This is a genomic window from Dyella sp. LX-66, assembly GCF_018599165.1.
GTDB lineage: Bacteria > Pseudomonadota > Gammaproteobacteria > Xanthomonadales > Rhodanobacteraceae > Dyella_D > Dyella_D marensis.
In genome coordinates this window covers 417,651-600,844 of record NZ_JAHFVJ010000003.1, presented here as the reverse complement: position 1 = coordinate 600,844, position 183,194 = coordinate 417,651, and the positions used below count along the sequence as shown (strand labels likewise).

The 183,194-nt window shown below is 67.6% G+C and carries 167 protein-coding genes, 1 tRNA gene and 1 other RNA gene (1 of these 169 only partly in view); 95 read left to right on the top strand and 74 right to left on the bottom strand.

All coding sequences use genetic code 11. From position 1 onward, the window contains the following. Nucleotides 1–97: 97 nt before the first annotated feature. The 3 genes from KK141_RS09230 to KK141_RS09220 all read right to left on the bottom strand — a co-directional run bounded on the left by KK141_RS09230 (nt 98) and on the right by KK141_RS09220 (nt 1,828). A complete protein-coding gene (locus tag KK141_RS09230; RefSeq protein WP_214569430.1) occupies nt 98–451 on the bottom strand; it encodes a hypothetical protein in 354 nt (117 codons plus the stop codon). Between the two features lie 133 nt (nt 452–584). Next, nucleotides 585–1,412, bottom strand: coding sequence for a hypothetical protein (locus KK141_RS09225; protein ID WP_214569429.1), 828 nt, complete (start codon nt 1,410–1,412; stop codon nt 585–587). 107 nt (nt 1,413–1,519) lie between these two features. Further along, entirely contained in the window at nt 1,520–1,828 is a 309-nt protein-coding gene (locus KK141_RS09220) for a hypothetical protein (RefSeq protein WP_214569428.1), read from the bottom strand. A gap of 649 nt (nt 1,829–2,477) precedes the next feature. On the opposite strand from KK141_RS09220, the gene KK141_RS09215 reads away from it, so the two are divergent. The 8 genes from KK141_RS09215 (at nt 2,478) to KK141_RS09180 (ending at nt 8,672) form a co-directional block, all read left to right on the top strand. Next, the gene (locus KK141_RS09215; RefSeq protein ID WP_214569427.1) at nt 2,478–2,975 is read left to right on the top strand and encodes a pentapeptide repeat-containing protein; all 498 of its coding nucleotides are present in this window, start codon (nt 2,478–2,480) and stop codon (nt 2,973–2,975) included. 214 nt (nt 2,976–3,189) lie between these two features. Next, entirely contained in the window at nt 3,190–4,698 is a 1,509-nt protein-coding gene (locus KK141_RS09210; RefSeq protein ID WP_214569426.1) for an alpha/beta hydrolase, read from the top strand. A gap of 30 nt (nt 4,699–4,728) precedes the next feature. Further along, nucleotides 4,729–5,097: a hypothetical protein gene (locus KK141_RS09205; RefSeq protein WP_214569425.1), complete on the top strand. Its 369-nt coding sequence runs from the start codon at nt 4,729–4,731 to the stop codon at nt 5,095–5,097. 37 nt (nt 5,098–5,134) lie between these two features. Beyond that, on the top strand, nt 5,135–5,488 hold the full coding sequence (locus tag KK141_RS09200) for a hypothetical protein (protein WP_214569424.1): 354 nt from the start codon (nt 5,135–5,137) through the stop codon (nt 5,486–5,488). Nucleotides 5,489–5,526: 38 nt separating this feature from the next. Continuing rightward, complete coding sequence (locus KK141_RS09195) at nt 5,527–6,147, top strand: cytochrome c oxidase assembly factor Coa1 family protein (protein WP_214569423.1); 621 nt, start codon at nt 5,527–5,529, stop codon at nt 6,145–6,147. A gap of 22 nt (nt 6,148–6,169) precedes the next feature. Continuing rightward, nucleotides 6,170–6,607, top strand: a complete 438-nt coding sequence (locus KK141_RS09190) for a VOC family protein (protein ID WP_214569422.1) — start codon at nt 6,170–6,172, stop codon at nt 6,605–6,607. 107 nt (nt 6,608–6,714) lie between these two features. Beyond that, nucleotides 6,715–8,052: a serine hydrolase domain-containing protein gene (locus tag KK141_RS09185; protein WP_214569467.1), complete on the top strand. Its 1,338-nt coding sequence runs from the start codon at nt 6,715–6,717 to the stop codon at nt 8,050–8,052. After that, a complete protein-coding gene (locus KK141_RS09180; RefSeq protein WP_214569421.1) occupies nt 8,049–8,672 on the top strand; it encodes a hypothetical protein in 624 nt (207 codons plus the stop codon). The genes KK141_RS09185 and KK141_RS09180 overlap by 4 nt, the downstream gene beginning before the upstream one ends. 11 nt (nt 8,673–8,683) lie before the next feature. Here the strand turns inward: KK141_RS09180 and KK141_RS09175 are convergent, their stop codons facing one another. Next, nucleotides 8,684–9,115: a MerR family DNA-binding protein gene (locus tag KK141_RS09175; protein WP_214569420.1), complete on the bottom strand. Its 432-nt coding sequence runs from the start codon at nt 9,113–9,115 to the stop codon at nt 8,684–8,686. A 73-nt stretch (nt 9,116–9,188) separates the two neighbouring features. Here KK141_RS09175 and KK141_RS09170 point away from each other — a divergent pair, with 73 nt between their 5' ends. From KK141_RS09170 to pbpC, 3 genes are all read left to right on the top strand, one after another. Beyond that, complete coding sequence (locus tag KK141_RS09170) at nt 9,189–10,022, top strand: oxidoreductase (RefSeq protein ID WP_214569419.1); 834 nt, start codon at nt 9,189–9,191, stop codon at nt 10,020–10,022. 220 nt (nt 10,023–10,242) lie between these two features. Beyond that, the gene (locus tag KK141_RS09165) at nt 10,243–15,225 is read left to right on the top strand and encodes an alpha-2-macroglobulin (RefSeq protein ID WP_214569418.1); all 4,983 of its coding nucleotides are present in this window, start codon (nt 10,243–10,245) and stop codon (nt 15,223–15,225) included. A gap of 120 nt (nt 15,226–15,345) precedes the next feature. After that, a complete protein-coding gene (gene pbpC / locus KK141_RS09160; RefSeq protein WP_345777541.1) occupies nt 15,346–17,700 on the top strand; it encodes a penicillin-binding protein 1C in 2,355 nt (784 codons plus the stop codon). A gap of 92 nt (nt 17,701–17,792) precedes the next feature. On the opposite strand, the gene KK141_RS09155 is transcribed toward pbpC, so the two are convergent. From KK141_RS09155 to trxA, 3 genes are all read right to left on the bottom strand, one after another. After that, nucleotides 17,793–18,788 (bottom strand): hypothetical protein, encoded by a 996-nt coding sequence (locus KK141_RS09155; protein ID WP_214569416.1) that lies wholly within the window; start codon nt 18,786–18,788, stop codon nt 17,793–17,795. A gap of 247 nt (nt 18,789–19,035) precedes the next feature. Next, nucleotides 19,036–20,799 carry a transcription termination factor Rho gene (gene rho, locus KK141_RS09150; RefSeq protein ID WP_214569415.1) on the bottom strand — a complete coding sequence of 588 codons (1,764 nt, stop codon included), beginning with the start codon at nt 20,797–20,799 and terminating at the stop codon, nt 19,036–19,038. 168 nt (nt 20,800–20,967) lie between these two features. After that, nucleotides 20,968–21,294 carry a thioredoxin TrxA gene (gene trxA / locus KK141_RS09145; protein ID WP_167252709.1) on the bottom strand — a complete coding sequence of 109 codons (327 nt, stop codon included), beginning with the start codon at nt 21,292–21,294 and terminating at the stop codon, nt 20,968–20,970. Between the two features lie 429 nt (nt 21,295–21,723). Here trxA and KK141_RS09140 point away from each other — a divergent pair, with 429 nt between their 5' ends. The 5 genes from KK141_RS09140 (at nt 21,724) to ung (ending at nt 26,905) form a co-directional block, all read left to right on the top strand. Then, complete coding sequence (locus KK141_RS09140) at nt 21,724–23,460, top strand: DEAD/DEAH box helicase (RefSeq protein ID WP_214569414.1); 1,737 nt, start codon at nt 21,724–21,726, stop codon at nt 23,458–23,460. A gap of 115 nt (nt 23,461–23,575) precedes the next feature. After that, nucleotides 23,576–24,253 (top strand): cell division ATP-binding protein FtsE, encoded by a 678-nt coding sequence (gene ftsE / locus KK141_RS09135; protein ID WP_214569413.1) that lies wholly within the window; start codon nt 23,576–23,578, stop codon nt 24,251–24,253. 26 nt (nt 24,254–24,279) lie between these two features. Beyond that, nucleotides 24,280–25,230: a permease-like cell division protein FtsX gene (gene ftsX / locus KK141_RS09130; protein ID WP_345777545.1), complete on the top strand. Its 951-nt coding sequence runs from the start codon at nt 24,280–24,282 to the stop codon at nt 25,228–25,230. A 131-nt stretch (nt 25,231–25,361) separates the two neighbouring features. Continuing rightward, nucleotides 25,362–26,204, top strand: coding sequence for a response regulator (locus KK141_RS09125; RefSeq protein ID WP_214569411.1), 843 nt, complete (start codon nt 25,362–25,364; stop codon nt 26,202–26,204). Continuing rightward, nucleotides 26,201–26,905 carry a uracil-DNA glycosylase gene (gene ung, locus KK141_RS09120; protein ID WP_214569410.1) on the top strand — a complete coding sequence of 235 codons (705 nt, stop codon included), beginning with the start codon at nt 26,201–26,203 and terminating at the stop codon, nt 26,903–26,905. Before KK141_RS09125 ends, ung begins: the two co-directional genes overlap by 4 nt. Nucleotides 26,906–26,950: 45 nt before the next feature. Here the strand turns inward: ung and KK141_RS09115 are convergent, their stop codons facing one another. Beyond that, complete coding sequence (locus KK141_RS09115; protein ID WP_214569409.1) at nt 26,951–27,268, bottom strand: hypothetical protein; 318 nt, start codon at nt 27,266–27,268, stop codon at nt 26,951–26,953. Nucleotides 27,269–27,601: 333 nt separating this feature from the next. On the opposite strand from KK141_RS09115, the gene rpoH reads away from it, so the two are divergent. The 6 genes from rpoH to KK141_RS09085 all read left to right on the top strand — a co-directional run bounded on the left by rpoH (nt 27,602) and on the right by KK141_RS09085 (nt 36,813). Then, entirely contained in the window at nt 27,602–28,459 is an 858-nt protein-coding gene (gene rpoH / locus KK141_RS09110) for an RNA polymerase sigma factor RpoH (protein WP_214569408.1), read from the top strand. Between the two features lie 94 nt (nt 28,460–28,553). After that, a complete protein-coding gene (locus tag KK141_RS09105; protein WP_214569407.1) occupies nt 28,554–29,255 on the top strand; it encodes a response regulator transcription factor in 702 nt (233 codons plus the stop codon). 10 nt (nt 29,256–29,265) lie between these two features. Next, nucleotides 29,266–30,735, top strand: a complete 1,470-nt coding sequence (locus KK141_RS09100) for a HAMP domain-containing sensor histidine kinase (RefSeq protein WP_214569406.1) — start codon at nt 29,266–29,268, stop codon at nt 30,733–30,735. A 247-nt stretch (nt 30,736–30,982) separates the two neighbouring features. Beyond that, nucleotides 30,983–34,186: an efflux RND transporter permease subunit gene (locus KK141_RS09095; RefSeq protein ID WP_214569405.1), complete on the top strand. Its 3,204-nt coding sequence runs from the start codon at nt 30,983–30,985 to the stop codon at nt 34,184–34,186. Then, complete coding sequence (locus KK141_RS09090; protein ID WP_214569404.1) at nt 34,179–35,384, top strand: efflux RND transporter periplasmic adaptor subunit; 1,206 nt, start codon at nt 34,179–34,181, stop codon at nt 35,382–35,384. The genes KK141_RS09095 and KK141_RS09090 overlap by 8 nt, the downstream gene beginning before the upstream one ends. Continuing rightward, nucleotides 35,368–36,813 (top strand): efflux transporter outer membrane subunit, encoded by a 1,446-nt coding sequence (locus KK141_RS09085; RefSeq protein ID WP_214569403.1) that lies wholly within the window; start codon nt 35,368–35,370, stop codon nt 36,811–36,813. The genes KK141_RS09090 and KK141_RS09085 overlap by 17 nt, the downstream gene beginning before the upstream one ends. Nucleotides 36,814–36,925: 112 nt before the next feature. Here the strand turns inward: KK141_RS09085 and tal are convergent, their stop codons facing one another. From tal to KK141_RS09065, 4 genes are all read right to left on the bottom strand, one after another. Further along, nucleotides 36,926–37,879, bottom strand: coding sequence for a transaldolase (tal, locus tag KK141_RS09080; RefSeq protein ID WP_214569402.1), 954 nt, complete (start codon nt 37,877–37,879; stop codon nt 36,926–36,928). Nucleotides 37,880–37,942: 63 nt separating this feature from the next. Continuing rightward, the gene (locus tag KK141_RS09075; protein WP_214569401.1) at nt 37,943–39,229 is read right to left on the bottom strand and encodes an NAD(P)/FAD-dependent oxidoreductase; all 1,287 of its coding nucleotides are present in this window, start codon (nt 39,227–39,229) and stop codon (nt 37,943–37,945) included. Between the two features lie 79 nt (nt 39,230–39,308). Further along, complete coding sequence (locus tag KK141_RS09070) at nt 39,309–41,489, bottom strand: primosomal protein N' (protein ID WP_214569400.1); 2,181 nt, start codon at nt 41,487–41,489, stop codon at nt 39,309–39,311. 457 nt (nt 41,490–41,946) lie between these two features. Beyond that, nucleotides 41,947–43,176, bottom strand: coding sequence for a DUF3667 domain-containing protein (locus tag KK141_RS09065; RefSeq protein ID WP_345777540.1), 1,230 nt, complete (start codon nt 43,174–43,176; stop codon nt 41,947–41,949). A gap of 104 nt (nt 43,177–43,280) precedes the next feature. Between KK141_RS09065 and KK141_RS09060 the strand changes: the two genes are divergently transcribed. The 3 genes from KK141_RS09060 to sppA (KK141_RS09050) all read left to right on the top strand — a co-directional run bounded on the left by KK141_RS09060 (nt 43,281) and on the right by sppA (KK141_RS09050) (nt 48,565). Beyond that, nucleotides 43,281–44,663, top strand: coding sequence for an MATE family efflux transporter (locus KK141_RS09060; protein WP_214569399.1), 1,383 nt, complete (start codon nt 43,281–43,283; stop codon nt 44,661–44,663). 52 nt (nt 44,664–44,715) lie between these two features. Continuing rightward, nucleotides 44,716–46,578 (top strand): signal peptide peptidase SppA, encoded by a 1,863-nt coding sequence (sppA, locus tag KK141_RS09055; protein ID WP_214569398.1) that lies wholly within the window; start codon nt 44,716–44,718, stop codon nt 46,576–46,578. Nucleotides 46,579–46,717: 139 nt separating this feature from the next. After that, nucleotides 46,718–48,565 carry a signal peptide peptidase SppA gene (sppA, locus tag KK141_RS09050; RefSeq protein WP_214569397.1) on the top strand — a complete coding sequence of 616 codons (1,848 nt, stop codon included), beginning with the start codon at nt 46,718–46,720 and terminating at the stop codon, nt 48,563–48,565. A gap of 77 nt (nt 48,566–48,642) precedes the next feature. Here sppA (KK141_RS09050) and KK141_RS09045 read toward each other — a convergent pair whose 3' ends face one another. Then, entirely contained in the window at nt 48,643–49,503 is an 861-nt protein-coding gene (locus KK141_RS09045; RefSeq protein WP_214569396.1) for an ATP-binding cassette domain-containing protein, read from the bottom strand. 4 nt (nt 49,504–49,507) lie between these two features. Further along, nucleotides 49,508–49,723, bottom strand: coding sequence for a hypothetical protein (locus tag KK141_RS09040; protein ID WP_214569395.1), 216 nt, complete (start codon nt 49,721–49,723; stop codon nt 49,508–49,510). Nucleotides 49,724–49,823: 100 nt separating this feature from the next. Here KK141_RS09040 and KK141_RS09035 point away from each other — a divergent pair, with 100 nt between their 5' ends. After that, nucleotides 49,824–50,606, top strand: a complete 783-nt coding sequence (locus KK141_RS09035) for an SDR family oxidoreductase (protein ID WP_214569394.1) — start codon at nt 49,824–49,826, stop codon at nt 50,604–50,606. A gap of 74 nt (nt 50,607–50,680) precedes the next feature. On the opposite strand, the gene KK141_RS09030 is transcribed toward KK141_RS09035, so the two are convergent. After that, complete coding sequence (locus KK141_RS09030; RefSeq protein WP_214569393.1) at nt 50,681–51,322, bottom strand: DUF4124 domain-containing protein; 642 nt, start codon at nt 51,320–51,322, stop codon at nt 50,681–50,683. A 34-nt stretch (nt 51,323–51,356) separates the two neighbouring features. Next, nucleotides 51,357–52,301, bottom strand: coding sequence for a DegV family protein (locus tag KK141_RS09025; protein ID WP_214569392.1), 945 nt, complete (start codon nt 52,299–52,301; stop codon nt 51,357–51,359). Between the two features lie 221 nt (nt 52,302–52,522). Here KK141_RS09025 and KK141_RS09020 point away from each other — a divergent pair, with 221 nt between their 5' ends. The 3 genes from KK141_RS09020 to KK141_RS09010 all read left to right on the top strand — a co-directional run bounded on the left by KK141_RS09020 (nt 52,523) and on the right by KK141_RS09010 (nt 57,222). Beyond that, nucleotides 52,523–53,308, top strand: a complete 786-nt coding sequence (locus tag KK141_RS09020) for an AMP nucleosidase (protein ID WP_214569391.1) — start codon at nt 52,523–52,525, stop codon at nt 53,306–53,308. Nucleotides 53,309–53,312: 4 nt separating this feature from the next. After that, nucleotides 53,313–53,672, top strand: a complete 360-nt coding sequence (locus KK141_RS09015) for a hypothetical protein (RefSeq protein WP_214569390.1) — start codon at nt 53,313–53,315, stop codon at nt 53,670–53,672. A 460-nt stretch (nt 53,673–54,132) separates the two neighbouring features. Beyond that, complete coding sequence (locus tag KK141_RS09010) at nt 54,133–57,222, top strand: TonB-dependent receptor (RefSeq protein ID WP_214569389.1); 3,090 nt, start codon at nt 54,133–54,135, stop codon at nt 57,220–57,222. Between the two features lie 670 nt (nt 57,223–57,892). Here KK141_RS09010 and KK141_RS09005 read toward each other — a convergent pair. The 5 genes from KK141_RS09005 to KK141_RS08985 all read right to left on the bottom strand — a co-directional run bounded on the left by KK141_RS09005 (nt 57,893) and on the right by KK141_RS08985 (nt 65,572). Then, nucleotides 57,893–60,964, bottom strand: a complete 3,072-nt coding sequence (locus KK141_RS09005; RefSeq protein WP_214569388.1) for a TonB-dependent receptor — start codon at nt 60,962–60,964, stop codon at nt 57,893–57,895. Between the two features lie 563 nt (nt 60,965–61,527). Further along, nucleotides 61,528–62,451 carry a Grx4 family monothiol glutaredoxin gene (grxD, locus tag KK141_RS09000; RefSeq protein WP_214569387.1) on the bottom strand — a complete coding sequence of 308 codons (924 nt, stop codon included), beginning with the start codon at nt 62,449–62,451 and terminating at the stop codon, nt 61,528–61,530. 319 nt (nt 62,452–62,770) lie between these two features. Then, nucleotides 62,771–63,628 (bottom strand): UDP-2,3-diacylglucosamine diphosphatase, encoded by an 858-nt coding sequence (locus tag KK141_RS08995; RefSeq protein WP_214569386.1) that lies wholly within the window; start codon nt 63,626–63,628, stop codon nt 62,771–62,773. Nucleotides 63,629–63,729: 101 nt separating this feature from the next. Then, nucleotides 63,730–64,326: an SGNH/GDSL hydrolase family protein gene (locus KK141_RS08990; protein ID WP_214569385.1), complete on the bottom strand. Its 597-nt coding sequence runs from the start codon at nt 64,324–64,326 to the stop codon at nt 63,730–63,732. A gap of 7 nt (nt 64,327–64,333) precedes the next feature. Then, entirely contained in the window at nt 64,334–65,572 is a 1,239-nt protein-coding gene (locus KK141_RS08985) for an aminotransferase class I/II-fold pyridoxal phosphate-dependent enzyme (RefSeq protein ID WP_214569384.1), read from the bottom strand. 139 nt (nt 65,573–65,711) lie between these two features. Between KK141_RS08985 and rsgA the strand changes: the two genes are divergently transcribed. From rsgA to aceE, 4 genes are all read left to right on the top strand, one after another. Further along, nucleotides 65,712–66,764 (top strand): ribosome small subunit-dependent GTPase A, encoded by a 1,053-nt coding sequence (gene rsgA / locus KK141_RS08980; protein WP_214569383.1) that lies wholly within the window; start codon nt 65,712–65,714, stop codon nt 66,762–66,764. Nucleotides 66,765–66,790: 26 nt separating this feature from the next. Next, nucleotides 66,791–68,065 carry a flavohemoglobin expression-modulating QEGLA motif protein gene (locus KK141_RS08975; protein WP_167252680.1) on the top strand — a complete coding sequence of 425 codons (1,275 nt, stop codon included), beginning with the start codon at nt 66,791–66,793 and terminating at the stop codon, nt 68,063–68,065. 186 nt (nt 68,066–68,251) lie between these two features. Further along, on the top strand, nt 68,252–70,537 hold the full coding sequence (locus KK141_RS08970; RefSeq protein ID WP_214569382.1) for an NADP-dependent malic enzyme: 2,286 nt from the start codon (nt 68,252–68,254) through the stop codon (nt 70,535–70,537). Between the two features lie 365 nt (nt 70,538–70,902). Next, on the top strand, nt 70,903–73,596 hold the full coding sequence (gene aceE / locus KK141_RS08965; protein ID WP_214569381.1) for a pyruvate dehydrogenase (acetyl-transferring), homodimeric type: 2,694 nt from the start codon (nt 70,903–70,905) through the stop codon (nt 73,594–73,596). A 106-nt stretch (nt 73,597–73,702) separates the two neighbouring features. On the opposite strand, the gene KK141_RS08960 is transcribed toward aceE, so the two are convergent. From KK141_RS08960 to KK141_RS08950, 3 genes are all read right to left on the bottom strand, one after another. Continuing rightward, a complete protein-coding gene (locus KK141_RS08960; protein WP_167252677.1) occupies nt 73,703–74,032 on the bottom strand; it encodes a hypothetical protein in 330 nt (109 codons plus the stop codon). 92 nt (nt 74,033–74,124) lie between these two features. Continuing rightward, the gene (locus tag KK141_RS08955) at nt 74,125–74,799 is read right to left on the bottom strand and encodes a glutathione S-transferase (RefSeq protein ID WP_214569380.1); all 675 of its coding nucleotides are present in this window, start codon (nt 74,797–74,799) and stop codon (nt 74,125–74,127) included. Between the two features lie 30 nt (nt 74,800–74,829). Continuing rightward, nucleotides 74,830–76,095: an MFS transporter gene (locus KK141_RS08950; RefSeq protein WP_214569379.1), complete on the bottom strand. Its 1,266-nt coding sequence runs from the start codon at nt 76,093–76,095 to the stop codon at nt 74,830–74,832. Nucleotides 76,096–76,228: 133 nt separating this feature from the next. Here KK141_RS08950 and KK141_RS08945 point away from each other — a divergent pair, with 133 nt between their 5' ends. After that, complete coding sequence (locus KK141_RS08945) at nt 76,229–76,534, top strand: DUF3247 family protein (RefSeq protein WP_214569378.1); 306 nt, start codon at nt 76,229–76,231, stop codon at nt 76,532–76,534. Between the two features lie 99 nt (nt 76,535–76,633). Here the strand turns inward: KK141_RS08945 and KK141_RS08940 are convergent, their stop codons facing one another. Then, a complete protein-coding gene (locus tag KK141_RS08940; RefSeq protein WP_214569377.1) occupies nt 76,634–78,454 on the bottom strand; it encodes an FAD-binding protein in 1,821 nt (606 codons plus the stop codon). A gap of 154 nt (nt 78,455–78,608) precedes the next feature. Here KK141_RS08940 and KK141_RS08935 point away from each other — a divergent pair, with 154 nt between their 5' ends. From KK141_RS08935 to KK141_RS08920, 4 genes are all read left to right on the top strand, one after another. After that, nucleotides 78,609–79,496, top strand: a complete 888-nt coding sequence (locus KK141_RS08935; RefSeq protein WP_214569376.1) for a LytTR family DNA-binding domain-containing protein — start codon at nt 78,609–78,611, stop codon at nt 79,494–79,496. Nucleotides 79,497–79,559: 63 nt separating this feature from the next. Continuing rightward, nucleotides 79,560–80,300, top strand: a complete 741-nt coding sequence (locus tag KK141_RS08930; RefSeq protein ID WP_214569375.1) for a hypothetical protein — start codon at nt 79,560–79,562, stop codon at nt 80,298–80,300. Nucleotides 80,301–80,366: 66 nt separating this feature from the next. Beyond that, a complete protein-coding gene (locus KK141_RS08925) occupies nt 80,367–80,825 on the top strand; it encodes a DUF6491 family protein (protein WP_214569374.1) in 459 nt (152 codons plus the stop codon). Continuing rightward, complete coding sequence (locus KK141_RS08920; protein WP_214569373.1) at nt 80,822–81,085, top strand: hypothetical protein; 264 nt, start codon at nt 80,822–80,824, stop codon at nt 81,083–81,085. Before KK141_RS08925 ends, KK141_RS08920 begins: the two co-directional genes overlap by 4 nt. 184 nt (nt 81,086–81,269) lie before the next feature. Here the strand turns inward: KK141_RS08920 and KK141_RS08915 are convergent, their stop codons facing one another. The 3 genes from KK141_RS08915 to KK141_RS23075 form a co-directional block, all read right to left on the bottom strand. After that, the gene (locus tag KK141_RS08915) at nt 81,270–82,091 is read right to left on the bottom strand and encodes a ferritin-like domain-containing protein (RefSeq protein ID WP_214569372.1); all 822 of its coding nucleotides are present in this window, start codon (nt 82,089–82,091) and stop codon (nt 81,270–81,272) included. Nucleotides 82,092–82,273: 182 nt separating this feature from the next. Next, nucleotides 82,274–82,687, bottom strand: coding sequence for a universal stress protein (locus KK141_RS08910; RefSeq protein WP_214569371.1), 414 nt, complete (start codon nt 82,685–82,687; stop codon nt 82,274–82,276). A gap of 33 nt (nt 82,688–82,720) precedes the next feature. Continuing rightward, nucleotides 82,721–83,059 (bottom strand): glycine zipper 2TM domain-containing protein, encoded by a 339-nt coding sequence (locus tag KK141_RS23075; RefSeq protein ID WP_214569370.1) that lies wholly within the window; start codon nt 83,057–83,059, stop codon nt 82,721–82,723. A gap of 199 nt (nt 83,060–83,258) precedes the next feature. On the opposite strand from KK141_RS23075, the gene KK141_RS08900 reads away from it, so the two are divergent. From KK141_RS08900 to KK141_RS08860, 9 genes are all read left to right on the top strand, one after another. Next, nucleotides 83,259–83,711: a hypothetical protein gene (locus KK141_RS08900; protein ID WP_214569369.1), complete on the top strand. Its 453-nt coding sequence runs from the start codon at nt 83,259–83,261 to the stop codon at nt 83,709–83,711. Between the two features lie 188 nt (nt 83,712–83,899). After that, nucleotides 83,900–84,373, top strand: a complete 474-nt coding sequence (locus KK141_RS08895; protein WP_345777544.1) for a peroxiredoxin — start codon at nt 83,900–83,902, stop codon at nt 84,371–84,373. Next, nucleotides 84,373–84,846: a hypothetical protein gene (locus KK141_RS08890; protein ID WP_214569367.1), complete on the top strand. Its 474-nt coding sequence runs from the start codon at nt 84,373–84,375 to the stop codon at nt 84,844–84,846. The genes KK141_RS08895 and KK141_RS08890 overlap by 1 nt, the downstream gene beginning before the upstream one ends. Before the next feature lie 70 nt (nt 84,847–84,916). After that, entirely contained in the window at nt 84,917–85,663 is a 747-nt protein-coding gene (locus KK141_RS08885) for a DUF2884 family protein (protein WP_214569366.1), read from the top strand. A 129-nt stretch (nt 85,664–85,792) separates the two neighbouring features. After that, nucleotides 85,793–86,230, top strand: coding sequence for a DUF2383 domain-containing protein (locus KK141_RS08880; RefSeq protein ID WP_214569365.1), 438 nt, complete (start codon nt 85,793–85,795; stop codon nt 86,228–86,230). A 7-nt stretch (nt 86,231–86,237) separates the two neighbouring features. Further along, complete coding sequence (locus tag KK141_RS08875; RefSeq protein ID WP_214569364.1) at nt 86,238–86,804, top strand: DUF924 family protein; 567 nt, start codon at nt 86,238–86,240, stop codon at nt 86,802–86,804. Nucleotides 86,805–86,838: 34 nt separating this feature from the next. Beyond that, nucleotides 86,839–87,114 carry a DUF2845 domain-containing protein gene (locus KK141_RS08870; protein ID WP_214569363.1) on the top strand — a complete coding sequence of 92 codons (276 nt, stop codon included), beginning with the start codon at nt 86,839–86,841 and terminating at the stop codon, nt 87,112–87,114. 117 nt (nt 87,115–87,231) lie between these two features. Further along, nucleotides 87,232–87,546 (top strand): DUF2845 domain-containing protein, encoded by a 315-nt coding sequence (locus tag KK141_RS08865; protein ID WP_214569362.1) that lies wholly within the window; start codon nt 87,232–87,234, stop codon nt 87,544–87,546. Nucleotides 87,547–87,611: 65 nt separating this feature from the next. Then, nucleotides 87,612–88,838 (top strand): low temperature requirement protein A, encoded by a 1,227-nt coding sequence (locus KK141_RS08860; protein ID WP_214569361.1) that lies wholly within the window; start codon nt 87,612–87,614, stop codon nt 88,836–88,838. Nucleotides 88,839–88,892: 54 nt separating this feature from the next. Here KK141_RS08860 and KK141_RS08855 read toward each other — a convergent pair whose 3' ends face one another. Continuing rightward, nucleotides 88,893–89,909, bottom strand: a complete 1,017-nt coding sequence (locus KK141_RS08855; RefSeq protein ID WP_250901621.1) for a 2-dehydropantoate 2-reductase — start codon at nt 89,907–89,909, stop codon at nt 88,893–88,895. Next, a complete protein-coding gene (locus tag KK141_RS08850) occupies nt 89,906–91,564 on the bottom strand; it encodes an FAD-binding dehydrogenase (protein ID WP_214569360.1) in 1,659 nt (552 codons plus the stop codon). Before KK141_RS08850 ends, KK141_RS08855 begins: the two co-directional genes overlap by 4 nt. Nucleotides 91,565–91,961: 397 nt before the next feature. Here KK141_RS08850 and KK141_RS08845 point away from each other — a divergent pair, with 397 nt between their 5' ends. From KK141_RS08845 to lpdA, 5 genes are all read left to right on the top strand, one after another. Further along, nucleotides 91,962–92,729: a CPBP family intramembrane glutamic endopeptidase gene (locus tag KK141_RS08845; RefSeq protein WP_214569359.1), complete on the top strand. Its 768-nt coding sequence runs from the start codon at nt 91,962–91,964 to the stop codon at nt 92,727–92,729. A 106-nt stretch (nt 92,730–92,835) separates the two neighbouring features. Continuing rightward, a complete protein-coding gene (locus KK141_RS08840) occupies nt 92,836–93,654 on the top strand; it encodes a DUF2884 family protein (RefSeq protein WP_214569358.1) in 819 nt (272 codons plus the stop codon). A 166-nt stretch (nt 93,655–93,820) separates the two neighbouring features. Next, on the top strand, nt 93,821–94,645 hold the full coding sequence (locus KK141_RS08835; RefSeq protein WP_214569357.1) for a mechanosensitive ion channel domain-containing protein: 825 nt from the start codon (nt 93,821–93,823) through the stop codon (nt 94,643–94,645). Nucleotides 94,646–94,888: 243 nt separating this feature from the next. Continuing rightward, the gene (gene aceF, locus KK141_RS08830) at nt 94,889–96,571 is read left to right on the top strand and encodes a dihydrolipoyllysine-residue acetyltransferase (RefSeq protein ID WP_214569356.1); all 1,683 of its coding nucleotides are present in this window, start codon (nt 94,889–94,891) and stop codon (nt 96,569–96,571) included. Between the two features lie 15 nt (nt 96,572–96,586). Then, the gene (lpdA, locus tag KK141_RS08825; protein WP_214569355.1) at nt 96,587–98,371 is read left to right on the top strand and encodes a dihydrolipoyl dehydrogenase; all 1,785 of its coding nucleotides are present in this window, start codon (nt 96,587–96,589) and stop codon (nt 98,369–98,371) included. Nucleotides 98,372–98,437: 66 nt separating this feature from the next. Here lpdA and KK141_RS08820 read toward each other — a convergent pair whose 3' ends face one another. Beyond that, nucleotides 98,438–99,463, bottom strand: a complete 1,026-nt coding sequence (locus tag KK141_RS08820) for a hypothetical protein (protein WP_214569354.1) — start codon at nt 99,461–99,463, stop codon at nt 98,438–98,440. A gap of 466 nt (nt 99,464–99,929) precedes the next feature. Beyond that, on the bottom strand, nt 99,930–100,610 hold the full coding sequence (locus KK141_RS08815; protein WP_214569353.1) for a hypothetical protein: 681 nt from the start codon (nt 100,608–100,610) through the stop codon (nt 99,930–99,932). Between the two features lie 132 nt (nt 100,611–100,742). On the opposite strand from KK141_RS08815, the gene dapB reads away from it, so the two are divergent. After that, nucleotides 100,743–101,546: a 4-hydroxy-tetrahydrodipicolinate reductase gene (dapB, locus tag KK141_RS08810; RefSeq protein WP_214569352.1), complete on the top strand. Its 804-nt coding sequence runs from the start codon at nt 100,743–100,745 to the stop codon at nt 101,544–101,546. A 4-nt stretch (nt 101,547–101,550) separates the two neighbouring features. On the opposite strand, the gene KK141_RS08805 is transcribed toward dapB, so the two are convergent. After that, complete coding sequence (locus tag KK141_RS08805) at nt 101,551–102,234, bottom strand: hypothetical protein (RefSeq protein ID WP_214569351.1); 684 nt, start codon at nt 102,232–102,234, stop codon at nt 101,551–101,553. Between the two features lie 69 nt (nt 102,235–102,303). Then, a complete protein-coding gene (gene dinB / locus KK141_RS08800) occupies nt 102,304–103,398 on the bottom strand; it encodes a DNA polymerase IV (RefSeq protein ID WP_214569350.1) in 1,095 nt (364 codons plus the stop codon). A 204-nt stretch (nt 103,399–103,602) separates the two neighbouring features. Here dinB and KK141_RS08795 point away from each other — a divergent pair, with 204 nt between their 5' ends. The 3 genes from KK141_RS08795 to KK141_RS08785 all read left to right on the top strand — a co-directional run bounded on the left by KK141_RS08795 (nt 103,603) and on the right by KK141_RS08785 (nt 107,968). Beyond that, entirely contained in the window at nt 103,603–104,286 is a 684-nt protein-coding gene (locus KK141_RS08795) for a type 1 glutamine amidotransferase domain-containing protein (protein ID WP_214569349.1), read from the top strand. A gap of 105 nt (nt 104,287–104,391) precedes the next feature. Beyond that, nucleotides 104,392–105,723: an amino acid permease gene (locus KK141_RS08790; protein ID WP_214569348.1), complete on the top strand. Its 1,332-nt coding sequence runs from the start codon at nt 104,392–104,394 to the stop codon at nt 105,721–105,723. A gap of 118 nt (nt 105,724–105,841) precedes the next feature. Then, nucleotides 105,842–107,968 (top strand): beta-agarase, encoded by a 2,127-nt coding sequence (locus tag KK141_RS08785; protein ID WP_345777539.1) that lies wholly within the window; start codon nt 105,842–105,844, stop codon nt 107,966–107,968. A 14-nt stretch (nt 107,969–107,982) separates the two neighbouring features. On the opposite strand, the gene KK141_RS08780 is transcribed toward KK141_RS08785, so the two are convergent. From KK141_RS08780 to KK141_RS08770, 3 genes are read right to left on the bottom strand one after another with little or no spacing between them, the layout of a single operon-like run. Further along, entirely contained in the window at nt 107,983–108,390 is a 408-nt protein-coding gene (locus KK141_RS08780) for a hypothetical protein (RefSeq protein WP_167252641.1), read from the bottom strand. Then, nucleotides 108,387–108,878, bottom strand: coding sequence for an Mpo1-like protein (locus tag KK141_RS08775; protein ID WP_214569347.1), 492 nt, complete (start codon nt 108,876–108,878; stop codon nt 108,387–108,389). The genes KK141_RS08780 and KK141_RS08775 overlap by 4 nt, the downstream gene beginning before the upstream one ends. A gap of 8 nt (nt 108,879–108,886) precedes the next feature. Then, complete coding sequence (locus KK141_RS08770) at nt 108,887–109,783, bottom strand: phosphoribosylaminoimidazolesuccinocarboxamide synthase (RefSeq protein ID WP_214569346.1); 897 nt, start codon at nt 109,781–109,783, stop codon at nt 108,887–108,889. A gap of 117 nt (nt 109,784–109,900) precedes the next feature. On the opposite strand from KK141_RS08770, the gene KK141_RS08765 reads away from it, so the two are divergent. From KK141_RS08765 to KK141_RS08745, 5 genes are all read left to right on the top strand, one after another. Further along, the gene (locus KK141_RS08765; protein WP_167252638.1) at nt 109,901–110,212 is read left to right on the top strand and encodes a c-type cytochrome; all 312 of its coding nucleotides are present in this window, start codon (nt 109,901–109,903) and stop codon (nt 110,210–110,212) included. After that, a complete protein-coding gene (gene djlA / locus KK141_RS08760) occupies nt 110,209–111,012 on the top strand; it encodes a co-chaperone DjlA (RefSeq protein ID WP_214569345.1) in 804 nt (267 codons plus the stop codon). Before KK141_RS08765 ends, djlA begins: the two co-directional genes overlap by 4 nt. A 69-nt stretch (nt 111,013–111,081) precedes the next feature. Beyond that, on the top strand, nt 111,082–111,750 hold the full coding sequence (gene rpe, locus KK141_RS08755; RefSeq protein ID WP_214569344.1) for a ribulose-phosphate 3-epimerase: 669 nt from the start codon (nt 111,082–111,084) through the stop codon (nt 111,748–111,750). A gap of 660 nt (nt 111,751–112,410) precedes the next feature. Next, entirely contained in the window at nt 112,411–113,100 is a 690-nt protein-coding gene (pdsR, locus tag KK141_RS08750) for a proteobacterial dedicated sortase system response regulator (RefSeq protein ID WP_167252635.1), read from the top strand. 16 nt (nt 113,101–113,116) lie between these two features. Continuing rightward, on the top strand, nt 113,117–115,144 hold the full coding sequence (locus KK141_RS08745; protein WP_214569343.1) for an ATP-binding protein: 2,028 nt from the start codon (nt 113,117–113,119) through the stop codon (nt 115,142–115,144). Between the two features lie 111 nt (nt 115,145–115,255). Here the strand turns inward: KK141_RS08745 and KK141_RS08740 are convergent, their stop codons facing one another. Further along, on the bottom strand, nt 115,256–116,278 hold the full coding sequence (locus KK141_RS08740) for a hypothetical protein (RefSeq protein ID WP_214569342.1): 1,023 nt from the start codon (nt 116,276–116,278) through the stop codon (nt 115,256–115,258). Between the two features lie 173 nt (nt 116,279–116,451). Here KK141_RS08740 and trpE point away from each other — a divergent pair, with 173 nt between their 5' ends. From trpE to KK141_RS08725, 3 genes are all read left to right on the top strand, one after another. Beyond that, nucleotides 116,452–117,924, top strand: coding sequence for an anthranilate synthase component I (gene trpE / locus KK141_RS08735; RefSeq protein WP_214569463.1), 1,473 nt, complete (start codon nt 116,452–116,454; stop codon nt 117,922–117,924). An 11-nt stretch (nt 117,925–117,935) separates the two neighbouring features. Then, nucleotides 117,936–118,649: a hypothetical protein gene (locus tag KK141_RS08730; protein WP_214569341.1), complete on the top strand. Its 714-nt coding sequence runs from the start codon at nt 117,936–117,938 to the stop codon at nt 118,647–118,649. Nucleotides 118,650–118,864: 215 nt separating this feature from the next. After that, nucleotides 118,865–119,551 (top strand): hypothetical protein, encoded by a 687-nt coding sequence (locus KK141_RS08725; RefSeq protein WP_214569340.1) that lies wholly within the window; start codon nt 118,865–118,867, stop codon nt 119,549–119,551. A gap of 112 nt (nt 119,552–119,663) precedes the next feature. On the opposite strand, the gene KK141_RS08720 is transcribed toward KK141_RS08725, so the two are convergent. From KK141_RS08720 to KK141_RS08675, 10 genes are all read right to left on the bottom strand, one after another. Then, entirely contained in the window at nt 119,664–120,227 is a 564-nt protein-coding gene (locus KK141_RS08720) for a hypothetical protein (RefSeq protein ID WP_214569339.1), read from the bottom strand. Nucleotides 120,228–120,243: 16 nt separating this feature from the next. Then, nucleotides 120,244–121,773 (bottom strand): DUF2235 domain-containing protein, encoded by a 1,530-nt coding sequence (locus KK141_RS08715; RefSeq protein WP_214569338.1) that lies wholly within the window; start codon nt 121,771–121,773, stop codon nt 120,244–120,246. A gap of 12 nt (nt 121,774–121,785) precedes the next feature. Then, complete coding sequence (locus tag KK141_RS08710) at nt 121,786–122,319, bottom strand: hypothetical protein (protein WP_214569337.1); 534 nt, start codon at nt 122,317–122,319, stop codon at nt 121,786–121,788. Nucleotides 122,320–122,629: 310 nt separating this feature from the next. Next, nucleotides 122,630–123,667, bottom strand: coding sequence for a serine hydrolase domain-containing protein (locus tag KK141_RS08705; protein ID WP_214569336.1), 1,038 nt, complete (start codon nt 123,665–123,667; stop codon nt 122,630–122,632). A gap of 12 nt (nt 123,668–123,679) precedes the next feature. Next, complete coding sequence (locus tag KK141_RS08700) at nt 123,680–124,441, bottom strand: M15 family metallopeptidase (protein ID WP_214569335.1); 762 nt, start codon at nt 124,439–124,441, stop codon at nt 123,680–123,682. Continuing rightward, complete coding sequence (locus KK141_RS08695) at nt 124,380–125,921, bottom strand: serine hydrolase domain-containing protein (protein ID WP_214569334.1); 1,542 nt, start codon at nt 125,919–125,921, stop codon at nt 124,380–124,382. The genes KK141_RS08700 and KK141_RS08695 overlap by 62 nt, the downstream gene beginning before the upstream one ends. Then, nucleotides 125,905–127,113, bottom strand: a complete 1,209-nt coding sequence (locus KK141_RS08690) for a dipeptidase (protein WP_214569333.1) — start codon at nt 127,111–127,113, stop codon at nt 125,905–125,907. Before KK141_RS08690 ends, KK141_RS08695 begins: the two co-directional genes overlap by 17 nt. Then, a complete protein-coding gene (lysA, locus tag KK141_RS08685) occupies nt 127,110–128,393 on the bottom strand; it encodes a diaminopimelate decarboxylase (protein ID WP_214569332.1) in 1,284 nt (427 codons plus the stop codon). The genes KK141_RS08690 and lysA overlap by 4 nt, the downstream gene beginning before the upstream one ends. A gap of 223 nt (nt 128,394–128,616) precedes the next feature. Further along, nucleotides 128,617–131,613 carry a carboxypeptidase regulatory-like domain-containing protein gene (locus tag KK141_RS08680; RefSeq protein WP_214569331.1) on the bottom strand — a complete coding sequence of 999 codons (2,997 nt, stop codon included), beginning with the start codon at nt 131,611–131,613 and terminating at the stop codon, nt 128,617–128,619. A gap of 53 nt (nt 131,614–131,666) precedes the next feature. After that, nucleotides 131,667–133,100 (bottom strand): transglutaminase domain-containing protein, encoded by a 1,434-nt coding sequence (locus tag KK141_RS08675; protein WP_214569330.1) that lies wholly within the window; start codon nt 133,098–133,100, stop codon nt 131,667–131,669. 247 nt (nt 133,101–133,347) lie between these two features. On the opposite strand from KK141_RS08675, the gene KK141_RS08670 reads away from it, so the two are divergent. The 7 genes from KK141_RS08670 (at nt 133,348) to KK141_RS08640 (ending at nt 141,160) form a co-directional block, all read left to right on the top strand. After that, nucleotides 133,348–134,496, top strand: a complete 1,149-nt coding sequence (locus KK141_RS08670) for a DUF819 family protein (protein WP_214569329.1) — start codon at nt 133,348–133,350, stop codon at nt 134,494–134,496. A gap of 71 nt (nt 134,497–134,567) precedes the next feature. Continuing rightward, complete coding sequence (locus KK141_RS08665) at nt 134,568–135,953, top strand: SH3 domain-containing protein (RefSeq protein WP_214569328.1); 1,386 nt, start codon at nt 134,568–134,570, stop codon at nt 135,951–135,953. A gap of 34 nt (nt 135,954–135,987) precedes the next feature. Then, nucleotides 135,988–137,085: a dipeptide epimerase gene (locus KK141_RS08660; protein WP_167252619.1), complete on the top strand. Its 1,098-nt coding sequence runs from the start codon at nt 135,988–135,990 to the stop codon at nt 137,083–137,085. 37 nt (nt 137,086–137,122) lie between these two features. Further along, complete coding sequence (locus KK141_RS08655; RefSeq protein WP_214569462.1) at nt 137,123–137,971, top strand: MurR/RpiR family transcriptional regulator; 849 nt, start codon at nt 137,123–137,125, stop codon at nt 137,969–137,971. Nucleotides 137,972–137,994: 23 nt separating this feature from the next. Next, a complete protein-coding gene (locus KK141_RS08650; protein WP_214569327.1) occupies nt 137,995–138,786 on the top strand; it encodes a hypothetical protein in 792 nt (263 codons plus the stop codon). Next, entirely contained in the window at nt 138,783–140,036 is a 1,254-nt protein-coding gene (locus KK141_RS08645) for a dicarboxylate/amino acid:cation symporter (RefSeq protein ID WP_214569326.1), read from the top strand. Before KK141_RS08650 ends, KK141_RS08645 begins: the two co-directional genes overlap by 4 nt. Next, the gene (locus KK141_RS08640; protein WP_250901619.1) at nt 140,033–141,160 is read left to right on the top strand and encodes an FAD-dependent oxidoreductase; all 1,128 of its coding nucleotides are present in this window, start codon (nt 140,033–140,035) and stop codon (nt 141,158–141,160) included. Before KK141_RS08645 ends, KK141_RS08640 begins: the two co-directional genes overlap by 4 nt. Nucleotides 141,161–141,191: 31 nt before the next feature. On the opposite strand, the gene KK141_RS08635 is transcribed toward KK141_RS08640, so the two are convergent. The 3 genes from KK141_RS08635 to KK141_RS08625 form a co-directional block, all read right to left on the bottom strand. Beyond that, entirely contained in the window at nt 141,192–141,863 is a 672-nt protein-coding gene (locus KK141_RS08635; RefSeq protein WP_214569325.1) for a hypothetical protein, read from the bottom strand. 4 nt (nt 141,864–141,867) lie between these two features. Continuing rightward, nucleotides 141,868–142,998 carry an acyltransferase gene (locus KK141_RS08630; protein WP_214569324.1) on the bottom strand — a complete coding sequence of 377 codons (1,131 nt, stop codon included), beginning with the start codon at nt 142,996–142,998 and terminating at the stop codon, nt 141,868–141,870. 93 nt (nt 142,999–143,091) lie between these two features. Then, a complete protein-coding gene (locus KK141_RS08625) occupies nt 143,092–143,304 on the bottom strand; it encodes a hypothetical protein (protein ID WP_214569323.1) in 213 nt (70 codons plus the stop codon). 319 nt (nt 143,305–143,623) lie between these two features. Here KK141_RS08625 and KK141_RS08620 point away from each other — a divergent pair, with 319 nt between their 5' ends. The 5 genes from KK141_RS08620 (at nt 143,624) to KK141_RS08600 (ending at nt 147,948) form a co-directional block, all read left to right on the top strand. Beyond that, the gene (locus KK141_RS08620; protein ID WP_167252610.1) at nt 143,624–144,220 is read left to right on the top strand and encodes an aminodeoxychorismate/anthranilate synthase component II; all 597 of its coding nucleotides are present in this window, start codon (nt 143,624–143,626) and stop codon (nt 144,218–144,220) included. Next, entirely contained in the window at nt 144,217–145,275 is a 1,059-nt protein-coding gene (trpD, locus tag KK141_RS08615; RefSeq protein ID WP_214569322.1) for an anthranilate phosphoribosyltransferase, read from the top strand. Before KK141_RS08620 ends, trpD begins: the two co-directional genes overlap by 4 nt. 121 nt (nt 145,276–145,396) lie before the next feature. Further along, entirely contained in the window at nt 145,397–146,191 is a 795-nt protein-coding gene (trpC, locus tag KK141_RS08610) for an indole-3-glycerol phosphate synthase TrpC (protein ID WP_214569321.1), read from the top strand. A 4-nt stretch (nt 146,192–146,195) separates the two neighbouring features. Beyond that, nucleotides 146,196–146,900 (top strand): HAD family hydrolase, encoded by a 705-nt coding sequence (locus KK141_RS08605; protein ID WP_214569320.1) that lies wholly within the window; start codon nt 146,196–146,198, stop codon nt 146,898–146,900. A 79-nt stretch (nt 146,901–146,979) separates the two neighbouring features. Then, nucleotides 146,980–147,948 carry a helix-turn-helix domain-containing GNAT family N-acetyltransferase gene (locus KK141_RS08600; protein WP_214569319.1) on the top strand — a complete coding sequence of 323 codons (969 nt, stop codon included), beginning with the start codon at nt 146,980–146,982 and terminating at the stop codon, nt 147,946–147,948. 65 nt (nt 147,949–148,013) lie between these two features. On the opposite strand, the gene crp is transcribed toward KK141_RS08600, so the two are convergent. Further along, nucleotides 148,014–148,709, bottom strand: a complete 696-nt coding sequence (crp, locus tag KK141_RS08595) for a cAMP-activated global transcriptional regulator CRP (RefSeq protein ID WP_026633845.1) — start codon at nt 148,707–148,709, stop codon at nt 148,014–148,016. Nucleotides 148,710–149,002: 293 nt separating this feature from the next. Here crp and speD point away from each other — a divergent pair, with 293 nt between their 5' ends. Then, entirely contained in the window at nt 149,003–149,788 is a 786-nt protein-coding gene (gene speD, locus KK141_RS08590; protein WP_026633844.1) for an adenosylmethionine decarboxylase, read from the top strand. Between the two features lie 58 nt (nt 149,789–149,846). On the opposite strand, the gene coq7 is transcribed toward speD, so the two are convergent. Together coq7 and KK141_RS08580 are read right to left on the bottom strand one after the other, a co-directional pair. After that, the gene (coq7, locus tag KK141_RS08585; protein WP_214569318.1) at nt 149,847–150,488 is read right to left on the bottom strand and encodes a 2-polyprenyl-3-methyl-6-methoxy-1,4-benzoquinone monooxygenase; all 642 of its coding nucleotides are present in this window, start codon (nt 150,486–150,488) and stop codon (nt 149,847–149,849) included. Between the two features lie 14 nt (nt 150,489–150,502). Next, complete coding sequence (locus tag KK141_RS08580; protein ID WP_214569317.1) at nt 150,503–151,705, bottom strand: (Fe-S)-binding protein; 1,203 nt, start codon at nt 151,703–151,705, stop codon at nt 150,503–150,505. Between the two features lie 130 nt (nt 151,706–151,835). On the opposite strand from KK141_RS08580, the gene rplM reads away from it, so the two are divergent. The 5 genes from rplM (at nt 151,836) to KK141_RS08555 (ending at nt 154,236) form a co-directional block, all read left to right on the top strand. Then, nucleotides 151,836–152,264, top strand: a complete 429-nt coding sequence (rplM, locus tag KK141_RS08575; RefSeq protein WP_167252604.1) for a 50S ribosomal protein L13 — start codon at nt 151,836–151,838, stop codon at nt 152,262–152,264. 9 nt (nt 152,265–152,273) lie between these two features. Further along, nucleotides 152,274–152,666 (top strand): 30S ribosomal protein S9, encoded by a 393-nt coding sequence (rpsI, locus tag KK141_RS08570; RefSeq protein WP_167252603.1) that lies wholly within the window; start codon nt 152,274–152,276, stop codon nt 152,664–152,666. Nucleotides 152,667–152,735: 69 nt separating this feature from the next. Beyond that, nucleotides 152,736–152,809 (top strand) — tRNA-Gln (locus KK141_RS08565). Nucleotides 152,810–152,918: 109 nt separating this feature from the next. Then, nucleotides 152,919–153,758, top strand: coding sequence for a hypothetical protein (locus KK141_RS08560; RefSeq protein ID WP_214569316.1), 840 nt, complete (start codon nt 152,919–152,921; stop codon nt 153,756–153,758). A gap of 199 nt (nt 153,759–153,957) precedes the next feature. Further along, complete coding sequence (locus tag KK141_RS08555; RefSeq protein ID WP_214569315.1) at nt 153,958–154,236, top strand: hypothetical protein; 279 nt, start codon at nt 153,958–153,960, stop codon at nt 154,234–154,236. Nucleotides 154,237–154,282: 46 nt separating this feature from the next. On the opposite strand, the gene rpiA is transcribed toward KK141_RS08555, so the two are convergent. From rpiA to KK141_RS08525, 6 genes are all read right to left on the bottom strand, one after another. Further along, nucleotides 154,283–154,918: a ribose-5-phosphate isomerase RpiA gene (gene rpiA, locus KK141_RS08550; RefSeq protein ID WP_214569314.1), complete on the bottom strand. Its 636-nt coding sequence runs from the start codon at nt 154,916–154,918 to the stop codon at nt 154,283–154,285. 23 nt (nt 154,919–154,941) lie between these two features. Then, nucleotides 154,942–155,394 (bottom strand): EVE domain-containing protein, encoded by a 453-nt coding sequence (locus tag KK141_RS08545; RefSeq protein ID WP_214569313.1) that lies wholly within the window; start codon nt 155,392–155,394, stop codon nt 154,942–154,944. Continuing rightward, nucleotides 155,391–156,014, bottom strand: a complete 624-nt coding sequence (locus KK141_RS08540) for a 5-formyltetrahydrofolate cyclo-ligase (RefSeq protein WP_168647996.1) — start codon at nt 156,012–156,014, stop codon at nt 155,391–155,393. Before KK141_RS08540 ends, KK141_RS08545 begins: the two co-directional genes overlap by 4 nt. A 103-nt stretch (nt 156,015–156,117) precedes the next feature. Further along, nucleotides 156,118–156,304: non-coding RNA, 6S RNA (gene ssrS / locus KK141_RS08535), on the bottom strand. Between the two features lie 7 nt (nt 156,305–156,311). Further along, complete coding sequence (locus KK141_RS08530; protein WP_167252597.1) at nt 156,312–156,617, bottom strand: cell division protein ZapA; 306 nt, start codon at nt 156,615–156,617, stop codon at nt 156,312–156,314. An 8-nt stretch (nt 156,618–156,625) separates the two neighbouring features. Continuing rightward, entirely contained in the window at nt 156,626–156,859 is a 234-nt protein-coding gene (locus KK141_RS08525; protein ID WP_167252596.1) for a TIGR02449 family protein, read from the bottom strand. A gap of 102 nt (nt 156,860–156,961) precedes the next feature. Here KK141_RS08525 and KK141_RS08520 point away from each other — a divergent pair, with 102 nt between their 5' ends. Together KK141_RS08520 and KK141_RS08515 are read left to right on the top strand one after the other, a co-directional pair. Beyond that, entirely contained in the window at nt 156,962–157,531 is a 570-nt protein-coding gene (locus KK141_RS08520; RefSeq protein ID WP_214569312.1) for a UPF0149 family protein, read from the top strand. Then, nucleotides 157,486–158,838 carry an aminopeptidase P N-terminal domain-containing protein gene (locus KK141_RS08515; RefSeq protein ID WP_214569311.1) on the top strand — a complete coding sequence of 451 codons (1,353 nt, stop codon included), beginning with the start codon at nt 157,486–157,488 and terminating at the stop codon, nt 158,836–158,838. The genes KK141_RS08520 and KK141_RS08515 overlap by 46 nt, the downstream gene beginning before the upstream one ends. A 101-nt stretch (nt 158,839–158,939) precedes the next feature. On the opposite strand, the gene cydX is transcribed toward KK141_RS08515, so the two are convergent. The 13 genes from cydX to rph all read right to left on the bottom strand — a co-directional run bounded on the left by cydX (nt 158,940) and on the right by rph (nt 172,349). Then, the gene (cydX, locus tag KK141_RS08510) at nt 158,940–159,071 is read right to left on the bottom strand and encodes a cytochrome bd-I oxidase subunit CydX (RefSeq protein ID WP_214569310.1); all 132 of its coding nucleotides are present in this window, start codon (nt 159,069–159,071) and stop codon (nt 158,940–158,942) included. Between the two features lie 15 nt (nt 159,072–159,086). Continuing rightward, complete coding sequence (cydB, locus tag KK141_RS08505) at nt 159,087–160,217, bottom strand: cytochrome d ubiquinol oxidase subunit II (protein ID WP_214569309.1); 1,131 nt, start codon at nt 160,215–160,217, stop codon at nt 159,087–159,089. A gap of 12 nt (nt 160,218–160,229) precedes the next feature. Next, on the bottom strand, nt 160,230–161,807 hold the full coding sequence (locus tag KK141_RS08500) for a cytochrome ubiquinol oxidase subunit I (protein ID WP_214569308.1): 1,578 nt from the start codon (nt 161,805–161,807) through the stop codon (nt 160,230–160,232). Continuing rightward, nucleotides 161,804–162,031, bottom strand: coding sequence for a cytochrome oxidase putative small subunit CydP (gene cydP, locus KK141_RS08495; protein ID WP_214569307.1), 228 nt, complete (start codon nt 162,029–162,031; stop codon nt 161,804–161,806). Before cydP ends, KK141_RS08500 begins: the two co-directional genes overlap by 4 nt. A 132-nt stretch (nt 162,032–162,163) precedes the next feature. Continuing rightward, nucleotides 162,164–162,619, bottom strand: coding sequence for a hypothetical protein (locus KK141_RS08490; protein ID WP_214569306.1), 456 nt, complete (start codon nt 162,617–162,619; stop codon nt 162,164–162,166). Between the two features lie 8 nt (nt 162,620–162,627). Continuing rightward, nucleotides 162,628–163,950, bottom strand: coding sequence for a Xaa-Pro dipeptidase (gene pepQ, locus KK141_RS08485; RefSeq protein ID WP_214569305.1), 1,323 nt, complete (start codon nt 163,948–163,950; stop codon nt 162,628–162,630). Nucleotides 163,951–164,045: 95 nt separating this feature from the next. Continuing rightward, on the bottom strand, nt 164,046–165,749 hold the full coding sequence (dld, locus tag KK141_RS08480; RefSeq protein WP_214569304.1) for a D-lactate dehydrogenase: 1,704 nt from the start codon (nt 165,747–165,749) through the stop codon (nt 164,046–164,048). Beyond that, on the bottom strand, nt 165,749–167,038 hold the full coding sequence (locus KK141_RS08475; protein ID WP_214569303.1) for an MFS transporter: 1,290 nt from the start codon (nt 167,036–167,038) through the stop codon (nt 165,749–165,751). Before KK141_RS08475 ends, dld begins: the two co-directional genes overlap by 1 nt. A gap of 132 nt (nt 167,039–167,170) precedes the next feature. Then, on the bottom strand, nt 167,171–167,548 hold the full coding sequence (locus KK141_RS08470) for a PilZ domain-containing protein (RefSeq protein ID WP_214569302.1): 378 nt from the start codon (nt 167,546–167,548) through the stop codon (nt 167,171–167,173). Next, on the bottom strand, nt 167,545–169,749 hold the full coding sequence (locus tag KK141_RS08465; RefSeq protein ID WP_214569301.1) for a DUF1631 family protein: 2,205 nt from the start codon (nt 169,747–169,749) through the stop codon (nt 167,545–167,547). The genes KK141_RS08470 and KK141_RS08465 overlap by 4 nt, the downstream gene beginning before the upstream one ends. Nucleotides 169,750–169,838: 89 nt before the next feature. Beyond that, nucleotides 169,839–171,005 carry a radical SAM family heme chaperone HemW gene (gene hemW / locus KK141_RS08460; RefSeq protein WP_214569300.1) on the bottom strand — a complete coding sequence of 389 codons (1,167 nt, stop codon included), beginning with the start codon at nt 171,003–171,005 and terminating at the stop codon, nt 169,839–169,841. Nucleotide 171,006: 1 nt separating this feature from the next. Beyond that, on the bottom strand, nt 171,007–171,615 hold the full coding sequence (gene rdgB / locus KK141_RS08455; RefSeq protein ID WP_214569299.1) for an RdgB/HAM1 family non-canonical purine NTP pyrophosphatase: 609 nt from the start codon (nt 171,613–171,615) through the stop codon (nt 171,007–171,009). Between the two features lie 2 nt (nt 171,616–171,617). Continuing rightward, nucleotides 171,618–172,349: a ribonuclease PH gene (rph, locus tag KK141_RS08450; RefSeq protein ID WP_214569298.1), complete on the bottom strand. Its 732-nt coding sequence runs from the start codon at nt 172,347–172,349 to the stop codon at nt 171,618–171,620. A 92-nt stretch (nt 172,350–172,441) separates the two neighbouring features. Here rph and KK141_RS08445 point away from each other — a divergent pair, with 92 nt between their 5' ends. From KK141_RS08445 to KK141_RS08415, 7 genes are all read left to right on the top strand, one after another. Continuing rightward, nucleotides 172,442–173,302 carry a YicC/YloC family endoribonuclease gene (locus KK141_RS08445; protein WP_167252580.1) on the top strand — a complete coding sequence of 287 codons (861 nt, stop codon included), beginning with the start codon at nt 172,442–172,444 and terminating at the stop codon, nt 173,300–173,302. Beyond that, nucleotides 173,299–173,937, top strand: a complete 639-nt coding sequence (gmk, locus tag KK141_RS08440; RefSeq protein WP_214569297.1) for a guanylate kinase — start codon at nt 173,299–173,301, stop codon at nt 173,935–173,937. The genes KK141_RS08445 and gmk overlap by 4 nt, the downstream gene beginning before the upstream one ends. Before the next feature lie 119 nt (nt 173,938–174,056). Next, nucleotides 174,057–174,890 (top strand): ABC transporter ATP-binding protein, encoded by an 834-nt coding sequence (locus KK141_RS08435; RefSeq protein WP_214569296.1) that lies wholly within the window; start codon nt 174,057–174,059, stop codon nt 174,888–174,890. Then, the gene (gene mlaE / locus KK141_RS08430; RefSeq protein WP_214569295.1) at nt 174,887–175,654 is read left to right on the top strand and encodes a lipid asymmetry maintenance ABC transporter permease subunit MlaE; all 768 of its coding nucleotides are present in this window, start codon (nt 174,887–174,889) and stop codon (nt 175,652–175,654) included. Before KK141_RS08435 ends, mlaE begins: the two co-directional genes overlap by 4 nt. A 58-nt stretch (nt 175,655–175,712) precedes the next feature. Next, nucleotides 175,713–176,585 (top strand): outer membrane lipid asymmetry maintenance protein MlaD, encoded by an 873-nt coding sequence (gene mlaD, locus KK141_RS08425; RefSeq protein ID WP_214569294.1) that lies wholly within the window; start codon nt 175,713–175,715, stop codon nt 176,583–176,585. Between the two features lie 32 nt (nt 176,586–176,617). Beyond that, on the top strand, nt 176,618–177,286 hold the full coding sequence (locus tag KK141_RS08420) for an ABC transporter substrate-binding protein (RefSeq protein WP_214569460.1): 669 nt from the start codon (nt 176,618–176,620) through the stop codon (nt 177,284–177,286). Then, nucleotides 177,283–177,579, top strand: coding sequence for an STAS domain-containing protein (locus tag KK141_RS08415; RefSeq protein ID WP_214569293.1), 297 nt, complete (start codon nt 177,283–177,285; stop codon nt 177,577–177,579). Before KK141_RS08420 ends, KK141_RS08415 begins: the two co-directional genes overlap by 4 nt. Before the next feature lie 59 nt (nt 177,580–177,638). Here the strand turns inward: KK141_RS08415 and KK141_RS08410 are convergent, their stop codons facing one another. Beyond that, nucleotides 177,639–178,484: a VacJ family lipoprotein gene (locus tag KK141_RS08410; protein ID WP_214569292.1), complete on the bottom strand. Its 846-nt coding sequence runs from the start codon at nt 178,482–178,484 to the stop codon at nt 177,639–177,641. Between the two features lie 209 nt (nt 178,485–178,693). On the opposite strand from KK141_RS08410, the gene rpoZ reads away from it, so the two are divergent. The 4 genes from rpoZ to recG form a co-directional block, all read left to right on the top strand. After that, nucleotides 178,694–178,984 (top strand): DNA-directed RNA polymerase subunit omega, encoded by a 291-nt coding sequence (gene rpoZ / locus KK141_RS08405; RefSeq protein WP_026633813.1) that lies wholly within the window; start codon nt 178,694–178,696, stop codon nt 178,982–178,984. Nucleotides 178,985–179,120: 136 nt separating this feature from the next. Beyond that, on the top strand, nt 179,121–181,286 hold the full coding sequence (locus KK141_RS08400) for a bifunctional (p)ppGpp synthetase/guanosine-3',5'-bis(diphosphate) 3'-pyrophosphohydrolase (RefSeq protein WP_214569291.1): 2,166 nt from the start codon (nt 179,121–179,123) through the stop codon (nt 181,284–181,286). Between the two features lie 57 nt (nt 181,287–181,343). Next, the gene (locus tag KK141_RS08395; RefSeq protein ID WP_214569290.1) at nt 181,344–181,727 is read left to right on the top strand and encodes a RidA family protein; all 384 of its coding nucleotides are present in this window, start codon (nt 181,344–181,346) and stop codon (nt 181,725–181,727) included. Nucleotides 181,728–181,808: 81 nt separating this feature from the next. Next, nucleotides 181,809–183,194, top strand: partial view of an ATP-dependent DNA helicase RecG gene (gene recG / locus KK141_RS08390; protein WP_214569289.1) — the 5' portion only. Its footprint extends 717 nt past the window's final position; only the first 1,386 of its 2,103 coding nucleotides appear in the window; the start codon lies at nt 181,809–181,811; the stop codon falls past the right edge of the window.

Below are 183,194 nucleotides of genomic sequence, written 5' to 3'. Positions count from 1 at the left end.
ATTACATCGAGGTTTTCTACAACCGACAACGCCGACATGGACATCTGGGTGGCCTTGCGCCAATGATGTTCGAGGCGGCTAACTCAAAATCCAGCAGCTAACCGTCTACGAAAGCGGGGGCGTACCACGGGATCATCAGGGGATGCTCATCAGCGGACACTTTATTGAGAATGATCCAAACCTTCGGCGCCTCTGCTTCACCACTCGGCACACCTAGAATGTTCAGCCCTGAGCCGTCGAAATTTTCCTTTAAAATTGGGTTTGGTGCCCTGTTGCCTCGATTCTCAAACTCCGCCATCTGCAAGGTGGCGTAGTACTCTCTGCTGCCCAACTCCTCATGCTTGAAGTAGCCTGAGAGGGCCATGTAGAGCCCGCTTGCTCCGATCACGATAACCAGAAGAATCGCTGCACCGTAAACCCAGGTGCCGCTCGTCGATACTTCGCTATTCAAGAGGTGTACCTCGATCCGGGCCGATTGAAACCTGAAAGATCAGGCGGCGTGTTGCAGCCAAAAAAGCGGGGTCAGATTCACTTCTCAAATAGCGCCGCGCGTCAGCCCTGTAATCACCCGACAGACCTCAATCTTAGCGCCGAGTCTTAGGCTTCGCCGCGCCACTACCGCCCGCATTACTTGACGACGCAGCAGTAGGAGTCGACTTCTTCGCTGCAGGCATGGGCGAGAATACGGGGGCGCGCGGTAGTTTGGGTTGCGAGGAGCCGCGGGGATTGTCGCGATAGTTGAGGCTGGGCGACATGGGCATATTGAACTTGACCACCGCTCCTTCCACGGCGCGCCTCTGCTCGCGAGTTTTTGGCGTATTGACCAAGTTCTGCCCCTTGGGGCTCATCATGAAACGTTGGTCCGGCGCCTTGCCGATGCTCCGGTTAGGGCCGGCTAGTCCAGGGCCGATATTCTTGATGCTGTGGTTGGCTAGCGTACTCACGCCCTCGCCGATCTTGGCGACATCCAGGTAGGACAACCTCGCTTTTCCGCCGCCTGGGTCGGTGCTATGGCCTCTGAATAGCGTGTCGCGCGCGGTGTCTACCTTAGCGTTATGGACTCTCGATTGCAGCTGCGGATCCCACACGCTGTCGACGAACGTGGTGACCTGATGCCTGAAATCGCTATGCGCCATCGTTGGTGCCAGCGCCTCCTTGCCGAAGGTACGGAACATGCTGCGGATACCGTGATCGGAGAAGCGATGCGCCGCATCGATCTGTTCGCCACTGGCGGAGTTGCGCGAGCCGCGCTTCTTGTACTCGTCAAAGCCTTTTTTAAGCTCCGGTGCGACCAAGCCGGCGGTCAAGGTCATATTCTTCTTGGTAGTCCGGCCAATACGTCCCTTGCGCTTGCCAATGCTGTCGAAGGGATTGCCTTGTCCGCCGCCACCGCCGCCGCCATTGCTGTGCATGCGAAGAACCCCATTCCTTGAGTGGCGCTAGCCTACGCTATAAAAGGGACGAGAGCAGTTAACTTAGGACGACCGCTCTCGTTCCCTAAGTTTGCATAGATGCGGCCTCACTCAGGCTCGGTGACTTGAGGCTCCATCTCTTCCCGCACCTGCTCCCACTGCATCCTCAAATGCGCCTGCACCGCGCACCGCATCCCCATATCGATAAACACCCCAATCCCCTCCAACATCACCGGCAGCCGGTCCGCATCGACCTCGCCGCCTTCTCGCACCAGCTCCGCCAACAATCGGACTGAGCTGCAGGCGTACTGCAACCACTCCGTGGCGTCATTCAACAACGCATCCGGCCCCGCCTCCGGGTCGGTGTAGTAGATGGCGTGGCGCACGATCCAGGGTTCGCCGAAAACAGTGTCCATAAGCAACTCCTTGCTGGATGCCGCAGCCCTCGTCCGAGAACGGCACGCCGCTGAAAGCTCGGCGTGCCGCGACCATGCGGACTCGAGGGCTCACCGGAGGCCCACAGGATGGGCGCCGGGCGGCTTGATGGATGAAATGTGTGGCGGTGTCAGAGGGTTTCGCCGTCGCGCAAGGCGACGCGCCGGGTAAGACGGCTCGGAATCTTTCCTGCGAAAACTCTTAAACCGCGGTGCTTCAACCGTGTCCGCGTGGTCGTCGGACAGCCCGAGTGGGTGGTGAGGATGCCGCCGAGGGGATCGGCGGGCGGCCGTGTGCCGTATGATCTGGGTTAGCCATGATCGACTCTCGTACAGTTGGTGATGGTTAGCGGGTCAGGGGTGTTGACGCACCCTTGGCCCGCGCTCTCACGACATTGCTGCCATGGTTGCCCGCGACGCGTCTTCAGCAACAACGCGGGCAACGCGAAGAAAACTAGCAAAGCAACCTGGGGTTGTCTGTAGTCCGGCACCCGCATCGCAACCGCGATGCCGCAAAAGCTGCATGGATGCGTACTTTGCCAACTGCATTTCGGTCTAATCCGAGTGTCGGGAGCAGAGGGAAATGGGGAGATACCATCGACCTTTAGCTCTAGTGCCTCGGCTCAAGTCGATGGCCATCCTCTCCGCCAGCGTACGCTGCAGGGAGAATTCTCAACGGATCATTCGTCATCCGCTTCGACAGACGGATCGGGCGCATCAGGGACAAGGCCATATGCCAATCGAGAATGAAGTCTTCGAGAACTGCGCGCCAGAAGAGATTCCCTGGGAAGACCAGGCCTTCGTCTTCTGCACCTTTCGCGGGATCCGTGGCGAAGGCTTGCATAACGATGCTTCCTTCATCGACTGCACGTTTGAACAATGCGATTTCTATCTATGCATGTTCAACGTTGCGACCTTGGTCGGCGTTACGTTCAAGCATTGCGCCTTCCACGGAGGTTCGTTCGCTGGCTGTCGATTGGTCGAATGCATATTCGACAACTGCAGTTTTGGGAATGACAACATGGGCGGAGAGTGGAGAGCCGATGGCTCCCGTTGGTACGGATGCAGCCAGCGGGATTGCGAAGGGCTGGATGCTGAGCTGGTCCCGCTACGGCGACTGGCTTGCTAGTGCTGCGCACCAAAGAGGCGAGGCTGGTTAAGGTGGAATAGTGGCATCCGTCCCCTTGGTAACAAAAGAAATGGCGGTAATCACGTGAAGTGATCGCCGCCATTTTATTTATGGGCAATCCGGCCCAGGCGCACCCCACACCTCCTGTGGTAAAGAAGCCAGCGGTAGTCTGCCCAGCCTCCGTCGCCGCACCGCCAAGGAAAGGATCCGGTCCATGACGTTCCGCATCGCGCCTTACGCTTTCGCCGCTGCCTCAGCACTCTTCAGCCTGTCGTCCCCCGCCGCCACCGAATCGCCCCGCCACGCCGGCGAGACGGTGATCGAGACCGGCGTCGCCACGGCCAACGATGGCTCCACCGTGCCCTACGAAATCGGCACGCTCTACGTGCCGGAGAACCGCGCCAAACCCGGCAGCCGTCTGATCGGCGTCGGCTTTGCGCGGGTCAAGGCGGCACACCCCACCAAGGCGCCGCCCATCGTGCTGCTGGTGGGCGGCCCGGGCGTCACCATGCTGGACATCGTGCTCGACCGCGACGCCGCCGCGCAGCGGCGCGTCAAGGTCTGGCAGGGCTATGCGCAGGTGGCGGACCTGATCGTGATCGAGCAGCGCGGCTACACGCTGCGCGGCGACCGCATGGAAATCCCCAGCAAGGCCTTGCCGCTCGACCGGCCCACCGTGGCGGCCGACGATATCGACGTCACCCGCGATCTGGCCCGGCGCGCTCAGGCCGCTTATCCGCAGGCCGATCTCTCTGGTTATTCCATTAACGAGATCGCCGATGACGTGGCCGATCTCAGCCACGCGCTCGGCTACGACAAAATCAGCGCGCTCGGCGCGAGCTTCGGTTCGCAGTGGGCATTCGCCGTGATGAAAGCCCACCCGCGGCTGGTGGCGCGCGCGGTGATTACCTCGGCCGAGCCGCTCGATTATGGCTACGACATGCCTTCGCAGGTCTACGCCGTTTATCAACGCATCGCGTGGGAAGCGGACCAGGACCCCGCGCTGAAACCCTGGCTGCCGGCGGGCGGCCTGGTTGCTGCCATGTGGGAGGTGCGCGAACGCCTGGCCAAGGCGCCGGTCACCGTCACGGTGAAAGACGCCAACGGCGCAACGCAACGTGTGGTGCTCGGCGTGGAGGATTACCAATCCGCACTGCTCGACGCTGCGCAACACGCGGCCACCTTTCCACGCTTCGTACTCAATCTCTATCACCGGCATTACGACGCCTGGGCCAAGGACGCCGTGGCCGGCCGCGCGGGTGAGCCGCGCGCGCTGATCAATCCGCTGATCAACATCGGCCTGGATATGAGCGCCGAGCGCAAGGCACTGCTGCGCACCGATCCCGCGCTGCCGATCATCGGCAGCTGGAATTTCGCCGGTTATCTGGCGACCAAGGGCGAGTGGGCCACGCCGGATGCCGGCGACAGCTTCCGGCGCCCGGTCCGGGACACGACACCCGTACTATTCGTGCAGGGCGATTGGGATCCCTCGACCCCGATGGAAAACACCTTCGCCATGCTCCCCTGGTTCCCCAACAGCCGCATGATGATCCTGCATCGTGCACAGCATGGTGGGACGTTCCAGTGGCTGCGGACGCGGCCGGAGCTGGCGGCGAAGGTGTACGACTTTCTGCGGACGGGGGAATTCGGGGATTTGCCGAGTGAGGCGGCGCTGGATGCAGTGGCGTTTGAGAAGCCGGATGCGGCGGTACCGTTGCGCTAGTCGGGTCTTTCGGCCGATATCGGGGGCTATGTGAAAGCAAGCGGCATCAAGCAGCTGATCGGGCTTGTGATGTTCTGCGCCGTCGGGATCTTCTTGACGTCGCTCTGGTCCCGCTCGACGCCGCTTCCGGCATTCAATGAAGCCCTTGCTGCATATAAAGGGCAGACACCTTTAGTGCTGGGCGGGCGCGATCGATTCGCCGGCGGAGAAAGCTACCACCGTCGAAACTATGTGTTGCTGCTTTCTTTCAAGTTCGTGGTGGTAACGCAGAGGGGCAATGAGCCGCCGGTGGTAAGAGAAGAGACCGGTGGCTTCGTTCTGTTCGTGTTTATTGTAATGGCGGCGCTCCTTTGGGAGTGGTGGAGACGCTCGGGGAAGGCTGAGGAAGAAGGCGGATAACTAAGGACGAGGGCGTACTTCGATATGGAAGCCATCTATGGTTATTAACTTCGCATCACAAGCGGACCTCGTTCGCCAGCTATCCTCGATCATTCCCGAGTTTGCATTCGAATGGGCCGAGTGGCGCGACGGTAAGTCTCCTCTTAGCTCAAGCCCTCATGTCGTATACATGGCTTTGATGCCGCTGCTCGGCAGGGTCGATCTGACGGATAAGCAATGCAAGACGCTCGCGGAGCTGATCAACGGGGCCGTCGCGGCCGGTGGGCTTGCGGAGAACGGTGTCTCTACTTGCCTGCTGGAGCATTTTCGCGGCGTTGCGGTGCATAAAAGAGTCAAGCCGTACCTTGGTAACGATGCCAAGCTCCGACTGTCAGCCAATTTCACGCCGTGAATCGGCATTGCGTATCAACTGAATCTTTGGGGGAGAACATGGAAAACACATCAGGCGGCGGCAGCACAGCAATCGTTCCACCGGAAATCGACAAATGGAACTGGGGCGCTTTCTTCCTCACCTGGATCTGGGGCGCGGCAAACAACACGTTCATCGCGTTCCTCATATTCGTGCCCTTCTTCAATATACCCATGTGGTTTGTACTTGGATTCAAAGGCAGCGCATGGGCGTGGCAGAACAAACGCTGGGAAAGCGTCGATGCCTTCAAGCGCACGCAGCGGAAATGGGCCATGTGGGGCCCTGCCGTCCTGGTTGTTTTCGCGCTGTTGTTCGGCATGATCTTCTGGAGCGTCATCTCCGTTATGAAGGGCTCCGACGCCTACAAGCTCGCCGTTAGCGAAGTGCAGGCCAGTTCGGAGGTGTCGCAGATACTGGGCACGCCGATCACACCTGGTATCCCTACCGGCAGCATCCAGGTTTCGGGGGCTGACGGAAAAGCCAGCCTGGCTTTCGACGTGGACGGCCCCAAGGGCAAGGGCACGGTCTACGTCCTGGCGTCGGAGGCCATGGGCAAGTGGCACCTGAATCAGGCGGTATTCGAGGACGATGCGACGAAAAATCGGATCGACCTGAACGCGCAAAGCGATAGCGAGAAGTAACGGCCGCTCGGAGACAAGGTACATGGCCATCAAACGAATGGACAACGTAGGCATCGTCGTCGAAGACCTCGATGCGACCATCGCCTTCTTTCGCGAGTTAGGCCTGAATCTCGAAGGCCGCGCCACCATCGAAGGTGAGTGGGCCGGTCGCGTCACGGGGCTGGGCGACCAGCATGTCGAGATCGCCATGATGAGCACGCCGGACGGCCATAGCCGTCTCGAACTCTCCCGTTTTCTGGCGCCGGCTGTCGTGGCCGATCACCGCAACGCTCCGGTCAATGCCCTGGGCTACCTGCGCGTAATGTTTGCCGTGGACGACCTTAATGACACGCTCGAACGGTTGCGCAAGCACGGCGCGCAGCTGGTGGGCGAGGTGGTCGACTACGGAAACGTTTATCGGCTGTGCTATATCCGCGGGCCTGAAGGCTTGCTCATCGGGCTGGCCCAGGAACTCGGATAAGGAAAGGGAAGGCCTTGAACACTCGCCGTCTATCCATCGTTGCACTCGTGCTTGTACTGCTGCTGCCGGCCATCGCCTGCGCGGGCAAGGACTCGCTGTCGGACGCCATGACCCGGCAGTTGCAGGTCAACCGGCAGCGTTACGGCATGGCCGGGCAGGCGGTGCTGGTGACGCATAACGGCAAGGAAGTTTTTCGCGGCGTGGATGGCTATGCCAATCTTCAGGCCAAGGAGAAAATCACCGCGCGCACCATCTTTCCGGTTTATTCGTTGAGCAAGCTTTTCGTCAGCACGCTGGTGATGCAGCTGGTCGAGCAGGGTGCGGTGGATCTGGATAAACCGGCCAGTCTTTATCTGCAGGGATTGCCGGAAGGCTGGCGCGGGATCACGGTGCGCCAGTTTCTCAATCACACCTCCGGTGTGCCGGATTATTTTTCCGACAACGAGCAGCCCACGGCTTTTCCGGCCAGCGTGCAGGACGTCTTCGCATCGCTTGGCCCTAAACCGATGCTGTTCGCGCCCGGCACCCGTACGCGCTATACGCAGACCAACTATCTGGTGCTGTCGGCTTTGCTGGAAGCGCATTACGGCCAGCCTTATCCGCAGATTGCGGGTGAACGCATCATCCGGAAACTCGGCTTGAAGCACACCTGGCTGGGCCGGCCCTCGCTGCCCGCCAGTGGCGTCGCCCTGGGTTATCTCGGCAAGAACGGCAAGCTGCAGCGGGAAACCGAGATTGCGTGGCCGACCTACAGCTATGGACATGCGGAGCTTTACCTCACGCTGGACGACCTCGCGAGGTTCCTGCAGGCCGTGAGTTCCGGCGAGCTCGTAAGCAAGGCTTCGCTGCAGCAGTTCTGGCAGCCGCAGAACTTGTCCGACGGTCGCCGCGGCGACTTCTCCACGGGTTGGGAATACGGCGAGAGCGGCGCGTATCGGCATGCCGGACATGACGGTGGCGCACGGGTGCGGGTACGTGTCGTCTACAAGGACAGTCTCGATGGCGACATGTATGTCTTTATCTATCTGAGCAACGGCAGCGCGAAGAATGTCTGGTCGCGCACCTTGGTCGGCAGCGCTATGGCTACGGTCGCGCCGGACAAGTTTCCGGCGGAAGTGCTGTCGGAGAAGCTCATGGCTTATGCGTTGGCGCCGTCGACTGGGCCGGAAGACGGCAAGAAGATCCGGGCCGGCACGCCGCTCCAGGGCGAAGCGTTGGAGCGCATCATCAACAACACCGGCTATGCCGCGTTGGAATTCCTCAGTGCCGACGCCGCCATCCGAGTGCTGGCGTTGAATACCGAGTTCTTTCCCGCATCCGCCAATGCGTGGGACAGCCTGGCGGATGGGTACAAGGCAAAGGGCGAGCAGGCGAAGGCGCAGCAGTTGTACGACAAGGCGCGGCAGCTTCAGGCCGATCAACAGCAAGGACAGGCAAAGCCATGAAAGAAGTGTCGTTCACCGGTGGGTCGCGCATTGGCTGGGTAAATGCGTCGTGGCCATTGGCAACACTGACCGCCCGCGCGCAAGAGCTCAGGCTTTCAACGCTCGGAACCTATACGTTTACCGATCAGGAAGTGGTGTCGTTCGAGCTCTACGGGTCCATCCCCATTCTGTCCAGCGGCATTCGCATTAACCACAACCGGTTGGACTATCCGGAGAAAGTCGTCTTCTGGTGCATGGGAAGCAGGGAGGCGGTGCTGGATGACATCCGCTCCGTGGGTTTCAGGCCGCAAGGCAAGGCGGTGGAGCGGCCTTCCGGCTTCGCTTTCCGCTGGAGCTTCGCCCTGTTGGCCATCGTGGTCTGGAATGTACTGATCCTCGGCGACTACCAGTTTCACCTGGCCAGCCGGCCGGGTCTGCCGGGGCCGCTTACGGTGCTGGCGCTTGTCTTCGTGTTTGCGGTTTCGTCGGCGCTGCCCCATTCCGCCGGGCTGCAGCGAGCGGTATTGCGGCCTGGCCGCTCCATCAACGAACTGACGCCGTACCTGCGGCTGCTGCAGCTGGTCACCGGCCTGATGTCGCTGGCTATGGGGATTTCGCTGTTTGTTACGTGGAGTACTTAGCCACTATCGCTTCAGGCCAGCCTCGTGCGCTTGCCTCCGACTATGCGGCTAACCACTTCAAGTCCGCAGAACGACGGCTCGTCGCCATGTTCGCCCGTTTCTATCCAGGCGATCTTCGCTTGCAGATAACTCTGCAGCTTGCCCAGCTGCGTGGCCTTTTCTTCCACCTGCGCCAACTGCGCCTGCATCACCGCCAGCCGCCGCGCCTGATCGATACCACCCGCCTCGTATTCCTTATTCAAGGTAACGATCTGCTTCAGCGTAAAGCCCAGCTGCTGGCCGACCTTGATCAGCGCAACGCGATCCACGTCGCTCTCGTGGAAATGCTGATAGCGGTTGCTACCCGCCGTCCCCGCGCTCGGCCTGACCAGTCCGAGCTTTACGTAAAGACGCACGGCGTCGCGGGTCAGCTCGGCGCGCCGGCAGAATTCGGCAATCAGCATGGCGGATGCTCTTGACTAGGGTGTATAGACCCTAGTTTAGACTCGGGCCTCGCCCACAACCAAGTAGCAGGCCATGAGCAAAACCGTGCTGATTACCGGCGCCTCGTCGGGCATAGGCGAAGCGACCGCGCGCCGCCTCGCGCTTGAGGGATACAAGGTCTACGCGGCCGCGCGCCGGGTGGACCGCATGAAAAGCTTGTCCGACGCGGGCATTCAAGTGTTGCCGCTGGATCTGACGGACGACGCTTCGATCGTCCAGGCAGTGGAAACCATGACCCAGCGCGAAGGGCGCCTGGATGCGCTGATCAATAACGCCGGCTACGGCTCTTACGGCTCGCTGGAAGACGTGCCGCTGGACGAGGGCCGCCGCCAGTTCGAAGTCAACGTCTTCGGCCTGGCCCGCCTGATCCAGCTCTGCCTGCCCATGATGCGCGCGCAGCGCTCCGGCACCATCGTCAACATCACCTCGATCGGCGGCAAGATGCACGAGCCGCTGGGCAGCTGGTATCACGCCACCAAGTTTGCCGTGGAAGGCTTGAGCGATTGCCTGCGCATGGAACTGGCGCCTTTCGGCATCGATGTGGTGGTAGTGGAACCTGGCGGCATTCGGACCGAATGGGCCGGCATTGCCCAGGAAGGCATGCTGCGCTACTCCGGCCACACCGCCTACGCCGAACAAGCCGCCATGCATGCACGCCTGTTTGCCGCGAGCGACAAGTCGTCGATGGTGTCGCCGCCGGATGTGGTTGCCAAGACGATTGCACGTGCATTGCGCGCTTCGCGTCCGCGTACGCGTTACGCCACGGGGGGAGGTGCGCGGACGATCCTTTTTCTGCGGCGCTGGTTGAGCGATCGGGCGTTCGATGGGTTGATGCGGCGGATCGAGAAATCGCTGGCTGGCGCCTGATACGGAAGCGACGGCGTAGGTTGGGGTGAGCCGCAGGCGAACCCCAACATCGGTACCTTCAAACGCATCGCGATGTTGGGGTTCGCCGTTGGCTCACCCCAACCTACGCCGGTAGTAGCGGTTAAAGCTTTAGATGCAGATTCAATCAAGGCGCTACCCCCAAGCCTCGATTCGGCCACAAATGCATGCCAGACTGTTTTCGTACCTTGGGGGAATATCTATGGATCGGAAACTGTTTGGCGGCCGCGTCTTTGGCGTGGTCGGTTTTGTCCTGTGCGTGGCGGTCTCCCTGGCCGGTTGCGGCCATCACGAAAGCGATAAGCCCGCCTTGCAGGGGCACCCCGCGCCGGCTTCGTCGGCGGGGCAGGCGGAAAAGGCTGTCTTTGCCTTGCTCAGTGCAGGCTCTCGTACCGAGGACACGCGTACGGAACTGGCTTTGGTGTTCAGCGCACCGCTGGCATCCGCACAATCTTTCGACAAGTTGCTTTCGGTCGCCGGCCCGAATGGCGAAGCGATCAGCGGGAGCTGGAGCCTCAAGGACGACGGCAAGACTCTGGTATTTCCGTTCGTGCAGGCCGATCAGCATTACGCGGTGCAGGTGCGCGGCGGGTTATTGGCGGCCGACGGGCGGTCGATCGGCGCGGATCAGAAGCACGATGTCTACTCCGGCAATATGCCGGCTGCCGTGGGTTTTGCTTCCTCGGGCAGCGTATTGCCTGCGCGGGGATCGCGCGGCCTGCCGCTGGTGTCGATGAATGTCCACGACGCGGATATCGAGTTCTTCCGCGTGCGCGATGACGCCATCTCGGATGTGTTCTGCGCCTTCCCCGCCAACAAGCATCGCAACAATTACGACCTCGACCACGAGATCACCACCTGGAATCGCTGCAACGACCAGAAGCGCACCCGCCGCCCCATCACGGACATGGGCGAATCGGTCTACGCCAATCACTACACGCTGGGTGGCGAGCCGAACGCCCGCACCATCACCTATATCCCGGTGCAGAAAGTGGCAGAGCTGGCCCAGCCCGGCGTCTACATGGCGGTTCTCAAGCAGGGCGGCACGTACTCCGGCAGCTATGACACGGCGGTGTTCTTCGTCAGCGACCTGGGCCTGCATCTGCGCGTCTATCGCGACAACGCGCTGCTGCATGTGGCATCGCTGCATGACGGCTCGCCGGTAAGCGGCGTCGCGGTGGAGGTGGACAATGCCGACGGCACCGCCAAGCTGAAAGCCACCACCGACGACAACGGCAACGCGCTGATCGCCTACAAGGTGGATCCCACCGACGTGCTGATCGCCCGCAAGGGCAAGGATGTCTCCGTGCTGCCGTTCAACCGGCCGGCGCTGGATATCTCCAACTTCGACGTGACGGGCCGCAAGCAGGCACCCTTCGAAGTGTTCGCCTGGTCCGGCCGCGACCTGTACCGCCCGGGCGAGACCTTGCGCGCCTCCGCGCTGCTGCGCGACTACGACGGACGGGCGATGAAGCAGCAGGCGCTGTTCGTGCGCCTGAAGCAGCCCGATGGGCGCAGCCTGGTCGATACCAAGCTCGATCCGAAAGACCTCAACTATTTCGAACTGAGCCGCACCATTCCGGAGGACGCGCCCACCGGCTTGTGGCAGCTGGAGTTCCGCCTCGATCCGGCCAGCAAGGAAGCGGTGCAGGCTTTTCCGTTCCATGTGGAAGAGTTTCTTCCGGAGCGCCTGAAGCTCGATCTCTCCAGCCCGCAGGCGCGCCTGGCGCCGTCCGAGCCGCTGAAGCTGGCGGTGTCTTCCAGCTATCTGTATGGCGCGCCGGCCGATGGCAACCGCGTGACGGCCAAGCTGCTGGTCAAGCCCGAAGTGCATCCGCTGCCAGCGTTGGCCGACGTGTTCTTCGGCGACCCGCTGGTGGATCTGCCCAAGGATGCCGCGGACGTGCTCGACGCCAAGCTCGACGCGCAAGGCCATCTGGAACAGGACATCGACCTGCCCGACGAAGTGAAGCCCGTGGCGCCGCTGACGGCGACATTGTCCGGCAGCGTGTACGAGACCGGCGGCCGTGCGGTGACGCGCATGCTCAATCGCGTGTACTGGCCGGCGCCTGCCTTGACGGGCGTCCGTCCGCTGTTCGATCCCAAGCAAGGTGCGCCGAGCGAGGGGCGCGCTGCATTCGAAGTGATGCGTGCCGATATGGACGGCAAGCTGGTGGCGGGCAAGCACTTGAAGGTGCGCCTGCAGCAGGAAAGCCGCGACTTCTATTGGCTGTACGAACACGGCGACGAATGGAAATCCAACGCCAACGTGCAGCTGACGCTCGTGGAAGAGAAGGACATCGACGTCGCCGCCGGCCAGCGCGTGAAAGTGGACTTCCCCGTGCAATGGGGCGGCTACCGGCTGGAGGTCTATGACCCCGAAACCAAGCTCACCTCGGTGTTCCCGTTCTTCGCCGGCTATAGCTGGGAAGACCAGAACACCGGCAAGGAAGCGCGCCCGGACAAGGTGAAGCTTGCGCTGGACAAGGCCCGCTACCGCGCCGGCGACACCATGAAGGTGACGGTGACGCCGCCGCACGATGGTCCTGGCCTGCTGCTGGTGGAATCGGATCATCTGCTCTACAGCCGCACCATCGACGCCACCGCCGGCGCGACGTTCGAGATCCCCGTCACCAAGGAATGGGAACGCCATGATGTCTACGTGGTGGCGACGGTATTCCGCGGTGGCGACGCTTCCGAAAAGACCACGCCGGCGCGGGCCATGGGTGTGGAACACGTGGCGATGGAGCGCAACGACCGGCGCATTCCGCTGAAGCTTACCGCTCCGGCACTGATGCGCCCCGGGCATGCGCTCGACGTGACGGTGCAGGCGGAAGGTCTCTCCGGCAAGAAGGCTTACGTCACTGTCTCGGCCGTCGACCAGGGCGTGCTCAATATCACCAACTATCCGGTGCCGGATGCGTGGGCGTGGATGTTCGCCAAGCGCGCCTTGAGCGTGGAGGCTTACGATCTCTATAGCCGCGTCATCGAGGCGATGGAGGGTGCCGAAGCCAAGCTGCGCTACGGCGGCGATATGAGTGGCAAGGGTTTGCCGCACGGTGCGCGTCTGAACCCGAAGGTGCAGATCGTCGATCTGTTCGCGGCGCCGGTGCAGTTCGATGCGCAGGGCCGGGCGACGGTGCATCTGCCGGTGCCCGACTTCAACGGCAGCCTGCGGCTCGCCGCGCTGGCCTATGCGGACGAGCGCTTCGGCAACGCCGACGGCGCGGTCACCGTGCGCGCGCCGCTGGTGGTGGAGCCGAGCACGCCGCGGGTAATGGCGGCCGGCGACAAGGCGAAGATCAGCATCGACCTGAAGAATCTTTCGGGTAAGGACGGCGTTGCCAAGGTCAGCGTGAAAGCGGATGGCCTTATCAAGGTGAGCGATGCCACCCGCAGCGTGCCGTTGAAGGATGGCGCTGGCACGACGTTGACCATGCCTGTCGCCGCCGATGCCGGTGTTGCCGTGGCCAAGATCGACATCCACGCCGAACTGAACGACTACAAGGTGGATCGCCACTTCGAGTTCGCCGTGCGCAACGCCTGGCCGGAAGTGCTGAGCACCGTGCCGATGGCGATCGAGGAGGGCAAGCCGGTACGCCTGGATGGCAGTGCGATGAGCGGCCTGGTGCCGCCGACGGTGCGCAACCGCCTGACCCTGAGCATGCTGCCGCCGCTGCCCTACAGCGCGGCCCTGCACGATCTGCTGCTCTATCCCTATGGTTGCATCGAGCAGACCACCAGCAAGGGTTATGCGGCGCTCTATCTCGACGAGAAGACCGCGCATGCATTGAACACGGCGGGCCTCGGCGAGGCTGCACGCAAGGCGGCGGTGGAGAGTGCGCTCGCACGCATCGCCTCGTTCCAGGCTGCCAATGGGCACTTCAGCTTCTGGGGCGGCACCAGTCCGATCGAGACCTTTACCACGCCCTATGCGGTCGACTTCATGCTCGACGCCCGCGACGCCGGTTTCGCCGTGCCGCAGGAGGTGCTGCAGAAGGCGCTGCAGCGGCTCAACGACGACCTGCTAGCCGGTGGGCATCCGTACTACTCGTACGAGCATCACGACCACATGCGCATCGCCGACGAGGCTTACTCCGGCTATGTGCTCGCCCGCGTCAACCGGGCGCCGCTGGGCACGCTGCGCGCGGTCTTCGACAACGAGCGGAACAAGCTGGTGGGTCCGCTGCCGCTGGTCCATTTTGCTGTGGCGTTCAAGCTGATGGGCGATAACGAGCGCGCGCAGAAGGCGATCCAGGAAGCGTTTGCCTGGGACAAGGAGCGCCCCTGGTACGTGGGCGATTACGGTTCCGAGCTGCGCGACCTGGGCGTGATGGTGTCGCTGGCCCATGCCTATGGGCTCAACAAAGCCGAGTACGACGCGAAGCTGGTCGACTGGGCGCGCAATGCGACCACCAAGGTGAAGTCCACCGACGAAAAGGTGCCGTACTACCACTGGTCGTGGTCGTACCTGAGCACGCAGGAGCAGGTGGCGATCGCACGCGTGGCGCATACCTTCGACGCCGCGGGCCGCGGCACGCTTGCCGCCACAGTGCGGGTGGGCAGCAAGACGGAAAGCGCGCCGGAAGGCCAGACGATCTGGGTGCGCGATCTCACGCCGGCGGAACTGGAGAGCGGCGTGACCGTGCAAGGCGCCGACAAGGGCACCGTATTCGCCACGCTGGACGTGGCGGGCATTCCGCAGAAGGCGCCGGCCGCCGATGCCAGCCAGATCGACGTGCGCCGCAGCTACTTCACCACCGATGGCCATCCCTGGCCGGGCGGCAAGCTGCGCGAGGGCGACACCTTGATCGTGGAGGTGAGCATGGAAGCGCGGGTGGACATGCCCGATGCCTTGGTTACCGACCTGCAGCCCGGCGGCCTGGAGGTGGAGAACCTCAACCTGGGTGGCGCCAAGCAGTGGGAGGGCGTGGTGGTCGAAGGCATCCGGCTCGACGAGCACGAAGGTGCGGCCGACGTGGTGCACGAAGAGTATCGCGACGACCGCTATGCGGCGGCCCTCAAGCTGCGGCGTGGCAACGTGGCGCGCGTGTTCTATGTGGTCCGCGCCGTGACGCCGGGAACCTACACGGTGCCGCCGCCCCTGGTGGAGGACATGTATCGGCCTGGCATCCGTGGCTACGGTGCGGCGACGCCTGCCCAGCTCACGGTCGAAGAACCCTGAGTGCCGCCGGGCCGCGCGCTCCGCGCGGCCCGGTTGGCAATCCGATCGATGAGCACTTCCGATCCCTCCAGCCAGAAGACGCCGCCTCGCAGGTGGTGGCGTCGTTTATGGCGCGCGCTTGTGGTGGGTGGCCTTGGCGTCCTGTTGGCGGCGGTGCTGCTGGATCGCCTTTTCCCATTGCGCCTGCCGGCGCCGGATACCGGCAGCACCGTGGTGCTGGCGAAGGACGGCACGCCGCTGCGCGCTTTTGCCGACAGCGATGGCGTATGGCGCTATCCCACCTCGGCCGGGCAGGTGTCGCCGCTGTATCTGAAGGCGCTGCTCGCTTATGAGGACCGCGCGTTCTATCGCCATCCCGGCGTGAATCCGCTGGCCTTGGCGCGCGCGGCTTGGGGTGTGCTGCGTCATGGCCGTGCTGTTTCCGGAGGGTCCACCTTGACCATGCAGGTGGCGCGCATCGTGATGCCGATGCCGCATACGGTCACCGGCAAGGTGGTGCAGATCTTCCGCGCCCTGCAGCTGGAAGCGCATCTGAGCAAGGCGCAGATCCTGGATATCTACCTCAACCACGCACCGTTCGGCGGGCCGATCGAAGGCGTGGAGGCGGCTTCATGGGCTTATCTCGGCAAGCCGGCGCGGCAGCTGTCGCATGCCGAAGCAGCCTTGCTCACGGTGCTGCCGCAATCGCCCAGCACGTTCCGTCCGGATCGCCATGCGGAAGCGGCGCGGCGCGCGCGCGACAAAGTGCTCAAGCGGATGCAGGACGAGGGGCTATGGAGTGCGGCCGAGGTGGCGGACGCCAGGCTGGAACCGGTGGCCGCACGCTCGCTGCGCTCGCCCCTGGATGCGGCGCTGCTGGCAGAACGCTTGCACCGCGAGCAACCGGGCGAGCGGCGCATCGTCACCACCATCGACGCCAACCTGCAGCGGGCGGTGGAGGACCGCGTCAGCGAGTACCTGTCGCGCACGCCGCCGCGCACGTCGGCCGCGGTGCTGGTGGTCGACAATGCCACGCTGGAAACGCGCATCTATGTGGGCACCGCCGAGTTCGCCGATCCGCGCCGGCTCGGCCATGTCGACATGGTGCGCGCTTCGCGTTCGCCCGGTTCCACGCTCAAGCCTTTCCTCTACGGCTTGGCGCTGGACGATGGGCTGATCACCTCGCAAAGCCTGCTGGTCGATGCGCCGCAGGATTTCGGCGGCTATCGTCCCGCCAACTTCGATGAGGCTTTCCGCGGGCCGGTGAGCGTGGCGCAGGCATTGCAACAGTCGCTCAACGTGCCGGCTGTCGATGTGCTCGATCGCGTCGGGCCGAATCGCTTCGTGGCGCGCCTGGCCAATGGCGGCATCGATTTGCGCTTCCCATCGGGTGGCTCGCCCAACCTGGCAGTGATTCTCGGTGGCGCCTCCACTCGATTGGAGGAACTGGTCGGTGCGTACTCCGCGTTCGCCAACAGCGGCGTGGCGGGCACGCCGCGCTACACGACCGCGCAGCCGGCACAGCCGCGGCAGCTGTTGTCACCGGGCGCGGCATGGATCATCCGCGACATCCTTTCCAGCAATCCGGCCGACGTCACCGGCGCGCCGCTCGACGGTACCTTGAACGCGCAGAGCGCCATTGCCTGGAAGACCGGCACCAGCTACGGCTACCGCGATGCGTGGGCCATCGGCGTCACCGACGACTGGACCTTCGGCGTATGGATCGGCCGCCCCGACGGCACGCCGTCGCCAGGCCAGTACGGCGCGGTGACGGCACTGCCGCTGATGTTCAACGTCGCCAGCATGTTGCCGAATACACATGCCAACCCGCGCTCGCCACGCCCGGCGTCGGTGAGTGCGGTAGATATCTGCTGGCCGCTTGGTGGCCTCGCCGGCAGCACGTCGCCGGCGCTATGCCGCGACCGCCGCACCGCATGGACGCTGGATGGTGCCGTGCCGCCCACGTTTCCCGAACGCGATGTCTCCGCCTGGATGGGTGGCTTGGTGACCTTGCGCGTCGACGCGCACCAACGCCGCCTCAGCGCCACCTGTCACGGTGCAGGCGAGCACGCCGTGACTCTGGCCCGTTGGCCTGCGCTCGCCACCCCATGGTTGGCATCCGCGGATGCGGCAGCCTCTGCTCTGCCGCCGTTGGCACCGGGCTGCGAACCCGATTCACTGGAAGTGGCCAACCCGATCCGCATCGCCGGTATCAGCGATGGCGCGGTGCTGCGTGCCGCACCCCATAGCGATGCGCCGCTATCCATCACCTTGCGTGCGCTGGGCACGGTGGAGCAGGTGCAATGGCTGGTGGATGGGAGGCTGCAGGGATCGAGCTCCGGCGCTGCCCCGATGCGCGTGGCCCTGCCACAGGCGGGGACGCATCAGATCACCGCTTTGGCGGACCATGGCGCCTTCGCGCACATCTCGCTGTCTGTCCTGCCGCCGCTCGTGTCGCCTGCACTTGGCCCCCGCTCGCGCTTGACGACGCCATAGGTTTCCCGCTGCCGGGCTTGAGGTGTCCGATGTGGCAATAAGAGGAAGGCAAGCGGCCTATCCGCTTCTTCTTCCATCGCGGCGACCTTCATTCAATACGCCATATTGAACGCCGCCCGCGGACTGACGAACGCCCGCGTGTTATGCCCCGCAAAACTCACCTGCGCCCCCACGATCAACCCATACTGGCTGTTGAAGTTGTATTCGATGCCCGGCGTCACGCTGAAGACGGCGCTGTAGTCGTCCGTGCGCTGCATGGACCACGGCTTGCCGTCCTTGTAGCGCACGTTGCCGTCGAGCCATGCGCGCCCCTGGCGGTTGGCACTGACGTCCAGCGCCAGTACCCAACGCGGATCGATGCTGTATTCGGCGCCCAGGCTGAGATTGAGCTGCGCGCCGGGGTGGTAGCGTCCGCGGAAGCCGCGCGGTGTGTTGTACACGCTGATGTCGCGCAGGCGCACGGCGGGTGGGCGCGGGCTCCACGAGAGCTGGCCGCGGATGCGCAGGGGGCGGTCGTTCGGCATCCAGAAGGTGCGTTGTGCGAGCAGCGAGAGGGTGGTGCGGCGTGCGCCGCTGCCCATGCCGTCGAAGGCGTGGTCGCGCAGCGAATCGTAGGGGGCGGTGAGCAGGTTGTGCTGCACGAAGAACGAGATGGCGGCGCGGGTGCCGTCGCGGCTCGGCGCCTGCAGCAGGTATTGCAGGCGCACGGAAGCGTCGGTGGCGCGCATGGCGGTGGTGTGCTTGCCGTTCTCGGAGGTGTGCGTGGCGCCGAGATTCAACTTGCCGGTGAGGCGCGGCGTGATGCCGTAGGCGATCGGCAGCAGCACCTGCCACTGCGAGTACGGATGCGCGAGCTTCCTGGTTTCTCCCGAGCGGTCGTAGCGTTCGTTCGCATACAGGTAGATGAGATTGGGCGTGAAGATGAGCGCGCCCTTGCCGACGGTATTGGGGTTGGACGTGACCAGCGTGCCGGTGTAGTTGATCTCCGGAAGGATGCGGTCTTCCGCGAAGGCGGCCGGCGCGAAGGCCAGCAGGAGCAGAGGCAGATAACGTGCGAATCCCGGTTGCTGCGCTTTCGTGTGCTGCATGAGCGTATGCCTCTCGCGTTAGGGAGAAGCTTGAATACACTCAGCCAGAAACCCGAATAAATGCGGCGAACTCTGAAATTTTTGCGCACATGCGCGGCCGTATTCGCGGCAAGCCGCATGTGGCTTGGGCTAGCCACGATGGCTTAGGGAAGACTCCCAATTTTCAGTTGGCGTGCGGTGCGTCCGCTTGCGCCAAAAAATAAGGCCGGCGTAGAGCCGGCCTTATCGAGCGGAACGCGGTGAGGCGTCAGCGCTTCATCGAGTTGAAGAACTCGTCGTTGGTCTTGGTGTTCTTCATCTTGTCCAGCATGAACTCCATCGCCGCCAGCTCGTCCATCGGATGCAGCAGCTTGCGCAGGATCCAGATCTTGGAAAGCATGTCCGGGTCGATCAGCAGATCTTCGCGGCGGGTGCCCGAGCGGTTGATGTCGATGGCCGGGTAGACGCGCTTCTCGGAGATGCGGCGGTTCAGGTGCACTTCCATGTTGCCGGTGCCCTTGAACTCTTCGTAGATCACCTCGTCCATCTTGCTGCCGGTGTCGGTCAGCGCGGTGGCGATGATGGTCAGCGAGCCGCCTTCCTCCACGTTGCGCGCGGCGCCGAAGAAGCGCTTCGGGCGCTGCAGGGCGTTGGCGTCCACACCGCCGGTGAGCACCTTGCCGGAGCTGGGCACTACGGTGTTGTAGGCGCGGGCCAGGCGGGTGATGGAGTCGAGCAGAATGACGACGTCCTTCTTGTGCTCGACCAGGCGCTTGGCGCGCTCGATCACCATCTCGGCCACCTGCACGTGGCGCACGGCGGGTTCGTCGAAGGTGGAGCTGATGACCTCGGCGCGCACGGTGCGGGCGATTTCGGTCACTTCTTCCGGGCGCTCATCGATCAGCAGCATGATCAGATGCACGTCGGGGTGGTTGTACTGGATGGCCTGCGCGATGTTCTGCAGCATCATCGTCTTACCGGACTTCGGCTGCGACACGATCAGGCCGCGCTGGCCGCGGCCGATCGGCGCCACCAGGTCGAGGATGCGGCCGGTGATGTCTTCGGTGGAGCCGTTGCCGCGCTCGAGATGGAAGGCCTTGCGCGGGAACAGCGGCGTCAGGTTCTCGAACAGCATCTTGTTCTTCGACGCTTCCGGCGGGTCGCCGTTGATGTCGTCGACCTTCAGCAGCGCGAAGTAGCGCTCGCCTTCCTTCGGGTGGCGCACGCGGCCGGTGATGTAGTCGCCGGTGCGCAGGTTGAAGCGGCGGATCTGGCTGGGCGAGACGTAGATGTCGTCGGGGCCGGCCAGGTAGGACTCGTCGGCCGAACGCAGGAAGCCGAAGCCGTCCTGCAGGATTTCCAGCACGCCCTCGGCCCAGATGCCGCCGCCGGAGCGGGCGTGGGCCTTGAGGATGTTGAACACCACGTCCTGCTTGCGGGCGCGGGCGACGCCTTCCTGGATGCCCAGCGATTCGGCGAATTCCAGCAGCTGGATCGCGTTCTTGCGCTTGAGCTCGGTGAGGTTGATCAGGCGGTCGTTGCTGCCGGCATCGGCGTAATCGTCGTCCACCGGCAGGCCGTTGTTGTTGCGGACGTGCTGCTGACCACCACCACCGCCACCCTGGCCACCCTGGCCGCGCTGCTGCTGTTGCGGCTGGTTGTTGTTGCGCTCGTGGCGCCGGCGGCGGCCGCGGTCATTGCGGTCGTTGCGGCGGTCGTTGTTCGGATTCTGGCCGCCCTGCTGGGGCTGGCCGCCCTCGCGGGCCTGCTGCGGCGGCGCGCCCTCGCGGGGTGCGGCATCGCCCTGGAAGCTGGGCGCCTGGTCCACCGGCAGGCTGGCCTGCACCGGTACGGGCGGCAGCGGCGGCGGCGGCTCGAACGCGGGTTTTTCCACGCGGGGCGCGCTTTCGGCGGCTGCTGCTGCGGCGGCTGCGGCGGATTTACGCGGTGCGCGGGTGCGCGGCGTTTCGGACGCAGTCTTGGGCTCGGCGCTCTTGGCGTCGTTCTGGTCTTGGCTTTCGATATCAGACACGGGCAAACCTCACGGGGGGCGCCGTTAATCACAGGAGGGAAGGGTGCGCGCGGGGCGCGAAGGGCGCGGGGGACGGGAGTCCCGACAGGCCCGAGGAATCTAACACCCGCCGCGCGGCGCCGTAAAGCGGGCGGCGGGTGCGAAAGATCCGGTAATCGGATCGAAGGCTCAGATCGACTTGTCGATCAGCTGCTTGAGCTGGCCCTTGCTGACGGCGCCGATCTGGGTGGCTTCGACCTTGCCGTTCTTGAACACCATCAGGGTGGGGATGCCGCGCACGCCATAGTCGCGGGGCGTCTTCTGGTTGTGGTCGATGTTGATCTTGGCGATGCGCAGCTTGCCTTCGTACTCCTGGGCCAGCTCGTTCAGCGCCGGGGCGATGGCCTTGCAGGGGCCGCACCATTCGGCCCAGAAGTCCAGCAGGACGGGGGTATCGGACTCCAGCACTTCCTTCTGGAAGGCGTCGTCGCTCACGTGGGTAATCAGGTCGCTCACCGGGGTCTCCGATTGACAGGCGGGGGATGGTTTGACGACCGCGCGGCCAGCATCGGCTACACTGGGGCGCCCATGAAGCGCGGGTCGGACCGGAAAAAGGAAGTGATGCCGTTGCGGCAGGCCTCCATTCCAGCGTAACTCAGGGCACGATTCAAGCGATTCAAGGGCCGCCTTCGCGGCAGTTCCGGCGATATAGGAAAACGGGCGCAGGGCCTGTTTCCCTATGTCGGCGGAACTGCCGGTTGCCTAGGCCCGCCACCTCGGCGCCAGTCGCGAGGCGCACCGCGGTAGCCCGCGAGCCCTCGCCGCTGACCGGCCAACCTGTCGCGCTGGCCGGCGCCGCACCTTAACCCGTCCTTCAGGCTTTCCGACCGCCGCCGGGACAGGGCGAGCCGCTATCCGGCCGCCTACCTCACCGACTCCATATCCATGTCCGAAACCGTTCTTACCGATACCTTTTTCACCAATTTCGACCTCCATCCGCTGCTGCAGCAGGGCCTCGACGAGGCGGGCTTCACCCGCTGCACGCCGATCCAGGCGCTGACCCTGCCCATGGCGCTCACCGGCCGCGACGTCGCCGGCCAGGCCCAGACCGGCACCGGCAAGACCTGCGCCTTCCTGGTCGCCCTGATGAACCGCCTGCTGACCAGCCCGGCCGTGGCCGAGCGCAAGGACAGCGACCCGCGCGCCCTGATCATCGCCCCCACCCGCGAGCTGGCCATCCAGATCGACAAGGACGCGCGCAACATCGGCCGCCACACCGGGCTGAAAACCGCGCTGATCTACGGCGGCGTCGACTACGACAAGCAGCGCAAGCAGCTGCAGGACGGCTGCGACATCATCATCGCCACGCCCGGCCGCCTGCTCGACTACTACAAGCAGCACGTGTTCGGCCTCAACGGCGTCGAAGTGATGGTGATCGACGAGGCCGACCGCATGTTCGACCTCGGCTTCATCAAGGACGTGCGCTTCATCTTCCGCCGCCTGCCGGCGCGCGAGCAGCGCCAGGTGCTGCTGTTCTCGGCCACCCTCAGCCACCGCGTGCTGGAGCTGGCCTACGAGCACATGCACAACGCCGAGAAGCTGGTGGTGGAGACCGAGAACGTCACCGCCGACCGCGTGCGCCAGGTGGTCTACTTCCCCTCCAAGGAGGAGAAGATGCCGCTGCTGCTGAACCTGCTCGAGCGCACCAACCCGAGCCGCAGCATCATCTTCGTCAACACCAAGATGGCCGCCGAGCGCATCACCGACCGGGTCAAGCGCCAGGGCTACCGCGTCGGCGCGCTGTCCGGCGACGTGCCGCAGCTGAAGCGCCAGAAGCTGCTGCAGCGCTTCCAGGACGGCCAGCTCGACATGCTGGTGTGCACCGACGTGGCCGCGCGCGGCCTGCACATCCCGGCGGTCAGCCACGTCTTCAATTACGACCTGCCGCAGGACGCCGAGGACTACGTGCACCGCATCGGCCGCACCGCGCGCCTGGGCGCCGAGGGCGACGCGGTCAGCTTCGCCTGCGACCTGTACGCCATGTCGCTGCCGGACATCGAAACCTATATCGGCCAGCGCATCCCGGTGGCGGCGATCGATCCCGAAATGCTGGTGATGCCCAAGCCGCGCGAGATCGACGCGCAGTACGCCGCCGACGCCGCGGCCGACAGCGCCGCGTTCGGCGACAAGGTCGAGAACCGCGAGAAGGACGGCGGCGGACGCGGTCCGCGCAGCCGCAGCGGTTCCGGCGAGCGCCGCTCGGGTGAACGCCGTTCCGGCGAAGGCCGCTCCAGCGAGGGCCGTCCGCCGCGCGAGCGCAAGCCGCGCGAAGCCATGCCGGCGGCCGATGACGCCGCGCAGGCGGTGGCCGTTCATGCGGAAACCCCGGCTGGCAGCGATGCCGCCGGTGCGGAAGGTGCGAACAAGCGCCGCCGCCGCCGTGGCGGCCGCGGCCGCCGCCGCGAGGGTGCGCCGGTGGAGAACGCCGCTCCGGCCGCCGCCGCTGGCGAAGGTTCGCGCGGCAATCGCGACGGGCATCGTCCCCAGCGCGAGCGCGGCGCCGATGCCGGCCCGCGTCCGTCGCGCCAGGTGGCAGCCACCGCCGCCGTGCACGCGAAGGAAACCGCGCCGAAGAAGCCCGGTTTCTTCCGCCGCCTCGCGCGCTTGTTCACCGGCCGCTGAACCTGCTCGCCGCTGCGCACGCTTATCGCGTCGCGGCGGCCTGCGCAGTGATCGTTTTGCTGCGCGCATCCCTTATCCTTGCGGGCAGTGCGGCATCAGGGATCGAGGACACGCGGTGATCCGCTTCGACCAAGTCAGCAAACGCTACGAGGGCGGCCATGAGGCGCTCTCGCAGCTGTCTTTTCAGGTGGCGCCGGGCGAGATGGCCTTCGTCACCGGCCATTCGGGCGCCGGCAAGAGCACGCTGCTGAAGCTGCTCGGGCTGATCGAGCGCCCCTCGCACGGCAGCATCTCGCTCGATGGGCAGAACCTGGCCAAGATCGGCCGCGGCGGCATCCCCAAGCTGCGCCGGCGCATCGGCATGGTGTTCCAGGACCATCGCCTGCTGATGGACCGCACCGTCTTCGCCAATGTGGAACTGCCGCTGGTGATCGGCGGCGTCGCCCCGGTCGAGCGTGGCCGGCGCGTGCGCGCGGCGCTGGAGAAAGTCGGCCTGCTCGCTTATGAGCGCCAGCTGCCGGCCACCCTGTCCACCGGCGAGCAGCAGCGCGTGGGCATCGCCCGCGCCATCGTGGCCAAGCCCACCTTGCTGATCGCCGACGAACCCACCGGCAACCTCGATCCGCAGCTGGCGGTGGAAATCATGGGCCTGTTCGCCGAATTCCAGCAGGTCGGCACCACCGTGCTGATCGCCAGCCACGACCTGCCGCTGATCAAGCGCATGCGCAAGCGCGTGGTGGTGCTGGACCACGGCCGCCTGGTGGCGGATATCGCCTCCGAGGAGGTGCTGTGAGCGCGCCGCAGAACCTCGACACGCCGATCGTGGCTGAGCCCAACCGGGTCGAACGCAGCCGCCCGCGCCCCGTCGCCAGCTGGCGCGACCACCACGCCTGGAGCGCCGGCGCCAGCCTGCGCCGGCTGATGGCGCGCCCGGTCGGCACCTTGCTGACGGTGGCGGTGATGGCGCTGGCGCTGGCCCTGCCGCTTACTTTCTATCTGCTGCTGGGCAATGTGCAGCAGCTCGGCGCGGCGCTGGGGCAGAACCAGGCGGTGTCGGTGTTCATGCAGCCGGGCCAGACCGGGCCGGCGGTGGAGCTGATGGCGACCAAGCTGCGCGAGCGCGCGGACGTGGCCTCGGTAACGATCAAGAGCCCGCAGCAGGGCATGGACGAGCTGGCCAAGATGCAAGGCTTCTCCGGCGCGCTGAACACGCTGGACAGCAACCCGCTGCCCTACGCGGTGGAAGTGCTGCCCAAACCCGGCGCCCATGCCGACGACGTGGCCCGCCTGGTCACCGACCTGCGCGCCCTGCAGGGCGTGGACCTGGTGCAGGACAGCGGCACCTGGCGCCAGCGCCTGGACGCGCTGCTGGGGGTGGGCAACCGGGTGGTGCTGATCCTGGCCGGCCTGCTGGCGCTGGCCGTGCTGCTGGTGGTGGGCAATACGGTGCGCGTGGATATCGCCAGCCGCAGCGAGGAGATCGGCGTGCTGATGCTGATCGGCGCCAGCGGCGCCTTCGTGCGCCGGCCTTATCTGTATGCGGGCATCTGGTACGGCCTGTTCAGCGGCGTGCTGGCCGCCGGCATGGCCTTGCTGATCGAAATGGCGCTGGCCGAGCCGGTGACACGGCTCGGTCATGTCTACGAGGGCAAGCTTCAGCTCGGCATGTTGCCGCTGTGGCTGCTGGGCGCCGTGCCGCTGGCCGCGGCGGTGCTGGGCTGGCTGGGCGCGCGCCTGGTCAGTGCCTGGCAGTTGCGCAAGGCCGCTTAGGACAATAACGAAAGTGACGCCGGTCGCAGGCAGCCGCCGCGCCGGCAGGGCAAGATGCCCGGATGGGGGGCGCAAGGGGGCGTCCATCGATGGTTCGGCAAGGAGGCCGCTGAGCGTGGATGGATCGGTCAATGAGTGAAGGTTTCAGCAACCGCATCGTCAGCGCCGCGCCGCGCGTGCTGGTGGTGGACGGTTCGAAAGTGGTGCGGCAGCTGATCAGCCGCGTGCTCAAGGTGGAGCTGCCGGATGCCGAGGTGGTGGGCTGCGCGAGCGGTGCGGAAGCGCACCAGCTGCTCGAGGGCGGCGTGTTCGACTTCATCACGATTGCCTTGCGCCTGCCGGACATGGACGGCCTGGAGCTGGCGCGCTACGTGCGCGAATCGGCGCCGCAGATCTATGTGCCCATCGTGGTGGTGTCCGGCGACGTCGACGACCGCCTGCACCGCCGCACCCTGGGCGAGCACGTCACCGATTACTTCGACAAGTCGCTGGGCTTCCAGGCGCTGGCCGAGTTCATCCGCGGCTACGTGCGCCCGGAAAGCTCGGCCGAGGGCGAGGTGCTCTACGTGGAGGACAGCCGCGTGGTCGCCCTGGCCACCCGCCGCATCCTGGAGAAATACGGCCTGACCGTGCGCCACGTGATCAGCGCCGAGGACGCTCTCGCCTGGCTGGATACCGCCAAGGCGCAAGGCCAGATCGGCGCCGACCTGGTGCTCACCGACGTCAGCCTGAAGGGCGAGCTCACCGGCGGCGACCTGCTCGAGCGCGTCCGCCGCGACTACGCCTACAGCAAGGGCCGCCTGCCGGTGCTGGTGATGACCGGCGACGAGAATCCCGCCAACCAGGCGGCGCTGCTCAAGGCCGGCGCCAACGACCTGGTGGAGAAGCCGATCGAGGAGAAGCTGTTGATCACCAAGGTGCTGTTCCAGCTGCGCGTGGCGCGGCATCTGCGCCAGCGCGACCAGGCCGCATGAACGAGGGCCGGGTCAAGCTGGAGCCGTCCTGGAAGGAGCGCATCGGCGCCTACCTGGAGCGGCCGGAGATGCAGGCGCTGTCGGCTTTCCTGCGCAACGAGAAGCAGCACGGCAAGGTGATCTTCCCGCCCGGGCCGGAGATCTTCGCCGCGTTCGAGCACACGCCGTTCGAGCAGGTGCGGGTAGTGATCCTGGGGCAGGACCCTTATCACGGCCCCGGCCAGGCGCATGGGCTGTGCTTCTCGGTGCGGCCGGGCGTGCCGCCGCCGCCGTCGCTGCAGAACATCTTTAAGGAGATCCAGCGCGATCTCGGCATCGCCCCGCCGGACCACGGCTGCCTCACGCCCTGGGCCGACCGCGGCGTGCTGCTGCTCAATGCGGTGCTGACGGTGGAGCAGAGCCAGGCCGCCTCGCATCAGGGCAAGGGCTGGGAAGGTTTCACTGACGCGGCTATCGACGCCCTCAACCGCGAGCGCGAAGGGCTGGTGTTCCTGCTGTGGGGTTCGTATGCGCAGCGCAAGGGGCAGCTGATCGACAGCAGCCGGCACTGCATCCTGCGTTCGGTGCACCCGTCGCCGCTGTCGGCGCACCGGGGTTTCCTCGGCTGCGGCCACTTTTCCGCGGCCAACCGCTATCTGGAAGAACACGGCCAGGCGCCGATCGACTGGTCGCTGCCCCCGCGCAGCGAACTGGCCGCCTGACGGCGAGGAGGGTGCCGGCGGCACCCTCCGTGAAATCCCCAGCGATCAGGGAGCCCGCGGCGCCAGCGGCGGGGGCAGGGCCGTGGCCGTCGAGGTGGTGGACAGGTCCGGCCGGTACGGCCGCACGTCCAGCAGGGCGCGGCGCTGAGCCGCGGTGGCGGAAGGCTCGCCGCACCAGGCCAGGCAGGTGGAGTACTGCGCCATGCATGCGGCGATGTTCGCCGCATTGTTCGGGTCCTTGTTGACGCAACCCTGGTAGCCCTTCAGACAGACCGTACAGTTCGGCTCGGCGGCGACGGAACCGGCGAACAGGCCCGCCACGCCGGTGGTCGCGGCGATCAACAGCCATTTTGCAACGCGCATCTGGTTTGCTCCTTGGAGAGTGAATGTCTGCATGGAACACCCGGCACCCTGCCGGGCCGCTCGATGGAACGACTAGGGGGCCCCGCCTGTCTGTCGGTGAATACCCCGTCGCACGGTAGGAAAAGCCTTACGTGAAGCTTGCGGCGAGGCTGGATTAACGGGGGCTTGAGGGCCGGGCGGCTACCGTGGCCTGCGTCTGGACAGGAATCCTGCATTCCTGTACGATTCGGTTCAATAAAGCAGCCGGGAATACCCGCTGAGGAACTTCCCGACCGCTTTAGCACTCTCACTGAGGGAGTGCTAAGCTGAATTCGACCCCAGGAGGATCCACACATGTCTCAAGCTTTGGTGACCGCCAACCTGCCGGTACCCAGCGTCGTCGGCAGTCTGGATGCTTATATTTCGGCGGTACACCGCATCCCGGTGCTCAGCCAGGAAGAAGAGCAGGCGCTGTCGCGCCGCTACCAGGAAGAAGAAGACCTTGCGTCTGCCCGCAAGCTGGTGATGTCCCATCTGCGCTTCGTGGTCCACGTGGCCCGCGGCTACAGCGGCTACGGCCTGCAGATCGGCGACCTGATCCAGGAAGGCAATATCGGCCTGATGAAGGCGGTCAAGCGCTTCGACCCGGACCAGGGCGTGCGCCTGGTCAGCTTCGCGGTGCACTGGATCCGTGCCGAAATGCACGAGTTCATCCTGCGCAACTGGCGCATCGTCAAGGTGGCCACCACCAAGGCGCAGCGCAAGCTGTTCTTCAACCTGCGCAAGAGCAAGAAGCGCCTGGGCTGGATGAACGCCGAGGAAGTGCGCGTGGTGGCGAAGGACCTGGGCGTGCCGGAAGCGACCGTGCGCGAAATGGAAGCCCGCCTGTCCGGCCGCGACATCGGCTTCGAGGCCCCGGCCGACGCCGATGACGACGCCAAGCCCGCACCGGCCGCGTTCCTGATCGACGAAGGCGCCGACCCGTACGACAACATCGCCGACGCCGACCAGGCCGACAACCAGCTCGAAACCCTGACCGACGCCCTGCAGAAGCTGGACCAGCGCTCGCGCGACATCATCCAGCGCCGCTGGCTGAACGAGGAAAAGGCCACCCTGCAGGACTTGGCCGACGAGTACGGCGTCTCGGCCGAGCGCATCCGCCAGGTCGAGGCCAATGCGATGAAGAAGATGCGCGGCCTGTTCGCCGCCTGATTCTTCGCTGCAGCGTTACGATTGCCGACGGCCCCACCCGGGGCCGTCGGTTTTTGCGCCACTACGATAGATAGACGTCCGGACGTCCATAGCCATGCCCAGAGTCCTGGTCATCGAAGACGACGAGGTCACCGCCCGCGAGATCGTGGCCGAGCTCAGCGTCCACGGCATGACCGCTGAATGGGTGGCCGACGGCCGCGAAGGCCTGGCCCGCGCCAGCGCCCAGGCCTACGACCTGATCACGCTGGACCGCATGCTGCCCGGCCTGGAAGGCATCGAAGTGGTCGAGGCGCTGCGCCGGCAGCAGATCGAAACGCCGGTGCTGATGATCAGCGCGCTCAGCGAAGTGGACGACCGCATCCGCGGCCTGCGCGCCGGCGGCGACGATTACCTGACCAAGCCCTTCGCCCCCGACGAGATGGCCGCGCGCGCCGAAGTGCTGCTGCGCCGCCGCCAGCCGCAGCCGCACGACACGCGCCTGCGCGTCGGCGAGCTGGAACTGGACCGGGTGCGCCACGTCGCCTTCCGCAACGGCCAGCCGCTCACCCTGCAGCCCACCGAGTACCGCCTGCTGGAATACCTGATGCGCCATTCCGGCCAGGTACTCACCCGCACCATGATCTTCGAGGCGGTGTGGGGCTTCCATTTCGACCCCGGCACCAATGTGATCGACGTGCACATCGGCCGGCTTCGGCGCAAGATCGACGGGTCCGGCCAGGTGCCGCTGATCCGCACCGTGCGCGGCACCGGCTACATGATCACCTCGGCACCCCAGAACGCCGCGGCCCCGCCCTGAGGTTATTGGCATGAATCGCCCCAACGCCTGGCGCTCCGCCACCTCCCGCCTGATCCTGATCTACGGCGCGCTGTTCGCCGTGTGGGGCCTGGTGCTGGTCGGCGTCATCCAGTGGGAGACCACGCGCTATCTCAACACCGTGATCGACCAGATGCTGGAACAGCGCATGCACTATCTGGCGAGCACGGAAACCTCGCGCCTGCCCGCCACGGTGGACGCCGCCATCACCATCGACCCGCACGGCGTGATGTCGGTGGGCCTGTTCGATGCCGCCGGCACGCCGCTGGCCGGCAATATCGCGCGCATGCCGGCGGAGCTGGCCGCCGACAGCAAGGTGCGCCTGCTGGCGCAAGGCCTGCCGCGCCCCGACCGCGACGGCAGCCACGTGCGCGCCCGCGCGCTGGCGACGAAGCTCGCCGACGGCCGCGTGCTGGTGATCGCGAAGGACAACAGCACCGTCGACGGCCTCGGCACGGTGGTGTGGCGCGCGCTGATGTGGGCGGTGTCGCTCACCATCATTCCCGGCCTGCTCGGCGGTTTCCTGCTGCGCCGCGGCCCGGAAAAACGTATCCGCATGCTCCAGCAGGCCACCGATCCGATCCGCCAGGGCGACCTCGCCAAGCGCCTGCCGGTGAGCAGCCGCGGCGACGAAGTCGACGTGCTGGCCGCCATCGTCAACACCATGCTCGACGAGATCGAGCGCCTGATGAACGAAGTGAAGGGCGTGTGCGACAACATCGCCCACGACCTGCGCACGCCGCTCACCCGCCTGCGCGCGCGCCTGTACCGCGCGCAGCAGCAGCTGGCCGAACAGCCCGAGGCCGCGCTGCTGGAAGCGAGCATCGTCGACATCGACCAGGTGCTCGGCCGCTTCCGCGCGCTGCTGCGCGTATCGGAACTGGAAGACGGCCGGCGCAGCGCCTGCTTCGACGAAGTGGATCTGGGCAGCGTGCTGCAGCAGGTGCACGAGTTCTACGCGCCGGTGGCGGAGGACCGCGGCCAGCCCTTCGTGCTCGATATCGAACCCACGGTGTCCGTGCGCGGCGACGCCCATCTGCTGTTCGAGGCGCTGGCCAACCTGGTCGGCAACGCCATCAAGTTCACCCCCGCAGGCGGCGAAGTGCGCCTGCGCGCGCGCATGGACAGCCGCGGCCCGCGCATCAGCATCCTGGACCAGGGCCCCGGCATCCCCGCGAACGAGCGCGATGCCGTCACCCGCCGCTTCTACCGCGGTGACAACAGCCGCGCGATGCCCGGCTCGGGCCTGGGCCTCAGCATCGTCAGCGCGATCGTGCGCCTGCACGGCTTCGCGCTGGATATCGGCGAGCAGAAGGAAGGTCCCGGTTCGCGCATCACGCTGTACGGCTATACGGTGAAGCCGGGCGAAGTGCCGGGCACCTGCCTGTCGCGCACGGTGCAGGCGCCGCTCGACGAAGCAGCCCTTCTCCCCTCCGGGGAGAAGGTGCCGGCAGGCGGATGAGGGGCGGGTGCTTGCGGTAGAGCCGCTACGGAGAGAAGAAAGGCTCGTACGTCTCTTGCGATCCTCAGCCTAACGCTCCGCCCGGCCCCTCACCCCAACCCTCTCCCCGGAGGGGAGAGGGGGCTAGGTCGTCTCGGCGTGGGGGGTAAATCAATAATGAAAATATCTTCATCCGGATAACCGAACGCCCGGCCGGGGCTCCGTGTCAAAATTTCGCGACGCAACATTCGCGCTCGGAATCCCCCGCATGCTTGGCATCGTCCGGATCGCGCTCTCGCGGCCCTACACCTTCGTCGTTCTCGCCCTGCTGATCATGATCATCGGCCCGCTGTCCGCGATGCGGACGCCGACCGATATCTTCCCGGACATCAAGATTCCGGTGATCAGCGTGGTGTGGCAGTACACCGGCCTGCCGCCGGACCAGATGGCGGGGCGCATCGCCTCGCCGTTCGAACGCGTGCTCACCACCACGGTGAACGACGTCGAACACATCGAAGCGCAGTCGATCAACGGCTTCGGCGTGATCAAGATCTTCTTCCAGCCGACGGTGGACATCCGCACCGCCAACGCGCAGGTCACCGCGGTCGCGCAAACCCTGCTGCGCCAGCTGCCGCCGGGCATCACGCCGCCGCTGATCCTCAACTACAACGCCTCTACCGTGCCGATCATCCAGCTGGCGCTGTCGGGCAAGGGGCTGAGCGAGCAGAACCTGGGCGACCTCGGCATCAACGCGGTGCGCCCGGTGCTCACCTCGGTGGCCGGCGCGTCGATCCCGTATCCGTTCGGCGGCAAGACGCGCCAGGTGCAGATCGACATCGATCCCGCCGCGCTGCAGGCGCGCGGCCTGTCCGCGCAGGACGTGGCCAATGCACTGGCCGCACAGAATCTCATCGTGCCGGTAGGCACGCAGAAGATCGGCGAATACGAATACACGCTGCAGCTCAACAACGCGCCGTCGGACATCCGCGCGCTGGGCGACCTGCCGATCAAGACGGTCAACGGCACCACCGTGTACATCCGCGACGTGGCGCAGGCGCGCGACGGCAACCCGCCGCAGAGCAATATCGTGCACGTCGACGGCGGCCGCTCGGTGCTGATGACGGTGATGAAGAACGGCTCGGCGTCGACGCTGGCGATCATCGAAGGCGTCAAGCAGAAGCTGGTCGACGCGAAAGACACGTTCCCGGACACCTTGCAGATCGCGCCCATCGGCGACCAGTCGCTGTTCGTGCGCGCGGCCATCGGCGGCGTGGCGAAGGAAGGCATCATCGCCGCGGCGCTGACCAGTCTGATGATCCTGCTGTTCCTCGGCAGCTGGCGCTCCACCGTGATCATCGCCACCTCGATCCCGCTGGCGATTCTCGGCTCCATCATCGCGCTGTCGGCGGTGGGCGAGACGCTCAACATCATGACCCTGGGCGGCCTGGCGCTGGCGGTGGGCATCCTGGTGGACGACGCCACGGTCACCATCGAGAACATCAACTGGCATCTGGAACACGGCAAGGACGTGGAGACGTCGATCATGGACGGCGCGCGCCAGATCGTGACGCCGGCCTTCGTCTCGCTGCTGTGCATCTGCATCGTGTTCGTGCCGATGTTCTTCCTGGAAGGCGTGGCGCGCTTCCTGTTCGTGCCGATGGCCGAAGCGGTGATGTTCGCCATGATCTGCTCGTTCATCCTGTCGCGCACCCTGGTGCCGACGATGGCGAAGTACCTGCTCAAGCCGCACGCGCCGCACACCGACGAACACGGCAACAGCACCGCGCTGCCGCCTTCGGCCAACCCGCTGGTGCGTTTCCAGCGCGGCTTCGAGGCGCGTTTCGAGCGCGTGCGCGCGGCCTACCGCGACCTGCTGGCGATGGCGCTGGAGCATCGGCGCGTGTTCGTCGGCGGCTTCCTCGCTTTCGTGGTGGCTTCGTTTGCGCTGGTGCCGTTCCTGGGCCGCAACTTCTTCCCCTCGGTGGATGCGGGCCAGATCCTGATGCACGTGCGCGCGCCGATCGGCACGCGCGTGGAGGAGAGCGCCACCATCTTCGCCAACGTGCAGGCGGCGATCCGCCGCATCGTGCCGCCGGAGGAACTGGGCACGGTGGTGGACAACATCGGCCAGCCGATCAGCGGCATCAACACCGCCTACAACAACACCGGCACGATCGGTTCCTGGGACGGCGACATCCAGATCGCGCTCAACGAAGGCCATCGCCCCACCGCCGAATACGTGCGCCGCATGCGCGAGGAACTGCCGCACGAGTTTCCGGGCGTGACCTTCTCGTTCCCGCCGGCGGACATCATCAGCCAGATCCTCAACTTCGGCTCGCCCGCGCCGATCGATCTGCAGGTGCGCGGCACCAACCTGCCGCAGAACTTCGCCTACGCCAACACCCTGCTGCGCGAGATCCGCCGCGTACCGGGCGTAGCCGATGCACGCATCCAGCAGTCGCAGGCCAACCCCACCTTCGCGGTGGACGTGGACCGCACCCGCGCGCAGCTGCTGGGCGTGACCGAGCGCGACGTCACCAACAGCCTGGTGGTGAACCTGGCCGGTTCCAGCCAGGTGGCACCCACCTTCTGGCTGAATCCGCAGAACCAGATCTCCTACCCGATCGTGATGCAGACGCCGCAGTACAAGCTCGACTCGCTGTCGGCGCTGGAGAACATCCCGGTCACCTCCAGCGGCGGCGGCAGCTCGCAGCTGCTCGGCGGCCTGGCCACGATCAAACGCGGCACCAGCAACGCGGTGGTGAGCCAGTACAACATTCAGCCGATGGTGGAGATCTTCGCCACCACGCAGGGGCGCGACCTCGGCGCCGTGGCGGCGGATATCCAGAACATCGTCGCCGCGCACGCCAAGCAGCTGCCGAAGGGTTCGTCGACCGCGCTGCTCGGCCAGGTCAAGACCATGAACAGCGCGTTCTCCGGCCTGATCTTCGGCCTGCTCGGCGCGGCGGTGCTGATCTATCTGCTGATCGTGGTGAACTTCCAGTCCTGGAGCGATCCGTTCGTGATCATCACCGCGTTGCCCGCGGCGCTGGCCGGCATCGTGTGGATGCTGTTCGCCACCGGCACCACCTTGTCGGTGCCGGCGCTCACCGGCGCCATCATGTGCATGGGCGTGGCTACGGCGAACTCGATCCTGGTGGTGAGCTTCTGCCGCGAGCGCCTGGCCGAGCACGGCGACGCGCACCTGGCGGCGATGGAAGCGGGCTTCGTGCGCTTCCGCCCTGTGCTGATGACCGCGCTGGCGATGGTCATCGGCATGGCGCCGATGGCGCTGGGCCTGGGCGAGGGCGGCGAGCAGAACGCCCCGCTAGGCCGCGCCGTAATCGGCGGCCTGGTCTTCGCCACGGTCGCCACGCTGTTCTTCGTTCCTGTCGTCTTCCGCATCATCCACGCGCGGCATGGCCGCGCCGCCGACCCGGCTTCGGTTTCCGGAGAGCCCGTCCATGTCTAACGCCCCTCACACCCCTCGTCCCGTGCCGGTGCACCGCCTGCGCCGCGCCGGCATCATCGGCGCCATCGTGGTCGTCGCCGTGGTCGCCACCGGCGTGGTCACCCGCGCCAACGACGCGCGCAAGCTCAAGGACTGGACCGACCAGCAGGCCGTGCCCACGGTGAGCGTGGTGCCGGTCGAACGCAGCGCCGCCGGCGCCTCGCTCGATCTGCCGGGCCGCCTGGAAGCCTATGCACGTGCGCCGATCTATGCGCGCGTCAGCGGTTACCTGAAATCCTGGAAGGTCGACATCGGCGCGCCGGTGAAGGCCGGCCAGTTGCTGGCGGAAATCGAAACGCCGGACCTGGACCAGCAGCTGCTGCAGGCCAAGGCGGATATGGCCAGCGCCGAAGCGAATGCCGCGCTGGCCGCCACCACCGCCAAGCGCTGGCAGGCCATGCTCGGTTCCGACTCGGTCTCGCGCCAGGAAGTGGACGAGAAGACCGGCGACTTCACCGCCAAGCAGGCCATCGCCAAGGCGGCCAAGGCGAACGTCGACCGCATCGAGGCGCTGAAGGGCTTTACCCGCATCGTCGCGCCGTTCGACGGCATGGTCACCGCGCGCGAGACCGACGTCGGCGCGCTGATCAACGCCGGCAGCGGCAGCGGGCCGGAACTGTTCGTAGTGTCCGACGTGCGCAAGCTGCGCGTCTATGTGCGCGTGCCGCAGAACTACGCGCCGTCGATCAAGCCGGGCGCGATCGCCACCTTGTCGCTGCCGGAGTATCCCGGCCGCACCTTCCAGGCGCGCGTGGAAGCTTCCGCCGGCGCGGTGGCCGCCGAATCCGGCACCACCCTCATCCAGCTCGCGGTCGACAATGCCGACGGCAAGCTGATGCCCGGCAGCTTCGCCAGCGTGCGGCTGGAGCGCCCCGGCGACGCCGCCGCGCTGCGCGTGCCGGCCAGCGCGCTGATCATCGACGACAAGGGCACGCGCATCGCCACGCTGGGCGCGGACAACAAGATCGCCTTCAAGCAGGTGACCATCCTGCGCGACTACGGCAAGACGGTGGAAATCGGCTCGGGCCTGGGCGCGGACGACCGCGTGATCGAAAGCCCGCCGGACGGCCTGGTCGACGGCGACCAGGTGCGCACCGCCGAGAAGGACAACACCGAACTGGCCAAGAACCCGGGGCGCAGCAATGCAAAGAAGGCCTGAGCGCGTTCTCGCCCTCGCGCTGGCCGCGGTGCTGGCCGGCTGCTCGCTGGCGCCGGCGTACAAGGCGCCCGAGGTGCCGGTGGCCGAGCAGTTCCAGGAACACGGCGAGGCCTACGGCAAGAGCTGGGTGGCGGCGCAGCCGTCGGACCAGCTGCCGCGCGACGGCTGGTGGACGCTGTACGGCGACGCCCGCTTGAGCGATCTGCAGCAGCGCCTGTTGAAGAACAATGCCGACCTCGCCGCCGCCTTGGCGCATTACCAGCAGGCGCAAGCCTTCAGCCGGCAGGCACGCGCTGGGTTGTTCCCGCAGGCAGGCCTCAATGCCAATGCGCAGCGCGACCGCCAGTCGGATACGCGCCCGCTGCGCGGCGCCACCTCGCCGGCCAACTACGACAGCTACACGCTCGGTGCCGAAGTCGATTACGAAGTCGACCTGTGGGGCCGCGTGCGCAATACGGTCGAAGCGGGCAAGGACGATGCGCTGGCCGCGGCCGCGGATCTCGCCTCCGCACGCCTGAGCCTGCAGGCGCAGCTGGCCGACAACTATCTGGTGCTGCGCGGACTCGATCAGCAGATCCAGTTGCTGAAGGAAAGCATCGCCGCCTACCAGAAGGCGCTGGAGCTGACGCAGACGCGCCACAGTGGCGGCATCGCTTCGGGCCTGGACGTGGCGCGCGCGCAGACGCAGCTGTCCTCGACCAAGTCGCAGTGGTCGCAGACGCTGGCGCAGCGTGCGCTGGTGGAGCATGCGATCGCGTCGCTGGTCGGCGAGTCCGCTTCCAGCTTCTCGTTGCAGGCCGACACGGCAGCGCTGCCACTGCCGACGGTGCCGGTGAGCGTGCCGTCGACGCTGCTGCAGCGCCGTCCGGATGTGGCCGCGGCCGAGCGCCGCGTTGCCGCGGCGAATGCGCGGATCGGCATCGCGCGTGCGGCGTATTTCCCGTCGCTCGGGTTGAGTGCGCAGGGTGGTTTCCAGAGCGACCGCTACGGTGGCCTGTTCACCGCGCCTAATCAGTTCTGGGCGATCGGCCCGACGGCTTTGCTCACCTTGTTCGACGGCGGCCGCCGCAAGGCCGGCGTCGAGGCGGCGAAGGCCGCCACCGAGGAAGCCGGCGCGCGCTATCGCGGCGTGGTGCTCAACGCGTTCCAGCAGGTGGAAGACAACCTCGCCCAGCTCGATCACTTCGGCACGGCGCGCAACGACCAGCAGGATGCGGCGGACGCCGCGAAGCGTTCGCTGGATATCGCGATGGACCGGTATCGGCAGGGCGCGGTGGGCTATCTCGACGTGGTGCAGGCGCAGACCGCGGCGCTGGATGCGCAGAGAAGCCTGCTGGATCTGGATACGCGGCAGCTGCGGGCGAGTGTGCAGCTGGTGCGGGCGTTGGGGGGTGGGTGGACCACCGGTGACCTGGCGTCCGCAAAATAACCGCCCGGCGTAGGTTGGGGTGCGCCGCAGGCGAACCCCAACAGTGCGGTGCGTATCGATGTGCCGATGTTGGGGTTCGCCTGCGGCTCACCCCAACCTACGCTGTTCTCTTTTACAGCCGCGCCGCCAGCATCGCTTCCAGTTTCCGCTGATCGGCGGCGAATTTGCGGATGCCATCGGCCAGCTTCTCCGTCGCCATCGCATCCTCGTTATGGCCCCAGCGGAACCCCGCCTCATCCAGCGCCGGCACGCGCGCTTCGCGCTTGCCATCGTCCTGCAGTGCACGCGGCAGCGGTTCGCTGGTGGCTTCCAGCTTCTCCAGCAGATCCGGGCTGATGGTCAGGCGGTCGCAGCCGGCGAGCGCCTGGATCTGGCCGATATTGCGGAAGCTCGCGCCCATCACCACGGTGTCGAAGCCGTGCTGCTTGTACCAGCCGTAGATGCGGCGCACCGACTGCACGCCCGGGTCTTCTTCCTGCGCATAGGTCTTGGTCGCGGTATTGGCGACGTACCAGTCCATGATGCGGCCGACGAAGGGCGAGATCAGGTACACGCCGGCCTCGGCGCAGGCCACCGCCTGCTCGAACGAGAACAGCAGGGTGAGGTTGCACTGGATGCCGCGGCGTTCCAGCGTCTCGGCGGCGCGGATGCCTTCCCAGGTGGAGGCGATCTTGATCAGGATGCGCTCGCGCTTCACGCCGGCCGCTTCGTACAGGCCGATCAGGCGCTCGGCCTTGGCGATGGTGGCGTCGGTGTTGAAGGACAGGCGCGCATCCACTTCGGTGGACACGCGGCCCGGCACCAGCTCGGAAATCTTGCGGCCGGCGGCGACGGAAAGGTAATCGCCGGCGTCGACCAGCTGGCGTTCGCGCGAGGCGCTCTGGGCCTTGGCCCACTGCACGGCTTCGTCGATCAGCGGCGCATAGGCCGGCAGCTCGGTCGCCTTCAGCAGCAGGGAGGGATTGGTGGTGGCGTCCACGGGGCGATAGCGGGCGATCGCCTCGATGTCGCCGGTGTCGGCGACCACGGTGGTGTACTGGCGCAGCTGTTCGAGTTGGTTGGACACGAGCGGAATCCGTCTGAGGGAACGAGGTATTGTCGCCGCCCGGCGGCGCCGGGCAAAGCGCGGTCAGCTTTCGTCTGTGTTGCCGGATCGGCGGGTATCGGAGCCGGTGACGATGCGCGCGTGGCGCTGGTAGGTCCAGTACGACCAGGCCCAGTCCAGCAGCACCACCAGGCGGTTGCGGAAGCCGATCAGGAAATACACGTGGGCCACCAGCCACACCCACCAGGCCAGCACGCCCGACAGCTTCACCCGCCCGAACTGCGCCACCGCCGACAGCCGGCCGATGGTGGCCAGCGTGCCGTCGTCGCGGTAGCGGAACGGCGCAGGTGCGGCGCGGCCGCCGAGGCGCGCCAGGATCGCGTCCGCCACATAGCGGCCCATCTGCTTGGCGGCCGGCGCGATGCCGGGCACCGGCTTGCCGTCGGCCTGGGTGACGCTGGCCAGGTCGCCGATCACGAACACCTCGGGGTAACCCGGCACGGCCAGCTCCGGCGTCACCGGCACGCGGCCGGCGCGGTCCAGCGGCACGCCGAGGTGCTGGCCCAGCGGCGAGGCGGCGACGCCGGCGGCCCATAGCACGGTGCGCGAGGCCAGCGTCTCGTTGCCGAGCTGCACGCTGTCGCTGCCGATCGCAGTGACGGCGGTGCCGGTGCGCACCTGCACGCCGAGTTTTTCCAATTGCTTCTGTGCCTTCGCCGACAACTCTGGCGCGAACGCCGGCAGCACGCGCGGCCCCGCTTCCACCAGCAGGATGTTCGCCGTGCGCGGATCGCTGCGGCGGAATTCGCGCGGCAGCGTATGGCGTGCGATCTCCGCCAGCGTGCCGGCCAGCTCCACGCCGGTGGCGCCGCCGCCGACCACCACGAAATTGAGCCAGGCCTGGCGCCGCGCCGGATCGTCCTCGCGCTCGGCATGCTCGAAGGCGAGCAGCACGCGGCGGCGGATGGCAAAGGCGTCGTCCAGCGTCTTCAGGCCCGGTGCGTGGCGGGCCCAGTCGTCGTGGCCGAAGTAGGCGTGCGTGGCGCCGGTGGCGACGATCAGATAGTCGTAATCGAGCGGGCCTTGCGCGAGCAGCACGCGCTTATGGGCCAGGTCGATGCCTTGCGCTTCGTCCAGCAGCACGGTGACGTTCTGCTGCTTGCGCAGGATCTGCCGCAGCGGTGCGGCAATGGACGGTGCGGAAAGACCCGCCGTGGCGACCTGGTAGAGCAGGGGCTGGAACAGGTGGTGGTTGCGCCGGTCGACCAGGGTGACGCGGAGCGAGGCATCGTCGAGCCGGTGCGCGGCGGCCATGCCGCCGAAACCGCCGCCGAGGATGACGATGTGCGGCCGGGGATCGGGCTGTGACATCGGGGGAGCTCGTTGGGAGAGGGCGCCCGCCATTTTACGGGAGCGGCCCTTGCGGCGCGCCGCGCCCGCTAGAGAACGCTCAGTACAGATCCACCGGATCCACATCCAGCGACCAGCGCACCCGCCGCGCCGACGGCAGTGCCGACAGACCACGCGCCCACGGCCGCAGCGCCGCGTGCAGGACCGCGCGGCTGCCCGCCTCGACCAGCAATTGCCCGCGATGGCGCCCCGCGCGCAGCGGCATCGGCGCGGGCATCGGGCCGGCGATGCCCAGTTCCGCCTGCGCGGCCGGTTCCAGCGCGCCGCGTGCTTCGCGCAGGAAGGCATCCACGTGTTCGCGCTGGTGCGCATCGGCGCGCAGCAGCACCTGGTGCATGTACGGCGGCAGCTGCACCGCCTGGCGTTCGGCCAGCAGTTCCTTCGCGGCGGCGGCGTAGCCCTGCGCCAGCAGCTGGCGCAGCAGCGGGTGTTCCGGGTGGTGCGTCTGCAGGATCACGCGGCCGGGCTTGCTGGCGCGGCCGGCGCGGCCGGCCACCTGCACGATCAGCTGGGCGAGGCGTTCGCTGGCGCGGAAATCCACGCTGTGCAGGCCTTCGTCCACGCCGACGATGGCGACCAGGGTGAGGTTGGGCAGGTCGTGGCCCTTGGCCAGCATCTGCGTGCCGACCAGGATCGCCGGCCCGTCGCCGCGCAGGCGGTCGAGCAGTTCGTCGAAGGCGTCGCGGCGGCGCGTGGTCTCGCGGTCGATGCGCAGCACGGGCGCGTCGGGGAAGCGCGCGGTCAGCGCTTCTTCCAGGCGCTCGGTGCCCTGGCCCTGCGGCTTCAGGTCCGGTGCGTCGCAGGAGGGGCAGTGCTCGGGCAGGCGCGTGTGGTAGTCGCAGTGATGGCAGATCAGCTGGCGCCGGCCCGCGTGCAGGGTGAGCGGGTGTTCGCAGCGCGGGCATTCGGCATGCCAGCCGCATTGATGGCATAGCAGCACCGGCGCGTAGCCGCGGCGGTTGCGGAACACCAGCGCCTGTTCGCCGCGCGCGATGGTGTCGGCCACCGCGCTCAGCAGGGTGGGCGATAGGCCGTGCTCCAGCCGCTGCGCGCGCATGTCGACGATCTGCACCTGCGGCGGGCGGATTGCGCCGGGCCGCGCGCGCAGATGCAGCGCGCGGTAGCGGCCGGCGTCCACGTTCGCCAGCGATTCCAGCGACGGCGTGGCCGAACCCAGCAGCACCGGCACGCCCAGCGCGCGGCCGCGCAGCAGGGCCAGATCGCGCGCGTGGTAGCGGAAGCCTTCCTGCTGCTTGTAGGCGCCGTCGTGTTCCTCGTCGACCACGATCAGCCCGGCGCGCGGCAGCGGCGTGAACACCGCCGAGCGCGTGCCCAGGATCACCCGTGCCTCGCCGTCGCGCGCACGCAGCCAGGCACGCGCGCGGTCGCCTTCGGCGAGGTTGGAATGCAGCACTTCCACCGGCACGCCCAGGCGCTCGCGCACACGGCGCACGGTCTGCGGCGCCAGGCCGATTTCCGGCACCAGCAGCAAGGCCTGCTTGCCCTGGGCGATCACCTGTTCGATCAGCGCGAGATACACCTCGGTCTTGCCGCTGCCGGTGACGCCGTCGAGCAGGAAGGGCTGGAAGCGGCCCAGCTCCGCGCTCACCGCTGCCACCGCGGCCTGCTGTTCGGGACTGAGCGCCGGTGGCGCGACGGCGGGCTGCGGCGCGGCATCGGCTTCGCGGCGCACGCGCTCGATCAGGCCGGCGGTGGCGAGCCGGCGCGCGGCCTCGCGCCAGTCCGGCAGGCGTTCGTGCAGTTCGCCGGCGCTGAGCGGCGCGGCGGCCAGGGTTTCCAGCAGGCGGCGGCTGCCGCCCTTGCGGCTGCCGGCATCCAGCGCGCTGCGGCCGGCGACGGTCAGCGCCCACGCTTCTTCATGCGTGTCGGGCAGCGGCTTGTCTTCGCGCAGCGCCAGCGGCAAGGCGTTGGCGTAGGCCTCGCCGGGCGCGCCGAGCCAGTAGTCGGCGGCCCAGGCCAGGGTCTTCATCAGTTCCGCGTCGAGCAGCGGCGCTTCGTCCAGCAGCCGCAGCACCCGTTTCAGGCGCGCGCCGCCGAGAGCGGATTCGACATCCGTTTCCACCACCACGCCCACCGCCTTGCCGCGCCCGAACGGCACCAGCACCCGGCTGCCCGCCTGCGCCTCGCCGGCCGCGGGCGGCAGGTAGTCGAACAGGGTGGGCAGGGGCACCGGCAGGGCGACGCGCAGAACGGAGGGCATGGCGATCCTCAGGGCGGGCCAGTGTAACGGCCCCGGCACAGGCGGGACGGACCCCGCGCCGGGCGCCGGTGCCGTTGCGGAGCCGCTTCAGCGCCCCCTGCTGGACCCCGGTCGAGAAGTGCCCGGTAAGTAGCTCTGTGAAGGGGAAAATCTGGCTTATCCACAAGAGCTGTGGATAAGTCTGTGGATGCGCCGGGGAAGGGTGCCCTCAAAGCCAGAAAAATCGGACTTTGCGACGTGCTGTCGAACTTTTAGCCAACTTGTAATGCGATTTAGATTCAATGACTTACAGAGGCCGCTCGGCTGGTGTTCATCCAATTGACATAGCCGTGGTCAATCTATTGACAGTCCTGTGATGCTGTGCAAAACCCTCGCTGGCGCGATTCTGGCAGGGCTCGACGCGTCGGCCACTGCCCGGTTTCGTTGTGATGCGCATCACAAAATATCGGCCTATTGCTTAGTGCACCGCGCCCATCATCAAGGCGCTTACCAGGGCGAATCCGAGCAACCAGGTGTAACACCAGCCGATCACCAGGTACTTCAGCACGGTCATGAACCAGCCCTGCCGGTAGACCCTTTTCTGCATCAGCAGCAGGTACACCGGCGCCCATATCGCCAGGGCGAATTCCAGCCAGCCCAGTACGCTGCCGACCCAGGCTGCATGCGGCGCGATCCAGGACTTCAGCAGCGCCAGCAGCACCCACAGCAGCACCGTGGCGAACAGGAAGGCGTGGCTGTGCAGCGCCACGATCAGGTGCTCCATATAGAGCCGGCGCTTGAACAGGTAGAACAGCTTCAGCAGCAGGGCGAAGGCCGGCATCAGCACGAACATGGTCTGCGGCAGGGCGCCGAAGATGCCGGCCTTGAAGCGCTCGGCGGCCTGTTCGTGCACTTCCGGGTCGGAACTCTTCCAGCCCCGGATATTGGCGCGCAGGTTGGCGGCGGCGTGGGCCAGCCGCGCATTCATGAATTCGGGCAGCCAGGAGACGCGGGTGTTGGCCGGCTTGTCCAGCCAGTCTTCCGCTTCCACGTCGTCGTCCTTGGCCGCGCGGTGCCCGGCGCTGGAAGCGACGGCCGGCGCGGAGGCGGCCGCCGCCGGTGCCTTGGCCGATGCCCCCGAGGCCGGCGCCGCGGCCCCATCGATGGTGGCGATGCGCCGCTCGGCCTGCTTGCGCAGTTCCTTCTCGGCCTTGACCAGGCCGGCGTCGGCGCCGGGCACGTTGGCCACCGTCGCGCGGGCCTGCTGCAGGTTGGCCAGCTGCTCGTCCAGAGCGTGGCGGACGTCGTCCGAGGTCTTCAGGTCGTCGAACTGGCGCCGGTCCACGTGCACGCCGGGCGCGAAATCCTTGCCGCGCGTCACCAGCGAATCGACCGCGATATGGGTCAGGAAGAACGCCAGCAGGCACAGCACGAACATCAGCCGGAACGGCGGCACGTAGCGCTGGCGGCGCCCGGAGAAATATTCCAGGGTGAGGAAGCCCGGCTTGGTCATCAGCGGCGGCAAGGTATGCAGCACGCGGCCGTCCACGTGGAGGAAGGTCTCCAGCGTGTCCTCGAACATGTGATGCACCGGCTTGAGCACGGTGTGGATCGACTGCCCGCAGTGGTGGCAGAACTCGCCCTGCATGGCTGCCGTGCAATTGGCGCAATGCACGCCGTCGTACGAGACGATGTCTTTCCCGCTCACCTTGACCCCTCCCCTTACAAGCGGGCGATCTTGGCATAAGCGTGTGACGGAGGCAGCCCTGCCTGACGGGAGCCTGTAGAATCGCCGGCTCTGGAGTCCCGCCTATGTTTCTTTCCCCTTCCGATCGCGCCCGCGTGGCGCACGAGATCGGTGCCACCGTCTCGCTCGCAGCGCCCCTGATCCTGGCCCAGCTGGCCGCGGTGGGCACCAATGTGGTCGACGCCATGCTGGCCGGCCATTACAGCGCGCACGTGCTCGGCGCGGTCGCCGTCGGCGCCAGCATCTGGGCGCTGGCCATCGTCAGCGGCATCGGCATGATGATGGCGGTACCGCCGTCCGTGTCGCAGCTGGACGGCGCCGGCCGCCGCGGCGAAGTCGGCGCGGTGTTCCGCCAGGCGCTGTGGCTGGCGCTGGGCATGGGCGTGCTGCTGTGGTTCTTCGTGCGCCATGCCGGTCCGCTGATCGACCTGATCGGCGTGGACCCGGGCCTGCGCACCGACGTGGTGGCCTTCCTGCATGCGATCAGCTGGGGCGCGCCCGCGCTCACCTGCTACTTCGCGCTGCGGGGTCTTTCCGAAGGCCTGTCGATGACCCTGCCGTCGATGTTCTTCGCCCTGGCCGGCCTGTGCGTGCTGGCGCCGCTGGGCTATGTGCTGATGTTCGGCAAGTTCGGCCTGGCGCCGCAGGGCGCGCGCGGCTGCGGCATCGCCACGGCCCTGGTGCTGTGGATGGAGATGCTGGGTTTCGCGCTGTACATCTCGCGCCACGGCAACTACCGCGGCCTGAACCTGGGCGAGCGCTTCGACCTGCCCAACTTCAAGCGCATCCGCGAGCTGCTGTCGATCGGCCTGCCGATGGCGATCACCCTGCTGGCCGAGGGCGGCCTGTTCGTGGCGGTGGCGCTGGCCCTGGGCACGCTGGGCGAAACCGTGGTGGCCAGCCACCAGGTGGCGCTGAACATCGCCTCGGTGTTCTTCATGATCCCGCTGGGCCTGGCCATGGCGATCACCGTGCGCGTGGGCAATGCGGTGGGCCGCGGCGACGCCGAGGGCGTGCGCTACGCCGGCTTCTGCGGCATCGGCCTGGCCGTGCTCACCCAGGTGGTCTCGGCCAGCCTGATGCTGGGCCTGCCGCACCTGATCGCCGCGCTGTACACCCGCGATGCGGCGGTGATCGCGCTGGCCACCCAGCTGATCGTGCTGGCCGGCGTGTTCCAGTTCTCCGACGGCATCCAGGTCGCCTCCAACGGCGCGCTGCGCGGCCTGAAGGACACCCGCTGGCCGATGGCGATGACGCTGTTCGCCTACTGGGTGATCGGCATGCCGTTCGGCTGGTGGCTGGCGTTCCGCCAGGGTCTGGGCGCGCGGGGCATGTGGATGGGGCTGGTGGCCGGGCTGAGCGTGGCGGCGATCCTCCTGTTCACCCGCTTCTGGCGCAATTCCCGGACCGAGCGCTGGCGCCGCACGCCCCAAACTTCTCCCACATGACCTGTAAAGCCCGAGCGGTTACGCTGCCGCCGTCTTGTCGAGGAAAGTAAGCATGGCGGAGCGCGGCACCAACGGTTTCTGGGCATTCCTGCGCGTGTTCGGGCGCGGAATCAACGTGGTCAGGCTAGTCATCATCAACCTGATCTTCTTCGTCTTCCTCGGCTTTTTCCTGCTGCTGATGCTCGGCTTCTGGGCCGGCAGCCACGGCGAGCGCGGCGTGCAGAACGACAGCGTGCTGGTGCTGAAGCCGCAGGGCGAACTGGTGGAACAGTTCAGCATCGAGCCGCTGGAGCGCGCACTGCAGGGCCTGTCCGGCAATGCGCCCAAGCAGGTGCAGGTGCGCGACCTGGTGTCGGCGATCGACGCGGCGTCCAGCGACAGCCGCATCACCCGCATCCTGCTGCAGCCGCAGGAACTGCACGCCGGCGGCTTCGCCGCGCTGCGCGAGGTGGCTGCGGCGCTGGACCGCTTCCGCGCCGCCGGCAAGCCGGTGATCGTGTGGGCTTCCAGCATGGACCAGGGCCAGTACTACCTGGCCGCGCATGCCGACCGCGTGCTGCTCGATCCGATGGGCGGCGTGGTGCTGACGGGTCTTGCCAACTACCGCCTGTTCTACAAGGACCTGCTCGACCGCCTGGGCGTGGACGTGCACCTGTTCCGCGTCGGCCAGTTCAAGAGTGCGGCCGAGCCGTACATCCTCGACCACGCCTCGCCGGAGTCGAAGGAAGCCGACGCGTTCTGGATGGGCGGCCTGTGGGACCGCTACATCGACGAAGTGGCCAAGCTGCGCAAGATCGAGCCGTCCGCGCTGCGCGCCGCCGTCGACGGCCTGCCCGAAGCGATCGCCGGCACCAAGGGCGACCTCGGCCAGCTGGCTTTCAACGAACACCTGGTCGATGGCCTCGCCACGCGCGACGACCTGGAAAACATGATGCGCAAGGAAGGCGTGCCGGCCGGCGGCAAGGGCGAGGGCTTCCGCCAGGTCGACCTGCGCCGCTACCTGGCCGGTGTCTCGCCGGGCCGCATGCTGGAACCGGGCGTGGCGGTGGTGGTGGCCGAGGGCGAGATCGTCGGCGGCAAGCAGCCGCAGGGCAGCATCGGCGGCGAATCCACCGCGCAGCTGATCCACGCCGCGCGCGAGGACCGCCGCACCAAGGCCCTGGTGCTGCGCGTGAACTCGCCGGGCGGCGAGGTCTACGCGGCCGAGCAGATCCGCCGCGAAGTCGCGCTGACCAAGGAGGCCGGCATTCCGGTGGTGGTGTCGATGGGCAACGTGGCGGCCAGCGGCGGCTACTGGATCTCGATGAATGCGGACCGCATCTTCGCCGAGCCCAATACGATCACCGGTTCGATCGGCATCTTCGGCATGTACTTCACCGTGCCCGGCACGCTGGACAAGCTCGGCGTGAAGACCGACGGCGTGGGCACCGGCCCGCTGGCCGGCGCGTTCAACATCACCCGTCCGCTGGATCCGAAGGTGGGCACCCTGATCCAGGCCATCATCGACAAGGGCTACCGCGATTTCGTCGGCGGCGTGGCGCAGGCGCGCGGCAAGCCGTACGACGCCATCGACACCATCGCGCAAGGCCGCGTGTGGACCGGCCAGCAGGCGCTGGACCGCGGCCTGGTCGATCAGCTCGGCGGCCTGCGCGAAGCGGTGGCCGATGCCGCCCAGCGTGCCAAGCTGGGCAAGAACCCGTCGGTGCGCTACGTGGAGGCGCCGCTGGGCACCTTCGAGCAGTTCATGGTCAACCTCAACGACAGCTCGGCCACCATCGCGCTACGCGCCTACGGCGTGCATCTGCCGGAGTGGGTGGCGCAGCTGCCGGTGCTGGCGCCGGAGCTGAAGCTGCTGAAGAACGCGCAGTCGGGCAAGCCGAACGTGTATGCGTATTGCTTCTGCGAGCCGCGCTGAGCCGCAGGCCGGGATCGGCTCGCCGCTGATGGCGAGCCTCCCATTCCTCTTGCGCGTTGGCCGAGTGCTCTAGATTTTTCCCATGTGACCTCGATAAGGCGAAGGGTAGGCTGCGGCCCTTTTATCGAGGAGCGCAGGCATGGCCAGGCGCGATGACCGTGGTTCTTGGGTTTTCCTGCGTGCCCTGGGGCGCGGGATCGATGCGGCCGGGCGGGTCGTCGTCAATCTGATCTTCATCGGTGCGCTGCTGCTGCTCGCCTTCGTGCTTTGGAGCGGCCGTGAGCGTCCCATCCAGGACGACAGCGTGCTGGTGCTGAAACCGCAGGGCGAGCTGGTCGAGCAGTTCAGCGCCTCGCCGAAAGAGCGCGCCATGCAGGGACTGGCCGGCGGTCCGGCCTCGCAGGTGCAGGTGCGCGACCTGGTCGCCGCGATCGATGCGGCGGCCAGCGACCGGCGCATCACCCGCATCCTGCTGGAGCCGGAAGATCTTCGTGCCGGTGGCTTCGCTTCGCTGCGCGAGGTGGCTGGCGCGCTGGACCGCTTCCGTGCGGCCGGCAAGCCGGTGATCGCCTGGGCCTCCGGACTTGACCAGAATCAGTACTACCTGGCCGCGCATGCGGACCGCATCCTGCTCGACCCGATGGGCGAAGTGGAGCTTTCCGGCCTGGCCGAATACCGATTGTTCTACAAGAACCTGCTCGACCGGCTGGGCGTGAACGTGCATCTGTTCCGCGTCGGCCAGTTCAAGAGCGCCGCCGAGCCGTTCGTGCTCGATCATGCCTCGCCGGAATCCAAGGAAGCCGCCAGCTACTGGATGAACGGCTTGTGGGACCGCTATCTCGATGAGGTGGCCAGGCTGCGCAGGATGGATCCGGCCAAGCTTCGCGCCGGGATCGAAGGCCTGCCCGAAGCGGTTGCCGCCAGCAAAGGCGACCTCGGCCGGCTGGCTGTGGAACAGGGCCTGGCCGATGGACTGATGACGCGCGATGGACTGGAAAAGATGCTGCGCAAAGAAGGTGTGCCCGCAGGCAGCGATGGCGAGGGCTTTCGCCAGGTCGACCTGGACGGCTACGCCGCGCAGCTGCCTTCCGGCGACAGCGAGGAGCCCGGCGTGGCCATCGTGGTCGCCGAGGGCGAGATCACCGGTGGCGAGCAGCCGCCAGGTGTCATCGGTGGCGATTCCACCGCGGCGCTGATCCGCGCCGCGCGCGCGAGCCATGACACCAAGGCGCTGGTGTTGCGGGTGAACTCGCCCGGTGGCGACGTATACGCATCCGAGCAGATCCGCCGCGAAGTCGAGCTGACCAGGCAGGCGGGTATTCCGGTGGTGGTCTCGATGGGCGATACCGCCGCCAGCGGTGGTTACTGGATATCGATGAATGCCGACCGCATCTTTGCCGAGCCCAATACCGTCACCGGTTCGATCGGCATCTTCGGCATGCTCTACGACGTGTCCTCCACGCTGGAAAAGCTTGGCGTGAAGAGCGATGGCGCGAGTACTGGCCCGTTGGCCGGAGAGGTTGAGAAGACGCGCCCGCTCGATCCGCGGCAGGCCGCGTTGATCCAGGCGACGATCGACAAGGGCTACCGCGATTTCGTCGGCAACGTGGCGCAGGCGCGAGGCAAGGATTACGGCGCCATCGATGCCGTCGCCCAGGGACGCGTATGGACCGGCCAGCAGGCGCTGGAGCGTGGCCTGATCGATCAGCTGGGCGGCCTGCGCGAGGCGGTCGCTGACGCCGCCCAGCGCGCCGGGCTGGGCAAGAACCCTGCGGTGCACTATGCGGAGCCGCCCGTGGGCGCGTTCGAGCAGTTGCTGGTCAAGCTCAATGGCAGCGTCGCCACCACCGCGCTGCGTGCCTATGGCGTGCGTCTGCCCGCGTGGATCGCACAGCTGCCGGCGCTGGCGCCGGAACTCAAGTTGCTGGAGAACACGCAGCCGGGCAAGATGAAGATGTACGCGCACTGCTTCTGCGAGCCGCGCTGACGCGTGCGGCGGGTGCGCAAGGAAAAAAAACGGCGGCCATTCCGGGCCGCCGTTTCCATGTCATGGGGTGGCCTGATTCAGGCCGGCACGGCGCTGTAGTAGTCGCCGTCGCGTCCCACCCGCACGCGCATGCCGAACGCATCGCTCAGTGCGTCATCGGTGAGCACCTGCGCCTTGTCGCCATGGCGCAGCGCCTTGCCTTCGCGCAGCAGCAGCACGCGGCCGATCTCCGGCACGATCTCTTCGATGTGATGGGTGACCAGCAGCAAGGTGGTGCCCCCGCGCGCCAGCGTGCGCAGGCTTTCCAGGAAGTGGCGGCGCGTGGCGAGATCCAGCCCGGCGCTGGGTTCGTCCAGCAGCAGGGCGCGCGGACGGTGCACCAGGGCGCGCGCGATCAGCACGCGGCGCGCCTCGCCGGTGGACAGCGTGGCCATGTCGCGGCCGATCAAATGCGCGATGCCCATCTGCGCCAGCGCCTCGTGCGCGCGTTCGCGCATGGCCGGCGTGGGGCGATGGTCGGGGCCGAGGCCGCGCGCGGCGTAGAAGCCCGACACCACCGCGTCGAACACTTCCAGCGGCGTGTCGGTGGTGTAGTCCAGCTGCAGCGCCGGCGACACGATGCCCAGCAGGCTGCGCAGCTCGGCCACGTGCCAGCGCTCGCGGCCGAACACGCGCACGCTGGGCTGGCCGTCGTCGCGCGCCAGCGGATACAGCTGGCGCGTCACCAGCTTCACCAGGGTGGACTTGCCCGAACCGTTGGCGCCGAGGATGGCGGTGTGTTCGCCGGCGGCGACGCGCAGGCTGAGCGCTTCCAGGATCAGCCGCTCGCCGCGCAATACGCTGGCGCGGTCCAGTTCCAGTACGGGGGCATCGGCGGCGATCGCGGGTGTGGCGTGTTCGAGGGCGCTGAACTCGTGAGCCGTGGATTCGTGCGCCATGCCGTTACTGTTCCGCCGCGTCGACTTGCTTGCGCTGCTGCTCGGCCTGCTGGTCGACCACCTTCTGCACGTCCTTGGCTTTCTGTTCCTGCTTCTTCAGGTCGTCGAACGGCGTGGCGACGCGCGGCGCGGGCGCGGCTTCGGCCTTGGGCGCGGGCGGCTTGCCGGAGCAGGCACTGAGCGCGAGCAGGCTGAGCGGGAGGATGAGCCAAGCTTTCATGGTGGATGCTCCACGGGGGCCGGCCCCGAGTGTCCCGCGCATGCCGTGGCGCGGCAACCTCGGGCTGGTCCCCGCGTGACGCAGGTTCTAAGCTCGCCGCATGAACAACCGCATCGACGCCTGGCAGCTGCAAGGCCATACCGCATTGATCACGGGCGCCAGCAAGGGCATCGGCTATGCCGCCGCGCGCGAGCTGGCCGGCCTGGGCGCCAACCTGCTGCTGGTGGCGCGCGACGACGATTACCTGGAGCAGGTGCGCGTCGAACTGGCCGACGATTTCGAGCAGATCGAAGTGCTGTCCTTCGCCGCCGACCTCAGTGTGCAGGAAGAGCGGCTGGCGGTATTCGACTGGATCGCGGATCTCGGCGCCCCGCTGTCGCTGCTGGTCAACAACGCCGGCGGCAATGCGCCGGCCGCGGCGCTGGAATACAGCGAGCGCGATTACCGCGCGATCTTCGAACTGAACCTGTTCTCCGCCTTCGAGATGTGCCGCCTCGCGCATCCGCAGCTGGTGCAGCATGCGAATGCGGCGATCGTGAACGTCGGTTCGGTTTCCGGCATCACCCACGTGCGCACCGGCGCGGCCTACGGCATGAGCAAGGCCGCGCTGCACCAGCTCACCCGCAACCTCGCCGTCGAATGGGCCACCGACGGCATTCGCGTCAATGCGGTGGCGCCCTGGTATATCCGCACGCAGCGCTCGGAGCCGGCGCTGGCCGACGACGACTATCTCGACGAAGTGCTCGACCACACCCCACTGCGCCGCATCGGCGAGCCGGAGGAAGTGGCCGCGGCGATCGCCTTCCTGTGCCTGCCGGCCGCCAGCTACGTCACGGGGCAGGTGCTGGCGGTGGATGGCGGGTTTCTCAATGACGGGTTCTGAGTAGGTTGGGGTGACGACCCCAACAGCGCCGCCGCATATACGTCGCCATGTTGGGGTTGTCACCCCAACCTACGTCAGCGGCAACTGGCCAGCTGCCCGCGCAGCTCCTCGTCGCGCCGCTCCAGCGGCGGCCGGTCGCTCTTGAACGCACGGCGCAGCTTGCGTGCGTTGTCGTCGTAGTCGTCCTGCAGGGCGTGGCAGGTTTCGTTGAAGGTCATCGGGCGGCACTGGTCCTGCACCCAGACGTAGTTGTCCGACACCAGCCCAGACGTGACCTTGCCGCGGTTAAGCTCCGGCGCCGAAACGCCGCCGGCCCCGCCGCGGGCGAGCGGCGTCTGCACCATGCCGACCATGCCGAACGGCGCGAGATAGGGCTGGGGGTCGCCGTTGCGGCTGATATAGAACTTGCCGTCGGTGGCGCGCGTGCAGGCGTACAGGCCGGGCAGGGGCGCGGACGGTGGCGGCGGCGGGGCGGGCGCTGGCGGCGGGCTGCTGTCGCGGTCGTCGCTGACGGGCTGCGGCGGCGGTGCGGGCGCGGCCGGCGTGGGGTCGGCGAGCTGCACGATGTCCTGCCGCTGCGCGCGGGGGCAGGGGCGGTCCTGGAAGGTCACCCGGCCGTCGGCGCCGGTGCACTTGTACACGGTGGCCGCGCTGGCCGGCAGGGCGGCCAGCGGCGACAGCATCAGCAGGAGCAGGATCAGGATCGGTCGGCGCATCGGCAGGATTCTATGCGTGCCGGCGGCGGGCGGCTTAGAACTCCGCCTCATGTTCCTCGGCGGCGAAGCCCAGGGTGATGGCGCCTTCGCCCACATTGACCATGCCGGTGATGCTCATCGGCGCCTCCATCAGCGCCACGCCGTGGTCGGCGCAGGCGGCGCGCAGGCCGGCATAGCCGGGCAGGCCGTCCAGCTCGGCCAGGTCGCCGCCGTAGCTGACGCACATGGCCGGCACCAGCAGGCCGGCGCGCACCCGCTGCACGGCGTAGCCGAACAGGGTCTGCGCGCCGTGCTCGAAGCCGCGCACCTTGCCGGCCGGCCCGGTCTCGCCGCGGAAGCAGCGCAGCAGCGGCTTGATGTCCAGCGCCGAGCCCAGCACCGCGCTGAACAGGCCGACGCTGCGGTCGCCTTTCTTCTTGGCGCGCGCGCGCAGGTAGTACAGGTCGCGCGGCAGCATGTAGCCGTAGGAATGGTTGGCGATAAAGGTGGCGCGCTCGCGGATCGCCGGCGGCGTCTCGCCGGCGCGGACCAGGCGGGCGGCTTCCAGGATGGCCGGCGCGGTGCCGGCGAACAGGTTGCGGGTGTCGATCACGCGCATCAGGAACTGGCCGGACAGCCCGCCCTGCTCGCGCGCCGCGCGGTAGTGCTTGAGCACCGCGAAGCTGGCCTTGTTGACGTGGTCGTTGATCGGGCTGCGGGTGGAGGTGACGGTGAGGCAGAACACGCAGTCCTGCTCCAGCACCAGTTTCTCCAGGAACAGCTTCTGCACCTCTTCCACCGAGCAGGGCTCGGTCTCGGCCGAATGGCTGCGGTCGCCCAGCTTGCGGTCGATGAAGCGGCGCACCTCGGCGGGGTCGCGGTTGTCCAGGAAGGTCTCGTCGTCGACCCGCACGGTGATCGGCATCACCGTGACGCCGTGTTCCTCCAGGAAACCCTGCGGAACATCGCAGGACGCATCGATGGCCAGCCCCATGCGCATCTTGTCACCCCCTAGCTCGACTGCCGCAGGAACATAACATGCGCCAGCGTCTGTGCCGACTGGATCACAGAACGAAACCCCCTCATGCGGCGCTGCGCCATGCGGGAGTCCGCCCGCCGTTCCGCTAGAATGACGCGGATCATTCGGCCTATCGCCGGCGTGGCGTCGCCGGTAACGCGGTGCGGGAGGCTCCCGCGCCCATCGACCTGCCAAAGGGTCCCATGAAAGACAAACAGGAAATCGTCTCCAACTGGCTGCCGCGCTATACCGGCACGTCGCTGGAGCAGTTCGGCGAGTACGTGCTGCTCACCAATTTCGGCCACTACGTGGATCTGTTCGCCGAATGGCATGGCGTGGAGGTGCACGGGCGCGACCGCCCCATGCCCAACGCCACCGCCGACGGCATCACCCTGATCAACTTCGGCATGGGCAGCCCCAATGCCGCCACCGTGATGGACCTGCTCAGCGCGGTGTCGCCCAAGGCGGCGCTGTTCCTGGGCAAGTGCGGCGGCTTGAAGAAGAAGAACGCGATCGGCGACCTGGTGCTGCCGATCGCCGCGATCCGCGGCGAGGGCACCTCCAACGACTATCTGCCGCCGGAAGTGCCGGCGCTGCCGGCGTTCCAGCTGCAGCGCGGCGTGTCCACCATGATCCGCGACCTCGGCTACGACTACTGGACCGGCACGGTGTACACCACCAACCGCCGCGTGTGGGAGCACGACGAGCAGTTCAAGGACTACCTGCGCCGCACCCGTTGCATGGCGGTGGACATGGAAACCGCCACCATCTTCGCGGCGGGCTTCCACAACCAGATCCCCTGCGGCGCGCTGCTGCTGGTGTCGGACCAGCCGATGATTCCGGAAGGCGTGAAGACCGAAGCCAGCGACCGCAGCGTGACGGCGCAGTTCGTCGAGCGCCATATCCGCATTGGCATCGAAGCGCTCAAGCTGGTGCGCCGCAATGGCCGCAGCGTGAAGCACCTGCGCTTCGAGGAAAACGTCGAGTGAAGCGATGGCCGGCGCGCACGCGCGCCGGCCATCCATAAAAAAAGGGGCCGCTGCAAGCGGCCCTACCGGGGTGATCCAACATTATCGGCTTGCGGCATCGTCCTGGTGCCGCACGCGCTTTGTAGTGAATGCTCGGTGCTGGACTGGCGACGGACGTTCGCGCCATGGGCGATGGCGCGGCGGCATCGGTGAATTGGTTTCCTTTGCATCGAATGCCATGCCGCAACGCTGCATGGCGGGTGGTTTTTTTATCGCGCGGCTGCGTAAAACGGCGATCGAATATCCGTCTTGTATTTTTTATGCAATGCATGGCGACAGCTGTCAAGCGCGATTAATTGACGCAAATAAAAGCGCCTTTAGCTAATGCGTGGTGATGGATAAATAAGTCTTTAAATGTGTTGCGATGTGTTGCGCTTAATCTAGGAATTATTCCTAGAGTGCACCGCATGTTCGCTACGAAATCGCGCACGCCGCGATTTCTTTGCGAATGCCTGCGTTGCGCATCAGGCCATTTTTTCCGCATCTTTCATGCATTCCGCCGCCGCCGCGTCAGCGCATTCGCGCCGCGGCGCAATTTTTAGTGTTAAGCGCGCAATAAATCATTGTTGACGCGCCGTTATTCGCCCGATTAGGGTGATTTGAATCGCGCTGCCAGAGTTCGGTTGCGGCGTCATGGCAGCAGGGCTGCAGCGCGATCGCTCCAATGAAAGGGTGGGAGCTTGTTAGCCAACATCGGACGCCATGGCTATTGGCCATGGCGGTGGGGAGTTTTTTCTCTTGATTAACTCAATTGGCGGTTTTTTCTCTGCTCGGGGGAGTAACGAATGACCAATCCGTATAGCCGGCCGGCTTCCGGCCACGTTTCCACGCGCCGCACCGCGCTGGCGCTCGCCATCGCGGCCAGCTGCGCCATCGCGGGCCAGCTGCATGCGCAGTCGTCCACCGGCTCGATCTTCGGCAATGCGCCGGCGGCCACAGGCGAGACGGTGCTGATCCAGAGCGACAGCGGCGTCAGCCGCGAAGTGCCGGTGGACGCCAACGGCCGCTACTCGGCGACCAAGCTGCCCCTGGGCACCTACAAGGTGAGCCTGAAGAAGGACGGTGCGGTCGTCGAGACACGCGACAACATCGGCCTGACCGTCGGCGGCGGTACCCAGGTGATGTTCGCCGGTGCTTCCGAGGCGAATGCGACCAACCTCGGCAGCGTCACCGTGGTGGGCAATGCGCTGCCGGCCATCGACGTGAGCCAGATGGACTCGCGCACGGTGATCACCGCCGAGCAGCTGGCCAAGCTGCCGATCGCGCGCAGCGCGGAGTCGGTGGCGATCCTGGCGCCGGGCGTCAATACCGGCAGCAGCTACTTCACCAGCCCGACCGGCCAGATCCTGGTCTCGTTCGGCGGTTCGTCGGTGGCGGAGAACGCGTATTACATCAACGGTTTCAACACCAGCGATCCGCTGCATAACTTCGGCGGCCTGACCCTGCCCTATGGTGCGATCGACCAGGAGCAGATCATGACCGGCGGCTACGGCGCCGCTTATGGCCGTTCCGATGGCGGCGTGATCAACCAGGTCGGCAAGCGCGGCACCAACGAATGGCATTTCGGCGCGCAGGTGGTGTGGCAGCCGAAGTTCGCCGAGGCCTCGCCGGACAACGGCATGTACCCGACCGGCCCGGCCTTCCTGTCCGGCCCGAACAGCCGCCAGGGCCAGATGTACTGGACGCGGCAGGACAACCAGTCGTGGGAGCACGTCGAGGACGCCTACTTCGGCGGTCCGCTGATCAAGGACAAGCTGTACATCTTCGGCGCGGTCGAAGCGGACCATATCGACAGCGGCGTCAACGTCGCCAACCGCTCGACCAATACCGAGCAGACCTACGGCTACTCGCGGCCGAAGTGGTACGGCAAGCTGGACTGGAACATCACCGACCAGAACATCGTCGAGCTGACCGGCGCGTCGAACAAGAGCATGTTCTCGGGCAACACCTACGCCTATGCGTATACCCAGAGCAGCTCGCCCGGCACGCGCGGCGCTTACCTCGGGCCGGCGACCTATACCAAGGACGGCGCCGACATGTGGGTGGCCAAGTACACCGGCTACATCACCGACAGCATCACGGTGGAAGCGCTGTACGGCAAGATGACGCAGACCGACTACAGCAACGCCGAAGGCGGCGATGCGGCATGGATCGGCAATGCCAGCTTCCAGAATCCGGCGCTGCTTCCGCCCGGTTCCAGCGGCATCAACGGCCCGCAGATCAACCAGACCGTGGACGATCCGCGTTCGCACGACAAGACCTCGAACCTGCGCTTCGACGTCAACTACAAGATCGGCAATCATTCGATCACCGCCGGCATCGATAACCTCGACGTGCAGGCGATCGACATCGGCACCACGCCGTCCGGTCCCGGCTACTACTGGGTCTACGGCCAGGGCGATCCGAACGCGCCGATCAGCACCTTGCCGGGCGAGGCCGTCGGCGCGCCGGGCGGCAGCGGCTACTACGTGGCCAAGACGATCTACTCCAACTCGGCCAGCGCGCGGGTGAAGCAGCACGCGCAATTCATCGAGGACGCGTGGCAGATCAACGACCGCATCCTGCTCACCGTCGGCGTGCGCAACGACCAGTTCACCAACTACAACCCCGACGGCGTGCCCTACCTGCGCCTGACCAAGCCGCAGCTGGCGCCGCGCCTGGGCGCGAGCTGGGACGTGTACGGCGATTCCAGCCTGAAGATCTACGCCAACGCTGGCCGCTACTACCTCGACGAGCCGGCCAACGTGGCCATCCGCGGCGCGGCGGGCAGCACCTTCACCTCGCAGTACTTCACCTACACCGGCATCGACCAGGTCACCGGCGAACCGACCGGCCTGACCCAGATCACCCAGGACCGCTATCCGGGCGTGTCGGCCAATAACGAGTTCGGCATTCCGCCGGACCCCAAGACGGTGACCAGCCGCAACGCCAAGGCCGAGTATCAGGACGAATACATCGCCGGCTTCGACAAGACGCTCGATGCCTTCGGCACCAAGTGGGTGTACGGCGCCAAGGGCACCTACCGCGTGCTGCGCAACGACCTGGACGACGTCTGCGACGACACCGTCATCCAGGCCTATGCCGTGCAGCAGGGCCTGGATCCGGTGGCGGCGCTGGGCTCTACCGGCTGCTACATCATGAATCCGGGCAAGGCCGCGCAGATCAATGTGGCCGACGGCAACGGCGGCTACAGCATCCTCAACATTCCGTGGTCCGCCTGGGGCATGCCGCCGCTCAAGCGCAAGTACGTGGCCTTGAACACGTACCTGGAGCATCCGTTCGACGGCAAGTGGTACGGCCGCATCGACTACGTGTGGTCGCACAACTTCGGCAACACCGAGGGCTCGGTGCGTTCGGACATCGGCCAGACCGACGTGTCGCAGACGGAAGACTGGGACAACGCCGGCGTGATGACCAACTCCAACGGCTCGCTGGCCAACGACCGCCGCCACCAGCTGAAGATGGTGGGCTACTACCAGATCACCCCCGAATGGATGATCGGCGGCAACGTGCAGATCCTGTCCGGCACCCCGAAGACCTGCCTGAGCTTCTTCGGCCCCGAACAGACCGATCCCTACGACTACGGCGTGGCCTACCACTTCTGCGGCCCCAACGGCACACCCGCACCGTACGGCTCGACCGGCCGCACGCCCTGGCAGGAAATCGTCAGCCTCAACGGCGAATACCGCCCCGAGTGGGCAGGCAAGAAGCTGGCGTTCGACGTGATGGTCTACAACATCTTCGACAAGCAGGTGATCACGCAATACCGCCAGGGCTCAGTCTCCGGCCCCGGCACCCCCAGCGTGAACTGGCAGACGCCGATCTCGTACACCACGCCGCGCTACGTGCGGTTCTCGGTGAGCTACGACTTCTGACGTACGGGATGTTGAAGAAAAATCCCCCGCCTTTGGCGGGGGATTTTTTTATGCGCTGCTTTCAACAGAGCCGTCATTGGCACGTCGATACGCTACGCATTGTTGGGGTTCGCCTGCGGCTCACCCCAACCTACGCCATGGCAAGATTTGACGTTGCGCTCCGCCCGGCCCCTCACCCCGACCCTCTCCCCGGAGGGGAGAGGGAGAAGTGATGTGGTGGGGCATACAGGAACGAAGAGCCAAAGCTGGCCTCGGTTCTTGAATGCCCTCTTCGCCACGGCACGTTGAAGCACCCGCTACGTAAACGCACGGTCGTTTCGTGTCGACTCTGGTTAATCCGTTTCCACAACCGTCACTGCTCCTTCTAGTCGCGTCGCGAGCCTTGGCTCTAAGGCCATTTCTTTTGGGTTACTTTTTCTTTGGGCCAGCAAAGAAAAAGTGACTCGGGCGCCGGCAGGCGCACGAAATGCCCGCTGCATAAGCGGCCAAATCGCGTTATCACGACAATCGAACGTGGTCGCCACTGGATCCCGGCCTACGCCGGGATGACGAGCACAGCGCCGAAAAAAAAGGGACCGCCTCACGGCGGCCCATATGGGGAGATACCAGCTGTTTGTCGGCGCGGGAACCCCATCCCTGGAGCCCCGCGCACTTTGGAATACCAGAACGCTTACAGCGAGAAGTCGTACCTCGCACCGAGGCGGACATAACGCGGATCCTGGAACGAACGCGGGCGGAAGCAGTTGATCGTCGTGTTACCCGACGGATCCTCGCAAGTCTCATTGAGCTGAGTGATGCGCTGCTTGCCGAGCAGATTGAACACGTCCGCCGACAGCGTCAGCTTGTGATCCAGGAAGGCCGGCTGCCAGGCCGCGCTCAGGTTGATCGTGTAGGTCCACGGCGTGCGGCCGTACGAACCGCGTCCCGCGGGCTTGCCGTTGCACCAGAAGTACGCCGCCTGGTAACCCACCGGATCGCCGCCGGCCGATTCCGGACGGGCGCCGATGCAGCTGATCGGCGTGCCGGAGGCGATGCGGGTGACGGTGGAGAGGCGCCATTCCGGCGTCGGCTGGTACACGCCCAGGATGCGCAGCTGGTGCGTCTGGTCGTTGGCCAGAGGGCCGTTGGTGTTCTCCATCAGTTCCGGCGCGTCCCAGCTTTCGGTGGTGGACACGTCGGCCTGCACGATGTCGGAATCGAGCTGGCCTTCCGAGTTGCCGTAGCTGCGCGAGAAGGTGTACTCGACCTTGGCGTACCACTTGTCGCTGAACTGGTGCTCGGCGTACATGTCGAGCATGTAGTAGCGGCGCTTGGCCTTCGGCTCGCCGATCTCGCGGGCGGTCAGCGGCACTTCGAAGTACTGGCCGGCCGCGGGCGACAGGATGAAGGTGTTGGCGTTGCCCGGGTTGTACAGCCAGCACTGCGTGCTGTTGGCAATACCGGCGGCGACCGCGGCGCTCATGCCGTGCGCATCGCCCCAGGCCTGGATCGGACGGCTATCGCAGTCGTCGTCGATCAGATTGCGCAGGGTGCGGAACATGGCCTTGGCGCCGACCGTCCAGTTGTTCGGCAGCTGCTTGTCGAAGCCGAGGATGTACTCGTCCTGGTAGTAGGTCTTCAGGTCCTTCACCGACACCGTCTTGGCATCCGGCGGGGTGCCGTTGGCGCCGTTGTTGTAGAAGGTCTGCGACCACGGCGCGCCCACGCTCAGGCCCTGCGGCACGCCGGTGACCGGGTCGATGCTGGTGAACGAGTAGTAGGTGGACGGGAAGGTGGACGGACCGGCGCCGCGCACGGCCACGCTGGTGGGCAGGCCGAGGTGGTAGCGGCCGGCGTTGCCGTAGACCTTCAGCGAGCTGTCGCCGTACACGTCCCAGGCGAAGCCCAGGCGCGGATCGAGCTGGTTGCGCTCCTTGGCGTAGGCGGCGCCGACGCCGTTGTAGTTGGTGAACTGCTCGTTGCGCAGGCCCAGGTAGATGTTCCAGCGGTCGGTCAGCTGCCAGTGGTCTTCGATGAACTCCGAACGCTGTGCGGTGCGCGCCGAGGTGCCGGTGCTCAGGCCCGTGCTTTCGGCGTAGTAGCCGTTGGCGAACGAGGCGGGGTTGTACAGGCTCGGGCTCAAGCCCAGGTTGGTCAGGCGCTGGGTGATGGCCTGGCCGCTGCCGAGGTCGAAGTAGCGCCAGCCGGTGCCGGTCACCGGCGCGCTGCCCCAGGTGGCGCGCAAGGTGTAGTTGTCCATGCCGCCGCGGAAGTCGTGGCTGCCCAGGCGATATTCGATGTTGAAGCTCCAGCCGCTGGTCTTGTCCTTCGAACCCGGACGCAGCGTGGTGGTTGCGCCGAACTGGCAGCTGGGCGCCGGGTTGGTAGCGGCGATGGCGCGGTTGTCGGTGATCGCCGGGCACGGCGTGCCGCCGGCGCCGGTGATGTTCTGCATGTGGTCGGAGTTGCTCTTGCCGTACATCGCGTTGACCGTCAGGTCGTCGGTGATGTAGCCGGTGTAGTGGCCGATGTAGATGTTGCCGCCCGGCGTGCCGTTGGTCTGGGTGCCGTTGTAGTTCTTGGTGTACTGGTGGCCCTTGTAGCCGGTGTTCTGCAGCGTGGAGTAGTTGTAGCCGTAGATCTGCGAGTCGGTCTGCTCGTCGTCGCCGATCCCGGTGAACTCCAGGATGTGGTTGTCCGTGATGTTCCAGTCGAACTTGGTCAGCCAGCGGGTGATCTTGTTGGTGTCGTTCTGCACGGTCGAGTTATTCGACTGCGTGCCGTAGGCGACGTCGGTCTGGCGCACGGCGTCCGCGGCGCCGAAGAAGAACAGCTTGTCCTTGATCAGCGCGCCGCCGATCGAGCCGGAGTACTGCAGTTCGTCGCGGTCGCGCGGCGAGAAGGCGTTGCCGACCTGGTACAGCGTACCGTTGCGGCGATACACGTTGCGCGGCTGCTGGGCCAGATCGCTGGGCGACCAGAACGCCTGCACGTCGCCCTTCCACTGGTTGGTGCCGCGCTTGGTCACCACGTTGATCACGCCGCCGGTGGAGCGGCCGTATTCGGCGCCGTAGCCGCCGATCAGCACCTGCTCCTGGTCGATCGCGTCATACGGCAGCTGGCGCGAGCTCACGCCGGTCAGCGGGTTGGTGGCCGAGAAACCGTTGATGTAGTACGCGTTCTCCGACGCGGACGAACCGCCGAAGGACAGCGCGTTGCCGTAGCCGCGGGCGGCCGGCGTGGTGCCCGGCGCGAGCAGGGCGATCGAGCTGATCGACGTACGCGCGATCGGCAGCTTGGCCAGCTGGTCGGCGGTGAGCACGGCGCGCGAGTCCACCGAGGACACGTCGATCGCCGGCAGCACGTTGCCTACCACCTGCACGGCGCCCAGCGTCTGCGCATTGGCGGCGCTGGCGTTGAAGGACACTTCGGTACCGCTGCTGATCGTGGTCTGCACGTCGTTGCGGCTATCGAGCACCTTGCCGTCCTTCATCACCGACACGTTGTACGTGCCGATCGGCAGCGAGGCGGCGCGGTAGCGGCCCTGCGCGTCGGTGGTGAGGTCGCGCTTGAGGCCGGTCTGCGTGCTTTCGATGTGGATCGTTTCTCCCGGCGCGGCCTGGCCGAAGATCACGCCCGTCGCGTTGGACTGGGCAAGCGCGATGCCGCTGCTCGCCAGGCCAAGGCCGAGGGCCAGGGCGAGTACGAGCGGGCGCCGCGGCAGCGTAGAACCACCGTAGCGTTTGGCTTTGCTGGAAGTCATGGTCGAACCTCGGTTGATGATTGTTTTGGTCGCGGACTTGAGGGTCGCGGACTTGAGCGAGTTCATCGAACCGGAATGCCGCCCACGGCAAAGCCATGCCCGAGGCGGGGTGCCCCTGTCATGCCTGCCTTGGTAAGCCGTACTCCCCCGATTCGTCCGGATGTCCCCACATCCGGAGGCCTTTCATGGCGTGCCCCGCCGTGACTTGTGGCCTAGTCCGAAGCTACGAACCGCAGATTTGTTATGCAATGGTTACGCGTCGTAGGAAAAAACGAGCGGAGCTTGCGTTGGCCCGGTTTATGCGCCGGGTAAATTTTCGCAGTTTTACCGCAAGATTTTTCGGGAAGCGGGACGTATGCAAGCCAGCAGCAAGAAACACGAAGGGGCTTGCGGCCGGTGGGGGTGCCCTTGCGTGGCGTTGGGGTTGCGATTTCGCAGCAACTTGCGCAAGTAATGAACGAATCATAAATAAGCGGCGCGTTTTGACCGGTTTTTTCGTGCGCCGGAAACGCAAGCGGGGCCCGTAGGCCCCGCTTTTTCCTAGGAATTTTTCCTAGATCGGATCAATAACGCGGTACGCTCGGATCGATTTCCGCCGCCCACGCGTCCATGCCGCCCTGCACGTTGTAGATATTGCTGAAGCCGTGCGCGGCGAAGCGCTCGGCCACGCCGCGGCTGGACACGCCGTGGTGGCAGATGAAGGCGATGGCGGTGTCCTTGGGCAGGGCGGCCAGGTTGTCGTAGCCGACCTCGTCCAGCACGCGGGCCTGGGCCAGCGGGGCGGCCTGGGCGCGGCCGTGGGCCGGGCGCACGTCGACCAGCACCAGGTCGCCGGCGGCCAGGCGGGCCTGCAGCTCCTGCACGGTGAGGTTCCTGATCTCCTGCGCGCCGGGGAACTTCAGGCTCAGGCCCTCGCCCTGCACGGTGGAGACCCAGTCGATCACGATGCCCTTGGCGCGCTGGGCGCTGCCCGGGTCGAAATGCACTTCGATGCCGTTGCTGCTGGACACGATGTCGTGGTCGCCGGCCGGCGCCAGCTGGAAGCCGGCGCTGTGGTCCGGGCCGATCTCCAGATGCAGGGCCAGGCCCTGCGCGTTGGCCGTGCCCTGGCGGATCGCCTCGGCGGCCTTGTCGGTGATGGTGATCTCAGGGGCGCTGCGGTCCGGCGGGGTGGCGCCGAACAGGGTGTGCAGTTCGCCGCTGGTGTACATCTGGCGAATGATGTCGGCGCCGCCGACCAGCTCGCCTTCCACGTACAGCTGCGGAATGGTCGGCCACTCGCCGTAGGCCTTGATGCCTTCGCGGATTTCCGGGTCTTCCAGCACGTTCACCGTGTGGTAGTCGGGCAGCAGCTCGTTGAGGGTGTTGGTGGCCGCGGCGGAGAAGCCGCACATCGGCTGCTGGCGGGTGCCCTTCATGAACAGCACCACGCGGTGGTTCTTGAGCAGGGTTTCGATGCGTTCGCGGGTGGCGCTGTCGAGGGACATCAGGGGGACTCCGGCAAAGAGGGTCAATGATACGCCCCTCCATATGCTGACGCCGTCCGCCAGCTTCAACGCCTCACCCTTCAACGGCGAATCCTTCTCCCGCTGGGAGAAGGTGGCGGCAGCCGGATGAGGGTTCGGCCGGAGCGGCGCACATCACCCTTGCGCTCCGCCCGTACCCTCACCCCAACCCCTCTCCCAAGGGGAGAGGGGCTCAAGCCACAGCCAGGGGCGAGCGGCGAGGACGCGGCCCGCATCCTGCGGCGGCGCGTCCTTATCGCCCCGCGTCCTCGCCGCTCGTCCCTGGCGAAAGCCCTTGCGCTCAAGCGGCCGGGCGCAGCTCCGACAGGTTGCGCCGGTGCCGGGCCAGCGGCGCCAGCGCCAGGCCGGAGGCGGGCGAGGGCAGCACTAGCTCGCGGCTGGCGCGGCCCAGCGCGGCCGGCTGCTCGCTCCAGTGGATCAGCTCCATGGCGCCGGTGTGGTCCTCGACCAGGGCCGTGCAGTGCTCCACCCAGTCGCCGTCGTTGAGGTACAGCACGCCGTCCATGTCGCGCACGTGGCCGAAATGGATGTGGCCGCAGATATGCCCGTCGAAGCCGCGCTCGCGCGCATCGGTGGCCACGCGTTCCTCGTAGGCGCGGATATAGGCCAGCGCCTTGCGGATATGCGACTTCACGATGATCGATAGCGGCAGGTAGGGCAGTTCCAGCCGGCGCCGCATGGCGTGCACGCGGCGGTTGGTCCAGCAGATGAAGCGGTGCATCACCTCGCCCAGGTGCAGCATCCAGGTGCGGCCGATCTGTTCCGGATCGAATTCGTCGCCGTGGCTGACCCGGTAGCGGCGCCCGTCGGCGCCTTCGTGCACGGCGTCCAGCTCGATGCGCACGCCGCCGAAGCTCTGCCCGGCCAGGCCGCGCAGCGGGGCGTCGTGGTTGCCGGGGATATAGATCACTTCGATCCCCCGCCGCGCCATGTCCAGCACCTCGGCCAGCACCGCGCCGTGGTCGGCGTGCCACCAGATGCGCTTCGAAAGCGCTTCCATATCGATGATGTCGCCGACGAGATAGAGCTTCTCGCAGCGCAGCTTGCGCAGGAAGTCGAGCAGGTAGGAAGCCTTGCAGTCAGGCGTGCCCAGATGCACGTCGGAGATGAAGGCGCTGCGGCAGTGGAAGGTCGCCATGGCTGTCTCTCCCGGTGGTATCCGGGAGCTCAGTCTGCGCGGGGCAGGTCACCGGCTCGTGGCGGCGCGGTTGCAGCTTTGTTGCGGTGCGAGAGGCGCGCTCAGGCCAGCAAGGCGCGGGCGGCCGGCAGCGCGGCCTCGGCCCACAGCGCGTATTGCGCGGCGCAGGGGTGCAGGCCGTCGTCGGCGAGCAGGGCGGGGAAGTCGCGCGAGATCGGCGCGATATCCACAAAGGCGGCGCCCATGGACTCGGTTTCCGCGGCGGCGATGGCGTTGAAGGCGTCCAGCTCCGCGGCGATGCGTGCGGTGTCGCGGCCGCTGTCGCGGGCGAACGGGGTGACGCCCCAGTCCGGAATCGACAGCACCAGCACGCGCCCGGCGCGGCCGCCGGCCAGGGCGATTGCGCGCTCCAGCAGGCGGCGGAATTCGCCGCGGTATTCCTCGGCGGAACGGCCGCGGTACTGGTTGTTGACGCCGATCAGCAGGCTGGCCAGGTCGTACGGTGGGGCGAACGTGGCGGCGTCCATCGCCGCCGAGAGTTCGTCGGTGGTCCAGCCGGTGGTGGCGAGGATGGTGGGATCGGCCAGCGCCACGCCCTGCGCGCGCAGGGCGGCGGCCAGGCGCACCGGCCAGCGGCCCTCGGCGGGCACGCCTTCGCCGATGGTGTAGGAGTCGCCGAGCGCGAGATAGCTGAGCATGCGGCGGTCAGGCGACCGCGCGCGTCTGCTGTCCCTCGGCCATGCGCGCGAGCACGCGCTCGATGCGCACGAACACCTCGCGCAGCTGTTCCGGCGGCGGCAGCAGGGTCAGGCGCAGATGGCGGCTGGCCGGCACGTTGAAGCTGCTGCCCGGCACCACCAGCACCGATTCTTCTTCCAGCAGGCGCAGGGCGAAGGCGTTGTCGTCGAAATGCGGCACGCGGTCGGCGCGCACGCGCGGGAACGCGTACAGCGCGCCGCCGGGAGCGACCAGGTCGAGGAATTCACTCTGCGCCACGCCTTCCAGGATCATCCGCCGCGCCTCATGCAGGCGCCCGCAGGGCGAGGTCAGCGCGCCGATGGTCGGCTTGCTCTCCAGCGCCGGGCGCACCGCCCACTGCGCGGTGACGTTCGCGCACAGGCGCAATGCGGCCAGCAGCTGCAGGGCGTCGCGGTAGTCGTGGGTGCGCGCCGGGTCGCCGGAAAGGCTCATCCAGCCCACCCGGTAGCCGCAGGCGCGGTGCACCTTGCTGAGGCCCCCGAAGCTGACGCAGGGCACGTCGCCGGCCACCCTGGCCAGCGGCTCGAACTGCGCGCCGTCGTAGAGGATTTCGTCGTAGATCTCGTCGGTAAGCAGCAGCAGGTGATGGCGCTCGGCGATGCGCACGATGCGCTCCAGCAGCTCGCGCGGATACACGGCGCCGGTGGGGTTGTTCGGATTGATCAGCACGATCGCGCGGGTGCGCGCGGTGACCAGGGCCTCGATTTCGTCCGGATCGGGCAGGTGGCCGTTCTCGGCCAGGCAGCGGTAATAGCGCGGCTGGCCGTCGTTGAGGATGGTGGCAGCGCTCCACAGCGGATAGTCCGGGCTGGGCAGCAGCACTTCGTCGCCCGGCTGCAGCAGGGCGCGCAGGCTCAGGTCGATCAGTTCGCTGACGCCGTTGCCGACGAACACGCGCTCCACTTCCACGCCGCGCGCGCCGCGGGCGCGCTGCTGGGCGGCGATGGTCTCGCGGGCTTCTTCCAGGCCCTGCTCGTGGCCATAGGCTTCGCTGTCGCGCAGGTGGGCGGCGATGGCTTCGCGCAGGTGGGGCGGGGTTTCGAAGCCGTAGCGGCCCGGGTTGCCGATATTGAGCTTGATGATCGGCAGGCCGGCGGCCTCCAGTTCACGCGAACGACGGGTGAGGGCGCCGCGGATTTCGTAGCGCACTTCAGCCAGGTGCGCACTGGGTTTGATCGGGGCCAACGTCTTGGATCCTTCGAGTGCTCAGCGCTGTGCGGCGCTTTGGGGGGTGCTTCCGCATGCTAGCAGCGCCTGCCGGGCCGTGCGAGGCGTGCTCTGGCCCGATTCCGGGCGGCTCACGGGCAGGGCATAATCGCCCCTCATGACTCAGGCCGAGACCATCGAACGTCTGCGCAGCGTCGGCTGGCGCGGCGATGCCCTCCCGGAAGGCAATCTGCGCCTGGCCCGGGTGGTGGCGCAGCACCGCGCCGGCTACGAGCTGCACGATGGTGTCTCATTGTTCGGGGCGCAGCCTGCCGGACATTTCCTGAAACGCGGCCTGGACCCCGCCGAACGCCCGTCGGTGGGCGATTTCGTCGAGATCGAACCGGGCAGCCCGCCGCATATCGTCAAGGTGCTGCCGCGCCGCACCGTGCTGTCGCGCGCCGCGGCCGGGGAGCGCTACGAGCGGCAGATCATCGCCACCAATATCGACTACGTGCTGGTGCTGACCGGCCTGGACGGCGACTTCAACCCCGCGCGCATCGAGCGCTATCTGTCGCTGACCGAGGATTCCGGCGCCCAGCCGGTGGTGCTGCTGAGCAAGCTGGATATCCGCGAGGACGCCGAGGCGCTGGTCGCCAACCTGCGCGCGCGCCTGCCTGCCGGCACGCCGATCCATGCGGTGAACGGCAAGGACCCGGCCAGCGTGGCCGAGCTGGCGCGCTACCTGCAGCCGGGCGACAGCGCCGTGCTGGTCGGTTCCTCCGGCGCGGGCAAGTCCACCCTCACCAACACCTTATTGGGCACCGAGCGCATGGCCACCGGCGAAGTGCGCTCGCACGACAGCCGCGGCCGCCACACCACCACGCATCGCGCCCTGCTGCAGCTGCCCAGCGGCGGCTGCCTGATCGACACCCCCGGCATGCGCGAGCTGAAGCTCACCGGCGAGGAAAACCTCGACCTGTTCGCCGACATCGACGCCCTGGTCGAACGCTGCCGCTTCGCCGACTGCGGCCACGGCAGCGAGCCGGGCTGCGCGGTGCAGGCGGCGCTGGACAACGGCGACCTCTCCGCCGAGCGCTGGCGCAATTACCTCAAGCTGCGCGACGAGCGCGAAGAACAGGCCGCCACGCTGGAGGCGCGCCTGCGCCGGCAGCGCGGCGGACGTCCGCCGACCAAGCCGCACGGGCATCGCGGACGCGACAAAGAATGAGCAAGCACCCGGGTCAGGAGCCAGCCATGAACGCCGTCACCGCCACGCTCACGCCCACCTTGCAACGTTATGCCGAGCTGGATCAGCGCCTGCTGGCGGCCGTAAAGGCCATCCGCATCCTGCCCACCGTGGCCTGGCCGGCGACCCTGGAAAACCGCTTGATCGCCGCCTTCACCAAGGGTGATTTCAGCCTGCCGCAGGTCGACTACCCGCGCCCGGACCTGTCCGAGGCGCGCGCCGAACTGGCCAGGATCGAACGCGAGGCCGGCCACGACGACCCGATGGGCGAATACCTGTGCCGCACCGCCGAGTCCTGGCGCATCGCCGCGGAAATGCTCGAGGCAGTGGGCACGGCCGGCTTCACCGCGCCGTCGATCGTGCTGTACGGCCGCCCGGGCGATCCGATCCCCGGCAGCGACCGCAGCAACCTCGATGCGGCGCGCTACTTCGTGGAGCTGTCGGACGAACTGGGCTCGGACCTGCTCGGCGACGACGACAGCGCCACCATGCAGGCCGACGTGCTGCGCGCCGACCTGGCCGCCACGCTGGACCGCTTCTTCGGCGAAGGCGTCATCAACGTCGAGGTCGACGACGAACTCACCGCCAAGGCCGCGGCCGGCGCCACCCGCATCCGCCTGCGCGGCGGCACGCGCTTCAGCGAGTACGACCGCCACCAGCTGCTGGCCCACGAGGCCTACGTGCATTCGCTGACCGCGCTCAACGGCCGCGCCCAGCCGGTGCTGGCCTCGCTGGCGCGCACCTCGCCGCGGGTCACGGCCACGCAGGAAGGGCTGGCGGTGTTCGCCGAGCTGATGTCCGGCGCAATCGACATCGCGCGGCTCAAGCGCATCAGCCTGCGCATCCTGGCCATCGACATGGCGCTCAACGGCGCCGACTTCGTCGAGGTCTACAAGTATTTTTCCGACTGCGGGCAGAACCCGTTCGACAGCTTCCACTCGGCCCAGCGCGTGTTCCGCGGCGTGCCGCTGGACGGCGGTTCGGCCTTCGCCAAGGACAACGTGTACCTGAGCGGCCTGCTCACCGTGCACACCTTCTTCCGCTGGGCGCTCAAGCAGCGCCGCATGGACATGCTGCGCCACCTGTTCGCCGGCAAGCTGGCGCTGCACGACGTGCTGAGCCTGCAGCCGCATTTCGAATCCGGCGCGATCGTGCCCCCGCGCTGGCTGCCGCCGTGGATGCAGCACGTGCATGGCCTGGCCGGCAAGCTGGCGTTCTCGCTGTTCGTCAACCGCATCCACATGGGACGGGTGCAGGCCGAGAGCCTGTCGCTGAGCCTCTAGCACATTCCGGTTAGAGGCCCGCTGCGCGCTTGCGCGGCGTGGCTTAATGCCGCACATCCGCGCTCGCCATACGCGTACGTTCTTGCGCATTGCGCAAGGGAACCGTGGCAGTGCGGTGCTACCATGCCGCGATGTTGCCGCCAGCGGCACACCCCTTCCTCCGCATCCTCAGCGAATCGCGCACTCATGGCACTCCCCGAAGAACTTCGACTCGCCGCCCTCGAATACCACCGCCTGCCGCGCCCCGGCAAAATCAAGGTTTCGGCCACCAAGGCCATGGTCACCCAGCGCGATCTGTCGCTGGCTTATTCGCCCGGCGTGGCCTACGCCTGCGAAGCCATCGTCGAGGACGCCAACGCCGCCAGCGAGATGACCGCGCGCGGCAACCTGGTGGCGGTGATCACCAACGGCACCGCGGTGCTGGGCCTGGGCGACATCGGCCCGCTGGCCGGCAAGCCGGTGATGGAAGGCAAGGGCGTGCTGTTCCAGAAGTTCGCCGGCATCGACGTGTTCGACATCGAGATCGACGAGCGCGACCCGGACAAGCTGGTCGACATCATCGCCAGCCTCGAGCCCACCTTCGGCGGCATCAACCTCGAAGACATCAAGGCGCCGGAGTGCTTCATCGTCGAGCGCAAGCTGCGCGAGCGCATGAAGATCCCGGTATTCCACGACGACCAGCACGGCACCGCGATCATTGTTGGTGCCGCCGTGCTCAACGCGCTGGAAGTGGTGGGCAAGAAGATCGAGGACGTGAAGCTGGCCACCGCCGGCGCCGGCGCGGCCGGCATCGCCTGCCTGGACATGCTGGTGGCGCTGGGCCTCAAGCCTGAGCACATCCTGGCCTACGACCGCGAAGGCGTGCTGTACACCGGCCGCGATCACATGGACCCGGACAAGCAGCGCTATGCGCGCGACACCAAGGCGCGCACCCTGGCCGAGATCGTCGACGGCGCGGACATCTTCCTGGGCCTGTCCGCCGGCGGCGTGCTGAAGGCCGAGATGGTCGCCACCATGGCGCGCCAGCCGGTCATCCTGGCGCTGGCCAACCCCAATCCCGAGATCCTGCCGGAAGACGCCAAGCGCGTGCGGCCGGACTGCATCATCGCGACGGGCCGTTCGGACTATCCGAACCAGGTCAATAACGCGCTGTGCTTCCCCTATATCTTCCGCGGCGCGCTGGACGTCGGCGCCACCGGCATCAACGAGGCGATGAAGACCGCCTGCGTGCGCGCCATCGCCGAGCTGGCCCGCATGGAAGCCGGCGATCTGGCCAGCGCCTACGGCGGCGACGTGCCGACCTTCGGCGAGGAATACCTGATCCCGCGCCCGTTCGACCCGCGCCTGCTGGTGATGCTGGCGCCGGCGGTGGCGCAGGCGGCGATGGATTCGGGCGTGGCCACGCGTCCCATCACCGACATGGACGCCTACAAGGAAAAGCTCGGCCAGTTCATCTACCGCACCGGCCTGCTGATGAAGCCGGTGTACGAGCGCGCCCGCGCCGACCGCCAGCGCGTGGTCTACGCCGAGGGCGAGGAAGAGACCGTGCTGCGCGCGGTGCAGACGGTGATCGACGAGCGCCTGGCCCTCCCGATCCTGATCGGCCGCCCCAGCGTGATCGAGACGCGCATCCAGCGCCTGGGCCTGCGCATGAAGGCCGGCGTCGATTTCGAGCTGACCAATATCGACGACGATCCGCGCTTCAACGACTACTGGCAGCAGTACCACGCGCTGACCGAGCGGCGCGGCGTGTCGCCGGCGGCGGCCAAGAACCTGCTGCGCTCGCGGCCCACGCTGATCGCCTCGCTGATGGTCGAGCGCGGCGAGGCGGACGCGATGATCTGCGGCCTGGTCGGGCGCTTCCACAAGAAGCTCGGCTACATGCGCAGCGTGTTCGGGCTGGACCCGGGCGTGCAGTGCACCTCGGCCATGACCGGCGTGATCAACGACCAGGGCGCCTGGTTCTTCCTGGACACCCACGTGCAGGTCGACCCCACCGCCGAGCAGATCGCCGAGGCCACCCTGCAGGCCAGCTACCGCCTGAAGCTGTTCGGCATCGAGCCGAAGGTGGCGTTGCTGTCGCATTCCAACTACGGCAGCCACGACAACCCCAGCGCGGCGAAGATGCGCAAGGTCTACGAGCTGCTGAAGTCGCGCATGCCCAAGCTGGAGATGGACGGCGAGATGCAGGCCGACACCGCCTGGGACGAGGGCCTGCGCACGCGCATGTTCCCCAACACCACGCTGACCGGCCGCGCCAACCTGTTCGTGATGCCGAACCTGGACGCCGCCAACATCACCTACAACATGGTGCGCGTGATGACCGACGGCGTGGCGATCGGCCCGATCCTGATGGGCGTGGACAAGCCGGCGCACATCCTCACCCCGGCCTCGACCCCGCGCCGCGTGGTCAATATGACCGCCATCGCCGCGGTGGATGCGCAGATCCGCGCGCAGCAGAAGAACCGCTGATGCTGTGAGCCCCTCTCCCACTGGGAGAGGGGTTGGGGTGAGGGTACGGGCGGAGCGCAAGAGTGATGTGCACCGCTCCGGCCGAACCCTCATCCGGCTGCCGCCACCTTCTCTCCCACGGGGACTACCTTCGGGTCGCCAGAGGGAGAAGGGTTCCAGCTTCAAGGTTTATCGAGAACCGGCGCTCATCCGCCGGTTCTTTTTTTGCCATTTCTAAATAGCCCCCAGCCCCCATGCGGCGCCGTATCGACCCCTGTCGAATTGGCGGCCCGACCCCGCCGGAGCTAAACTCGGACGGTTCCCGCATCCCCGATGCACCACCTGCAGCCGCGCCGGTTCCCGGCGTCGCGGAGAGAAGACTCCCCATGGATCAGCTCGACGACATCCTCCACCAGGACCTCGACCCCACCGAAACCCAGGAATGGGTCGATTCGCTCAATGCGGTCATCAACCATGACGGCACCGAGCGCGCGCACTACCTGCTGGAAAAGATGGTCGACTCGACCCGGCGCGCCGGCGGCTACCTGCCGTTCAATCCCACCACCGAATACGTCAACACCATCGCGCCGGCCAACGAGGCGAAGATGAGCGGCGACGCGGCGATCGAGTGGCGCATCCGCACCCTGATCCGCTGGAACGCCATGGCGATGGTGGTGCGCGCCAACCGCAAGCCGGGCGAACTGGGCGGCCATATCGCCAGCTTCGCGTCCTCGGCCACGCTGTACGACGTGGGCTTCAACCATTTCTGGCGCGCACCCAGCGCCGACCACCCGGGCGACCTGGTGTTCCACCAGGGCCATTCCAGCCCGGGCATCTATGCGCGCTCCTTCCTGGAAGGCCGCATCGGCGAAGACCAGCTCGACCTGTTCCGCATGGAAGTGGCGGGCAAGGGCCATGGCCTGTCCTCGTACCCGCATCCGTGGCTGATGCCGGATTACTGGCAGGTGCCCACCGTGTCGATGGGCCTGGGTCCCATCCAGGCCATCTACCAGGCGCAGTTCTGGAAGTACCTGGAGCACCGCGGCCTGGTGCCGAAGTCCGACCGGAAGATCTGGTGCTTCATGGGCGACGGCGAGACGGATGAACCCGAGTCGCTCGGCGCCATCTCGCTGGCCGGCCGCGAAGGCCTGGACAACCTGGTGTTCGTGATCAACTGCAACCTGCAGCGCCTGGACGGTCCGGTGCGCGGCAACGGCAAAATCATCCAGGAGCTGGAAGGCGTATTCCGCGGCGCCGGCTGGAACGCCATCAAGGTGATCTGGGGCAGCTACTGGGATCCGCTCCTGGCGCGCGACAAGAACGGCGTGCTGCAGAAGCTGATGATGGAAACCATCGACGGCGAATACCAGGCCTGCAAGGCCTTCGGCGGCGCGTACACGCGCGAGCATTTCTTCGGCAAGTATCCGGAGACGCGCGAGATGGTCGCCAACCTCAGCGATGACGACATCTGGCGCCTCAACCGCGGCGGCCACGATCCGCACAAGGTCTATGCGGCCTATCACCAGGCGGTGAACACCAAGGGCATGCCCACGGTGATCCTGGCCAAGACGGTGAAGGGCTACGGCATGGGCGCGGCCGGCGAGTCGCAGAACCCCACGCACCAGCAGAAGAAGCTGGACGACGAGGCGGTGCGCCACTTCCGCGACCGCTTCAACATCCCGGTGACCGACGACAAGCTCAAGGACGTGCCGTACTACCACCCCGGCAAGGACTCGCCGGAAGTGCAGTACATGCTGGAGCGCCGCCGCGCGCTGGGCGGCTCGCTGCCGCAGCGCCGCCGCACCTCCGACGTGAAGCTGAAGGCGCCGGAGCTGTCGGCGTTCGAGCAGATCACCAAGGGCACCGGCGAGCGCGAGATCTCCACCACCATGGCTCTGGTGCGCGGCATGAACCTGCTGCTGCGCGACAAGCAGATCGGCGAGCGCATCGTGCCGATCGTGGCCGACGAGGCGCGCACCTTCGGCATGGAAGGCATGTTCCGCCAGATCGGCATCTACGCGCCGTTCGGCCAGAAATACCGCCCGCAGGACGCCGACCAGCTGCTGTACTACCGCGAAGACCAGAAGGGCCAGGTGCTGCAGGAAGGCATCTCCGAGGCCGGCGGCATGGCCGCCTGGATGGCCGCGGCCACCAGCTACAGCATCAGCAACCAGCCGATGCTGCCGTTCTTCATCTATTACTCGATGTTTGGTTTCCAGCGCATCGGCGACCTGGCCTGGGCGGCCGGCGACATGCGCGCGCGCGGCTTCCTGATCGGCGGCACCTCCGGCCGCACCACGCTCAACGGCGAGGGCCTGCAGCACGAGGACGGCCATTCGCACCTGCTGTCCGGCGCGATCCCGAACGTGAAGTCGTACGACCCGACCTTCTCCTACGAAGTGGCCGTGATCATGCAGGACGGTACGCGCCGCATGCTCCAGGAGCAGGAGGACGTGTACTACTACATCACCGTGATGAACGAGAACTACAGCCATCCGGACCTGCCGGCCGGCGTGGAAGAACACATCATCAAGGGCATGTACCTGTTCAAGGACGCCGGCAAGCCGAAGAAGGGCGAGCCGCGCGTGCAGTTGCTCGGTTCCGGCACCATCCTGCGCGAAGTGATCGCCGCGGCCGAACTGCTGGAGAAGGATTTCGGCGTCACCGCCGACATCTGGTCCGTGCCCAGCTTCAGCGAAGTGCGCCGCGACGGTTTCGACGCCGAGCGCTGGAACCGCCTGCATCCGGAAGCCGAGCAGCGCGTGCCGCACGTCACCGCCCTGCTGCAGGGCCGCCAGGGCCCGGCCATCGCCTCCACCGACTACGTGCGCGAGTTCGCCGACCAGATCCGCGCCTTCGTGCCGGACGGCATGCGCTACACCGTGCTGGGCACCGACGGCTTCGGCCGCTCGGACACCCGCGAGCACCTGCGCGGCTTCTTCGAAGTGGACCGCTACTGGATCGCCCAGGCCGCACTGTCGGCGTTGGCGAAGGAAGGCAAGGTCAATCCGAAGGACGTGGCGCGTGCGATGAAGGAGTACAAGCTGGATTCGGAGAAGCCGAATCCGCTGTACGTCTGATGCGCAAGCGTTGAGAAATAAAAAAACCCGCCGAAAGGCGGGTTTTTTAATTTTGTCGCGTCACCCGCCGAAAGGCGGGTTTTTTTTGGCCGTCTGAACGTCCGCATCAATCGTCGTCGCGGAGCGCCCGGCGCAGCAGCAGGAAGGCGCCGATGGTGCCGGCCACGATCGCCGCGGTCGCCACCGGATGGCGGCTCACCTGGCGGCGCAGGCGGCGGTATTGATAATTGGCCTCGTCGGCGATGTCCTCGGCGGCGTGCGAGAGGCGGCGGGCGTAGTCCACCTTGTCGCGGCCGAAGCGGCGGCGCAGGTTGCGGCCGCGTTCCACCAGGTCGTCGGCGTGGCTGCCTGCGACGTCCGCGTAATGGCGTGCGCGGTCGCGCATCTGGTCGCCGATGCCGTTGATGGTGCTCTCGATATCGCGTTGACGGCCCATGGCAGTTCTCCTCCGATGCAGGGTTAAAGACCATGCCAGCGCCATCGTGAGCGGTGCGTAAACAGCGCCGTCACGGTTCAGCCGGCTGCGTTTCAATCCACCATGGCGTACGGCCCGCCGCGTTCCAGCGCGCGGCGATATGCCGGCCGCGCATGGATGCGCTCGAGGAAATCCCACAGGCGCGGATGGCTGGCGGCGGTGAGTCCCGCACGCGAGGCGGCGGCCTCCACCGGGAAACTCATCTGGATATCGGCCGCGCCGAACTGCTCGCCGCCGAACCAGGGCGCGTGGGCCAGCTCGCCTTCCAGATAGGCCAGGTGGTTTTTAAGCTGCGGATCGACGAACACCCGCTGCACCTTGCCCGCGATGCCGCGCAGCAGCGGCTTGACGAAGAACGGCGCGGGGCTTTTCGGCAGGCGCTGGAACACCAGCTTCAGCAGCAGCGGCGGCATCGCCGAACCTTCGGCGTAGTGCAGCCAGTACGTGCTGCGCAGGCGCTGCGGCGTGCCCGGCGCCGGCAGCAGGCGGCCGTTGCCGTAGCGGTCGGCGAGGTATTCGATGATGGCGCCGGATTCGGCCAGGGTCAGCTCGCCGTCGGTGATCACCGGCGACTTGCCCAGCGGATGGATGCGGCGCAGTTCCGGCGGCGCCAGCAGGGTCTTGGGGTCGCGCTGGTAATGCTTGATCTCGTACGGCAGCTCCAGCTCTTCCAGCAGCCACAGGATGCGCTGCGAGCGGGAGTTGTTGAGATGGTGGACGGTGATCATCGGATTCCCTTCATGGCAGGCGACGTGGCATTACAGCGTATTGGCCGCATGTTCGCCCGCCTCGGCGGGGTCCGGTTCGGCATGCAGCTTCTGGCGCCGGCGCAGGGAAGGGAACATCCACATCCACAGACCCACCACCACCAGGGTGCCGATGCCGCCGATCAGCGTAGCGTTCACCGCGCCCAGCCAGGCGGCGAGCAGGCCGGATTCGAACTCGCCCAGCTGGTTGGAGGTATTGATGAAGATCGCATTGACCGCGCTCACCCGCCCGCGCATGTCGTCCGGCGTATCCAGCTGCACCAGCGCGCCGCGGATCACCATGCTCACCATGTCGAACGCGCCCAGCGCGAACAGCGCCGCCAGCGAGAGCCACAGCCAGGTGGATACCGCGAACACCAGCGTCGCCACGCCGAAGCCCGCGACCGAGGCGAACATCAGCGTGCCCACGCGCCGCTCCAGGTTGTGCCGCGCCAGCCACACCGACATCAGCAGCGCGCCCACCGCCGGCGCCGCGCGCAGCAGGCCCAGGCCCCAGGGGCCGGTGTGCAGCACATCCTTGGCGAAGATCGGCAGCAGCGCGGTGGCGCCGCCGAGCAGCACGGCGAACAGGTCGAGCGAGATCACGCCGAGCACGTCCGGCCGCGCGCGGATGAAATGCACGCCGGCGAACAAGGTCTTCAAGGTGGCCGGTTCGCGCTTCGGCTGCGCCTGCTCGTAGCGCAGGCGGCTCATCAGCAGCACCGCGACCAGATACAGCAGCGCGCACACCACGTAGACCACGCCGGGGCCGGCCACGTACAGCAGGCCGCCCAGCGCCGGGCCCATGATCATCGCCGCCTGGCCGGCCGAACCGTTCACTGCCATCGCGCGGCCCAGCAGCGCGGGCGGCACCAGCGCCGGCAGCATCGACTGCATCGCCGGAAACTCGAAGGCCTTGGCCACGCCGATCACGAACACCAGGGCCAGGATGCTGGCCTCGTGCGCCGCATGCAGCAGGCTGAGCGCGGCGAGCACGGCGATCGCAAGCAGATCCACGATCTGCCCCAGCAGCACGATGCGCCGCCGCTCGAACTGGTCGGCCACATGGCCCGCCGGCAACGCCAGCACCACGGATGGAATGAATTGCACCAGGCCGATCAGGCCGAGGTCGAGCGCGCGTCCGGTGATCTCGTAGATCTGCCAGCCCACCGCCACGGAGAGCATCTGGAAACCGAAGCCGGAGGCGATGCGCGCGAACCAGAACTGCACGAAGGCGGGGTGTTGCCGCAGGGAGGCGGCGGAGGTCGAGTTCGACATGGGAGTCCTTGCCGGGGATCGCGCATTGTAGTCGCGCTCCCCGGCCGGCTTGACGCCATCGTGCCGCCGATTTGATCCGCGATTGCCCCGCGCGCCGCTACGGTGGGCGCAAGTTCAAACGCGGAGAGCACGCATGGCCCGGTCCGCCGATCATGTCTATACCGATGAACCCACCATCCTGGCCCTGGAAGCGCTGGTGCGCGAACTGCCGACCAACGGCCGCGTGCGCCTGGAGCTGACCAACGGCGACCGCTGCGAGGGCGTGATCGTCGAACGCCCCAACGTGCAGCTCTATCTCGACCCCAGCGACCGGCGCGAAGGCATCAACGGCGAGCTGTGCCTGGAGCGCCCGGAGGCGCCGGACTGGCATCGCTGGGTCTGGCTCGACGAGATTGCGCGCGTCGAACATCTGGATTCGACGATGGGCAGCGAATGCTGACCGCACCTCGCCGCTGGCGTAGGTTGGGGTGAGCCATAGGCGAACCCCAACGTGGCGGGATCGTGCGGGTTTGTTGGGGTTCGCTGCGCTCACCCCAACCTACGCGTGACGCGTGAACCCATCGGCGCTCCACGCTTCGCTGCCCACGCCGTGGTGCACGAAGAACAATCCATCCGGATCGTAGCGACGCTTCGCCGCCGCCAGCCGCGGATAGTTGGAGCCCCAGAAGCGCTGCTGCCAGTCGCGCAGGAAGTAATCGCTCTCCGACACGTAGGAGCCCGCATCCGGCGCCACCTTCAGCAAGGCCTGCATGGCCTGGTCGATCTTCTGCGACTGCTGGCGCGCCTTGCCCAGCTCGGGCGCGCCGCCGGGCATGCCGGTGAAGGCCGGTTCGCCACCACTGGCGCAGATGGCCAGCGCGAAGGCCTCCAGCATGCCGGGGTTCGTCGCGGTGTCGCGGGCGCGTTCGATCGCATCGGCCGGCGCGCCGGCCAGGCCCTTGTTGAAGTGCAGCGCGTAGTCGAAGTGCTGCGAGGCGGCGAACAGGGCATCGGCGAGCGCGTCCTGCCGTCCCGGCTGCAGCAGCGCGGCCGGCATCCAGGCCGACTGATAGGAATGGATAAACCAGCCCACCTGGTCGTGGTCGCCGCGCCAGATCATGTGGTGCGCCGGCGAGCCGGGGCGGTCGTCCGGCACGATGTATTCCGGCGCGTGCTTGCGGAAGAACGCGGCGTCCCAGAAATGGCGGGCGGGCAGGGCGATGGCGTGGACCGGTTCGACCACGGTGTATTCCGGATGCTCCTTCAGCCAGGCCAGGAAGGGTTCCCAGGTCTGCTGCGCCTGCTCCTGGGTCAGCCCCTGGAACACCATCGAGATCTTCAGCGAGTCGCCGTCGCGGAAGGCCACCTGCTCGCCCCAGTGCGGGTTGAACAGCGCCTCGCGGTAGAACGCCACGAAGCGGCGGATCAGCGCGTGGAAGGCTTCGCGCGAGGAGGCCTTGATGCGCCCCATTGCCGCGCCGAAGAACTCCGGCAGGTCGAAGGTGCGCAGGGTCAGCCGCGTCACCACGCCCAGGCTGCCGCCGCCACCGCCCTTGATGCCCCAGAACAGTTCCGGGTCGTTGTAGGCATTGACCACGCGCACCTTGCCGTCGGCGGTGACGATCTCCGCCTCCAGCAGGTTGCCGGCCGCGCTGCCGAAACCCTTGGAGAAGCTGCCGAAGCCGCCGCTCTGGACCAGCCCCGCTACGCCCACCGTGGCGCAGCCGCCACCCTGCACGTAGCGGCGGGCCTGGGTGGTGACCGCGTCGTAGGCGTCGATCCACAGCGCGCCGGACTGCACGCTCACCGCCGGCAGCGGCGCGGTGCGGCCGGCGGCGCCCTGCGGCACGAAGGCGTCGTGCAGCTCGATGCGGTTCATATGGCGGGTCCATACCAGCAGCGAGTCCGGCGCCTCCGAGGTGCCCTGGTAGCTGTGGCCGCCGCCCTTCACCACCAGGCGCAGGCGGTGCTGGCGGGCGAAGTTCACTGCGGCGGCGACGTCGGCCGCGCTCTCGGCCGCCACGGCGTAGGCGCTGGGCTGGGAGGTCCAGGCGTCGGCCCAGCCGCTGGTCTGGGTCAGGGCCGGGTCGTCGCCGAGGGCGAACGGGTTGTCCAGCTGCTTCAGCGCCTCGGTACAGGCGGCGGAGGGGCATTCGGCGAACGGCGAGCGCGGCTGCAGCAGGCGGCCGCCGACCTGGCGGCGCAGTTCGTCCCACCTGGCCGGCGCCGGCCAGCCGGGCTGGCCGGGGCGGACGCGCTGGAAGGCGAGCGGGCCGGCCAGCAGACGGGCCGCACCGGCGGACGGGATCGCCCCGGCGCGCAGCGCCAGCGGCAGCAGCGGAAGGGCGAGGGAGGCTTTGAGCAGGTCGCGACGGTTCATCGGAGGGTGGCTCGTGGAAGGCGCGGCGGCGCCGGATGCCACCCATGCTGTGCGGCGGGCGGCGGGCAACCCAGCGCCAAGTGATTGATCGCGGGCTGCAAGGGACGAATGGCGGACCCTGGTGACGAGCCGCCGCGCCCGTAGAATGCCGGCCATGCAAAACCGACCCAGCTTCGACGCCAGCTTCGACTACCGGGATTTCCAGCGCTGGCGCCGGCCGGTGGTGCGCGTGTTCTGGGTGCTGGTCACCCTGCTCAATACGACGTTCAACGCCATCGTCGCGCGGATGGACAACCCGCACCTGCCGGCCTGGGAACCCTGGACCTGGGAGTGGAGCAGCGGCCTGCTGATCCTGGCCCTGATCCCCGCCGTACTGGCGGTGGAGCAGCGCTGGCCGTTCCGCCTGGACAGCTGGCGCGCCAGCCTGCCCTGGCACCTGCTGGCCAGCGTGCCGTTCAGCCTGGTCCACGTGGCCGGCATGGTGGCGTTGCGGGGCGCGGTCTACGCGGCGATGGGCCGGCACTACGACTTCGGCACCTGGTGGCCGAATTTCGGCTACGAGTACCTCAAGGACGTCCGCACCTATTTCCTGATCATCGCTCTGGTCAGCCTGGCCCGGCTGTGGCTGATGCGCTGGCAGGGCGAGGCGCGCCTGCTGGCCGAGCCCGACGAAGGCCCGCCGGTGGAACCGGTGGAGCGGCCGGAGCGCTTCCTGGTGCGCAAGCTGGGCAAGGAGTTCCTGGTCAATGCCAGCGAGATCGAATGGCTGCAGGCCTCGGGCAACTACGTGAACCTGCATGTGCGCGGCCGCGACTATCCGCTGCGCAGCACCATGGCCAGCATCGAGGAGCGCCTGGATGCGCGCCGCTTCCTGCGCGTGCACCGCAGCTTTGCGATCAACCTCGACTACCTGGCCGAGATCGAACCGCTGGACGCCGGCGAGGCGCGCCTGCGCATGCGCGACGGCGCCGTGGTGCCGTGCAGCCGGCGCTACCGCAGCCAGTTGCGCGAGCGCTTCGGCGACGCGCCGGCCGGCGCCTGAGCGGTTGCGCCATCGGGCGCGCCGTTTCACTCTTGGCTTCTTTCCAACTCACGGGTACCGCCGATGAACCTGCCGCGCCTTCGCCCTGCCGTCCTGGCCGCTTCGTTCGTTTTCGCCGGCGTGCTGGCCGGCTGCTCGCCGTCCGGCGGCGACCAGGCCGCCGCACCGGCGCAGGCGCCGCAGGCCGACGAGTCGGCGCAGAAGCTGGAGACCTACCGCCAGCTGCTGCGCATCCATAACGACGAGATGGCCACCTCGATGGGCAAGGAGATCGTCAGCCGCTACCCCGGCAGCGAGGCCGCCAAGGAAGTGCAGCAGACCCTGCCGGAGGTGGAAAAGCGCTGGAAGGAAAACAGCGAGAAGAACCGCCTGCAGGGCCTGTGGCTGTACCAGGTGTCGCCGATGGCCGGCGGCACGCAGTCCACCGCCACCATCTACAGCAGCCAGCCTTCCGGCAACGACCGCGTGCGGCTGGTGCTGCGCAGGCACACCGAGTGGGGGCAGAACGCCTTCCTGTATGCCGGTGGCGAGCATGGCTTCGTGTGCAAGGGCAACTGCACGCTCAAGGCCGTGGTCGACGGCAAGGACACCGGCATCAAGGCGTTCGCGCCGAGCACCGGCGAGCCGGCGCTGATGATCCGCGACGACAAGGCGTTCATCGCCATGCTGGCGAAGTCGAAGAAGATGTCGATCGACGTCACCATGCAGGACGGCGAGAAGAAGCTCACCCTGGTGTACGAAGTCGGCGGCTTCGATGCGGACAAGTGGCAGCCGGTGGGCAAGGGCGGCGCCAAGAAGAAATAACGCAAGGTGCACCGCGGAAGGCGCCGCGCGTTCCGATGCGGGTCTCCTTCCACTGGAGGACATGCCATGTTCGCCCACCGTGTTCTGTTCGCCGCCATCGCCGTGCTCGGCATGGCGGCATGTTCCAGCGTGCCGTATGCGCAGCGCATCGGCGCGCGCCAGGCCGCCTATAAGGAAGCCGCGCGCGATCCGGTGCGCAGCTTCCGCTTCTTCGAGCTGTATTCGTGGGAACCGCTGGGCGATAGCCAGCTGGCCATCTATACGCGGCCGAACGAGGCGTATCTGGTGAGCGTGATGGGGCCGTGCCCCGATCTGGAATTCACCAACGCCATCGGCCTCACCTCCAACTTGAACGAAGTGCAGGTGCGCTTCGACAAGGTGCTGACCGGACGGCGCGACATCCCCTGCACCATCGGCGAGATCCGCCCGGTGGACCTGGCGAAACTCAAGTCCGTCGAACACGAGCAGCGCAAGATCCAGTCCGCGCAGCGCGATGCAGACGCGGCGGATAAACCTTCGCCATGAACGAGCCGCAGATCTTCTGCCCGCGCTGCGCCTGGCGCCCGCAGGGCGAGGACCGCTGGCAATGCTCGCCGCGCATGGGCGGCTGCGGCACGGTGTGGAACACGTTCTGGACCGCCGGCGTCTGCCCCGGCTGCAGCTATCGCTGGCAGATCACGTTCTGCCCGTCGTGCCGGCAGTTTTCGCCGCATGAGGATTGGTATCACTGGCCGGAGGGGGCTACGCGGGAGCGCGAGCAGGAGTCGGTAATCGGCAGCGACTGAGTTCGTGGTTTCCCGTATCAGTCCAAGATGGAATCCTTCTCCCATCGGCGACCCGAAGGTAGTCCCCGTGGGAGAGAAGGTGGCGGCAGCCGGATGAGGGTTCGGCCGGAGCGGTGCACATCACCCTCGCGCTCCGCCCGTACCCTCACCCCAACCCCTCTCCCAGGGGGAGAGGGGCTTCAAGTCAGTTGAGAAACAGCTTCTCCGCAATCTTCGCCAGCGGCTTCTCCACCATGCCCTGCACGCGCGGCGGCAGGTCCAGCGGCTTGAGCAGCATCTTCACCGTCATCTCGGCGGGGATGTTGCGGCGGAGCAGGGCCTGGGCGCGGCCGGTGATGCGCTTGAACTCCGCCTGGTTGTCCACGTGCTGCGGATAGCACTGGTTGAACACGTGGCGCAGCGCGATGTCGCTGTCCTCGCTCTTGATCTCGTTGACCCGGCGCAGCAGGGTGCGGAACACCTTGTAGCGGCCGAAGCCTTCGCGTTCGCGGTACAGCCGGTAGTGCTGGTAGAAGTGCTTGTAGTGGCGCACTTCGTCGCTCTTGATGTGGTTGGTGAGCTGCTTGAGCACCGGCTCGTCGGTGATGTCGTTGAGCGCGCGGTACAGGCTGGCGGTGCCGGTTTCCACCACGCAGCGCGCGGCCAGTTCCAGGCCGCGGCTGGGTTCGAGTTCGTCGGCGGTGCAGACCTTGCCGTATTCGTCCCAGAACGAGCGGAAGCCGCGCTCCCAATCGAACTCCGGCCACACCTTGCGCACATAGGCGGCGAGCGCGCGGCCGTGCTGCAGTTCCTCGTGTTCCCAGTGCTGGCTCAGCCAGGTCTGCAGGGCCTCGTCGCCGGCGAAGTGGTCGATCAGGTTATGCGTGTACAGGTCCGAGCCGCTTTCCACGAAGGACGCGCTGCACAGCAGGAAGAAAAGGTCTTCGTTGTGGCGGACGCGCTCGAATTCGATGCGGTCCAGATCCAAGCTGTCCAGAGTCCAGGGCAGGGTGGTGTTGTAGCTCACGCGGCATTTCCTGTGCGGGCCCGGGCCGTTCGGAGCGGGGCGCGCGCCGGCCTGGCATGACTGTTATATGACAAAGCATACGACGAGACCGGGGTCTGGGATTAATGACTGCCGACCTGGAAGAGCCGGCCTGGACGAGCCACGGGGCACGGCAAGAAGTTGCGCGCTGCGCCCCCGCCGCCTCAGCGCACCACCGTCACCGGCACATGCGCCCGCGCGAGCATATCGTCGGAGACCGAACCGAGCAGCCAGCGCCCCAGCGCGCCGCGCTCGGTGTGGCCGATCACGATGTGGTCGATGCCGTGCCGTCGCACCTGTTCCAGCAGCACCTCGCCGGGGCAGCCGGACATCACTTCCACGTCGATCAGCCCGGCCGCGTCGGGCAGCAGGGCGCGCAGTTCGGCCAGCAGTTCGCCGGCGCGTTGCGCGCCGGAATCGGCCATCAGCAGGGCGCAGGTATCGGCCGCGCCTTCCACCAGTTTCACTGCGTTGACCACCCGCACGCGGCCGCCGCAGGCCTGGGCCAACGCCACCGCGAAGCGCAGCGCGCGCTGCGAGGAAGGCGAGCCGTCATAGCCGACCAGCGAGTACTTCATGAGCCGCCTCCTCGGGCGGATGGAGCGTGGAACTCAGTATGCGACCTGCCGGCAGCGCCGTTCGACATGCGTCTTCTTGGACTGCTGGTTTTCCTGGATCTTCTTGCCCGCATAGCCGCCGCCGACCGCGCCGGCCACGGTGGCCAGGGTGCGGCCCTTGCCGCCGCCGACCTGGTTGCCCAGCACGCCGCCGGCCACCGCGCCGATGGCCATGCCGGCGATCTGGTGCTGGTCCTTGGGCTGGTCCTGCACGGTGACGTTCTCGCACACGGTGCGCGTGCGCGGCTTGCTGGTGGAGTTCTGCGCATGCACCGCGTTGCCGGCGCACAGCAGGCAGGAAAGGCCGAAGGCGAAGGCGGTCCGCGTGTTCATGGCGAGTCCTTATCGGTTCCGGTGGAACAAGAGTCTGCGCGGGCTTCCGTTAGCGGTAGATCAAGAACACACGTTTTGCACGCGGCTCTCACGGGCCTTGTCGAACGCTGAACGGCACCACCCGGCTTCGCCGTCCGTTCAGCCACCGCGCCTACCATGGCGACCGGGTACTGACCCAACCGAGTTAAAGGAGAGCGACATGATCAAGCGTTCGATGGGAATGATGGCTCTGGTGCTGGCAATGGCGGGCGGCATGGCCGCGACGGGAAGCGCACGGGCTGCCGACGCGAACGTGGATTGCAAGCTGCGGTTTAATCTCTCGGGCTGGTCGATCATCTACAAGCACGCCGAGGGCAACGGCACCATCACCTGCGACAACGGCCAGAAGGCCACGGTCAAGATCGAGGTGATCGGCGGCGGCCTGACGGCAGGCAAGTACCGCATCGACGACGGCAAGGGCGACATCAGCCACGTGCGTTCGATCGACGACGTATTCGGCGACTACGCCCAGGCGGGCGCCGAGGCCGGCGTGGTCAAGAGCGGCCAGGCGCAGGTGCTGACCAAGGGCACCACGTCGCTGGCGCTGGCCGGTACGGGCGAGGGCGTGAACCTCGGCATATCGGTGGGCAAGTTCAGCATCAAGCGTCCGTAAGCTTTGCTGGTTCGATGCTTCGGAAGGGCGCCCTCGGGCGCCCTTCTTTTTTGGCGCAGGCGTACACTCCGCCAGTTCCCTTTTCCCCATGGAGTGCCGTCATGCGCCGTAACTTCCTGTTGTTCGCCTTGATTCTCCTGGCCGGGCTGGCCGCCCCGGCTTTCGCCGACGACGCGCCGGCTTCCGCGCTGCCGCAGGTAGGCCAGGCCGCGCCGGATTTCCGCCTGCAGGACCAGAACGGCAAGTGGCACACGCCGGCCGATTTCCATGGCCATTGGCTGGTGCTGTATTTCTATCCGAAGGACTTCACCCCGGGCTGCACCACCCAGGTCTGCACCTTCCGCGACGACGTGGCCAAGCTGCGCAAGGCCGGCGCGATGGTGGTGGGCGTGAGCCTGGATGACGTGAAGTCGCATGCCGACTTCGCCGCCAAGTACCACGTGCCGTTCCCGTTGCTGGCCGACAGCGACAAGAAGGTGGCCACCGCCTACGGCGTGCTGACCTCCAAGATGGGCATGAACTACGCCAAGCGCACCACCTTCCTGATCGATCCGGAAGGCAAGGTGGCCAAGGTCTACCAGGATGTGGATCCGGAGAAGAACTCCGCCCAGGTGCAGTCGGACCTGACCACGCTGAAGTCCTCGGACAAGGCTTCTTCCTGATGCTGTTGAAGGTGCGCAAGGACGCGGCGGGCTCGCGCGAGTTCGCCGCGTGGCCTGTCGCCGTCTGGTTGCTGTTGCTGCTCGCCGCCTATGGCGGCGTGCAGTACCTGCGCTTCGGTTTCTATGATTACCTGGCCGGGGCGCTGGGCGTGATCGTGGTCTGCGCCGGCTGCGTGCTGCGGCAGGACTGGGCGCGACTGGCGATGCGCGCGACGGCCGTGCTGCTGGCGTGCTGGGCGGCCTATTCCGGCGTGGCGATGTGGCAGGGGCACGAGCGGTTCGACATCGCGCGGCAGGCGGCGCTGGCCAATCCGCAGCTGGGCGACGTGGCCTTGATGATGGTCGAGCGCGCGTGGCGCATCTTCCAGGTGCAGCTCGCGATCATGGCCATCGGCGTGCCCCTGCTGCTGTGGCTGGCCTGGACCATGGGCCGCCCCAAGGTCGCCGCGCAGTTCCATACGCGGCGCCGCTGAAGCCGTAAGTTCAGCCCGGGTTGTCCGGCGACGGGCTATCGCTGCATGCCTCCTGTTCCGAGGACGCTGCATGCGCCGCCTGATCCCCTCCGCCCTGCTGGCCCTGGCCAGCCTGGGCCTGCACGCGCAGGACCTGGCCACCACCTGCCAGGCCAGCAGCAGCTACGACGTCACCCTGAAGCCGGCCGAGCTGTCGTTCGACCGGCCGCAGCCGGCGCCCTTCCACGTCGAACTGCATGACGGCAGCCTGCGCACCGACGGCCAGCCGGTATCGCTGCGGCCGGAGGACCAGGACCGCATCGCCCTGTTCGAACGCGAACTGCGCGCCCTGGCGCCGCGCGCCAAGACGGTGGCGCGCAACGGCGTGGATCTGCTGGCGCAGTCGGTGCGCGAAGAAGCAGCCAACCTGGGCCTGAGCGCCGGCTCCATGGCCGACTTGAACCGGCGCCTGGACGCCCGCGTGGCGCAGCTGAAGCAACGCATCGACGCCAGCCAGAGCACCCACGACTGGCAGGGCGACCTGGCGGACCAGTACGCCAACCAGGTGGCGGGCGACCTGCTGCCGGTGATCGCCGGCGACCTCGGCCAGCAGGCCGTGCAGGCCGCCATGAGCGGCGACATGCAAGCCGCCGCCAGCCTGCGCGACCGCGCCGGCGACCTGGCCACCCAGCTGCGCCCGCGGCTGGAGCAGCGCATGCAGGCACTGCGTCCGCAGCTCCAGGCCCTGTGCCCGTCGATCCGCCGCCTGGCCGAATTGCAGCAGGGCGTGCCGGGCGCCAACGGACGAGCTCTGAACCTTTTGCAGATCGCCCAATGACGTCGGCAAACCGTTGCTGAGCGCCGCTTTTTTGGACACCCGGGGATTAATGCGCCGCTAAGCGGGCGAGTCCGAGCATAGCCGCATCGTCCACTACCCCAAGCACCGAACCGCCCGGAGGCGGTCGCCGTGTCGCATCTCGACCAGACTCTGTTCAACGCCCTGATCCGCCGCGGTATCGACGACCGTGACCTGCATCGGCGGGCCCTGGAGCGGGTGCGCGATCCGGCGCTGCAGATCCTGCTGTTCGAAAATCTGCAGACGCTGGATTCGCTGATCGCCGACCTGCAAGCGCAAGTGAGCGCCGATGGTGGCGAACCCGCGCAGCGCGGCACGCCCACCGGTTCGCTGCGGGTGCTGCTGGCGGACCTGTCCACGCGCTTTTCCGCACATCGCGACACGGCCTGGGTGCAGTGCCTGGCCCGCTACGAGTGCGGCCTGCTGCATAGCTTCGAGCGCCGCCTGCAGCGTGCCGGCCGCGCCGAGCCGGGCCTGAGCCGCCAGCTCGACCGGCTCTACGGCATGCACCGCGACATGCATTGCCTTGCTGGCACGACCCACGGTTGAGGACCTCATGACCGACGCGCAGGATGTGCTGGCCTTCTGGTTCGATCCCGATCACGAGGCGCTCTGGTTCGAGCGCAACGACGCTTTCGACGATGCCATCCGCACCCGCTTCGGCGCGCTGCACGAAGCGGCCGCGCGCGGGGAACTGGACAGCTGGATCACCCTGCCCGAAGGCTGGATGGCGCTGCTGCTGGTGCTCGACCAGTTCAGCCGCAACCTCCATCGCGGCGATGCGCGCACCTTCGCCTGCGACGCCAAGGCGCAGCGGCTGGCGCTGGAGGGCATCGCACAGGGTTTCGACGAACGGCTGCCGCCGGCCTGGCGCGTGTTCGCTTACATGCCGCTGGAACATGCCGAGGACCGCGCCCTGCAGGACCGCAGCGTGGCCCTGGTCGAAGGCCTGTGCGCGGCGTTTCCCGGCGAGGCCGTCTACACCAACTACCTCGGCTATGCGCAGCGCCACCGCGAGGTGATCGAGCGCTTCGGCCGCTTTCCCCACCGCAACGCCGTGCTCGGCCGCACCTGCACACCGGAAGAGCTGCATTACCTGGCTCAGCCCGGCGCCGGTTTCTGAGTTCCCTCACCCCTGCCTGGAAAGGAGTTCCACCATGCGCCGTCTCGTTCTGATGTCCGTGCTGGCATTGGCCAGCGTTGCCGTACATGCCGCCAGCACCCTGCGTGTCGGCAGCCAGGTGCTGGCCGTGGGTGAAAGCGCCTCGCGCGCGATCGAGCTGCTTGGCGAGCCGAGCTTCAAGGAGCCGATCGAGAGCAAGCAAGGCGGCTATGTCGGCCAGCGCTGGCAATACCAGCGCGAGAACAGCAAGGTCACCACCCTCACCGTGATCGGCGGCAAGGTGACCAAGATCGAGGAACTCAGCAACTGAGCCTGCCTGTCCGCGCGGCGTTGCCTTACATGCCGCGGCGGCATGCGCCGCTGATGCGTTTCGCCGCGCAAGCCTAAATTCACTCCCACGGCGCCGGTGGCGCCATGGGAGTGAATCATGCGTTTCTGGATGTGGATAGTCCTTTGCCTCTGCGCGGCAGCGCCGGCATGGGCGGACAGCTTGCGGGTCGGGCAGCAGGTGCTGGTCACCGGTGACAGCGCGGCGCGCGTGGTCGAGTTGCTGGGTCAGCCGGTTCACAAGGCCAGCGGCGGCAAGGCCGGTAAGGCGGCGAATAAACGCAGCGCCAAGGGCGGCAATCGCGCGAAACAGGCGGCAGGCAAGGCGACGGAAGGCGAGCGCTGGCAATACCGCCAGGGGCGCCGCACCGTCACCGTCGTGCTGGTGCAGGGCAAGGTGGCGCGTATCGAATAGCGGCGGCGCCGTAGCCGGCGCACGGATGCCGTGCCATAAAGGCGCCGATGCCAGGGAAGCCCGCCATGTCCACGCCTCAATCTGCTTCGCACCACGCTCGATCCGGCCTGCTGCGCGAACGCATCGCCGGCGGGCACGGCAAGGTGACGAATATCGAGCTGTTCTTCGACCTGGTGTTCGTCTACGGCGTGACCCAGCTGTCGCACACCCTGCTGCACGACCTCAGCCTGATCGGCGCGGCGCACGTCCTGCTGCTGTTCCTGGCGGTGTGGTGGGTGTGGATCTTCACCGGCTGGGTCACCAACTGGCTGGACCCGGACCGCATCGCGGTGCGCGCCATGATGCTGGCGCTGACCTTCGCCGGCCTGCTGCTGTCGGCTTCGCTGCCGCAGGCGTTCGGCGAGCGCGGTCTGCTGTTCGCCGGCGCCTACGTGGCGATGCAGGTGGGGCGTTCGCTGTTCATGGTGTGGGCGCTGCACCGCGGCGGCAGCGCATCCCAGCGCACCAACTTCATGCGCATCCTGCTGTGGCTGGGCGTGGCCGGCGCCTGCTGGCTGATCGGCGCATGGCAGGACGGCACGCCGCGCTTCCTGTGGTGGATCGCCGCGCTAGGCATCGAATACCTCGGCCCGGCTGCGTATTTCTTCGTACCGGGATTGGGCCGTTCGACCACCGCGGACTGGGACGTGGAAGGCGGCCACTTCGCCGAGCGCTGCAGCCTGTTCGTGATCATCGCGCTGGGCGAATCGCTGGTGGTCACCGGGTCGAGCTTCGCCGAATCCAGCGCCCTCGCCGACGCGGCCCCCGCCTTCGTGGCGGCCTTCCTGGGCTGCGTGGCGATGTGGTGGATCTATTTCGACCTGGGCGCGGAACGCGGCAGCCGCGCGATCCGCCATGCGGCCGATCCGGGGCGCACGGCGCGGCTGGCCTATACCTATCTGCATTTGCCGATCGTGGCCGGCATCGTGGTCAGCGCGGTGGGCGACGAACTGAGCCTCAGCCATCCGCACGCACGCTGCGAGCTGCCGGTGGCGATCGTGCTGATCGGCGGGCCGCTGCTTTATCTGCTGGGCAATGCGCTGTTCAAGATGACGGCGGGCCGCTGTCCTTTCCCGCTGTCGCATCTGGTGGGGCTGGTGCTGCTGGCCCTGCTGGCGGTGCCGGCTTTGCAATTGACGGTGTTCTGGCTGGCCACGCTCACCACGGTGGTGCTGCTGGTGGTGGCGGTGTGGGAGACCTTGTCGCTGCGCGGCATGCGCAAGCATCTGGCAACGCACGCGGGGCACGGATAAGCGTCACGGACTGGCGCACGTTGGGGTTCGCTGCGCTCACCCCAACCTACGTCGCTAGCGGCTCGCGGCCTCGCGCAGTTCGCCCAGCAGGCGTTCGGCCGTCCACACCACCGGCTTCGCTTCCGCCTCGCGCACCAGCTCGACGATGCGCCGATTGACCGGCGCCTTGCGCCCCGCACGTTCCGCCAGTTCCACCACCGCCCCATGCAGCGCATCGACCTCGGTGCGCCGCCCCGCCTGCAGATCCTCCCAGGTGGACGAACGCGCCAGCGGATCGATCGCCAGCATCCGCGACGCCAGGCGCGCGAACAGCGCATCGGGCAGCTTCAGCAGCGCGGGGAGCCAGTGCGGCGGCAGCGGAGTGAGCTTCGCGACCGGAAGATTCAAGCGAGCGAAGATCCCCAGCGCTTCCGCCTGCGCCAAGGCCAGGCAACGCCGCCACCCGCGCTGCGCGAGCTCATCGCGCAAGGGCAGGCCCGACAGCGCATTGATCGCATTGTTGAGATTGAACAGCAGCTTCGCCCGCTGCACCGCCGCCATATCGCGGCGCGGTTCGATCGGCAGCCCGGCCGCGGCGAACATCGGCAGATAAGGCTGCAGCGCCGGATGCTCCTCCACCATCAGCTCCCCGCTGGAACCCTGATGGAGCACACCCGGTTCCCGCTGCAGCACATTGAACGGCACCATGCCCGCCAGCACCGTGCGGCCGGGCAGTGCGGTGCGCAGCGTATCGGCGTTATGCAGGCCGTTCTGAAAGCTGATCACCAGCGCATCCGGCGGAAGCACCGCGGCCAGTTCCTGTCCCGCCTGCACCGTATCGCCGGACTTCACCGTCACCAGCACCAGCGGCGCAGAGGCATCCGCCGGCGCCGTGCATAAATCGAGCGACGCGCCATCGATCGTCCGATGGAACCCATGCAGATCGGTCAGCGTCATCCCGCGTTCGCGCAGCGTCGCCAGCATCCGCTCGCGCACCATGAAGCGCACCGCCGCATGCCCGTGCAAGCGCCCGCCGAGATAGCCACCGACACTGCCGGTGCCATAGACGACGATGTCCGCCGCCGCGCTCAAGCCACCGCCGCCGCTGCGGCACGCCCCGCGACACGCCCGGAGAACAGGCAGCCGCCGAGGAAGCTTCCTTCCAGCGCGCGGTAGCCGTGCAGGCCGCCACCGCCAAAACCCGCCGCCTCGCCCACCGCATACAAGCCTGGCAACGGCTGCCCATCCGGCGCCAGCACCCGCGCCTGTAGATCGGTCTCCAGTCCGCCCAGCGTCTTGCGCGTCAGCACGTGCAGGCGTACGGCGATCAATGGGCCGTTCGCAGGATCGAGCAGGCGATGCGGCTTGGCCACGCGCACCAGCTTGTCGCCGCGATAGCGCCGCGCGTTATGGATGGCCATCACCTGCGCATCCTTCGCGTAGGGGTTGTCGAACTGCAGGTCGCGCGTCTCGATCTCGCGCCGCAGCGAAGCGGCATCGATCAGGCCCTCGCCGGTCAGCGCATTCATGCCGGCCACCAGTTCCTCCAGCGTGTCGCGCACGATGAAGTCGCGGCCGTGCTGCTTGAATGCTTCCACCGGCGCCGGCGCACCCTTGCCGACGGCGCGCTTGGCCACTTGCCGCCAGCTCTTGCCGGTGAGGTCGGGATTCTGTTCGGAACCGGACAGCGCGAACTCGCGCCGGATGATCTGCTGGTCCAGCACGAACCAGCTGTAGTCGTAGCCGGTCTGGCGCAGCCAGGCCAGCGTGCCCATGGTGTCGAAGCCCGGCCACAGCGGGCCGGGCAGGCGCCGGCCGGTGGCGTCGAACCACAACGAGGACGGGCCGGGCAGGATGCGGATGGCATGGCCCGGCCAGATCGGATTCCAGTTCTCGATGCCTTCCACGTAATGCCACATGCGGTCGCGGTTGATCAGCTGCGCGCCGGCCGCTTCGCTGATCGCCAGCATGCGGCCGTCCACATGCGCCGGCACGCCGCACAGCATGTGCGCGGGTGCGGGACCGAGCCGGCTGGGCCAATGCTGGCGCACCAGCTCGTGGTTGGCGCCGATGCCGCCGGAAGCGACGATCACCGCCTGCGCGCGTTTCTCGAAATCGCCGGCCACGTCGCGCGTGCTCGGCCGCCCGCGCTCGATGGCATCCGCCGCCAGCACCGCGCCGCGCGCGCCGACCACGGCGCCGCCTTCTACCAGCAACTCATCCACCCGATGGCGGAACGCGAACTCGATCAGCCCCTTCGCCTGCGCCGCGCGCGCGCGCCGTACGAACGGTTCCAGCACGCCGGGGCCGGTGCCCCAGGTCACATGGAAACGCGGCACCGAATTGCCATGCCCATACGCGCCATGCCCGCCGCGTTCGGCCCAGCCCACCACGGGAAACCAGCGCATGCCCATGCCATGCAGCCAGGCGCGCTTTTCGCCGGCGGCGAAATCGACATAAGCCTCGGCCCAGCGCCGCGGCCAGTAGTCTTCCGGCCGGTCGAACGCGGCGGTGCCCATCCAGTCGGCCAGGGCCAGCGCGTGTGAATCGCGCACGCCCATGCGGCGCTGTTCGGGCGAGTCGACGAAGAACAGCCCGCCGAACGACCAGAACGCCTGGCCGCCCAGGCTCTGCTCCGGCTCCTGTTCCAGCACCAGCACGCGCCGCCCGGCATCCGCCAGTTCGGTCGCCGCCGCCAGTCCGGCCAGGCCGGCTCCGATCACGATCACATCCCAGCCATCCTGCATGCCTGTGCTCCCCGGTCGGTATTCCCAGAGCCTATCCCATTGTCCGCTTCGGGTTGGTCAGCGTGGAAAGGTTGAGCCGTGCGGAGCCGGACCGTGCCGCCTCTTCCGGCCGCGCATGCTCCTGGCGCTGTTGAAACTTGAGTAATCCCGGCCGCGGCTGGCCGGCATCCATCCTGGATGGCATCGGGCCAAGGCCGGAATCGTGCCTGCAGCGAGCATTTCCTCCTCTGTCTCGCTTTCGCCAATCGGCGGCTGGCGGTCGCGAGTACCAGCAATTTCCGGCTGCTTATCCCGCAATGCTTGTGCAGGCTGCATCCCCTGCTTGCGCCGTGCGGGCACGCCGCTTGACGCGGCGACGTCCGATTGAGTTCTTCAATCCTGCTGGAGTCCATCGAGCATGTCTGCTCAGCCCACTGAAAACCCGAAAAACCAGCTGAGCAGCTGGAAACTGTCCAATCCTCGCGAGCTTCGCGGCATAGATTTTCTTATCGTTGCGACCATCCTTTTCGCAGGTTCCATCTATACGTCTACGCTAAGTTGGCTTTACATGGATGCGAGCGCGCCGCCTGGCGTGGCATCTGATACCCAGGGCAACTACAGCCTGCTGTCGACGCTGCTTGCGTCGATGGCTTTGGCTGTTGTCTATCTACGGCTGGTGCGCGCCTTCGATTTTCGCGCCTTGCGTTGGGGCGTGAGCTGGAAAGCCACGTTGTGGGGCGTGCCCATTTACCTTTCCGCCTGTGTCTTGGCTGATCTGGTCTATACCTTGTGGGGTCTCGGGTTTCCTCCGGCTGATGTCGGTACTCCGGAGGGGACGGCGGCGGAGCAGGCCAGCCATGTATCCACGGTGATGGTCGCCATGGTCAATGGCTCTTACGAAGAAATCGGGTTCCTGGGATTTCTGTTATCGGTACCCCGGAAATACACGCTGCATGCGTTCATCGCCGGTCTGGCGATTCGTTTTTCGTTTCATACCTACCAGGGCATCGGGGCGGCACTGTCCATTACGAGCTTCGGGCTACTGCTGGGCGTGCTCTATCTGCGTATGCGTACGCTCTGGCCGTTCATCGTTGCGCATGTACTGGCAGACATCTGGGGACTCAGTGTCGATAGTTGGGCCCACCCCCTGTCGGTGGTTTTGGTGGCGCTAGACGCTCACCTGTGACCGATGGCACGGCATGACCGCTGGCCCATGCCGCTGCCGGTGGAGCGGGCGCATCGTCCCGGCATGGACTGGCGGAGGGCCGGACCGTGCCACGAGGGGATCGACCATGCGCATGACTTCCGCCGCCACCTTGCTTGCTCTGGGCCTGGCCATGACCTTGCCCGCGCAGGCACGCACGATTCAGATCGACAACGACAGCTGCGGCTACAGCACGCCGTACGACGTGCGCGTCGACGCTTCCGGCATCCGCTTCCAGCGCGATGACGGCAAACCCGGCGACGTGTTCATGCACGATGGCCAGCTGCGCGTGGACGACCGCGCGCTCGCCGTCTCCGCCGCCGATGCCGCACGCCTGCGCCAGTACGAGGACAAGGTGCGCACCCTGCTGCCCGAAGTGGCCGGCATCGCGCGCGAAGGCGTCGACGTCGGCTTCGCCGCGATGCGCACGGTGCTGATGACCTTCGCCGAAGGCGAGGGCGAACGCCGCAAGCTGGTCGATCGCCTCGACCGCCGCCACGCGCAGGCGCTGGCCGATATCGACAGCACGCTGGGCCGCGGCATCTGGAAGCACGGCGCGGTGAGCGAAGCGCTGACCGACAGCGTCGGCGAGACGGTCGGCGACCTGGTGGGCAAGGTCACCGCCAGCGCGGTGACGGCTGCGCTCAGCGGCGACCAGGCCAAGGTCGCGGCGCTGGAAGCGCGCGCGCAATCGCTGGACAAGAGCATCGACAAGGAAATGGACGCGCAAGGTGAGCGCCTGAGCCAGCGCGCCAAGGCGCTGTGCCCGCGCCTGCAGGCGCTGGATCAATTGCAGCAGCAATTCCAGTTCCGCCTGGCCGACGGCTCGCGCCTGCAGCTGGTCACCTATCACAAGGACAACGACAAGACGCCGGCCAACAAGGAGCCGGACGTCGCCTCGCGCTGAGGCGAGGCGAACCGAGCGCTCCCGCGCTTTTCCCCCCACGGACGCTCCACTCCACGCCGCGTTCATCCCCATGGCGCGGCCTTTTTATGCGCGCCGTCGCGGGTTCCGGCCTCGCGCGCATGGCTGCTAGGCTTGAAGTCTGTCTTCCCCGGATGGACTCCCCGCCATGCACGATTTCCTGGTGAGCCTGCATTTTTCCGAAAATGCGATCGACCACCTGCTCAATCTCGGCGCCGCGCTGCTGATCCTGCTGCTTGGCCTGTGGCTGGCCGCGCGCGTCGCCAACTTCGCGCTGCGCGCCATGCAGCGCGCGAAATTCGATCCGACCCTGAGCGGCTTCCTGCGCAACCTGATCAACGGCGTGCTGATCGTGCTGCTGGTGGTGATGGCGCTGCAGCAGGCCGGCGTGCCGTCGGCGCCGCTGATCGCCGCGCTCAGCACCGCGGGCCTGGCCATCGGCCTGGCCTTGCAGGGTTCGCTCAGCAACCTGGCCTGGGGCGTGCTGCTGATCGTGTTCCGGCCGTTCCGCGTGGGCGACTACATCACCGCCGGCGGCATCGACGGCACGGTGGATTCGATCAACCTGATGCACACCTTGCTGGTGCTCCCGGACAACCGCGAGGCGATCGTGCCCAACGGCAAGATCGGCGCCGACGCCATCGTCAACTTCAACCGCCGCGGCACCCGCCGCTTCGAGCTCAAGGTGGGCATCGGCTACGGCGACGACATCGGCAAGGCCATGGGCGTAGTGCGCGAGTTGTTCGAAGCCGACGAACGCATCCTGCGCGACCCCGCGCCGGGCATCTGGACCGAATCCCTGGGCGACAGCGCGGTGAACCTGGTGGTCCGCGCCTACACCCGCAGCGGGGATATCTGGGGCGCCCAGACCGACCTGCTGCGCCGGATCAAGGAGCGCTTCGAGGCCGCGGGCATCTCCATTCCGTTCCCGCAGCGCGAGCTGCGGGTGGTGCAGGGCAAGCTGCCGGACTAGACCCCGCAACGAGAGCGTAGGTGGGGGTGAGCCGAAGGCGAACCCCAACACCCGGGGGCGTCGCCACGTTGGGGTTCGCCTTCGGCTCACCCCAACCTACGCCGTACGGGGCCATGCATACGTATGCGCATGGTCCCCCGCGACCAAGATCGATCCAGACGGGACCGGGCGCCTTCGCTATGATTGGGCTCTTGCGTGCCGCCATCCCCCACGTGCGGCGCCATCGACATCGCAGGAGTAACCATGGCCGACCTGAAAGAAGCCCGCGTGCCGGATATCGGGCACGACAACGTCCCGGTGATCGAAGTACTGGTGAAGCCCGGGGACAAGGTCGCGAAGGAACAAGGCCTGGTCACCCTGGAGTCGGACAAGGCCACCATGGAAGTGCCCGCGCCGTTCGCCGGCACGGTCAAGGAGGTCAAGCTCAAGGTGGGCGACGAGGTGTCCGAGGGCGCCGTGATCGCCATCATCGAGGCCGACGAGGCCTCCGCCCCCGCGCCGGCCCCCCAGGCTGCCGCTCCGGCCCCCGCGCCGGCTCCCGCTGCCGCCTCGGCCAAGGCCGCCGAACCCAGCCGCGCCGCCGCTCCCGCGCCGGCCGCCGGCGGCGTCCGCGAAGCCCTGGTGCCGGATATCGGCGGCCATGACGGCGTGCCGGTGATCGAGGTGCTGGTCAAGGTCGGCGACACCGTGGCCAAGGACCAGAGCCTGATCACGCTGGAATCGGACAAGGCCACCATGGAAGTGCCCGCCGCGTTCGGCGGCGTGGTGAAGGAACTGAAGGTCAAGGTCGGCGACGAGCTGTCCGAAGGCGCCGTGATCGCCCTGATCGAAAGCAGCGAAGGCGCCCCGGCCGCCGCGCCGGCCCCGGCGCCGGCCAAGGCCGCCGTGCCCCAGGTGGAAGAGAAGCCCGCCCCGCTCGGCGGCCGCGGCGTCCTGCCCGGCAATGCGCCGGAAGGCGACGTGGCGCCGGCCGCGCGCCCGCCGTTCGACTCGCGCATCGTGATGCCGGGCGACGCCCCCTATGCCAGCCCCGCCATCCGCGCTTTCGCGCGCGAGCTGGGCGTGGACATCCGCCAGGTCAAGGGCGGCGGCCGCGGCGGCCGCATCGTGCGCGAGGACGTCACCTCCTACGTCAAGCACGCGCTGGCTTCCGGCGCGCGTCCCAGCGGTCCGGCCCAGCCGGCCGGCGGCGGCCTCAACCTGCTGCCGTGGCCGAAGGTGGACTTCGCCAAGTTCGGCCAGATCGAGGAAAAGCCGCTCAGCCGCATCCAGAAGATTTCCGGCGCCAACCTGGCGCGCAACTGGGCGATGATCCCGCACGTCACGCAGCACGAGGACGCGGACATCACCGAGCTGGAAGCCTTCCGCAAGAAGCTCGGCGAAGAGAACAAGGACCTGAAGATCACCCCGCTGGTCTTCCAGATCAAGGCGGTGGTCGCGGCGCTGAAGAAGTTCCCGCAGTTCAACGCCTCGCTGGACGAAACCGGCGAGAAGCTGATCCTCAAGAAGTATTTCCACGTCGGCATCGCGGTCGACACGCCGGACGGCCTGGTCGTGCCGGTGATCCGCGACTGCGACAAGAAGGGCCTGCTGGACCTCGCCGTGGAACTGGGCGAGATCTCCAAGAAGGCGCGCGACAAGAAGCTCGGCCCGAACGACATGTCCGGCGGCTGCTTCTCGATCTCCTCGCTGGGCGGCATCGGCGGCACCGCGTTCACGCCGATCGTCAATGCGCCGGAAGTGGCCATCCTGGGCGTGTCCAAGGCGCAGACCAAGCCGGTGTGGAACGGCAAGGAATTCGCCCCGCGCCTGATCCTGCCGCTGTCGCTGAGCTACGACCACCGCGTGATCGACGGCGCCCTGGCCGCGCGCTTCGCCTCCTTCCTCGCCACCCAGCTCGGCGACATCCGCCGCCTGCTGCTCTGACGCGGAGGCACCGACATGGCTAATACGATCGAACTGAAAGTCCCCGACATCGGCGGCAACGACAACGTGCCGGTGATCGAAGTGCTGGTGAAGGCCGGCGACAGCGTGACCAAGGACCAGAGCCTGATCACGCTGGAGTCCGACAAGGCGACGATGGAGATCCCCTCGAGCGCGGCCGGCACCATCAAGGAACTGAAGGTGAAGGTGGGCGACGAGCTGTCCGAAGGCGCCGTCATCGCCATCCTCGAAGTCGCCGGCGACGCCGCCGCGCCCGCGGCCGCAGCGCCGAAGGCCGCGGCGCCCGCTCCGGCACCGGCGCCTGCGCCGGCTGCCGCCGCCAAGGCTCCGGCACCCGCCCCGCAGGCGGCAGGCGCCTCCGGCCGCACCGCCGACATCGAATGCAAGCTGATGGTGCTCGGCTCCGGCCCCGGCGGCTACACCGCCGCGTTCCGCGCCGCCGACCTTGGCGTGGACACCGTGCTGGTCGAGCGCTACGCCACCCTGGGCGGCGTCTGCCTCAACGTGGGCTGCATCCCGTCCAAGGCGCTGCTGCACGCCGCCGCCGTGATCGACGAGGCCGAGGCGATGGCCGCGCACGGCGTCAGCTTCGGCAAGCCCAAGCTCGACCTGGACAAGCTGCGCTCGTTCAAGAACAAGGTCGTGGCCCAGCTCACCGGCGGCCTGGCCGGCATGTCCAAGCAGCGCAAGGTGCGCACCGTGCAGGGCGTGGGCACGTTCGTGTCGCCGCACGAGCTGGAAGTGGAGACGGCCGAAGGCAAGAAGCTGATCCGCTTCGAGCACGCCATCATCGCCGCCGGCTCGCAGTCGGTGAAGCTGCCGGCCTTCCCGTGGGACGACGAGCGCGTGATGGATTCCACCGGCGCGCTGGAATTGAAGGACGTGCCGGCCAAGCTGCTGGTCGTCGGCGGCGGCATCATCGGCCTGGAAATGGCCACGGTGTATGGCGCGCTGGGCAGCGAAGTGACGGTGGTCGAATTCATGGACCAGCTGATCCCCGGCGCCGACGCCGACCTGATCAAGCCGCTGGCCAAGCGCCTGGGCGGCAAGCTCAAGGGCGTGCACCTGAAGACGAAGGTCACCGAAGCGAAGGCCACCAAGAAGGGCATCGAGGTCGCCTACGAAGGCGACAGCATCCCCGAGACCAAGCTGTTCGACCGCGTGCTGGTCGCCGTGGGCCGCTCGCCCAACGGCAACAAGATCGGCGCGGACAAGGCCGGCGTGGCGGTGACCGAGCGCGGCTTCATCAACGTCGATACGCAGATGCGCACCAACGTGCCGCACATCTTCGCCATCGGCGACCTCGTCGGCCAGCCGATGCTGGCGCACAAGGCCACCCACGAGGCGCGCGTCGCCGCCGAGGTGGTCGCCGGCATGAAGAGCTACTTCGATGCGCGCGTGATCCCGTCCGTGGCCTTTACCGATCCGGAAGTGGCATGGGTCGGCGTGACCGAGCGCGAGGCCAAGGAGAAGGGCCTGAAGATCGGCGTGGGCAAGTTCCCGTGGGTGGCCAGCGGCCGCGCCATCGGCATCGACCGCACCGAAGGCTTCACCAAGCTGATCTTCGACGAGGAAACCCACCGCGTGGTCGGCGGCGCCATCGTCGGCCCGCATGCGGGCGACCTGATCGCCGAGATCACCCACGCCATCGAGATGGGCAGCGAGGCGGCCGACATCGGCCTCACCATCCATCCGCATCCCACCTTGAGCGAATCGGTGGGCATGGCGGCGGAGGTGTACGAAGGCACCATCACCGACCTGTACATTCCGAAGCGGAAGTAAGCTTCCGGTACGAAGAAAGAGCCCGGGCAAGCCCGGGCTCTTTCGTTTTGCGCTACGCGTACGTGCTCAGTTCGATTCCGTGAACTGGATATATGGCGTCGAGCCGCCACCCGTCGAGCAGCTGCCCAGGTTGAGGTTGTTGCTCTCGCCGGTGCTGCCGGAGTTGGCCACGCACGACGGCGCCGAGGTGGAGCCGTTGGTCACCGCCAGCTTCGCCGTGATCGACGAGCCGGTGTTGAACTTCGCCATCGAGCCGCCGGCATTGCCGACCACGTTCCACTCGCCCACCTTCCACACCGTGGCCAGGTACAGCACGCTGTCCTTGCCGCTGGAGCTGTAGGCCTTGGTGCCGTTGGTGAACACCACGGTGTCGTTGCCGCCGGCGGTGACGGTGCCGGTCAGCTTCACGTTGGCCAGCTGGGTGGCCGGCACGTCCGGCGCGGTGGCGGCGGCGCTGTTCTTGTAGCAGTCGCCCGAACCGTCGCTGCCGAAGCCGCTCGGGCAGCTGGTGCCGCCGTAGCCGATCAGCCAGTACTGCATGAACACGGCCGCTTCGCCGTCCACTTCGTAGTCCGGCGCGTACACGTACTGCTGCCACACGGTACAGCCGGAGTGGCCTTTGCAGGCCGAGGTGGTGTCGTCGAAGCTGGAATTGATCTGCAGCGAATACTCATTCGGGCCGAGAATGCCGCCGCCGCCGTACGCGGCCACGCCCACGCCGGACTCGGAGGTCACGCCGGTCACGGTCGGGAAGCTGCCTACCGCCTTGGTGATCAGCGTGGACGAATGCAGCGTGTAGTCGTTGCCGTTGCCGGCGTTCTGCGCGGGGCCGAAGTTGCGCCAGCGCGGCGTCGGCGCCACGCGCGGAATCGCCGCCTTGCACGCGGCGCGTTCCCACACCACGCTCGGATAGGTGGCCTGGAAGCAGCCTTCCGCGGGCGTGGCGATATGCGAGATGTCCTCGCGCCACTGCGCATGGGCCTGCGCTTCGAATGTGCCCGTCAGGTCGGGGGTGGGCTGCGCGGCATAGGCGGAAACACAAGCGGCGCTGAGCACGCCGGCGGCTACGACAAACGTCAACTTCGCGAGCATTGAATTCTCCCTGGTACACGAAATTAGTTTTCGGTTCCGGCGCTGGAGGATTCCAGCCGCCGGTTTCGGGCAACAACTCACCTGCGCGCCGACCGCATCGCGGTGGCGACGATTCATGCAGCTACATGTGCTCCGCTTCATCCCACGGCGGAGAGTCGAGCGATGACGCATCCCCTGAGAGAGCGTTCGGCCCTCCGGGCACAAACGTTCCGGCGGCCTTGGTAATGCATCTTCGGTGCGCTTTGCAAATCGAAAGAGACTGCGTCAAACACCTGCGATGCAAATCGCCCGTTGCACGCGCGAAGCCGCTTCGCACATGCCTTGAAAATAGCTTCCGGGTGAAAGAAAACGCGCGCCGTTAATGATGTTCAACGATTCGTGGATTCGAAAAAACGCGCGATGCGATCGTGTGTGCAAGGTGTGAAGAGAGAGCGCTCGTCATTCCGGCGCAGGCCGGAATGACGGATCACGAATGCCCGTGCTGCTTATCCGCCGGCATCGCTTCCGCGATCCGCTTGTGCAGTCCTTCCAGCATGCTGACCACCTCGTGCACCGTGCCTGCCATCTGGCTGGCCACGTGCAGCAGTTCGCGCGGCTGGTAATCGTCGTTGTCGAAGTCCAGCCCCATGTCCATCGCATGTGGGCCGTTCAACACCAGCGGAATGTCGGCCGCCAGGTTGTTGAGGCTGGCGGTCTGGGATGCGTAGATGGACGAATAGGCGCGCAGGCGCTCGTTGTCGATCCAGCTGGCGGACTGGTTGGCCACGGCCAGGTCCCAGGCTTCGCGCCGCAGCACCGGCCAGCGATAGTCCAGGTACAGGCCGTCGGGCGCGTTCGCATGGGCGTGCTGGCGGATCGTTTCGTCCGAGGCATGCGCCTTGATGTCGGCGGCGAGCACGTCGCGCAGATGCGCCAGCGCATCCATGCGCGCCTGGTCGTGTTCGAGCACGCGCTGGATCTCGGCCAGGTTCTGCTGGATCTCCGCATCGATGCGCACGCTGGCTTCCTCGGCGGCATGCTTGTGGTGCACATGCTCGATCCACGCCTCCAGCCCCAGCGCGGTGAGGATACTGAGCACGATCATCAGATAGTGCTTGGCGAAATCCTTCAGCGAATGCAGGCGCGTCTTGGGCAATTCGAGGTGCATGGCGGCGTCCGGGCGGCAGAATGCGGGAAACTGCCGAATCTAACCGATGGCGCCGCGGGCCGGCAGTGCGCAAGGGCTTGCAAAGCGCCCGGCACGGCGGCATCTGTTTTTCTTTGACTTGCGAGGTGACCCATGAGCTTGAACGTCTGTCTGGCAGGAGCCACCGGCTGGGCCGGTTCCGAACTGGCGCACGGCCTGGCCGCCGCCGATGGCCTGAAGCTGGTGAGCGCGGTATCGCGCAAGCACGCCGGCGGCACGCTGGGGCAGGCGCTGGGCGATGCGCGGCTGGATGCGCCGGTATTCGCCACCGCCGCCGAGGCCCTGGCCCGGCCGGTCGACGTGTTCATGGAATACACCAGGCCGGACAGCGCCAAGGCCAATATCCTCGCCGCGCTGGAACACGGTGCGCACGTGGTGGTGGGCACCTCGGGGCTGAGCGACGAGGACTACGCGCAGATCGATGCAGCCGCACGCGCCAAGGGCCGCGCCGTGCTCGCCTGCGGCAACTTCGCGCTGACCATGGTGCTGCTGCAGAAATTCGCCGAGCAGGCGGCGAAGTACATCCCGAGCTGGGAAATCATCGACTACGCCTACGAAGGCAAGCCGGACGCGCCCAGCGGCACCGTGCGCGAACTGGCCGGACGCCTGGGCCAGGTGCGCCAGCCGGAACTGGGCCTGCAGCTGGAGCAGACCCGCGGCGTGCGCGAGACGCGCGGCGGCACCCTGGGCGGCGCGCAGGTGCATGCGGTGCGCCTGCCGGGTTTCGTGCTCGGCGCCGAAGTGATCTTCGGCATGCCGGACCAGACGCTCACCCTGCGCCATAACGCGGGCAGCAGCGCGAAGCCTTACGTCGACGGCGCGCTGCTGGCGCTGCGCAAGGTGCCGGGCCTGGCGCCCGGCCTGCACCGCGGCCTGGACAAGGTGCTGGAGATCTGACGCCTCAGCCGTGCGCGGCGCCGGTGTCGTCGCGTTCCAGCGCATGCACCAGATGGCCTTCCAGCTGGTGCAGGTGCGACTGGATTTCCTGCGAGGTGCTGATCATCTGCCGCAGCACGGTGGCGAATTCCAGCGGATCGACCGCCGCATTGAGTTCGATCCGCGTGCGCAGCGCCGCCATGCTCGGCGCGTTGAGCAGGATGATGCTGTCGTGGGTCAGCCAGTTGGAGGCGTCGTGCAGGTCCGCATACGCGGCGGAATAACGGCGCAGGTCGGCATCGTCCATCCAGCTGGCCGACTGGTTGGCCACGGCCACGTCCCAGGCCTGCGAGGCGACGGTGGGCCAGTTCACGCTCAGCTTGAACGAGGCGTGGCGCGCCTGGATATGCTGGTTGATCACCGCCGCGGTGGCGCCCGCGCGGATGTCCGCGCTCACCGTCTCGTCCAGTTCGATCAGCGGCTTGATCAAGGCCTCGTTGGTCGTGATCGACAGGCGCACGTCGCTGAGATTGGCCTCGATCTCCGCGCGGATATGCCGGTTCGCCGTTTCCGCCGCGTGCGCATGATGCGAGCGCTCGATCCACGCCTCCAGCCCCAGCGCGGTAAGAATGCTGAGCACGATCATCAGATAGTGCTTGGTGAAATCCGTCAGCGAATGCAAACGCACTTTCGGCAGTTCGAGATGCATGTCGTACGTCTCGGCGAAGCTGGAGGAGGCGCGCAGCGTAGCCGATCCCGGCGCGGCGCAGCAGTGCGCCTAGCCGTGCTCGAACAGGTCGCCCTGGGCGACGAAGCTGTCCTGCTCGACGAAGCCGGAAAGCCCCACGCCGACCAGCCGGTAGCGGCTTTCCGCCGGCCGCTCCACGCGGGCGCGCAGGGCGCAGGCCAGGTCGGCCAGTTCCGCCGCCGACGTGGGGCGCGTCGACGGCGTGAGGCTGCGCGTCAGCGTGTGGAAGTCGCTGGTCTTGAGTTTCAGCACCACGGTGCGAGCGATGCGGCCGTGCGCGCCCGCCGCCTCGCGTTCGTGCGCGGCCCAGGTCTTCTCGGCCAGGCAGCGGATATGCGGTTCGAGTTCGTCAAGGGTGAGGTCGCTCTCGAAGGTGTCTTCGGCGGAAACCTGCAGGGTGGGGCGGTCCGGCTCCACCGCGTGTTCGTCGATGCCCAGCGACAGCTCGTGCAGGCGCCGGCCCCAGCGGCCGAAGCGCTGTTCCAGTTCTTCCGCCGCGAAGTTGCGCAGCTCGCCCACGGTGGCGATATGCATGGCGGTGAGCTTGGCTTCCATCACCTTGCCCACGCCGGGCAGGCGGCCCACCGGCAGCGGGGCGAGGAACTCCAGCACCTGATGCGGGCGGATCACGAACAGGCCGTCCGGCTTCTTCCAGTCCGAAGCGATCTTGGCCAGGAATTTGTTCGGCGCCACGCCGGCCGAAGCCGTGAGCTGCGTTTCCTCGCGGATCGCCGCGCGGATCGCCTCGGCGGTGGCGGTGGCCGAAGGCAGCGCGGTGATCGATGAGGTGACGTCGAGATAGGCCTCGTCCAGCGACAGCGGTTCGATCAGCTCGGTATGCCGCGCGAAGATCTCGCGCACCTGCCGCGACACCGCCTTGTAGCGGCCGAAATCCGGCGGCACGAAGATCGCCTGCGGGCAGAGCCGCTCCGCGCGCACCGCCGGCATCGCCGAGCGCACGCCGAACTTGCGCGCCTCGTAGCTGGCCGCGCACACCACTGAACGCGCGCCGCGCCAGGCCACCACCACCGGCTTGCCGCGCAGTTCGGGGTCGTCGCGCTGCTCCACCGACGCGTAGAACGCGTCCATGTCGATGTGGATGATCTTGCGCGGAGGCGGTGGCACGAGCGGAGCGGCAGGGATCGCAAACGTGGATGGCGGCGAGAGTTAAGCACGGAACCGCCGCGCCTGCCCGATCCGCTGCCGGGCTTGCCCATTCCTGCCGATCCGCCGGCGCGGCGCTTGAAGGCCCGGCGCCGGCCCGCAGATCACGTGCACTTACCGCCCCGCCTGCCAGGATGGGCGGCATCCACGTGAGGAAAAGCTGTGATGAAGATCCTGATGGTGCTGACGTCGCACGACCAGCTCGGCGACACCGGCCGCAAGACCGGCTTCTGGCTGGAAGAATTCGCCGCGCCGTACTACGTATTCAAGGATGCCGGCGCGCAGATCGTGCTGGCCTCGCCCAAGGGCGGCCAGCCGCCGCTCGATCCCAAGAGCGACGAACCCGACGCGCAGACCGAGGCCACCCGCCGCTTCCGCGCCGACGCCAAGTCGGTGGAGGCATTGGCCCACACCCAGCCGCTGGCCGAGGCCGCCAAGGCGCAGTACGACGCCGTGTTCTATCCCGGCGGGCACGGCCCGCTGTGGGACCTGGCGGAGGATCCGGCTTCCGCCGCGCTGATCGAGCGCACCTACGCCGCCGGCAAGCCGGTGGGCGCGGTGTGCCACGGGCCGGCGGTGTTCCGCCACACCCGCTTCAAGGGCGAGCCGCTGGTGCGCGGCAAGCGCGTCACCGGCTTCACCAGCGGCGAGGAAGCCGCGGTCGGGCTGACCGACGTGGTGCCGTTCCTGGTCGAGGACATGCTCAAGGCGCACGGCGCGGAGTATTCGAAGAAGGCCGACTTCCACCCCTACGCCGTCACCGACGGCAACCTGGTGACCGGACAGAACCCGGCCTCGTCGGTGGATGCGGCCAAGGCCGTGCTGGCGCTGCTGCGCAACGAGGACTGAGCCGCGCGCGGAAACGGGCAGGGCGGCCTGCCCGTTTCCATGCTGCCGCGCATAGGGCATAGGTCATCAGTCATGCGGGGGCGTCCCGGGTTATCGTCGACGCTTATGACCGATACCTCACCTTCGTATCTCCGCCGCCTCGGCACCTGGGACGCCGCCGCCATCGTGATCGGCGGCGTGATCGGCGGCGGCATCTTCCGCAGCACGTCCACCGTGGCCGAGCGCACCTCTTCCGGCGCGGAACTGCTGCTGCTGTGGGCGATCGGCGGCGCGCTGACCCTGGCCGGCGTGCTGTGCTACGCGGAACTGGGCGCGCGGCGGCCGCAGGCGGGCGGCATCTACATCTATCTGCGCGAGGCCTTTGGCCAGCTGCCGGCCTTTCTGTTCGGCTGGACCATGGCGCTGATCAACTACCCCGGCAGCGTGGCGGCGGTGGCGACCACCTTCGCCGATTACTTCTGCGCCGCGGTTGGCCTGCCGCTGATGTGGGTGAAGCCGGTGGCGGCGGCGGCGATCCTGTTTATCGTCGGCGTGAACTTCTTCGGCATCCGCGCCGGCTCGCGCATGCTCAACGTATTCACCGTGCTGAAGCTGGCCGCGATCGCCATGCTGGTGGCGACGGCGCTGGTGCTGGCGCGCGGGCACCTGGGCATGGCGCTGGCGCCGGATCCGGTGCACCAGGCGCGGCCCTGGGATTTCCTCGGCGCGCTGCTGCCGGTGCTGTTCACCTACGGCGGCTTCCACTACCTCAACGACCTGGCCGGCGAAGTGCGCGAACCGCAGCGCACGCTGCCGCGCGCGCTGGGCCTGGGCCTGGCGGCGGTGGTGCTGTGCTATCTGCTGATCAACTTCGCTTATCTGGCCGGACTCGGCCATGCGGGCCTGGCCGCCAGCCATGCGCCGGCCGCGGACCTGATGCACAAGCTGTTCGGCGAAGCAGGCGCGCGGGTGATGGCGATCGGCATCGCATGTTCTACTTTCGGCTATTGCAGCATCGCCATTGCCGGCGGCGCGCGCGTGCTGCAGACCATGGGCGCGGACGGCATGTTCTTCCGCGCGGTGGGCCGCATCGATGCGCAGTCGCGCGCGCCGCAGGTGGCGCTGGCGGTGCTCGGCGGCTGGGCCATCGTGCTGGTGCTGTCCGGCAGCTTCGGCCAGCTGCTCAACTACACCACGGTGGGCGAGTGGCTGTTCCATGCCTTCGGCATCGCCACGCTGTTCTGGTATCGCCGCCGCTTCGCGGCGGAGCCGGCGCCGTACCGGGTGCCGTTCTATCCGGTGCTGCCGTTCCTGTTCGTGCTGACCGTGCTGGGCGTGATCGCGGCGACGGTGTTCGATTCGCCCACCGATGCGGGCATGAGCCTGGCGCTGGTGCTGCTGGGTGTGCCGGTCTATCTGGTGTGGCGTGCGTGGCAGCGGCGGCAAGGTCTGATCTGAGGTCGCAGGTTGGGGTGAGCGCAGCGAACCCCAACAAGCGCCGCCGGATGCCGTGCTGTTGGGGTTCACTGCGTTCACCCCAAGCTACGTCGCTCCAGTCGGGGCGGAGGAGTGGCACGTGAAGCGATGGCATACATTCGGCTGCTTGATGCTGGCATCCCTGTGCGGCGGGTCCGCTGTGGCCGGGCAGGTGGTCGATCTCGGCCAGCCCTCCGCCAAGGTCGCGCTCGAACAGGTGCAGCGCGGCGCCCATGAAGTGCGCGATGGCGCCGCGGTGCTGCAGCCCTTCGTGTTCCAGCCCGCTGCCGCTCCGCATCTCACGCTCGCACCCGCCCAAGGCAGCTGGGACTGGAGCAGCCAGGGCGAGCTGCACCTGCGCGTGCAGAGCGGCATGGCCTGGGCGGTGACGTTGCGCATCGATATCGACGGCGCTGGCAAGGACCAGGCGCTGCACGCCATCGTGGGCATTCCGGCCGGCCCTCCGCAGACCGTCGTCGTGCCGTTGCATGCCGTTTCGCCGCGCGCGCAGGGCATGCAGGTGGGGCCGCCGATGCCGTACGACAGCAAGGGACAGCGCGTGCTGGTCGCCACGGTGGTCGAAGGCCAGCTCGATCTGCACAAAATCGCCGCAGTGCGCCTGAGCATGCCTGCGCCGCAAGCCGCGCAGACGCTGCTGTTCGGCAAGCTGGAGACGATGTCTGGCGACGCTGCGCTGCGCGACGCGTATACCGCCATCGTCGACGGCTACGGCCAGTACACACGCGGCCAGTGGCCGGAGAAGATCGACAGCGATGCCGCGCTGCGTGCCGCGCAGGCCAAGGCGGTCGCAACGCCGTCGCCGGCGAAGCGCGATCCCTACGGCGGCCGTACCGACCTGCCTGCGTTCAAAGCCACCGGCTGGTTCCACACCGAGCGCCGCGACGGCCGCTGGTCGCTGGTGACGCCGGACGGTCATGCGTTCTTCTCGCTCGGCGTCAATGCGGTGACCACCGAGCAGCGCAGCTACGTGCAAGGCCGCGAGTGGATGTTCACCGGCCTGCCGCCCGACAGCGGCGCATGGCATGCCTTCTACGGCAGCGGCGACAACCGCTCGCCCGATGCGCAGGCCGCCGCGGGCATCGGCTACAACCACGGGCGCTGGTTCGATTTCTACGCGGCTAATCTGTATCGCCTGGACGGCGCGGACTGGCCGCAGGCCTGGCGCAAGCGCACGCTGGCGCGCCTGCATGCCTGGGGCTTCAACACGCTGGGCAACTGGAGCGACGAGGCGCTGGCGCGCGAACGCACGAATCGCCTGGCCTATACGCGTTCGATCGAAGTGGCCGGCGTGTTCGGCAATGTCTCCAGCGGCTACGACTATTGGGGCCGCATGCCGGATCCGTTCGATCCGCGCTTCGCGCAGGCGGCGGAAGCGGCCGCGCTGAAGGCCACCAAGGGCGTGGCCGACGATCCCTGGCTGCTGGGCTACTTCGCCGACAACGAACTGCCGTGGGCCGGCCAGGGACCGCAGGGGCGCTGGGGTCTTGCGCTGGGCACGCTGCGCGGCGAGGCGCGCAGCGATGCGAAGCAGGCCTTTATCGCGGCGCTCAAGCGCAAGTACGGCGAACCGGCGAAGCTGGCGGCGGCGTGGGGCATCGCCTTGAATACGTGGGATGCGCTCAACGCCACGGGCTACAACGCGCCGTTGCCCAGCGAAGCGCATCCGGCGGTCGCCGCCGACTACAGCGCCTGGCTGCAGCAATATGCCGAGCAGTATTTCCGCGTGGTGAGCGAAGCGCTGCACAAGCACGATGCGCACCATCTGTTCCTCGGCGGCCGCTTCGCGGTGAACACGCCGGAAGCCGTCGCCGCCTGCGCGCGCTACTGCGACGTGCTCAGCTTCAACGCCTACACCGACGTGCCGCAGCACGGCGTCGACATGGCCGCCATCGCCAAGCTCGGCAAGCCGGCGATGCTCACCGAATTCCATTTCGGCTCGGACGACCGCGGACCGTTCGGCCGCGGCGTGGTGCCGGTGTGGAACGAGGCGCAGCGCGGCGAAGCGTATGCGCGCTACGTGCAGGCCGCGGCGCAGGATCCGAACGTGGTCGGCGCGCACTGGTTCGAATACACCGACCAGCCGGTAAGCGGCCGTACGCTGGACGGCGAGAACTCGCACGTCGGCCTGGTCGGCATCACCGACCTGCCGTTCGGCAGTTTCGTCGACGCGGTGCGCAAGGCCAACGAGCAGGCCGGCGCGCGCTGATCAACCGGCCGTGATCAACCAACCAGGCTGGTCACCGCGCCGAACACCACCAGCATGATCACCGCCACCGCCAGGCAGGCGCTGGTCGGCTTGATGCGCCGCGCGTCGATGCGCGGCACCAGCCGCCACAGCAGCGCGGCGCCGATCAGCATGTTCAGCACGATGGCGGCGCGCCAGCCGGCGGTGCGCAGCAGGGCCAGCGGGTCGACCTGCGCGCCGTGCTTCATCAGCACCGCGCCGCCGACGATCACGTCCAGCAGCATCCACAGCAGGCAGGCCAGGTAGGTGCGGTTGAACACCACCGGGCTGCGTTCGATCCAGCGCAGCACCGCCCACGCGATGATCGCCAGGAACAGCGCGCCGATGCTGCTGTAGAGCACCCACCACAGCAGGCTGCTGAGCAGCACCAGGAAGGTGTTCATGCCTGCTCCCCGCCCAGGCCCAGCCGGCGCATCAGCTTGTCCAGCAGCCAGGCGGGGCCGACCAGCAGGTAGGACAGGTCGGTGAGGAAGCTGGGGCGGCGGCCTTCGATCGCATGGCCGACGAACTGGCCGACCCAGGCGACGGCGAACACCGCCACCGCGCTCCAGCGCAGCACGCTGGCGCCGTACTGCGCGTGGATCCATGCGGTGGGCAGGTCCAGCAGCACGAACACCACGAACATGGCGCCGCCCATGCGCCGCGAATGCTTCCAGTACCAGGTGAAGGCCAGCACCTGCGCGGCGACGGACCAGAAGCCCGGGCGGCCGAGCAGGGCCGGCACCGGGATGGTCCACATCAGCGAGATGGCGCTCCACAGGATCAGCGGCACGCACACTTCGTGCAGCCGCTGGTTGACGGGGTGGCGATGGTCGCCGGCGTAGCTGTCCAGCCAGGGACCTAAGCCAGTGCGCGGTTCCGCGGTGCGCATGGCGGCGATCAGCCCAGCTCGATATCGGCCAGGCGGCGCAGCGCCTCGGCGTACTTGGCTTCGGTGCGGCCGATCACGTCGGCCGGCACGCGCGGGCCGGGCGCGGTCTTGTTCCAGTCCAGCGTTTCCAGGTAGTCGCGCACGAACTGCTTGTCGTAGCTGGGCGGACTGATGCCCACCTGGTATTCGTCGGCCGGCCAGTAGCGCGAGGAGTCGGGCGTGAGCATCTCGTCCATCACGTAGAGCTTGCCGTCTTCGTCGGTGCCGAATTCCAGCTTGGTGTCGGCCAGGATGATGCCGCGCCCGGCGGCATAGGCCGCCGCCCACTTGTAGATGGTGAGGGTGGCGGCGCGCACCTGCTCGGCGAGCTCCGCGCCTACTGCGGCGACCACCGCGTCGAAGCTGACGTTCTCGTCGTGGTCGCCGACGGCGGCCTTGGTCGACGGGGTGAAGATCGGCTCCGGCAGCTGCTGCGCCTGCTTGAGGCCCGCCGGCAGCGCGATGCCGCAGACCGCGCCGGTGGCCTGGTAGTCCTTCCAGCCCGAGCCGATCAGATAGCCGCGCGCGATCGCCTCCACCGGCACCGGCTTCAGGCGGCGGGTGACCACGGCGCGCTTTTCGTACAGCGCCAGGTCGGTGCCGGCGGGAAGCACCTCGCTCAGCGGCGTGTGCAGCAGGTGGTTCGGCACCAGGTGTTCGGTCTTCGCAAACCAGAAGTTGGAGATCTGGGTGAGCATCTCGCCCTTGCCCGGGATCGGGTCGGGCAGCACCACGTCGAAGGCGGAGAGGCGGTCGCTGGCCACGATCAGCAGGCGGTTGCCGGGCAGCGCGTAGACGTCGCGCACCTTGCCGCGGTGGAGCAGTTCCAGGCCGGGGAGATCGGATTGCAGCAGGGTGGTGGGCACGGCGGACTCCTGGGCGGTCGGGGCGGGCAAGCCGGCTATTGTAGCGGCGGGTGGGCCGCGGATCGCCGTGGCGGGGCTGCTAGTATGGGAGTCTTTAGCCCCTCACCTGTGTCGCCGATGCGCCTCGCCCTGACTGCGGTACTCGTTCTCGCCGCCAGCCTTCCTGCCGTTGCCGCCACGCCGCCGAAGCCGGCGCGGCTGGGCCTGTGCGCGGCCTGCCATGGCGAAACCGGCATCGCGCAGATCCCCGGCGCGCCGCACCTGGCCGCGCAGAAGGCCGAGTACCTGCGCGAGGCCCTGCGCCAATACCGCGACGGCCGCCGCAAGGCGCCGATCATGCAGGCGGCGATCGGCCCGGTGAGCGAGGCGGACCTGGACGAACTGGCCCGCTGGTACAGCCAGCAGGCGCCGGTGAAGGCGCAGCCATGAACATGTCCTGGACCCTGGTGCTGGCCTTCCTGGGCCTGGTCTTCGGCCACAGCCTGTCGACCATGATCGCCGGCGGCGTGGTCGGCTTCGTCATCGACAGCATGCGCCAGACCCGGCGCCGCCGTACCCCGTCCGAGGGCGGCTACATCGGCCCGCTGTTCGCCCTGCTGGGCGCGGTGGCCAAGTCGGATGGGCGCGTGTCCGAAGCGGAGATCGCCGTCGCCGAGCGCCTGATGTCGCGCATGGGCCTGCCGGCCGAGCAGCGCCAGCAGGCGGTGGCGGCCTTCAATGCCGGCAAGGCGCCGGAATTCGACGTGACCCCAGCCATCGACGAGCTGCGCCAGTGGGTGGGCGTGCGCCGCGACCATGCCTTCCCGGTGCTGGACGTGGTGATCGACACCGTGCTGGCCGAGGGCAATCCGCCCCCGGAAAAAATGGCCATCCTGCGCCAGCTCGCCTTCGCCCTGCGGGTCAGCGACATGGAGCTGATGGCGCTGATGGCGATGAAGGGCTACGCCTGGAACGCCGGCGCCAACTACCGCGGCCAGAGCTATGGCAACGGCAGCGGCTACGCGCCGCCGCAGCGCAATACCAGCGGCCCGGATCCCTACACCGTGCTGGGCATCGGCCGCGACGTCGACGACCGCGCCGTGAAGCGCGCCTACCGCAAGCTGATTTCCGAACACCACCCCGACCGCCTGGGCGACCTGCCCGAGGACATGCGCAAGCGGGCCGAAGCGCGCGCCAGCGAGATCAACGCGGCGTACGAGCGGATCAAGGCCGAGCGCGGGTTTAAGTGAGTCGAACGGCCGAGCCGTCGCTCGCGGCGGTGTAGGCTCCCCCTGTTTTTCCCTTCCGTGCGCCCGATCATGAAACAGCCCAACGTCATCGCCCCCTCGATCCTCTCCGCCGACTTCGCCCGCCTGGGCGAGGACACCGCCAAGGCCCTGGCCGCCGGCGCGGACTGGGTGCATTTCGACGTGATGGACAACCATTACGTGCCCAACCTGACCATCGGCCCGATGGTGCTCAAGGCGCTGCGCGACTACGGCGTCACCGCGCCGATCGACGTGCACCTGATGGTCAAGCCGGTGGACCGCATCGTGCCGGACTTCGCCAAGGCCGGCGCGAGCGTGATCAGCTTCCATCCGGAAGCCAGCGAGCACGTCGACCGCACCATCGGCCTGATCAAGGATTCCGGCTGCCAGGCCGGCCTGGTGTTCAACCCGGCCACGCCGCTGAACTGGCTGGACCATGTGCTGGACAAGCTCGACCTGGTGCTGATCATGTCGGTCAATCCCGGCTTCGGCGGCCAGAAATTCATTCCGCATGCGCTGGACAAGCTGCGCGAGGTGCGCCGCCGCATCGACGAGAGCGGCCGCGCGATCCGCCTGGAAGTGGACGGTGGCGTCACCGCCGACAATATCGGCGCGATCGGCGCCGCCGGCGCGGACACGTTCGTGGCGGGCTCGGCCATCTTCAATGCGCCCGATTACCAGGCCGTGATCAAGGCCATGCACGCCCAGCTGGGCGCCTGAGCTTGAACCGCAGGCAATAAAAATCCCGGCGCGGGGAAGCGCCGGGATAAGACGTCGGAACGACGCCAGAGGAGACCACGCTGGTTGCGCCCTACGCTCCTGCGGGTTCCACGGCAATGGATTCGGGCGCCACCGCAAGTTCTGACAGGGCATTCCCCTGATGGTTCCTTGCACGACGAAAATATTTCCGCCGCAAGAAAAAAGCCCCGCGCGGGAGCGGGGCGGAACTCACCGTCCGGAGGCGGACGGGAAGGGGGCACTCGGTTGACGGTATCGCGGCGGGCTCCTTGCCCCGGCGGCCCGGCACGCCTCCTTGCGCACCAGCCGCCCATGCCTTCCACGGCAGCTCACTACAGAGGCGGGTCAGTGGATGCTCATCACCAGGCCCAGCAGCAGGGCGCCCAGGGCCAGCACCACGCGCAGGGGTTCGAAGCTGCGCAGTTCGGCATTGGGGTCGGTGGGTTCGGGCTTGTTCATGGCGGCATCCGGGGTGCGTCGAAGTGCTGCCTATGAGGCGCCGGCGGCGGGCGCGCGGCCCGGCACGGTGCGGGCGAAGGCGCGATGGCGTCTGGCAAAACGCGGGCAGCACAAGCCCCCGCCTTGCGCCGCGCGAGTCGGCATAGCACCCTGCGCGCCATCCGCACCGAGAGGGAACGCTCCATGGGCCGCAGCATTGCCATCGTCGAAGACGAACCGTTGATCCGCGCCAACTACGTCGAGGCGCTCAACCGCTTCGGCTACGACACGCGCGGCTACGGCTCGCGCCAGGAGGCCTCGACCGCCTTCGCCATGCGCCTGCCCGAGCTGGTGATCATCGACATCGGCCTGGGCGACGAGCCGGAAGGCGGCTTCGACCTGTGCCGCGAGCTGCGCGCGAAATCGCCGACGCTGCCGATCATCTTTCTCACCGCGCGCGATTCCGATTTCGACGTGATCTCCGGCCTGCGCCTGGGCGCCGACGATTACCTGAGCAAGGACACCAGCCTGCACCAGCTGGCCGCGCGCATCGCCGCGCTGTTCCGCCGCATCGAGTCGATGAAGGCGCCGGCGTCGAGCGAGACGGTGATCGAGCACGGCCCGCTCAAGCTCGAATCCGAGCGCATGCGCATCACCTGGAACAACGAAGAGATCCCGCTCACCGTCACCGAGTTCTGGATGGTGCACACCCTGGTGCGCTTCCCCGGCCACGTGAAGAACCGCGACCAGCTGATGCGCGAGGCGGAGCTGGTGGTGGACGACGCCACCATCACCTCGCACATCAAGCGCATCCGCAAGAAGTTCATCGCGGTGGCGCCGGAGTTCGACGCGATCGAGACGGTGCACGGCGTCGGCTATCGCTGGCGCCCTTGATGGGCCCGGCCAGCCGATGACGCTCCGCCGCAAGCTCCTGCTCGTCGCCCTGTGCACCCTGGCCCTGCCCGTGGCGGGCTGGCTGTACGTGCGCCAGATGGAAACCCTGCTGCGCGAAGGCCAGGCGCAGGCGCTGGTGGCCTCGGCGCGCGCAGTGGCGCGCAGCCTGGTGGTGACGCATGCGCCGCTGCCGCCGGGCGGCAATGGCTGGTATGTGCAGCAGGCGGTCAATCCCATCACGGTCGATGGCTATGGCGACGACTGGGCGCCGCTGACGCCGTGGAGCCAGTCGCTGGACAAGCGCGGCAAGCTGCTGCTCGCCGAGGACCGCGACTGGCTGTACCTCTATGTGGACGTGCGCAGCACGCACCGCACCCGCGCCGACGCGGCCGACGCCAATGCGCTGGCCGCGGATCACCTGATCCTGGGCCTGCGCAAGGGCGGCCAGCTGCGCCGGTATCTGATCGCCAGCGCCGCGCCGGGGCCGGCCACGGCGCGGCCGCTGGATCCGGCGGTGGAGCGCTTCCCGGAATGGATCGCCGCGCAGTGGCAGGAAGACGGCAGCGGCTACCGCGTGGAACTGCGCCTGCCGCGCGCGCTGGGCCTGGACGGCCTGGGCGTGGGCATCTACGACGCGGCGGCGCCGGACAGCGATCCGCAGGCGGCCGACGTGCGCCCGCTGCTGGGCTATTCCGCCGAGCTTTCGCACGAACTGGCCCAGCTCGCGCCGGAGAACGTGCGCGCCCGCGTGCTGGCGCCGCAGGGCTGGCTGCTGGCGCGCAGCGGCCGCCTGGGCAACACCGCGGTGCCGGCCGGCGAGCAGCCGGGCTGGTTCGCCTCGCTGGTGTACCGCTCGCTGCTGGCCAATCAATTGGAAGACGCCGAGCCCTGGACCGACGACGCCCCGCGCCTGGACGTGCACGAAGTGAACGCCGCCGCCGGCGGCGCGCCGTCCACGCTGTGGCGCCAGGGCGAGGCGCGCGGCAGCGTGGTGCTGGCCGCGGCGGTGCCGGTGGAGCAGGGCGGCAAGGTGCAGGGCGTGCTGCTGCTGGAACAGTCCAGCCGCGCCGTGCCGCTGCTGGCCAACCGCGCGCTGCTCGGCCTGCTGGCCACGAGTTTCGGCGTGCTGCTGGTGGCCGGCGGCATCCTGCTGGCCTTCGCCACGCGGCTGAGCCTGCGCCTGTCGCGCCTGCGCAATGCCGCCGAGCGCGCGCAGGCCAACGATGGACGTCTGGACGGCCAGATGCTGGCGCGCTTCCCGATGACCGACGCGCAGGACGAGATCGGCGACCTGGCGCGCAGCTTCGAGCGCCTGTTCGAAGTGGTCGGCGGCTATACCGACTACCTGCGCACGCTGGCTTCCAAGCTGTCGCATGAACTGAATACGCCGCTGGCGATCGTGAAGTCCTCGCTGGACAACCTCGAGCACTCGCTCACCGACCGCGACGCCCTGCCGCCCGAAGCCGCGCCCTACCTGGCCCGCGCCCGCGACGGCGTGGCGCGCCTGGGCACCCTGGTGCGCGCCATGAGCGAAGCCAGCCGGATGGAGCGCGCCATCGCCGCGGCGGAGCCGGAAGACGTGGACCTGGCCGAAGTGGTGCGCGGCTGCGCCGACGCCTACCGCCCGCTGGCCGGCACGCGCCGACTGGACTGCGTGCTGCCGGACGGCCCGCTGCGCCTGCACTGCGCGCCGGAACTGATCGCGCAGGCGCTGGACAAGCTGTTCGACAACGCGCTCTCGTTCACCCCCGAGGGCGGCTGGATGCGGTTGAGCCTGCGCGCGGCCGGCGACGGCGCCGAGATCGAGCTGGCCAACCAGGGCGAGCCTTTGCCGGCGGCGATGCAGGGACGTCTGTTCGATTCGCTGGTCAGCCTGCGCGACAAGGCCAGGCCGGGCGACGTGCCGCATCTTGGCCTGGGCTTGTACGTGGTGCGGCTGGTGGCCGAGCGCCACCATGGGGTGGCGTCGGCGCGCAATCTGGAGGATGGCAGCGGCGTGGCTTTCACCCTCAGCCTGCAGGGCATGCCGCGCCAGCGCCTGTAACGTAGGTTGGGGTGAGCCGGAGGCGAACCCCAACATCGCACCGTCCGGACGCACCGTATCGTTGGGGTTCGCCTCCGGCTCATCCCAACCTGCGTCACGCACACCCGGAGGCTAGCGCCTCACCATCCACCCGCTAGCGCTGTGCAGTACCTGTACTTGCAGCACCGCTGGAGTTCCGCAGGTCTCGCCCTTGCACGGCACCAGCGTCACGCTCAGGTGCTGGTCGTCATCCAGCTTGAAATCAGCCAGCTTCTCGCTGGCCGCGCCTGCCGCATTCTCCAGCGCAGTGCCGATAAACACGCCGCTGCGGAACACGTACAGCTGCAGGCTGGACGGATGGCAGGCGCGGTCGAAGCTCGCGGCGGCCTCCGCGACATAGGTATCGCCCTTGCGCTGCGCGCGGCCGGTGAGCAGGCGCTGGCCGCCGGTGAGCAGGAAGCGGTCCTCGTCGCTGCGCGCCGTGGGCGCGGCGGCGGCGCACTGGCCGGCGTTGGCGCTGGTGACGACGGCGGCGTCGCCATCGTCGTCGTCCTCGAATTCCAGCGGCTGCAGCGGCCGCGGCACATAGCGCTGCGCGGCTTCCGGTGCAGCGGCCGGCGCGGGCTTGTACAGCCACAGCGCCAACCCGGCGGCGGCGATCACCAGCACGGCGATGGCCCAGCCGGGGACGCGCCAGGTCCGGCTCGGCGCGGTGGCAGCAGGGATCGGCGGCGGCATGGCGTGCGTGGCATCGGTAGGCAGCGGCGGCGGCAGCGGCTCGCCGGCACTCGAAGGCGGCCACGGGAACCACTGCTGCCCGCCGTCATGGCACCACTGGTCGCCGGCTTCGGCATAGCGCGCCAGCGCGGATTCCGGCAGCGGGCCGCGCACCTGGCCCATGCGCAGCAGCCATACCAGCGGTGCGTCGTCCGGTTCCGGCTGCGCTTCCACGCCCATGTCTTCCAGCTGCGCGGCCTGGGCCTGCGCGGCGGACAGCTCCAGCCCACGGCGGATCAGCAGCGGCGCGCGCTCGAACACGCGCTTGCGGAAATCCGCGCCCTGCATGCCGAACGCCTCGGCCATGCGGGCGTGCGCGCTGTCCGGGTCGTGGCCGGGCAGCAGGCGGCCGGTGAGCACGAGGCAGTACTGATCCATATCGGTTCCCACCGGGGGACGCGGGTGCCGCGCCCATCCGCCCAAGGGTAGGCGCGGCGCCCGGAGCGGACAAGCGCGGGCGCCGCCGCCGCCGCGGTTATGCCTACAATGGCCGCCTTGAGTGTTCCCCGCATGGCTTCCCGGATCCCCTAGACGTGAGCTCACCAGAGAAGATCGGCCGCGAGCAGTTCGACGCGCTGGCTGCCCAAGGCCATACGCGCATCCCGCTGGTACGCGAGGTGTTTTCCGACCTCGACACGCCGTTGTCGGTGTACCTGAAACTGGCCGACGGCCCGTACACCTTCCTGTTCGAATCGGTCGAGGGCGGCGCCACCTGGGGACGCTATTCGATCATCGGCCTGCCGGCCCGCCGCGTGTACCGCCTGCGCGGGCACGAGCTGGAAGTGGAAGACAGCGGCGAAGTCACCGAGCGCCGCCACCTGGACGACCCGCTCGCCGAGATCGAAAAACTGCGCCTGCAGTACGACGTGCCGCGCCTGCCGCAGCTGCCGGCTTTCAGCGGCGGCCTGGTCGGCTATTTCGGCTTCGAGACCATCGGCTATATCGAGCCGCGCCTGGCGCGCTGGGACCGCGCCGACGAACTGGGCACGCCCGACGTGCTGCTGATGCTGGCCGAGGAAGTCGCCGTCTTCGACAACCTCAAGGGCCGCCTGTACCTGATCGTGCACGCCGATCCCGCCCGGCCGCACGCCTACGCCGAGGCGCAGCGCCGGCTCGACGCGCTGGTGCACCGCCTGCGCCAGGGCGGCGCCTCGTATCCGCAGCTCACCCAGTCGGTGGCGCTGGACGAGGGCGATTTCAAATCCTCCTTCACCAAGGAGGAATTCGAGGCGATGGTCGAGCGCGCGAAGGAATACATCCGCGCCGGCGACATCTTCCAGGTGGTGCCTTCGCAGCGCCTGAGCGTCGGCTTCAACGCGCGCCCGGTGGACGTGTACCGCGCGCTGCGCGCCTTGAACCCGTCGCCGTACATGTACTTCGTCGATCTGGGCGACACCCAGATCGTCGGCTCCTCGCCGGAGATCCTGGCGCGCCTGAAGGACGGCAAGGTGGTGGTGCGCCCACTGGCCGGCACGCGCAAGCGCGGCGCCACCGAGGAAGAAGACCAGGCGCTGGAAGCGGAGCTGCTGGCCGACCCCAAGGAGCGCGCCGAGCACGTGATGCTGATCGACCTGGGCCGCAACGACATCGGCCGCATCAGCGAGACCGGCAGCGTGGAAGTGAGCGAGTCCTTCGTGGTCGAGCGCTACTCGCACGTGATGCACATCGTGTCGCAGGTGCAGGGCCAGGTGCGCCCCGACGTCGGCTACATGGACGTGCTCAAGGCCACCTTCCCGGCCGGTACCTTGAGCGGTGCGCCGAAGATCCGCGCGCTGGAGATCATCCAGGAGCTCGAACCCTACAAGCGCAACATCTACGCCGGCGCGATCGGCTGGATCGGCTGGTGGGGCGATGCGGATACCGCCATCGCCATCCGCACCGCGGTGATCCAGGACGGCCGCCTGCACGTGCAGGCCGGCGCCGGCATCGTCTACGACTCCGACCCCACCGCCGAGTGGGAGGAGACCATGAACAAGGGCCGCGCGCTGTTCCGCGCCGTGGCGCAGGCGGCGAAGGGTCTGTAAGGCGGATGCGTATGCACAGGAAGCGCCAGTTGAGTCTTTCGATCACCCTTGCCGGCGTCGTCGCGCTGCCGCTGCTGTATTCGCTCAGCGCCAGTGCGCGCGAGCCGCTGGAAACGCGCTGGGTCGACGACCCGTACAGCCGCATGAAGGCGATGGCGATGCTGCAGTCGCTCAACGCCGACCTGCTGAGCCACCCCAGCGCCACGCTCACCTTGGAGCGCTGGTGCGGCACCCATCATCTGGCCCACGACGCCAAGGTGGTCGCGCGCGTGGTGAAGGGCGCGGACAAACCATTGCCGGATGGCGCGCGCGAGCAGCTGGGCATCGGCGCCGAAGAACCGGTGCGCTACCGCCAGGTGCAGCTGGTGTGCGGCGGCCTGGTGCTGTCGGAAGCCGACAACTGGTACGTGCCGTCGCGCCTGAGCGAGGCGATGAACCGTGAGCTGGACGAGAGCGACACCCCGTTCGGCAAGGTGGTGCAGGCGCTGCACTTCCGCCGCCAGACCCTGGCCGCGGAGCTCTTGTGGTCGCCGCTGCCGGCCGGCTGGGACGCCGGCGCGCCGCTGCCGCCGGCCACCCGCCATCCGCTGGATATCCCCGCTCATGTGCTGCAGCACCGCGCGGTGCTGGTGAGCGGCGACAACCGGCCTTTCAGCCTGGTGGTGGAGAGCTATACGGCGAACGTGCTGGCCATGCCCTCGTCGCTGCTGGCGCCGACCCCCTAAGCAAGCTCGGCGTAAGAACTACGTCACAAAATCTGCCAGAATGTGACGGCGATCGCAGGGAAGGGCGGTCGCCATTGCGCCGCGTGCCGCCAGGCACGCTCCCAGGGAAACGGGGCCCGATGCCGCAGAACCTCTTCCGGTGATACCCCGCGACGCGGACGCCATGGTGGCTTCCGGGGGAGCGCGCGGGTTGCAGCAAAGAAACAGGGGAAAACATGAAACTCATCGCCAGGACCGCATGCGTCGCCGCATGCGCGCTGCTGCTGTCGTCGTGCGCGACGATCGTCGGCGGCAAGTACCAGAACGTCAGCGTCGACACCAAGGCGTCCGACCAGAGCAGCATCACCGCCCAGTGCACGCTGAGCAACGACCGCGGCACTGTCAGCGTCACCACGCCGGGCACCGCCCGCGTGCGCCGCTCGGACGGCGCGCTGGACGTGAGCTGCCAGAAGGACGGCACCCAGATCGGCCAGCAGACCTACCACGCCAGCACGCGCGGCATGGTGTGGGGCAACCTCCTGTTCGGCGGCCTGATCGGCATCGTGGTGGACTTCACCAACGGCGCCGCGCACCACTATCCGGATCACCTGAGCGTGACCTCGTACAACAAGCACTACGACGCGGCCGCCATGGCCGGCGGTGCGCCCGCGACGATGGGCAGCGGCAACGCCGCCGCTTCGGTGCCGGCTGCCGCCAGCGACCTGGCCAGCCTGGATCGCCGCATCGCGCCGACCACCTTCAACGCCGCGCAGAACGTGGCCGCGGCCAAGCAGTGCGACCGTGCGCTGCGCGTGGTGATGGCCGATGGCGCACGCTCGGTGCTGGAAGCGAACTGCCCGGGCAGTGAGCCGGTGCATATCGAGTGCGACGGCGACAAGTGCGTGGCCGTGCATAAGGACTGACGTACATGGCGTAGGTTGGGGTGAGCGCAGCGAACCCCAACGTGCCGGCGACCATGCAAGGTCCGTTGGGGTTCGCCTTTGGCTCACCCCAACCTACGCTGTCGTTGATGGGCTAGTGGCGCGGATCCTGCGGCGGATCCAGCCGCACCCACCGCTTTCCATCCACCCGCGCGCAAATCCCGCCATCCGCGCACGGCGCCAGATTCCCCGCCGCGATCGCCGCATTGATCTGCGACGTCCACGCCGCATTCGACAATTCGGTATGCGCGTGTATCACCGTATAAGCTGCCGCGCCGATCACCAGCAGTCCGCCGACGGCGCAGGCGATGAAGGCCTTCCACGCCGTCGCCGTATGCACCCGCCCGGCGCTGCTGATGCGCTGCTGCAGGTCCGCCGCCGCGTTGCGCACATCCAGCATCGCGCTTTCCAGATGCTTCTCCGCCTGCGCGAACGGTTCGCGCAGGCCGTGGCTGAGCGTGGCGCCGGCCGCCTGGCGGAATTCCTCCACCGCGCTGGCCGACACCTGCTGCGCCACCTGGCTGACGCTCTGCGCCGCCATGCGGATGGTCTCCGCCGCCTGCGCGTTCTGCTGCACCACCTTGTCGCCGCGGGTCTCGAAGCTGTCGACCAGCATCGACAGCTTCACCGCCATGGCCTTGATGTCGTCCTGGGTCATGTGCGTCTACTCGCGTTCATTGCCGGAGCGTCGGCCCCTGCTGTTGCTGCTGCTGGTTCGGCGGCTGCTGCTGCGTCGGTGCGGGCGTGGCCTGCTGCTGCTGTTGCTGCTGCTGTTGTTGCGCCTGCAGCTGCCGGTTGGCCTGCTGACCTTGTGCGAGCAGGGCCTGGCCTTCGCCCGATTGCGCGTAGGACTGCGCGATCTGTCGCGAAGCCGCATCGTTCTGCGTGGCCGCGGCGCGGGTGAGTGCGTCGAACTGATCGCTGGTCGAAGGTGCCGCGACCGGCTGCTGCGGCGACGACGGCGTGGGCGTCTGCCCCTGCACCGATTGACCCTGTACCGATTGCCCCTGCGCTTGTTGACCTTGCGCCTGCTGACCCTGCGCCTGCGGCACCGGACCGATGGTGACCGGCTGGCGCGGGTAGGCCTTGCTGAGATCCTCGTTGACCGGCTCCGCGCTGGTGCGGGTGCCGACGCCGTTCCACTCGTTTTTCGGCACCAGCACGGTGTTGTAGCCGGCCGGTGTGTTGCGGTCCACCTGGTTGAAGCGGTACAGCAGCATGCCCTGTTCCGAGCGGTGCACCACGTTCATGCCCGGCTCGGTCGGCACCTGTCCCTTCTGCAGGAAGGGCTTGTCGCTCACCGTGTTGAGGTAGTCGACCATCAGGTTGTTGCTGCGCACCGCCAGGCCGTCGCGGTGATAGCTGCCGCCGATGTCCGAATGCGCGCCCGCCACGGTGACGCCGAGGAAGCGGCCGTCCTTGCTCTCGCCCGGCGGGATGATGTGGTCGACCTTGAACAGCCCGCGGCGCTCGTCCGCGGCGATGATCTGGAAGCCGGAAATCACCGAGGGCGGCGGACGGCGGTCGTGCTTCTGCGGCACGCCGGTGCCGACCGGATCGAACAGGCCTTCGACCTGGGCGACCTTGCCCGCTTCTTCCAGCCGCGGCTTGGAGTACTGCGCGTTCTTGATCATGCCGTCGCGCTCGTACGTGTACTTGGCGCCGCTCGGATCCTCGATGCCGCGCTCTTCCACCAGCCGGGTGAAGCCGGCCGCCTGTTCGGCGCCGCGGCTGAAGCCGATGCTGACCACGCTGATCTTCGCTTCGGGGTCGTCGCGCCGCCACTGCTTGGACTGCTCGATGAACTGCTTGTACATCTCCTCGGTGCGGCGCTCGTAGGTATAGCCGCGCATGCCGTCCAAGGTCTTGGTGACGCCATTTTCCTGGGTGCCCGGGCCGGCGAGGTAGCCGGACACGATGCTGCGATCGCCGGCGCGGTTGCGCTCCTGGATCTGCGCATGGATCTTGGCCACGTTGGTGGCGTGTTCCGGGTCGTGCAGCACGTCGTTGCCGGTGCCGTCGAACGCCGCCACGAACACGCGCTCGTGCGGATTGTTGGCATGGATCAGCACGGGCGCCTCGAACTTCGCCAGCTGGTCGCGCGCGGTGTCGTAGCTCTGCAGGCGGGCGGTGTCGGCGGGGTAAGTGCTCACCCCGTCGTTGAGTATCCCGTCCGGGCCTACCTTGTGGGTTTCCTTGGGCATGGTGCAGCTCCTTTAGTAAGTCCTGCTCCAGACCAGGAAGATGTCTTTCCTGAAGTCGCTGTCCTTGTTGCCCGGGATCTGCTGCTGCCGGGTGGGAATGAACATCGCGGTGTAGACGCTGATGGTGCGGTCGTCCACTTCCAGGTAGATGTCCGGCGCGCCGGCCACGGGGCCGGAGTAGAAATCGGTCATCGCTTCCTTGGGCACGTTGTGCCAGATCAGCTCGTCCTTGAAGATCTGCGCGATGTCGACCTTGGCCTCGTGCGCCGTGCCGTCCTTGGATTTCCAATGGACTTCGGCCGGCGCCGGGAAGTTGCTGATGCCCAGTTCCGCCGAGCCCCAGCCTTCGCGGTAGTCGCCGGCGGGCTTGGGCGGCGAGGCTTCGTCAGCCGCTTTCTGCACCTGGTAGCGACCGTTGTACATGATGCTGCAGCCGGTGGCGTCGTAGCAGAACGCCTCGAAGTTGTGGCGCTTGAAATGGAGCGGTACCTGGCGGGTCAGAGCCGGCGCCTGTGCCGCAGTTCCCTGCGTGTCGTCGAGTGACATGGCGAAAACACATCCTGTAGAGAGAGAAACCGTGAGGCCCAGTACGAGCGAGGCCTGAAGCCGGAGGGCTGAAGTGCGCATGCGAGCAATCCCTTGTCTTCGTGTCGGCCATGCGGAGTCCGATGGCCCCGGCCATCTTACCGCGCTGCGGTAGCGTGGCCAGTTTCGACCGGCCAGTCAGCGAAGTACCGCACAGACTTACCCCGTCACGCACCCGTAACGGTAGGTTGGGGTGAGCCGCAGGCGAACCCCAACGGTGCGCCATGGCTGGATGTTGGGGTTCGCCTGCGGCTCACCCCAACCTACGCCGTCAGGGCGAGAGATAGGGCTGTGCGATTTTCAGTGCCGTCCGGTACGGCTCCGGATCGTTGCGGTTGCTCAGCAGGATCACCGTCAGATGCTGCTTCGGCCAGCGCACGATCACGTTGCGGAAGCCGATGCTCTCGCCGGAATGCCAGCGCACGTCGCCGTGGATGCGCCAGCCGTAGCCGTAGGCGTCGACGTCCTCTTCACCCGTGACCTGGTTCTGCGCGGCGAAGGCCAGGGCGCGCGAGCTGTCCTTGAGCAGGCGGCTGTCGTAGAGCGCCGCGTCCCAGCGCGCCAGGTCGTCGATCGAGGAATAGATGCCGCCGTCGCCGCGGGTGGCGCTGGTGAGGTCCTGGTCGGTGCGCACCCAGCGGCCGTCCTGCTGGCTGTAGCCGTAGGCGCGATGTGCGGGCTGCGGGCCGTCCGGTTCGCGCAGCAGGGTGTGGTCCATATGCAGCGGCTTGAAGATGCGCTGGCGCAGAAACTCGGGCAGGCGCTGGCCGGAGGCGTGTTCGACGATCAGCCCCAGCAGCACATAGCCGCTGTTGCTGTAGCGGTAACTGGTGCCGGGCGCGAAATAGCTGCGCGTCTCGGCCGACAGCATGCGCAGCACGTCGCCATCGTTGAGCTGCCTGGTGGTGCCGGGCGGCATCAGGTCTTCGTAGTCGATCAGCCCCGATGCGTGCGAAAGCAAGTGGTGGATGGTGATGCCCTGGTCGCTCGCCGGCAGCGAGGGCAGCCAGCGGCGCACGGAGTCGCTGAGTTTCAGCTTGCCGTCTTCGGCCAGCAGCAGGATGGCGGCGGCGGTGAACTGCTTGCTCACCGAGGCCAGGCGGTAGTTGGTGGCAGGCGTGGCGGCCACGCCGTGTTCCAGGTCGGCGTAGCCGTAGGCCTTGCGCAGCACCGGCTTGCCGTCCTTCAGCACCAGCAGCGAAGCGCCGGGGACCTTGCCGGTGTAAGGCTGCATCGAGGTGTCGGCGTCGGCAGCGGGAGCGCTGGCGGAAAACAGCAGCAGCGCGGCAAGGAACGCGAAGTGGCGCATGGCGGGTCCCGGTCAGCGGATCGGCAGGTCGTAGTAGGTGTCGGGCGTCGGTTCCGGCTCGAGCGTGTAATGCCACCACTCGAACTTATAGTTACGGAAGCCGCCGCGGCGCATCGCATCGCGCAGCAGGTCTCGATTAGCGCGTTGTGCGGGTGTCACGCCCGGGTTGTCGGTATTGGCCAGCGGGTCGAAGTAGTCGAACGGCGTGCCCATGTCGAGCGGCGCGCAGTGTTCGTCGCGCGCGTCGCATTGCATCAGGCTGAGGTCCATGGTGGCGCCGCGGCTGTGGCCCGAGCGCGGCGCGATGTAGTCGCCGAGCAGCACGCGCTTGTCGAGATGGGGATAGTGCGCGGCCTTGGTGCGCTGGTCGGCCAGGTCGCCGCCCCAGCGCACGAAATGGCTGACGGCGCGGGCGGGGCGGTAGCAGTCCCACAGCAGCAGGCGCTGATGGTTGGCGTGCAGGTCGCGTTCGACCTTGGCCAGCGCCTCGGCCGCGGGGCGCAGCAGATAGCACTTCGCCGCCTCGTAGCCATCGACCGGCGTGCCGACGAAGTTGTCGCTGCCGGCGTATTTGATGTCTTCGGCGATATCCGGCGCGAGCTCGCGGATATCCACCAGGTTCGCCTGCGCCAGCGTGCCGGTAGCGACGGGCGGCTTCGCCGGCGGCGTGGCGCAGCCGCACAGCAGTGCGGCGGCCAGCAGCGCCAGCGGCCTAGTCGCAGCCGCGCACGCGCTTGAAGGCGAGATCTTCGAAGTCGTAGCTGAAATCGGCATCGGGATCGACCTTGCTCATCTGCAGGTTGCCGGACTTGCTAGTGGGCGCATGCAGCCAGGCTTCGGCGTCGCCGTGCTCCCACTGCACCAGGTAGTCGTGGCCCACGCGCATGACCGGGCCGCGCAGGCGAGGGGATTTGACCGCTTCGAACGCCACGCCATCGCCGCTCGGGCACAGCCGCGCTTCGCCGAACCAGGGATCGCGCCACACGCCGAGCAGGCCGGCCAGTTCCTTGCGCGTGGCGGCCTGGCGTTTGGAGGTGTCGGGCACGCGCGATGCATGGCGGTGGCTTTCCTTCGCGGCGAGTTCGTCCGCATAGGCGGTGACGCTGCGTGCTTTCTCCGGTGCGGTGAACTGCTTGAGCAGCACTTCGATCAGCACGGTGCGTGCGTCTTCCGCATCGCCATTGATCAGCACCACGAACCCGTCGCGCCGGCCCGGCACCAGGTACAGCGCCGAGTACATGCCCGACAACGTGCCGGTATGCGATACGGTCTGCACGCCATCGACATCGGCGATGCGCCAGCCGTAGCCGTAGGCATACAGCTTGGTGCCATCCCAGGCGTGCCGCTGGGCGGAGATCGGCATCGGCGTGTACGGCGTCCACAACTTGTCGCGCTGCGCCTGCCGCAGCCAGGCCAGCTGCTGCGGCGTCGGCGCCAGCCATTGGCGGGCCCAGGCCAGCATGTCGTCGAGGCTGCACTGCACGCCGCCGGCTGCTTCCATGGTGGTGGGATGGACCACGGGGTCGGTAGGCGTAAGCGCGACGAAGCCATCGCCGCGGCTGGCATGCGGCACCGCCACCGGCGCCAGCGCATCGCGCCGCCAGCTGCCGACCTGGCAGCGCGCCAGGCCGAGCGGTTCGAAGACTTCGCGGCGCAGCAGCGTTTCGTAAGGCGCGCCGCCCGCGGCGGCGGCGACTTCGCCGGCCACCACGTAGAGCAGGTTGTCGTAGGCATAGCCGGCGCGGAAGCTGTAGCGCGGCTTCAGATAGGCCAGCGCGGCGACGATGTCCTTGCGGGTGAAGCCATTCGGCTCCGGCCACAGCATCAGATCGCCCGCGCCTTCGCCCAGCCCGCTGCGATGCGTAAGCAGGTCGCCGACCTGCATATGCTCCGTCACCCACGGGTCGTACATATGGAAAGCCGGAATCCAGCGCTTCACCGGATCGTCCCAGCGCAGCTTGCCCTCCTGCACCAGGCGCGCGAGCAGGGTGGAGGTCATGGCCTTGCTGTTGGAGGCGATCTTGAACAGCGCATCGGGCGTGACCGCCTGGCCCGAGCCCAGTGCCAGTTCGCCGGCCGTATGCCGGTAGACCACCTCGCCGTTCTCGATCACGCCGACGGCGATGCCGGGCAGGTGATAGCGCGCCACCACGGCGTCGACCAGCGGATCGAAGCGTTCCTTCGGCGTCTGCGCATGCGCCGCACCGGCGACGAGCAGCAGCGCGATCGCCAGGGCTTCAGCGAGCCGGCGCATCGGCCGTCTGCTCCACCGCCCGCCATACGCGCAGCAGATTGCCGCCCCACAGCTTGGCGATGTCCGCATCGCTGAAACCGGCCTTGCGCAGCGCAGCGGTCACGTTGCGGGTCTGGCTGGCGTCGCGCCAGCCGTCGATGCCGCCGCCGCCGTCGAAGTCCGAGGCGATGCCGACGTGGTCGATGCCGGCGACGTCGACCATATGGCGGATCTGCGCCATGTAATCGTCGAGCGTCGGCAAGGGGAAGGCCTTATCGATGCGCGCCATGCCTTCGACATACGCCGGCAGGAAATCGTGCTTCTCGCTGTCGTACTGCTTGTCGCCCGCTTGCTTGGCCACCTGCGCCTGCAAGGCTTTCTCTGCCAGCTCGCGGCCCGGATCCAGCTTCAGGAAACCCTTGTACGCCACCGCCTGCACCACGCCGCCCTTCGCCGCGATCGCACGCAGCAGGTCGTCCGGCAGATTGCGCGGATGGTTCACCAGCGCATGCGCACCGGAATGCGAGGCGATGACCGGCGCCTTCGACAGCGCCAGCACATCGCGCACGCAGGCATCGGAGCTGTGCGAGACGTCGACCATGATGCCCAGCCGGTTGGCGCGCTCCACCACCTGCTTGCCGAACGTGCTCAGCCCTGCATCGCTGAGCGGCGGATCGCCCAGTTCGGCCGTGGGCATCGAGCTGGTGCAAAGATCGTTGTGGCCGACGTGGGTGAGGCCGATATAGCGCGCGCCCTGGGCGAACACCCAGTCCATGTTCTTCAGATCGTGGCCGAGCGAATAGCCGTTCTCGATGCCGATCATCGCCGACAGCACGCCGGCCTTGCGGTTGGCGACGACTTGTTCCGGCGTGGTGGCCAGCTTGATGCGCTGCGGATAGCGCTGCACCAGCAGGTGGATGTCCTCGTACTTGCGCTTGGCCTGCGCCACCGCCTTGGCATAGCCCTTGGCATTGAGCGGGCCCTGCTCGACGTAGATGACGAAGAACGCGGCATTCAGCCCGCCGCGTTCCATCTTGCCCAGGTCCACCTGCAGCGGCGTGTCGTGACCCGCGTCAAAGCGCGGCTCGTGCATGTAGGCCAGCGGGATATCGACGTGGGTGTCGATGGTGACGGGCGGGTCCTCGCCCGCCGCGGCGGGGCCGGTCCACAGCAGCAGCGGCGCCAGTGCGCCGAGATAAGGCCATAGCTTCATGCGCTTTCCCAATGCGAGGCCGGCTGTTCGCCGGCGACCATGTCTTCGAGACTTTGCCGCCGCCGCACTATGGCATGGCGGCCGCGGTCGAGCAGCACCTCGGCGGCCAGCGGGCGCGAGTTGTAGGTGGAGGCCATCGAGGCGCCGTAGGCGCCGGTGGTACGGATCAGCACCAGCTCGCCGGCGCGCAGTTCGGGCAGCTCGCGTTCCACCGCGAAGGTGTCGCCGGTTTCGCAGACCGGGCCGACCACGTCGTAGCGGTGCCGCGGGCGCGCCTCGTCGAGCAAGGGCACGATGTCGTGCCAGGCTTCGTAGAGGCTGGGGCGCAGCAGGTCGTTCATGGCCGCGTCGAGCACCAGGAAGCGCCGCTGGTCGCCCTGCTTCACGCGGATCACCCGGGTGAGCAGCACGCCGGCTTCGGCGACCAGATAGCGGCCGGGTTCGAGCAGCAGGCGGCCTTTGAATGCCCCCAGGGCTTCGCGGATGGCCGCGGCGTAGTCCGCCGGCGCGATCGGCACCTGGCCGTCGCGATAGCGCACGCCCAGGCCGCCGCCCACGTCGATGCTGGCGATGGCGTGGCCGGCAGCTTCCAGCTCGCGCCAGAACGCCGCCACGCGCGCGAAAGCTAAGCGGAACGGTTCGACGCTGAGGATCTGCGAGCCGATATGCACGTGCAGGCCGTCCAGCCGCACGTTCGGGTGGCGCGCCGCCTGGGCGAACCAGCGGCGCGCCTCGTCGATGCTGACGCCGAATTTGTTTTCCGCCTTGCCGGTGGAAATCTTGGCGTGGGTCTGTGCGTCGACGTCGGGATTGATGCGCACCGCTGCATGCGCGGTGACGTGCAGTTCGGCCGCCATCTGCTGCAGCAGGTCCAGCTCGTCCGCCGATTCGACGTTGAAGCGCTGGATGCCGGCGGCCAGGGCCTCGGCGATCTCGGCCGCGGTCTTGCCCACGCCGGAGAACACGATGCGCTGCGGAGGAATGCCCGCATGCAGCGCGCGCCACAGCTCGCCGGAAGACACGATGTCCGCACCGACGCCCGCTTCCGCCATCAGCTGCAGGATGGCCAGATTGCTGTTGGCCTTGACGGCGTAGCACAGCGTGGCATCCAGACCTTGCAGCACCTGCTGCAGGCCGTCGATGCGGGCGCGGATCGCGCTGGCGGAATAGGCGTGGAACGGGGTGGGGATGCGTTCGGCGAGGCGGCGCAGGTCGACGCCGTCGAACAGGGTGTCGGGGTGAGGCGTGTCGTCTGTCGTAGGTTGTGCGTTGTGCTGCATGGGTGCCTCAACGGTGAGCCCCTCTCCCTCCGGGAGAGGGGTTGGGGTGAGGGTACGGGCGGAGCGCAAGAGTGATGTGCTCCGCTCCGGCCGAACCCTCATCCGGCTGCCGCCACCTTCTCCCGGCGGGAGAAGGATTCAGCCCCGGAGTTTGCGTCAATAAAAAAAGGCGGCCCGAACTCGCGCGGGCCGCCTTGGGGAGTACACCTTCAGTGATGCATGCTCAGAAATCCAGCGACACGGTGAGCTGGGCGAAACGCGGATCCTGGAAGCGCAGGGCCTGGCGGAAGGTCGAGTTGGTGCCGTCGCTGATCGAGGTCTGCAGGTCCTGGTCCACCGCCACCGTGCGCTGCTGGTTGAGCAGGTTGTAGATGGCGAACTTCACGCGCAGCTGGCCGGTCTCGCCCAGCGAGCGCAGGTAGGTGACGCTGGCGCCGAGGTTGTAGGTCCATGGCATGGTGCCGTACTTGCCGCGCGGGGAACGCTCGTACACGCGGTCCTCCGAACGGTCGGACGAGCAATTGGCCACGCAGATGTAATAGCTGTGGTAGTTGGTCGCGTCGTACGGATTGCCCACGCCGAAGCCGGTGATCGGGCCGCCGGACAGCACGGTGAGGTCGCCGCCGAACTGCCAGTGCGGAGTCAGCGCGTAGGTGCCGCGCAGCTTCAGCTGGTGGCGGTGGTCGTTCGGCAGATAGCCGTCGCCGCCGAAGTTCACCCAGGGGTTGTCGAAGTTCTCGGTGCGGCCGGTGTCGTCGAAGTTGGTGTCGGAATTGACTGGGCCTTCCGCATTGCCGCGGTTCCACGACAAGGTGTACGAGGCATTGAACGCCCACTTGTTGTCCCAGGCGCGGTCCAGCTGGAACTCCACCGAGGTGAAGGTGCGCTTGGGCTTCACCCAGCCGCGCTGGCCCAGGTAATTGCCGTCGGCGTCGTACATCGCCCAGCCTTCCTTCGCCGTGTCCACCGTGACCCAGCCGTCGGCCACGCCGTCGCAGTTGGTATCGCCCCACACGGTGTTCTTCTTGCCCGGGTTGCCCATCACCCAGCCGATATAGCCATTGGCGCCGCACTTGCCGGTGGCGCTGATCTCCATGTCGTCGATCGCGTTGTGCAGGCGGCGGTAGGTGGCGCTCACGCCCCAGGACCAGCTCTTGTCCAGCATCTGCTGGAAGCCGAGGATGGCCTCGTCCTGGAACACCTGGTCCATGTCCTTGTTCACCTGCGAGCGCAGGTCGCCGACCTTGCCGTCGCCCTGCGAGGTGTCCACGCCGCCCAGCTGCGGGCCCAGCACCGGCATCGCGTACTTGTTGCCGTTGCGGTCGACGATCTGCCAGCCGCTGAAGGCGTAGTAGGTGCGCTCGTCGAGCAGGCCGCCGGCCTGCTTGATGTTGATCACGTTGGCCACCGGCAGGAAGTAGCGGCCCAGGTTGCCGAACAGCTTGGTGGTGCCGTCGCCCTTGATGTCCCAGGAGAAGCCGAAGCGCGGCGCCCACATGTTCTTCATCTTGATGTAGCTGCTGCCGTTGGCGGCCTTGTTGTCGAAGCCGTCGTTGCGGACGCCCGCGTTCAACAGGAAGGTCGGCGTGATCTGCCAGTTGTCTTCCAGGTAATACGCCGAGTTGGTGGTCTCGAAGGTGCCGGCGATCTCGTAGCGGCGCGCACGCACGTACGCCGTGTAGCCGGCCGGCAGCACGCCGCCGGTGTTGTTGATGGTGGAGCCCGGAGTGGCGTAGTAGAGGTTGTAGTAGACCGCGCCAGGGCCGGTGTAGTGGCGCTGGTAGATCGAGGTGTCCTTCTCGTGGTCGTAGCCGAAGCGCACCAGGTGGTCGCCGAGCTTCCATTCGAAATCGGCGCGGATCTCCTTGCGGGTGTCGTCGCGCTTTTCGACCGTTGAGTTGGTGGTGCAGCCCAGCGGCACGCCGCCCGGCACCGGCAAGGCATTGGTCACCTTGGTTTCGGCCACCACGCGGTTGCACTCGATATCGCTGAGCGAGCGGGTATAGGCGTTGCGCTTGTTGCTGCCGTACAGCAGCTTCATCGACAGGTCGTCGGTGAGGTAGTTGGTGTAGGTCAGCGCCCAGTTCTTGCCGCCGGAGTCGGTATAGATCTCGTTGGTCTTGGCGCCCAGCGTGCGCGTGTCGAAGGTGTAGTCGTAGACGTCGCCGGTGTTCTTGCTCTTGTCGGAGAACGCCATCAGCGACAGCAGGTTGTTGTCGTTGATGTGCCAGTCGATGGTGGCGCCCCAGAAACCGTTATGGGCGCCGTTGCTGGTGAAGGTGGTGCCGTCGTCGCTGGTGTTGCGCGGCGAGCTGCCGCGCGCCTCGTACATGGCGAAGAAGAACAGCTTGTCCTTCACGATGGGGCCGGACGCGTATACATTGGTCTTCATCAGCGAATCGCGGTCCTCGCTGGAGGCGAGGTAGCGGTTGCCTTGCGCGTCGTAGCGGTTCTTGGGCTTGTCGTGCCAGGCGCCCGGTTCCATGGTCAGCTCGGTGCCCCACTTGAACTGGTTGCTGCCCGAGCGCGCCACCGCGTTGATCACGCCGCCGGTGGTGCGGCCGAATTCCACCGAGTAGCCGCCGGTCTTGACCTGGAACTCCTGGTAGAACGCGAACGGCGCTTCCGAAAAGCCGTTGCGGTTGTAGAAGTCGGTGACATTGAGGCCGTTGACGTAGATCGCGTTCTCCGCGATCGACGAACCGCCGAAGCTGATGCCGCCGAAGCTGGAATTGCCTTTATTGACGCCCGGCGCGAGCAGGGCCACCGAGGCGATGTTCTGGTCCACCGGCAGGCGGCGCAGTTCCTCGCGGCTGATATTGATCGCCGATTCGGTGGAAGTGACGTCCACCTTGGTGATCACGCTGGTGGCGCTGACGCTCACGCCTTCCAGCTCCTTCACGCCCAGGTTCACCGTGGTGGCATTGCCCAAGGTCACCGTCACGTCGGCCGGCTGGGTGGTGAGGTTGCCGTCCTTGCGGCTTTCTAGCACGTACTTGCCCACCGGCAGGAACGGAATGCGGTAATTGCCTTTGTCGTCCGCGGTGGTGCTGCGCGACAGGCCGGTGGCCGGGTCGCGCACGGTCACCACCGCACCGGGCTGCGTGCGGCCCACGATGGTGCCGTCGTTGTTGGCGGCATGCGCCTGCCAGGCGGGCAGGCCGAAGGCCAGGCCCAGACCCAGACATAGCGCGGTCTTGCGCAGATACCGACTGCTCATCTCCCCCATCTCCCCGTCTCCCAACGTGATGTCGATGCGTTAGCGAAAAGAACTCAGGCGCCGCCGGCACGCCCCCGCGCGTCCGGCAGCAGCTGCCACTGGAAGTGGTAGTCCCACTGGTTGAAGTACAGATTCCCGCCCTTCCACTCGACCTCGCCGCGTTGCGAATCGACGTTGTCGGAACGGAACTGCTGCTTGGGCGGCGTAAAGGGCTGGCCGAAATCGCGGTTGAAGGCGATGCGCCAGGCGTCCAGGCCGCCGAGGTAGAACCACTGCAGCGGCGCATCCGCCGGCGTGGCCGGATGCAGCTGGCCGGTGGTCACGTCCATCGGCACCCAGCCGTAGGGCGCCAGATACACCTGGCCCCAGTCGTGGATGTTGTCGTAGCCGTTCTCGGCGAACACCATGCCGGACTGCCAGCGCGCCGGAATGCCGTTGAGCCGCAGCAGGGTGATCAGCAGCAGCGTCTGCTGCCCGCAATCGCCGTGGCCGGCATGCAGGGTGTAGTCGCTGATGTTGCTGATGGTCGAGTACTCGCGCGCACCGGCCCATGGAATGCGGTCCACCGCGGCGAAGAGCTTCTGCACGATGCGGTAGGGGTTCTTCTCCTCGCCCACCACGTCTTTGGAGAACTTGCGCAGGTCGTCGGTGAACACCACGTGCGGCGCGCGCTCGGCGACGTAGGGTGCAAGTTCCGGCGTGATGCGCGTGGCGGTGACCTTGTCCGGATCGATCTGGCGGTATTGCGCGGACAAGCTCACTTCATAGGTCACCGAGAACACAGTTTTCTCGCCGGCCTTGGCGGGCTGCTCCAGGTAGACCGTGCGCATCGGCGCGCTGGCCGGCGCGATGTCGTGCTTGGCCGGCACGCTGGCGACGTAGCGGATGTCGTCCTGCTGGCCGGGCAGTTCCTGCGGATAGGGAATCCATGCACGCACCGTCTCGCCCGCGGGCACGGCGTTGGCGTCGACGGTCAGCGTCTGCGTCATGCGCACGCGGTGCGGCAGCACGTGGGTTGCGTGTTCGGCCAGCGCGGCGGCGCGCACCTGGCGGTGGTAGTCGTTGAGCGACTCCATCGGGCCGTCGGTGAGCGGCGTCTTGTCCGTGCGGCGCCCGCGCGCCTCGGCGCTGAGGCGGAACAGGTTGCCGGGCGAGCGCTTGAAGTAGAGCGTGCGGCCGTCGATGGTCTGGTGCTCGAACAGGCCGGCGGCGTCCCAGCGCGCGAAATCGGCGTCGCTCAAGTCGGGCATCTGCTTGCGCACCCGCGCCTTCACCGCGTCGGCGTCGAGGGTGAAGTCGAGCAGGATGCGGCGCATGCGCTCGCGCTGGAACAGCCAGTCCTGGCGCGCCTGGGCGGAGAGTCCCGGCTGGGCGAGCGCCTGGTCGATCGCGGCGTCGGCCTGCTTGAAGTGGCCGGCGTCGATCTGCGCGACGGTGTCTTTCAGTCCCGCGGGCGTGTCGCCGGTCGCGGCGAAAACACAGGACATGGCGCAGCCCAGGGCAAGCGCAAAAGCGGTGCGGCGCCATGCGCGCGCGGTCGCCGAACCCGATGCCGAGCCTGCCGTTTTCAACACAAGAACTCCCCCGCAAGAAGTTGTTGAAAACGCTGTGTAGCATGCTTGCAATCCCTGGTCAATAATTTATGCTTCAATCGAAATTGACAGGAATTAGCTATTCCAAGCCTGCCGAACTGCACGGGCCAGCCGCCCGGCAGTCACTGACGAAGGGGGTTCGATGATCCAGACGGTCTGGCCTTACCTGGCGCTGATGCTGTTGGCGGCCGGGGCATTCCCCGCGCTGGAAAGGCAGTTCGGCTGGCGGATCTTCAACGTGCTGCCGCCCATCGTGCTCACCTATCTGCTGGTCACCGCCTTGGCCGTGTCGGGGCTGTGGAAGAACACCGCCGAGATCCAGGCCGCGCAGGGCATGCTGGTGGAGCGCATGGTGCCGGCGCTGGTGTTCCTGCTGATGATCAACTGCGACCTGCGTGCGATCTTTGCGCTGGGGCCGCGCGTGCTGGCGGTGTTCGCCTGCACGTCGGTGAGCCTGTTCACCGCCTTCGTGGTCACCTACCTGATGTTCCGCCACTGGCTGCCGGGCGACGCCTGGCATCCGCTGGCCGCCTTGAGCGGTAGCTGGATGGGCGGCACCGCGAACATGATCGCGGTGAAGCAGGCGATCGGCATGTCCGACACGCACCTGGCCATGAGCCTGCTCACCGACGCGCTGTGCTACTCGATGTGGGTGGTGGTGCTGTTCTCGGTGGCGCGGCTGGCGCCGGCCTTCAACCGCTGGACCCGCGCCACCTCCAGCGCCGACCTGATCGTCGCGGAAACGCGCGTCGACAGTCCGCCCACCACCGACAGCGTGCTGCTGTGGCTGGGCCTGGCCCTGCTGGTGGCCGCGGGTTCCGCCTGGCTGGGCGACCGGCTGCCGGCGTCCGGCATGGTCAGCCCCACCACCTGGACCATCCTGCTGGCCACCGGCCTGGGCCTGTTCGCGGCGCATACGCCGCTGGCGCGGCTGCCGGGCGCGGGCAAGATTTCCGGCACCTTGCTGGTGGCGGTGGTGGCGGTGCTCGCATCGCAAAGCAATTTCGAAGGCATGGGCCGCGCGCCGCTGTACCTGCTGTGCGGCGTCTGCATCATCGGCATCCAGGGCGTGCTGCTGGCGCTGTTCGCCAAGTTGTTCCGCTTCGACCTGTACCTGTGCGGCATTTCTTCGCTGGCGCATATCGGCGGCGTCGCCGCCACGCCGGTGCTGGCCGCCACCTATGCGCGTCCGCTGGTGCCGGTGGGCGTCCTGCTGGCCCTGCTCGGCTATATCCTCGGTACCGGCTTCGGTCTGCTGGTGGCCCAGGTGTTGTCGATGCTGTCGTCGTGAGCGGTGGCTGTCGGTGAGGAAAGCGCGATGAGGAAATCGGGATGAGGAAATCGGCAATGAGGAAACCCACCATGCGTCACCCGCTTGCCGCCGCCTGCCTGGTCCTGCTGCTGCCGATGGGCGCCGCGCTGCATGCGCGCGAGATGACGGTGCCGCCTTCGGGCGTGATCGGCGTGGGCGCCGAGCAGCTGGATCCGGCGTTCTGGCTGCGCCAGGCGCCGTCGCCCGATGCCGTGGTGCTGGATGCCGCCACCATCGCCGCGCGCAACGCGAAGCTGTTGCAGGTCGATCCGAGCATGCACGACCTGCAGGCGCTGCCGGCCACGCTGGAGCGCGCGCAGGTGCTGAAGTGGATCCAGGATCTTTCGAAGCGTCCCACGCACGAGCTCTATGACGAAGCCGGCCGCACCGTACCCGCCGCCACGCTCGATGCCCTGCTGCCGTCGCTGGCGCTGGACCAGGTGCCGGCCACGCAGAAGACGCGCTACGGCCTGGTGGTGAAGCGCGCCGCGCTGCGTTCCTTTCCCACCTCGCTGCGGGTGTTCAGCCATAAAGGCGACACCGATATCGACCGCTTCCAGGAAACCGCCGAATTCCCCGGCACGCCGGTAGCGATCGTGCACGCCAGCCAGGACGGCCGCTGGCTGTTCGTGGTGAGTCCGCGCTATGCGGCCTGGGTGGAGCGCGATGCGATCGCCGAAGGCAGCCGCGAACAGGTGCTCGCCTATGCGCAGAAGGCCCCATACCGCGTGGTCACCGGCGCCACCGAGCGCACCGTCTACACCCGCGAACAGCCCGGCGTCTCGCAGCTGCAGCTGGACATGGGCACGCGCGTGCCGCTGGCGCAGGGCCTGGCCGCGGACCAGCCGGTCAACGGCCAGCATGCCTACAGCTCGTGGACGCTGGAGCTGCCGGTCCGCCAGGCTGACGGCTCGCTCGCCTTCAGCCCCGCGCTGCTGCAGAAGAACACCGACAGCGCGGCGGACTATCTGCCGCTGACCCATGCCAACCTGATCCGCCAGGCCTTCAAGTTCCTCGGCGAACGCTATGGCTGGGGCCATGCCTACGACGCGCGCGACTGCAGCGGCTTCGTCTCCGACGTCTACCGCAGCATGGGCGTGCAGATGCCGCGCAATACCAGCGCGCAGGCGGTCAGCCCGGGGCTGGAGCACACCTTGTTCACCGACAAGGACAGCCGCGCGGTGCGCGAGAAGGCGATCGACGAGCTGCAGATCGGCGACCTGATCTATATCCCCGGCCACGTGATGATGATGCTCGGCCGCATCGATGGCGAACCCTACGTGATCCACGACACCAACGGCCTCAGCTACCGCCAGGACGGCGCGATGCGGCGGGTCAAGCTCAATGAAGTGTCGGTGACGCCGCTGCGCCCGCTGATGTTCAACGACACGCAGCGCTATATCGACCGCATGACCAGCATCGTGCGCATCCGCTGACCGACCGACGACCCGACCCATACAGACGGACCTCATGAAAATCACCGATATCCAGTTCGGCATGCTGCGGGTGCCGCTGAAGACGCCCTTCAAGACGGCCTTGCGCACGGTCGAGCGCGTGGAGGACATCGTGGTGATGGTGCATACCGACACCGGCCACGTCGGCTTCGGCGAGGCGCCGGCCACGGCGGTGATCACCGGCGACACGCACGGCTCCATCGTCGATGCGATCCGCCACTACATCGCGCCGCGGCTGATCGGGCACGAGGTGGCGGACCTCAACCGGATCACCCACCTGATCCAGGCCTCGATGGAAAAGAACACCAGCGCCAAGGCGGCGGTGGAGATCGCGGTGTACGACCTGTGGGGCCAGCTCTACAAGGCGCCGCTGTACCAGCTGCTGGGCGGCGGCGATCCGGTGATCACCACCGACATCACCATCAGCGTGGACTACATCGACAAGATGGTGGCCGATTCGATCAGCGCGGTGGAGCGCGGCTTCGAGTCGCTGAAGATCAAGGTGGGCAAGGACATCGGCGTCGACATCGAGCGCGTCAAGGCGATCTATGCCGCGGTGGAAGACCGCGCGCTGCTGCGCCTGGACGCCAACCAGGGCTGGACCGCCAAGCAGGCGGTGTACGCGCTGCAGACGCTGGAAGACGCCGGCGTGAAGCTGGAGCTGGTCGAGCAGCCGGTGAAGGCGCGCGACCTGGAAGGCATGCGCTATGTCACCGAACGCGTGCACACGCCGGTGATGGCGGACGAAAGCGTGTTCGGCCCGATGGAAGTGATCGAGCTGATCCGCCTGCGCGCGGCCGACATCATCAACATCAAGCTGATGAAGACCGGCGGTATTTCCAATGCCATCCGCATCGCCGACATCGCCGGCCTGCACGGCATCGACTGCATGATCGGCTGCATGCTGGAAACCAGCATCAGCGTGGCCGCCGCGGTGCACGTGGCGGTGGCCAAGGCCGACGTGATCACCAAGGTGGACCTGGACGGCCCCTCGCTGTGCCAGTACGACCCGGTGGACGGCGGGGTGAACTTCAACGAGTCGGAGATCTCGATCAGCGACGCGCCGGGGCTGGGCATCCGCCAGATCCGTGGTCTGGAACCGATCGATGGCTAGGAGCCCGAGCATGGCCGCATCGCTGCCCGCAACGCCGCTGTCACCGCTGGTGAAGATCCGCTCCGAGCGCGACCAGATGTCGGCAGTGGAGCGGCGCATCGCCGACTTCATCCTGGAGAACGCGCAGCTGCTGCGCGACTACTCCTCGCAGCAATTGGCCAACGCGCTGGGGATCAGCCAGTCCAGCGTGGTGAAGTTCACCCAGAAGCTGGGCTTCAAGGGTTATCCGGACCTGAAGTATTCGGTAGGCGAGGCGATCGCGCGCGCCGACAACGGCGAGGCCGCGGTGGCCGCGCACGTGGTGGCCGGTGGCGAGGGCGAGTCGCTGGCCACCAGCCTGTGGCGACGCAAATCGGAGGCGGAAGAGGCAACGCGGCTGATCAATCCGCCGGAAACGCTGCGCGGCGCGGTGGATGCGCTGGGCAAGGCCGGCAAGGTGTTCGTGATCGGCGTGGGCGAGGACGACATCTACTCGCGCGGCTTCGCGCTGAAGCTGTCGATGCTGGGCATCGCCACCGTGCAGAGCTTCGACGTGGCGCGGATGATGGCGAGCATTTCTTCCGGCGGCGCGAGCGACGTGCTGCTGATCTTCTCCGAGCATGGCCACCATCCGGCGCTGTGCAAGATGGGGCGGCTGTTCCGCGAGCAGCGCGGCCGTTTGATGACGGTGACGCGCCACACGTCCAATCCGCTGCGCGCGCTGGCCGACCTGGCCCTGCTGGTGTCGGCGCACGACGAGCAGCCGTACGTGCAGTCGATCGTCTATCAATCCGCCCTGCAGCATCTGCTGGACGGGTTGTTCATCGAGCTGTGCGAAGGCGACGAACGCCGCCACGCGCAGCTGCTCACCAATCTGGAACGGCTCCAGCTGCTGCTGGAACCCTGACCGCCTGACGATTCCGGGGCCGCATGATCCACGCTTTCCGTTCATCCACACTGCGTTCGATCGTCGGCCTGGCGCTGCTTGCGCTGGCGGGCTGCGCTGCTTCGCCGCCGCCGCGTACCGATGCCCTCGCGTGGAAAGATGCGCGCCAGCTGGTGCTGGTCGTCACCGACGACTGGAATGTCGACCATGGCCGGATGCGTGCGTATGAGCGCCGTGGCGATGCGTGGCAGCCGGTGGCGGATGCGGTGCCCGTCACCATCGGCCGCTCCGGCGCCGCCTGGGGCGTGGGCCTGCATGCGCCGCGCACGGATGGCCCGGTCAAGCACGAAGGCGATGGCCGCAGTGCCGCGGGCGTGTTCCGTATCGGCGAGGCCTTCGGTTATGCCGGGCATGCGGATACGGCGCTGGCGTACCGCGCCCTGACCGTGTCGGACTACTGCGTCGACGTGGACGGCTCGCCGCTCTACAACCGCATCGTCGATGCCAACCATGAAGACGCCAAGGCGGTGGCCGGTTCGACCGAAGCGATGCGGCTGGACCTGCACGCGCACGGCGACCAGCGCTACAAGCTGGGCTTCGTGATCGAGCACAACCCGAACGGGCAGCGTGGCGCCGGCTCCTGCATCTTCGCCCACCTGTGGCGCTCGCCCACCGACAACACCGCCGGCTGCACCGCGATGGACGAAGCGGCGATGCGCCAGCTGCTGGGCTGGCTGAAGCCGGAAGAGCACCCGGTGTTCGCGCTGCTGCCGCGCGAGGCCTACACGAAGCTGCAGCGCGACTGGGCGCTGCCGGCGCCGGACGCCGCGCCATGAGTCCCACCGCGCGGGTACTGGCCGGCCTCGCTGCCGGCGCGGCGCTGGGGCTGGCGCTGGATGCGATGAGTCCTGAGCTTGCCGTGCGCGTCGCCGACGTCGCGCAACCGCTCGGCCGGCTATGGCTGAACGCCTTGCAGATGACCGTGGTGCCGCTGGTATTGGCGCTGATCGTGGTGGGCGTGAACACCGCCACCGATGCGGCCGCTTCCGGACGCGTGGCGCGGCGGGCAATCCTGGTGTTCATCGTGATCCTGGCCGGCGGCGCGCTGCTGGCGGCGTTCGCCGCGCCATCGATCTTCGCGCTGTTTCCGCGCAGCCCGGCGCTGGCCGCGGCGCTGGGCAAGACGGTGGCCGGCCCGGCGTCGACGGTGGCGCCGATGGGCTGGGCCGACTGGTTCAACGGCATTGTGCCGAGCAACGCGATCATGGCTGCCGCGCAGAGCGCGATGTTGCCGACGGTGGTGTTCGCGCTGTTCTTCGGTTTTGCGCTGACGCGGATCGAAGCGGCGCGCCGCACCTTGGTGGTGAGTTTCTTCCAGGCCATCGCCGACACCATGATCGTGGTGGTGCGCTGGGTGCTGTGGGCGGCGCCGGCGGGCGTGTTCGCGCTGATCCTCGCCGTATGTGCGCGGGCCGGGCTGCATATGCTCGGTGCGCTGGGCATCTATGTGCTGGTCGAATGCCTGCTGTATCTGGCGGTCACCCTGCTCATGCTGCCGGTGGCGGTGCTGTGGGGCGGCGAGCGCATACGCCGTTTCGTCGCCGCGCTGGCTCCGCCGCAGGTGGTGGCGCTGAGCACGCAGTCCTCGCTGGCCTCGATGCCGGCCATGCTGGAAAGCGCCGGCACGCGCCTGGGCTATCCGCAGCACGTCAATGCGCTGGTGCTGCCGATGGCGGTCAGCCTGTTCCGCCTGACCAGCCCGGTGCAGTACGTCACCTCGGCCTGCTTTATCGCCTGGGCTTTCGGCATCGAGCTTGGCGCGGCGCAACTGGTGCTCGGCGCGCTGCTGGCGGTGGTGATCAGCCTGGGTTCGGTCGGCCTGCCGGGACAGGTGAGCTTTATGGCGACCAACCTGCCGGTGGCGCAGGCGATGGGTGTGCCAGTGGGTCCGCTGGGCCTGATGCTGGCGGTGGACACGCTGCCGGATGCACTGGCCACGCTGGGCAATGTCACGGCCGATCTCACCGCCACCAGCGTGGTCGCGAAACAATCGGCGGCGGATGCCGCTGCGGTGGAGAGCGCATGAGCCGGATCGTGGAAGTCGATGCGGTGGTGATCGGCGCCGGCATGGCCGGCGCTTCGGTGGCGTATTTCCTCGCGCCGCATGCGCGGGTGGCGGTGCTGGAGCGCGAGGCGCATCCGGGCGTGCATGCCACCGGGCGTTCGGCGGCGCTGTTCTCCGAAACCTACGGCTCGCCGCAGGTGCGCGCGCTGACGCGGGCGACGCGGCCGTTCCTCGAGCGTCCGCCGGAAGGTTTCGCGGCGCATCCCATCCTTGCGCCGCGCGGCACCGTGATCATCGGCGATGCGGACAAGACCGATGCGGTGGTGGCGATGCACGATGCGATGTCGTCGCATACCTCCGATCTGAAACTGCTGTCGCCCGGCGAATTGCTGGCGATGGTGCCGGTGCTGCGCCCGGAAGCGGCACGCATCGGCCTGCACGAGCCGGGTGCCGCGGATATCGACGTCAACGAACTGCACCAGGGTTTTCTGCGTGGCCTGCGTGCACGCGGCGGGCAGTTGCGCACCGACGTGGAGATCGGCGCGATCGAACGCGGCCCCGGGCATTGGTATGTGGATGCGGGCGACACGGTGTATCGCGCACCGCTGGTGCTCAACGCGGCGGGCGCCTGGGTCGACCAGGTGGCGAACCAGGCCGGCGTCCATCCGCTGGGCATCGAGCCGCGCCGCCGCTCGGCCTTCCTGTTCGCAGCGCCGGATGGCATGGCCACCGCGCGCTGGCCGTTCGTGATCGACGCCGACGAAAGCTTCTACTTCAAACCCGACGCCGGCCTGCTGCTGGGCTCCTCCGCCAACGCCGACCCCGTACTGCCGCACGACGTGCAGCCCGAAGAACTCGACGTGGCCTTGGGCATCTACCGCATCGAGGAAGCCACCACGCTGAGCATCCGCCGGCCGGTGCGCACCTGGGCGGGGTTGCGTTCCTTCGTTGCCGACGGCGATCTGGTGGGCGGCTTCGCCACAGATGCGCCGGGTTTCTTCTGGGTCGCGGCGCAAGGCGGCTACGGCATCCAGACCAGCGCGGCGATGGGCGAGGCCTGCGCGAGCCTGGCGCTGGGCAGGGCGCTGCCGGGCTATCTGCAGGATGCGGGGCTCAGCGCCGAGATGCTGGCGCCACGCGGTTAAGCGGAATCCGGCTGGCTATGCGACCGGGGTGTCAGCGGTGATGCTCGGCGTCGTCGTCGGCGGACAAGCCGCCACCCAAACCTAGTCCCGCGCCCGCACCCGCGGCCATGCCGCCGCCCATGCCGCCGCCAGCTTTTCCGCCGCCGCTACCTTCCCCCTTGCTGCCCTCGCCTTTGCCGCGCTGCGCAGCCACGCGCGCCGGTCCCTGCTTCGGAATGCCGACGGAGGAGGGAATCGGATCGAGGTCCAGCACTTCGCGAATGAAATCGCGCAAGGAGACCACCAGCTCGTCGATATGCACGGGCCTTCCCGCCACCAGCTCGTTGGCGGCGTGCGCAGCGAGTTCCACCTGCCGTTCGGTGCCGAGCAGGATGATGTCCGACAGCGCCGCTTCCACCGCGTCGCGCGTACGGCGCGCGCGTTCGCCCGCCGCCATCGCCGCTTCCGCTTCGCCGCGTTCGCGCAGCTGGCGCAGGTGGGTGGGGTCCACGGCGAGGTTGCCGGTGAAGGAGCCGCCCAGGGTCTTGTAGGCGCCGATCAGGGTGCGCAGGCGTTCGTTGATCTGGCGGTTGGCGCGCTCGCGCCGCTGCTGCACCGTCTGCATCGCCAGCAGGCGGATGCCGACGCCGATCAGGGTGATCACCGCCAGGCCGATCAGGGTGGAGAGCAGGCCTTGCCAGGAGGTGAAGTCGAGATTGCGCATGGGGCTAGACTTCGCCGGTCCGCGCCTGGCCGTGCGCCGGCGCAGCGAAGATGCGCCCATGCAGCACCAGCAGCCCATCGCGTACGCGAACGGCGAGGCCGTCTTCGACGTAGCGCCTGGACAGCGCGGCGGCCGCCAGCGGCAGCGGCACGATCAGGATCGCGTACAGCCAGGTCGGGGTCAGCGCCTGCCATCCCAGCAGGACCATGAACTGCGTGACCACGCTGAACACGATGTAGTGCAGCAGGTATAGCGAATAGGACAGGCCGCCCAGCCAGACCAGGAAGCGCGGCACGCGCGGCTCGGCGTTCTTGTAGGTGAGCGCCATCACCGCGAACATCAGCAGCAACGGCGCGCCCCAGCGGATCGGGCCGTGGATCCAGGTATAGCGCCACGAGGTGGCGACGATCAGCGCGATGCAGGCCACGATCAGCGTGTCCGACAGCCACGAGCGCGGGATGCTCAGCCTGGACTGGTACAGCAGGCCGACCAGCACGCCACCGGCGAATTCCCACACCATCGGATTGGTGATCTGGTTCGCCAGGGCCGTGCCGAAGTGGTAGTCGTTGACGGCCAGCAGCGAGATATAGCCGGCGGCCAGCCAGGGCGCCAGCAGCAGGGTCAGGCCGAGCCAGGCGCTGAAGGCGAGCCAGCGGGCCGAGCCGAACAGGATCGATACGCCGAAGATCACGTAGAAATAGAACTCGTAGTTGAGCGTCCAGCCGATCGGGTAGGGCAGGCCCAGGTAAGGCGGCTGGTGGGTCGATATCGGCAGGAAGCACAGGCTCTTGAGGATGTCGGCCAGCGGCGCGATCGGCTGCGCGGTGGCCGCCAGGAATGCGATCCACAGCAGCACGGCCACCGCATAGACCGGCCACACACGGGCAAACCGCTTGATCAGGAAGGCGCTGGCGTAGCGCAGCGAGCCGTCGGCGTGGCGCGTGGTGTAGACCATGATGAAGCCGCTGACCATGAAGAACAGGTCCACGCCTTGTGCCGCGGGCAGGATGTATTGCTCCACGAACGGCTGCCACGGGGTGCCCAGCAGGTAGCGGCGCGCATGCGTCACCACCACCAGCAGGGCGGCGACGCCGCGCAGCGCCTGAATCCAGTCAAGCTTGTGTCGTTCTGCCATGGGGCGCCCGCGTTTGCATCATCGGCGGATTTTAGACTTAAGGCTGTCTGAATCCGCAATCAATTTGGGCGTATTCCGATGCTCGCGGCGGATCTATTCCTCGGGATCGAAGTTCAGCGCCATGCGCAGCAGGATCGCCAGCGCGATGCCCGCGGCCACGCCGACCAGGATCGCTCCGGCCACCGGCTTGCTGGCGCAGCTGACGATGCTCAGCAGCATGAGCAGCAGCGCGCTCACCAGCAGCGTGATCTGTTTCGGGCCGCGCCCGAGCTTTCCTACGAATGAGCGGTTGCGCTGCGCTTTCATCGTCGACGCTCCGGCTGCCGCGGGTGCGGCGGACCACGCCCGCATCTTGGCGTGGAGGCCGGCAGGCGTCTCTCAGGCGCAGGCTGAAATGGCGCCCGGGGCACTGTATTTAGGACGGAGCGGGTACGTTACGTGTCCAGCAGCGCCGCGGACGGGGGCAAATGGACGTCCAAGCGCGGCTGCGTGGACTACCTGCGGATCCGTTCCGTCATGCCCCGGCAGGCGCGCTATCCTGTGCGCTCCCCACGGTCCGCCCAGGCGGGCACGAAGTCCGGGCCATGGCCCGTAACATGGTTAAATTCATAGGGTTGCAGCGCTCATGTTGCTGATGATCGACAACTACGACAGCTTCACCTTCAACCTCGTCCAGTACCTGGGCGAGCTGGGACAGGAAGTGAAGGTGGTGCGCAACGACGCGCTCGACGTGGCCGGCATCCGCGCGCTGCGGCCCTCGCACATCATGATCTCGCCCGGCCCGGGCACGCCGGACGACGCGGGTGTGTCGCTGGACGTGCTGCGGCAGTTGGCGGGCGAAGTGCCGGTGTTCGGCGTGTGCCTGGGGCACCAGGCGATCGGCCAGGCTTTCGGCGGCAAGGTGATCCGCGCCAAGCAGATCATGCATGGCAAGACCTCGCCGGTGCGCCATCGCGGCCGTGGCGTGTTCGCCGGGCTGCCGGATCCGTTCGAGGCCACGCGCTACCACTCGCTGGTGGTGGAGCAGGGCTCGCTGCCGGACTGCCTGGAAGTCACCGCCTGGACCGAGCATGCCGACGGTTCGATCGACGAGATCATGGGCCTGCGCCACAAGACGTTGCCGATCGAGGGCGTGCAGTTCCACCCCGAATCCATCCTTACCCAGCATGGCCACGACCTGCTGCGCAACTTCCTCGGCCTGCCGCTGAAGCTCGCCGCATGAACGGTGCCGGGCGCAGCATCACCATCACCCCGCAGGAAGCGCTGCAGCGAACCATCGAGCACCGCGAGATCTTCCACGACGAGATGATCGAGCTGATGCGCCAGATCATGCGCGGCGAAGTCAGCCCGCTGATGACCGCGGCGATCATCACCGGCCTGCGTGTGAAGAAGGAAACCATCGGCGAGATCACCGGCGCCGCGCGGGTGATGCGCGAGCTGGCGGCGAAGGTGGATGCCGCGCCGCATCCGCATTTCGTCGACATCGTCGGCACCGGCGGCGACGGCGCCTCCAGTTTCAATATCTCCACCGCGTCGATGTTCGTCGCCGCGGCGGCGGGCGCGCGCGTGGCCAAGCATGGCGGGCGCAGCGTGTCGTCCAAGTCGGGCAGCGCGGACGTGCTCGAGGCGCTGGGCGCGGCGATCGACCTGCCGCCGGCGCAGGTGGCGCAGTGCATGGGCGAGACCGACATCGGTTTCATGTTCGCGCCCAACCATCATCCGGCCATGAAGGTGGTGGCGCCGGTGCGCAAGGAAATGGGCGTGCGCACCCTGTTCAATATCCTGGGGCCGCTGACCAATCCTGCCGGTGCGCAGAATATTCTGATGGGTGTGTTCCATCCCGACCTGGTCGGCATCCAGGTGCGCGTGCTGCAGCAGCTGGGCGCCAAGCATGCGCTGGTGGTGTGGGGCCGCGACGGCATGGACGAGATCTCGCTGGGTGCCGCCACCCTGGTCGGCGAGCTGCGCGACGGCGAAGTGCGCGAGTACGAAGTGGAGCCGGAGGACTTCGGCCTGGCCATGGCCTCCAGCCGCAACCTGCGCGTGGAGAACGCGGCCGAGTCGCGCGCCATGCTGCTGGAGGCGCTGGAAGGGCGCCGCGGCGTGCCGCACGACATCGTCTGCCTCAACGCCGGCGCGGCGCTGTATGCGGCCGACGTGGCGCCGTCGATCGCGGCGGGTATCGAATTGGCGCGCGCGACCATTGCCAGCGGCGCGGCTCGTGCAAAAATGGACGCTTTCGTGGCAACCACCCGCAGGCTTGCGGCAGCATCGTAAGCCCAAGGTAGGCCAATCGCCCTAGGCATTCGGTCCGCGCGCGTCGTGGCCGAAGCTTGTGTAACCTTGGGCCGCGCACCGCGCGTTTCCCCGACCCACGCTGACGCATCCAGGCCGACCCATGACCGACATCCTGCAACGCATCCTGACGCGCAAGACGGAGGAGATCGCCGAGCGCAGCGCACGGCTGCCGCTGGCCGAACTCAAGGCGCGCCTGGCCGATGCCACCGAGACGCGTCCGTTCGCCGATGCCGTCGAGGCGAAGATCGAAGCCGACCTGCCGGCGGTGATCGCCGAGGTGAAGAAGGCCAGCCCCAGCAAGGGCGTGATCCGCGCCGACTTCGACCCGGCCTCGATCGCGCGCAGCTACGAGCTCGCCGGTGCGGCCTGCCTGTCGGTGCTGACCGACAAGGACTTCTTCCAGGGCAGCGAGGAATTCCTGCGCCAGGCGCGCGAGGCCTGCTCGCTGCCGGTGCTGCGCAAGGACTTCGTGATCCATCCCTATCAGGTGTACGAGGCCCGCGCGATCGGCGCCGACTGCATCCTGCTGATCGTCGCGGCGCTGGAGGATTCCGAGCTGGAGGATCTTTCGATGCAGGCCGCCGAGCTGGACATGGACGTGCTGTGCGAAGTGCACGATGCCGAGGAACTGGAGCGCGCCCAGGCGCTGCCGGTGCGCCTGATCGGCGTGAACAACCGCAACCTGCGCACCTTCGAGACCACGCTGGACACCTCGATCGAGTTGCGCGAGCTGATGGACTACAACCGCATCCTGGTCGCCGAATCGGGCATCCACACGCCGGACGACGTCGAGCGCCTGCGCGATGCCGGCATCAATGCGTTCCTGGTCGGCGAGGCGTTCATGCGCGCGCAGGACCCGGGCTCCGAACTCAAGCGGCTGTTCGCCGCGCAGTAGGGCGATGACGTTGACAGGGGAAACCTCCACCTCGCCGGAGACGGCGGGCGACGCGGCCGTGGTGCCGCGCACCGTGCTGTTCGATTTCGACGGTGTGCTGTTCCAGGGCGACAGCTTCCGCGTGTTCATCACCGAGCGCTACGCGCGCGCGCCGCTGCGCAAGCTGCTGGCCTGCGCCAACCTGCCGTGGATGCTGCTGGTGTGGCCGCTGTCCTGGCGCACGGTGGTGCGCAGCCTGGTGCATATCGGCCTGCTCGGCGTCGGCGAACGCCGCTACACCGCCGAGGCGCAGGCCTTCGCCGCCGCGCTGGTGCGCCGGCCCAGGCAGTTCTACCGCGACGGCCTGCAGGCGCTGCGCCGGCACCAGGCCGCGGGCGACCGGGTGATCGTGGTGACCGGCTGCGAGCGCACGGTGGCGCGCGGCATCCTCGACCAGCTCGGGCTGGACGGGCTGGAGCTGCTGGCCTCGGAGTTCAAGCCGGGGCCGTTCGGCATGCGCGTGAAGTTCCACAACGTGGGACGGCGCAAGCTGGAGCGCCTCGCCGCGCATGGCGTGCGCGAATGGCAGCTGGCCTACAGCGATTCGCTGGCCGACATCCCCATGCTCAAGGGCGCCGGCGAGGCGGTGCTGGTCAATGGCACGCCCAAGGTGTGCAAGCGGCTGGAGAAGGCGCTGGGGCGTTCGGTGACGCGGGTGGAGTGGTTCTGAAACCGCGCCGTCGGGTCTTGTGGAGGCGCCGTCGGGTGATTATGTTAGCGCTTACATATCATCTCCAGGCCCATTCCCCATGTACCTGTCCACCCTCGCCGAGCTGGCGCTCGGCAGCCGCCTGAAGGCGCTCAGCGACCAGTTCTACGCCGCGGCCGACGAGGTCTACCGCGCCTGCGGCGCCTCCATCGAATCGCGCTGGTTCCCGGTGCTGCGCTATCTGTGGGAGAGCGGCCCCGGCACCGTGGGCGAGGTGGCGGCGGCGATCGGCCAGACCCATTCGGCGGTGAGCCAGCTGGTGGACAAGCTGGACGCGGCCGGCATGGTGCGCCGCGAGCGCGACCCGCAGGACGGCCGCCGCAGCATCCTGGTGCTGACCGACGAGGCGCGCAAGGCGCTGGGCGCGCTGGGGCCGATCTGGCAGGCGATCCGTCGCGGCGTCACCGCCTCGCTGGGCGAGCAGGGCGAGCGGCTGCTGGCGGCGCTGGCGGCCTGCGAGGAGGCGCTGAAGGCGCGTCCGATCGTGCCGGCGATCCTGGCCGAACACTCGGCCCTGCTGGCCCAGCCGCTGGAAATCGTGCCCTACGAGCCGGCCCTGGCCGCGGATTTCTACCGCCTCAACGTGCAGTGGCTGGAGCGCTATTTCCGGGTGGAGGACATCGACCGCCAGATGCTCAGCGACCCCGAGCGCTACGTGCTGGCCCCCGGCGGCGCCCTGCTGTTCGCCCGCATGGGCGGGCAGGCCATCGGCACCTGCGCCTTGCTGCACGAGTCGCCCGGCGTGTACGAGCTGTCCAAGATGAGCGTGGACGAGAGCTTCCAGGGCCTGGGCGCCGGGCGGAAGCTGCTGGACGCGGCCATCGCCGAATTCCACCGCCGCGGCGGGCGCGAGCTGTTCCTGGAATCCAACAGCAAGCTGCGCACCGCCCTGCGCATGTACGAGCAGGCCGGCTTCGAGCTGCAGCCGTCCATCCGCGCCGGTTCGCACTACGAGCGGGCCGACGTGTACATGGTCTACCGGGCGCCGGCCGCGCGCCTGGCCGGTTGAGCCGCCCCTGAAACGAACGAACCCGGCCGGGGCCGGGTTCGTCGGGATCGGACGGGGCGGGGCGCTCAGCGGGTGCCGCGCACCACGATGGTCTTGCCGGCCACGTCGATCATGCCCTGCTCCTCCAGCTGCTTGAGCACGCGGCCCACCATCTCGCGCGAGCAGCCCACGATACGGCTGACTTCCTGGCGGGAGATGCGGATCTGGGTGCCGTCCGGGTGGCTCATGGCGTCCGGTTCCTGGCACAGGTCCAGCAGGGTGCGAGAGATGCGGTTGGTCACGTCCATGAAGGCCATGCGGCTGACCTGGCGGGAGGTGCGCAGCAGGCGATGGGTGAGCTGGGAACCGATCGCGAACAGGATCTTCGGGCATTCCTCGCGCAGCGGGCCTTCCATCAGGTGGAACAGGCGCTCGTAGCTGATTTCGGCCATTTCGCAGGGGGTGCGGGTGCGCACCATCGACTCGCGCTGGGCCTGCTCCACGAATAGCCCCATTTCGCCGATGAACTGGCCGCGGCTGAGGTAGGCCAGGATCAGTTCGCGGCCCTGCTCGTCCTCGGTGCAGACCGCCAGCGAGCCGTCGACGATGTAATACAAGGTGTTGGCCGGGTCGCCGGGGCGGATGATCGCCGTCTTGCCGGGGTAGCGGCGACGGTGGCAGAGGGCCAGGAAGCGCTCCATCGACGCCGGGTCGGGGGCGAAGCTGGCGGGAGCCTGGGAGCGTTCAAAAGCTTGTTGGAGTTGGTATTTGAGTTGCGCCACGATCTATCCCAGCTTGGAGGGCGGCAGCCGCCAGGCCCCTGAGGGCGGCGGCTGGACTTCGGTTCGTTCTTCTGTTGACCCCGCGGCATTATGGCAAACCAGCGCAGCCTGCCAAGGTTCAGTTTCTCCCTATTTTGTCGCATACTTCACGGTCTTTCGGTCACGGCGTTGTCGCCGCCCGGTCACAAGGGTCGCGGAGGCTTACGTCTTCGCGTCGTTTTTCTTTTTCTGCGGGGACCCTTGTCGCTAACCCGCCTCTACTGCTGGCCGCCCCCCGGCCATGGAGAGTCGCCGTGGTGAAACCCCTCCCGCGCCTGCGCCTGCAGGGCTTCAACAATCTGACCAAGGCCCTGAGCTTCAATATTTACGACATCTGCTACGCGGTGTCGGAAGAACAGCGCCAGCGCTACATCGAATACATCGACGAGCAGTACGACGCCGACCGCCTTACCCAGATCCTCACGGACGTGGCGGAGATCATCGGCGCCAACATCCTCAACATCGCCCGCCAGGACTATGACCCGCAGGGTGCGTCCGTGACCATCCTCATCTCCGAGGAGCCGGTGGTGGAGAAGCTCGGCCGCGACACCATTTCCGGTGCCGTGGTGGCGCACATGGACAAGAGCCACATCACCGTCCACACCTATCCGGAAACGCATCCGCACAACGGCATCGCCACCTTCCGCGCGGACATCGACGTGGCCACCTGCGGCGTGATCTCGCCGCTGAAGGCCCTGAACTACCTGATCGACAGCTTCGAGTCGGACATCGTGATCGCCGACTACCGCGTGCGCGGCTTCACCCGCGACGTGAAGGGCAAGAAGCACTTCATCGACCACAAGATCAACTCGGTGCAGGACTACCTGGCCAAGCACATCCGCCAGAAGTACGAGATGTTCGACGTCAACGTGTACCAGGAAAACATGTTCCACACGAAGATGCACATCAAGGACTTCGACCTCGACACCTACCTGTTCGAGGCGCATGCGGACGATCTCTCCTTCAAGGAGCGCCAGCGCATCGAGTCGCTGCTGCGGCGCGAGATCGAAGAGCTGTTCCACGGGCGCAACCTGATGTGACACGCATGAAAAACCCGCCGAAAGGCGGGTTTTTTCTTTGCGGATTTCCAGGGCGGCATCAGATCCGGTACGCCACTTTCTTCATCACAATCGAGCTCAAGTGCATCAGCCCCGGTAGCGGGAATGGCAGCTCGATGCCGCCGCGTTCCTTCGCCTGCTCCGCATGGCGCACTTCGTCTTCCTGCATCTGCGCCAGCACGGCGCGCGAACGCTGGTCCTGCGCCGGCAGCGTTTCCAGGTGTTCTTCCAGATGCGCTTCCACCTGCCGCTCGGTTTCCACCACGAAGCCCAGGCTCACCGTGTCGCCCGCCAGCGCGGCCAGCGCGCCGATCGCGTAGCTGCCGGCGTACCACAGCGGATTGAGCAGGCTGGGGCGGCTGTCCAGTTCCTTCAGGCGTTCGGCGCACCAGGCGAGGTGGTCGGTTTCCTCGGCGGCGGCGTGCAGCAGGTGCTCGCGGTTTTCCTCGCTGCGGGCGAGCGCGGCCTGGCCGTCGTAGAGCGCCTGCGCGCAGACCTCGCCGGTATGGTTGATGCGCATCAGGCCGGCGGCGTGGCGGCGCTCGGCGTCGTCCAGCTCGGCCTCGTCGACGCCGGCGGCGGGCGAGGGACGCGCGGCTTCGGGGCTGCCGCCCACGGTTTCCAGGGCGCGTTCCAGGCCGACCAGCAGGTGGTCGAGCGGCGACAGGGTGCGGACATTCATGGCGGCCTCCATCTCTAGGGTTCCAGTTGCTGCGCCAGCAGGACCAGCGGGTGCTGGTGCGGCCACTGCCGCTGGTCCTGCATGCCTGCGGCGAGATGCAGGCGACAGCCGATATTGGACGACAACAGCCGCTGCGGCGCCAAGGCGGCGACCTGCCGCAGGGCGTCTTCGCGCAGGCGGGCGGCGCGTTCGGGGAATTCCAGCATGTGCGTGCCGGCGGCGCCGCAGCAGTGCGGGGGCTTGGGCAGCGGGGCGACGTCGAGTTCGGGCACGCGGCGCAGCAGGCGCAGCAATGCGTCGTCGCTGCGGGCGACATGGGTCTGCGTGCAGGGCAGATGGACGGCGACCCGCGCCTGCAGCGGGCGGAACGACAGCCGTTCGGTGCGTGCCGCCAGCAGCGCGATGGGATCGGCCACGCGCACGCCGGGCAGCGCATGGCGCAGCGTGCCGATGCAGCCGGGAGTGATCGTCACCAGATGCGCCGCTTTCGCGCTCCGCCAGGCGGCATCGACCTGCGCGGCCGCGCGTTCGGCGTTGGCCGTGTCGCCGCCGTGCAGATCCATGGCGCCGCAGCAGAAGGCGGGAAGCTCGACGATGCGATAACCGGCGGCACGCAGCAGCGTCAGGGCGGAGCGCTGCGCGTCGGCGTCCTCGACGCTGGCGATGCAGCCGGGGAAGAGGGCGATGGTGTCTGCATCCGCTGCTTGATCGGTGGCGGCTTGCGCGACATAGGGCGCCGGCAATGGGTTTCGCGGCCACAACGCCAGCGCGCCGCGCAGCGCGGACTTGGCGGGCAGCCCTTTCGCCACCAGCGATTTCCAGCCGCGAAAACCCAGTCCATCCAGCACCTGCCGCAAGCGCCGCCAGCGGGCCGGGTCGCGGATCAGCCCGATTTCCCGCTCCGGCCGCCCTGGCGCCGGCCCCAGCAGCGCCCGCGTCTCCACCAGCAATTCGCCGTAGCGGACATTGGCCGGGCAGACCTTCTCGCAGCCCATGCAGCCCAGGCAGTGATCCAGGTGCTCGCGCAGCTCGGCGGTGGGCTCCACCTGCCCGCGGGCCAGCGCGGCGGCGATGGCGATGCGTCCGCGCGGCGACTCGGCCTCGTTGCGATCCAGCGCATACGTGGGGCAGACGGGCAGGCACAGGCCGCACTGCACACACTGGTCGGCCAGTGCGGCGATGCGTGTAGGGGGCTTTTCTTCGGACCGGTTCATCATGCTATTATTGCCAGCTCGCAGCCCGCCGACGGTGGGCTTGCGCGATCGATGCAAGCTCCGCTATCATCTCGCGCCTTTGCACCGCCGATTATGCCAACCGCCCATGTGGCGGCAGACTAGGTATTCCGAAATGAAAACGTTCAGCGCCAAGCCGGAAAGCGTCAAGCGCGATTGGTTCGTGATCGACGCGACTGACAAGACGCTCGGTCGTCTCTCGACCGAGATCGCTCGTCGCCTGCGCGGCAAGCACAAGCCGGAGTTCACCCCGCACGTCGATACCGGCGACTACATCGTCGTGATCAACGCCGAAAAGGTGCACGTCACCGGCGCCAAGCTGGACGACAAGATGTACCACCGCTTCACCGGTTACGTCGGCAACCTGAAGACCACCAGTCTGAAGGACATGCTGGCCAGCCACCCCGAGCGCGTCATCGAGATCGCCGTGAAGGGCATGCTGCCGAAGAACCCGCTGGGCCGCGCCATGTACCGCAAGCTCAAGGTCTACGGCGGCGCCGAGCATCCGCATACCGCACAGCAGCCGCAGGCGCTGGAAATCTAAGGAACCAACATGGCGATCCAGCAGAATTACGGCACCGGCCGCCGCAAGACCTCCGCCGCCCGCGTGTTCCTGCGCAAGGGCAAGGGCGACATCGTCGTCAACGGCAAGCCGCTTGATCAGTTCTTCGGTCGCGAGACCTCGCGCATGATCGTGCGCCAGCCGCTCGAACTGATCGAAGCCACCGACAAGTTCGACGTGCTCGTCACCGTCGCCGGCGGCGGCATCACCGGCCAGGCCGGTGCGATCCGCCTGGGCATTGCCCGCGCGCTGATCGAATACGACGAAAGCCTGAAGACCCAGCTGCGCAAGGCCGGCTTCGTGACCCGCGACGCCCGTGAGGTCGAGCGTAAGAAGGTCGGTCTGCACAAGGCCCGTCGCGCTACCCAGTTCTCGAAGCGCTAATTCCCTTCGGGGGTTTTGCTTCAACGATGCAGCGCATGCAGGTCAGAGCGCGCCGCATCGGCAGAATGTTGGGAGATCGTCTAACGGTAGGACAACGGACTCTGACTCCGTTTATCTAGGTTCGAATCCTAGTCTCCCAGCCAACATCGAAAAGCCCCTGGTGATCCCAGGGGCTTTTCTTTTGTGCGTCCGCTTGACAGCCTCCATCTCCCGCCTCAGCCTGCTCCGATCCACGCAGGGGATGGGTGCATCGTGCCCAAGGCCAAGCCTAAACCGAGCGGCAGCGGGACGAGTACGGCCAGCGCATTGAAGGTGCCGACCGTGTCGTTCAAAGCGCCCGTGCGCCATTCGGCCAGGCAGGCGGGCACGAAGATCTCGAAGAAAACTTACGAGGCGCTGGTCACCCTGGGCGACAGCCAGCCCACGGCGAATATGAAGGGTGGGGCGGGGATCCCCGGCGGCCGCAAGGCGACTGACGTCGTCCTGCTCAAGTCACTCGAGTTTCCCAAGCTGGATACGCAGCTCAAGGCCATCCTGGGCAAATCGAAGGACATCCGCGGCAGGAAGGACATCAAAGCCGTTCGCACGGAGGTGAAGGAGGTCAATCGCCATGTCGATTACGAACCGGGGAAAAGCGTCGGCGTCCATTCGCTGCACGCCGCCAACGACATCGCCGCCGTCTCCAACAGCAAGGTCCACGACTATGCCCAGCTCGCGCCCAATCTCGACAAGCGGCTGCGCAGCAACGGCGCGACGGCGGACAAGCAGTATTTCAAAGCGGGCAAGACGGTCGCGGAGCGCCACGAGCATGTCGGCAAAGGTCTCGATCTGTTGACCCAGGGGAAACCCGACGAGGCCAAGGCGGCCTTCAAGGAGGCCGGACTCACCAAGAAAGGCCGCAAGTGGGCCTACAAGATGGGCACGCTGATGCTGGCCGAACACGGTCGCGAGGTGAACGGCCGCAATCCCGGCCAGGTGACCAAGGCGCTCAGTGAAATCAAGAAGGGAAAGACGTTCAACGAGGTGTTCGTGAAGAAGGCCGACACCCTGGCGCCATTCGCCAAGCGCGGTGGCGCGAAGACCTTCAAATAAGCGGGCCGCCATCGGCGAGGAAACCCGTTATTTCGCCGCCGAATGTTTCTTCGGCACCGTGCTCCAAAGCACATATCCAATAGCAGCGCCTCGCCAAGGCAAGGGCATAAGTCCTATCGCCCCTGGCTAGCTGCGACGCATCCCCGCCGGATGTAGCGTCCCAGCCCGCATCCGCGCATCGCGCGCGAAAGGAGGCGATATGGCTACGCAGAAGAAGCAGGCCCTGACGCTGGAAGGGCTGGTGGAGAAATACGGTGTCGCCGCGCTGGCGGCGCTGCGCAATCCCGCGCTGTGGGATGTGATCGTGCCGATGGGTGGGCCGACGGCGAACGGTGCGCTCACTGCTGCCGCGAAAAAGCAGCTGCAGAGCGAATTGAATGCGGTCTACGGCGCCTTGCTCAACAACGCGAAGGCCGGCGATGCCGTCTCCGGCGCGTTTGCCGCGCACGTGGCGATCAGCAAGGCGGCGATCCACTGAAAAGCGCAGCCGCGTCCGCAAGCAGCGGACGCGGCCCGCCGAAGGCTTACATCTCGCGGTCGCCGATCAGCACCACGTCCGCCGCGCGCTGCGCGAACAGGCCGACGGTGACGATGCCGGGGATCTGGTTCAGATCCTTTTCCAGCGTCACCGGGTCGGCGATCTGCCAGCCGTGCACGTCGATCACCCAGTTGCCGTTGTCGGTGACCACGCCGTCGCGCCACACCGGGTTGCCGCCGCGCTTGACGATCTCGCGGCCGACCAGGCTGCGCGCCATCGGGATCACCTCGATCGGCAGCGGGAACTTGCCCAGCAGTTCCACGCGCTTGCTGGAATCGATGATGCACACGAACTTGGCGCTCGCCGCGGCGATGATCTTCTCGCGCGTCAGCGCTGCGCCGCCGCCCTTGATCAGGCGCTTGTAGGGGTCGCATTCGTCGGCGCCGTCGACATAGATCGACAGCGGGCCGGTGGCGTTGAGGTCGAGCACCGGGATGCCGAGGCGCTTGAGCTGCGCGGTCGACTGCTCGGAGCTGGACACCGCGCCCTGGATGCGGTCCTTCAGGTCCGCCAGCGCGTCGATGAAGAACGCCACGGTGGAGCCGGTGCCGACGCCGACGATGCCGCCTTCCTCGACGTAGCGGATGGCGGCTTCGCCCGCCAGGCGTTTTTCGTTGCTCATGATGCAGTCCGGACAGTAGGGAATTATTCGAGCGTGAGGATGTGGCGCCACTCGGTGGCGGCCACCGGCATCACCGACAGGCGGTTGCCCTTGCGCACCAGGGGCATCTCCACCAGGGCGGGGTCGGCCTGCAGTTCCTTCAGCGAGATGGTGCGCTTGAGCTTCTTCACGAACTTCACCTCGACCAGCATCCAGCGCGGGTTGTCGCGCGAACTGCCGGCATCGAAGTAATTGCTCTTGGGGTCGAACTGGGTCGGGTCCGGATAGGCCTCGGTCACCACTTCAGCCACGCCGACGATGCCCGGCTCGGCGCAGTTGGAGTGGTAGAAGAACACCTTGTCGCCCTTGCGCATGCCGTCGCGCATGTAATTGCGCGCCTGGTAGTTGCGCACGCCGTCCCAGGCCTCCTTGCCCTTGCGCTTGAGATCGTCGATGGAAAAGGCGTCCGGCTCGGACTTCATCAGCCAGTGGTTCATGCGTGGGCGTCTCCGTTGCCGGCCGCGTCGGCGTGGCAATCGATCAGTTCCTGCTCGGTGGCGATGTAGTCCAGCTGCACGTCCCAGGCGGCCGGCTCGATCGCGGGCAGTTCCTGGAAGGCGTAGCCGATCCCGACCAGCAGCGGTTCGGTGGGGCGGGCCTGGTCCTTGAGGAAGGCGAAGCCGCGGTCGTAATAGCCGCCGCCATAGCCCAGGCGGTTGCCGAGCCGGTCGAAGGCGAGCAGGGGCAGCAGCACCAGGTCGAGCTGGAAGGGCTCGAACAGCTCGGCGGGGTCGACCGGTTCAGGAATGCCGTAGCGGTTCGGCTGCACGTCCTGGCCGGCGCTCCACGGGGCGAAGCGCAGGCGCTTGCCGGGGCCGATCACCGGCAGCATGAACTGCTGGCCGCGCGTGGCCAGGGGCGGGATCGCCAGGTTCAGCGGCAGCTCGCCGTTGGTGGCCCAGTAGCCGGCCACGCGGACGTCGGTGTGGTATTCGGGCAGTTGCTCCAGGCTGCGGCGCAGCCCCTGGGCAGCGGCCATGCGCTGGGGCGGGGAGAGCTCCCGGCGGCGTTCGGCCAGCCGTTGGCGTAGCTCGCGGCGCTGGGCGGTGGCGTCCACGTCGAGGTCTCCTCAAGAGAACGCCCGCAGCGCAAGCGCTGCGGGCGGTTTCCGCGGGCCCGGCCGATGTCGGAACAAGCTCGGCCGTAGCGGTAAAAAGGTGGCGTCCACCGCGGTGCCGCTGCCCACCAAACGACCTTGATCCACGATGGATCAGGTGGGAGGGCTACATGGCCTCAAGGCTTTCCGCACGCAGCGGACATGCACAACAGCCGATGAAAAGCCGACCCGGGGCCGTATTTAGGAACAAGGCAAATGTAAGAGTGTGCTGGCGCACACCGCAGTAAACGCCGAGGACTATTTTAGTTGCCCGTCGAGGGCCGCTTCAAGCTTGCGTCGCATCGCGGCAAGTGTATCGCCCACACTCTGGTCAGCTCCGCTATGGGTTTTGCGCAGGGCCAGGAACTCGTGGGTGATGCTGATCGCCGCCAGCACGGCCAGGCGGTCGAAGCCCGGGGTCTTGGCGTTGGCGCGCAGCTCGCGCATCTTGCGGTCCAGGTAGGCGGCCGATTCCAGCAGGCCCTCCCGTTCCTCCGGCGCGCAGGCGATCAGGAATTCGCGATCGATCAGCCGCAGCGCGACGGGTTCACTGGAGTTCGTCATCTGGGTGCTCAGCCGTTGTTCTCAAGTGCCTTAAGGCGCTGGATCATCGCCTCGACGCGACTGCGCGCCTGCTCGTTGCGGGCCATCAGGCCGGCACGCTCGCTGGCCAGCTGTTCCTGGCTGTGGCGCAGGCTGCGGTTTTCCTCGGCGAGCCGGCGCACCGCGTCCAGCAGGCGGTCGACCTGCTCGCCTAGCGCGGCAAGTTCCTGCTTGACCGGATCGTTGAACGGGGCAGTGCTCATGCGCGGAACTATAGCAGGAGGTCCGGCCGTGTCAGCTGCCACTCCCGGCGCATTTCCGGAGGCTGCATTAAACTGCCGTCTTGACCCCGAAGGAGTACTTCCATGGCGCCTGCCGAGCTGATCGGTCACGAGGAACTGGACGGCGTCGCGGCGCGCCTGAAACTGGCCGTCGACGCCAGCGAATTGCACGGTTCGCTATGCGGCTATCTCAGCGGCGGCGGCCGCGTCGGCAAGGATGCTCTGCTGGCCGTGTTGCAGCTCGATGGCGGCGAACAGGTGGTCCCCTCGGCCAACGACCGCGCCCTGCTCGAACAGCTGGTGCGCCAGAGCGAACAGGAACTGGCCGACCCGGAGCTGGGCTTCGAGCCGCTGCTCCCCGCCGACGACCGCCCGCTGGAAGAGCGCGCCGACTCGCTCGGCGACTGGTGCCGCGGCTTCCTCGGCGGCTTCGGCCTGGCCGGGCCGGAGAAGTTCGGCAAGCTGTCCGACGAAGCGCAGGAGATCCTGCGCGACCTGAACACCATCGCCGCTTCCGAATTCGAATTCGGCGACAGCCGCGACGACGAGGACGCGCTGATCGAACTGCACGAATTCGTGCGCGTCGCCGCCATGCTGCTGCACGCCGAATGCGTGGGCGGCCGCAACAAGCCCAACAGCGACACCGTGCATTGAGCATCGCGCAGGACGAATACGCCCGCCGCCGCCGGCAGCTGATGAAGATGGCCGGCGAGGACGCGGTGCTGCTGGTCGCCGCCGCGCCCGAACGCATCCGCAACGCCGACGCCGCCTGGCCCTACCGCCAGGACTCCGACCTGCATTACCTCTCGGGCTTCCCCGAGCCGGACGCCGTGCTGGCCCTGCTGCCCGGCCGCCTGCATGGCGAGGCGGTGCTGTTCTGCCGCGAGCGCGACGACGAACGCGAGCGCTGGCACGGCGAATCCATCGGCACCGAGCGCGCCGTGTCCGAGCACGGCATGGACGACGCCTTCCCGATCGACGACATCGACGACATCCTGCCCGGCATGATCGAAGGCCGCGGCCGCGTGTATTGCCACTTCGGTCGCGAGCCGGAATTCGACGCCCGCCTGCTCGGCTGGATGCGCCGCCTGCGCCAGCTGCGCGGCGGCGGCGTGGTGCCGAAGGAATTCGTGGCGCTGGGCCATCTGCTGCACGACCTGCGCCTGTACAAGTCGCGTGCCGAACTGCGCCTGATGCGCAGCTCCGCCGCCATCGCCGCCGAGGCGCATCTTTCGGCCATGCGCATGGCGCAGCCGGGCCGGCACGAATACGAAGTGGAAGCCGAACTGGTGCGCACGATGCGCAGCCGCGGCGCGGTGCCGGCCTTCCCGCCGATCGTCGCCTCCGGCGCCAATGCCTGCGTCATGCACTACCAGGCCAACCGCGCACCGCTGCGCGACGGCGACCTGCTGCTGATCGACGCCGGCGCCGAACTCGACTGCTACGCCTCGGACATCAGCCGCAGCTTCCCGCTCAACGGCCGCTACAGCCGCGAACAGCGCGCGCTCTACGAAGTGGTGCTGGCCGCGCAGCAGGCCGCCATCGACGAAGTGCGGCCCGGCCGCCCGTTCAGCGCCGCGCACGAGGCAGCCGTCTATCTGCTCGCCGAAGGCCTGTGCTCGCTGGGCCTGCTGCAGGGCGACGCGGAAACCGCCATCGCCGAAGGCAGCTACAAGCGTTTCTTTCCCGCCAAGACCGGCCACTGGCTGGGCCTGGACGTGCACGACGTGGGCGATTACCGCATCGACGGCGAGCCGCGCATCCTGGAGCCGGGCATGGTGGTGACGGTGGAACCGGGCCTCTACGTGCCGCCCGGCGAGCGCTCGGTGCACGAGCGCTGGCGCGGCATCGGCATCCGCATCGAGGACGACGTGGCGGTGACCCGCGACGGCAACGAAGTGCTTACCGCCGCGGTGCCGAAGGAAGCCGAAGCCATCGAGGCGCTACTCGCCGAGCGTTGACCCTCGGCGTAGGTTGGGGTGAGCGCAGCGAACCCCAACAAGGCCACGTCCTTGCGTGTCGCGACGTTGGGGTTCGCTGCGCTCCCCCCAACCTACGTTACTCACTGCTCTGAATCGTGCGCATCCTTGCGTTGCCGCGCTTCGTCCGTGGCATGCACCTCGTACCACATCGCATTGAGGATGCCGAAGGCGCAGGCCAGGCCCAGGCCGAGAATCCAGCTGAAATACCACATGGTCCGCTCTCCGTATCAGTAGCCGCGGTGCGAGCCGCGCACGTGTTCCAAGGTCACCCGGCCGCGCATCACGCGAAACACCCACGAGGTGTACAACACGATCAGCGGCAGGAACACCGCGGTGGCGCCGAGCATCAGCAGCAGGGTGCTGCGGCTGGACGAGGCGTCCCACACCGTGAGGCTGGAGCGCGGGTCGATGCTCGACGGCAGCAGGAAGGGAAACAGCGCGAAGCCGGCCGAGAGAATGGTGCCGATCACCATCAGGCTGCTGCCCAGAAAGCCGGCGAAGCCCTGCTTCGCCACCTGCCACTGCAGCAGCAGCGCGCCGCCGAAGGCCGCCAGCGGCGCCGCCCAGAACCACGGATGGCGCATATAGCTGGCGAACCAGCTGCTGCCCGTCGCCACCTGCTTGAACAACGGATTGGACGGGCCGCCCGGCACCACCTCGCTGGCGATCGCATAGCCGGGGATGCCGTAGGCCAGCCAGATGCCCGCGGCCACGTACAGCACGGCCCAGGCCAGGCCGGTCCAGCGCGCGACGCGGGCGGCGCGCGCGGCAATGCTGCTATCGGCCTTGAACGCCACCCAGGCGGCGCCGTGGGTCAGCAGCATGCTCAGCGACACCAGTCCCGCGAACAGCGCGAACGGATGCAGCAGTTCGAAGAAGCTGCCGTGCCAGCTCATGCGCAGGTCGTCGTCGAAGCGGAACGGCACGCCCAGGAACAGATTGCCGAAGGCCACGCCGGTGAGCAGCGGCACCGCGGTGCCGGAAGCGACCAGCACCCAGTCCCACAGCCCCTGCCAGCGCGTGTGCTCGATCTTGCCGCGGAAATTGAAGCCCACCGGCCGCAGGATGAAGGCGACCAGCACCAGGAAGATCGCCAGGTACATGCCGGAGAACGACACCGCATACAGCATCGGCCAGGCCGCGAACGCCGCGCCGCCGCCCAGCACGAACCAGACCTGGTTGCCTTCCCAGGTGGGCTCGATGGTTTCCAGCAGCACGTGGCGCTCGTCGGAGTCGCGGCCGAGCACGCGCAGCAAGGCCGCGGTGCCGAAGTCGAAGCCGTCGGTGACGGCGAAGGCGACCAGCAGGATGCCCAGCAGCGCCCACCAGATCACCCGCAGAGTGTCGAGATCGAACATGGCAGGACTCCTTCAGTGTTCCAGGGCGGCGCGCGGCGAAGGCTCGGGTTTGGCCGCGGGCCAGATGCCCAAGCCGTCCGGCCCCTTGCGCGCGAACTTCAGCATCAGCACCACGTCCACCACCGCCAGCGCCGTGTAGAACAGCACGAAGCCGCCGAGCGAGGTCCATACCTGGCCCGCGCTCACGCTGGACACGCCCAGCGAAGTCGGCAGGATGCCTTCGATGGCCCAGGGCTGGCGGCCGTATTCGGCCACGATCCAGCCCAGTTCCGCCGCCAGCCACGGCAGCGGCAGGCTGTAGAAGGCCAGCTTCAGGTACCAGCGGTTGCGGTCCAGCTGGCGCCGGCTGGACAGCCAGAACGAATACGCGAACAGCGCGATGAAGTAGAAGCCGCAGGCCACCATGATGCGGAACGACCAGAACAGCACCGGCACGTTCGGAATGGTGCTGTCGGCGGCCTTCTGGATGTCTTCCGGCGTGGCCTTGCGCGGGTCTTCCACGAAGTGCTTCAGCAGCAGCGCATAGCCGAGATCCTTGTCGTGCGCGGCCAGAATCTCCTTCGCCTGCGCGTTGTTCTTGTCTTCGCGCAGCACCAGCATGGCGTCGTAGGCGCGGATGCCGTTGTCGATCTTGCCCTTGGTGTCTTCCACCAGGTTGTTGATGCCCGGGATCGGTTTGTCGATCGAGCGCGTGCCGATCAGGCCCATCACCCACGGCACCTGCAGCGCGTAGTGCGTGGTGCGGTTCTTGACGTCGGGAATGCCGAACACGGTGAACGAGGCGGGCGCGGGTTCGGTCTCCCACATGGCCTCGATCGCGGCCATCTTCATCTTCTGGTTCTCCGACACCGCGTAGCCGGATTCGTCGCCCAGCACCACCACCGACAGCGCCGCGGCCAGGCCGAAGCTGGCGGCCACCGCCATCGAGCGCTTGGCGAAATCCACGTTGCGTCCGCGCAGCAGGTACCAGGCGCTGATCGACAGCACGAACATCGAGCCAAGCACATAGCCGGCGCTCACCGTGTGCACGAACTTGGCCTGCGCCACCGGATTGAAGAACACCTCGGCGAACGAGGTCACTTCCATGCGCATGGTCTCGGGATTGAAGGCCGAGCCCACCGGGTTCTGCATCCAGGCATTGGCCACCAGGATCCACAGCGCGGACAAGCTGGTGGCCAGTGCCAGGAACCAGGTCACCAGCAGGTGCTTGACCGGCGACACGCGCGTCCAGCCCATGAAGAACACGCCGATCAGCGTGCCTTCCAGGAAGAACGCCATCAGGCCTTCGATCGCCAGCGGCGTGCCGAACACGTCGCCGACATAGTGCGCGTAGTAGGCCCAGTTCATGCCGAACTGGAATTCCATGGTGATGCCGGTGGCCACGCCCATGGCGAAGTTGATGCCGAACAGCACGCCCCAGAACTGGGTCATGCGTTTCCACACTTCGCGGCCGGTCATGACGTAGACGCTCTCCATGATGGCGAGAATCCACACCAGTCCCAGGGTGAGCGGCACGAACAGGAAGTGATAGAGCGCCGTCAGTGCGAACTGCAGGCGCGACAAGGTGACGACATCGGCGTCGATGATCATGGGTGGCCTTGGCTCGCGGCGGAGGACGGAGCGGCCGGCGCGAGCAGATGCTCGATCGCGGCCGGGCGGGTATCGGGACGGGGATGCGGCGCGATCGCCACCCACCAGATCAGGGTGAGCAGCACGATCTTGGCGATCACGATCAGGATCAGCTCGCGGGCCAGCCGGCGCAGCACCGGGCGCTGCGGCTCGCGGCTGCCGAGTTGGGTCGACGGCGTGGACATCCGAGGTTCCCCTGCTTCAGCTGCAGGGCAGGATACGCCGCGTTCACGTGCATGTCGCGCGAAGCATTGCCGCGCGGCAGGCGGCCGCAGGGGCTTGATCCAGATCAGGAAACGGCGGGGCTGCCGGAGGCCTCAGCCGCGTTCGTCGTCTTCGCTGTCGTCCTGCGTGCCGCTGCTGCGCAGCGGGATGCGCGAGCCGTCCTGCATGATCAGCACGCCGCCGTCGATGGTCTCGCTGTCGGCGTCCTCGGTGATGAAGCGCGCGACCACGGTGCCGCTGCCGCGCTCGCCCTTCAGATGGAAGGCGAAGGTGTCTTCGTCGGGTTCGGAGCTGGTCAAGGTCCAGTCGAACTCGCTGCTGCGGATATTGCCGATGTGTTCGGCGATGACCGGATCGGCCGCCATCGCCACTACCGCCTGCTTCTCGAACGCCAGCCAGCCCCACCAGGCCAGCCCGCCGACCGCGGCCACGATGGCCACGATCAGGCTGCCCAGCAGGATCAGCCACAGCGGCACGCGCTTGCGTGGCGGCGTGGGCACCGGCGGCGGGGGCAGCGGAGCGGGGCCTAGCGGCGGCAGCGGGTCCATGGCGTGGCTCAGGCTTGCGCGAACGCGTCGCGCGTGAGGTTTTCGGGTTCGCCGGCGGTGCAGGCCACGTCGTCCTCGATGCGGATGCCGCCGTAGGGCTTGAACAGCTCGATGCGCTCCCAGTCGATGTCCTTCGCCACCGGCGTATCGCGCAGTTCGTTGAGCAGCATGTCGATGAAGTACAGGCCCGGTTCGATGGTGACCACCATGCCCGGTTCCAGCGTGCGCGTCATGCGCAGATACGGATGCCCGGCGGGGCGCGGGATGCTGCCGCCGCGCTCGCCCTGCTGGAAGCCGGCGACGTCGTGCACCTGCAGGCCGATCGGATGGCCCAGGCCGTGCGGGAAGAATGCCGCGGTCACGCCGGTTTCCACCGCGCTCTCGGCGGCCATGCGGATAAAGCCATGCTCGCGCAGCACGCCGGCCAGCACGTGGTGGGCGTGGACGTGCAGGTCCGGATAGCTCTGTCCCGCGCGCACCTTGGCGGCGAAGGTGAGTTGCGCGGCTTCGACGCTGTCGATCAGCGCCTGGAACTCGTCCTCGCCGCGGCCGGCGTAGGTGCGGGTGATGTCGCTGGCGTAGCCGAACGCGTTCGCGCCGGCGTCGATCAGAAAGGAGCGGTGATACTCCGGCGCCACGCGGCCGAAGTGCGTGTAGTGCAGCACAGCGCCGTGCTGGTTCAGCGCCACGATGCTGGCGTAAGGCAGCTCCGCGTCGATTGCGCCGGCCGCCGCCAGATAGGCCTGGTGGATGCCCAGCTCGCTGGCGCCGGCACGGAACGCCTGCTCGGCGGCGCGGTGCGCGCGCGCGCCGATGCGGCTGGCTTCGCGCATCAGTGCCAGTTCGTAGGGCGTCTTGTACGAGCGGTGCCAGTGCAGGATGTCGAGCAGGTCCTGCGGGTTATTCGGCTCGATGCCGGCCACCGCGGGCTGCGCCGGCGCGATCACCGCGCGGCGCGTCTGCGCGCCGGGTAGCTGGGCGACGGCTTCTTCCGCCGTGCGCACGATGGTGATGTCGAAATGCTCGACCCAGTAGCCGCTGGGCGCTTCCGGCACCACATGCCAGTAATCGCGCGGCTGCAGGAACACCAGCCGCGGCCGCTGCCCGGGCGTATGCACGACCCAGCTGCCCGGCGCGTCGATCAGCGGCAGCCAGTGGCGGAAATGGGGGCTGGCGATAAACGGGTAGTCCTGGTCGTCCAGGAACTTGCGCGGCGGCAGGCCGGCGGCAATCACCAGGTGGTCGTGGCCGGTCAGCGCAAGCGCTTTGTCGGCGTGCTGGCGCACCGTGGCCAGATGCTGGGGATAGAGCGGGGCGAGGCGGTCGATCATGGGGTTTCCTGGCTTGAGTCCGCCGCGCGGGGCCGGAGCGGACGGATAACCGCCGCATGATCGCGCGCGGGGGCTGCCGCCGCCAGTCCGGGCGCTTAAGGGCGCGTGGCGGCGGACTTCGCCGTGCCGCCTATGCCAGGGTTGAAACAGTTGCAGGGATCCAGCTGCGCATAGAAGCCGGCCAGCGCGGGCTTCGCCTGGTACAGATGGCCCACGTTGTGCTCCGCCGGGTATTCGGCGCCGCGCCGGTCGAGCAGTTGCAGCATCTCGTGTTCGAGCGCCGCGCAATCCGTGCCCTTCGCCACGATGTAGTCCTGGTGGAATACATGGCACAGGAAGTGGCCGTAGTAGAGCTTCAGTCGTATCGACGACTCGATGCTCGCCGGCAATCGCTCGAACCAGTCGCGCTGGTTGCGCGGCAGGGCGATATCCAGCGCGACGATGTCCTCGACCTCGCGCGGATGCACGGCGCGGTAGCGCACCGCCGCGCTCGCCGCCGCGAAGCGGTGCAGGAAGGCCTTGCGTCCCTCCTCCTCCGTGCATTCGAAATACGCGCCGTCTTCGCCGGCAAAATGTCCGGACAGGAAACGGCGCGCCTCGTCGACGCCCGCCGCCGGCACCTTGAGCATCAGGTGATGTTCGTAGCGGTTGCGATACAGCCGCAGCCGCTCCGGCAGATGCTCCGGCAGCCGCTCGCTCAGCCATTGCATGATGCGGTCGCTCATCTGCGCGGGCAGGAAGCCGAGGCGGTCGAACCAGGCGTCGCAGCGCGTCTTCAGGTTGAACAGCGCAGGCATCCGCTCCGTGCCGAAGCGGTCGATCACCAGGAACAAGTCCTTGCCATACCGGTGCGCGACGTCGAAGGCATCGCGGTGCATGTATTCGGCGGCGATGGGCAGGTGCTCGAAGTTCGCCAGCACGTGGCGGCGCAGTTCCGTCAGCGTGGCGGTAGCGTTGGTGCCGAGATAGAACACCTTGGCGCCGCGCTCGGCCGGGAACGTGTCCAGCCGCACCGCGAACACCATGATCTTGCCGGCGCAGCCGGAGGCTTCGAACAGGCGGCGCGGATCGGCGTTGAAGCGCGCGGGTGTCGCTGCGTCGATATCGCGGACGTGGCTGGCATATGCGTGATCCGATGCCGCCGCGCCGGCCTGGATCTCTTCGGGCGCGAACGTGCCGGCTTCGACACGCGCCAGTATTTCTTCGGGCGTGCCTGTCAGTTCGATACCCAGGTGATTGACCAGCCGCAGCACGCACGCCGCGTCGACGGCGGCATAGATCGCCATTTCCGTGTAAGCCGGCCCGCGCTGCACCAGCGAGCCGCCCGAGTTGTTGCAGATGCCGCCCAGCACCGAGGCGCCGATGCACGAGGACCCGATCACCGAATGCGGCTCGCGCCCCAGCGGCTTCAAGGCGCGTTCGAGCTGGTCCAGCGTGGCGCCGCCCACGCAGACCACCTGGCGGCCGCCGTCGAGCAGATGCACACACCGGATGCGCGTGGTGCTGACGATGACGACGTCGCGGCCGTAGTCCTCGCCGTCGGGCGTGGAGCCGCCGGTCAAGCCGGTATTCGAGGCCTGCGTGATCACCACCGCGCCAGCGGCGATGCAGGCGGCCAGCGCATGCCATTGCTCCACCAGGCTGCCCGGGCGAACCACGGCCAGTACCTGGCCGTTACCGAATCGGTAACCCTGCCGGTAGCGGCGCGTCTTCGCATCGCCGGTGAGCACGTGCCGCGCGCCGACGATCCCGCGGCATGCCGCGAGCAGCGCTGCGCTTGTCTCGCGGGGAGAGGGCATCAGGCCTGCCTTGGCTCAGCGGCGGAACGCCCGGTCAGCACCAGCGCGGCGCCAGCGGCAAGCGCCAGCGCGACCACCACCAGTCCGCCATTCGTGCTGTGCGTCAGATCCTTGATCCAGCCGATGATCGACGGACTGACGAAGCCGGCGAGATTGCCGATCGAATTGATCATCGCAATGCCGGCGGCCGCCGCCGTGCCGGCCAGCACGCGGCTGGGATGGGTCCAGAACACCGGCATGGTCGACAGCACGCCGGCCGTGCCGATCGACAGCGCGATGAGGCCGGGCGACAACTGGCCCGCGCACAGCGTGCTCGCATACAGGCCCACGGCGCCCGCCAAGCTGGCCAGCGCGAGATGCCAGCGGCGCTCGTTGCGCCGGTCGGAGCTGCGCGCGACCGCGATCATGGCTACCACGGCGACCGCGTAAGGAATCGCCGTCAGCAGGCCCACGTCGAGCGCATCGCTCACGCCGGCCGCCGCGATCAGCGTGGGCAGATAGAAGCTCACGCCGTACAGACCCATCATGCAGCAGAAGTAGATCGCCGCCAGCCGCCACACGCGGCCGTCCGCCAGCACGCTGCGCAGCGGTGCTTCGGTGCCGCCGCCATCGCCCGCCATGTTCGCTTCGAGCAACTGCTTCTCGCGCTCGTCCAGCCACGCCGCAGCACGAATGCCATTGGGCAGCACGAAGGGCGTGGCGATGCCCAGCGCCAGCGAAGGCAGCGCTTCGAGCAGGAACAGCCACTGCCAGTTCGCCAGCCCGTGCAGGCCGCCGAACGCATGCATGATCCAGCCTGACAGCGGGCCGCCGAGCACGCCGGCGATCGGAATGCCGATCATGAAAAGCGCATTCATGCGCCCGCGCCGCGCCGACGGATACCAGTAGGTGAGATACAGCACGATGCCGGGAAAGAAACCGGCTTCCGCCACGCCCAGCAGGAAGCGCACCACATAGAACGCCGCCGGCGTGGTCACGAACATCGACGAGGCCGACACCAGCGCCCAGCTCACCATGATGCGGCTGATCCACAGCCGCGCGCCCAGGCGATGCAGCAGCATGTTGCTCGGCACCTCGAACAGGAAGTAGCCGATAAAGAACACACCGGCACCGAGGCCGTACACCGACTCGCTGAAACGCAGGTCGCTGAGCATCTGCAGCTTGGCGAAGCCGACGTTGACGCGGTCCAGGTACGCGGCCACATAGCAGACGAACAGGAACGGCAGCAGCCGCAGCGTCACTTTGGCGTAGGTGGCGGTTTCCAGTTCGGCGGAAGCGTGCGGTGGCATGGCGAGATTCCTGCTGCGTGCGCGATGGGGATCGCGGCGAGTGTGGTGCTTCGCACGAGGTCGGCACCACTATCGCGCAGCAGAAAGCCTCACTTTGGGATTATTCGCACCTATTGGCCGCTCCGAACGGCATCAGTCCGTGCCGCCGGGCAGGGCCAGCCAGGCTTCCAGCAGCGCGGCGTCGGCAGGGCTGATCGAGACGATGCGGAAGCCGGACCACACCTGGCCGGGCGTGGCCGCGTCGTCGTGCCATTGTTCCTGGATGCCCAGCTCGATGCTCAGCGCCGCGGCGCTCGTTGCGGGGAAGCTCAGGCCCGGCAGGCCCAGGCTCACCTGGTAGACCGCTTCGCTGCGCGGCGTCTCCGGCCCGATCAGCAGCAGGCCGGTGGCGGACAGATTGCCGAGATGGCCCAGCGGACGGTCGTTGATGACGTCGGTGACCGCCACCGTGTAGTTGGCGCGCTTGCGCTGCGCGCGGCGCTGTTCGATCGCGCTGGCAGGGGTGTTCACTGGCGGCCTCCGGCATGCGCGGCGCCGGGCCGCAGGTTCTCCATCAGCGCGCGCAGCGCGCGGTCGAACAGGTTCTCGCGCGGTGCCACCGCTTCGCGGATATGGCCCTGCACCATCTGGCGCGCCAGCTGTTCCAGCGCCAGCTCGTCGCCGCGCGAGCCGCGCCGCGTGACGAACAGGCAGCGGCCGGACACGGTGGAGTACCAGGCCAGCTTCTGCGTCCTGGCGACCTGGCCGGCATCGTCGAGGAAATCGAACCAGGTGCCGAAGGGCAGGGTGATCACATGCGCATGCATGCGGCGTTCCGCGTCGTCCAGCGGCGCCGCGGCCTTCGCCGGTTCCGTGGATGCGGCAGTTTCGGTGGCCTGGTGTTCGCCCAGGCGCTGGTGCTGCTTGAGCTTCATCGCCACGCCGGTGGCGGTGAGGCCGTCGTCCGCAGCCGTCTCGTCGCCATTGCCGAGCAGACGGCGCGCGACCTGCGCGGCTTCCTCGGCCTGCATGCCGATCTGCTGCAGGCCGGTCTGGATGTCGTCGAGCAGGCTGTTGCGGTCGTCGACCGGCGCCAGGCCCAGCAGCTGGTCGGTGATGCGCAGGCGCGCGGCGAAGGTGTCGCTCTCTTCGCCGTTGCGCAGCAGGGTGAGCGCGAGCACGTCGGACCAGGCGCGTTCGAGCAGGGTGCGCACCAGCCCGCGCAGCGGCGCGGCGCGGAAGCGTTCGGCCATCAGCTCGGCGGCGTGGTGGCGTGCATGTTCCAGGCGCTCGCGGCCCTGCATCGCTTCCACCTGGCGCCGCTCGGTGGCCTGCGCCTTGCGCGACAGCAGCGAGAGGTGGTGTTCGATATCGGTCAGCAGGCTGGCGTACAGCGCGGCGCTCGGCGGCTCGCGCTGCGCGCGCTCGGCCAGCTGGGCCAGCTTGGTGGCGAGCGAGCGGTCGACTTCGGCGTCGCCGCCGTCCAGCCAGTCGTGCGCGGCCTCGGACATCGCCGCCAGCAGGCGGCGCGCGGGATGCTCGCGCTGGTCGAATACGTCGCGGTCGGCCAGCGCCATGCGCAGCAGCGGCACTTCCCATTCGCCGAGCACGCGCTGCGCGTGGCTGCCGCGCTGCATGCCGCCGGCCATCTGGTCGAACAGCAGGGCCACCAGCTGCACGGTGTCGTCCTGCCGCGGGCTGAGCGAAAGCTTGGGCGTGGAGTGTTCGGTGCCGGCATTGAGCAGGGCCAGCAATTGTTCGCGCAGGCGCACGGCCTGGCCTTCGGCGGCGACCTGCTGCGCGGCCTGCGCCAGCGGCAATTGCAGCGCGGCCAGCAGGTGCTGCAGCTGTTCGTCGCTCAGTGCCTGGCCGATGGGTGCGGGCGGCGGCACGGCGGCGCGCTGCAGCGACAGCAGTTCGCGCAGCATGTCGAGCATGTGCTCGCCCAGTTCCACCTGCGGGCCGCCCATGTTGGACGGCACGCTGCCGGGGATGGCGGCAGCAGGGCTGCGCAGGCCGCGGGCGTCGCCGGGGCGGGCCACGCGATAGGCGTGCAGGTGCGGCAGGATGCCTTCGCCGGCCAGGTGCTGGTTGACCGTTTCGTACAGCGAGGCCAGGTGGCGCACCACCATGTGATCGAAGGCGTCGAGCAGCAGCAGGCGGTGGCGTACCGGCAGTTCCCAGTCGCGCAAGGCCTCCAGGAAGGAGCGCGACAAGGCCTGCGCGCCCAGCGGAAGGTCCTCGCCCTCCATCGGCGGCAGGCTGGCCAGGGCGCCGTAGCGGAAGCTCAGTTCGAACAGCGCCGGCGCGTGGCGAGCCTCGCTGCGCACGCCGGACTGTTCCAGCGCGGCGCGCTCGTCGTCCTCGCTGTCGTCCAGCAGCGACAGCGTGAGCGGCGCGGTTTCTTCCGGCTGGATACCGATGCGCTCGAAGCGCTTGGCCACTTCGGTGAAGAAGCGCTGTTCCAGCATGTCGCGATGGCTCTGCAGCCGCTGGCGCACGCTCATGTGGACTTGCTGGTCCAGATGGTTGCGCGCCTGCTCGGCCTGGCCGAACAGCTTGTGCTCGGCGTCCAGCAGGCAGGCGCGCAAGGGCGCTTCCAGCCAGCTGTCGCAGAGCGCGTGGGTTTCCTCGATGAGGCGGCGCGCACGCGGGCTCCAGGCCCCGTGGCCGTCGGGCTGCGCGCCTTGGCCGGGCGCGAGCGGTTGACGTCGACCCTGTTCGACATCCATGGCAGTTCCGCCGTTTTCCCCTGTGGACGGGCGCAGTCTAGGACCGCGGCGGCGGGGCTGCCATCGGCCGAAGGTGCAGGCCGGCCGCCTTAGTCCAGGAAGGCGGCGATCACGTCGTTGAGGAAGCGCTGGCCCAGCCCGGTGGTGTGAAGAAGGGCGGGGTCTTCCGCCAGCCAGCCGCGCTCGCGGCACTTGGCCAGGGCCGCGGCGATGCGCCCGGCCGGCAGGCCGGTGCGCGCCTCGAATTCGGCCATCGGCACGCCGTGGACCAGGCGCAGCGCATTGAGCATGTATTCGAACGGCAGCTCGGCCGCGTCCACCGCCTGGTCGCCGCCGATGCGGCCGGGGCCGGCGGCCGCTTCCATCCAGGCGCGCGGGTGGCGCGTCTTCCAGCGCCGGCGCACTTCGCCGGCGGCCGCGTCGCTGAGCTTGCCGTGCGCGCCCGCGCCGATGCCGAGGTAGTCGCCGAAGCGCCAGTAATTGAGGTTGTGCGCGCAGCGCCGGCCGGGCTGCGCATAGGCGGAGATTTCGTACTGGCCGTAGCCGGCGGTGGCGAGCGCCTGCTCGCAGGCTTCCTGCATGGCCCAGGCGTGGTCGTCGTCCGGCAGCGGCGGCGGATTGGCGGCAAATGCCGTGTTCGGTTCCAGCGTGAGCTGGTAATGCGAGATATGCGTGGGCGCCAGCGCGACGGCGCGCGCCACGTCGTCGAGCGCGCCGTCCAGCGTCTGCTCCGGCAGCGCGTACATCAGGTCCAGATTGATGTTGGCGTAGCCGGCGTCCTGCGCGGACTTCACCGCGGCCTCCGCCTCGCCGGCGGAATGGATGCGGCCCAGGCGGCGCAGCTTGTCGTCGTCGAAGCTCTGGATGCCGAACGACAGGCGGTTCACGCCAGCGGCGAGATAGCCGTCGAAGCGGCCGTGCTCCACCGTGCCGGGGTTGGTTTCCAGGGTGATTTCAGCCTCGGGCGCCAGCGGCAGCCGTTCGCGCACGCCGTCGAGGAAACGCGCGATCAGCTCCGGCGCGAACAGGCTGGGCGTGCCGCCGCCGAAGAAGATGCTGTGCACGCTGCGGCCGTGCAGCGCGGCGGCGAAGTCGGCGCGGTCGGCGTCGAGATCGGCCAGCAGCAGGTCCACGTAGCGCTCGTACGGCGGCGGCTCGCCGCGCAGGCCGTGCGAGTTGAAGTCGCAGTACGGGCACTTCTTCACGCACCACGGCATGTGCACGTACAGCGACAGCGGCGGCGCGAGCAGCGGCATCTCAGGTCCGGTCGCGCTGCCAGTCGGCCAGCCGCGCGTGCAGCACGGCGAGCGCCTGGCCGCGGTGGCTGAGGCGGTTCTTGGTGGCCGGTTCCAGCTCGGCGGCGCTGTGCGCCATGCCATGCGGCAGGAACAGCGGGTCGTAGCCGAAGCCGCCGGGCCCGCGCGGCGCGGTGAGCACGCGGCCGTGCCAGCGGCCTTCGGCGATCAGCGGGGCCGGGTCTTCGGCGTGGCGCACCAGGGCCAGCACGCAGATGAAGAAGGCGCCGCGCTGGTCGTCCGGCAGGCCGTCCATCTCGCGCAGCAGCTTGGCGTTGTTCGCCGCGTTGTCGCCGTGGCCGCCGCTGTAGCGCGCCGAATACAGGCCCGGCGCGCCGCGCAGGTGGTCGACGCAGATGCCGGAGTCGTCGGCCAGCGCGGGCAGGCCGGTGACGGCCGCCGCGTTGCGCGCCTTCAGCAGCGCATTCTCGACGAAGGTGAGGCCGGTTTCGTCCGCGTCGGCCACGCCCAGACTGGCCTGCGCGACCACTTCCAGGCCCACGCCGGCGAACAGCTGGTTGAACTCGGCGAGCTTGCCGGGGTTGCTGCTGGCCAGGACGATGCGGTCCATGCTCAGCCCTGTGCCAGGGCGGCGCGCTGCGCGGCGACCAGCTCGCCGATGCCCTTCTCGGCGAGCAGCAACAGGCTGTCCATTTCGTCGCGGCGGAAGGCGTGGCCCTCGGCGGTGCCCTGCACCTCGATAAAGCCGCCGCCGTCGTTCATCACCACGTTCATGTCGGTGTCGCAGCTGGAGTCTTCGGCGTAGTCCAGGTCCAGCACCGGCGTGCCCTGGTAGATGCCGACCGAGACCGCGGCGATCGCCCCGAACACCGGGTTGCGGCGCAGATTCTCGCGCTTCATCAGCACGTTGACCGCGTCGACCAGGGCCACGTAGGCACCGGTGATGGCGGCGGTGCGGGTGCCGCCGTCGGCCTGGATCACGTCGCAGTCCAGGGTGATGACGCGTTCGCCCAGGGCCTGGCGGTCCACGCAGGCGCGCAGGCTGCGGCCGATCAGGCGCTGGATTTCCTGGGTGCGCCCGCCCTGGCCGCCGCGGGCGGCTTCGCGCTGGGTGCGGCTGGAAGTGGCGCGGGGCAGCATGCCGTATTCGGCGGTGACCCAGCCCTCGCCCTTGCCGCGCAGCCACGGCGGCACGCGGTCTTCGACGCTGGCGGTGCACAGCACGCGGGTGTCGCCGAAGCTGACCAGCACGGAGCCTTCCGCGTGGCGGGTGTAGTGGCGTTCGATGGTGACGGGGCGCAGCTGGTCGCTGGCGCGGCCGCTCGGGCGGCTGACGGCATTCATGAGGGGCGGTGGCCTGATTGGGCAAGGCAGGGCGGGAGAGTTTACCATTGCGCCCTTTCCAGCCGCCCGTGGCTGCAGATAGGGATTTTCCGATGATCCGCAGCATGACTGCCTACGCCTTCGCCGAGACCACCGGTCCGGTCGGCACCCTCAGCTGCGAGCTGCGCACGGTCAACCACCGCTACCTGGAACTGAGCCCGCGTCTGCCCGACGACCTGCGCGTGTTCGAGAGCACCTTGCGCGAACGCATCGCCGCCCGCCTGTCGCGCGGCAAGGTCGACCTCACCGTGCGCCTGCGCGGCGAAGCCCGCGGCGACGCGCTGCAGGTGAACCATGCGGTGCTGGGCAAGCTGTCCGAGCTGTCGATGGATCTGGAAGCGCGCTTCCCGCGCCTGCAGATCGAATTCACCGAACTGCTGCGCTTCCCCGGCGTGCTGCAGCAGGCCGAGGTGGACCAGGACCAGCTGCAGGCCGCCCTGGTCGCCGTGCTGGACGACGCGCTGGAAGCGCTCACCGCCACCCGCGAACGCGAGGGCGCCAAGCTCGGCGCCATCCTGGGCGAGCGCCTGGACAGCATCGAGCGCATCGTCGGCGACGTGCGCGGCTGGATGCCGCAGATCCGCGAAGGCCTGCGCGCACGCCTGGAGCAGCGCCTGGCGGACCTCAAGCAGCCGGCCGATCCGGGCCGCCTGGAACAGGAACTGGTGCTGCAGATCACCCGCATCGACGTCGACGAGGAACTGGACCGCCTCGCCACGCACATCGCCGAAGCGCGCCGCGTGCTGGGCCTGAAGGAACCGGTCGGCCGCCGCCTGGATTTCCTCATGCAGGAATTCAACCGCGAGGCGAACACGCTCGGCTCCAAGTCGGTGGATTCGCGCAGCACCAATGCGGCGGTGGAGCTGAAGGTGCTGATCGAGCAGATGCGCGAGCAGGTGCAGAACATCGAATGAGCGCGAGCGATACCGCCGATATCCTGGAAGGCACACTCTTCGTGGTGGCCGCGCCGTCCGGCGCCGGCAAGTCCACCCTGGTCAATGCGCTGCTGGAGCGCGAGCCGGCGATCTCGCTGTCGATCTCGCACACCACGCGGCCGCCGCGGCCGGGCGAGCAGTACGGGCGGCATTACTACTTCGTCGAGCGCGCGGAATTCGAGCGCGAGATCGCCGACGGCATCTTCCTGGAACACGCCGAAGTGCACGGCAATCTCTATGGCACCTCGCGCACCACGGTGTCCGGCCTGCTGTGCCAGGGGCGCGACGTGCTGCTGGAGATCGACTGGCAGGGCGCGCGGCAGATCCGCAAGTCCAAGCCCGACTGCGTCAGCGTGTTCATCCTGCCGCCGTCGCGGGTGGAGCTGGAGCGGCGCCTGCGCGGGCGCGCCTCGGACAGCGCGGAAGTGATCGAGCGCCGGCTGCACAATTCGCGCGAGGAAATCGCGCATGCCCACGAGTTCGACTACATCATCGTCAACGACAGCTTCGACGAGGCCCTGGGCGACCTGCAGTCCATCGTGCGGGCGGTGCGCCAGCGCAGCGAGCTGCAGTGGCGGCGGCACGAGGCGCTGATCGCGGAGTTGCTCGCATAACGGCTGGGGCAGCGACTCGCCTGAACGGCAGCCATCAAACCGAGGCGGGGCGCGGCTTCGCATAGCCTTCATGGCCGTCTTCAGCTAATTTGGGCGCCTTTCCCCTGGCAGCTTCGCCCATGACCGACTCCGTTCGTGCCAAGCCAGACGACAGCGCCATCGTGCGCGTCCGTGGCCTGACCACGGTGCTCAACGGCAAGACCATCTTCGACGCGATGGACCTGGACATCCCGCGCGGCAAGGTCACCGCCATCATGGGTCCCAGCGGCACCGGCAAGACCACCCTGCTCAAGCACATCACCGGCCAGATGCGCGGCCAGTCGGGCGAGGTGTGGGTGGACGGCAAGAACGTGCCGGCGCTGCGCCGCGAGCAGTTGTTCGAGCTGCGCGAGCGCATCGGCTACCTGTTCCAGAACTCGGCCCTGCTCACCGACTTCGACGTGTTCGAGAACGTGGCGTTTCCGCTGCGCCAGCACACCGAGCTGCCGGAAGTGCTGATCCGCAATATCGTCCTGACCAAACTGCAGGCGGTCGGCCTGCGCGGTGCCGCCAAGCTGATGCCGACCGAGCTTTCCGGCGGCATGGCCCGGCGCGTGGCGCTGGCGCGCGCGATCGTGTTCGACCCGATGCTGATCCTCTACGACGAGCCCTTCGTCGGCCTCGATCCCATCGCGCTGAACCAGGTGCTGAAGCTGATCCGCACGCTCAACCAGACCTTGGGCATCACCAGCGTGCTGGTGGCGCACGAGCTGGCCGCGGTGCAGCAGGTGGCCGACCACGTGTACCTCATTGCCAACGGCAAGGTGGTGGCGCAGGGCGATCCGAAAATCATCGCCAATGACGGCTCGCCGTGGACGCGGCAGTTCTTCGGCGGCGAGGCCGACGGCCCGGTGCCGTTCCAGTATCCGGCCGGCGACTACGCCGCGTCGCTCGGCTTCAAGGGGGGCGCATGAGCGCGCCACGCGACAATATCGTCACCCGTTCGCTGGCTCAGATCGGCGACTGCGGGCTGTTCCTGCTGCAGATCCTGGCGGCGATCCCGCGCAGCCTGCGCCACTCGCGCGAGACGGTGCGCCAGCTGTGGTTCGTCGGCGCGATGAGCCTGATCATCATCATGGTCTGCGGCCTGTTCGTCGGCATGGTGCTGGGGCTGCAGCTGTACGACGTGCTGTCGATCTTCGGCGGCACCTCGGCCACCGGCACGGTGGTGGCGATCGCCATCTACCGCGAGCTGGGACCGGTGGTCACGGCGCTGCTGTTCGCCGGCCGCGCGGGTACGTCGGTTACCGCCGAGATCGGCCTGATGCGCGCCACCGACCAGATCGCCGCGATGGAAATGATGGCGGTGGACCCGATCGCCTACGTGGCGGTGCCGCGTTTCCTCGCCGGCGTGATCGCCATGCCCCTGCTGTGCTGCGTGTTCTGCGCGCTGGGCATCTTCGGCGGCCACCTGGTCGGCGTGAGCTGGCTGGGCATCGACAACGGCACGTTCTGGTCGAACATGACCGCCACCGTCGACCTGGTGAAGGACGTGCTCAACGGCGTGCTGTGGAAGAGCGTGGTGTTCGGCGGCGTGGTGTCGCTGATCGCCGTGTTCCAGGGCTACACCACGCCGCCCACCAGCGAGGGCGTGGCCTATGCCACGACGCGCACGGTGGTGGCTTCGTCGATCGCCATCCTGGCGCTGGACTTCGTGCTCACCGCCTTCCTGATGTGATTCCCATGACTACGCAATTCACTATTGCAACTATCCATTCGCCTGTGAGGATCGTGCCGTGAGCCAGAGACCGTCCTATGCCGTCGGCACCGGCCTGTTCATCGTGCTCGGCTTCGCCGCGCTCGGTTACCTCGCCACGCAGACCACCTCGGTGGCCAATACCAGCCGCGGGCCGAGCTATACCGTCGAGGCGCACTTCGCCAACATCGGCCAGCTCAAGGAGCGCGCGCCGGTGAAGGTGGCGGGCGTGCGCATCGGCCAGGTGCAGTCGATCGTGCTCGATCCCGGCAAGGAGACCGCCGACGTGAAGCTGGCCATCGACCAGCGCTACGACAAGATTCCCACCGACTCGGTGGCGACGATCTTCACCAGCGGCCTGCTCGGCGACCAGTACGTGGGTATCCAGTACGGCAGCTCGGCCAAGCCGCTGGCCAACGGCGGCACGCTGGCGCTGACGCGCCCGGCGCAGCAGCTGGAGGAAATGCTCGGCAAGTTCTTCGGCGCCGGCGGCGCGGCCGACAATCTCGGCGGCAGCTACACGGTGAAGGCGCGCTTCACCAACGTCGGTGCGCTCTCCGCCGGCGCGCCGGTGAAGATGGCCGGCGTGGCGATCGGCAGCGTCAAGTCGGTGCTGGCCGATCCGGTCAAGCTGGACGCCCTGGTGGAGCTGTCGATCGACAAAAAATACGCGCAGATTCCCGACGATTCGGCGGCCGCGGTATTCACCAGCGGTTTGATCGGCACGCAGTACGTTGCGATCCAGCCCGGCGGCTCGCCGGACGCGCTCAAGGAGGGTGACGAACTGGTTCTGACCCAGTCGGCCCTGCAGCTCGAAGACCTGATCGGCAAGTTCCTGGTCAGCGGCTCGGGCGACAAGAAACCGGATGGCGCCCCCGCTTCCTCCTCTTCCTCTTCGGCCGGCAAGCACTGAGCCGGCCGCCACTTCCCAGGAGTTTCCCCATGATGCTGCGCAGTCTGGCTCTCGCCACCGCCATCGCATTCACCGGCATCGTTGCCGCCCCGGTCCACGCCCAGGCCGCCGCCCAGGCGCCGGCCTCCAGCCAGACCCCCCAGCAGGTCGCCCAGACCATCGTCGACCAGCTGGGCAAGGCCATCGACGGCCACCAGGCGGAGCTTAAGAAGGACAAGGAAAAGCTCATCTCGGTGATCGACGATGTGTTCCTGCCGCACTTCGACATCGACTACGCCTCGATCCTGGTGCTCGGCCAGCACGCCCGCGAAGCCACGCCGGAGAAGCGCGCCGAGTTCGCCCGCGCGTTCTACAACTCGATCACCCACCGCTACGCCGAAGGCCTGCTCAGCTACACCCAGGGCCGCGTGAAGGTGCTGCCGTTCAGCGGCGACCTCAATGACAAGCGCACCGTGGTGCGCACCCAGGTGGTGCTGGACGATGGCAAGACGGTGTCGGTCGACTACGCGTTCCGCAAGTCGCGCGAAGGCGACTGGAAGGCCTACGACGTGATCATCGAAGGCATCTCGTACATCACCAACTACCGCAACCAGGTCGACGCCGAGATCAAGAAGGGCGGCCTGGACAACCTCATCTCCGACCTGAAGAACAAGGGCGCCGATGCGCTCAAGCAGATGGACAAGGACGGCAAGCAGGGATGAGCGCCGCCGCCTTCCAGGTGACGCGCGCCGCGCCGGATGCCGTGCAGGTATCCGGCGCGCTGACCTTCGCCACCGCGGCGCAGGCGCTGGCCGCGATCGACGCGGCGGCGGCCGAGGGTTGCCGCCAGGTCGACCTGGCCGGCGTCAGCCAGAGCGACAGCGCCGGCCTGGCCTGCGTGCTGGCGGTGCTGGCCCATGCGGCGCAGGGCGGCCGCCCGCTGGCGCTGCGCAACGTGCCCGAGGGCATGCGGGTGCTGGCCTCGGTGTGCGAAGTGGACCAGCTGCTCGGCTGAGCCGGTACGCCGGCAACGCGGCAAAGAGAAAGGGGCCTCGCGGCCCCTTTTTCGTGTGCTCAGTTCTGGCTGGGTTTCTGCGCCGCGGGCTGTTCCTGCGACTGCTTCTGTTCCCACTGGTGCTGTTCGTTGAGCAGCTCGTCCGGGTCGAAGTTGGTTTCCTTCAGGCCCTGCATCTGCTCGATCACTTCCGCCGGCGGGTTGCCGTCGTAGATCTGGTAGATGCGCTGCTGGCGGTAGGCGTCGCGCAGGAACACGTAGGGGTCGTAGGCCGACTTCAGGAAGCTCTCGGCGTCGATCGCGCGCGAGCGGATGGTGACCAGGTACAGCACCTGCGGGATGTAGTACTGGCCGTAGTGGAACTCGTGGTTGCGCGAGAAATAGCTGAGCGGGTCGAAGAAATAGCTGTCCACCGGCAGGCGCCAGACGTCGCGCACGGTGGTCGGGCCCACGAACGGCAGCATCAGGAAGTCGCCTTCCGGCACGCCCCAGCGGGCGAGGGTGATGCCGAAATCGTTGTCTTCCAGCGGCAGGCCCAGCTGGCTGGCCGGGTCGAAGAAGCCGCCCACGCCCAGGGTCAGGTTGACCAGGAAGCGCCCCGTGCTGCGCGCGGCCTGCAGCGGCCGGGCCTGCAGCAGGTCGTTGGCGACCGTGATCGGCATCTTGATGTTGGTGAAGAAGTCGCTGACCGCGCGGCGCACCGGCGGATTGGTCACCTTGCGGTAGCCGACGGCCACCGGGCGGATCACCGCCTGGTCGAGCGAATCGTTGAAGGCGTAGACCTTGCGGTTGAACTGCTCGTGCGGATCGTCCGTGCGCGGCTTGGCGATGCTGCAGCCGGCCAGCAGGGCGATCGCGGCCAGGGGTAGCAGGCGCAGCAGGAAGAGTCGGATCGAAGAAGACATCGGCGTCGGGGGTCCTGTCCGCTGCGGATTTGAGGGACAACGATTAAGTGTACTGCCTGGTTTTTATATTGTGTACAGCGAGCGAGTCTCGCCGGCTGGCGCTGCAGGCCGGCTGAACCGGGCATGATACGTCCATGCTGCATTGCCAGGAAAGCGCCCCCTGGCTACACTGGCGACCTATAAGTCGCTTTATTCCCTAAGGATTTCACATGGCACGCATTACCGTGGAAGACTGCCTCGAGGTAGTCGACAACCGTTTCGAGCTGGTGCTGATGGCGACCAAGCGCGCCCGCCAGCTCGCCAAGGGTGCCGAGCCGGCGGTCAACCCCGATCACGACAAGCCGACCGTGGTGGCCTTGCGCGAAATCGCCGACCGCCGCATCGACCAGGCCACCATCGACGAGATCGACCGCGCCGAGCGTGAGCGCGCCGAGCGCGAAGCGCTGGAATGGGCCGCGGCCGAAGTCGACGACGACCTCTCCAAGGGCGGCGACGACTGATGGATGGCGCCGGCTGTAAACCTGGCCCCGCACGCGCCGGCATCGCCGGTGCGGCGCGCGGCCGCCAGCCAGCCGGCTCCCAGCTTCACCTCACTCAGCGACTCGAGGTGGCTGCCTGAGCGGCGGCCAGCGCCCCGTGAGCGCGACTACGCATCCCGATCCCGCGGATACGTCGTCCTTGCCCCCCTACGTGCTGGCGCTCAAGGAGCGCATCGCCTACCTGCCGCCCGAGCAGGTGGCGCGCGTGCTGCGCGCCTACGAGGTCGGCGCGCAGGCGCATGAAGGCCAGGCGCGCAAAAGCGGCGAGCCGTACATCACGCATCCCGTCGCCGTCGCCGGCATCCTGGCCGAGCTGGGGCTGGACGCCGAGACCATCATCGCGGCGATCCTGCACGACACGCTCGAAGACACCGCGCTGAGCCGCACCGAGCTGGCCGGCGAATTCGGCGAGACCGTGGCCGACCTGGTCGACGGCGTCACCAAGCTGGACAAGATGCGCTTCAGCAACCGCCAGGAAGCGGACGCCGAAAGCTTCCGCAAGATGCTGCTGGCGATGGCGCGCGACCTGCGCGTCATCCTGATCAAGCTGGCCGACCGCCTGCACAACATGCGCACGCTCGGCGCCAAGGATGCCGAATCGCGCCGCCGCATCGCGCGCGAAACGCTGGAGATCTACGCGCCGATCGCGCAGCGCCTGGGCATGAACAAGTTCAAGGCCGAGCTGCAGGATCTCGGCTTCCGCGCCCTGCACCCGGACCGCTACCGCGTGATCAGCGAGCGCATTCGCGCCGCGCTGGGCAATCGCCGCGAGGCCATGGGCAAGATCGAGGCCGCGCTGTCCACGCGCCTGGCCGGCGAGCATCTGGCCTCGCGCGTGATCGGCCGCATCAAGTCGCCGTGGAGCATCTATTCGAAGATGCGCAGCGAGCACAAGAGCTTCGCCCAGCTGATGGACGTCTACGGCTTCCGCGTGGTGGTCGACACCGCGATGAGCTGCTACGTCGCGCTGGGCGCAGTGCACTCGCTGTACAAGCCGGTGGACCGCCGCTTCAAGGATTTCATCGCCATCCCCAAGGCCAACGGCTACCAGTCGCTGCACACCGTGCTGCTGGGGCCGTTCGGCGCGCCGATCGAAGTGCAGATCCGCACCGCGGAAATGGACTCCGTGGCCGAACGCGGCGTGGCCGCGCACTGGGCCTACAAGACCGACAGCGGCCCCGCCAACAGCGCGCAGGCGCGGGCGCGCGAGTGGCTGTCGTCGCTGGCGGACAGCCAGGCCAATACGGCGTCGTCGTCCGAGTTCATCGAGAACGTCAAGATCGACCTGTTCCCGGACGAGGTCTATCTGTTCACCCCGCGCGGCGACATCCTCTCGCTGCCGCGCAATGCCACGGCGCTGGACTTCGCCTACGCGGTGCATACCGACGTCGGCGACCACGCGGTGGCCGCGCGTGTCGATAAGAAGCTGCTGCCGCTGCGCACGCGGCTGGAGTCGGGCCAGCTGGTGGAAATCATCACCGCGCCGTCGGCGGTGCCGAACCCGGCCTGGCTGGAATCGGTGGTCACCGGCAAGGCGCGCACGGCCATTCGCCAGTACCTGAAGCATCTGCAGCACGAAGACGCCGTCGACTTCGGCCACCGCATGCTCGACCGCGCGCTCGATGCGCAAGGCTCCAGCCTCGACGCTATTCCCGTGGCCGTGCTGGACCGCTTCCTCGAAGCCGCCAAGCTCAAGCGCCTGGAAGAACTGCTCGCCGACATCGCCCTGGGCAACCGCATGCCCGACGTGGTCGCCGGCCAGCTGTTGGCCGCGCGCGGCAAGCAGAAGGGCGGTGCGGCGCCGACCCAGCATGCGGTGGAAAAGATCCGCATCACCGGCGCCGAGCGCGGTGTGCTCAGCTTCGGCAATTGCTGCCACCCGCTGCCGGGCGACGAGATCATCGGTTATCTCTCCACCGGCAAGGGCATCGTGGTGCACCGGATCGAATGCCCGAACGTGGTGGAACTGCGCAAGTCGCCGGAACGCTGCGTCGCCATCGAATGGGACCGCGACGTGCAGGGCGATTACCGCGCCGAGCTGCGCATCGAGGTCATCAACCGGCCGGGCGTGCTCGCCACCGTGGCCGCGGCCATCGCGGCGGCGAATTCGAATATCGAGAACGTGGAATACGTCGAGCGCGACAGTGCCGCCGCCACCTTGCTGTTCGCGCTGGAAGTGAAGAACCGCAAGCACCTGGCCGACGTGATTCGCCGCGTGCGCCGCACCGGCGTGGTGAGCGGCGCGTACCGCTACCCGCTCTAAGCCGGTCCCGGGGATTCCGTTTTACACTTCGGGCTTTTCCCGCCCGAGGTTCCCGCGATGTCCCGCAGCATCATCTCCACCGATAAGGCGCCGGCCGCGATCGGCCCGTATTCGCAGGCCGTGCGCGCCGGCAACACCGTGTACTTCTCCGGACAGATTCCGCTGGATCCGGCCACCGGCAACCTGGTCCAGGGCGATATCGCACTGCAGACGCGGCGCGTGTTCGACAACCTCAAGGCGGTGGCCGAAGCGGCCGGCAGCTCGCTGTCGGCGATCGTGCGCGTGGGCATCTACGTCACCGACCTGGGCAACTTCGCCACGGTCAATGCGGTGATGGCCGAGTATTTCCAGGCGCCGTATCCGGCGCGTTCCACCATCCAGGTCTCGGGCCTGCCCAAGGGCGCCGAGGTGGAAGTGGACGCGGTGCTGGTGATCGACTGACCCGGCAGCGAGGCATGCGCCGACACGCGCGATCGCCATCGCCGCTACGCGCCGGCGCACGCCTCCGCTAGGCTTTCCGCAATGTCAGCTGCACCCGCTTCCACTGCCATCGCTCCCGGTCTCGCGCCGGTCTCGTCGCTGCCCGGCATCGGTCCGGCGCTGGCGGTGACGCTGGCCAAGCTGGGGCTGGAGCGCGTGCAGGACCTGTGGTTCCACCTGCCGCTGCGCTACGAGGACCGCACCCAGATCAGCACCATCGCCGACCTGCACGTCGGCGAGCGGGTGCAGGTGGAGGGCGTGGTGGAGGCGGTGGAACGCGGTTTTCGCTACCGGCCGCAGCTCAAGGTCGCCATCACCGACGATTCGCGCGAAACCCTGGTGCTGCGCTTCTTCCATTTCCATCGCGCCCAGGCCGAGCAGCTGCGGCCCGGCGTGCGGCTGCTGGTCTACGGCGAAGTGCGCCATGGCGCGCAGGGGCTGGAGATGGTGCATCCGCAGTACCAGCGCCTGGAGGGCGTGGCGGAGCCCGCGGTGGAAGAGCGCCTCACGCCGGTCTATCCCACCACCGAAGGCCTGGGCACCAAGCGTCTGGCCGGCGTGATCGCCAAGGCGCTGGCCCTGCTGCCGCCGGACCGCGAGCTGGAGCTGATTCCACCCGCGCTGGGCGCCGGCCACGGCCTCACTTCGCTGCGCGAAGCATTGCTCTACGTGCATCGCCCGCCGCCGGATGCGCATCTGGGCGAACTCACCCGCGGCCGCCATCCCGCGCAGCAGCGCCTCGCCTTCGAGGAACTGCTCACCCAGCACCTGAGCCTCAAGCGCATGCGCGCCGCGGTGAAGCAGCGGCACTCGCCTGCATTAGGCGGCGACGGCGTGCTGCGCGAGCGCCTGCTGCAAGGCTTGCCGTTCCGGCTTACCGGCGCGCAGCAGCGCGTCAGCGAGGCCGTGGCCGAGGACATGGCCAAGACGCATCCCATGCTGCGGCTGGTGCAGGGCGACGTCGGCAGCGGCAAGACCGTGGTCGCCGCGCTGGCCGCGCTGGCCGCGGTGGAATCCGGCCGCCAGGTGGCGCTGATGGCGCCCACCGAGCTGCTCGCCGAGCAGCATCTGCGCAACTTCAGGCATTGGCTGGAACCGCTGGACATCGACGTGGAATGGCTGGCCGGCAAGGTCACCGGCAAGGCGCGCACGCGCGCGCTGGAGCGCGTCGCCGCCGGTGCGCCGGTGGTGATCGGCACGCACGCGCTGATGCAGGAGGGCGTGGAGTTCGCGCGGCTGGGCCTGGTCATCGTCGACGAGCAGCACCGCTTCGGCGTGCAGCAGCGCCTGTCGCTGCGCGACAAGGGGCTGGAAGGCGACCAGGTGCCGCACCAGCTGGTGCTCACCGCCACGCCCATTCCGCGCACCCTGGCGATGAGCGCGTACGCCGACCTGGACGTCTCCTCCATCGACGAACTGCCGCCCGGC

Coding starts and splice junctions, on each gene's coding strand:
- KK141_RS09170 (WP_214569419.1), top strand. CDS start 9,189: ATGAGCAAAACCGTGCTGATTACCGGCGCCTCGTCGGGCATAGGCGAA.
- KK141_RS08640 (WP_250901619.1), top strand. CDS start 140,033: ATGAGCCGGATCGTGGAAGTCGATGCGGTGGTGATCGGCGCCGGCATG.
- rpe (WP_214569344.1), top strand. CDS start 111,082: ATGAAACAGCCCAACGTCATCGCCCCCTCGATCCTCTCCGCCGACTTC.
- KK141_RS08555 (WP_214569315.1), top strand. CDS start 153,958: ATGGCTACGCAGAAGAAGCAGGCCCTGACGCTGGAAGGGCTGGTGGAG.
- KK141_RS08705 (WP_214569336.1), bottom strand. CDS start 123,667: ATGCGCCACTTCGCGTTCCTTGCCGCGCTGCTGCTGTTTTCCGCCAGC.
- KK141_RS08900 (WP_214569369.1), top strand. CDS start 83,259: ATGATCAAGCGTTCGATGGGAATGATGGCTCTGGTGCTGGCAATGGCG.
- KK141_RS08720 (WP_214569339.1), bottom strand. CDS start 120,227: ATGACCCAGGACGACATCAAGGCCATGGCGGTGAAGCTGTCGATGCTG.
- dld (WP_214569304.1), bottom strand. CDS start 165,749: ATGCCCTCTCCCCGCGAGACAAGCGCAGCGCTGCTCGCGGCATGCCGC.
- ung (WP_214569410.1), top strand. CDS start 26,201: ATGAACGAGGGCCGGGTCAAGCTGGAGCCGTCCTGGAAGGAGCGCATC.
- KK141_RS09070 (WP_214569400.1), bottom strand. CDS start 41,489: ATGCCCTCCGTTCTGCGCGTCGCCCTGCCGGTGCCCCTGCCCACCCTG.
- KK141_RS08835 (WP_214569357.1), top strand. CDS start 93,821: ATGCACGATTTCCTGGTGAGCCTGCATTTTTCCGAAAATGCGATCGAC.
- KK141_RS08670 (WP_214569329.1), top strand. CDS start 133,348: ATGATCCAGACGGTCTGGCCTTACCTGGCGCTGATGCTGTTGGCGGCC.
- KK141_RS08435 (WP_214569296.1), top strand. CDS start 174,057: ATGACCGACTCCGTTCGTGCCAAGCCAGACGACAGCGCCATCGTGCGC.
- KK141_RS08875 (WP_214569364.1), top strand. CDS start 86,238: ATGACCGACGCGCAGGATGTGCTGGCCTTCTGGTTCGATCCCGATCAC.
- KK141_RS08820 (WP_214569354.1), bottom strand. CDS start 99,463: ATGCTCGCGAAGTTGACGTTTGTCGTAGCCGCCGGCGTGCTCAGCGCC.
- KK141_RS08990 (WP_214569385.1), bottom strand. CDS start 64,326: ATGCTCAGCTATCTCGCGCTCGGCGACTCCTACACCATCGGCGAAGGC.
- KK141_RS09200 (WP_214569424.1), top strand. CDS start 5,135: ATGGTTATTAACTTCGCATCACAAGCGGACCTCGTTCGCCAGCTATCC.
- lysA (WP_214569332.1), bottom strand. CDS start 128,393: ATGCAGCACAACGCACAACCTACGACAGACGACACGCCTCACCCCGAC.
- KK141_RS08620 (WP_167252610.1), top strand. CDS start 143,624: ATGTTGCTGATGATCGACAACTACGACAGCTTCACCTTCAACCTCGTC.
- KK141_RS09015 (WP_214569390.1), top strand. CDS start 53,313: ATGGCCGGCGCGCACGCGCGCCGGCCATCCATAAAAAAAGGGGCCGCT.
- KK141_RS09180 (WP_214569421.1), top strand. CDS start 8,049: ATGAAAGAAGTGTCGTTCACCGGTGGGTCGCGCATTGGCTGGGTAAAT.
- rpsI (WP_167252603.1), top strand. CDS start 152,274: ATGGCGATCCAGCAGAATTACGGCACCGGCCGCCGCAAGACCTCCGCC.
- rph (WP_214569298.1), bottom strand. CDS start 172,349: ATGAATGCCGTCAGCCGCCCGAGCGGCCGCGCCAGCGACCAGCTGCGC.
- KK141_RS09025 (WP_214569392.1), bottom strand. CDS start 52,301: ATGCGCATGGGGCTGGCCATCGATGCGTCCTGCGATGTTCCGCAGGGT.
- rpoH (WP_214569408.1), top strand. CDS start 27,602: ATGTCTCAAGCTTTGGTGACCGCCAACCTGCCGGTACCCAGCGTCGTC.
- KK141_RS08410 (WP_214569292.1), bottom strand. CDS start 178,484: ATGTCTTCTTCGATCCGACTCTTCCTGCTGCGCCTGCTACCCCTGGCC.
- KK141_RS08885 (WP_214569366.1), top strand. CDS start 84,917: ATGCGCCGCCTGATCCCCTCCGCCCTGCTGGCCCTGGCCAGCCTGGGC.
- KK141_RS09060 (WP_214569399.1), top strand. CDS start 43,281: ATGTTTCTTTCCCCTTCCGATCGCGCCCGCGTGGCGCACGAGATCGGT.
- KK141_RS09085 (WP_214569403.1), top strand. CDS start 35,368: ATGCAAAGAAGGCCTGAGCGCGTTCTCGCCCTCGCGCTGGCCGCGGTG.
- KK141_RS08475 (WP_214569303.1), bottom strand. CDS start 167,038: ATGCCACCGCACGCTTCCGCCGAACTGGAAACCGCCACCTACGCCAAA.
- KK141_RS09040 (WP_214569395.1), bottom strand. CDS start 49,723: ATGAAAGCTTGGCTCATCCTCCCGCTCAGCCTGCTCGCGCTCAGTGCC.
- KK141_RS09100 (WP_214569406.1), top strand. CDS start 29,266: ATGAATCGCCCCAACGCCTGGCGCTCCGCCACCTCCCGCCTGATCCTG.
- KK141_RS08765 (WP_167252638.1), top strand. CDS start 109,901: ATGCGCCTCGCCCTGACTGCGGTACTCGTTCTCGCCGCCAGCCTTCCT.
- KK141_RS08970 (WP_214569382.1), top strand. CDS start 68,252: ATGGCACTCCCCGAAGAACTTCGACTCGCCGCCCTCGAATACCACCGC.
- KK141_RS08665 (WP_214569328.1), top strand. CDS start 134,568: ATGCGTCACCCGCTTGCCGCCGCCTGCCTGGTCCTGCTGCTGCCGATG.
- KK141_RS08940 (WP_214569377.1), bottom strand. CDS start 78,454: ATGAACCGTCGCGACCTGCTCAAAGCCTCCCTCGCCCTTCCGCTGCTG.
- grxD (WP_214569387.1), bottom strand. CDS start 62,451: ATGTCCCTCGACAGCGCCACCCGCGAACGCATCGAAACCCTGCTCAAG.
- KK141_RS08580 (WP_214569317.1), bottom strand. CDS start 151,705: ATGATGAACCGGTCCGAAGAAAAGCCCCCTACACGCATCGCCGCACTG.
- KK141_RS08695 (WP_214569334.1), bottom strand. CDS start 125,921: ATGCGCCGGCTCGCTGAAGCCCTGGCGATCGCGCTGCTGCTCGTCGCC.
- KK141_RS08490 (WP_214569306.1), bottom strand. CDS start 162,619: ATGGACCCGCTGCCGCCGCTAGGCCCCGCTCCGCTGCCCCCGCCGCCG.
- KK141_RS08975 (WP_167252680.1), top strand. CDS start 66,791: ATGAACGCCGTCACCGCCACGCTCACGCCCACCTTGCAACGTTATGCC.
- KK141_RS08780 (WP_167252641.1), bottom strand. CDS start 108,390: ATGAACACCTTCCTGGTGCTGCTCAGCAGCCTGCTGTGGTGGGTGCTC.
- rpiA (WP_214569314.1), bottom strand. CDS start 154,918: ATGAGCAACGAAAAACGCCTGGCGGGCGAAGCCGCCATCCGCTACGTC.
- rplM (WP_167252604.1), top strand. CDS start 151,836: ATGAAAACGTTCAGCGCCAAGCCGGAAAGCGTCAAGCGCGATTGGTTC.
- KK141_RS08525 (WP_167252596.1), bottom strand. CDS start 156,859: ATGAGCACTGCCCCGTTCAACGATCCGGTCAAGCAGGAACTTGCCGCG.
- KK141_RS09030 (WP_214569393.1), bottom strand. CDS start 51,322: ATGCGCCGACCGATCCTGATCCTGCTCCTGCTGATGCTGTCGCCGCTG.
- cydX (WP_214569310.1), bottom strand. CDS start 159,071: ATGTGGTATTTCAGCTGGATTCTCGGCCTGGGCCTGGCCTGCGCCTTC.
- KK141_RS08865 (WP_214569362.1), top strand. CDS start 87,232: ATGCGTTTCTGGATGTGGATAGTCCTTTGCCTCTGCGCGGCAGCGCCG.
- lpdA (WP_214569355.1), top strand. CDS start 96,587: ATGGCTAATACGATCGAACTGAAAGTCCCCGACATCGGCGGCAACGAC.
- KK141_RS08930 (WP_214569375.1), top strand. CDS start 79,560: ATGAACCTGCCGCGCCTTCGCCCTGCCGTCCTGGCCGCTTCGTTCGTT.
- KK141_RS08730 (WP_214569341.1), top strand. CDS start 117,936: ATGCACAGGAAGCGCCAGTTGAGTCTTTCGATCACCCTTGCCGGCGTC.
- KK141_RS08630 (WP_214569324.1), bottom strand. CDS start 142,998: ATGGCAGAACGACACAAGCTTGACTGGATTCAGGCGCTGCGCGGCGTC.
- pdsR (WP_167252635.1), top strand. CDS start 112,411: ATGGGCCGCAGCATTGCCATCGTCGAAGACGAACCGTTGATCCGCGCC.
- KK141_RS08415 (WP_214569293.1), top strand. CDS start 177,283: ATGAGCGCCGCCGCCTTCCAGGTGACGCGCGCCGCGCCGGATGCCGTG.
- KK141_RS08465 (WP_214569301.1), bottom strand. CDS start 169,749: ATGGATGTCGAACAGGGTCGACGTCAACCGCTCGCGCCCGGCCAAGGC.
- cydP (WP_214569307.1), bottom strand. CDS start 162,031: ATGTCCACGCCGTCGACCCAACTCGGCAGCCGCGAGCCGCAGCGCCCG.
- KK141_RS08690 (WP_214569333.1), bottom strand. CDS start 127,113: ATGAAGCTATGGCCTTATCTCGGCGCACTGGCGCCGCTGCTGCTGTGG.
- KK141_RS08605 (WP_214569320.1), top strand. CDS start 146,196: ATGACGTTGACAGGGGAAACCTCCACCTCGCCGGAGACGGCGGGCGAC.
- KK141_RS09225 (WP_214569429.1), bottom strand. CDS start 1,412: ATGCACAGCAATGGCGGCGGCGGTGGCGGCGGACAAGGCAATCCCTTC.
- KK141_RS08645 (WP_214569326.1), top strand. CDS start 138,783: ATGAGTCCCACCGCGCGGGTACTGGCCGGCCTCGCTGCCGGCGCGGCG.
- rpoZ (WP_026633813.1), top strand. CDS start 178,694: ATGGCACGCATTACCGTGGAAGACTGCCTCGAGGTAGTCGACAACCGT.
- KK141_RS09010 (WP_214569389.1), top strand. CDS start 54,133: ATGACCAATCCGTATAGCCGGCCGGCTTCCGGCCACGTTTCCACGCGC.
- pepQ (WP_214569305.1), bottom strand. CDS start 163,950: ATGATCGACCGCCTCGCCCCGCTCTATCCCCAGCATCTGGCCACGGTG.
- KK141_RS08925 (WP_214569374.1), top strand. CDS start 80,367: ATGTTCGCCCACCGTGTTCTGTTCGCCGCCATCGCCGTGCTCGGCATG.
- KK141_RS08805 (WP_214569351.1), bottom strand. CDS start 102,234: ATGCATCTCGAACTGCCGAAAGTGCGTTTGCATTCGCTGACGGATTTC.
- KK141_RS09185 (WP_214569467.1), top strand. CDS start 6,715: ATGACCCGGCAGTTGCAGGTCAACCGGCAGCGTTACGGCATGGCCGGG.
- KK141_RS08740 (WP_214569342.1), bottom strand. CDS start 116,278: ATGGATCAGTACTGCCTCGTGCTCACCGGCCGCCTGCTGCCCGGCCAC.
- KK141_RS08870 (WP_214569363.1), top strand. CDS start 86,839: ATGCGCCGTCTCGTTCTGATGTCCGTGCTGGCATTGGCCAGCGTTGCC.
- KK141_RS08935 (WP_214569376.1), top strand. CDS start 78,609: ATGCAAAACCGACCCAGCTTCGACGCCAGCTTCGACTACCGGGATTTC.
- gmk (WP_214569297.1), top strand. CDS start 173,299: ATGAGCGCGAGCGATACCGCCGATATCCTGGAAGGCACACTCTTCGTG.
- KK141_RS09195 (WP_214569423.1), top strand. CDS start 5,527: ATGGAAAACACATCAGGCGGCGGCAGCACAGCAATCGTTCCACCGGAA.
- KK141_RS08960 (WP_167252677.1), bottom strand. CDS start 74,032: ATGGGCCGTCAACGCGATATCGAGAGCACCATCAACGGCATCGGCGAC.
- KK141_RS09115 (WP_214569409.1), bottom strand. CDS start 27,268: ATGCGCGTTGCAAAATGGCTGTTGATCGCCGCGACCACCGGCGTGGCG.
- KK141_RS09075 (WP_214569401.1), bottom strand. CDS start 39,229: ATGTCACAGCCCGATCCCCGGCCGCACATCGTCATCCTCGGCGGCGGT.
- aceF (WP_214569356.1), top strand. CDS start 94,889: ATGGCCGACCTGAAAGAAGCCCGCGTGCCGGATATCGGGCACGACAAC.
- rsgA (WP_214569383.1), top strand. CDS start 65,712: ATGACTCAGGCCGAGACCATCGAACGTCTGCGCAGCGTCGGCTGGCGC.
- KK141_RS08530 (WP_167252597.1), bottom strand. CDS start 156,617: ATGACGAACTCCAGTGAACCCGTCGCGCTGCGGCTGATCGATCGCGAA.
- KK141_RS09105 (WP_214569407.1), top strand. CDS start 28,554: ATGCCCAGAGTCCTGGTCATCGAAGACGACGAGGTCACCGCCCGCGAG.
- KK141_RS09215 (WP_214569427.1), top strand. CDS start 2,478: ATGGCCATCCTCTCCGCCAGCGTACGCTGCAGGGAGAATTCTCAACGG.
- KK141_RS08850 (WP_214569360.1), bottom strand. CDS start 91,564: ATGCAGGATGGCTGGGATGTGATCGTGATCGGAGCCGGCCTGGCCGGA.
- KK141_RS08420 (WP_214569460.1), top strand. CDS start 176,618: ATGCTGCGCAGTCTGGCTCTCGCCACCGCCATCGCATTCACCGGCATC.
- KK141_RS08795 (WP_214569349.1), top strand. CDS start 103,603: ATGAAGATCCTGATGGTGCTGACGTCGCACGACCAGCTCGGCGACACC.
- KK141_RS08945 (WP_214569378.1), top strand. CDS start 76,229: ATGGCCCGGTCCGCCGATCATGTCTATACCGATGAACCCACCATCCTG.
- KK141_RS23075 (WP_214569370.1), bottom strand. CDS start 83,059: ATGAACACGCGGACCGCCTTCGCCTTCGGCCTTTCCTGCCTGCTGTGC.
- KK141_RS08920 (WP_214569373.1), top strand. CDS start 80,822: ATGAACGAGCCGCAGATCTTCTGCCCGCGCTGCGCCTGGCGCCCGCAG.
- KK141_RS08500 (WP_214569308.1), bottom strand. CDS start 161,807: ATGATCATCGACGCCGATGTCGTCACCTTGTCGCGCCTGCAGTTCGCA.
- KK141_RS08745 (WP_214569343.1), top strand. CDS start 113,117: ATGACGCTCCGCCGCAAGCTCCTGCTCGTCGCCCTGTGCACCCTGGCC.
- KK141_RS08395 (WP_214569290.1), top strand. CDS start 181,344: ATGTCCCGCAGCATCATCTCCACCGATAAGGCGCCGGCCGCGATCGGC.
- KK141_RS08815 (WP_214569353.1), bottom strand. CDS start 100,610: ATGCACCTCGAATTGCCCAAGACGCGCCTGCATTCGCTGAAGGATTTC.
- KK141_RS08775 (WP_214569347.1), bottom strand. CDS start 108,878: ATGCGCACCGCGGAACCGCGCACTGGCTTAGGTCCCTGGCTGGACAGC.
- KK141_RS08600 (WP_214569319.1), top strand. CDS start 146,980: ATGTACCTGTCCACCCTCGCCGAGCTGGCGCTCGGCAGCCGCCTGAAG.
- KK141_RS09210 (WP_214569426.1), top strand. CDS start 3,190: ATGACGTTCCGCATCGCGCCTTACGCTTTCGCCGCTGCCTCAGCACTC.
- trpD (WP_214569322.1), top strand. CDS start 144,217: ATGAACGGTGCCGGGCGCAGCATCACCATCACCCCGCAGGAAGCGCTG.
- coq7 (WP_214569318.1), bottom strand. CDS start 150,488: ATGAATGTCCGCACCCTGTCGCCGCTCGACCACCTGCTGGTCGGCCTG.
- KK141_RS08650 (WP_214569327.1), top strand. CDS start 137,995: ATGATCCACGCTTTCCGTTCATCCACACTGCGTTCGATCGTCGGCCTG.
- KK141_RS08890 (WP_214569367.1), top strand. CDS start 84,373: ATGCTGTTGAAGGTGCGCAAGGACGCGGCGGGCTCGCGCGAGTTCGCC.
- sppA (WP_214569397.1), top strand. CDS start 46,718: ATGGCCAGGCGCGATGACCGTGGTTCTTGGGTTTTCCTGCGTGCCCTG.
- KK141_RS09140 (WP_214569414.1), top strand. CDS start 21,724: ATGTCCGAAACCGTTCTTACCGATACCTTTTTCACCAATTTCGACCTC.
- KK141_RS08520 (WP_214569312.1), top strand. CDS start 156,962: ATGGCGCCTGCCGAGCTGATCGGTCACGAGGAACTGGACGGCGTCGCG.
- KK141_RS08680 (WP_214569331.1), bottom strand. CDS start 131,613: ATGAGCAGTCGGTATCTGCGCAAGACCGCGCTATGTCTGGGTCTGGGC.
- mlaE (WP_214569295.1), top strand. CDS start 174,887: ATGAGCGCGCCACGCGACAATATCGTCACCCGTTCGCTGGCTCAGATC.
- KK141_RS08675 (WP_214569330.1), bottom strand. CDS start 133,100: ATGTCCTGTGTTTTCGCCGCGACCGGCGACACGCCCGCGGGACTGAAA.
- KK141_RS08995 (WP_214569386.1), bottom strand. CDS start 63,628: ATGGCGACCTTCCACTGCCGCAGCGCCTTCATCTCCGACGTGCATCTG.
- KK141_RS08515 (WP_214569311.1), top strand. CDS start 157,486: ATGCGTGGGCGGCCGCAACAAGCCCAACAGCGACACCGTGCATTGAGC.
- KK141_RS08860 (WP_214569361.1), top strand. CDS start 87,612: ATGTCCACGCCTCAATCTGCTTCGCACCACGCTCGATCCGGCCTGCTG.
- djlA (WP_214569345.1), top strand. CDS start 110,209: ATGAACATGTCCTGGACCCTGGTGCTGGCCTTCCTGGGCCTGGTCTTC.
- KK141_RS09190 (WP_214569422.1), top strand. CDS start 6,170: ATGGCCATCAAACGAATGGACAACGTAGGCATCGTCGTCGAAGACCTC.
- KK141_RS08910 (WP_214569371.1), bottom strand. CDS start 82,687: ATGAAGTACTCGCTGGTCGGCTATGACGGCTCGCCTTCCTCGCAGCGC.
- KK141_RS09175 (WP_214569420.1), bottom strand. CDS start 9,115: ATGCTGATTGCCGAATTCTGCCGGCGCGCCGAGCTGACCCGCGACGCC.
- KK141_RS09220 (WP_214569428.1), bottom strand. CDS start 1,828: ATGGACACTGTTTTCGGCGAACCCTGGATCGTGCGCCACGCCATCTAC.
- KK141_RS09035 (WP_214569394.1), top strand. CDS start 49,824: ATGAACAACCGCATCGACGCCTGGCAGCTGCAAGGCCATACCGCATTG.
- KK141_RS08545 (WP_214569313.1), bottom strand. CDS start 155,394: ATGAACCACTGGCTGATGAAGTCCGAGCCGGACGCCTTTTCCATCGAC.
- KK141_RS08955 (WP_214569380.1), bottom strand. CDS start 74,799: ATGATCACCGTCCACCATCTCAACAACTCCCGCTCGCAGCGCATCCTG.
- KK141_RS08625 (WP_214569323.1), bottom strand. CDS start 143,304: ATGAAAGCGCAGCGCAACCGCTCATTCGTAGGAAAGCTCGGGCGCGGC.
- dapB (WP_214569352.1), top strand. CDS start 100,743: ATGAGCTTGAACGTCTGTCTGGCAGGAGCCACCGGCTGGGCCGGTTCC.
- KK141_RS09095 (WP_214569405.1), top strand. CDS start 30,983: ATGCTTGGCATCGTCCGGATCGCGCTCTCGCGGCCCTACACCTTCGTC.
- KK141_RS09155 (WP_214569416.1), bottom strand. CDS start 18,788: ATGCAGCACACGAAAGCGCAGCAACCGGGATTCGCACGTTATCTGCCT.
- KK141_RS08700 (WP_214569335.1), bottom strand. CDS start 124,441: ATGCCGATTTCAGCTACGACTTCGAAGATCTCGCCTTCAAGCGCGTGC.
- hemW (WP_214569300.1), bottom strand. CDS start 171,005: ATGCCGCTGCTCGCGCCGCCGCTGTCGCTGTACGTGCACATGCCGTGG.
- KK141_RS08840 (WP_214569358.1), top strand. CDS start 92,836: ATGCGCATGACTTCCGCCGCCACCTTGCTTGCTCTGGGCCTGGCCATG.
- KK141_RS09125 (WP_214569411.1), top strand. CDS start 25,362: ATGAGTGAAGGTTTCAGCAACCGCATCGTCAGCGCCGCGCCGCGCGTG.
- KK141_RS08660 (WP_167252619.1), top strand. CDS start 135,988: ATGAAAATCACCGATATCCAGTTCGGCATGCTGCGGGTGCCGCTGAAG.
- KK141_RS09165 (WP_214569418.1), top strand. CDS start 10,243: ATGGATCGGAAACTGTTTGGCGGCCGCGTCTTTGGCGTGGTCGGTTTT.
- KK141_RS08725 (WP_214569340.1), top strand. CDS start 118,865: ATGAAACTCATCGCCAGGACCGCATGCGTCGCCGCATGCGCGCTGCTG.
- KK141_RS08790 (WP_214569348.1), top strand. CDS start 104,392: ATGACCGATACCTCACCTTCGTATCTCCGCCGCCTCGGCACCTGGGAC.
- KK141_RS08445 (WP_167252580.1), top strand. CDS start 172,442: ATGATCCGCAGCATGACTGCCTACGCCTTCGCCGAGACCACCGGTCCG.
- cydB (WP_214569309.1), bottom strand. CDS start 160,217: ATGTTCGATCTCGACACTCTGCGGGTGATCTGGTGGGCGCTGCTGGGC.
- rdgB (WP_214569299.1), bottom strand. CDS start 171,615: ATGGACCGCATCGTCCTGGCCAGCAGCAACCCCGGCAAGCTCGCCGAG.
- KK141_RS08845 (WP_214569359.1), top strand. CDS start 91,962: ATGTCTGCTCAGCCCACTGAAAACCCGAAAAACCAGCTGAGCAGCTGG.
- trpC (WP_214569321.1), top strand. CDS start 145,397: ATGACCGACATCCTGCAACGCATCCTGACGCGCAAGACGGAGGAGATC.
- KK141_RS08950 (WP_214569379.1), bottom strand. CDS start 76,095: ATGTCGAACTCGACCTCCGCCGCCTCCCTGCGGCAACACCCCGCCTTC.
- aceE (WP_214569381.1), top strand. CDS start 70,903: ATGGATCAGCTCGACGACATCCTCCACCAGGACCTCGACCCCACCGAA.
- KK141_RS08635 (WP_214569325.1), bottom strand. CDS start 141,863: ATGCGCAATCTCGACTTCACCTCCTGGCAAGGCCTGCTCTCCACCCTG.
- KK141_RS09045 (WP_214569396.1), bottom strand. CDS start 49,503: ATGGCGCACGAATCCACGGCTCACGAGTTCAGCGCCCTCGAACACGCC.
- KK141_RS09090 (WP_214569404.1), top strand. CDS start 34,179: ATGTCTAACGCCCCTCACACCCCTCGTCCCGTGCCGGTGCACCGCCTG.
- sppA (WP_214569398.1), top strand. CDS start 44,716: ATGGCGGAGCGCGGCACCAACGGTTTCTGGGCATTCCTGCGCGTGTTC.
- KK141_RS09005 (WP_214569388.1), bottom strand. CDS start 60,964: ATGACTTCCAGCAAAGCCAAACGCTACGGTGGTTCTACGCTGCCGCGG.
- KK141_RS08710 (WP_214569337.1), bottom strand. CDS start 122,319: ATGTCACTCGACGACACGCAGGGAACTGCGGCACAGGCGCCGGCTCTG.
- KK141_RS09020 (WP_214569391.1), top strand. CDS start 52,523: ATGAAAGACAAACAGGAAATCGTCTCCAACTGGCTGCCGCGCTATACC.
- KK141_RS08715 (WP_214569338.1), bottom strand. CDS start 121,773: ATGCCCAAGGAAACCCACAAGGTAGGCCCGGACGGGATACTCAACGAC.